Below are 221,673 nucleotides of genomic sequence, written 5' to 3'. Positions count from 1 at the left end.
ATCAGGAAGCTTTCAGCTCGTGCTTCCTCTTCTCGTAGCTCTTCATCCTGTCCTGCACTGTCTCGGTTTCAAGCAGCTTCGTCCTGAGGAACGGCAGCCACAGGGTCTCCGTTATGACGGATGCAAGGACGACTATGACCGTGGTGGCCAGGATAACATCGCCCCAGTACACGCTGAGCTCGCCACCGGGGTACTTCATCGCGAGGGACAGGGGGAGTGCCGCCAGGGCGGAGGGCACTATGCCCCTGGGCCCTTCGAGGGCTATGAAGAGATATTCCCTTGGATCCCACCATTTGAGAAGGGGAAGCGCTGCGAGGGGCCTCGCAACCACCATGATGAAGAAGGCCACAAGGATGCCCTTCAGGATATTTCCGGTCAGGAGGTCGAGATTCAGGCTGGCCCCAAGGAGCACGAAGATAAACACCGTGGCTATAGCTGCGAGGCTCTCGTTGAACTCGACCTCCTTCTCCACCGCCCTGAGCACTCTGTCCATGATGGCGGGGTTCTCCCTTTTTCCTATTATTTTGTAGTTCCCGAGGACTATCCCAGTGACCGTTGCGACGAGGTACCCGGAGGCCTGGAGGGACTCCCCGAGGAAGAAGCCGGTGAAGGCCAGGAGGAGCGAGAATATCTCTATCTCCGGGAACTCAAATATGGAGGTTCTCTTGATGAACCAGTAGCCGAACATTCCAAGAACGAAGCCAACCGCTATGGACACCACGACCTCGTAAAGGAAGTACAGGAAGGCCCCACCGTAGAGGCCGGCCACCGAACTCAGTGAGGCAAAGATACCGCCGCTGGCCTGGGGAACGAACATCGCTATCGCGACGGTTGTCAGGACTATGCCGAGGGGGTCGTTGAATATGGACTCCGTTACTATGGTCGTCTCGATGTCCTGCTTAACCCTGTGCTGGCGGAAGAGGGGTATCAGCGTCGCCGGGTCAGTGGCACTTATTATGGCGCCGAAGAGGAAGCCGACAAGAAACGGGGCATCAAAGACCCATGAAAAGAACCATGCAGAGAGAAGAGCCGTTACCAGAAGTCCGACCGTGTCGAGAGTCACTATCGTGCTCATGTTCCTTTTTAGCATCCTCCAGCTCAGATTGTGCCCCTTGGTAAAGAGTATCATCACCAGCCCAAAGACCCTGACGTAGTCAAAGAGCTCATGCGCAACTTCCCTCGGCACCCACATGGTTATCGGGCCAAGAACCATTCCGAATACTATGAAGAGAGGAACGTAGGATATGTTGAACCGTCTGCTGAGAAGCATTGAGATTATACCCGCACCGAGTACCGCTATGAGCACCCTCGCTATAACATCCGTTGGTACCATTGGAATCTCCCCCGTTCTTTGGCCGGGGTTCTACGGGGAATATTTAAACGTTTGGTCTGTTTGGCACTCTCAGGCGCGGCAGATTGGCTGGTACAATGCTCTAAATGTTACTTTCATGCCCATTGAAGCCAGCAAACCCATGAACGGACATCGATCGAAGGAAACGTGCTCATTTCCGCACACGCCCTGGCTGAGAGAGTATGTTGACGGCCCCACTCTCCGAGCTTACAGGGGCGTTTTCGAGGGGTTTCTTCATCGAATAGGGATACTCCCACTTAGTCACCAGCAGAATTCCTGTAACGAAGCCAAGAACCTCCATAACAACGTCCTGGGTTTTGTTCTGGAGCGTCTCGTAGAGCCAGGGCATACCCGGCTGGAGTAGTACCTCAAAGAACTCCCAGGCCACCCCAACCAGAACCAAGGCAGACAGACTTATTGAGACTATCCTCAATGGACTCCAGTTTAGATTGTATGTCCTCGACGATTCCAGGACAACCTCATTGAATATCGTCCAAGTAACCAGCCCGCCCAGGTAGTGGCTCGGTATGTCGGCGCCCCTCCACACCTGGTTGTAAAGGTCAAGTCGCAGAAAAGGCACGTTCAGAAAAGTTATGTGTGCGGCCATGAAGATCGCAAAGAGCGTGTAGATACCATCGTTGTAGAATGGACTGACCCACGGCCATATTCTCCTGCTTGGATGGGGGTGCACCTTCCGGACAATACCGGGGACGAAGAGGGCAAGAAGTCCTGCGGAGGCACTGACTATCTGGTCAAACTTACCGTACATGAGGGCGCTGATGAGTCCGAAGAAGACGATGGCCCTGGCGACCGTAATGATTCCCCTTTCCCACGTCCACATCGAAAACTCCCCCACCGTACTTCATAATCCGCAAGTCCTTATATACCTTCCTGCAAAGAGAGATTTTCAACTCAAACTTAATAAACCGAAGTACAAACTTACACGGAGGTTGGATGGAACGTATCGGGATAAACGTGATAATTGGTACAATGTTCTAAACGTTGCCTCGATGTCCCGTTAGGCCCACAAAGTCTTAAATAGAACTTTTTTCATCTTTCAGAATTGGTGATCGCCATGGAAGTCGAGTCCGCCCTTGAGAGCTTCCACTCACTCACTCTGACCGATATCATGCCCCGGTTCGAGACGATGCCCATAGTCACCGCGGATGCCGACCTGCTCAGCGTCCTCAAGATACTGAGGAGCAGGCACCATGTCTGGGTCGTTGACAGCAGGGAGAACATGAAGCTCGTGGGCGTCATCAGGTACATCGACGTTATAGACGTCCTTCTTCCCCCTGAGGCCCACAAGTTCAAGCTGGGGATGACCAGCAAGATAATGCGCTCGATGCTCGGCGGCGCCACCAAGGCGGAGGACGTCGCTGAGAGGCACGTGCTCACGATAGACAAAGACGCCACCGTTCTCGACGCCCTGATGAAGATGCGCAAGTACAGAATACAGGTGCTGGCCGTCGTGAAGGACGGAAAGCTGGTCGGCGAGGTGAGCCTGCGCATACTGATAGACGAGCTGCTGAGACTGCTCCGGGTGGGTGGCGCGCAATGGAAACGGTGACCTGGCTCCTGTTCGCCATAGGAATATCCCTGATCCTGGCGAAGATAGGGGACAGCATAATAGAGAGGCTTGAGCTACCGGGCGTTCTTGGAGAGCTCCTTATGGGGATGATCCTCGGAAACCTCGTCTATTTTGGGATGGTCGCTCCCCAGTACCTCCCGATAGTCAGCGGAGAGGGCTTTACCACAGATTTGACCGTCGTTTCCAACTTTCTGGCCAAGCTGGGCATAATATTCCTGCTGTTCCTCGGTGCCCTCGACGCTGACATCGAGCAGCTTAAGAAAACCGGACTCACCGCAACGGTCTCCACCCTCCTGGGAGTCTTTGTGCCGCTCTTCATAGGCTGGTTTGCCCTCATGGAGATGGGATACCCGAGCAGGGAAGCCTTCGCGGGGGGTGTCCTGCTGACGGCCACGAGCATCGGGCTGACGGTCAGGGTAATGATGGACTTGGGCGTGCTCAAGAGTGAGGTCGGAGCCGCTTCGCTCAGCGCGAGTGTTATGGACGACTTTCTCGGCATAGCGCTCGTCATATTCGCCGTTGGAAGCGGGAGCCTTATAGAACTGAGTGAAAAAATAGTGGCCTTCTTCGTGATAACCGGCGTCCTCTGGTGGTTCCTCGTTGAGCACTACATAAAATTCGCCGAGAGGCTGCACGTCGAGAAGGGCATACTGGGAACCGTTCTTGGCATGATGTTTCTCTTCGCGGCCCTCGCCGAGGGCTGGTTTGCGGCCGCCATCGAAGGAGCGTTTATGATGGGCCTCGTGCTCTCAAAGCTCCCCGAAGGAAAGCGCATCATGGAGGACGTAAAGGCCATAGGCTACGGCCTGCTCATACCCTTCTTCTTCGTCCACACTGGAGCGATGTTGAACCTTACGGTATTTGAGAACGCGAAGGCCCTCGTTCTGGCCGCAGTGCTGACCGTCATAGCGGTCTTTGGAAAGGTCGCCGGAAGGGGATTCGGGGCATGGATAACGGCCTGGGGAAGGGGAAGGGCGTTCCTTTTCACCAGGGAGAACTTCTGGATGTCCCTCCAGATGGGTATAGGCTCGGTTCCGAGAACGGAGGTCGCCCTCGTTGACCTCATGGTGGCAATACACGGGGGCGCGATCAGCCCACAGCATGCCCCGGAGTTCATAGCGGCGACGCTGATATTTATAACGGTCTCGGTGCTGATAACGCCGCCCCTGCTCAAATGGGCGTTCAAGAGAGAAATCGAGGAGAGCAGGAGTACAAAAGCGGCCCAGAAGGTCGAGAGGATACAGGCAACCAAAGAAAAGATAAGGGAAATAAAGGGCTCATCCTGAGCCTTTTCCTTTACAATCAGCCGAAGAATGCTCCCATGGCGCTCATTTCCTCTTCGCTCATGGACTTTATCCTGAACTCAGGCATCTTGGGGAGAAGAGCCTCGTACTCCTCTCCTGTTATCTCCTCGACCCGCCCGTTCTTGATGTGGTAGAACATGCCGTAGTCCGGGTCGCGGTACGCAACGAGGAACTCCCCAACCTCAACGTCATCGAAGCTCACGAAGATTACGTTACCCCCGGTGTAGGGCTTCCTGCACTTGAACGGGAAGCTTGAGGAGTTAAGCATCGCGTCTCCAAGGGCCTGGTTGGCCTTTTCCCCGTTTATCTCGGTCCAGAACTTTCTGCCTTCAAAGTCGCCCTCAACGACGATGAGGAACCTCTTCCCATCGAGCTCGACGATGGGGGCACCTTTCTGCGCGAGTATCCTAAAGAGCTCACCTATGGTCTCGGCATTTCTGAGGGAAGCAACAAATCCTTCAACCTTCATAGTCCCACCAGAGACCCTTCCGCGTGAAGGGTATAAAAGCTTAAGCTTTTTATTTGTGATGCCCATACCCCATTGATGACATCGAAACGCGGCTATCTGAAAAAGTGGGGGGTTGTCATCGCTTTTTCCATCCTGGCCGGCCTAGTGGGTGGCCTGGGTGCGATAGTCTTCAGGGTGTTCATAGGCATCGTTCACGGGTTTTTCTTCGGGTGGTTGCTCCCGAACGTCTCTTACAGAGTGGGGGGCTTCAACCTTGGATACATACTCCTCCCAACCCTCGGCGCGTTCATAGTCACGTTCTTCGTGATAAAATGCCCTGAAATCAAGGGGAACGGTATCCCTGAGGTCATAGAGGCGGTCATATTTAAAGGCGGCAACATCCCAGGAAAGTTTGCCGTTCTGAAAACGGTGGCCACGGCCATAACCATAGGCTCCGGGGGAAGCGTCGGGCGCGAAGGGCCAATAGGGTTCATAGGTGCGGCCTTAACGTCAATCCTAGCGCGCTGGTTTGACCTGTCTAAGGAAATGAGGAAGCTCCTCGTGACCTGCGGCCTGGCGGCAGGTATAGCGGGCACCTTCAACACCCCGCTGGCGGGGGCGATGTTCGCCCTTGAGGTCGTCTACATGGGAGCATTTTCGATAAACCTCGTGCCAATATTCATCGCAGCCGTCACCGGCAACGCGATCACCCTGGCCGTTCTCAACAGGGCGGTGGAGATAGATATTCCGGGCGGAATAGGACACACACTCTTCGAACTCCCCCTGTTCTTTCTCCTTGGACTGTTTCTCGGCGTTCTCGCCGCGTTCTATGCCCGGTTCCTTTACGGGATGGTGGATAGGTTCTCGAAGGCCAGAGCGCCCGAGATTATGAAGCCCGCGATAGGCGGCTTCGGTGTCGGTGTTCTCGGGATGCTGTTCCCGGCGTACGGCATATTCGGGATAGGCTACGAAGGCATGAGGATGGCGTTCTACGGGGAGCTGGCGATAGGGCTCCTTATAATTCTCGGGCTGGTTAAGATGCTGGCCACCGCCCTGACCCTCGGCTCCGGACAGAGCGGCGGTGTCTTCGCCCCAAGCCTCTACATAGGGACGATGTTCGGAGCGGCCTTCGGCCAGGTCGTGAGCACCCTCCTGCCGGCCCACGCCTCCAGTCCCTCCGTCTATGCCCTCGCTGGGATGGCAGCCTTTTTCAGCGGCATGACGCAGGCACCCCTTACCCAGATACTCATGGTCACCGAGCTGACGAGGAGCTACACCGTTCTCCCGCCGGTGATGACCTCCGCAACCATAGGCTTCCTCACGGCGAGGTTCTTCCTCAAGGGGGAGTCCATCTACACCCTCAAGCTCACCAGAAAGGGCTACCATGTAACGACGGGAAAACCGGTCATCCTTGAGACGATATCCGTCGGGGAGATAATGACGGTGAACCCCATCTACGTCACCGAGGAGCAGACCCTCTTTGACGTGGAGCACCTGATAGGGGAAACCGGACACGACTGCTTCCCCGTGGTCAATGGGAACATGGAAGTGGTGGGAATAATCGGCATAAAGGACATCCTGAAAAAGCCCCCCAGCGTTAAGAGGATGCCGGTGAAGCGCTTCCTCCGCCGCCCCTACGGAGTAACGTATCCGACGGAAACCGCTGAGGATGCCTTTGAAAAGCTCATGGCCTACGACCAGAACCTCCTGCCCGTGCTGGAAAGTCCCAAGAGCAGGAAGCTCGTCGGGGTCGTGACAAAGAGGGACATATACCGCGCCTACTACCGCGGCTTGGAGGGTATGTACATAGAATGAGGTGATTCCATGCACGTAGATGCAGACCTTCATATACACTCCCGCTACTCGAAGGCCGTCTCAAAATCCATGACCGTTCCAAACCTCGCCGAGAACGCCAGGTTCAAGGGGCTCGGCATAGTTGGGACGGGGGACATACTCAACCCGAAGTGGGAGGAGGAACTGTTGAGGTACGCCGAGAAGGTCAGCGAAGGAACCTACGAAAGAAAAGGAATCCGCTTCCTCCTTACGGCCGAGGTTGAGGACAGCAGAAGGGTGCACCACGTCCTGATCTTTCCGAGCATCTCCACCGTCAGGGAGATGAGGGAGGAGCTGAGAAAGTACTCTGGGGACATAGAGACCGAGGGGAGACCGAGGGTCAGCCTTTCAGCGGCGGAAATAGCGGACATCGCCAATGAACTCGGTGTCCTGATAGGGCCGGCGCACGCCTTTACACCCTGGACAGCCCTCTACAAAGAGTACAACAGCCTCAGGGAGGCATACCAAGGGGCGAAGGTTCATTTTCTTGAGCTAGGTCTCTCGGCGGATTCGGAGATGGCGGACAGGATAAAGGCCCACCACTCCATGACATATCTCAGCAACAGCGACGCCCATTCCCCTATGCCCCACCGCCTCGGGAGGGAGTTCAACCGCTTTGAAGTGAAGGAAGCGACATTCGAGGAGATACGGAAGGCCATTCTAAAGAGGGGAGGCAGAAAGATCGTCCTCAACGCCGGCCTTGACCCGAGGCTGGGCAAGTACCACCTTACGGCATGCTCCCGCTGCTATGCCAAATATTCTCCTGAGGAGGCGAGGGGGTTCAAGTGGAAATGCCCGAAGTGCGGCGGCAGAATAAAGAAGGGTGTTCACGACAGGATCCTTGAGCTGGCCGACACGGAAGAGAGGCCGAGGGACAGGCCGCCCTACCTCCGCCTGGCTCCCCTAGCTGAGATAATCGCCATGGTCATAGGGAAGGGAGTCGAAACGAAGGCCGTGAGGTCTATCTGGGAGCGCTTTTTGAAGGAGTTCGGGAGCGAAATACGGGTTCTCGTCGATGTCCCGCTTGAGGGTCTGGCGGAGGTTCACGAGGAGGTTGCAAAGGCCGTGTGGGCGTACAGAGAAGGCAAACTCATAGTGATCCCCGGCGGTGGAGGAAAATACGGAGAGATACGACTGCCGGAGGAGATAAGAAAAGCCAGAATAGAGGATCTCGAAACCCTTGAGGTCGAAGTCCCAAAGGAGGAATACCGACCGAGGCAGACGAGTCTCATGAAGTTCCTGGGGGGAAGCCGGAGGGCTAAGTGAAGCACCTACCCCTTGCGCCGATTCTTTTTATAGCATCTCTGCAGGCTTCTCTCAGCTTTTCCGCGTTCTCCTCTGGAATTCCATCGTAGGTGAAGTCCCACGTCCCCATCTCCATCCCCGCGGCATATTTGATCCTGCCGTTCTCCCTCAGGATTGGATAGAACTCAACGTGGAGGTGATAGAAATCATAGTTCCCCCTGAACGGGGCCTGATAGACCATCATGGTGTACGGCATGTCCCTTTCCAGGACGGTGTTGAGGGTTGCAGTCGTAGCGCGGAGGGCGTCGGCCAAATCCGTGAGCTCTTCATCGGCCAGCTGGGTGAGCCACTGGACGTGCCTTTTCGGATAGACATGGACTTCAAAGGGCCAGTTTGCAAAGAACGGCAGGAACACGGCGAAGCTTTCGTTCTCGTATACCGCCCTTTCACCTTTCAGCTCCTCGCGCAGGAGCCTGCAGAAGAGGCACTCGCCGGTGCGTTTGGAGTATTCCCTGGAGTTCTGGACTTTGAGGCGAACCTTGAGGGGTACGAAGGGCGTCGCGTAGAGCTGGCCGTGAGGGTGGGTCAGACTAACGCCGATTTCCTCACCCTTGTTTCGAAAGATTGAAACGTAGGCAACGTGGGGGTTTCTCTTCAGTTCTGCGGTTATGTTTTTCCATAATTCAACAACCCTTGTCACGGCATTGAGAGAAAGCTCATCGAGGTCCCTGAGGTCGTGCTCGGGCGTTTCGACTATCACACTGCACTGGCCGAGTGCCCTTGCCTTTTTGTAAAATCTGGCCCTCTCGGGCTTGGGGGCATCGAAGGACAGCATAGGAAACCTGTTCGGAAGCAGAAGAACATCCCAGCCGTAACCGGTCTCTTCGCTCCCGGGGCAGAAGGGGCAGAAGTTCCTCGGCCTCCACGGGCGTCTCTTTCTCACCGCCGAGACCATGACCCACTGACCGGTCAGAGGATTGTACCTCAGCTCCCTCATCTTCACCACGGAGTTATCTTGTGTCAACAGCATAAAAGCTTGGCGAAGGCTTTAAATCACATCACCCAACTGGGAGTGGGGGTAAAGGTGGAGAGGGAGATAATCGAGCTCTTTATGAAACACCTCAGGATCCAGGGTGATCTACCTCTGGGGGACGACGCGGGAGCGATTAAGCTCGGGAACGAGTGGTTCGTAGCGACGAACGACATGCTCGTGAGAAAAACGGACGTCCCGGATATAATGACGCCCGAGCAGGTCGGGTTTAGGGCCGTCACCATGAACGTCAGCGATGTCGCTGCCATGGGGGCAAAGCCCCTGGGATTCCTCTTCTCCCTTGGAGTACCCGAGGACGTTGACATGGACTATCTGGAGGGTGTTGCGAGGGGAATCGGGAGTGCCCTCGAATTCTACAGCCTCCCCGTCCTGAGCGCCGACACCAACGAGGCGGACGATTTGATAATAGACGGGATCGCCCTTGGGAGAACGAGGAGGCTCCTAACAAGGAGCGGGGCAAAGCCGGGGGACCTCGTCTGTGTAACGGGAGACATAGGACGGGCTTTGGCAGGGCTCCTCCTCTGGAAGCACGGGGTTGATGTGTCCGGAAGGGTAAGGAAATCCCTCTATGAGAAGCTTCTCGAACCCAGGGCCCGGGTTACGGAGGGGGTTGAGCTGAGCACCTCAGCGAACGCTGCAATAGACATCAGCGATGGGATCTCCAAAGAACTCCACCTGCTGGCAGGAATGAGCCGGGTGAGGATAGAAGTCGATGCTTGGAGGCTACCGGTGAGGGAAGAAGTAATTGAAGCCGCCCAGGCACTTGGACTGAGCGCCATCGAGATAGCCCTCGCCAGCGGAGAGGAGTTCGAACTCGTCTTCACGATACCCGAGGAAATGGTAGAGAACCTCCGGATGGAGTTCACAGTAATAGGACGCGTCGAGAAAGGGAGCGGCGTATACATTACCATCGATGGAAAAAGACAGGAGATGCCCCTTCTCGGCTGGGAACACCTTAACAGGGGAGTAAAGGGAACGTATAGAGTGTTGTTCCGATAACGTTTTAAAATCCCGGACCGACTTAAGGTAGGTCGTGACTATGCTGGAGAGCCTTATCGCATCAGCGAAGCAGTATTTTTCAGTGGTGGGAACCGCTTCCCTTAAGTACCTGACCCTGGCATTCCTCACGTACTATGTGAGCGTTGTTCTCTACGGCATCCGCTGGAAGCTCGTTCTAAGGGGTGTGGGGAAGGACGCCCCCCTTCACGAGCTCGTCAAGGCCATACTCGCCTCAATCTTCATGAACAACGTTACCCCAATGAGCAGGAGCGGGGGGGAGCTGCTCAGGATGGCGTGGGTGTCCAGAAGGGCCAACATCCCCGCAGGGGTCTCCGCGGTCAGCATAGTCTACGAGCGCATACTCGAGACGATTCCGGTATTTGGCCTGTTTCTCGTCGGGATGATGTACTTCTCATCAGAGGAACCGATCCCCTTCGTGATCCTGGGCATAGCTGGGATATTCCTGATATGGGTTAAATGGGACTCCTTCGTCAAGCTCTCACTCCGCCTGTTCAGAACCCCCGTGACCTCGGAGGAGATGGAGAAAATAACCTCCCTGAGAAACATGCACAGCCTCAACATCATAGCGGTTCTCCTCAGTTCCACAGTCTGGCTCCTCGACGTTGTTCGGCTGAAGCTTATTACACTCGCCTTCGGACTTCACCTTGCCTGGAGCTTTATAGCGGTCATCTCAATAGCCAACCTCCTGTTTGGCATCATCGCCTTCACTCCGGGCGGTGTTGGGATAATTGAAGGAGGTCTGGTGGGGACGCTCACGTACTTCGGAATCCCGATGGCGCTCGCGGTTTCGATAACCCTCCTAGAGCGCTTTGTCTCGTACGTAGTCAGCAGCTTAGTGGGGCTAGCGGTCCTCCTGACGTCCGGAGGGGTCGAAATATGGAGAGCCTTAAGATCGCAATAGCATCCGACTGGTTCTACCCTAAAATCGGAGGGATAGAGTCTCACATTGATGAACTCGCCCGCAACCTCGTTTTCATGGGGCACGAACCCTACGTCCTGACACACGATTACCGCTATATGAAGCCATACATAGACAGCTTTCCCTATCCGGTACTCAGGTTCCCCGGAACCCTGTACTTCCGCAGATACCACTCAAGTGTGGGCCTTACACAGTTCTGGAGGATAAACGAACTCTACAAGGAACTGGACTTCGACATCACGCACGTCCACAGTATATACTCCCCCCTCGCGATCGCGGTGTCCAAGATATCCCGGGGAATACGGAACGTCCCCGTTGTGGCCACAAACCACTCGTTCTATGGAAAGCCTCCCCTCGATTCCCTCCTCGGAGCATTTGTCAGACATCACCTCAAAAGGATAGACACCTTCGTCGCGGTCAGCACTCCCGTGGCTGAGGACACGCGGAACCTGCTCGGGGAGAAGCTCAGGGGGCGTCCAGTCATCGTGGTGCCCAACGGGATAGACGTCAAGAGATGGCGCCCTCCGGAACCAGAAGAGAGGGAAAACGCCAGAAAGAGCCTCGGTGTCAGGGACGAAATCGTCGTCCTGTATCTGGGGAGAATGACCGAGAGAAAGCAGGCGCACAGGATACCGCTCATGATAAAGGGCGCCCTCAAGAAGAGCGGCCTCCCCAAGAGAAAGGTAAGACTCGTCATGATAGGTGACGGCCCCATGCGCCCCCTCCTTGAGAAATACCTGCGCGAGACGGGTATTGGTGAGATAACCGAGCTCTACAACTTTATCGAGAGGGGGCGGCTTCTACCCCTTTACTGGGCGGCAGATATGGTGCTGATGCCCGGAATACTCGAAGCCTTTCCGGTCGTCGGGCTGGAGGCCATGTCAACCGGGAGGCCCGTAATCGGGAGGAACGAGAGCGGCCTATCGGATATGATAGTTCACGGGGTCACCGGCCTTTTAGCGGAGAGCGAGGAGGGCATGATGGAAAACCTCGCCGTCTCGTTCCAAGACAGGGAGAGGCTTATAGCGATGGGCACGGAAGCCCGCAAGCGCGCGGAAAAAGAATTTTCGTGGGACGTTGTTCTGCGTAAGCTGCTGAGGATATACAAACGCACAATCAACATGAGGGACGAGGTCGACAGGAGGTACGTCTTCTACAAGATGGTCAGGGGGATTGGCCCATGATGGTCTCGATAACCTTTGATGTGGAGCACGACTGTCCGCCGTATCTCACGACCACGAGGGGGATGGAAGAGGGACTGCCAAAGCTCCTCGACTTAATGGCGGAAAAAAGGGTGAGGGCCACGTTCTTCTTCACAGCCGAGATGGCGAGGCGCTTTCCGGAACTCGTGAGGCGTGTCATCGACGAGGGACACGAGCTGGGGAGTCACAGCTACAACCACGAGCGGCTGGACAAGCTCACCAGGGAGGAAGGTGAAAAGGCCATCGAAAAGTCGCTTAAGGTACTGCGCAAGTTCGGGGATGTGGTCTCATTCCGCGCCCCCAACCTGCAGTTCCCTAATTACTATTATGATATACTCTCAAAAAACGGCATTCTGGTGGACTCCTCGAAGGCAACGTACAAGGGCTACCGCGGGGGCGTGAGGTTCTTTGGAGACGTCCTGGAGGTCCCCGCTTCCACCACGTCCTCCGCCATACGGCTCCCCTGGAGGATTCAGAGGATTATTCACGGCCGCCTGAGGGAACCCCGAGTTTACTTTGCCCACCCATGGGAGTTTGTCCCCATGCAGAGGGAAAAGATAAGGTGGGACTGCAGGTTCAACACCGGGGATCAGGCCATCTCCCTCCTCGGAAGGCTGATAGACCACTACAAGAGAGAGGGGGCAGAGTTCCTGACGATAAGCGAGTACTACGAAAGGTACCAAAAACTTAAACGGAAGTGAGCCTACTATTCTCCGGTGAGACCTATGCGGGAGGCCATGCACTGGGAGCCGCTTGAGGGCGGAAGGGTGAGGTGTAAACTGTGCCCCCTCAACTGCATAATAGATGAGGGCCAGCGCGGCTCCTGTCGGGTGAGAAAAAACATCAACGGAAAGCTTTACACCCTTAACTATGGAAAAGTATCGTCAGTTGCGGCGGATCCCGTTGAAAAGAAGCCCCTCTTCCACTTCTGGCCGGGCTCGTGTGCCCTTTCAGTAAGCACAGCTGGGTGCAACATGCACTGCAAGCACTGTCAGAACTGGGAGATAAGCCAGACGGACGAGAACTTCCCGTACCTCCAGGATGCCACGCCAGAGGGGATAATCGCCCTGGCCAAAAAATATGAGTGTGAGAGCATAGCCTACACTTACAACGAACCAATCATCTGGTACGAGTTCGTCCTTGACACGGCCAGGCTGGCCAAGAGGGAGGGGATCTACAACCTGCTGATAACAAACGGCTACATAAACGAGGAGCCCTTCAGGGAGCTCGCCCCGTACATAGACGCCATGAACATCGACATCAAAGCCTTCGATGATAAGTTCTACATGAAGATAGCGGGCGTTCCAAGCGGCGAGCCGAGCAGGAGGACCGCGGAGATTGCCAAAAAGGAGTTCGGAATCCACGTTGAACTGACTTACCTGATAATTCCCACGCTGAACGATAGGGAGGAGGAGATCAGGGCGTTCGTCCGCTGGGTGATTGAAAGCCTCGGCGATGACACCCCGGTTCACTTCTCCAGGTTCTTCCCCCATTACAGGCTGGGCCACCTCCCGCCAACCCCAGTCGAGACGGTTGAAAGGGCGTACAGAGTGGCCAGGGAGGAGGGACTCAAGTTCGTCTACATCGGCAACGTGCCAGGTCACGAGGGCGAGAACACCTACTGCCCCGGCTGTGGCAAACCTTTAATAGTCCGCTGGGGATTCAAAATCACCGAGTATCATGTGAAAGACGGAAGGTGTGAATACTGCGGTGAGCCCATCCCCATAGTGGGCACGTATCAAAAGAAGCGATATAGCTGGATGTGGTGGTGAAATTGGCCGAGATTGAGGTTATTTTTTACATTGAGGGCATAGGCAACGACAAGAAAGTTTTAGAAAGGGCTCTGGAGGAGACTGCAAAAAACCTCCAGAATGAAAAGGGTGTCAAAATTAAGTACGTAAATCTGGAAGAGGTCATGGAAACCCCGGAGGAGGAGCTTCTTAAGTACTCTGGAGTCATAGAAGCCCGGTTGGAGGGGGCCCTTGGGGATATAATCCGGCTGACCCTGCGGTACTCTCCGGCCGTTGTGGAGGTCCTGAGACCCGGAAAACTGGAGATTGAGTCAAAGGATCTCATGAAGACCCTCGGAGAAATCTCGCTGTTCATGGGAAAGCTCATGAAACAGTTCGGAGGCCTGGCAGTTTATCCCAAGCTTGACGACCTCCCCGAGCCAAAGATAGGTTATTCAAGGGAGGAGATTGAAGAGCTGATCGTTGAGGACAGGAACATTCTCTACCGCTTCGTCGTTGAGGTCTTCGGCGAGAACGAGGAGGGCATAAAGACCACCATGGGAAAGGCCCTCACCATTGAAGGATGCAAGATAAACAAGCTCATCGTCCAGGGACAGATGGAGGGGGATAAATTCAAAGGCCTCCTCGCGGCGGAGCTTCTGTCACCGTTTGAGACGCTCGTTCAGCTGACTGCAAAGTACGCCCCTGTTGCTATCTCCATAATAGAGCCCGAGATTATAGACATCACGGCCAATGAGCTCCAGAACACGCTGACAGACCTCGGTGGCTTCGTTAATGAACTTGTTACACGGCCTGTGAAGAGGCAGCTCATGGAGAAGAAGAACACGGAGTTCAAATTGAACCCGTGATATTATCGGCAAAAGGCGAAAAGCCTATAGGCATTTAATTAAGCTCCCTTTCATTTTTACGGCAATGAGCGAGCTTTTTTTAAGCAGAGAAAGGGTCTGAAAGCGAAAAGTATATATACCCTAACCGGGTAGAAAGTCATTGACAATGCATATTAGACCATCCTAGGGCGTAAGCCCAAAGTTAAGGAGGTGTTGGGAAAATGAAAGTGAAGAAGATCGCGGCCCTTGCAATTGGTGCCGCAATGGTTGGAGCCACCATGGGCTTTGCCAGCGCTCAGCCGACCGTTCCGAACATACCGAAGGACTTCTTCGTTAACGCCGATGGAACTCCGAACGTTAAAATCGTCGTTGGAAGTACCGCTGCTGCTATGGACGTTGCCAGCGCCGCTGACATTGCCGTTGCCCTCGGCAGCCTGCTCTACACCACCGAGCAGGCCGAGGTCCAGAACGGCTACGTCAAGATCAAGGCCGAGTACCCGCCCGCGACCGTTGCCGAGTGGACCATCTACGCCTACAACTACGACACCATGACCGGTGACCACGGCCTCACCATCAACGGTAGCGAGAACTGGGCCACCAAGTACGAGGAGCTTCCGGGGGACTACTGGTGGAACGGCGCTGCCTACGTTGACACCTACGCCCAGTGGAAGGACTGGTTCACCGTCACCACCACCCTCGCCGACAGGGACAAGATAAACGACGAGCAGCTCATCGACTGGCACATCACCCTCAGCAAGATAGGCCTCAAGTCCAAGGACCCGAGCAGCTGGGACGAAACCAGGCCGCCCAAGGACGCTGACCTCGTTGTCACCCCAGGCAACGTCACCGTCTTCGTTGACTACAAGCTCTACAACTACAGCGTGACCACCACCGAGCAGGTCAGGGACGAATACCCCGAGTGGGGCGTTCCGGCCGACTACCAGAACGTTACCAGCTACTACATCGGCGACGCCGGGAACGTTGCCGCCGACGGTGGAACCATCGTCAGCACCTACAGCGAGGGCGTCGGTGCCGGTGACACCTTCACGGTCTTTGGCGAGACCTACTACGTCCTCAGTGTTGACAACGGCCAGTTCACCGCCGGTCTCGACAAGGGTACCGCCTGGTACCAGGTCGGCCAGCCGCAGGCCATCGAGGGCACCGACTGGATCGTCACCGTCCTCGACATAAGCATCATCGACCAGAGGGCACTCGTCGTCGTCAAGAACGCCGTCACCGGCCAGGAGAGCGACCAGCTCATCCTCACCAAGGACTCGGCCGTTGACGTCTTCGGCGACGGAAGCGTTATCCTCACCCTCAGGGACACCTTCGTCGGTATCGACGGCCACCTCATAGCCAGCATCGAGGCTCAGGTCGACGTCAAGACCTACCAGAGCGCCGACACCATAACCTACGACGGCAAGACCTGGGAGATGACCATCAGCACCGCCAACGTCAGCGGCACCTGGTACATCACCAACATCACCCTCACCAACAAGGACACCCTTGAGGGCAACCCGGTCGACATCTTCGGCACCTACGACCTCTGGTACCACTTCCAGCTCAAGACCCTCAACGAGAAGGATGTCGGCTACGACATCGACGGCAACGGCACCATCGATGACGTTGACCGCGTCGTCGCCTACGCCCACATCTGGCTCAAGGAGAAGGAGGGCACCGTCGTCGAGAAGGAGCTCGCCGCTGGCGACCAGGTCCTCGACACCGACTACTACGTCGAGGGCATCTACGGCGACGTCACCATGCTCAAGCCGGTTACCCAGCCGATAACCATCATGGACTACGAGGTCAACATGGACAACCCGGGAAGCAACCTCATCCTCATCGGCGGTCCGGTTGCCAACAGCATCACCAAGTACCTCGTTGAGCAGAACATCAGCCAGGTCGACTGGTACAACAGCCCAGGCGACATCGAGTACATCCAGAACGCCCTCGGCGGCTACGACGTCGTCATCGTCGCCGGTGCCACCAGGGACGAGACCAAGGCTGCCGCTGAGGCCCTTATGGAGTACATCGCCGGCCTCTGAAGGCCTTCCCTTCTATTTTAATTCCCTTTTCTGGGGGTTTTAGAATTGGATCAACGGAGACTCGTAGCGGTTCTTGTAGTCCTCATAGTCGCTGTGGCTCCAACCAGCTACGTGCTGTACTCGTACCACAGCTTCAGCACCGTCCTTAACCCCGGAGCGCCGAAGGCATCAACTCACTACGTGATGATATACACCCCCTCCGGCCAGTTCTACGCCCTGACCGCAGAGCAGTACCAGAAGCTGATCGAGGAGGGCACTAAACCCCCTGAAGGTTCAAAGCTTTTCAACATCACGGTGGACAGCTACATCACGGGCAGTCCAGAGGTTGACCTCAACCTGACGCTCAGGAGTGTTTATGAGTACTTCACAATCGTGATGGGAGACCCCTCCGTGACCAACTGCAAGGACTCCCCCCAGCTGTACGTGGGTGACTGCAGGTACAGAACCCTCGCCGTTTCGGAGATATCTGGCGTGGTCTCCAACATATTCACGACAAACTACTACCTCAAAGGACTCCAGATGGGATACGACAACGCCACAGCCAAGCAGTATGCATTTAACCAGACGTGGCTCAGATACAGGAAGACCTATCTGAACTTCTGGACCAAGGTAGATATCGGACGCGGTAAAATAGGAAACGAGAACCACCTCGCCGTCATCCTTATCGGCCCCGCGGAAGACGCTAAGGAGAACAGGATATTCGCTCCACGCAAGGGCGTGCTCGTGATAGAGGGAAAGACAGACGAGACCTTGAGGGCAGAGGTCGTTCTCATCGAGAACATCATCAGGTTCTCATGGCCCCAGAACAGCACGGCCACTACAGGCTGATTATCCCCTCCAGCATCTTCCTTTTCTCCTCCCCCACAACCTCAAAGAACTCATCTTTGTCTCTAAACGGCCTCTTGGAGAGTATCCCCACGACGTTTCTCTTTCCGATGCCGGGGAGATACTGGAGAACCTTGGAGGACTCGGTGTTCACGTTCACCGGCACAGGAATTCCGGTTATGCTCCTGAATCCATGGTCGACTATCAGAACGTCGTAAAACCTGTTCAGTTCAACCCTCTTGGGAATACCGACTATTAGGGGGTAGCTCCCTATCTGTCTTCCGTATGTGAGCCCGTTGTCGAACACCTCCGCACGGACGTCTCGAAGCACCGTCCCAACGGGAACAACGCGCTTCAGCATTGGGAGGTCTATCTCGTGCCGTATTTTGTACTTATAGTGCTGGATGAGCTTTTTGTGCTTTTCAGTCTTGAGCTTGCCTTTGAGGTGCCACAGCGGCGTGCCTGGGAACACGACAACCTGCCGGATGTTTATGCGCCTCACCATCAGCCCATCATCCAGGAGGCGCTTCAGGAACTGGAACGTCAACTCGTAGCTCCTCTTGGTCTCCCCCGGGAGTCCAAAGAGGATATTTATCCCCGGAAGAAGCCACGGCATCCCGTTTGGCCCCCTCCTTCCGCCGACCTCGTTGAGAATCTTAACGGCATCATAGGTTTCTTCAGCAGTCGCGTTGAGGTTGTTAAGCTTGGCCACCCTTGGGTCGGCGCTTTCTAGGCCAAAGGCGACCACGTTACCTGGGGTTCCATATTTTATCAACGCCTTCGCTATCCTGACGGCCTCCTCGGGATAGTTGGCTATAACCGCCGGGTTAGCGTTGTCAACATGGAGAGTCTTGACGCCAGGCGCGGCGGAACGGATTCCTCTAAAGAGCCTTTCAATTGCGTCGGGATTGGGAACCGGAACGCGGCCGTTCGGTTCTGCCATGTAAGAGAATATGCAGCTCTGCCGCCCAACACGGAAGTGCCTAACGCCGAGCCTGTAAAGGGTCTTTACCTCGTCCACGATGTCTTCGATGGGCCTATCCTCTATCGAGCTGTACCTCACGGGTTCAGTGCAGAAGGAACACCCACCTATTCCCATTGCCTTTGGGCATCCACGCTGGGTCTCAATCTCAACTATAACGAAATCGGGATAATCCGGAAACTGCCTGACGACTTCGGCACCGAGGAGAGCGTAGTCCCGCAGTTCACCATAAGTTCTGAAACGGAAGGGGTCTGCCTCGCTGGGATTCTTAATGAAGTCGTGGAGAAACGCCTCCAGGTCACCGTAGACGATGTGGTCGAAAACTGCACTGGCCAGCATCAGTTCGCGGGAACTGATCTTCGTACCGCCTCCGTGTGCGGATCCCATGAACGCAGGCCCGCCGAGTACTTTAATTCCCTCAAACGGCCTGAGAAACCTTGCAACTTCCTCAACCTGCGAGGGCACTGCAGACAGGTATTTGCCCGGAGTGTGGAGCCCCCCTATGTATACCAAAACATCGGCCCTTTCGAGTATCCTTCTTGTCTTCGGAAAGTTTGGAGTTTTGTTCTTGGTAGCTATTCCCCTATCCCCCTCGAACGTTGCCCTGAGGTCATCTATGGTGAGGTAAAACACCTGGGCATCATATCTGGCCTTTTTAATGGCACCGTACGCATAGCGGGGGTATATGCCCAGATACGGGGGAACGCCCAGTCCAGCGGGCTCGTCGGTGTAGCCATCGATGATAGCTATTATCATGGTCTGGACTTCTCAAGTTCTCTTAAAAAACAATCGCCGGCGAAAGGTATAAACGCTTCCAAGTCGTAATACCCGCAGGGGATACTGATGAAGAACCCCCATTACAGAACCGAGGAGGAGAAGGCAAAGTTCCGGGAGATACTGGAAGCGATATCCAAACTCAGCCATAAGGAGATGCTCGCATACTGGATGGAGTCAGAGGTGAAGGAAGCCGAGATGTATTACAGGCTCTACCAGCTCAGCAAGGAAGTCAACTGGGATGAGATGGTGTCCAAGCTGTTCTTCCAGCTTTACAAGGAGAGCCTTGGCCACGCAGAGGCACTGCTCAGGATGTTCAGGGAGATATTTCCCAACGAAAAGCCCCCAAGAATCGCCCTTCCGGCACTGGAGGTGCAGATGTCGAAAAAAAGGCTCAGGGACATGGTCTATCATGGGGACGTGAGGGATATCATTGAATATCTCATGGGAACTGAGCGCCTGGCACACGACGTCTACCGCTATTTAGCCGAGAAAACAGAGGACGAGAACACCAAGGCAACACTAATATGGCTCGCCAACATTGAAAACGGCCACTACCAGAAGCTGAAGAACGTGTACACCACCCTGTTTGGCGAGGAACCGTCGGAGTGACTACTCCAGGATTCCCTCTGCCCTTAAGAACTCCTCAATCTCCTCGACATCCTCAGGGGACAGCTGAAAGACTCGCTTCCCTGCGTGGGGTATCCTTGAAAACACGTCCCTGAGCTTCTTGAATTCCCCCCTGCTCAGACCCAGCATGTGATGGGACTTCTTCAGGGCTGCCTGGGCAGTGCTCCGGCGGTGCTGGAAGAGGGCCCTCACTAAATCCTCGCTGAGCTCTATTCTCTCGTCCGCAGGCTTGAGTTCAAGAACCACCACGGCCGAGTCAACCTTCGGCTTGGGCCAGAAGGCCCCTCTGCCTATCTTCTCCACAAGCTCAGCGTGGGCCTTAGCCCGAATCATGAGAGAAAGACGGGAGTAATTTTTGTCCCCGGGCTTTGCCACCATCCTCTGAGCGAACTCCAGCTGGTATATGAGAACCGCCCGCTCAAATTCATGCTTCAAAAAGCGGAATGTGATGGGCGACGAAATCTGGTACGGGAGGTTTGAAACTATCTTGTTGAACTCGGGGAACTCTACCCTCAGTGCATCGCCCTCTATTATCTCAACGTTTGGCCAGTCGTACTCCTTTTTGAGTATCTCCACGAGCCTGTGGTCTTTTTCAATGGCGTAAACTTTTCCGGCACGTTTGCTGAGGGCATCTGTAAGGACTCCAAGGCCGGGTCCAATTTCGAGGACGTGATCTCTTCCGCCCAGCTCCGCCCGCTCAATGTTCCTCTCAATTATATCGGGGACTACCAGAAAGTTCTGACCGAGGTCGGAGTTTGCCTTCAAATTGTATTTGGAAATAAGGAAAAAAAGGCGCTCCCTCATACGCGGAATATCCTCCTTGAACCGACGAAGAGCCTGTACCTGTCCTTGCCTTCAAGTTCATCGACGACTCTCTTGGCTATCATCTTTGCCGGGTCGGGAAGCCCCTTGACGCGGTGACGGAGGTCTTCGAAGCTTTTGAACGGCTCCTTTTTGCGCTCGTCGATTATCTCCCACATGTGCTTCTTTCCTATGCCGGGGAGCAGTTCCAGGCTGTGGAGTCTGTTGGTTATGGGGGGAGCAACGTTGAAGAACTGTACAAAGCGCTCCTCGTTATTCTTGACTATCTCCTCGACAACGTACGGGAGCTCGGCTTTAGCGGTGGCGGTGAGGTCATCGTAGTGAATCTTCTTGTTTATCATGAGAATCTTATCCCTCTGCCCCTTACCGATGAAAACCCTTTCATAGAGCATAAGATCCTCCTTCGGGGCAACCTCAAGGAGTGTGAAGGCCTTTTCACCTATAACCTGCGCCACGGGCTTACCGCTTCTCCTTCCGGTGCTTAAATCGGTGTAGCCCTCCGGCAGATAGTCCAGCACGTAGGCGTACTCCTCATACTCAACATTCCGCCTCTTCTTTTCGAGGCTTTCCCTGTAAGAATGTCTCCGGTACCTATCCATAGTCTCTCCCCCAGAAATTATACCCCCAGGAGTTTTTATACTTTGTCTAGGAAAAGGAAAAGAAGAGGTCACTCCCTGTAGTCGTCGAGGAGCCTTATTATCTCCCCGGCCTCCTCTTTGGTGGGCATGTAGTCCTCCTTGCTGAATATTATGCGTATATCAAAGTAGTCCTCGGGCATCAGATCAACGAGCTTCGCGGCGAGCCTCTCGTCCATCCACTCGAAGAGCTCCATGAGCTTTTCCTTGAGCTCAACCGCCTGCTCTGGTTTAAGCTTGGCAAAGCGCTCGGCATGCTCGAGACTAACCCTGGCCTCGTAGAACATCGGCTCCTCAGGGTTCTCCTCCATACCCTCCGCCTTGCGCCTTTCGAGGAGCTCCTTGGTCTCGGCTACCGTAAGGTACCGCTCCTCCAGCTTTTTTCTCCCAATCATGCTCATCCCTTCTGGGCCCTGAGGTGAACCGGGTGAATGAAGAAGGTCTTAACCTTTCCGCCGTCCTTAATCTGGACGACGTAGGCATCGCCGCGCTTGCCGACGACGGTTCCGGTTCTTCCGTGGAACCTCGGGTCGGGCATTCCCCTGTGGTAGCTCGGCTCGATAACTATGTGGACCTTCTGCCCGGTCTCGAACTCCTGAAGGAACCTGGTGAGAGGCGGAAGCCCCCTTCTCCTGGGGCTCTTGCTGAGCTTACCGCGGGTCTTCCTCCTAAAGCTGTGGGCCTTTTTGACCATTCCTATCACCTCACAGATTTTTTATCCATCGCGCAACGGACGCAGAGGCGTATCCAGCTTTTCAAACCTTTTCGGCATATCAACTAAGCCTGTTATGGCTTCGCTATCCAATCGGCGAGAACCGTTTATAAAGTTTTCAGTCATCGAGAATGTTCAGCACGTCCAGCCTTTCGCACCATGCCGACTTTCCGAGTAGATCGCTCACCGAGGGCTTTGTGCGACCCCTGTCCCCGGATATAAGCTCCTTTATGTAAAGCCCTCCATCGGTGACCAGTCTGAGTTCGAAGTGTCTCTCATCGAGCCACTTGGCCTCAGCCACGTGAACCCTTTTGATCCTCACCCTGTCAGCTCTCGCTTTTCTCACCCTCCACGGCGTTCTCTGGTGGACTTCCAGGCCGGTGAGCTTTTTGGCAGCTTCCCTCACTTCCTCCGGAGTCACGCCATCCTCGACGAGGACGAGGGCTAGGTATTCCTTCCGGTGGTTTCTCGTGAGGACTTCTTCGGCTTCCTTTCCGGTTATGAACCTGAGGTCGAGAACCTCGACCTTACCGCTCCTGTTAATTTCACCGGCGACCTCGCCCAGGTCAATTCTCCTCTTTCGGGGCCGCTTTATCTCGACGACAAACGGCCGTCCGTTGCCGAGCATTCTGACGTCAACGTCCTCCCTTCCGGCGGCTTTGAAGACGCATTTCCCCCCAGTCCTCTTTGAAAAGGCCCTGCAGATTATTGAGGCCACACTGTCCTCGAATTCGGGCAGGGGTGTCTGCGGAATGCCCCGCACCACTTTCCTGTATCTGCCGTAGACGTGGAGTGGGTTTATCTGGAGCTCCACCTCACCAGAATACGGCTCGACTATAAAAACGACGTCCGGGTTCCTCGATGTCTCCTTCCCGGTTGCGAGGCCAAAGGCCTTACCGAGCTCGCGGTTGAACTCACGGTTTATCGGCTCGGCGGTCTCAATTCCAAATTCCCGCCAGATGCCCTCTTCCATCTCACGTACTTCCTCCGGAAAGCGAGAACCGACGAGGAACGTCTCGAACTCAATCCCCTCCGCTGCATCCTTAATTCTCTCAACCAGCTCAGGGATCCTCTCGAAGACGTTCCCACACAGCTCGCAGGACTCGGGCTCGTCAAAGGGCGGCATGCCCCTCAGGGAGCGTTCCATGTTCAGAACGAGCCTTACGGCCCTCCCTCTCTCCTCGTTTGTAGCCCTGCCGAGCTTTGCAAACAGCCTCCCCAGGCAGTGGTTGCAGAGCCTGTGCCCTTCAAGAACCTTCCCGGCCCTTTCGACTATCATGCTCTCACCCTAAGCTTTATATCCCTCCGCCCGAACCATCCCGCGATGATGACTCGTAGGCAGCGTATAATAAAGCTTTTGGAGGAGAGGGACTACTCACCGGGGGAGCTCGCACTGGCCCTGGAACTCAGAGGGAAGGGGGCAAAGAAGGTTATCCTGGAGGATCTGAAGGCTATCCAGAGAACCCTCAAGAGGGAGGGGAAGGTTCTCCTCATAAAGCCCGCCCAGTGCAGGAAGTGTGGCTTTGTTTTCAGGCCTGAAATACACCTTCCCTCCCGCTGTCCAAGGTGCAAGTCGGAGTGGATAGAGGAGCCAAGGTTTAAGATTGAGGCCAAGTAGTTGTCATTTTGACAGGATTTCTGGGGAATCTCGGCCGAATTTTGTCACCTGTCCAGCCCGAAGGTTTATATTGGATTGGAACCAGTATTGGCCGGAGGGAGAGAGTATGCGCAAAGTCGAGAGGTTTATGAAGGATAAGAATCTAGAAGTCGGGGATTACGTCCGGATAATCGAAAAGGAGAACGGAAACACGAGTGTCTATGAGGGTATCGTTATGAACCCCTACGAGCTCTCCAGCGGCGAAACCCTCACGCTGAAGCTCGACAATGGGTACAACATCGGAATACTCGTTGACCAGATAGTGTCGGTTGAAATCATCGAGAAGGCTGCCCCCAAGGAAGAGCTCCAGTTCGAGGAGGTCTTCCCCAAGAGGCCAGGACTCCCCAGCGTTGCAATAATAGGAACGGGTGGAACTATAGCAAGCAGGATTGACTACAAGACCGGCGCCGTCCATGCGGCCTTCACAGCTGAGGAGCTCGCCAAAGCCGTTCCGGAGATATTTGACATAGCAAACATAACGCCAAAGCTGCTCTTCAACATAATGAGCGAGGACATGCGCCCGGAGTACTGGGTCAAGATAGCCCACGAGGTTGCCAGAATGCTGAACAACGGTGAAGACGGCGTAGTCATAGCCCACGGGACTGACACGATGGCCTACACCGCCTCGGCGCTCAGCTTCATGCTCCGCGACCTGGGCAAGCCGGTTATTCTAGTCGGCTCCCAGAGGAGCTCCGACAGACCGAGCAGCGATGCTGCCATGAACCTGATATGCTCGGTGAGGATGGCCACTGCCGACTTCGGAGAGGTCGCTATCGTCATGCACGGCGAGACCGGTGACACCTACTGCCTGGCCCACCGCGGAACCAAGGCCAGAAAGATGCACACGAGCCGGCGTGATGCCTTCCGGAGCATAAACGACATTCCCCTCGCGAAGGTATGGCCGGGAGGTAAAATCGAGTTCCTCAGGAACGACTACAGGAGGAGAACCGAGAGCGAGGTCTGGGTGGACGACGAGATGGAGGAGCGCGTAGCCCTCGTTAAAGCGTTCCCGGGAATCCAGCCGGAGGTCATAGACTTCTTCGTCGACAGGGACTACAAGGGAATCGTCATCGAGGGTACTGGACTGGGTCACGTCCCAACGTACCTCATAGACTCGATAAACCGCGCCACGGAGGAGGGCCTCACCGTCTGCATGACCAGCCAGTGCCTCTACGGCAGGGTGAACCTCAACGTCTACTCCACCGGCAGGAGGCTCCTTAAGGCAGGCGTCATACCGTGCGAGGACATGCTCCCCGAGACAGCGTACGTCAAGCTCATGTGGGTTCTTGGTCACACTGACGACCCGAAGGAAGTCCGCGAAATGATGCTGACCAGCTATGCCGGCGAGATAACGCCCTACACCAGGTTTGACACTTTCCTGAGGTGATGATGATGGCGTACGATTACGAGAAGCTCGGTCTCAAGGTTGGCCTTGAAATCCACAGACAGCTGGATACAAAAAAGCTGTTCTCACCCGCCCCAAGTGAGTTCAGAGACGAGGTTGACTTTACCTTCCAGCGCAGGCTCAGGCCGACCATAAGCGAGCTCGGTGAGGTTGACCCGGCAGCGCTTGAGGAATTCAAGAAGGGGAGGACGTACATCTACGAGGGCAACTACGAGCTTACGGATCTCGTTTATATGGACGAGGAGCCTCCCCACATGCCGGACGAAGAGGCGCTGAAGGTCTCACTCCAGATAAGCTACCTCCTAAACGCCACTCCCGTTGACGAGGTTCACTTCATGCGCAAGATAGTCATCGACGGCTCAAATGTCTCCGGCTTCCAGAGAACGGCGATAATAGCCATGAACGGAAAGGTCGACACCCCCTGGGGAAGTGTCGGCATCCCCACGATCTGTCTGGAGGAGGACGCGTGCCGTATCGTCGAGAGGCTGGGTAAAGAGGTGGTATACCGTCTCGACCGCCTTGGAATCCCGCTCGTTGAGATAGCAACGACGCCGGACATACACCACCCGGAACAGGCGAAGGTCGTCGCCAAGTACATAGGCGATGCGCTGAGGGCAACGAGGAAGGTCAAGCGCGGCCTTGGAACCATCAGGCAAGACCTGAACGTCTCCATTAAGGGCGGTGCAAGGGTTGAAATCAAGGGTGTGCAGGAGCTGGACATGATTCCGGTCATAATCGAGCGCGAGATCGAGAGACAGCTCAACCTGATCGAAATCAGAGACGAGCTCAAAAGGAGGGGGGTCACTCCTGAGGACATAACGGAAGAGTTCCACGACGTCACGGACATCTTCGAAAACACCGGCTCGAGGATAATAGCGAGAGCCATAGAGAGGGGCGGAAAGGTTCTGGCGATAAAGCTCCCCAAGTTCCGCGGCCTGATCGGAAGGGAGATACAGCCCGGAAGGAGACTCGGCACGGAAATGGCCGACAGAGCCAAGAAGTACGTGAAGGGCATATTCCATATCGACGAACTTCCGAACTATGGAATTACCGAAGAGGATGTCAGGGCAATCGTCGAGAGGCTCGGCCTGGGGGAAGACGACGCCTTCGTTCTCGTTGCCGCCGAGGAGGAGACCGCAAAAAACGCCCTCCGCGAGGTCCTCCAGCGGGCGAGGGAAGCCATAGAGGGCGTTCCCGAAGAGACTAGGAGAGCCCTGCCGGACGGAAACACCCAGTACATGCGCCCCTTGCCCGGAAAGGCGAGGATGTACCCCGAGACAGACATACCTCCAATACTGATAACGGATGAGATGAAGGAGGAAATACTGGCGAATCTGCCAGAGCTCCCGCAGGAGCGCGTTGAACGCTACGTGAAGGAGTACAGGATAGACAGGAGCCTTGCGGAAACCCTCGTCAACGACGAGCGCGACGAGCTCTTCGAGGAGCTGGTGGCTAAGGGCATCAAACCGTCCCTAGCGGCTTCGGTACTCGTGGTAGTCCTCAAGGGACTAAAGAAAGAAGTGCCAGTGGAGAACATCACAGACGAGCACATAAGGGAAGCCTTTGACTTGTACCTCAACGGGAAGATAGCCAAGGAGGCATTCGAGGATATATTCAAGGAGCTGGCTAAGAGCCCGGAGAAGACCGCGAAGCAGGTCGCCGAAGAAAAGAACCTAACTCTCCTCAGCGAGGAGGAGGTCGAGAGGATAATAGACCGGGTCATTCAGGAGAACATGGACGTCATAAATGCCAAGGGGATGGGCGCAATGGGAATGATAATGGGAAGGGCTATGGCAAGGCTCCGCGGAAGGGCGGATGGAAAGCTTGTCAGCTCGCTCGTGAGGAAAAAGATTCAGGAGGCCACCTCCTGAGGCCCTTCTTCTTTCCATTAAACCCCCAGGAACTTGCGAACTTTGAATTTCAGATAGCCAAAAAACGCACTGTTGAGGTATGAGTCTGTCGAGTGGGCGAAAAGCGTTCTTGCTATCCTGTGGTCTTTGAAGTGGAGAAACGCAAGCTCCCGGAGATTCTTCTTATCGAACAGCAGAATAGTATTGGCAAGTACTCGGGCGCCAAAAGCGTCCAGGGGGTCATAACGTACCCTGGCAAGCTTTCGGGGAGCCCCCAGTTTAATCCTACGGTAGTTTCTGGCGATTATCTCGTCGATGAGCGTGAAGGTACCCTTTCTGAACCCAGCGGGGTGGTCTTTGATCTCGATCTTCGTGGGCTGCACAACCTTATCGAGCACGTAATATTCCGGGAACAGCTTTTCGCGGATCTTAACCAGTTCAAGAAGGTTGAAGAGCGCCATCAGATACGTCTCGATAACGGTTTCCGGCGTTATGTCCAGATAGTAGAGCTCGTCGAGAAGGACCCTTTTTCCCTCCGGACACTCCATCCGCAGAAGCCTTGTCCCATGGGAATCAACGATGTAGAGGCCGCTATCGATGAGAAAGCTCTTGTACGTGGGGGACTGAATAACCACGTCCTCAAACAGCAGTTCAAACAGCTTCGAAGTCGAGCTTACAACAATCGATTTGCAGGTGTGTCCGTCCATTTCAACCGGGATCATTGGAGACTCCCCAACATGTATTGGAGAATCTCCTAAATTAACTTTTCTTGACCCCATGTCAGAAAATTAGCAAAAATATCAACAAAAATGAGCAATATGGGATTAAAAATCCAGAAGGAGTTACAAAGAAGGCGCATTATAATACAGCTTCCCATCCCACAAAGCGGTTGAACAGGGGTGAGAGTTTTAAACTCTGAAGAGTATTCAGTACGATGGGCATCGCGGGGAGATTCAGGTCGGTGTTCCGTGTATGGAATGCACAGATGAAGTCCGTCAAGTATATGCAGGTTAGATGCGGCGTTCTTTCCGAATGCATAAAGTGGACTGAGAGACGTCTCAACTCCCTGGGACTGCAATACACCCTTCTTATAGATCCAGACCCGTATACTCTGACTGCAGTTGCAGAAGCTTTTTATGAAAGGGGTAAATTTTTGGGAGTACTGGAGCTGAAGGACGAGCTGAGCCGTGCGTTCTATCTGATTGAGTCGAACGTCCCGATAAACCTCAAGGACATTCCCGGGCTGGAGTTCACCCTGACCTTCAGGGTGCGGAAAAAGGAAGGGTTAGCCGCACTTCTGAGGATCCTACATGAGGGAAGGGTCGGCGGGATGAGACACAAACACCGCTCCACGCTGAACTTCCTAACCAGCTTCTTCGGGAGCCTCATCATATCAACAGTGATAGATCTCGAAAGCTACCTGGCTCAGCTCATCGTTATGCTCGTTCTGACGACCCTTCTGTTCCTGATACTTGACTATCCGTTCTCCCTGCTCTACTTTAAGGGCGTAGAAGTTGTTTCCAGCAGGAATCGCGAGGAGAAGATTCTAATAGTCAAAATAAAAGGGCCGAAGGAGAGAAGCGTTTAATGGGAGAGCACACATTATCCAAAAATCCAGACTCAGATAAGGACAGTACCAGAACAATCCCGAACATAGAAAAGTAAAAAAACTAGATTTAGCGTCCCAGCTCGGCGTGGGCCTTTGCCAGGTGCTTCGCCGCTATTGCCGCCAGAAGGGATAGTTCTCCGGCGAGAACCGCACCGGCTATTATCTCAGCGAACTTCCTGGCGTTTGTCCCGGGAGGGTCTCCTCCACCGGCGACACCCATTATGCTCAGCGCCTCCCTCTGGGTCGGAACGCGCGTTCCCCCGCCGACGGTTCCTATCTCAAGACTCGGCATGGTTATGCTTATGTAGAGGTCGCCCTCTGGCGTTACTTCAGCCAGGGTTATTCCGTGGGAGCCCTCGGTGATCTGCGCCTCGTCCTGGCCGGTGGCGAGGAATATCGCCCCGACTATGTTGGCAAAGTGGGCGTTAAAGCCGTAGCTCCCGGCCTGAGCCGAGCCGACGAGGTTCTTCCTGTAGTTGACCTCGGCTATGAGCTCCGGCGTGGTCTTAAGCTTTTTCTCGACTATCCCCCTCGGGATGACAGCCTCGGCTATAACCGTCTTTCCGCGGCCGTTGATGAAGTTCATGGCGTTGGGCTTCTTGTCGACGCAGAGGTTGCCGGAGAGGGCGAGGTACTTCACGTCAGGGAACTCCTCCTCGATGACCTTCATTATCTCTTCGCTCGATATCGTCACCATGTTCATGCCCATTGCATCGCCGGTCTCGAACTCGAAGCGGAGGTAGAGGTTGTTGCCGACGATGTAGGGCTTAACGTCGCGCAGCTTTCCGTGTCTGGTGACTTTGCTGACCGCCTTTTGCTGGAGGTAGTCGATGTTGGCCTTAACCCACTCGGCAACCTCTCTGGCCCTCCTTGCGTCTGGGCACTTGAGGAGAGGCGCACGGGTCATCTTGTCACCTATTATGGTCGTCTTGACACCTCCTGCGGCGGTGAGCGCCGAACAGCCGCGGTTGACGCTTGCAACGAGCGCTCCCTCCGTTGTGGCGAGTGGAATGTAGAATTCGCCCTTCGCGTACTCGCCGTTGATCCTGAGCGGCCCCGCAACGCCCATCGGTATCTGGACGACGCCTATCATGTTCTCGATGTTCTTGCCTATCAACCTGTTTGGGTCAATGGAATAGTGGCCGATGTTCTCAAGGCTGACGCCGAGCTTCTTTTCAAGCGCCTTTCTCCTTATTTCAGTGGCTAGTTTCTTATCGCCGTCTGTGTATTTTTCAACCTGGTGGAGCTTTATCTCTCCACTGGCTACCTTATCCACAAGCTCTTCCACGTTCATAGCGACACCTCCAGAAATCAGCTGAATATCCATTCCTCAAGTATCTCCCCCGTTTCGCGAAGGGCTATCGCCGCATCGCTTTCGGGAAGGTATTTGATTATGGGAACGCCCTCGTTTATGGACTCGGGGACGTTATAATCGAAGGGAACCCATCCAATGACAGGAACGTCAAGGTCGCTTTCCACCGCGTTCACTATTTTCTCAACGACATCACCGGATTCCCTCACCTTGTTCAGTATGACGCCGATGTTGAGGTTGTACCTCTCACCCAGAACCTTCAGCTTTTCAATCTCGTTTTTTACCATGGTCTCGAAGGAATATATCGGCGAGCGCTCAATTTCAACGACAATCAGCTGGTAGTTGGCGACCTCAAATGTTGGAAGGGTGTCAAAGGGTATGCCCGTCGGGGAATCCACAAAAACTACGCCAAACTTGTATTTGACCCTCTCCAGTATGTCAACAAGCCTTTTGGGTGATATCCCAAGGACATCCTGGAGCTGGGTGCTCCCGGGCATGACATGGACTCCTGTCTGGGGATGCTTGTATATTGCCCATTCGGGGTCAATATCGGGGTTTCTCAGGAGGGAGTGGAGGGTGTACTTCACAGTATCGAGGGCAAAGTGAAAGCCCAGATTAGGGAGGTAAAGGTCACCGTCAATCGCCAGAACACGGTATTCTCTCATCGCGAGGTACGTACTGAGATTTGCGGTCATCGTGGTCTTTCCAGCGCCGCCCCTCCCTGTCACCACTATCAGTGCCATCGTTAAACCCCCTTATCAAGTGGAAATACTCAAAAGAGGATATAAGGTTTCCGATGGGCATGGGAAACACCCCCTACCGCACCTACGGCCGCAAAAGGTTTATATCGTCCCCCATTCAGATTTTCATTGTAAGGTTAAGGAGATGATTGCCATGGCCGAGAAGATGCCCGCTATTGTAAAAACCAAGCCCGCTTACGGTGCTGAGCTCGTTGAGGTTGACGTTCCAAAGCCCGGGCCCGGGGAAGTTCTCATCAAGGTTCTTGCAACGAGTATCTGCGGGACTGACCTCCACATCTACGAGTGGAACGAGTGGGCCCAGAGCAGGATCAGGACTCCCCAGATCATGGGGCATGAAGTGGCGGGTGAGGTCATCGAGGTCGGACCCGGCGTTGACACCCTTGAGGTCGGCGATTACATAAGCGCTGAAACCCACATCGTCTGCGGCAAGTGCTACGCCTGCAGGCACAACCGGTACCACGTCTGCCAGAACACCAAGATATTTGGGGTCGATATGGACGGTGTCTTTGCCGAATATGCAATAGTGCCCGCCCAGAACGCCTGGAGGAATCCTAAGGGCATGAAGCCCGAATACGCCACCCTCCAGGAGCCCCTTGGCAATGCGGTTGATACGGTTTTGGCCGGCCCGATAGCCGGGATGAGCACCCTCATAACCGGCGCCGGGCCACTCGGATTGCTTGGAATAGCGGTCGCCAAGGCGGCGGGGGCATACCCCGTTATCGTGAGCGAACCGAGCGAGTTCAGGAGGAAGCTGGCCAAAAAAGTCGGAGCGGACTACGTGGTCAACCCCTTTGAGGAGGACCCGGTCAAGTTCGTGATGGACGTGACCGATGGGGCTGGTGTAGAAGTCTTCCTTGAGTTCAGCGGGGCGCCAAAGGCACTTGAACAGGGCCTCAAGGCCACCACCCCCGGAGGAAGGGTCTCCCTGCTCGGCCTCTTCCCGCGCGATGTCACCTTTGACATGAACAACCTCGTGATATTCAAGGCCCTTGAGGTTCACGGCATAACGGGCAGGCACCTCTGGGAGACCTGGTACACGGTCTCGAGCCTGATCCAGAGCGGCAAGCTCAACCTTGACCCGATAATCACCCACAAGTACAGGGGCTTTGATGAGTTCGAGGAAGCCTTCGAGCTTATGAGGGCAGGCAAGACCGGGAAGGTCGTCTTCTTCCCGCACAAGGGCTGATTGTTTCTCCATTTCTTTCACCGCAATTTTTAAGTAACTCTTCTCAAACTCAACCCAGGGAGGTGGCCCTATGGAGCTAAGCTATCAGGAAAAACTCACTCTCATAAAGCTCAACGAGGTTAAGAAGGTCAAATTCGAAGAGCTCGTCGAGAGAACCGGCCTTGATCAGGTAGCTGTTATGCGCTCTGTCCTTGGACTTCAGAGCAAGGGACTGGCGAGGCTTCAGGAAAAGAGCGAAAGGATAGCGAAGCTGACCGAAACCGGAAAAAAGTATGCCCAGATCGGCCTTCCGGAGTGGCGGGCTCTTGCGGTTCTGAGGGAGAAGGGGAGGGCAACCCTGGACGACCTCAGGAGCGTCCTCAGTGAAGACGAGCTCAAACCGATAGTCGGCCTTCTGAGAAAGGAAAACTGGGCGTCCGTGAGGAAGGAAGACGGAAAGCTCGTTCTTGAGATCACTGAGAAGGGAATGAACGCGGGCGAGAGACCGATTGACATGGCACTCAAGCTCCTTGCCGAGAAGAAGGTCGTCCCCCTGGACAAGATTGAGAAACTGGTTCCTGCCAAGGAACTCAAGAGAAGAAGGATAGCCGAGGAAGACACCGCGACCGAGAGGTTCGTGGAGATCACCGCCGCGGGAGAGGAGCTCGTAAAGAGGGGCATCGAGCTGAAGGAGAAGGTCTCCACCCTCACCCCGGAGCTGATAAAGTCCGGCAGATGGAGGGAAGTTGAGTTCAAGCGCTTCAACATCCATGCCCCTGTCAGGAAACTGTACCCCGGCAAGAAGCAGCCGTACAGGGCATTCCTCGACAAGCTGAGGAGAAGGCTCATCGAGATGGGCTTCATCGAGATGACCGTTGACAGCCTCATAGAGACCCAGTTCTGGAACTTCGACGCGCTCTTCCAGCCCCAGAACCACCCGGCAAGGGACTGGACGGACACGTATCAGCTCAAATACCCGAAGAGCGGCCACCTGCCTGCGGAGGGGCTCGTCGCCAGGGTTAAAGCCGCCCACGAGCACGGCGGGGACACCGGCTCCAGAGGCTGGGGCTACGTCTGGTCGCCGGAGAGGGCAATGCTGCTGATGCCGCGCGCCCACGGAACAGCACTGGATGCGAGGCAGCTCGCAAGGGGCGTCGAGATACCGGGCAAGTACTTCACCATTCAGCGCGTCTTCCGTCCCGACGTTCTGGACAGGACTCACCTCATAGAGTTCAATCAGATCGACGGCTTCGTCGTTGGAGAGGATTTGACCTTCAAGCACCTCCTTGGGATACTCAAGCGCTTCGCCGTTGAGATAGCCGGGGCCAAGAAGGTCAAGTTCCTGCCCGACTACTATCCATTCACAGAGCCGAGCGTCCAGATGAGCGCGTATCATCCGGAACTCGGATGGGTGGAGTTCGGTGGTGCAGGCATATTCAGGGAAGAAATGACGAGGGCTCTTGGCATAGATGTCCCGGTCATAGCGTGGGGAATAGGGATAGACAGGCTTGCCATGTTCAAGCTCGGAATAGACGACATCCGCTACCTTTTCAGCTACGACCTGCGCTGGCTGAGGGAGGCAAGGCTCGTCTGGTGAGGTGATGGAAATGCCAAAGTTCGACGTTTCCAAGGCTGACCTCGAGAGGCTGGTTGGAAAGACCTTCACCGTTGAGGAGTGGGAAGACCTCTTCCTCTACGCTAAATGCGAGCTGGACGACGTCTGGGAGGAGGACGGTGAAATCTACTTCAAGGCCGACTCAAAGGACACCAACAGGCCCGACCTCTGGAGCGCCGAGGGCATAGCGAGGCAGATTAGGTTTGCCCTCGGCCTGGAGAAGGGCCTGCCGAAATATGAAGTTGAAAAGAGCGACGTCACTGTCTATGTTGACGAAAAACTGAAGGAAATCCGCCCCTATGGTGTTTACGCAATAGTCGAGGGACTGAGCCTTGACGAAGAGGCTCTCAAGCAGATGATCAACCTTCAGGAGAAGGTGGCGCTGACCTTTGGGAGGCGAAGAAGGGAGGTAGCGATTGGCATCTTTGACTTTGACAGGGTGAAGCCGCCGATATACTACCGCGCAGCAGAGAAGACCGAAAAGTTCGTCCCGCTGGGCTTCGAGGAGGAGCTGACGCTGGAGGAGATCCTTGAAAAACACGAGAAGGGGAAGGAGTACGGCCACCTCATCAAGGACAGGCCCTACTACCCGCTCCTCGTTGACAGCGAGGGCAAAGTTCTCTCAATGCCCCCGGTTATAAACTCCGAGATAACCGGCAGGGTGACCACCGAGACGAAGAACGTCTTCGTTGACGTTACCGGCTGGGATTTGGAGAAGATAACCCTTGCCCTGAACGTGGTGGTTACTGCCCTGGCGGAGCGCGGGGGGAAGATTAAGAGCGTCAAGGTTGTCTACAAGGACTTTGAGATTGAAACACCCGACCTGACTCCAAAACCCTTCGAGGTCGAGCTGGACTACATCAAAAGGCTCACCGGCCTGGAGCTGGACGACGAGGACATCAAGAACCTCCTGGAGCGCATGATGTATCAGGTCGAACTCACCGACGGAAAGGCGAAGCTCCTCTATCCGGCCTTCCGCAATGACATAATGCACGCAAGGGACGTCCTTGAGGATGTCCTCATAGCCTACGGCTACAACGAGATCGAGCCGGAGGAGCCAGAGCTAGCCGTGCAGGGCAGGGGGGACAAGTTCGTCGAGTTCGAAGACGCCGTCAGGGAGCTGATGGTAGGGTTCGGCCTGCAGGAGGTTATGACCTTCAACCTCACCAACAGGGAGGCGCAGTATTCAAAGATGAACATCCCCTGCGGAGAGCAGGTGGAATGCGGTGACTACTTCACACATCCGCCTGGGGAGCTCGTTGAGATAGAGAACCCTATAAGCCCCAAGTGGTCTGCCCTGAGGGTCTGGCTCATACCGAGCCTGCTTGACTTCCTGAGCCAGAACACCCACGAGGAGTACCCGCAGAGAATTTTTGAGGTCGGAAAGGTCACCCTGATCGACGAGAGCAGGGAAACGAAGACGGTGAGCGAGAGCAAGCTGGTCGTCGCCCTTGCTCACCCGCGTGTGACCTTTACGGAGGCCAAAGAGATACTGGAAAGCGTCATGCGCCACCTCGGCTTTGAGTACGGGCTGGAAGAGACCGAACACCCGAGTTTCATTCCCGGCAGGGCCGGAAAAATAGTCGTCGGGGGCAGGGTTGTCGGAGTCATCGGGGAAATCCACCCGGCAGTCCTGGAAAACTGGGGAATAGAAATGCCTGTGGCGGCCTTTGAACTGTTTTTGGGGCCGCTCTACAGAGAACCCTACCTTTAATCCCTTTTTTCCAGGCTCTTCTTAAGCAGAGTGTACATTATTTCAAAGTTCGTGACGTTTGTGAGCACCTCAAGGTCAACTATCTCTGCCATAATATCACCCCACATATGCCTAGAAAGCGTTGTTTATCAATTTTTCCAGAAGTTCATTGAATCATGTTCAAAACGTTGGTTTGCATTTGTAAAATAACCTGTCGTTCCGTCGGGAAAAGGCATTTATACCCTCCATCGGATTCAACAACCATGCGGGTGGCCCTCAGGATAGCGTACGACGGCACGGCATTTTACGGCTTCCAGAGACAGCCGAACGTGAGAACCGTCGAGGGGGAGCTCCTCAGGGTTCTCTCAAGGCTCGGGATAATAAGGGACGCTGAGAGCTCGAACTTCAGGGGTGCCTCCAGAACGGACAGGGGCGTCTCCGCGTTCTTCAACGTTGTTGCCTTTGACGTCGAGAGCCGGCCCGACCTGGTGAGGGGGGAGGTTCTCAACCACCACCTAAGGGATGTCTGGGTTCTCGGCGTTGCTGAGGTACCCCGGGATTTCCACCCACGCTTCTGGGCAAGGTCAAAGACCTACAGGTACTACCTGGTTGATGAGGGCTTTGAGGAGGGGCCCATGAGGAAATGCGCCTCCCTCTTCGTGGGGAGGCATGACTTTTCGGCATTTTCAAGGCTGGAACCGGGGAAAGACCCAGTGAGGGAGCTGACCCGAGTTGAGGTGAGAAAGAGACACGGCTACTACGTCGTGGAACTTGAGGGGAAAAGCTTCCTCTGGGAAATGGCTAGGAGGATAGTGAGCGCCATCAGATTCTGCGGTCTCGGCCTCATGGAACCGGAAGAGGTTGAAAGGATGCTCGCCGGCGATTACAAGAAAAAAGTACCACCGGCCGCCCCGGAGGGCCTGATACTCTGGCACATAGCATACAGCGGCGTGGAGTTTCAGGGCGATGAGAGGGGTATTGGCAGGGCGAAGAGGGATCTGTTCGAGCGCTACTCACGAGCGCTTACGAGAGCGGCCCTTTTTGGAGACGTTCTCCTCAAGCTTTGAAGCCATTTCCCTGTCGTAGTACCTGCCGTAATACTGCTTGAGGGCCTTCTGTCTCTCGATGAAGTGGGTGAAGAGCAGGGGGTCATCGTCCTGAATATCAACAATGACGGCCTTCATCCCCTTCTTTGGCCTCAGGGCACGGCCTATGGTCTGGATTGTCATTATATCACTCTTTCCTCCCCCAGCCAGGATTATCGCGGATATCTCGGGTATGTCAACGCCCTCCTTGAGGAGCGTGGAGACGAGAACCGGTATGCGCCCTTCCTTAAAGTCCTCCAGGATGCCCCACCTGTCGGGGCTCTGAGAGCTTAGGAACTCGGCTTTTATCCCCTCCTTTTCGAGCATTTCCTTTAGGATTTTGCCATGCTCTATGCGCTTGACGTCTATGAGAACGCGGTGGCCTTTTCTGGCCAGTTCGACGGCTTTTCGCACTATCGCCATGTTCCTTTCGTCGTTGTTCATTATCATGTCCTCGTAAAGCTCCTTGTAGCGCTCGCTGAACGAGGGCATCTTTGACTCGTAGGTTATTATCTCAAAACGGGGCCTCGCAAGGAACTTCTCCTTTATCAGGTCTTCAGCCTTGACCTCGAATATGGTCGGACCGACAACCGCCTCTATCTTTATCTCCTCACCGCGAACGCGCCTCCACGGGGTCGCCGAGAGTCCGAAGCGATAGACCTGGGGAAGGCTGAGACCCAGTCTGTAGAACTTCTCGGCGGCAGAAGTCCTGTGGCACTCATCAAACATCACTATCGCATACTCGTTCTGGAGCTTATCCGCTCCCCTTGAAAGGAGGGTCTGTATCATGGCAACGGTCACTGCCCTCTCATCCCACTTGTTGTCCCCAACTATACCCGGCTCGACACCCAGAACTTCCTCCACCTTCTCCGCCCACTGATAGAGGAGCTCCTTGGTGTGAACCACTATCAGCGCAGAGAGGTCAAGCTCGTGGATGATACGCAGGCCGACAACGGTCTTTCCGCTTCCTACCGGAAGGGAGAGAACCCCCATCTTATCTTTCAGGGCTTTTTTTATCGCCCTCTCCTGATACCTGCGCATAACATAGTCCTCGTTCCATGTGGAGTTGAGCTTTACACCCCTGACCTGCCGTTCGTCCCTGACCCTCACCCGATAGCCCTTAGAATTGAGGAACTTCTTGACCCTTGGAAGAACACCCACGGGAAACGTCCTCTCATAGGGGTCGTAGAGGCTCTCGGGCTTCTCCCACTTCCCAAAGTCCTTCTTGTAGCTCAGCAACTCATATATCCTGAAGTAAACCTGAGGATCAGCTTTCTCGACTTTCACCAGTGCCGAACCATCCGGAATTCGAAGGACTACCATAGGCATGACCAATCACCGGGAGTTTGGAAAAAGGCTTTATAGACCTTTTGGAACACCCCTCTAAGGTGGTGAAATGCTGAGGGAAATCATCGAGCGTTTTGAGGATACCGTAATTGTGGAGGAACCCGTGAGCAAGGAGCTTGAGATAACCCGGTATCTCGTGAAGTACCGCGATAGGCCGGTTCTCTTCAGAAACGTGGACGGCTGGATGGTTGCGGGGAACATCTGGAGCACTAGGGAGAGGATAGCGGGCTACCTTGGGACTGAAAGGGAGAAACTCCTGCACTTTATAGCGGATGCCATGGAAAACCCCGAACCCGTCAGGACGGTCGAGAGTGCACCGTTCACGGCAAACTCAACTGCAGACTTTTCTCTCCGTGAGCTCCCGATTCCAAAATACTATCCCCGCGACGGGGGACAGTACTTTACCTCCGCCATGGTCATAGCCAAGGACGAGGAAGGCTTTGTCAACATGTCCTTCCACAGGATGATGGTCATTGACGATAAAAGAGCCGCCATAAGGCTCGTTCCGAGGCACCTGTACGCCATGTGGAAGGAGAAGGCGGAGAGAGGGGAGGAGCTGGACGTCAGGATAGTCGTCGGGAATCCAATACACCTCCTAATCGCCGGTGCGACGAGCGTTGCCTACGGAACGAGCGAGCTTGAAATAGCGTCCAAAATGAGCAGAATGGCCTTTGGAAAGCCCCTCAATGTTTTCGACCTCGGTGGAATCCCCGTCCCAGTTGAGACGGAGTTCGTCTTCGAGGCCAAGATACTTCCAGAACTCACAGATGAAGGGCCCTTCGTTGACATAACTGGAACCTATGACTACGTGAGAAAACAGCCGGTGGTGGTCTTTGAACGCATGCATCACGTTGACGAACCCGTTTTTCACGCCCTCCTTCCCGGCGGCTACGAGCACTACATGCTGATGGGACTTCCCAAGGAGCCGCAGATTTACGCGAGCGTTAAGAGGGTCGTGCCCAGGGTTCACGGTGTGAGGCTTACCGAAGGCGGTGCGATGTGGCTCCACGCCGTTGTCAGCATAACCAAACAGCACGACGGGGATGGGAAGAACGCCATCCTGGCGGCATTCGCTGGTCATCCCAGTCTAAAGCACGTGATCATCGTTGACGAAGATATCAACATCTACGACGACAGGGACGTTGAATGGGCGATAGCGACGCGCTTCCAGGCGGACAGAGACCTGGTGATCATTCCCAACGCCCGGGGCAGTTCCCTCGACCCCTCGGCGGAGAAGAGCCTAACTGCCAAGTGGGGAATTGACGCGACCAAGCCGCTGGAAAGGAAAGGGGAGTTCGAAAGGGCTGAAGTTTGATTTTTATCTCTTCACCCCACCGCTTCCCCCAGCCTGTAGAGGAGTTCGAGCCTCTCTATCAGATGCCACAGCGTCAGAAAACTGGCCGCCGTGGAGAGGAAGGGGTTCAGGGGATAGAGCGGCGTCATCAGGGCGAAGACGATATAGCCCAGGAAGAACGCGGAGAGTGTGTAAGCAACCTTTCCAGTTCCAAGCCTGTACGCGGCGTAGATGCCCGCAATGGCTATGGGTATTTCCCAAGGGACGAGGATGAACTTCCCCCAGAGGTGCCAGCCGAGCCTTGGGAGACCGTACCAGACGCCGTTTTGAAAGAAGGGGATGCCCCCGGTGAATGTATCGGCCAGCAGATGAAGTCCGTTTCCGATGATCCCCAGGGGGCCAAACGGGAGGACGTAGAGGAACGAAACCCATCCATGGTTGAAGAAGGTCCTTGTGAAGTCCCCCGTGGCGAGCAGCATCTGGATGAAGCTGTAGTCTGGGGCGGAGTTCGCCACAACAAATACCGTCAGGAGCCTTTTGTTCCAGCCTCTCCAAGCGCCTATAATGTAGGCAACGAAAATGTGCATGGGAAGAAGCATCGGACTCACCTTTAGGTAATCCGAAATTTTGTCGAACAACCTAAAAAGATTTTGGTTCGAATTCTGAATAATGTGTGGGGAAAACAGGAAAAGGATTCACTCCACCATCTTGAGGAAGATTTCTTCAAGGCTCGGAGCCTTTATCTGCATTGTGAGCACCTTGGCCCCCTGAGCAGCGACAAAGTCATGGACCTGCTCCCTGATGTCCTCCTGCGCCACTATGCGGTACTTTTTCTCACCGAGCGGTGTGACCTTCCACCCGACTCCGGTGAAGTCAACGGGGACGTTTGTTTCGAGGACTATGGTATATCCGGCCTTCCTGAGGAACTCCCTCTTGATGTTGTCGAGGTTGTCTTCCACGCGGAGCTTGCCCCTGACTATGACACCAACGGTATCGCATATCTCCTCGACGTGGGCCAGTATGTGGCTTGAGAAGAAAACCGTTTTTCCGGCCTTCTTCTGTTCCCTGATGATGTTCTTGAACTCCGCTATTCCCGTCGGATCGAGACCCGTCATCGGCTCGTCCAGGATAAGAAGCTCGGGGTCGTTGATGAGGGCCTGGGCAAGGAGGAGACGCTGCCTCATTCCCTTCGAGAACTTGCCGACCTTCCTGTTCCTGTCCTCCCAGAGGTTAACGAGTTCGAGGAGCTCCCTAACGCGCTTCTCCCGCTCGGCCTTGGGGATCCCGAAGGAGTCGGCGATTATCTCAAGGGTCTGGACGGGTGTAAGGAAATCCCAGAGGGTAGCGTGCTCGGGCATGTAGCCTATGCGTTTTTTGGCCTCGACGAGGTTCCCCTCATTGAACTTGCCGTCGGCAAAGACCTCAAGGTCAAAGAGCTGAATTCTCCCTTCCTGGGGGAATATAAGGCCCAGCGTGCTGAGGATGGTGGTGCTCTTTCCTGCCCCGTTGGGCCCGAGGAAGCCGTACACCTGGCCGGGCTTGACCTCAAGGTTCAGACCGTCGAGGGCGCGCACCTCCCTGTAAACCTTAACGAGATTTTCAATTTTTATCATCGCCATCACCTCAGATCCATGCGGAGGAAGCGATAGAAGCCGATTCCCAGATACACCAGCGTGAGTCCAACGAGTATCCCGAAGTTAGTTAGGTTGTTCCTGATCGCGTACGCCATACCGCGGTACTCTGCAGTGACGTTGGAGAAGCCCCCGGGAGTTCCCGTCAGGGTTCCCACGTCCCTCGTTATGATGCCCACCTGAGACGTTGGAACGTAGAACAGATACTTCGTGGTGTACTCCTTCTGGAGCTGCAGCATATCCTGGTCGGGGTTGTTCACGGTGTCCCTGATAACGAGGTAACTCACGATGTTCGGCATTATGAGGAACATCACGAAGGCTAGCACCAGGGCCGCTCCGAGGGCTGAGCTGGAGGACTTAATGACCGTGGAGATGATGTAGCCCAGAGCAACGAGCTGAATCATCGCCAGAAGGAGCAGCATGTTGAGCAGCAGAACGTCGACAACGAGCTGACCGCTTAGGGGTGCTCCGAGGTACACCACGCCCAGCACGCCGACGAGGGTCGAGATCAGGAGCGCCATGAGCAGAACGGCCGAGTGTGCAAGGAACTTCCCGCCGATGTAGCTGAGGCGCTTTATCGGCTTGCTCATGGCAACGCGCAGCGTTCCCTTCTCTATTTCACTGTTTATCGCCGTGGCGCCCATCAGGAGGGCAAGGATTCCTATGAAGAAGCCGGCCATTCCGGTAACGAACTGTATCAGGAACGTCATTGCACCTTCAACGGTGAAGTCCTCAATCCCCGAGCTCTTCATTATGTAGAAGACCGGGATGTAGAGGAGTATCATGATCCCCAGTATCAGCCAGAGCTTCTTAGTTCGAAGGCTCTGCTTAAACTCAAGCTGAAATCCCCAAAGCATGCACATACCCCCTTATTGAGATGTTGGAGTGAACCCTCTCACTCGAACTACAACTAACATAAGAAGTATAAAAATTTTGTCCATCCAGTTGGAGCCGTGTGGCATCCACGCCGTTGCCAAGCAAAGCCCCATAGGCAGTTATAAGAGTCCCAGACATACCTTTCACCCCGATGCATCGGACTTCGAGGTATTATTGGCGTCAGGATATTTAAGCCTTTTGGGTTGGCGGCCTCAAAGGGAGGCCAGCTTCAAAACGTCCTTCCATACCGGACAGTGCTCCTTTAACCTCCTGAGAACTTCCTCATCCCCCCCCAGAACGGGCCAGAGTATGGAATCTATGTGGAGGGGCGGAATCCCGGTTTCCCCCGCAATTCTGTTCCAGAAGACCACCGGCGGCTCGTTTGTGAACCTCTTGGTGTAGGCGTTTATCCTCACGTCGTCGGGTATCTCGATGGCCATTGGATACGGCACGAACTCCCGGAAGGCTATCCTGCCCGCGTAGCCGAACATCTTGACGGCGAACACTACCGTCTTGGCGCTTCTCTTCGAGCCAAGAGTCTTCGCAAGCTCATCGCGCAGGCGCTCCATGCCGCTGAAGTAGTAGTTCCTCAGACGGTCGAGCGATAGTGAGAGGAGGAAGGGCTCAACCCTTTCCAGTCTCTTAACCTTCCCCACAACAAGCCTCCTGTTGGTTCTGGAGTTCGGCAGAAAGCGGGAGTATGCTTCCGAGATGCTCTCCCCGGGCGGATTTTCCGAAAAGTACCTTGAGAACTCCCACCACCACCGCTCGCCCTTTGCCGTCAGCTGATAGCTCACGAGGGAGTTCGCTATGACCAGCTTGATGAACAGTTCATCGTCTCTCAGACTGCCGTGGAGGTTTTGGAGTGCATCGAACTGGAGGTCAACCCTCTCCTCGATGGTTCTGGCGCAGTCGATGCCAAGTCCGCTTAGAATACCCCTGAGAACCTCGACCTTTTCCTCGCTGACCTTGTATCTTACCCTGATGAACCTGTCCAGAGTCAACCTAACCACCCACGGATTTTATCAGCCTCTCAAGGAAAGCGCTCTCACCTATTACCTCCGCCCCTGTGTTGTTCGGAAGGCCAAGCTCGACCCTCGCCCTTATCCCGTGCTCCCGCAGGTAGTCGTGGGTCTCGCCGCTGAGCCTCTGGAAGTCCCGCCTGAGTATCAGCCCGTAGACGGTTGGCCCCCAGGAGCTCTGGCCGTGGCCGTAGGTCTTCTCTGCCAGAAAGTCGAGTATAAGCCTCACATCCTCCCTGAACTCGCCGCCCTGGTACGGCTCGAAGTGCTTCCCCACGAGCCTCTGTATCGCGGAGAGGTGCTCCCCGAAGGTTCTTATGTCCCTCTCCTTGAGTGCAGGAAGGAGGCCGAGCAGAATTCTGTGGCTTATCTCCATAGCGACGTCCGCCCTTCCAACGACCCCAGCCATCACGGGCTTTTCCTCCTCCTCGTCAAGGCCCGGTTTCAGCTCCGGAATAACCAGGAGAAAAGCCCACTCCTCCGGAAAGTCCGCGCGGAATATCAGGGGAGGGATACCCTCCTTGACGCCGCCGTCTATAACGAAACCGCCGTAGGCGAAGGAGTAGATTCCGGCGCCACCGTTCCTCCCCCTCCCAAGAACCCCCGCCAGCGCCTCAACCGAGGCGTTCAGGTTTTTGAGCCTCGCTATCCCCCTCGCGACCGCCAGACTGAGCTGGGTCGTGGAGCCGAGGCCGACGTGTCGGGGAATGGCCTTCCTAACCTCGACGATGTAGTTGACCCCTGTCTCGTAGGTGGAGTTCATCCTCTTTATGACGAACTCGATGGTTTTTCTGTCCTCACCCTCAGCGATTATCTCCATGGTCTCGCCCTCAACGATTTTGACCTCGTAGCCGCCCTCCAGGGCAACGCCGAGGCTCCCAAAGCGCCTTCCAAAGGTGGCCGAGGGATCGATGAGACCCAGATGAAGCCTCCTCGGAGTGCGGATTATCACGGACACCACCAGAACTGTAGGGGCAAAAGTCCTTTTATACTCAGCGGCTATTTTTAGGCGGTGAAGACCATGAAGTTCGCTGGAGTTGACCTGAGTGAGCCGAGGATAATGGGAGTCATCAACGTTTCGCCGGAGAGCTTCTACAAGGGAAGCGTCAGGAACGACGAGGACAGACTGATTGAGACCGCTGTGAAGATGGTGGAGGAAGGAGCTTCCTTCATCGACATCGGCGCCAAATCGACCGCCCCGTATCTTGAGACCCAGATTCCTGTCGAGGAAGAGATCAGAAGGGCGGTCTGGGCGATTGAGACCATCCGCGATCACGTCGATGTGCCCATAAGCATAGACACCACCAGCGCAAGGGTGGCCGAAGAGGCTCTCAAAGCCGGCGCCGACATTATAAACGACGTTACCGGCCTGAAGGGGGACCCGAGGATGGCAGAGATCGCGGCTGAATACAGCTCTCCGACGGTAGTCTGCGCCCACGGCGAGGTGAGAAACCTCAGCGACCCGGTTCACACGGTCATAGACTTCCTGCAGGAGAGCCTCGTGATAGCCGAAAAGCACGGTGTCGAGGATGTTGCGGTTGACCCTGCCATAGGCTTCCTCCGCCCCGAGTGGCCGCCCTGGTACGAGTGGGACTCAAAGGTCATAGCCAGCCTTGATGTGCTCAAAATCTTCGGAAAGCCCATCCTCGTTGGAATATCGAGGAAATCCTTCATCGGGGCGATAACTGGAAGGAAAGATCCCGCGGAGAGACTGCCCGGGAGCTTATCCGCAACGGCGATAGCCGTCCTAAAGGGGGCGCACATCGTCAGGACGCACGACGTCAGGGAAACCCTCGACGCGGTCAGGGTCGCCGGCTTCATCCGGCGCTTCTCCCCTTGACCTCCTTCCATTCTTCGACGAGCGTGGCCAGCAGAGAAAGCGCCACGGGGCCGATTATGATACCGACGAATCCAAAGGCCAGGTAGCCGCCGAAGATTCCAACGAGCGAAATGAGGGCATTGACGCCCTTCTCCCTCGTCCCCAGCCTGGGCCTCAGGAGCACATCGGGGAGGGGTGAGATAAAGACGATTCCGTAGAGGGCAAAGACGAAAGCCCCAACAACGTTGCCGCTGTTGAGCATGTAAACCGCCCCGGCGAGCCAGACAACCCAGCCCCCGAAAACTGGAAGGAGCTCAAAGATAACGGTGAAAATTCCAGCGGCTATCGCCCCTCCAGGTTTGGCCAGACCGAAGAGAATGAAACCACCGGCGGTGAAGACGCCCTTGAGGATGCTGATGGCCAGCCAGCCGCGGAGAAGGCTGTGAAGCGTCTCGCCAGCCTTCTCAAGGAGTTTTATTGCCAGCTCCCTGTTCTCCGGGGGAAGGAGTGAGTACACCTCCTGTCTTATGGTCCTGGCGTTTATGAGCATGCCGTAGAAGGCAAAGACCATGACTATCGCCTGGAGGGAGAGCTTGGGCAGTGAATAGGTGTAGCCGAGAACGTACTCCTCAAAGCGCTTCGGGATGTCCTCCGCAAGCCTCTGGAGGAGCTCATAGACTGCACTGGGGAGGTTCCAGGTGAGAAGCCACTCGAAGAAGGCGTTGATGTAGTACGCGAGCGAGCTCTTGACGTCATTTATCCAGAGGGCAAAGCCGATTATGAAGAGGAAGGTTACCACGGTGAGGATCGCGGTCATGATGAACGCCGAGGCCCTGTTGCCCGTTTTCTTTGTCAGCCTTTCGTGGAGGGGGTAGAGGATGTAGGCGAGCGTCACCGCGAGGATGATGGGAGAAAGGATGGGACTAACCGTCTCCCATACGAGGTAAAGAACTATGAGCGAAACTGCGATCCAGATTCCCGCCTCAAGCTCCATCCAGCATCCCCAGATACTTGAGTATGAGCTCCCTTGCGGAAGGCTTGTTGAAGACTATAAGGACGTTTCTGCCCTCATCAAGGACGAAGTTCTTCCCAAGGGCTAATAAACCTTTCTTGAGCCTGTGTATCTCCGCCTTCTCGAAGTCTATGCCAGCCCTGACTTCCTCGGGTGCCCCCGTATCCCCCAGGGCTTTCTCCAGCCTGTTGAGGACGCTCTGGTTGAGGAACGTTATTGGGTTGGGCCTGAACTCTTCAGTGACAACTTCGCTTCCATCCATGTAGACTCCCCAAAAATCCTTGGCGCACTCGAAGGGATAAACGTAGTCCTCGCCATAGTCTGGGAGGTAGAGCTCCCTGATCACTGCAAGGAGAAGCCTCCTGGCGTCATTCCCGTAGAACTCAACCCTGAGGTTGAACTTCCCATCCTCAAACCCGTTCTCAAACACCTCAAGCTTCTCCTCGCAGAGCATCACCCTCACCCCGTCCTTACGTACGCGCTAACGTACCTCGGGTCGAGGAGCAGGGCAGTGCTCCCGAATATGCCGAAGTCAGAGGGGGTAGAGCCTTTGTAGATGACTATCCTCGGGTTGGTGACATTAAGGATATTCTCAAGCACGCCAACCGCGTAGTCCAGGTCGCCGGTCTCGTCAACCAGGCTCCCGGTAACGTTCATGGCAAACCACGTTCTCCCCGTGGCGTATTCCTTCGTCTCGTTGATGCTCATGCCCCTGCCGCTGCTCACGGCCTGCAGGAAGCCCTGGAAGTACGTATCGACCATTTCGGTTATCATGGCCTTCTCCTCGTCGGTGAGGCCGCGCCATTCGGAGCCCATATCCTTGTATGGGCCCGTCTTGAAGACCTCGACCTTTATTCCATTCGACTCGTAGTTCTGCTGGAGGTTGTAGTGGACGTAGATGACGCCGATGCTCCCCACCTCGGCGAGTGGGTCCGCTATTATTTTCTCAGCCCCAGCGGCTATATAGTAGCCTCCCGAGGCGGCTATTCCACCCGTGTAGGCAACTACTGGCTTTAACAGGTTGAGCTTCCGGACCGTGGAGTATATCTCCCTCACCGGGCCAACGTAGCCTCCGGGGCTCTCTATCCAGAGGACAACACCTGCTATGGAGTCGTTCTTGGCTATTTCCCTTAGGGTGCGGATCACGCTGAGTGCAGTGTAGTCGTCTATGAGGCCGAAAATGGGGACTATGGCTATAGTGGCGTTGCCCTCGGGCATATTCTGTCCTCTGAGCTGGGCCTTTAGAAAATCAATCTGTTTCTGGAGCTCGTCTATCTGGAGCTGGTAGGCCGCTGAATTGCAGCTCACATTGGAGGGGCCCTGGACTATCACCGTTGTAGTCACGTTTTCAGGCTTATAACCCCTCAGCTCGGAGTTCTGCATGTAGAGCAGGACGACTGCCACGCTCGATGCCGCGAGAAGGAGTATGAGAACCGCAGCGATGTACTTCCAAATGTTCTCTCTCATTCACTCACCCACCTATATCTCCCGCCCAAACTTTTAAACCCTGCCCCTCGGTAAGCTTTTATATCCAGCGCTCAACTCTTGTGTAGGTGGTAGCATGGAGATAGGCGTAACGATTTACCCGCACTTCGTCACCAAGGACAAAACCCTCGCATCCGTTCTGGCCGACGTCAAAATAAAGAACTACGATTTCGTCTCGATATTCCCGCACACCCTCGGGCTCATAATGAACGGGACGGTGATAGAGAAGAAGCTCCGGAACATCGAAACAACGCTCCGCGGCGTCGGCATCGAGTACATAATCAGGATGCCAACATCGGTGAACCTCCGCGACCACATCTACTACACCAGGCACTTCCGCGTTGCAAGGGCGATCGCAGACGTTGCCATAAAGCTCGGCGCAAAGGTCATCGTGATGCAGAGCGGGAGGACCGGAAGGCTCGACCTTGAGATAGAGGCTATCCAGCAGCTCGCCGACATGGTGGCTCCATTTAACATCAAGATAGCCCTCGAAAACACTTTCAGCGTCAAGGACACGCTCTACGTGGTTGACAACGTCGAGAGGGAGAACGTCGGCTTCGCCCTTGACGTGGCTCACGCTTTCCTCAGCGCCCAGGGGGATGCGGACAAACTGCTTGAAGACGTCAAGCTCGGAACAGAGAAGACGGTAATACTCATGATACACGACAACTTCGGAAAGCTCTTCCCACAGGTCGAACCGGAAGATGCCCTTGCCTACGGTGTCGGCGACCTTCACCTCCTGCCTGGAGAGGGAGGAATTCCCTTTGGAAAGGTCCTCAAGCTCTTCGGAGACGTTCCGCTCCTCCTTAAGGTCAAGGACCCAGAAAAGTTCGCAAAGGTCCCGACTAAGCAGGGGCTTATAGAGCTGCTGACGAGCCTGTGATTTTCCGTTTTTTGTGCACTACTTTTAGTAGTGTGCAAAATTTGAATAGAAAAATCTTTTAAGTTCTAACTTTGGTTAGTACCTCGGTGAAATCTGGATGAGGAAGGCAGTAGGAGTGCTGATGATAACCCTCCTGTGGGGCAGTACCCCTCTCAAGTGGGGAACCCGAGACATTGTCGACGTCTCAAAGCTGCGGGCAGAGGACAATAACCAGAGAGTACTCCGCCGTAATAGACCTGACTCCACCCGTGGACTGGAGCAAGGTTCACTTGAGTGTTGAGGCTTCCAGAACCAGCATCACCGAAGGGGAGAGCGTAACTTACAGGGTCGTCGTGAGGAACGAGAATGACGCACCTTTGGACGACCTGGAGTACTCAGTCACAATACCGTACTCTCCAACGAACTCCAGAACGTACTCCGGGGTTGCAAGTGTCAATAAAACTGAACAGGTCATTTTCAGCGAAACTGTAACTTATACAGATGCCAGCACTTACGTCACTCACGCCTCGATCTACTGGAACGGGAAGTCGAAGAGCGCCCAAACAAGCGTTACGGTGACTTCGGGGACTCTGACTATAACCGACGTCACAATCTCACAGGCAAGCCCAACTCATGGGGAGAGCGTGAGCTTTGACGTGAGCTTGAGGAATCCGGTGTCGAGGTCCAGGACTGTGACGGTAAAGCTTTTCATTGATGGTGTGAAAAAATCGAGCAAGACCATCACGATCGGTGGTGGGAGCACGGGGAGCGTTACTTTAACCTGGACTGCTCAGGCTGGGGAGCATGACTGGAGGATAGAAGCCTGGGAGGATGGTAAGCTGGAAGCGTCGAGGAGCGGAGGAATAACGGTTTCAAATCCTCCAACTTCAGCTTGCTTGAGCGGTGTCCCCCTGGAGGGCCACTTGGAGGTTTATCCGGAGTGGATTGAGGTGGGTGATAGCGTGAGTGTCCACATCACCGTCACCAACTTGGATCCGAACTGTGCGCAAGGACCATTCAACATTGAGCTGGTAGATGATTCAGGAGCAAAGTGGTGGCCGAAGAAAGACACTGAGTACGGTTGCAGCGGTTGCGGTTACATAATACAAGACGGAGCACTAAAAATCTACGCCGGAAAAACAATGAGCGAATGGACGGATTTCAACAATGTCGGTCAGACAACTACCCTGTACTTAAAGGTTGGGGGCAAGACGTTAGCGAGTGCAAAAATCAACGTCAAGCAGAACGGGCCAGTTAATGCGAGCATGGAATGCAAGCCTACCGTTGTTCCCTTGGATGGTTCAACCACTTGTACTGTTTATCTTGAGCTAAAGAGTGCTGACACGGTCACGTTGAACCTTGAAGAAGTTGACTTTGGGGGTAAGAAAGTGTGGCCGAATGGGCCAAGTAGCGTTACAGTTAACAAGCAAACTGTGACCCTAACTCTAACCAACATGCAGGAGGACCTGACAATAACCATCAACATAGATGATGAGCTGGCAAACTACTACTTTGGAAAACCCATTTACAGGACATACCTTAATAAGCTTAGCGGTCACTCGTACTTAATTGAAGTGAGGTTCAGTGAACTAAATTATCCAGTTTCAGACGTGATAACAGTAATTTACAAGGACACACGAAGTGGAACAGACAAAGCAATAGACTATGGATCAACCGCAGGGGAGATAATATCCACAGCACAACTTGTTGCTGAGGGCAGTAATCCCGTAGGTTGGACAGTATTTATAATAACAAGCCTTCCCAAACTCGGAAAAGCTGCCTCAGAGATTCAGTGGGCCTTTGAGTGGGGTGTTGAGAGATTCCCTCAGGAAAATGACAACAATTCCATAATCGGGGGGTGATGATAAATGGAAATTTCTCTTGTTATTTCTATCTTTTTGGGGGTTGTCCTAGCATTACTTGCCATTGCATTTTCACGGAGGGCTATTGTTTGTCTCGTTATCTTGTTGGTTGCTGGATACATCGCAATACAATTAAACTCGATAGAAGCCCTTTTGCCACTTATAGCTTCAGCCATGTTATGGCTAGCGACTGCCATAATCATCATCAGGAGAAACATTATTGGCATAACAAAAGGGGACATTGAAAACAATGGTGCTCTGGTTTCTATACCATTACTCGTTTTTTCAGCGACGCTACTCTTTGAACACCCTGAATACGGTGCTTTTGGTATTTTAACCTGGTTCCTCCTCTGGCACTACCTCAAGGATGAATGTAAGAGCTTAAGAATACCTTGTCTGTTATTCCTCTACCTTCCAACGGCCCTGTTGATAGTACTATATAGAACTCCAATTGCTCTAGTGTATGGCGTATGTACGCTATGGTTGCAGAGCGAAATTAAAGCCTTACAGAATACACAACACACACAAAACAGAGGAAATACCTGATATAGAAGAGGAGGATATACTCACGAGTAAAAATCGAAGGGGCCATAAGTGGTATTCTTGGTGGACTTATTTCAGGAGTTCCCACAAAGATGCCAAATCCAGGATAATCGGAATACCTGAGACAGTAACGGTTAAAGGAAGTAAAGAACTGGCATGGGTATTACACTACCACACACTGCTTGAGGATCAAGAAACGCTTAACAATAATACTATTAGGGGGTTGAACGTATTAACAGTGGAGACTGGGTGTACTGATGCTTGAAATCCTTTGGTTTTTAACCCTCTTTCTTGGGGCCATGCTCATGGCTGCCAAGTATCTGACAGGTGATCCTCGGAGGAAGAAAATCCTGCTGGCGACAGCTCCAATCCTAAGCCTGATAATCTCAGGGTTTGCAATGGCTGCATATTACCCGCCGGAGCAACCAGGCATTCTTCTGGTAGGGGTTGGAGTTGCATACGTCACCTACAGGGTTTTCCTCCAATTTGACCAGATTCTAAGATGGAGCGGGATCTTGTACAGGACTTTCGAAATCACAGTGCCTCTGCTGGCGTTAAGCACGTTCAGGACTCTACAACTGTTCGTTGTGAACGCGGCGTTTACAGCGGTTACGTTACTGCTCCTAGAAACCACGAGACGAAAACTAGAAGCCAAATATAGACCAGCGGAAACAATATTGGGGACATGGGGCTTTAAAGAAAAACGTCATTAGTGGAGCAAATTGCCGCTCAGGGGCTCCATCACAGTCCCAGCCTCTCCTTTATTACCCTGAAAACCTCCGCAAAAGCTTTCCCTATCGCCTCCTTCCTCCGTGAGAAGTGCGTGACGTCCTCGGTGAAGTTCTCCCTCAAAATCTCGGCCGCTTCCTCCACCGTTATCTTCCCCTCGAGCCACGCGTAGGCGAAAATAGCTTCAGCTATGTCGCCCTTCCCGTGCTTGTCGGTCCTCGGCGGGACAACGTGCCTCAGTCCGGCCAGCTCAAGTGCTATGCTCAGCGACGCGTTGGGAACCCTCTCGCCCGTGGGCCTGCCCAAATACTCGCTCAGGGCAAGGGAGAAGACGAAGTTTACCAGGGAGTCCCCGAACTTTGCCAGACCCTTGTCGGTGAAGTCCTTCCCGTACCTCAAGCTCTCACCCACCCTCTCTTCGAGAGCCAGGCTTTAAGGTTTTTGAGGCAGGGCAGCGTGGCGGACAGTATCACCGCGTAAAGAAGGAGCGTCAGTCCGATGCTGTAGGCAACGTAAGGCTCATGCGAGAATATCCTGAACGTCACCGAATCAACGAAGTGGACTAGCGTCCAGTTGGGGTTCTCCAGATGAACGTGGAACCAGAATGCCGAGGGCTGCATTATTGGCCAGATTCCGACGTAAACCGCCGTGAACAGCGAGACGATGCCCGCTATGCCCCTATCAAAGGCGGCGAGGAGTATCAGGAACGCCACCAGCGGAGCGAGGTACTGTGGATTGACGCGCCAGTAGGTAGCGGTAAAGACGGAATAGGCAAGGGCCGTGGAAGCAACTAGGTTCCCCTTAAACGCGTGCCTGATAAACACGAGAGAGAGGAGAAGGACCGCCGGAACGTACCAGTGCTGGAGGACGAAAAGCGTATCCCTCCCACCACTCATGTGAAGGTAAGTCGCGAGGCTCGAAACCCCGTTCATGCTGTAGGAAACGGGGAGGGTATATGAAACCCCCATCCCCATGAGCAAATCCGGCAGCGCCTTCAGGCTCGACGGACAGAGGATGAGCAGGGGCATGAAGGAAAGGATGCCTCCGAGGATAAGAAATGCAGTGCGTAGAACCCCCCTCTTTCCCTTCAGGAGGGCATCCCAGAGGGTGAGAATGGCGGGGAATACCAGCGTGTGCTTGACGGCCAGAGAAAACCCGTAGAGAGCATAGGAGAGGCGCTCTCTGCGCGTTAGGTAAAGGCCGAAGAGGAAGAAAGCCAGCGCAAGACCATCGAACATTCCGTAAACTGCCGAGACGTGAATTGTGATTGGATTGAGGTAGTAGAGGGCGGTGCCGAGGAAGGCGAGTTTTTGACTTCTCTCCCGGATTAGAAGATACAGAAGAAGGGCCACGGCCGTATCTGCAAGGATGAAGACCAGTTTGACTGAGAACGCCCATGCAGGGTCGATGTAAACGTAGTAGGTCCCGTCACGCCAGAAGGCGTTAACCGAGCCCCCAACGAGATACCTGACCGCGGCGAGCAGGTATGCCATGACCGGACCGTAGACGTAGGGCCACGGGTAGGGCCAGCCCTTAGCCCAGAAGCCGGCTGCGTCGGCGTAGGCGTAGAAACAGGCCCTCTTTTCCAGCATCGTTCCGGCGAAGCCGTAGAACTGGGCTAGGTCGCTGCCGGCTGAATACGGCGCAAGGGCAAGCCTCAGAGACAGGCCGGAGAGTATGATTAAGAGCAGGAGGTGTCTCGGACGTTCCAAGCGTTCCACCCCGGAGGGGGTCGTTGATTTCAACTTGAAGTTAGAAGAGTTTGGCATTTAAGGGTTTGGGTGGGAACGGAAAAGAAGGGAAGGGGACTCACTCGCTTATAGCGGCCTTCCAAGCATCCAGAACCGCCCTGGCCCTGTCGAATATCTTCTGGGCCGCCTCCTCAAGGGCCTTCTCCGGCGTTACCTTGCCATCGGTGACGATCCTGAACTTCGGCTTCCTGGCCATGAGCACCGGATGCTCGATGGTGTAGCCCGCAAAGGTCACGTGCTTGTTCTCGTGGAGCACCTCGTTGAGCAGGTTGGCGAAGGTGTGATCCTCCCCCTCAAGGTAGAACTCAAGGACGTTTTCCTCACGCTTGATGACCTCAATCTTCATTCTCCTCACCCTCTAAATGCTTGAGCAGTATCTCCAGCGCCTGCTCCTTGTTCTTCACCAGTTCGTATTTAAACTTATCCTCCTTCCACTCGGCAAGGTTGAGCTCAACGAGCAGGTCTATGACCTCCATGGGGTCGAGGTTTTTGAGAACCGCCACGGGTAGGATGACCTCCCTTATCTGCCTGGTGGTCTGGAGGGAGATGTCCGAGAGGTACTCCCCCAGGGTTCCGGTCAGGGAAACCAGCTCCTCCCACGGCATGGACGTTATCAGCACGCCTTCCTTCAGTTCAACTGTTTCGCCGAGAAGCTCCAGGGTCTTTACGAGTATTGGAGTCGAGACGCTCGCCCCGGCCTCCCTCAGGAGGTCGTCTATCGTGTAGCGGTAGAGGCCGCGCCTGTCGGGGTACAGTTTGGCCCTGACGCGGTTGTGTATCTCCCTTATCTTGCGGATCGCCTCCCTGATGTCGTCCTTCGTTCCCTGGACATTTATCTTGAGGTCGTTGAGCTTGGCGTGGACGTAGATGAACGCCGGAAGGCGGAGCCTCTGGAGCTCCCTGAGGAACTCCTGCTTTTCCCTGTCGTCGCGAACGTGGATGGTTATTACCTTCTTCGCCCTCGCCATGCTCACACCTTCAGTTTTCTGTAGAAGGAAGACAGCTTCCTCGTCTCAACGTGACCGCAGCGGGGGCAGATGAGCCTGTCACCGCGCCGGACTAAGGGCGCCCTGCACCGGGAACAGAGGGCGTAGATAACGCCCAGGTCATGGCCCCTGGTGGAGAGCTGTATGGGGCTCTTCTCGTTCGCTATAACCCTGGCCCTTACGATGTCGCCGATCTTGAATTCGTTGGACATCCCCTCCACGTAGCCCTCCCTCACCTGGGAGATGTGGATTCCGGCGAGCTTTGAGGTGGCTATCTCCCTGTCGTTCCTCCCCTCTATTTTAACGAGCTGGACTATTGCCGCCTGGGGCTTGACCTCTATGACCTTGGCTATGACTATGTCTCCAACCTGCGGAAGGGGCGGTGTGTCAGTCACGGGTTCAACGCTGATTTCCATCCTCTCCTGATCTATCTTCACCCTACCGGCCCTGATGGCATAGAGTTCCCCGTTATCCTCCTTAACGCCCTCACCGGGAAAGTACTCCTCGATAACTCCGAGATAGTCCCCCGGAAGAACCAGGTCGCCGTTTTTCACACCCTTCTTTTCATCCATTCTTCCACCTCCATGGAAGTTCCCGCGAGGATTTTTTAAGCCTTTGCCATCTGGGGAGAATTTATAAAGGACGGGGGAAAAGTTTTAGTAATTCCTATTGAGCCTATGGTGGTGGTTAAGGATGAGAATGCTTCTGATACACAGCGACTATTTGGAATACGAGGTAAAAGACAAGGCCCTTAAGAATCCCGAGCCGATAAGCGAGGAGCAGAAGAAGGGAAGGCTCGACGAGGTTCTGGCTGTATTCATAAGCGTTGAGAAGGCCGACGAAACCAACCCGGAAGAGGTCGTTGAGAAGGCTCTCACCGAGATTAAAGACGTCGCCGGCCAGATCAAGGTCAGCAGAGTCTTTGTGTACCCCTTCGCACACCTCAGCAGCGAGCTGGCAAAGCCGGACGTGGCCCTTGAAGTCCTCAGAAAGATCGAGGAGAAGCTTAAGGAAGAAGGCTTCGAGGTCAAGCGCGCCCCCTTCGGCTACTATAAGGCATTCAAGCTGAGCTGCAAGGGACACCCGCTCGCTGAGCTCAGCAGGACGATAGTCCCAACGGGAGAGGTAAAGGCCGAGGAGGTTCCGGAGGCCCTAAAGAGGGAGGAGGAGCTTGTAAGCTACTGGTACATACTCACTCCAGAGGGTGAGCTCATCGAGGTCGACAAGTTCGACTTCACCGGTCATGAGAACCTCAGGAAGTTTGCCAACTACGAGATAAGCAAGAGCAGGATAGCCGACAGGGAGCCGCCTCACGTCAGGATAATGCTCGACCACGAGCTGGTCGACTACGAGCCCGGAAGCGACCCCGGAAACCTCAGGTACTATCCAAAGGGCAGGCTCATCAAGGGACTGCTCGAACAGTACGTCACCGAGAAGGTCGTCGAGTACGGTGCCATGGAGGTCGAGACCCCGATTATGTACGACTTCGAGCACCCGGCACTTGAGAAATACCTCAACCGCTTCCCGGCCAGACAGTACGTCGTCAGGAGCGGGGACAAGAAGTTCTTCCTCCGCTTCGCGGCCTGCTTCGGCCAGTTCCTCATCAAGAAGGACGCCACGATAAGCTACAGGCACTTGCCGCTCAGGATGTACGAGCTTACCCGCTACTCCTTCAGGAGGGAGAAGAGCGGTGAACTTTCAGGCCTCAGGAGGCTCAGGGCCTTCACGATGCCCGATATGCACACGGTAGCTAAAGACCTCAAACAGGCCATGGACGAGTTCAAGAAGCAGTACAAGCTTAGCATGGAGGTTCTCCGCGGCGTTGGCCTTACCCCGGACGACTACGAGGTTGCCATACGCTTTACAGAGGACTTCTGGAACGAGAACAGAGACTTCGTGGTTGAGCTGGCCAGGATTATAGGCAAGCCCGTCCTCATCGAGATGTGGAAGCAGAGGTTCTTCTACTTCATCCTCAAGTTCGAGTTCAACTTCGTGGACAACCTCGACAAGGCGGCAGCGCTCAGCACCGTCCAGATCGACGTCGAGAACGCCGAGCGCTTTGGAATAACCTACTACGACGAGGAGGGCAGGGAGGGGTACCCGCTCATACTCCACTGCTCCCCGAGCGGGGCAATCGAGAGGGTCATGTACGCGGTCCTTGAAAAGCAGGCCAAACTGCAGGCCAAGGGCGTAAAGCCAATGTTCCCGCTCTGGCTCAGCCCGATACAGGTGAGAGTAATCCCCGTCAGCGACGAGGTTCTTGACTATGCACTCTACGTTGCAGGAAAGTTAGAGGGTGCAAAGATTCGTGTCGACGTTGACGATACCGGAGACAGGCTCAACAAGAAGATAAGGAAGGCGGAGAAGGAGTGGATACCGTACGTCATCGTCGTCGGCAGGAACGAGAAGGAGCAGAATACGATAACCGTCAGAAGAAGGAGCGACGGAAAGCAGGTCGAGATGCAGCTCGAAGACCTAATAAGAGAGATAAGGAGCCAGACCGAGGGATTCCCGTACAAGCCGAGGCCCCTGCCCCTTCTCCTGTCAAAGAGGCCCAAGTTCAGGGGCTGATTTTTCTTATCCTCAGCTTTTCCATTCCCCTTCCCTTTGTAACGCGGAATGAGTACATCTCCGGCTCAAAGTCCTCGTAAGGCGCGGATATCAGATACAGTGCCTCCTTGAGCCCCGTTTCTTCCAGCCATGACTTGGCAAGGATTACGTAGTCGCTTATCCCCGAGACCCACGCCACAAATCGGGTCGAGACAACGTCCCTGTTGAGGGCCAGCACCAGTATGGAGTCGGGAAGCTGGTGAGTTCTGGAGGCGAGGGTCTGGTTGAGGAGCTTCAGAGTACTGTCCTCCCCGAGGAGCAATGAAACACCATCCAGAGTGTAAACCAAGCGGAAAACCGGCCTGTCCTGAACGAGTTCCCTCAGGTGGATGTTGTATATGCGGTCTATCTTCGGATTGAGGGTCTCCGGCTCCACTTTGTCCAGGTAGAAAACGTTCGGAATGGACTCCTTTGACCCGTATCTCGTTCCAAACAGGTCTATAACCGCCACATTGCCATTCCTAAGGGCCTTTTCCATGTCAAAGCCAACTGTGCTCACTTTCCTTATGAACGACCTGATGGGACCCACGTAGTTGGAGATTATCCCAACACGACCGTTCTCAACCGCACGCCTGAGAAGAAGGAATGGTATCCTCCACGCGGAAGAATAGGCGTCGTAGATAATGCTGACGGTGGAACCGGGAAGGTATTCCTCCCGAAAGAGGTCAATGACGTTCATCTCCATCCGCCTTCCCCCCATAAAGTTGAGGGGAAGAGCACCGTAAAGCACCTCATGTTCCCTTCATGCCCGCCATTATCTCGTCGAGGAAGTCCTCCGCCTCCTCGCTGAACTCCTTAAGGGGGACCTCCTTACCGTACTTGTCGTAGATTTTACCGTCCCTGAAGTTTATCTCGAAGACCTCGTAGCGCTCTTCACTCTGCTCGTGGTGCTTTATCCCGTGCCCCTTGAGATGCCTCTCAAGGCTCTCGACGTCAACGTACTTTCCGCACTCCCTGCACCGGTAGAACTGCCAGAATACGTAGTCCTGACCAGCGAGCATGTTGTTCTTGATGTGGTTTATGAACGCCCCGCCGAGGTACTCGTAGAAGTCCTCCTGAATCAAGCCGTCCCCGTCCTCGATCACCTTGAACCCGCTCCAGACTATGTGGTCGTTTATGTCCGCGAGCGTTGCCTTGAGATAGCGGTAGGTGAGTATGAAAACCCCGTTGTGGACAAAGAAGACGCTCTTGTCGGGTATGGCGATTATCCTGATCCCCTCGCCACCACCGTTTTCGGCCATCTTCTCAGCGTGCTCTCTGTTGTCGGCCACCTCGATGGTAACCCTGACGTTGCTCTTCTTGTGAACCCCAATGATGCTCCCGCCGGTTATCTCCCAGTGATAATCGTCTAGATATCTCACCTGGGCATAGACCTTTTTGATCCTCGGACTCAGCTCACCGTAGGCCATTAATCACCACCGTGAGGAAATCGTGCCCAATGTTAATAAGCTTTAGCGGAAAATTTTAAAAAGGGTCTTTCTGGATGGGGAGGGCCACAATGGAGAAACGCTACCTTCCGAAGCGTCTCTGCCTCTTCTGATACTCGCGAATGATCCTGAGGAAGTCAATCTTCCTGAACTCAGGGAAATACACGTCAACAAAGAAGAGCTCGCTGTAGGCGATTTGATACAGGAGGAAGTTGCTTATCCTGACTTCGCCCCCCGTCCTTATCACTATGTCCGGGTCGGGCATGTTGGGGTAGTAAAGGTACCTTTTGATGAGCTCCTCATCAACGTCCTCCGGCTTTATCCTTCCGGCCAGGGCGTCCCTCACGATGTCCCGCACGGCATCGGCTATCTCGCTCCTTCCCCCGTAGGCCAGGGCTATGTTGAGGGTGTAGTTGCCGTACTTCCTCGTGATCTTCTCCGCTTCCTCGGCGGCTTTCCTGACGTTTTCAGGAAGGAGTTCCTTTCTCCCGAGGACGTTCACCCGAATTCCGTACCTGTGAACCCTCTCGTCCTCAAGGAGCTCCCTGAACTTCTCCTCAAAGAGGTTCATGAGGGCGTTTACCTCCTCGGGGGTTCTCTTGAAGTTCTCGGTGGAGAAGGCGTAAACGGTGAGCGTTCTTATCCCCAGCTCGCGACACCACTCGAGTATCTCCTCCAGCTTCCGGGAGCCGAAGAGGTGGCCGTACCACGGGGGCTTCTCCAGCTTCCGCGCCCATCTCCGGTTCCCGTCCATTATTATGGCCACGTGCTTTGGAATCCTCCCAGACTTAACCCTGTCCAGAAGGTAGCCCTCGTAGATATCGTAAACGGGCTTGAATAAAATGTGGGGAACGTGGGAAAGGAGACGGGAAATCATGCCAATCACTCAATCTTTTTCCTGCCGGAGAGGTGCATCTCGGCCAGCTCGATGTAAATTTCGGCGTTCTTCTTCGTCCACTCGATCTCTTCCTCACTGAGCTGCCTGACGACCTTGCCAGGAACGCCGACGACCAGGCTGTAGTCCGGTATCTCCTTGCCGGGCGGAACGAGCGCTCCAGCGCCGATGACGACGTGCTTGCCTATCTTCGCGCCATCGAGTATGACGGCCCCCATACCGATGATGGTGTAGTCCCCTATTTTAGCACCGTGAACGACGGCGTTGTGGCCTATGGTGACGTACTTGCCTATTATCGTCGGCTGTCCGTGGGAGGTGTGTACGCTGACGTTATCCTGGATGTTCGAGCCTTCGCCCACGTAGATCTGCTCTATATCTCCCCTCAGGACCGCCGACGGCCAGACGCTCGTCTTCGCCTCAAGAACGACATCGCCTATGACCGAGGCGGTCTCATCGATGAAAGCGGTCTCGTGAATTTTAGGACTCTTTCCGGCCAGCTCGTAAATCGCCATGTCCATCACCGGCCTTAACTCCTCGACATAGCTTATAAACCTAACCGGGCAATATAGGATGAGGGAGTGCAATGAAGTACAGAAGGGGTGCCAGCGCCGAAAGGGAGCTTATAAAGATGCTCGAAAAGGCCGGTTTCGCGGTGGTGCGCTCCGCCGGAAGCAAGAAGGTGGATATCGTGGCCGGCAACGGGAAAGTCCATCTCTGCATAGAGGTGAAAAGTACACGAGAGGAAAAGCTCTACTTCAGCAGCGAGGATTATGAGAAGCTCGTCTCCTTTGCAGGAAAGTTCGGCGCAAAGCCGGTTGTTGCGGTCAAGTTCATAAACAACGGCTGGCGTTTCTTCCTCCCGGAGACCCTTGAAAAAAGCGGCAAAAACTATAAGGTTAGCCTGCAAACAAAGAACTATCTCACCTTCGACGAAGTTATCGGGAGGCAGAGGTCCCTCGAAGGGGTGGTAAAGGGTGAAGTTTAAGGCCACACTGCTGATAATCCTGCTGATTCCGATTTTTCTCCCGGGGGTGAGCGCCCAGTCACCGCTCGTAATCGTCCCTCTCAACGACAGCTTCACCGGAGTTCCGGGCGATACGATAATAATCCCATTCCAGCTCAGAAATCTGGGAAACCAGACCGTATCAAACGTCACCGTGTACGTTACTGGCCCTGCAGAGGGCTTCCTCTACGGCAGCAAGGTGATCAGGGAGCCCATTGAACCGAATGGCACAGTTCAGGATACGATATCGGTCAAGCTGCTCAACCTCGACCCTGGAAGGTACAACCTGACCATCGTGGCCAGGGCGGGCTCAAGCTACTCGGAGGCGCAGGTGACGATCAGCGTGAAGACCCTGGTGGACTACGCCCTGAGGATAGACGTCAACGATGAGTACACCTACGGCAGCAACGTTACAGCACTGCTCAAGATAACATCGCAGGCGAACGGGGTCATCATAGGAAGACTTGGGTACACCCTCTCACGCGATGGAACCGTCCTGGAGACGTTCACCACAACCATATACCTCAGACCCGGGGAGAGCTGGGTCAAGGAGCTAAAGCTAACGACCCCTCGGGTCGGTGACTACTCGGTGTACTTCTGGGCCAACTTCAGCGGAAGGTTCAAGAGCAAGACTGCAACGTTCAGGGTCTACCAGAGAAACCTGAGGTACGATGCGTACTTCAAGGACGGGGCAATATATGTCCACGTTTACGACGAAAACGGCCAGGGAGTGCCTGACATCTCGGTCAAGATAAACGGGATACCATTCAAGACAGACGACGATGGAACGGTCTCGTACCTTGTGGAGAAGCCGGGAACCTACGAGGTCGTTCTGAATCTTGATGGAAGGATAGTGACGACCTTCGTCGAGGTCAGAAAGCTCTTTTTGAGTGCCACCCAGGAAAACGAGACCCTCCTGGTAAAGGTTGTGGACTCAACCGGGAAGCCGGTTCCGAATATAACGGTCACCGCCTCGGGGCCCCTCGGAAAGGACTACTCGGCAACGAACTCATCCGGTATCTCCGAGATAGACCTGGAAAAAACCGGCTACGGAACCATAATGCTCCGCGCGGAGAGCAGCAGATACATGGGGGGAGAAACCAGCGTGAAGGTGACCCCTCCGGCTAAGCCAACGCCCGCCCCAACGACCACCACAACTCCACCAACCACCACAACGACGACCCCGGCTAAGCCCCCAAAGAACTACGGGCCGCTGGCGGCGATACTGCTGATAGCAGGGGTTCTGTTAGCTGGAACCTCGTACGCTGCCTTCTTCAGACCGGTAATCCAGGAGGAGATGCTGGACAGGTACTACTTCGTCAAAGTTAGAGCGCCGAAGCTCAGAGGCATGGACGGATTCAGGTTCGAGAAGGGTGTCAGCGCAATAGAGGTCAAAGCCACCAAGGGAAGGGCAGAGATCAAAGACGGACTCATAGTGTGGGAGATAGAGCACCTTGAGCCCGAGGAGGAGGCCTACCTGCAGGTCATCCTGGGCTGACCTCCCCGGTCTTTTCTTTCGCAAACCTTATTAACACGGGCGAACACATTCAGATGGTAATCTAAAGGAGGCGAAAGCCATGGTGGACATAGAACTGCTTAAGAAGGTCGTCGAAGCTCCCGGAGTTTCTGGGTACGAGTTCCTTGGAATAAGGGACGTCGTTATCGAGGCCCTGAGGGACTACGTCGACGAGATTTACGTTGACAAGCTCGGCAACGTCATCGCCCACAAAAAGGGCACCGGGCCAAGGGTTATGGTGGCGGCACACATGGACAAGATAGGCGTCATGGTGAACCACATCGACAAGGAGGGCTACCTCCACATAGTCCGCGTCGGTGGTGTTGACCCAAGGACTCTTGTGGCGCAGAGGATAAGGTTCTTCACCGAAAAGGGCGAGCGCTTTGGCGTGGTTGGCCACATCCCACCCCACCTCCAGAAGCCGGAGGATAGGAAGAAAGCGGCCGACTGGGACACCATCGTTGTGGACGTCGGTGCGGACAGCAGAGAGGAAGCGGAGGAGATGGGTTTCAGGATTGGAACCGTCGGTGAATTTGCCCCTGCCTTCGTTCAGCTCACCGAGAACAGGATTGCGACGCCCTACCTCGACGACAGGGTCTGTCTATACACCATGATAGAGACCGCAAGGGCGGTTGAGAACCATGAGGCCGACATATACTTCGTCGCCTCCGTCCAGGAGGAGGTGGGCCTCCGCGGTGCCCGCGTGGCCTCCTACGCGATCAACCCGGAAATAGGCATAGCAATGGACGTCACCTTTGCCAAGCAGGTCGGCGACAAGGGCAAGATAGTGCCAAAACTTGGCGGCGGCCCGGTGATGGACGTCGGCCCGAACATAAACCCGAAGCTCCGTGCCTTCGCCGACGAGGTCGCCAGGAAGTACGACATTCCACTCCAGGTCGAGGCCTCCCCAAGGCCAACAGGAACGGACGCAAACATCATGCAGATCAACCGCGAGGGCGTCGCCACCGCAGTTCTCAGCGTGCCCATACGCTACATGCACAGCCAGGTTGAGACGGCAGACCTCAGGGACATTGACGTGACGATTAAACTCGCCAAGCACCTTCTTGAGGATCTCCGCGAGATGGAACTAACCCCGTGACCGGCCTCAGTCCTTGAAATTTTTCCTTCCCTTTCTTTCCGGGAAAGGTTTATTTCTTCTGCCACGAAGTAGATATTGATGTGGGGCGTGAACACCGGACTGGGAGAGGACTTCCCACCGCTCACCCGGACGATACTCCTGGTACCCATCGGGGGCATTGAGAAATATATCATAAGGGCAGTTGCAAGGTTTGTTAATTCATACTACTCTAGGTTCGGTTTTTCCGTCGAGAGGGCAGACGTCCTTCCGGAAGAGGAATTCCTGGGGGCGTATAACCCCCGGAGGCGCCAGTACATTGGGAGAGCCTTCCTTCCGGTGCTCCATGGTATCGGCAGAAAGAGTGGGACACGTGCGGTGCTGGGGATAACCCGGCTCGACCTGTATGAGGAGGGCATGAACTTCATCTTCGGCATCGCTCACCCGGGACTCCAGACGGCCATCGTCTCCACGTTCAGGCTGAGACCTGAGTTCTATGGGGATGCTCCGGACGAGAGGCTCTACACGGAGCGGACTATCAAGGAAGCAATACACGAACTGGGCCACGTCTTTGGCCTCCAGCACTGTCCCAACGAGAGGTGCGTAATGCACTTCTCGAACTCCATCATCGAAACGGATATTAAAGACGCCCTTTACTGCCCCACCTGTCTGAAAAAGCTTAGGAAAAACCTGGAGGCGGAACCATGATAGAGATAGAGGTTAAGGGATACGCAGACGACGGGGTCTTTGAAAGGGTTCGGGAGAAATTTAAGCTGATAAGGACCGAATACCATGAGGACACGTACTTCCGCCACCCCTGCCGGGACTTCGCCGAAACCGACGAGGCGCTGAGGATAAGGATAAAGCGCTTCAACGGACATTTTGAGGCTTTCATAACGTATAAGGGGCCGAAAATAGACGAGAACTCGAAGACCAGGAAGGAAATAGAGGTTCCGATAAGCGACCCGGACAAACACCTTGAGATCCTGGAAAGCCTGGGCTTTGAGGAGGTTCTCACGATAGAGAAGACCCGGGAAAAGTACTACGTTGACAAGGGCATCATAATAGACCTCGACGAAGTTAACGGCCTCGGAAAGTTCATAGAGATTGAGGCGCTGGCCGAGGGGGAGGAGGTGGTGGAGGAGACCGTGAAGATACTCCGGGAAATCCTGGAGTCCCTGGGAGTCAAAAGGTTCGAGAGGCGTTCGTATCTGGAGCTGATGCTCCAAAGGGAGGTGAACCATGGGGAAGCTGGATGAGTTCTTCAGATCCCTGAGCGAAAGGAAGAAGAAATCAGAGCTTGAGGTGCTCGAGGAGATTGAAAATGCTCTCAGGATGGGTGAGGTAGACAACGCCATTGAGCTCACAGGCGAACTTGAGAGCGAGTCCAACTTGTTCCTTGCCCTCAGGATGCTCCTGCGGTCAATACGCGAGAGGCTCCAGGAGGCCAGGGAGAAGGGAGAACTGGACGAGCTGGAGCGGATTAAAGAGAGGGTGAAGGAACTCATACCAACCGTTAACTCCCTTCTCAATCCACGTTACAGGGCGCTACTCCTGGGGGATTTGGCGGTTCTGTTCTATCTTCTCAACGATGAGCTCAACGGGGACATAGCCCTGAGAACCGCAATAAACATCGCCAGAAACAGCGCCGACATAATCAGAGACATCCTGATGGAGCTCATAAACTCCGGCCTCCTCAAAAAAGCCGGCTACGCTATGAAGATGGTTCGCGAACCCGAGAAGCTGGACGTTGTGCTGGTCCACCTTGCTGAAATGTTCTACCGTGCGGGGGACGTTGAAAAGGCCAGGCTCATAATCGAACACATTTCCAGCCCATTCCACAGGGCGATGGCACTCTACTACCTGGCCGAGATCGAGGGTAAGAGGAACAGGGATGAAGCGCTCAAAATACTGGAGGCAGCATTCAGAATCGCGGAAGGCATAGAAGACCCCGAGGCGAGGTTTGAAGTCATGCTTAAGCTCTACGACCTCAAACACTCCCTCCTCGGCCAGTCGCTCAGCCTCAAAGATGTTCTATCCCGGAGAGAAGCTCCTCCTCAGTAAGGGCGGGGGCTTTGACAACTCCCCGCTTCCTAAGCTCGTGGGAGATTTCGAGGCTTGGAGGCAGTTTTATCCCCAGCTTCTTCAACGTTTCGACCTCCTCCGCAAGCTCCCGCGGAGTGCCCTCAAGGACTATCTTCCCCCTGTCCATAACGAGGATCCTGTCGGCAAAGCGGAGTATGTAGTCCGTGTGGTGCTCGACTAGAACCACAGTCATTCCGTGCTCCTTCCGGAGGAGAGATATCAACCCCAGAACCTCCTTCCTCCCAACGGGATCCAGCTGGGACGTCGGCTCATCAAGAACCAGAACCGCAGGCTCCATGGCCAGAACGGCGGCTATGGCAAGCCTCTGCTGCTGACCGCCACTGAGGTTGGGTGGAAATTCCTTCTCAAGGCCCCTCAGCCCGGTTACCTCCAGTGCCCAGCGGAGGCGCCTCAGTATCTCGTTCCTTTCGAATCCGAGGTTTTCGAGGCCAAAGGCTATCTCCTCCTCGACCGTCATGTTGAAGAGCTGGCTCTCAGGATTCTGAAGAACAAGGCCAACAACCGTGGAGAGCTTTGAGACGGGTGTTTCCCTGGTGTTGTGTTCCTCGCCGGTTCTGGGGTCCCTCACCACCACATCGCCCAAGAATTCCCCCTTTATCGAGTGGGGGATTATGCCGTTGAGGGTCAGACAGAGCGTCGATTTTCCGCTTCCGCTCGGTCCGATTATCCCCAGAAGCTCTCCCTCCCTGACATCAAAGCTGACGTCCCTCAGCGAGTATTCACCGGCCCTCCGGTACCTGAAGCTGAGGTTCTCCACACTGATAACCTTCATCTTCTGCTCACCATCCTCGGGGCCAGGAAGAACACGCTTATTATGAAGACGAGGGTCGAGAATATCTCCAGCCTCCCTATCCACATGTGGAGTATTAGCAGTACCTTCACATCGATGGGCAGGGCCGGAGAGGTTATGCCCACGCTGAGCCCGACGTTGCCCTGGGCGGATGCGACCTCAAAGAACGAGTCCGTGAGGCTTGTCCCGAGACGGAGCATCGTGTAGAGGGTGCCTATGAGCAGGAACGCAAAGTACGTCATGGTGAAGCTCATGACCTCCTGGATGTCCTCCTCGCTGAATATGTAATTGCCCACCTTCCTCTTGATAACGGCACCCTTGGGCAGGATGGCACTCTGGAGGGTCCACTTCAGGCTCTCGTACATCAGTATAACACGGATGAGCTTTATACCTCCCGCGGTACTTCCGGCGCCTCCACCTATCACCATGAGAATCCCGAGGATAAACTTGCCCAGCTCGGGATACTTGCTCAGGTCGGCGATTCCAAATCCGGTACAGGTTATGGCCGAAACGGAGTGGAATACCGCTTGCCTCAGGGCATCACCAATGGCGTCCCCCACCTGGGTGAGGCTGAGGGCTATAACCGCTATTGCCGGCAGCAGAAAGATGAACATGTACCTGACCTGGACGTCCTCGAAGAAGGGCTTGAGGTGCCTGTCCTTGAAGAGGCGGTAGTGGACAGTGAAGTTTACGGCACCCATTATCATGAGGAATATCGTGACGGCCTCTATCGAGGTGCTGTTGAAGTATCCAATGCTCAGGTCATGGCTGCTCATACCACCCGTGCCAAGGCCGGTCATGGAGTGTATAACCGCGTCAAATAAAGGCATGCCGTTGATGTAGTAGAGGTACACACCAACAAGGGTCAGAACCAGGTATATCTGGAAGATTACCTTCGATGTGTTGACAAGGTTGGGAAGTATTCTCTCGCTTCGCGCCTCGGCGCGGTAGAGTCTCGCGGCGGCAACCCCGGGACGGATTAAGACCGTTAGCGCGACGAGCACGATGCCTATTCCACCGAGCCACTGCATCCAGGAGCGCCAGAACAGGATTATGTGGGGGTAGCTCTCCAGGTTGCTCATCATGGTAAGGCCCGTTCCGGTCCAAGCGCTCATGCTCTCGAAGTACGAGTCCACGAAGGACATCTTGGCTATGTAAATGAAGGGTATGACGCTGATGAGCGAGGCGAAGAGCCACGTAAAGGCGGCAGAGACCATGGCCTGCCGGAGGTTTACGTCCTCCACCTTCCCCATGTGCCTCGCGAGCCACGCTCCAAGGAGGATCGAGAAGACGCCGGGGAGGGCGAAGTAAACGACGTATTTTATTTCATCGGGGTAGAACCACACAATAAGCACCGGAAAGAGGTACGCCAGCCCTACACCCTGAAGGATAGCCCCGATGAGATTCTTAACCACGAAGATGTCGTCCGAGATGTTAATGTACTTCCTGAGCTCTAGCATGGGCCCACCGTAGAGGTAGGGTCTGCATTAAATAAAAGGTTTTTCCCGGAGTGGAAAGGTTTAAGGGGGAATACTGCCTTTTTATCCCGGTGATAGAAAGTGGAGGGGAGAGACGCCCTCATAAAGGCGGGAGAGATAGCAAGGCAGGTGAAGAAGGAAGTCGCGGACATGATAAAACCGGGGGCAAGGCTCTACGACATCGCGGAGTTCGTGGAAAGGCGCATAGTGGAACTTGGAGGAAAACCTGCCTTTCCCTGTAACCTCTCAATAAACGAAATCGCGGCTCACTATACCCCATACAAAGGTGACGATAGCACCCTGAAGGAGGGGGACTACCTCAAGGTGGACATAGGCGTCCACGTTAACGGCTACATAGCCGACACGGCAGTGACGTTCAGGGTGGGAATGGAAGAGGATGACCTGATGGCGGCATCAAAGGAGGCCCTTGAAAACGCCATCAGCGTGATACGTGCGGGGGTAAAAATCAGCGAGATTGGAAAGGCCATAGAGGAAACAATAAGGGGCTATGGCTTCAACCCGATAGTCAACCTCAGCGGGCACAAGATAGAGCGCTACAAGCTTCACTCGGGCATAAGCATACCGAACATCCATCGCCCCGCGGACAGCTATGTCCTCAAGGAGGGGGACGTCATTGCGATAGAGCCCTTCGCGACCACGGGGGCGGGACAGGTTATAGAGGTTCCCCCCGCGCTTATATTCATGCACGTCCGCGACAGGCCCGTGAGGATGGCCCAGGCAAGGAGACTGCTCATGCACATAAAGAAGGAGTACAACGGCCTTCCCTTCGCCTACCGCTGGCTCCAGGAATTCATGCCGGAGGGTCAGCTGAAACTGGCCCTGGCCCAGCTGGATAGGGTAGGGGCGATATACAGCTACCAGATACTCAGGGAAGTTCGCGGCGGCCTGGTGAGCCAGTTCGAGCACACTGTTATAGTGGAGAAAGATGGTGCGTACATAACCACCTGAAGCTCTTTTCTTTCCCATCCTGCCAGAGGAGGACTCAGAACGCTACCAAGATTCAATAAGAAGGGAATGAGACCCTCTCGGGCTCGGCAGTTTGGCGCCGGGGCAGGGATTTGAACCCTGGTGGGCGGACGCCCACGGGATCTCGAGTCCCGCGCCTTCCCAGGCTAGGCTACCCCGGCGCGATGGAGAGTTCCCCTGGGAATTTTATAAATCTTTCCGCGAAAAATTTATTAACCATAATTAACTAAAAATCTCCCGGTTGCAAAGGTTTAAATTCTCGGCCGCCCTAATAATAAGTGAAAGGAGGTGGCAGAAATGGTCGGTATTCTTGTGCAGGAGGTTATGACCGACAAGTTCCAGAAAATAGACATCGACGCCCCGCTTTCTGAGGCGATCGGAATTTTTGAGAAGGAAGACCCCGACCTTATTCTGGTCTTCGACGGAAATCTGTACAAGGGAGTCCTGACCCAGGATCTGATAGTACGCTCCCACCTCAAGTGGGACCCAACCAAGGCCAAGGTTAAGGATGTCTACAAAACCGCTCCGGTTATCAAGCCGGACGATGACCTTAGCAAGGCCGCCAAGCTCATGATTGAGGTTGACCTGCGCTCCCTTCCCGTTGGGGAGAGCAAGGCTGAAATCATCGGAGTTATAAGCGATATAGAACTGCTCAAGAGGATAACCCAGGAGGAATTCGGAAAGAAAAAGGTCGAGGATTTAATGACCAAGGATGTCATAACCCTCAAGCCCGAAGACACTGTCGCAAAGGCCCTCGCAACGATGCGCGACCACGCGATATCGAGGATACCGATAGTCAACGAGGAGGGCAAACTTGAGGGCCTCGTGACCCTGCACGACCTCATCATAAGGTTCATCAAGCCCCGCTTCAGGGCACAGTACGGTGAGGTGGCGGGTGAGAAGATACCCCCGTTCAGCATGCAGCTTCGCGACGTCATGATAAGGGGGGTCATAACGATATCCCCGAACGCCACGCTCAGGGAAGCCATCGCCACGATGATAGACAACGACATCGACGGCCTGATAGTCGTCGACGAGAACAACAGGGTCAAGGGCGTTCTCACTGTCAAGGACATGCTGCTGCCCATCTCAAGGATGGTCGAGAAGGAGGTCCGCTTCTACCTCCAGCTGGGCGGGGATGCCTCAGTACTCAGCGACTTCACCAGGGAAAGAATAATAGAGGACGTGAGGCGTTTCGTTGACGGATATGAAGACCTCCTCGGGCAGGAAGGGATAATATACCTGTACATCAGGCGCTTCAACGAGCGCTTTAGAGGTGTCCATCTCTACCAGGCCAGAATGCGCGTCGTAACCGACAGGGGAGTGTTCATAGCAACGGGAGAAACCTGGGGAGCAATACAGGCCGTCCATGACGCCCTCAGGGCAATAGAGAGACAGCTCCTCCAGAAGGCAGAGCTTGAGAAGGACACCCACTACTACAAGCGCTTCCTGGAAAAAATGGGACTGGAGTGAGGGGATTACCCCCTCGAAAATTCTCTTTCTAAAATTCTTCTCTGAAGCGGGTCCAGGGCTTCCGGATCCACCACCACTATTATCGTCCCGTTCGCCACCAGCACGTGATCCTTTACGTTCAGGAGGAACTTCAGGGTGTTCTCAAAGCCGTTTTCTATTATCAGATACTCCACGGCGTCTATGTACAGAACGCGGTAGCCGCTCTCCACGGCCTTGGCTATCAGGTCGGTCAGTATATCGATCTTGGTGGGACTTATCGCGTATATCTCCGGGAACTTGTGTATCTCCCCCTCCATTACCCTCGTAACCCAGAACACCAGAGCGCTCGGGTGCAGTTTTTCCCTGATGTTGTCAAGCTCCTCCCTGGTTATCACAACCAGGTTTGAGAGCTCCCCAATACTCCCGAACTTTTCGGAGACCTTCTCCTTGGATGGGCACACAAAAGCCCCGGGAGGAGTCGCCTTGGCAGTGGGGGGCTGGGTTTCCGGCGGGAGAAACGGTATGAAGACGAACTTGAACGCGCCCACCGCTGCGATCAGCCTGAAAACGGCACCGAGGAAAAAGGCACTGGGAGCCAGCCAGTCAACATTCCTGACTACCGGATACGTGAAGTTGAGGAGGGCCAGAAGTATGAGCCCCCACGGGAAGAGGGAGTCTATGCTGCGGGTTGATATCTCCTTCTCCATTAGAACCCTGCTGAAATAGATAAGGGCAAAGCTGTATGCAAAAGCGGGAAATACCGTTTCCACAACAAAGTTGTCATTGAAAACGTTGGCCGCCAGCAGGAACAGCCACATGTACGAGGCGGCCAGAAACACCGAGATGAACACGACATGCTTGAGCTTGCTCGTGCTGTATTTGAGGTGGACGGCACCCCAGAGGAGGAGGGTCGCTATAAAGAAGTTCGGTATCTGAGAGGCGACCCTATACGCCTCGTGGGCCATGTGGATTCCAAGGGGCTTGAATATATAGCTCTCAACGTCCATGGCATTTATGAAGAACGCCGTGCTCAGCAGAACCCAGCCCTTGTCGCGGGTCTGATAGGCCTTGTATGCGACGGCGATGAACAGAACCCACCTGGAGAAGAAATTGACAAAAGGAACTACGGCTTCCGGATTCATCTCTTCATCACCGCCTTCTCCTGTTTCACAACCACAAGACTCCCGCTGGGAACGTTTCTATCGACTATCACCCCCGGCCCGACGAATGAGTTGCTCCCTATTTTCCTCCCCGGGTATATGCTCACGTTTATGCCAACCTTGACGTTGTGGCCGAGTATGGCCCCAAGCTTTTTCCTTCCTGAGTCCTCAAGCTTTCCTTTGACCTCAACCCTTATTGTGCCCTTGTCATGTCTCAAGTTTGCTGTGATGGTACCTGCACCGAGGTTCGTGTTCTCACCGATTATTGAGTCCCCGACGTAGTTAAGGTGGGGGGCGTTGCTGTGATCCATGATTATCGAGTTCTTGACCTCTACGGCGTTGCCTATGTGACAGTTGTCACCGATGCTCGTGTACGGCCGTATGAAGCAGTTAGGGCCGATGCGGGAGTTTTTACCTATCTTTACCGGCCCGATTATGTATGCCCCGCTTCTGACAACCGTTCCCTCCCCTATCTCCACGGGAGGGACTATCGTGGCGCCTTCTTCGACTATGCCCCTGATGCTGTGCTTCAGCTTGTTCTTCAGGAGGTATTCGTTGAGCTCCAGGAGATTCCACGGCCTCCCCACATCGTTCCAGTAACCGGAATAAACCGCGTAGGCAACCCGTTTTCCGTCCTGTATCATGAGGTTGATCGTATCGGTTATCTCGTACTCCCCACGCTTGCTGACGGGAGTCCTTTGGAGGAACTCAAAGACGTCGGGTTTGAAGATGTAGACGCCGAGGTTTGCATAACCTGGGACACTGCCCGGCTTCTCCTTCACCATGGAGACGAGGTTTTCCCTGACCTCAACCTTACCGAAATGGCTCAAATCGTCGAACTCCTTCACCAGAAGTGCGGCGTCCGCCTTCTCCCTTTTGAAGGCTCCCACAAGCTCCTTAACTCCGTCTATCTCGAAGTATATATCACCGTTGGCGACTATAAACTCTTCAGCACCAATCTGCTCCTTGGCAGACTCTATGGCCTTGGCGGTGCCTTCACCGGGAAGCTGGTCAACGTACGTTATAGGCTTGCCGTTAAACTCATCTCCAAGGCTGTCGATCAGCTTTTCCTTTTCATAGCGGACGATTATTATGAATTCATCCACAAAGGGATCCAGATTCTCAAGCACGTACTCAATTATCGGCCTGTTTGCTACTTTGAGCATCACTTTAGGCCTGTCATCCGTCAGAGGGCGAAGCCTTTCACCCTTCCCCGCAGCTAGGATAACTGCCTTCACAGAATCACCCCCACCAGGTAAATGAAGACCGGTATCAGACCAAAGATCGCGATGAATGTCCTTTCCCCCAAAACCTCAACGGCCCTAAGCATGCCCTTCATCGTAACCATACTTGCCACGAATGAGGAGATGAAGGCCGTAAAGAGCAGCGAAACCGGGAGCGCCGGATCCCATCCGGTCACGAAGGCGAGCTTCAGTATGAGATAGACGGGAGCTATAAGAAAGCTCAATTCAAGGGCCTTCTTGGCGGTGACCCCCGTAACGACCAGGCCGAAGAACACGAGCCCGCTCCTTGAAAGGCCACCTATCAGAGCTCCTCCCTGCAGCAGACCGGAGACTATGGAGTCCACGAGAGTTGCCCCACCATTTTCTTCACGGATCCTCTCCTTGGTTCCGCCCAGGAAGGGGCGGAAGCGGCCGAGGAAGAGAGCGAACAAAAAGATCGCAAATCCGAGGAGGGCATTGATGAAGTCGGCAACCTTGGGGCCAATGAAACCCTCGGGACCAACAAGTAAGGGGTAGCCAAGCAGGACGGTGAAGAGGGTAGCATAGAGGAGATACTTCGTGTCCGAGTCAAGGCTCCTGCGCAGGGCCCTCTGTGACCCAAGCGCAATTTTCTCTTTGAAGTAAAAGAGCACGGCAAACGTCACGCCTAGATACGCCGGAACCAGGTAGTCCGCATAGGCGGGCGTTGCACTCTCTAAAAGCCTCATGATTGAATAACCCTCCGGACTGGTGGGAAGCCAAGATGAGAGCGCCACGACAATGCCCGAAAGCAGGGGGGCTATATATTCACCGATGTTAACCATGGCAACCACATCAAGGGTTTTAACTCCCGAGAACATAAACTTTTCGAGGGAGTGTGATGAAACTCACTGTAATCTACGAAAACCACTCGGGGTTCAAAAGGGGTCTCCTTGGCTCCCACGGCTTTTCCGTCCTCGTCGAACATGCGGGGGTCAAAGTTCTCGTCGATACCGGGGCCGATGGAGGAGTCCTGATAAACAACATGATGAAGCTCGGAATCCATCCCAGGGAAATCGACCACATCTTCATAACCCACGGACACTACGACCACACGGGCGGACTGAAGGCATTCCTTGGGGAGAGGGGACGGCCAATACAGGTCACTGCCCATCCCGGGATATTCACAGGAAGGATTGCCATCAAGCCGGAGCGGAGGAAGATTGGAATCCCCTTCAGCAGGGAGGAGCTGGAGAACCTGGGGGCCGAGTTCATCCTGAAAGAGGGGCCCTTCGAGTTCGCACCAGGATTCTGGAGTTCTGGGGAGATACTCAGGCGCACGTGGGACAGGACAGTGGGCTATATTGAAGAAAGCGGGAAGCTGCAGAAGGACCCGATTCCCGACGACATTGTTCTTATAGTGGATCTGGACGAAAGTGTGGCCGTGATAGCAGGCTGCGGTCACTCGGGGGTTCTCAACATAGCATGGCACGCCGAAGACGTCAGCGGAAAACCGGTTAAGGCCCTCATTGGAGGGTTTCATCTTAGGGGAGCCAAAAAGGAAGTCCTCGATGAAGTCGCCGGGAGAATAGATGCCGAAAAGCTCTACGCCGGCCACTGTACGGGCATCGATTCGTACGCACATCTGAAGGGCAGGCTTGGTGATAGGATAGAACCGCTTCACGTTGGAAAAACCATCGAGCTTTAGCGAACCTTTAAATACCCAGTCGAAAAGCCCAACATCGCGAGAGAAAAGGAGAGGTGGGAGAGATGAAGAACCCGTTCGAAAAAATGCCGACCGTGCTTACCGCTGACGAGCTCATCGATAAGGCCTTCAGAAGAGCCGAGAAGGCCGCATCGGCGTTCACACCAAAGGGCGGCCCGAGGGCAAAGGCGAGGCAGAGAGAGGAGCTGAGGGTAAGGACTGTCTCAAACGTGATAAGGGACAACCTCAGAAAGCTCCTGGACAGGACGCCGGGCGTTTCAGAGCTGCCCCCGTTCTACAGGGAGCTGGTTGACACACTCGTCGATAGGGACCAGTTCCACCGTTCGCTGGCTCACGTCAGCTGGGCGATAAAGACGATACGGAATCTGGAGCAGAGGCACGTGGAGAAGATACGCTACTCCAGAGACCCCGACGAGATTGCAAGACTCAGAAGGAGCTTCTACGGCCGCGTTGCGGACGTCCTCAGGGAAATAGCGGACGACCTCGAGTACCTCAACCAGGCGAGGAACGTGCTGAAGGATCTGCCGGTCGTTGACCTTGAGCTCCCAACGGTCGTCATCGCCGGCCACCCCAACGTGGGCAAGAGCACGCTTTTGAGGGCTCTAACCAATGCAAAGCCAGAGGTTGCGAGCTATCCGTTCACAACCAAGGGCATAAACGTCGGCCAGTTCGAGGAGCACTACCTCAAATACCAGGTCATCGATACCCCAGGCCTGCTCGACAGGCCGCTGAGCGAGAGGAACGAGGTCGAGAGGCAGGCTATTTTAGCGCTCAAGCACCTCGGAAAGGTCATCGTCTACATCTTTGACCCGAGCGAGTACTGCGGCTACCCCATAGAAGAGCAGACCCACCTCTTTGAAGAGATTCACCGCGAGTTCGGGGAGTTTCCCTTCATCGTCGTCCTCAACAAGGTGGACATAGCCGACGAGGAGAAGATAAGGGCCGTTGAAGAGTTCGTCCGCTCGAAGGGCATCGAACCGCTCAGGATCTCGGCCCTGAACGGTGAAGGCCTGGATGACCTGAAGAGGCGCGTCATAGAACTCGTCAAACCGATGGTCGAGGAGCAGGCGAAGAGGATAATGGAGAAGGAGCTTAGAAAGTACCGGGAGGAGCTTGAGCTCTGATCTCCCACTATCCCCCACCAATTTTACCGTTAACACCGTAAACCCACGAAACTTTACGGTACCGTTAACTTTTCTTTCTTTACGCTGTTAACGGTGACGAGAGACAGCGCCCAAGAAAGAAACCACTAAAACCCTGAAAGGAATTCCAGAGAATGGGACTTCAAAAGGTGGAGAGAGGTCAGGCACTCTCCTCCTTAATGAGAACGGCGTTGACGACTCCGTCCTGGCCGGGCCTGCTGGTGACTATGGCCCTGCCGGCCTCGGTCTCGATGATAGCCCCCTTAGTGATGATGTTCCTCCTGACGTACTGCCTGTTGGCCGGGTTCTCAACGACACTGAGTATCCTAACCTTCCTGCCCCTGCCGTTCTCGAAGACGTTGGCGTAGAGGGCCTCGATGAGGCGGACCTTCCTGTTTCCACCGTAGGTTCTGATTATCTTCTTCTTTTCCCTGTCCTCGCCGACCCTGGTGAAAGCCGGCTCCCTTCCGAGCTCCCTCTTTCTCTTCTTCCTAGCGAGGATAATCCTTCCGCCTGAAGGCTTCTTGAGTGACCTTCCCTGCCAGATAGCCATTTATCTCACCCCATGAGCTTAATACTCAACCTATCGCCACTTTGGGGGGTTCGTTTATAAGCTTTTCTAGAAGAATTTTTAAATCCTTGCCCCCATTACTCCATCAGGTGGTGGTATGGGAGCGATAGACGCATTCACAAACACATTTTCACTCGTCATCAGGAACAAGAGACTCTACCTCCTTGTGCTTGTCATGAGCCTCATGATGGCCCCGCTCGGAGCGTATCTTATCCCCAGCGAAGTCAACTACGAGTACAATCAGACCGCAATCCAGAAGGGAAACGTCATAATCGAGGAGTATGGGACGCCAATAAGCGGAAACGAGATGGACACGTTGATGGAGCTCCTCAAAGGACTCGCCATCTATTCCCTCATCGCCCTCATCGTCGGAGCGATTTTTGAATACGGAATCACGAAGGGGATCTTCATGCATCTGAAGGATGAAGAGTATTCCCTCGGCGGCCTCCTGGTGGAAGGGCTAAAGCACTTCCCCGGGGTCATCCTGATAAACTTCATCTACGGCATTATAATGGTGGTTTTCATAGGAGTTGCCGTTATTCCAATAGTACTTGGAGCCCTCTTCCTCCCAGCCGGGGCGATCCTGATGTTGCTGGGCGTCATTTTGATGTTTGCGGCCGTGGCTTTTGCCCTTGGCCTCTCATCCCTCGCAATCCCGTTCTACGTTGACAGGGGGAGCATTGGGGCGGCCTTTGAGGCCTTCGGGGCGGCCTTCAGGAACGCCCTCTCAACCGTGGGCTTCGGCGTGCTCCTGGGGATTGGAGTTATCGCCATAATGCTGGTGGCAAGTCCAATAGCCTTCGTAGCGCAGATGGTGCTTCCGGAGAACATGGCCCCCTACGTCTCAGCGTTCCTTCAGGCGCCGTTTGATGCCCTGCTTTACATGTTCATCTGGACTGCGGGGGTGGCGTTTTACAGGGAAATACAGAGAATGGAAGAGCTGAAAAAAGTCGACGAGGAACTGATTGAGCTCGGAATTGAGGTCTAAGTCCCGTATTTCTTTTCTTTTGCCGCCTTCACAAGCCCTCTGAAGACCGGTGCCGGGTTCATGGGGCGGGACTTAAATTCCGGATGGAACTGAGTGGCGATGAAGTACCTCCTGTCCGGAAGTTCGAGTATCTCCATCCTCCTCTCGTCATCTCCGGCTATTCCGCTGAATACCAGGCCGGCCTTCTCGAACTTGTCAATGTACTCAGGGTTTACCTCCCAGCGGTGTCTGTGGCGCTCGTAGATCAGCTCCTTTCCGTAGAGCTCCCTTGCCAGAGTCCCTGACTTTACCTTGACCGGGTAGGCACCGAGGCGCATCGTCCCGCCGAGCCTCTCAAGGCCCCTCTGCTCCGGCATTAGGTCGACGACCGGATGAGGAGTCTGGGGGTCAATTTCGGTGGAGTGCGCGCCCTTCAGCCCCAGAACGTTGCGGGCAAACTCAACAACCGTGAGCTGGAAGCCGAAGCATATCCCAAGGAACGGTACGTCGTTCTCCCTTGCGTAGCGGGCCGCGAGCATCTTGCCCTCCGTTCCGCGCGCTCCGAAGCCACCGGGGACTATTATGCCGTCAACGCCCTCAAGGAGTTTTGTTCCGCCCCTTTCAAGGTCCTCCGCCTCGATCCAGCGTATCTTCACTTTCACGCCGTTGGCAACGCTGGAATGCTTCAGCGCCTCCTTTATGCTGAGGTACGAATCGGCAAGCCTGACGTACTTGCCCACTATGGCGATCTCAACGGTGTCCTCCAGGGACTTGTACCTCTCGACCATCTCACGCCATGCGTCGAGCTCCGGCTCTTTCTCCGGAAGGCCGAGCCTCTTCGTGAGGTATCTGGCGAGGCCTTCCTTCTCAAGCATGAGCGGGACCTCGTAGGTGTCCTCAACGTCGTAGGCGCTTATGACAGCCTCCGGCGGAACATTGGTGAAGAGGCTTATCTTTCTCCTAGCGCCCTCCTCCAGAGGGTCTTCCGAACGGGCCACTATCGCATCGGGCTGGATTCCAAGGCTTCTAAGCTCCTTAACGCTGTGCTGGGTCGGTTTCGTCTTCTGCTCGCCCACGACTTTAAGCTTCGGCACGTAAGTGACGTGAACGAAGGCTACGTTCTCCCTTCCCTCCTCAAGCTGCATCTGACGGGCGGCCTCAAGGAAGGGCATGCTCTCTATGTCGCCGACGGTTCCGCCTATCTCCACCACAACGACGTCGTATTCCCTCGCTATGGCCCTAATGCGCCCCTTTATCTCGTTGGTGATGTGGGGAATAACCTGAACCGTCGCCCCGAGATAGTCTCCCCTGCGCTCCTTTTCTATGACGGCAGAATATACCTTCCCCGTGGTGATGTTGTGGTCAAAGGTGAGGTTTGTATTGAGAAAGCGCTCGTAGTTGCCGAGGTCGAGGTCAACCTCACCCCCGTCGTCGAGGACAAAGACCTCTCCGTGCTGGTAGGGATTCATCGTCCCGGCGTCGTAGTTGAGGTATGGATCTATCTTGATGTTGGTTGTTCTAAAGCCCCTGGCCTTCATGAGCATTCCGAGGGAAGCGCTGGTTATGCCCTTTCCGAGACCGCTGACAACACCACCCGTGACAAATATGAACTTTGTCATGGCAAAACCTCCACCGGTTATGTCGTTGATTGATTGGTGAGTGCTTAAAAGCTTTGTTGGAGGGGAAAAGAAAAACTTAAAAGCCCCCATGTCAATACTATTGGTTGATGTAACTATGAAAACTGCCAATCTAAATGTGTCAGCAACACTCAGGAGCAGAAAGTTCATCTCTCTGCTTTTTGTAGCGCTGCTGATAACCTACGTATTCCCCTTCCCGTTTATCAGCGGTTTCCTCCAGGATTATTCAAGGCTCAAGGAGATCAGAGAAAGGATGGCCCGAGAAAACGACGCCATAGTGTGCCACAGCGTTTTCGACGTCAATCCCGAATTCTTCGGCTCGCATGGCATGAGATGCAACGACGAGTACTACCGGCCCGGTGAGCGGACCGTGACTGTGGACGGGCTGAGTGTCTACAAGGACACCTACCATGAGTACCTGAATGCGAAGAAAAATCTCCGGCGAGAACTTCCCTCATTTGTGGTCTTCGTTGTCTTCGTGTTTTTGGCCCTCCTCTGGTTCAGCTATGCAATGGTGGATTTTGCCGTTGAATCGTCAGAGGGGAACGAAAGGAGGCCCTTTGAATCGATGCTATCTGGACTCCGCTCAATTCCCGCACTCGTGGCTTCGGAGATACTGGTTTTCATTGTAATGATTCTGGTGCTAATACTCCTGGCCATACCGATAGCGCTTTTAGGGCCCTTTGGGGGCTTCATAGCCGGTCTCATTGCATCCCCAGCCTTTGCACTTGTAGTTCCGGCGTATTACTTTACGAAGAAAATAGGGCCTGTTGGGGAGATATGGGGAGTAGCAAAGGGCAACCCCGGAGGATACTTCACACTGGGCCTCGGACTCGCGGTCCTTGAGACCCTCACGGCCCTGGGGTACGAGAACTATCTCGGCATTGGGACTCTGTTCCTGATGCTCATTGTGGGGGGACTGAGATACCTGCTCAGCAGCCTTGGTGCACTCTGGGTCTACCTCGATACGCCGCCGGAGGAAAATCGAGAAGAAATGCAGTCAGTCTAACTCGACCCCGTTTCCTTCTTCCTCCTCGGTAAGCTCCCTTATCTCGTAGACTTTGAGCGGAACCTTCTTCAGGGCCTTCCCGATGACGGCCTTGGCTATTCTTTCGGCGTGTTCGATGGTCTGGGCGTTGTAGACCTTGATCGTGAGATACATTCCGACCAGACCCACGGACCCTATCACGAAGGCGCTCTCGAAGTGGGCACCGCAAACCGGACACTGGGAGTAGCCGATTTCAACACGCACAAAGTCGAGCTTCTCCTTGTTGAGGGCTTTGGCCACCTTGCTCACCGCGACGTTTATCGCGTCCTCGCTCGTCTCGACGTCCCTCACTATAATGGGTGCCTCCAAAACAACCACGTAGTCTCCCATAGCTCCCACCTCAGCCAAAGGCAAACAGTCTGTCATCCTCTCCCTTAAAGACCCCCAGCCTTACACCTGCGTCTATAAAACCGTGGGCGTAGTTGAGCGCGGCAAAGGCAGTCACGTAGTCCCCTTTCTCGTAGTAGTATTTCGCGTCCTCAAAATAGCTCCTTGCCATGGTGAGGAAGTCTTCCGCAACGCTCCTTAAAAGGCTCTTCTCATGAACCGCTATTTCAAGGGTCTTCAGCGCTTCAGCGGTGATTTTAAAGTACTTCTGAAGCTTTTCCTCTGTTATCTCCCGTTCCACCGGTCTCGCCTCACGGTTGGTTGGGGGAGAGTCTTATAAACCTTATCCCATGATTAGATACGGCCCAGTTGACCAAAGTTCGCAAGACCCGCCGTCAGTTGGGCGCCCTTACCTTTAAAACTCTCAGAAGGGGACATAAAGGCAAAGGAGCAAAGCGTAAAGTTTATAAAGCCCACCCGATGATAGGTAAATGCCCGCACGGGTAAGGCCCGGAGAGGGATGAGAGCCGGGTTTTAGAGCCGTGCGGAGCTGTTGGGTGTGGGCCGGTAGCTCAGCCTGGTATGAGCGCCGCCTTGGCAAGGCGGAGGCCCCGGGTTCAAATCCCGGCCGGTCCACCATCCCTGGGTTGGGCCCGTGGTCTAGACTGGTTATGACGCCACCCTGACAAGGTGGAGGTCCGGGGTTCGAATCCCCGCGGGCCCACCAGAGCAACTTCTTCTGGGAAGAGTTTGAGCAAAAGTCCGTAATTCTTATTGGTTGGTCAGATTTCTGGTGGGGTCTGTTTTAGTGTGTTGAATTACACGCTGGAAGCTTTTGATACGGCAAAGTTTGGTCAGAAGTTCTGTTTCATTAAGATATGCATCGAAAAGTTAATATGGGAGTTTTACGATTTTCAGTCCAGGTGAGACCATGAACCCGCTTGAAGAGGCCCTGAAGATTAGGGAGGAGATAGTATCCTGGAGAAGGGACTTCCACATGTATCCCGAGCTTAAGTACGAAGAAGAAAGAACATCGAGAATCGTTGGGGAGCACCTCCGCGAATGGGGGTACAGGATAAAGCGCATTGGAACCGGAATAATAGCGGACATAGGAGAGGGCGGGAAGACGATAGCCCTCCGGGCGGACATGGACGCCCTTCCCGTTCAGGAGGAGAACGAGGTTCCCTACAAGTCCCGCGTTCCTGGAAAGATGCACGCCTGCGGACACGACGCACACACGGCCATGCTCCTCGGGACTGCAAAGATAATCTCGGAGCACGTCCATGAGCTCAACGGCAGGGTGAGGCTCATCTTTCAGCCGGCGGAAGAGGGCGGCAACGGAGCGGTGAAGATGATCGAGGGCGGGGCACTCGAAGGAGTGGACGCGGTGTTCGGCCTCCACGTGTGGATCGACATGCCCAGCGGAGTGATAGGCATAAGAGAAGGCCCGTTCATGGCCGGTGCCGGCATATTCAAGGCGAAGATAATCGGAAAGGGCGGTCACGGGGCATCTCCTCACCAGACCGTCGACCCGATTCCGATAGCGGCGGAAACCATACTCGCACTCCAGACCATAGCGAGCAGAAACGTCCCCCCGATTGAGACCGGGGTGGTCAGCGTCACTGCCTTACACGCTGGGACGGCCTTCAATGTGATCCCTGAGGAGGTCGAGATGAAGGGGACGATACGGTTCTTCAAGCACGAGGTAGGCGGGCTGATCCAGAGGCGCATGGGAGAGATACTCGAAGGCGTCACAAGGGCACACGGGGCCTCCTACGAGCTGTCCATAGAGGAGCTCGTCCCTCCGACCGTCAACAACAGTAGGATGGCGGAATTTGCCAGGGACGTGGCCGAGAAGTACGGGCTGAGACACGGCGACGTCGAGCCAACCATGGGTGCGGAGGACTTTGCATTCTACCTCCAGAAAGTCCCGGGGGCGTTCCTGACGCTCGGGATATACAACGAGGAGAAGGGGATAATCTACCCGCACCACCACCCGAGGTTCGACGTTGACGAGGAGGTTCTCCCTCTCGGAACGGCGATGGAAGTTGCCCTCGCTATGGAGTTCCTCAGGTGAGCTCCTTCGCGAGCATTTTAATCTTTCCCACCTTTTCGGCGCCGAAGCTCTCAACGTCACCCGGCAGGAGCGTCAGAACCCGCTCAAACCCGAGAACCTTTGCCCTGCCGAGGACGGCCTTCAAGTCCTCAGTTCTGCCCCAGAGTACAAGCGCAACACCCTCTCTCCCGGGAAGGTTCTTCAGCACATAGTACGAGCCTCCGCTCTTCCCGGATTCGACGGTGTAGTGAATCCCGGCGATGTTGTCCTTGAATGCCGAGAAGAACATGCTGTAGGAGCTCTGAAACCTGCCGGCAGACAGTTCAAGGTTCCTAACATCCTCCCAGCCGAACGTCAAAGGCTCCACGGTTCCTCTTCCCCTCGCCGGAACCCACACGGTTGTCCCCCTGAAGACCTCAAGATTAAAGCCGAGCCTTCTGTAGAACCCCTCAGCACCTTTATCCGGCTGAACCGTCAGCATCTCGACCTTCCGCTCCTTAGCGATCTCCTCAATGAACTCCATTATAAGTCTCCCTATGCCCCTGCCCCGATAGTCCGGGTGAACCTCTATAACGTCGATATGCCCTATCCGCCTGACCCTTCCACCAACGGGTTCCTCCGAAAAGAGAACCTCGACCTCGCCGACGATTGCACCGTTTAGCTCGGCGACGGCGACGAGCTGGCCATCGAGGAGGAGGTTGTTGAGGTGGATCGCACAGGTCTCAGCGGCCATCCATGGCCCGCCCATGGTGTAGCGTTCGTAGATGTTGCCTTTAAGCCTCTCACCTGCCGTGTGGAGTGCAACTATTCCCCCAACGTCGTTAAGGGTCGCTAAGCGTATCCTCATTGACCTCACCGAGATGACCGAACTTCCTCAGCACGTGGAGGATTCCCTCAGCTCCACCCTCACCGTAGGTCTTTTCCGTCACGTAGTCGGCCTCTCTTTTCAGGCTCTCCGGCGCCTGACCGACGGCGACGCGATAGCCAGCGACACGGAAGGCATCGAGGTCGTTCTCACCGTCCCCGATGTGGGCGACCTCTCCGGGCTCTATCCCAAGCACCTCGCAGGCCTTTTCTATTCCAGTTCCCTTGTTTATCCACGGCTTTTTGACGTGTATCGCGAAGCCGGAATCAACGGCGATGAGGTTAAGCCCGAGCTCGGCTATTATGTCCCTCACGGCTTTGACGGGGATCGTCCTCAGGATTACAAGGCCGGCCTTCCGCTCCGGCATCGAAAAGCTCATGACCGCCCCGGGGTGACGCCTCTTCACCTCGCTCCAGAGGATCCACTCCTCGTCCATCTTTGTCAGGTAAATCCTCTTCCTCAGCCGTCCGTCCCTTATGGACAGCGCCCCACCGTCCTCGGCCACCACAGGCCCGCTGGTGCCTATCATTATGGCCAGGGCCTCGGTGAACGGCACGGAATTCCCAGTGACCAGCATTACCGGAACTCCAAGACTCTCGGCCAGCCGTATGGCCCTGAGGGCTTCCTCGTGTATCCTCCTATCTGGGTATGTTATGGTGCCGTCCACATCAAGCGAAATAGCTCTAATCCTCATCATGTGCCACCTCTGAGACGCAACGAGATGATAGAGGGCACCAGGATAAAAAGTTTTTTTGCCGTTTTGGCGGCAATTCAGTGGTCTTTCATTATCTCCCTGAGGACACTGGTCGCGTAGACCCCCTTCGGCAGGAAGAAGCGGAAACACATGCCCGTTCCCGGGATGTAACCGTAGGCCATCCCGATGGGACGAACCAGGAGCTCCCTCCTGCCGCCCGGCTCGGCCATCGGCTTCGGAAGCTTTCTGAAGGCCTCAACCGTCAGGCCTTCCTCTTCAAGAATCTCCTCCTCAAGCTCCCCCGGAATGCCCCCCGCCCTCCTCACCGCAAAGCCGAAGAGCGGGCCACTGACCGCCGCCTCGCCGCGCCGTATCTTCTCGTTTACAAAGTCGATGTTCGTCTCCGTGACGCGGTATGTTCTATCGCGGTAGGGGATTCCCCCCTTCACCTGAACGACGATGTCCCCAACGAGGGCCTCGTTGAGGGGCAGGCCCTCCTCGATGCGCCTTGAGAGGTAGAGGTTGAAGAGGTAGCTCTGGTACGCGTGGATGAAGATGCGCATTATCGGGAGGGGGAGTGAGAGGAATGCCTTCCTCCAGCTCCCGGTCTCCCTATAGCGGTAGAGGAGGGTTCTCTCATAGCGCAGAAAGTTTGGAAACTCCTCCAATGCTCTTTCAACATCACCCGTCTCCCAGAAGTGCTTCCTGGCCCCGTCGCCTTCCATCCCACCACTGTGAGCGCCGAGGAAGAGCCTCGCTGCGTTCTCAAAGTCTCCCCGGAGGAGGAGCTTTCCGACCAGGTGGTTCGTAACGCGCTTCTCTCCAAAGCGCTGGTAGCCGAAGTAGTTCGGAAAGCCGCCTTTAACGCGCAACTCCCCGATTACATCCCTGCTCCGCTCGAAGGCATTTTCATCGACATCCCTCACGATTATCCTGAAGCGGTTTCCAATGAGGTGGCCGAGTTTTATAAAGCGGCCGTAGGAAACGAAGCGGAGCTCCATGTCCCTTATCCGGAGGTTCTCAACCGCCTCCTTTGCCCCTGCGGGCACGCTTATGTACTGATACGTCACGGCGTGCCTGTCCTTCGTCCCGGCAAAGCCAATGTCCCTGTGGCTAATCCCCGCACGCTTCGCTATCTCCTTCACCGCACTCATCGTGTCCCAGTTTCGCTTTTTGAGCAGGAAGATGGCGTGCTTCCTGCCCTCCAAAATCGAGGGCAGAGGATCCTCAATCACCACAAAATCCTCGGGATGAACCTTTATCCTCCCACCAATACCTGGCCTTTCACTCAGGTACCTGAACTGAGAAAAGAACTCGCGGTAGTCCATGGCTCACACCAGCTTCAGATGGCCGGTAACTTTGTCGACGAGCTCCTCAGGGGCAGGGCCGACCGCCAGAACCGTTACCGTTCCCGGCGGAATCTCGGTTAAGCCAGCGTCCCTGATGAGCGCCGTGGGGATGCCGAGCTTCTCGGCCTGGGCCTTCAGTTCGAAGAGCTCTCTCTCGTTTTCGGCCTTGACGACGACCTTCTTCTGCCCCTCATGGAACCATGCCCTGAACCACTCGGACTTTTCCTTCTGGGCCCTGAGGGCGGCCGTTACTGCCCCGTGTGCCACCTGGACGGCGAACTTGCCCTTGCTGAGCTTCAAATCCTTCCTGGCAATTATGACCTGCTTGTACCTGAACATCGTCCACCCCGAAGGAAGTGAGAAAAGGAACTTATAAATTTAAGGAAAAGAGAGGTCAGAGTTCAACTATTTCGGTGCCCTCCTTTTCCCCTTCCTCGGTCTTCTTGGGCAGCCCTCCTGGACGCCTGCTCTTCTTCCTCTCAAGCTTCTCCCTGAGCTTCTCAGACTCGTCCCAGTACTTGTAGGTGACACCCGCGAGCACAAAGGCCACTATGATGAAGAGTATAGCGAGCGGCTTCCAGGGGTTGCCCGTCGGACTGTACACCTCGGCTATGCCCTTGAGTTCCTCCGCGAGGGGAGTGGGGTCGCTCATCTTGGCTAGGGTCTGGTTGACGTAGCCCGGAAGCTCCTCTGGAGTTGGCCAGACCTTAACCTCCTCAACGACCACCTTGGGTGGGATGCTGTTGATCGTGACGAGGTTGCCGAGTTCAAGCCTATGTTCGTTTCCGAGCGGGTCGAGGTAGACGAGCGTCGCCCTTATATTGGTGAGGCTCTCCTTCAGCACCGTCAGGTCTACCTGAACCGTCTTGGTTTCCCCGGCCTTGATGGTTCCTATCTTGATCGAGGACTGTCCATCGAGACTGGCAGGAAGGTCGAGGAGGAGCGTGGCGTTCGTCACGAACTCGTAGTCGGGGTTGCCCTCGCCGGCGGAGATGGTGAACTTGACCTTGACGGTATCGCCCACCTTTGCCCCCACGTAGTCGGCCCAGGTGCCGTTGTAAGCCTGGGCGGTGACGTCTATGGCGGGTATGCTGTAAACCTTGATGCCGCTGAGAATCGGGGAGTATATAGTCCTCTTCTTTCCGGTCTCAAGGCTCTTGTCGTCGTAGAAGGTAACGATGGCCTTTCCAATCTCGAACTCGCCAACCTTGGTGGGCTTGAGAACGTAGATGAGCGCCGGCATGCTGGTGAAAGCCGGGAACGTCTTGAGGGTCCAGGTCTTGGTCATGCTCACGAGCTCAAAGTCGTTGGGTATCGGCGCGGCAACGCTCACGTCGTAGGCGTCTCCCCTTCCAAGGTTCTGGACGTTTATCGTGACGACGAGGTTGTCATTGAGGAGTACCGCCTTTGGAACGGCGTCGATTTTAGCGATAACGTTGGCCTGCCTCAGTATCGGGGTCACCTGTGCACCGGCCGGACCGTAAACCCTGATGACGGCTCTCTTGTAGTCTGGCTCGACGTTCTGGACTGAGAGCTTGAGGGGTGCATTGGGGACGTTCTTCGGCTCGTCACCCACCTCGAGGAGCATCGTGCCGAGGCTGCTGGTGCCCCTGAGGACCTCGACCTTAACGACGTCGGGGATCGTGGAGACGAGCTTGATGTAGTAGGTGGTGTTGTCAACGGTCAAAGGAAGCTTCTCGTTAACGTAGAGTAGGTCGTTGTAGAGGAGGACGGTCTCAACCTGCTCGGGCGGATTAACCTCGCCGCCCTTCTTGACGATCTGGAAGTTCGTGGACGCGATTTTTGGAACGTAGACGTTTATCGTTGCCCCGTTGTTAACGGTGTTCGTGACCTCTATGGAGAGGTAGTTGGAGTAGGAGTGCGTAGCGTCGAGCTTGTACCTCACGCTTCCTGCCGAGCCCTTGTCTATGGTCAGCGTGTAAACGTCTCCGTAGGGCATGGTAACCTTAAAGGATGCAGTGTCACCGGAAACCGCGGTCAGCTTTATTTTAATCTGGGGAAAGCCCTCGGGAAGGGTTATTTCATCCCCAACGACCAAGTTCTTACCCGAAAGAACCTTCTGGAGGGGGGACTGAAGCTCCAGCAGTATGGACTTGGTATCGTACCTGATCCACACCAAGCTCACGTTGAGGTAAACGTTCGCGCTCGACGGGTAGAGGAGGTATCCGTCCTGACTGACGACGTACCTTAGAGGCCCCTGGGGACCGTCGACCTGGATATAAATCTTGCTCCAGTTGGGGTTAACGTCGACAAACTGAACCTCAAAGGGGCCCAGAACTGCCTTATCGCCAAGACCGAGGGAAACACCTGATATGCTGGCGGATTCTGGCACGCTTGCGGATTTTACTAGGTGCACCATGGGTGTCAGGGAGAAAATCATCAGGCCCAGCAGGATTAAAGCGGCTACCTTTTTCATATCTCCAGCCTCCAAAGAGTAGTTAACTAATCACCAAAAGGAAAAGGTGATATAAAGATGTTACGGTGTTAGTCTTCTCCTGTCCCTTGGGAACAGGATGACTTCCCTGATGTTGTTGAGGTCGAGCATCTGTTTTATCAGCCTCTCCGCACCGAGACCGAAACCGCCGTGCGGGGGCATTCCGTAGCGGAAGGCCTTGAGGTAGAACTCGAAGCTGGCCGGGTTGAGTCCCTTCTCCCTGATCTGCTCGATGAGGACGTCAACCCTGTGCTCCCTCTGGCCGCCCGAGGTTATCTCTATTCCCCTGTACTCAAGGTCAAAGGAGCGGCTGATCTCGGGCCTGTTCTCATATTTCATTATGTAGAACGGCTTTGCCCCGCTGGGGTACTGGTATATGAAGTATAGGGGCGCGTTTTCGTTTTCGAGCATGTACTTTCCGAGGAGCTTCTCCCCCTCGGTGTCTATGTCCTCGCCCCAGGGGATTTCCTTTCCGAGGTCGGCGAGTATCTCAAGGGCCCTGTCGTAGGTGACGCGTGGGAAGGGCAGCTTCGGTTCCTCAAGTTCGAATCCAAGGACATCAAGCTCCCTCCCGTTGTGCTCGCGGACGTATTCGATGGTGTGGGCAACGAGCCTCTCAAGGAGGCTCATGACCTCCTCCTCGTTTTCTATGAACGCCATCTCCGCATCGATGCTCCAGGCCTCGTTGAGGTGCCTGGTGGTGTTGTGCTCCTCGGCGCGGAAGATGGGGGCTATCTCGTAGACCCTGTCAAGGCCGGTGGCCATCATTATCTGCTTGTAGAGCTGAGGGCTCTGGGCGAGGAAGGCGTCCTTCTCGAAGTACTTCATCGGAAAGAGCTCGGTTCCGCCCTCTGTGGCTGTGGCGATTATCTTCGGGGTGTGAACCTCAACGAAACCCTCACCGTGGAAGAAATCCCTGACGGCCTTGAAGACGCTGGAACGTATCTTGAAAATCGCCATTACCTCGGGCCTTCTGACGTCCATGAAGCGGTTGTCGAGCCTCGTGTCGAGCTCTGCCTTCACCTTTCCAGTCGGGTCGAGCGGGAGCGGGCTCTCCGCCCTGCTGAGCACCTCAAGCTTTTCGGGCAGGATTTCAAAGCCCAGTTTTGCCTTCGGGGTAAAGTTCACCACGCCCTCAACTGCTATGACGTCCTCGGCGTTCAGCTTGGGTATGAGCTTGAACAGCTCCGGGTCGACCTTCTTTTTGGGGGCAGTGACCTGGACTATGCCGTCCCTGTCCCTTATCCAGAGGAACTTTATTCCACCGAGATCCTTGATTTCCCAGACCCATCCGGCAACCTTAACCTTCTGACCGTTCAGCTCTTCAGTAATCTGGCTTGAATAGTGCGTCCGGTACATCCCCAAAACCTCCATAAGGAAAAAGAGGTCAGATGAAGTTTATCTTAACATCCTCCCCTGCTATCTGGGAAAGTATGCTCTCAAGCACGTCACCCTTTTCGGGGAGCTTCCTTCTGTCCCTGTTGAGTACAAGAACCTTGTAGTAGGTTCCACCGCCGGGCTTGTAGACTATGTTAACTCCAAAGACCCCGGCGGGGTAGAGCAGGTCGGTGGCGAGCTTCTTAACGTCGTCGGTCCCCTTGACGTCAACGGCCTCAATAACGCGTATCCTCTTTCCAAGCTCCCTCATGAGGGCCTTTATGTTCTTACCGCCCTTCCCGATGGTTATCGGAACGTCGCCTTCCCCGACCATGATGACTATCAGGTCACCTGCCTCGACGGCCCTCTTAAACTCCACATCAGCGTCACCGATAAGCTGGTACAGGAGTCTCGCGACCTTAACATCCAGTTCGGATATAACCCCTTCCTGAAGTTTTTTCTCGTCGGCCGGGCACAGAATGTCGTCGGTCTTCAAACACACCTCACAGATTGGCGCCTTCATCTCCTCACCTCCCTTGCCTGAAGAATGAACTTAAAGGGCTAACCCTTAATTCTGAAAGTCATTTAAAAACCTTATTATGGGGGAAAGGACGGGAGGAAGTTCAGATTTCGCCCTCTATTTCACGCCTTATACGCTCGATGAATTCCTCGGTGAAGCGGTGCCTCTCCTCGGCCATCTTCTTCGCCGTTTCGGTGTACATCAGGTCTTTGAGCTTCAGTATCTTTTCCTCGAAGTGCCTCAGAGAGGCCTCAATGTCCCTGCCGTGCTCGCCCGAGTACATGAAGACTCTCGCAACACCTATCGCGCCGATAGCGTCAAGCTTGTCGGCGTCGCTGAGGATCTTGGCCTCCAAGGTTCTCGGCCCGGGGCCACGGGAAAAGCGATGGGCCTCTATTGCGTGGGCAACTGCCTCGATTTTATCCTCTGCGTAGCCAAGGCTCCGGAGGTACTGCCTCGCTATCCTCGCTCCCTCAAGGGCGTGATCCTTGACTTTTCCGGCGCTTTCCAGCGGCCTGGCAACGTCGTGGAGGAGCGCGGCAAGTGCCAGAACTTCCAGGTCGGCCCCCTCCTCCCGCCCAATGTGCATACAGAGGTTGAAGACCCTCTCGACGTGGCTGAAGCCGTGGGTTCCCTCCCGCTCAAAGAAGTGCCTGGCGTATTCCCTGGTTCTCTCGATTATACGGAGACTTTCCCCGTTGGTTATGAATTCACCGAGCCTCATTCCATCACCTTAGCGCTTCATCAACCAAGGCGTTTAAAAGTTCAACGATTCCCTCATGGACGTCGAGGCCTATTCCATCGACCGTTGGGGTTTGGGCTTTGGAGACCCCGTCTATGAGCCCGAGCTTTGACATTATCCTGACTATCGTCCTTTCGTCCCAGTCAGGGAGCAGTTTCCGGCCGAATTCCAGCGAGGCCTGAGCGACAAGCCCATAGGCTCCCCAGTTGGAAACTGCCGAAAGGATGAGCTCGTCTGTCTCGACGACGCTCGCTATCTTTTTTCCCAGGGGCACGTATTTTTCCACGAGTTCTCTGATTTTCCCCATGCCTGCCTCGTTCCCGCCGTCTCCTATCCCTATCGTGGGCACTCCGAGCCCCCTCGCCTTCAGAACCACCCAGTCAAAGGTCTCCCGGGCTATCTCAAGGCCGCCCATGGAGTAGTACTTCCCGTCCCTTGCCCTTCCGGGAGTCTCCACCGCTATAACGAGGGAATAGTTGTCTATCTCCGGTTCGTCCGTGAAGCTGAGGCGGAACGGCTCCAGGGCCTCCTTCACCTCAGGGTACGTTAGTATCTCCGCCCGCCCCCCCAGGGTCTCCACGGCCTTTGCTACGGCGAGCGCTCCCGGCGGGCCGTCGGTTTCCGCCCGCATCATGGGGGGTATGGGGAAGCCGGTTATGATCAGAACCCTCTCATAATTATCCAGAAACATTCTTGCAGAATTATGTAAAAAATTAAAGTTCTTCCTCCGGTAGTCGAGGTAGACCTCCAGCACTCCCCTGTTCCCGATATCGGTGTTTATTAGATGCGCTATCATATCTCATTCCTCGACCTCATAGACGACGATTTTAACCTTCTTGCCCTTCACAGCTTCCTTTAGCCTCCACCACAGTTCGGTCGGTTCTTCGCTCCTGTGGGTCAGCTCATGGCCGTTTTCAAGCTCAACCTTTTCCTCCCTATACCTGACAAACACGCCCTCCATGTCGAATATTTCCTTCATTCCCATCCCCCCAGTATCTTTCTCAGTTCATGGAGGGTTCTAATCTCGTAATCGGCCATGTTATAGCCCTCCTCCCCCTCCCGGTTTATCCACACGGCGGTCATCCCCACGTTTTTGGCACCGTAAACATCCTGGCCGAGGGAATCCCCCACCATAACCGCCTCTGAAGGCTCAACGCCGAGGCTCTCAACGGCGTAGAGGAATATCCTGGGTTCGGGCTTTATGGCGTTGACGTCGTCCCGGGTAACGACGACATCAAAGTAGTCCAGCAGTCCAGCGAGCCTGAGCTTCAGCCGCTGGTATTCCGGGCCGCTCGTTACAACACCGAGCTTGTATCCGCTCTCCTTGAGCCATTTTAGGGTCGGCAGGGTGTCAGGGTAAACATGAACCTTGTGGGGATATGCCCTCAGCAGCTCCTCATACTTCAGATCCAGGTCGAAGAGCCTGAAGAAGAAGTTCCAGTCGTGCCAGTCGTAAGTGTCCCGCCTTCCAAAGATCTCGTTCAGGAACTGTGCCCTAGCCTCGTCCCTGCTGATTCCAAACTTCCTGGAGAGCTTGTCATAAACCTGAGGAAGGAAGAGCTGAATGAGCGGCATTTCCGTTAGTATCGTCCCGTCTATATCAAAGAGAACCGCCTTCATTTTACCACCTCTTGACTAAGAGCGCCAGTATCTCGACCTCTCTGGTGAGGCTATCGTCCATCACGACGCCCCAGATAACGTCCTTCTCCGCCAGTATCTCCTGGAAGTTCCCGAGTATTCCATGGGCGTCTTTCAAGGGAAACTCCCTACCGACGAGGATTCCCACAAGCCCCCTGTCCCAGATGCCCCAGTGCCATCCAAAGTCAACCTCCCTGAGGAGGCGGAGGATTCCGACGTTGCCGCCGCGGATCATGTTGAACAGGTCGGCGTAGTCTATGTTGACGAGCATCTGAGTCTCAAGATAGTAGTATAGCCTGGAGAACATGGCGGCGATGTTTTTCGATGCCTCCTCAAACGCCGTTGACAGGGAGGCGTTCTCGTCCTCGAAGAAGTCCCATAGAGAATCATAGAACACCGTTTCAAACTCAGAGGCCCACGGGGGCTTTTTCTCAACGACGAGTTCCTTCCTGGGCGTCAGAACGTATGCGAGTTTTATCGTGTCATTGGGGACGCTGTCTATTATTATTTCCCTGAGCTCGTGGTTTATGTCCTTGTCATCGAAGACCAGCCAGAGGAAGGTGTTTTCGGGGAGGCTGGAGAAGAAGTTTCTGAGCCGCTCCTCGTATCTGCCGGAGTGGGGGAGAAGGTAGTACGCGGGATTCACGGTTACTTTGACCACACCGTCGGCAGTTATGCTGTTGACTATCCGCGCCCCCGTGTTCCCGATTCCAACAAAAAGATGGGTAAAAGACTGCATGGCGACCCCTTACTCAAGGGTCGCATGCTTCTTCTTCATATCCTTTTCGGTCTTCTGGAAGGTGGCCATGAGGAGGGCTATGATGCCGTCAAGGAATATCATCGTGGAGTCCTCGAAGAGGGTTCCCATCGGCGCTATCCACTTGTACTTGGTGAGCATCTGGCGTGCTATGTAGTCCGTCGGGATGTCGGTCTTGGCCCTTCCGGGTATCTCGACGACCACGTCGGCGAGCTTTCCTAGGGTCGAGTTGGCATAGGAGGTTATCGCGACCACCTTGCCCCCCTGCTTCCTGGCTATTTCAGCGGCATCGACGATGCTGTTGGTCTCGCCGGAACCGCTGATGGCTATGAGGAGGTCCCCCGGCTCGAAGGCTGGCGTTATGGTCTCGCCGACGACGTAAACGTTGAAGTCAAGGTGCATGAGCCTCATCGCGAAGGCCTTGCCCACGAGGCCGCTCCTTCCAGCGCCGTAGATGAATATCTTGTTCGCCCCAATCATGGCATCGACGAAGCCGCGAACCTGCTCTATCTTGAGCTTCTCCGCGACGTTGCCTATGTGGTCGACTATGTCGGTCATGGCCTTCCTTATCGTCATCATGTACTCTCCCCAGAAGAGGTCGATTATCTTCCTGGTGACTTCCTCGGGGTTTTCGGCCTTGGTTATGGCACCCCCGACTATGATGATGGTGGCGCCCAGCTCAATGACTTTCGGAATCGTCTCAAGGTTCAGTCCGCCCGCGACCGCAACCGGAACGCTGACGGCTTTGACGACCTTTTCGAGGTCTTCCAGCGGGCTTTTGCCCTGAACCTGTTCGTCTATGCCCGTGTGGACGAGGATGTAGTGAACGCCCATCTTTTCGAGTTCCTTGGCCCTTTTGACCTTGTCCTTAACGCCTATTAGATCAACCATGACCCTGATTCCATAGCGTCTTGCAACCTCGACGGCGTCCTTTATCGTCTTGTCATCGGCGACACCGAGAATAGAAACGACATCGGCACCGTGTCTTGCTGCCATCTCAACCTCCAGAGCCCCCGTGTCCATGGTCTTAAGGTCGGCGACGATCTTCCTGTCCGGGAAGCGTCTCTTGAGAAGCTCAACCGCGCGCATGCCCTCCTTCTTGATGAGCGGTGTTCCGACCTCCAGCCAGTGGGCGCCGCCACGGGCAGCCTTCTCCGCGATAGAAATGGCCTGTTCAATGTCAGTCAAGTCAAGAGCGACCTGAAGTATCATCCCCTCGCCTCCAAGGAGTTTTCGTTTTAATCTTATGGGGCTACTTTTTAAACTTTGGCGTCAAAATTTAACAAAATTATGTCAAGCATTTCCACCAAGGTTTAAAAAGTGAAGCGGCAACTCCCGATGGGTGGAATCAATGGTAACCTTCATCCCCTTCGGCGAGAAACCCAACAGGGACGGTGTTCTCTACGTTCTGCAGCTTCTCAGGAGGAACAAGCTTCTTGAAGACTACATGATAGTCGAGTCCAGTAGGGTTGAGCTCCTCTCCGAGCGCATACCCCTGGACAACGCCTACATAGTGGGGGAACATCTAGCAACGTACGGGATAATCGAAAAACTCCAGCCGGCATCCCTGCTGAGCGTCGATGCACACACGGATTTGATGCACGACTACCTCGACCACGGTTCGTGGCTGGCTTACGCCCTGGAGGAGCGCAGGGTAAACCGGGCCGCAGTTCTCGCACCTGTTCTCATGATACCGACCACCGAAAGAACCCAGCTCTGGACCAGAAGGGTCAAAATATTCCCGGCTCTGCTTAGGAGCAGGAAAGTCCGCGGGAAGTGGAGGGCCTACCCCAACCTCCAGACCAACTCCCTCGATGAGGTGATCGCGGAGACGAAGAAGTACCTGGGGGAGGAGATATACCTGACCGTTGACCTTGACGTTCTCCGCCCGGAGTACCGGATAGCCCGCTTCCAGCACGGCGAGCTTACACTCGATGAACTCCTTGAGGTTCTGGAGGGCATAAAAAAGAACTTCAAGATAATAGCCTTCGACATAGCCGAGGTCTCGGATAAAATCCGCCGCTCACGGCTGGGTAAAAAGGCCTTCGTCGAGGTGTTCCAGCTCCTGACGGGGTGATTCGATGGCGCTCAAGGGCCCAACCGAGGAGGAGATGAGAACCGTCCTCATGCCCCTTATGCTGTCGGGGGCGAAGATGCTCGACAGGCACTGCCCCAAGTGCGGCTCACCTCTCTTCGAGAAGGACGGCAGGGTTTTCTGTCCGATATGCGAGCACAGGAAGAGACAGAGAGGGGCCGAGATGAAAGGTGTTGAGGAGCGTCTCCTGGAGAAGCTGAACGAGCTGGCAAACTCCCTCCCGGATGGGATAGACGAGCTTGAGAAACACTTAAGGGCAATGGAGAAGATAATAGAACTGTTGGAAAGATACCGGAAACTGGAGGGAGGAGAATGAAGAACGTTAGGGTTTTTAAGGCTCTGGAGGATGGTCCCAAGACCATCGAGGAGATAGTTGAAATCACTAAGCTTCCCGCGATGGAAGTGCGGCGCTACCTTCTCCGCTTTGTCGAGCAGGGCAAGGTCGAGAGCTACCAGAAGGAAGGGAAGCTCTTCTGGAAGATTAAAGAGACCAGCGAGGCCGAGGAAGAGTTCAAGTACGTCTGAACCCTTTCTTTTCTCCATGTACCGAAGAAACGCGGATGATCAAACGAAAGGAAAGAAAGGGGCATCAGGCCTTCTTGGCCTTCTCCCAGTACTCGTTGAACTTGCCCTCAAAGAGCGCCTTAACGCGGAAGTCCTTGATCCATATCTGGGTCTCGTAGTTGAAGTACCTTGCTGCCATGTCCTCAAGGGCGAAGAAGACCTCGTCGTCGCAGATGAGCATCGGGAGCTCAAGCTTGTCGATGACCTTGAGCTCAAGCTTGCCGGCCTTGTAGTAGTCGAGTATCTTGGAAGCGCTGAGCCTGTGGTAGACGTTCTCGGTGACGATTATCTTGGCCTTGGCGCCGCTGTCGATGGCCTTTATGATGTCGCTCTCAAGGTTGATGGCGATGTAGCCGTCGTCGGCGAGGAGTATCTGCTCCTTGACCTCCTCGAACATCTCCTTGGTCTTGAGGGTGGCGTTCCTGATTCCGCGGACGACCCAGACCTTCTCAACGCCGTACTTGGGAATCTCGGTCTCGATGAGCGGGCTCATGAGCTCAAGGAGCTCTTCCTTCGCCTTCTTCTTGACCTCAAGCTCCTCGGCAACGCGCTCCTGCCACTCCTCAATGAACTTCTCAAGGATGTTCTGCGGGTGAACCGGCCTGTACTTGTTGACCTTGCCCGGCTGGCTGATGGCAAAGCCCTTCTTCTTGACCTTGCCCGGCTGGCTGATGGCAAAGCCCTTCTTCTCAAGGCTCCTGAGGACGTCGTAGGTTCTCGGAGCCGGAACCTCGGAGACGCTGGCCAGCTCCGCCGGAGTGAGGACGCCAAAACCGACTAATGCCACATACGCCCTGGCCTCGTAGAGGTTCAACTCAAAGTGCTCCTGAAGGAGCTCAACCATCCTGTCCTTAACCATTCTTACCACCACCCAATTTTCTATTTTTTGTTTGGATTTCATCCCATATAAATTTTTTCCATAGGTCGTTAGTGTCCCTGGTTATGCTTCGAAGATTATTCAAAGATGACTTCGCTGGATATTATTGCCGTTGCATGGGTATACAAAGGTATTACCACTAGATAAATTTTAAAATTTTTGGTTTTACTGGGAAGCAAAATTTATAGCGGTCACTGGGGCACTAAATGAACGGCGAATAATAAACAAACGGAACCTATCGTGATGCCATTATGGAATTTTCAACAAATCAAGTATTATTCAACCCATTAAATAGACATAATTTAAAGTTAGCACCAAATGATGGGAAACAGTGTGAAAAGTGAACCTCATGCCAGGTACTCCCTTATCTCCTCGTGGAGTTTCCTGAGAACCTCCTGATAGTCAATCTTATTCTCCTCGATCCTGTCCATTAGCTCCTCAAGCTCCCGGGTCTTCTCCTCACTCACCAGTTCTTTATATTTACTTATGAGATAGTGGTAGACCTTGATGCCCTGCTCGGTGGGCACCAGCTTCTTCCTTCCACGGGTCTCGATGACGTAGTAGCGCTGGAGCAGGGTCTGGACGATCTTGGCATAGGTTGAGGGCCTCCCTATCTTGCGCTCCTTCATCAGGGCGATTATGTCTCCCTGAGTGTAGAGGGAAACCTTCGGCGCCTTCCACTTCTTGGACTCCACGACCCTCAGCTTCGCTCCCTTCTCAAGCCGCGGGAGCTGTCTGAAGGGCGGGCTCCTCAGTTTGGTCCACCCGTCCTCAATTACCTCAACGTAGCCCTCTATCTCGGTTTTTCCAACGCCCGCGTTAACAACGGCTTTTTCATGGAGTATCTTCGCCGCCTTCATCTGGCTCGTCATAAAGCGCCTGAATATCATGTCGTAGAGCCGGTAGTGGTTCCGGGTGAGGTTCTTGGGGAGCTGGATAATACCATCGCGGATGAGCTGCATGAGCCTGCCAGTATCTATCGGCCGGGTTGGTCTTATGGCCTCGTGGGTTCCCTCCTCGCCCCAGGGCCTCGGCCTGAAGTACTCCCCGCCGACCTCCTGGGTGATGTACTCCTTTGCTATCTCTATTCCGGTGCTGCTGACATGGGTGCTGTCGGAACGGTGGTAGGTGATCAGTCCGAGCTCGAACAGATCCTGCGCCAGCCTCATGGTCTCGGGTGCTGAGAGCTTGAGGAAGGTCGAGGCGTCCTTCAGCATGGCGTCGGTCGTGTAGGGCGGCATCGGGTTGAGCTCGCGCTCTTCAAGATAAACGTCCTCGACAGTAACATATTCGGGCGGTTCAACGTTTTTACCGTCCTTTCCCAGTTCCACGGTTATCTGGAGGTCGTTCTCCAGCTTCAGGCCCATGAAGTAGGTCTCGCTCTCGGTGAACTCCTTGTACCTCTCAATCACCCATCCCAGAACCGGCGTCTGAACTCTCCCGGCGGATAGGTTGCGGTTCTCAAAGACGCGCTGAAGCTCCTGACTCAGCTCGAAGCCTATCCATCTGTCCTCTATGCGCCTGACGAGCTGGGCGTTAACGCGGCCCTCGCTGACGTCCCTTGCCTCCTGGATGGCGCGCATTATTGCCGGCCTCGTGACCTCGTGGAACTCTATGCGTTTGATGTTCGGCGTGTACGGGCTGAGCACGTTCCTTATATCCCAGGCTATCTTTTCACCCTCCGTATCCGGGTCCGTCGCTATGAGTATCTCGTCGACCTCCTGGGCTATCTCGCGCATCGCCTTAACGTTCTGAAGGGCGTCGCGGACGTTGGTAGAGCCACAGCGCGGACATACGCCCCTCTCCTCCCAGTCAACGAACTGATGACCGCAGTCGCGGCAGCGCTTTATGGTGTCGTAGATGGGGATGAACCTCAGCATGCCGTCTTTCTCGTCAACCAGAACGCCGTGGTAGCCCTCGTTCGTCACGAGGTCGAACATGTGCCCGCCGCTCGCAAGGATGGTCAGCATCATATTTCCTATGCTGACCTCATAGGCAACTAAATCCCCTATCCTCGTCTTGCTGGGCTGGCCGAAGAAGTTGGCTATCGTCCTGGCCTTGTTCGGGCTCTCAACTATCATTAGGGCGGATTTGACCAGGTCTTTGACCTTGGCGCTTATCTTGCCCTCCATAACGAGGCGTACCTTTTCCCTATCCTCATCTATCTGCCTCAGAACCTCGTCGATGTCCAGCTCCTCAAAGGGCACCATCTTGAACTCGGTGAAGCGCCAGCGCATCTGCCTGAGGAGACCGTTGAAGACCTTCTCGTTGTCAACTATTAGCACGCTCAGTCCCTTGGTGATTCCGCCGGCGAAGAGCCTGCTCGTCCTTCCCGTTGCCTGGATGTACGTCCTGACGTCGGGAATCTCGATGTACCACTTACCCTCCTCTTCCTTCAGGCTGATGAACGGATCCTCCGCGAGCCTCCTGAGAACCTCCTCGTCCCTGAGAACCCGCCTAAGGAACTCGACCAGCTCGCGGAAAACGCCGAGGACGTGGTTGTGGAAGCCGTTCTCTATCGGAAGCCCCTCAGCTAAGGCCTCCTCTATCTTGAGGAGCTCGAACTGCGGAATGTTTCTTATGAGCCTCCTCAGCCTCGCGTGCATCTTTTCGGCCTGCTTCCTGTCCTCATCGCTCAGGAACTCCATTACCTCGCTGAGCAGACCGAGGGCACGGTAGATGGTCGGCCTTTCAAGGTCTACCGAAAAGCGGAACTTAGGAACGCCGGTAAAGACCGCGTAGCGGATTAGGTGGGGCATGTCAAGCCCCCTGACCAGGGAACCGTAGTAGGTGGCCGAGCCTATGAGGTAATCGGCCTCGCCGTTTTCGAACTTCTCAATGGACTTCCTGTTTCTTGAGCTCACCATCTCCACGGCAAAGCCCCTCTCGCGGAGATAGCTGGCCAGCTCCTCGGCGTAGGTCAGGCCCTGATCAATCGGCGTGAATATTATGCCGCCCTTTCCGAGCCTCTTAAGGAGTTCCTCAACGTGCTCCTTGATGTCCCTGCTCGGTTTTAGGTAGCTGTCAACGACGTTCCTGAGGGCACTTCTTCCGCTTCCAACCTCGAAGCCGAGCAGCTCACGGTAGAGCTTTATCCTGTCGCCCCTCGCCGAGCCGGTGGCGGAGGCGATTATCATTATCCCGACGCCGTTTTTGGCCTTGAACTCCTCGATTTCGCGCTGGATCTTTCCTATGCTGCCGTTCAGCTCCTTGAGCCTTTCCTCCCTGTCCTGAGCGCGGCCGTTCAGGTACTTTGACATCTGCTTTTTCAGGCGGATTATCTCCCACGCCTTTTCTATTATCTCCTCGGTAAAGCCGAGGAGGAGAAGGGAGCGGTCTATGTTCTTGCTGGCCTTGAGGAACGCATCGACATCGTCAACGAAGATGAAGTCGAAACGCCTTCCCCTGAGGACGTCATCAAACTTCCTGGCGAGCCACTGGGCACTGGTAACGAGAATGTCGTAGTCCCCGCTTTGGATTTTGGCCAGCATCTCCTCCCTTTCCTTCTTCCGGAGGTTGCCGTGGTAGTAGGCAAGGTTTATCTCAACACCAGCTCTCTCGGCTATCGCCTGGAGCTTTTTGACGGTCTGAATCACCAGCGGGGTTGTGGGCACGACTATGTAGCTCTTCCTTCCCCTTGTGGCATGCCATACGGCCATGAACGCCCCGAAGGTGCTCTTGCCCATTCCGGTGGGGGCTATGATCGAGAAGCTCCTGCCCTTTAGGAGTCTCTTGACCCAGGTTCTCTGCGCGCTCCAGAATGTGAAGCCGGTGGCTTTCTCAAAGAAGGCCTCGATTTCTCTAAGGCCCTTCTCAAGGCCGTATATCCTCTCCCACTCCTTGAGGGTACCCCTGAGCTGGAGGGCGTTTCTAACCGCCGTGACGAGGTCAAAATAAGAGTCAGCGTGGACGGTTTCACCAAGGCACTCACTGCACGGATTTTTGATGTACAGCCTTTCATCGGAGATTTTACCGAGGCAGTTCGGGCACATCTCGCGATAGATCGCCTTCATTTTCTCACCCTCTAAGTTCCTATTTGGTGTTAGGGGGATTTATAAGGGTTTTTAGATGGTCGCCTCAAGCTCCCTGAGCTCGTCCTCAAGCCTCGCCGAAAGCTCGTAGTCGCTGAAGACGTGCCTGTATTCCGCAAGGGTTTCCTCAAGGACATGGAGCGCCTCCGTTTTGCCCGTCATCCTGACGAGCTTCAGAGCCCTCCTGAAGAGTCTGGCGACCTCACTGCCACTTTCATCCGTACTGAGGGAGAACCTCAGCTCCTTGAGGGTGACGTCAAGCGCCAGCTCCGGAACCTCTGCCATGAACTCCATAGCCGTCGCCTCTGGAAAGAGCTCCGTGTGCTTATCGAAGCTCTCGAAGTAGAAGCCGCCCTCATGGGCTTTCATGACCGCAGCCACGTGCTTGCAGTCGCCACCGAGGGGGCATGTACAGCGGTTCTCGCCCGTTGAGAGGTCAAGCTCGACGTAGTAGGGGTACGTACCAAGAACCTTGGAGAAGAGCTTGTCTCCATGTTTGACTACCCAGAGAACCTTTCCGGCCCTGTAATAGCGCTCCCCCTTCTTGAGGGTTTTCTCGTCCATGGCACTCACTTTAGGGGCTTTGGTCAGCCCCGCTTTAAGCCTTTCGACCGCAACCGTTTTATTCCCCGGTGAGTACTATATCCGGTGGTGACCATGGATGTTTTTGAGCTCGCGAGGCGCTATCACGATGAGCTCGGCATAAAGGAGCCGAGCATGGCCACTATGGCGGCGGAGTTCTTCGACGACCTCGGCCTCAAAATGGCGGAGTTCCTCCAGGGCGAGGGCTACGCGATACTGAACACAAAGTTCATAGACTACGACAAAAGCCTCGTTCTCGACGTGTCAAAGGGAGAAAAGAGGTTTGAGATAACGCTCCGGAAGAGCTAATAGCGGTTCTCGTAGTCAAAGACTATCTCCTTCTTTTCCCCGGGGTTAACCGTGACCTTGAACTCGACGTAGTTCCGGGTTTCGTCAATGGGCTCGATGCTCGAGCTGAGAATCCTGCCCCACTTGTAGTGCCTGACTATGACGGTCTTGGCGTCCTTTCCGAAGTTCTCAAGGGTGATCCTTACCTTGTAGTATGCATAGCGGTCGTCGTGCCTCTCATCAAGAACCACCGTGCTGCCCTTGAGGTCGTAGTCCCTGCCGATGCCTATTCTGAGAGTATCTCCCTCGGGAGTGTGCTCTATGGCCCTCTCGCCGATGAGGAGCGATCCGTCATCGGTCTCCTTGTATATCTCGACTATCCCCGCCGGAAGAACCTTCTCGGTTTTGAAGGATATTGACTCGTAGACAGCCCCCTCGCCGGAGTACGGCCAGCTCTCGTAGAGGTACTCCCGCTCGAAGGGAACCTCGAAGCTTATGTAGGGGTACATCATCGTGCTGGCCGGGTTGATGTCGGCCACACCGAGCCTGTAGAGGTAGAACGCCTCTATCTTCTCCGGCTGGCCGACGCTGACCTGGTCGGTTCCCTTCTCGGCCATCGCATAGAGAACCCTTGGCTGGGGGACGTTCTGGTAGAGCTGGACGTCACCGGCAACCAGGAGAACCTTCGCGTCCCTGAATCCCAGCGCGGTCGGGTTGTTGAGGACGATGTATCCGTAAAGCTTCGCGTTATCGCCAATGTAGAGCTTGTACCGGCTTTCCCAGCTCATATTGGGGACGCGGTAGATGATGCTCACGTTGTACTTTCCGGCCTTGTCGGCCTGCAGAACCGCGTAGACGCTCGCCCGCCCCTCGAGGTTCTTGGCTTTGAAGTAGGCCACCTCGCTCGGGTTTATGAGGTAGTAGCCATCTCCCTCTATCGCTATCTTCCCGTCCTTGAAGCCGAGGAACTTTCCGGCTATGCTCTCTCCGCTTCTCAGCCTGATCTCGACCTCGCTTCCAACGTTGGCGCTGTAAACGTCTCCGCCCTGGCCCCTGCTGAAGACCCCAAGAACCTGAACGTCCTCGTCGAGCGGCCTTATCGTCACCTCGGCTATGTTAAGGCCGGCCAGCTCCCCAAGGGGAACCTCGTTCATGCCCTCCTTGAGCTCCAGCTCCAGCGTTTTCTCAACCACACCCATCTTGGCGGAGTTATACAGCACGACGGTCGTTTCGGCGGCCGATGCCCTGCCGCCCTGGAAGGAAAAGACCGCCAGGATTATAACCAAAATCCCCCCAATGCCTGCGATAATTTTCCTCTTCATCCCTATCACCACTAATACATTGGACTTCGGAGTATTTATACCCCGGACATCGCTTCAAAGCTGTTAGAAACGAAAGAAACGATAGGTTGACGAATGGAAACCCTTTTAACTGCCCGGTCGGATTGGGAAATGTCAAGCTGATGAGGTGATTGGCATGGACAGGATTGAAAAGGCTAGGGCAATCATCGAGAAGGCCAAGGCCGAAAACAGGCCGCTCGTCGAGCCCGAGGCGAAGGAGATACTCAAGCTCTACGGCGTCCCAACCCCGGACTTCAAGGTCGCCACCAACGAGGAAGAGGCCGTAAAGTTCGCCAGGGAGATCGGCTACCCGGTCGTTATGAAGATCGTTTCTCCGCAGATCATCCACAAGAGCGACGCCGGTGGAGTTAAGGTCAACATCAAGAGCGATGACGAGGCCAGGCAGGCCTTCAGGACCATCATGGAGAACGCCAAGAACTACAAGCCCGACGCCGACCTCTGGGGCGTCATCGTCTACAAGATGCTCCCGCTCGGCAAGGAGGTCATCGTCGGTATGATCCGCGACCCGCAGTTCGGCCCGGCGATAATGTTTGGTCTCGGTGGAATCTTCGTCGAGATACTCAAGGACGTCAGCTTCCGCGTCGCCCCGATAACCAAGGATGAGGCCCTCGACATGATCAAGGAGATCAAGGCCTATCCGATCCTCGCCGGCGCGCGCGGTGAGAAGCCCGTGGACATCGAGGCCCTCGCCGAGATAATCACCAAGGTCGGGGAGCTCGCCCTTGAGCTTCCGGAGATCAAGGAGCTCGACATCAACCCCATCTTCGCCTACGAGGATTCAGCCGTTGCCGTCGACGCGAGGATGCTCCTCTGAGGGATTTTTCCCTTTCTCTCTTCTGCCTTTGTGAGTTTCATGTATAATCGCTTTATTATGCTGGTGGTTATACCTCGTTAATGCACTATATACGCATGGAGCCGGGGTATGTAGTCCTCCGGGGTAATAAGTTACTACTGCATCGTCATTGAAGTAGAACATGATGCTCATTTTGCTTCGTACTCTAGAGGTTAGAAAGCCTTATAAGGTTCAACAACGTACCTTTTTTGCCATACGCTACCGCGTAGTGGGGTGATAGGTTGAGGTTTGCAATAAGACTCCGCCCGGAGAATGAGCCGTTCAAGGTCCCCTTCAACCACCAGCACTACCTCCAGGGGCTGATCTACAGGAGGATTCAGCGCGTTGACCCCGACCTGAGCCTGAATCTCCATTCGCCGAAGGTGCCCAAGCTCTTCACGTTCTCGCTCTTCATGGCGGAAAAGCGGGACTTCGAAAAGGGAGGCCCATATTTTCTGGGATACAGGAGGGGCTTTTTCTACTTCTCAACGGCCGTTCCAGAGATAGCGGAGGCGTTCATCAGCGGCCTGCTCCAGAACCCGGAGGTCGAGCTGTGGGGCGAGAGGTTCGTGGTCGAGGAGGTCATATCCCTGGCCGAGCCGAAAAGGCTGAGCGGGGGGAAGTTCGTGACCCTTTCGCCTATAGCCGTCACCACCAAAAGGCTCCAGTTCGGAAAGCCGAGAACCTACGACCTTTCTCCAACCGAGCCGGAGTTCTACGGGCTGATCAAAGAGAACCTGCGGGAGAAGTTCATGCTCGTCCACGGCTCAAAGCCGCCGGAAGAGTTCGAGATGAAGGTACTCAACGCCAAGCCCAAGCGCTTCGAGGTCAAGCCTGGAATATTCCAGATCGCGTGGCACCTCGTGTTCAGGGTCTATGGAGATGATGAACTGATTAAGATGGGCTATCAAGCCGGCTTCGGGGAGAAGAACTCGATCGGCTTCGGGATGGTGAAGGTTGATGGAAGGAGGGCGAAGGTGAAAAGGCGCTGGAAGGGAGGTGAAAGAGATCGGGAGGGAGAAAAGGCTTGATGAGTTCTTAAGAAACATCCCCAGAAAGAAAGTCAAAACGGAGATTATCCAAGCTCAAAATTCAGGTGCTGAAGAAAAAGAATCCCTTTTCACTTGGACGGGACACCCATTCACTGACGCGGGCCTTGCTGCACTGTTGCTTTTGAGCGGAAAGGAGAAGCCAGAGGAACTAACTGAAGATGACATCCAAAGGGCAGTGGATTTTGCCTCGAAACTGTACGCCAGAAAAGAGTGGAGCTCGAAATACATACATGCAATGATTATGCCAAACAATGGCATAATCCTAGCAAATCCTGGGACAACAGGCCCAATAAGTAATGCCCTAAAAAAAGCGATTAAAGACGACAATGGTATTCCCTACAATACCAAAACGCTCTCAACATTACAAACGAAGATCCGCGAAAAATTTGATGAGAATCTCGCCAAAGACATCGTTTCCTTCCTAAGCTCACTGAATAATATAGAACATTCCGACTTGGAAGAGCTAACAAAGAAAGTAACCTCTTTAATTTTGGCCCAACCATTCGTGACAGAAGCGTTGGAAAGAAGAATAAAACGAAATCTGAATGAGTTAATCCAGGATTTCTTGAAGCCAAAACATGACAAAAAACAGAGCATCTCAGCTCCAGTATGCATAATATGTGGCAAACGCCCTGCATATCTGAAAAAAGAAAGGTACCGTTCAGTGTTTCCATTACTAGGAACTGGGGATGTCCCTAACTATTTTCCCTCGGGAAACAGTACAGGAGAATATATCTGCTCACACTGTCTGTTCCTCGCCCAGATGATGCCTCTGGCGGCATACCGCCTCTCAAGGGCTCTTATAATCCACGCACACCCCTACGAACTGATGCTGGAGTTCCACCGGGAAGCTATTAATGACATTAAGAAGAGTGAGCTTGCATCCACAGCGAGGGACTTCAAGCGGCCGGAAAACTTCCTGTTTGAAAAGCTCGTTGAGATAGGAACGAACCTTGAAATGGGCAAGCTCGAAAATGCCTCAATAACCCTCTACTACTTCGTTAACAACAATCAGGGGCAGGAAATAGAGCTTATATATGTCCCCAACCCAGTTCTTCGCTTCGTCGCCTTCGCGGCCAGAGTGGACAGAATGGGCTGGAAGAACATTGTCTCAATGGGCTGGAGAAGAGGGCCAAGTGAGGAGGAGTTTGAAGATTTCAAGAAACGCTATCCCAACAACGTCTACTCAAAGCTTCTTTCAGGGGAGAGCATACTCCCATACTTTATCGATACTAAAAACCGTCGCGCGAATGCAAGCTGGAAGCTCCTCGCATTTTACTGTTCGGAGGTGTTGGGTTTGGATAAAGAGGCCTTGGAGTTTATTAAAGGAGTTGCCGACAGAATTGTGGAAACTGTCGAGAAGCTACCAGATAATAAACTCTCAAGACGCATCAGGGAGCTGGAGAGGGCGGAGAAGCTCTACGAGTTCGAGGCGTTCTTCGTGAACCTTGAAAAGCTACGCCAAAGGTTGGGAGTTGAAAAACCCCTCTTAACCTTCGACGAGTTTGCAAGAATACTCACCAGCTACGGCGAAGACCTGAACGTCTCCTGGAAGACCGTCAAAAATCTTCTCCTTTTCCGCATCTATGAAAAGCTCCATGACAGGCTCATGAAGGCCTCCGCTGAGGAGGTTGAAGGGGCCGAAGAAGCCGAAGAGGAATTTGAGGAGGGTGGTGAAGAATGAGGTTCGCAACAGGACTGGTTTTGATAGACGCGCCGCACTCGGCGCTGAACATGCTTGGTATAGACGAAAGCCTCGCGGACAGGAACGTTACGAGGGTCAAAACCTTTAAGCGCGGTGGAAAGCGCTATCCCTACGTCTCCCCGCAGGCCTGGCGCTACTGGTGGCGCTCCACGCTGAAGGAGCACTTCAACTGGGAGCTTTCACCTCTCTACAGGGAGCAGAAACAGGTGTTTACGGCAGCAAACCCGCTCAAGTACCCCGACGATGACGTCTTCGGCTACATGAGGGCCTTCAAGAAGGGCGGCGTCAACGTGACGGTTACGAGGGTTTCCCCGCTGAAGAACACTCCACTGATTTCGGTTCTCCCTGACAGGAACTCCCTGACCGTTGATGAGGGCTATGCCTCAAGGCACGAGGGCGATCCAGTCCCGTATAGCCAGGAGTTCTACTCCACCGTCTTCAAGGGTGCGTTCTCCCTCGATCTTGACGCTGTTGGACGCTTCACCATAATAAGCAAGGCTGGCTTCAAGAACCTCCTCACGAGGGACGATCTGCCCAAGAAGAGGAACAAGAACAACGAAGAGATATTTCAAGAAGTCGAGGAAATGGAAAAGTTAGCTCAGGAACTTGGAGTACAAATGAGAGAGAAGGAGTGGATCATGCCGCCCGAGATAAGAAGGAAACGCGCAAGTGAAGTCATAAAAGCCCTCCGCCTCCTCTCGGGCGGGGCCAAGCAAACGCAGTATCATACTGATGTAACACCCAAGTTCGTGCTCCTCCTTAACATCGACGCAGGAATAAACCCCTTCATAAGCGACGTCATCTTCGAGGAGGCGGGAGAGATCAAGTTTGACGCAGAAGCCCTGGCAAAGAGGTTGAGAGACCTTAAGGATGTTATCCCAGAAGGAGCGAGGCTCTACATCGGCTATGATGAGGGCTTCGTTAAGTCCCTTGGCTGGGACATGGGAGATGTTCTCACAAAGCTTGAAGAGAGCGGTATTAAGGTCTTTGCTGGAACCGTGAAGGAAGCGATAGAGGGGTTCGTGAAGGAAATCAAGGCATACTACGGGTGAGCCCATGATACGGGTGAAACTGAGGGCCTGGACGGCATCCTTCCGCTTTCCAACTTTCCAATCAGGATACCAGCCAACCCTTCCAGTGCCGCCACCCTCAACGATCCAGGGAATACTCTCCGCGGTGAAGGGCGAACCCGTTTACCTGACTGAAATGCCCTACGTCGGCTACGTCTTCAAAAGCGGGGGCAAGGGAGTAGACCTTGAAAAAATCTACGCCCTTGGAAAGGTTGAGACGGACATCATGAAGCGCGAGTTCCACTACAACACGGAACTTTACCTCTATCTCCCAGATGAGTGGAAAGAACCCTTCGAAAGGCCCCGCTATCAGCTCCTCCTTGGTAGATCGAGCGACTTGGCCGTCGTGGAAGAGATAAGAAAGGTCGAGCTTGAGGAGAAAGAAGCACCCCTCGGGGGCACAGTGGCTCCCATCGAGCTCGGACTCCCTGGAATGGTTCATGCACTCGTCATTGAATACGACTACTCCACCGTTCCGAGAAGGGCAAAGTTCGTAAGGCCCTTTATCGTACTCCCGTTCCCAAGAACGAGGGCCGAAAGAATGAGGCAGAGAACCAAAGCGCTCTACGACCCAGAGCTCGATATAGGCGTTTGCCTGCATAGGTGGAGCGGATGAAGCTCTGCTATGCCAAATTCAACCCCCACCAGTTCCTAGAGTGCCACACGCTCGATGCAATCAACGTACTGAAGAGCATAAAGAACTCCTTCCCCTGGCTTGAGGAACTCTCGCCTGGCATTTTTGAGCTTTCATTTTATGCCGTCCTCCTCCACGATATTGGAAAGTGTGCCCGCGGCTTTCAAAAAAAGAAGAACAAGTGGGGCTACCGCCACGAGATACTCTCGGTCCCATTCGTACAGTTTCTGGACTTTCCGGAGAGGGAACGCAACCTCATAGCGCTGGCGATACTCACCCATCACAAGACTCTGGATGAGCTCGAAGGGATCCTCCCAGTTCGTATTGCCAACATAGGTCCCCTCGAGTTCGACGAGAAGCTTGAGGAACTCCTTGAGCGGGCCGAGTACATAGAGAGGATGTTTCTGCCGAGGGTCCCCAACATTGAGGCATACTACTTCGGAACAACCAAGCCACCGAAAAGGTTCCACTTACCGGAAGACTGGAAGGAGAGGCTCGGAGAATTCGATTTTCAGAAGTTAAAGGAGTGGTATGATGACCATCTTGAGGAGGAGAAGGAAACACTGACGTTTATGCGGGGTCTGTTAAACGCCTCAGACCACCTCGCCTCCGCGGGTGAAACCGGGATACTCCGCCTACCCGACATTGTGGAAAGGCTTGAGCTGAAAATTCCCCGAAAGAAACTCAGACCTCTCCAAGTCGCGGCTTCCAATTCCGAGGGGAACCTGCTCCTAAGGGCACCTACCGGGTATGGGAAGACCGAAGCGGCACTCCTATGGGCGAACAGAAACGCTTTTCGGAAGAAAGGGGAAATAACAAGCAGGATTTTTTACATCTTGCCATACAAGGCCAGCATAAACGCAATGCACCGGAGAATGATGGGGATATTCTCGGATCCCGCCATCATTGGGGTTCTCCACAGCTCAGCGACCTTTTATCTCTACGCATCTGCCCTCGAATACAAGAGGCTGAGCTCGCTTTACCATAAAATATACACCCCGCTAAAGGTTACCACTCCATTCCAGCTTATGAAGGCCTTCTTTGGGGTCGGCTTCCACGAGATGCTGAAAACGGAGCTCTCAGGATCGCTCCTCATATTCGATGAGATACACGCCTATGAGCCAAACGTCCTCGGAATAATCCTCGCGATGCTTGAAGAGCTTAAATCAATGGGAGCAAAGGCCATGGTGATGACGGCAACCCTACCGGACTTCCTTGAAGAACTTATTAAGAACACAGCCCCCTTTAAGGAACTCAAAGCCACCGCAGAAGAGTTAGATAAGTTCACCCGTCACAGAGTCCACGTTGTTGACGGAGACATGGCTTCCGTGAGGGAGCTAATCAAAGAGCTCAAGATATATGAGAAAGTTAGGGAAACTTCAAGACCTGCTCTGATAGCGTGCAACAGCGTGGACCGGGCGGTGAGCGTTTACAACGAGTTAAGCGAAGACTACAGGGTTCTGCTCCTCCACAGCAGGTTTACCTACGGCGACAGGGAAGCAAAGGAAAAGGCTCTCCTGGAACGGATGTCCGATTATGACTTCGTCGTTGCAACGCAGGTCGTGGAGGTCTCCCTTGACGTCAGCTTCTCGACGATACTGACGGAACCTGCTCCCTTGGACGCACTAATACAGCGCTTCGGGAGAGTGAACAGGCAGGGTTGGAGAGAAGGGAGGATCGAAGATGTCTACGTCCTGACCAAAGGTTCCGAGGCCGATAGGAAAATCTACAAGCCATACGAGATCGTTGAAGAGAGTGTGAAGATACTTCAGGAATCGGATGGGAAAGAACTAAGGGAATCGAAGATTTCAGAGCTTGTAAGTCAGGTTTATCTTCCAGTATCGAGCAAACTTGAGCGGGAAGTCGAAGACTACAGGGAGAGGGCCCTTGAAGTTTTCAGGAGCGTGAAGCCTATGATGAAAGGAGAAGACGAGCAGAGGTTCTACGAGATGTTCAATGGCCTCGAAGCGGTTCCAGGTGTTTACCAGGGAAGGGTAAGCGAACTGCTCGACAGGAAAATGGGTATGGAAGTGCACCGCTATCTCACTCCGATTCCAATGTGGCTCTACTACGCCGAGAGGGAGAACTTCCACAGGCTCTCTGATAAGAGGCCGGGAAGATACATCCTCGTTGCTGAGCTTGAGTACAACCCAGAAACCGGCCTTCTAAGAATTCCCGTAAAGGGAGGAGATATGCTTTGATTGATTACACCAAAAACTATAAAATCTACTACACTAAATACTGTTACAGGTGAAGGTGTAATGAAGCCGCCCTTCGTCTACGGGAGAAAGGTAGGCAGGGAGCACTTTGCGGACAGGGAAGAAGAGCTTGAAAAGCTCAAAATAGCCGTAATGAGCGGTCAGAACGTTATCATCTACTCACCGAGGCGCTATGGGAAGAGCTCCCTCGTGAGCATTGCCCTGGAGGAACTTGAGGAGAAAGTGTATCCGATAGAAGTTGACTGCTCGGGAGTCCTCACCAAGAAAGAGCTCGCCGAGAGAATAAGCTCGGCAGCGATAAGAACGTGGAAAGGCCGAGTGGAGGAGTTCCTGAGGAAGCTGTTTAAAACAACAACGCCCAGAATCACCATCGGGAAAAGACTCGGCGTGGAGTTCATTGTGGGGGAGGAAAACACCGCCTTCGAAGAGGCCCTGAAACTGCCAAAACGCCTCGCCGAGATCACGGGAAAGAGGGTCGTGGTCGTTTTCGATGAGTTCCAAGAGGTAGGCAACCTCGGAAAAGACGTCCTCCCGAAGATGCGCGCCGAGTTCCAGAAACATAAGGAAGTAACCTACGTCTTTGTGGGGAGCAAGCAGGGGATGATGCGCGAGATATTCCAGTCCCCTCGCAGTCCATTCTACAACTTTGGGATGCACATGATCCTCAGGAGAATCCCGGAGGAGAAGTTCAGGCCCTTCATAGAAAACAAATTCAGAGAGAGCGGGCTTGAGATTAACGACGGGCTAATAGAATCTGTGCTGGGGATAACCAAGGGACATCCCCACTACACGCAGATGCTGTGCTACCGGCTGTGGTTGAACGCCATCCTCTCGAAAAGGGGGCATATATCCAGAGAGGATCTGGATGAGGCCATTGAAGAGATACTCAACGAGACAGGGGAGTTTTTTGAGGAAATATGGGACTCCCTGACGATTAACCAGCGGAGGCTCCTCGTCGCGATAGCGCGGAATGAGAGCGACCTCTACTCAAGGGACTTTCTTAATCGGTACGGTTTTGAAAGAACTTCAACGGTTCAGGCGGCGTTGAAGGCCCTTAAAGAAAAGGAGCTGATAGTGCGGGAAAACGGAAGATATTTGATAGAAAATCCCCTCTTTGAGCTCTGGATACTTAGGGTAAGCGGGGGCTAGGGATGGAGGGATACCCCCTCGACCAACTCCTCATCCGCGGCACCGAGATCAACTATCTCCTCATCTGTCCAACTAAGCTCTGGTACTTCTCGAAGGGCATCACCATGGAGCAGGAGAGCGAGTGGGTTGACCTCGGTAAATTTCTCCACGAGAGGCGCTATGCCAGCGAGGAGAAGGAAGTTCAGCTCGGCAGCATAAAGATAGACTTCATCCGGAGAGGGGACACCATAGAAGTCCACGAGGTCAAGCTCGGAAAGGCGATGGAGAAGGCCCACGAGATGCAGGCGCTCTACTACCTCTACTATCTCAAACGACTCGGCGTTAAGGGGAAAGCTGTTCTCCACTACCCTACGCTCAACGAGACGAAGGAGATAACCCTGGACTGCAGGGAGAGGGAAGTAGAGGCGGCAATCCTGGAGGTTCAAAGGATAAAATCACTCCCCGCTCCACCCAATCCCGTGAAATCAAAGAAATGTAAGAAATGCGCCTACTACGAGCTGTGCTGGGTTTGAGGTGGTCGTATGGCCAGAAAGACGCTAAAGCTTGGAAGGAAGCTCACCCCTGAAGAAATTGAAAGGACAATAGAGGAAGCCACAGACGAAAGCATAGAGGACATCCTGACCTCCCCTAGGAATAAGTCAAAAGCCCCAGACAAGAGAGGTGGGCCAGAATGAGAAAGCGCTCCCTCACCCTCTTTTCCGACGGAAACCTCTTCCGGAGGGAGAACACGCTCTACTTTGAGAACGCACAGGGAAGGAAGCCGCTCGCCATTGAGGGTATCTACGACATCTACGTTTACGGCCACGTGAACATAAGCTCCCAGGCCCTCCATTTTCTGGCGCAGAAGGGGATAGCGGTTCACTTCTTCAACCACTACGGCCACTACGATGGCTCATTTTATCCGCGGGAGAAGCTCCACTCCGGAAACCTGGTCGTGGCGCAGGCCGGGCACTATCTCGACCAGGAAAAGCGGCTAAAGCTTGCGAAGCTGTTCGTCAGAGGCTCTGCCCTCAACATGGAGAAGAACCTGAAGCGCTGGAAGGTCGCCGAGGGATTTTCGGAGCTTCTGGACGAGTTCTTTGAAGAACTTGAGAATGCGAAAAAGGTAACCGACGTCATGAACGTTGAGGCGAGGATAAGGGTGGGATACTACTCGCGCTGGGACGATCATCTTCCAGGGGGCTTCAAAATAGTCAAACGCACGCGCAGACCGCCGGGGAACGAGATGAACGCGCTGATAAGCTTCCTCAATTCGAGGCTCTACGCCACCATCGTGAGCGAGCTCTACAACACCCAGCTGGTCCCGACGGTGAGCTACCTCCACGAGCCCGGTGAGAGGCGCTTCTCTTTAGCGCTAGACTTAAGCGAGATATTCAAGCCGATAATAGCCGACAGAATAGCGACGCGCCTCGTGAAGCAGGGGATAATCAAGAGGGAGCACTTCAGGGACGACCTGAACGGCGTCCTGCTGACGAAAGAGGGCATGAAAACCGTTCTTGAACACTACAACAAGGAGCTTGGCAAGAGCGTCAAACATCCTGGCCTTAAAAAGAACGTTACAAAGCAAAGGCTGATAAGGCTTGAGGCGTACAAGCTCATGCGGCACGTCCTTGGGATCAATGAATACGAGCCGCTGGTGGCGTGGTTTTAGCTAAACCAGAGGAATTACAAACTTTCTTTTTCCCTTCGTCTGTTTTCTAACGTAGCCCTTTTTCTCAAGACGTGAGACATACTCGCTCACGAGGGGTAGGGGATATGTGGTGTCGTTTATAAACTCAAGCCTGTTCCTCAGCTCGGTGATGTTGGCGGGTCTCCCTTTTTCTTTCATGTACCACTGTGCCACCTTCAAAATCTGGAGTTCGAGGGGTGTGAGCTGAACCTCGGGGCCTATAACTGGGAACTCTATAACGGCACCCTTCTCAGTCACATAGAACACCGACCTTATTGCCCTGGGGTTCTCGTTCCTGACGAGGACCGCCGCGTACAGAAGCTCGTAGCCCACTATTCTCCTTCCTCCTGTAATGTTTATTGCCGTCCCGGGCACAATAAGCTCCTTGAACTCCTCTATCCTCCCCTGAAACAGGTACGGTTCTTTAACATCCTTCACTGCAACAGGAATGTCGAGGCTTTCGAAGCCCCCCTCGCGGCATTTACGCTAGAGATTATCTTCCTGCGGTAGTCATCATCGGCATCTTCCCTTATGGAGTAAAGGACAACTGCGCTGCTGACCCTAAAGCCTCCCCTTTTGAGCCTCTCAGGCAGAATCAGCTCACCGTTTCGAAAGATGTGGTTTACGTGCTCCCCAACTGTGACAATGTACCTCACTTCATATCCCCTGCTGGGAGTTTTGCAAAGATAGTTAATAAACTTAACTTAATATCCTCCAATAATGCTTAAATATAACTTCTCACAACGTTAGTACGGTGTTCCCTATGGAAGGTTGGGTTAGGAACATCGGTATGTACCTGAGCTACCTGGTCGATGAAAACTTCAGGGAGTATGCCTACGACATCGTCGATGGAATCGCCAAGGCCAGAACCGGGGAGGAACTTCTTGAAAACGTGTACAAGGCTCTCAGACTTGCTCCAAAACTTGAAAAGAAAGCCCAAGAGAAGGGATGCAACTTTTGGAAGCCCTCTCCAGCGGACATTGAGACCCTTGAGAACAAGGTTGAGTCAATTTCTAAGGACCCTAGCGAGCTCCGCAGGCTTGCTCTTAAGCTGGCCCTCTGGGCCTTCGCATACTGGGATCACTGCCCCAAGAAGGGGCGGAACAACTCCAGCGGGGGTGAAAACTGATGTACGTTCGGATAAGCGGTAGGGTTAGGCTGAACGCCCACTCCCTCAATGCCCAGGGCGGTGGGGGAAGCAACTACGTGGAGGTCACCAAGACCAAAGTAACCGTTAAAACCGACAAAGGCTGGGCCGTCGTTGAGGTTCCGGCCATCACCGGCAATATGGTGAAGCACTGGCACTTTGCAGGCTTCGTGGACTACTTCAGGAGGACACCTTTCAAGGACAACCTCACCGAGAGGGCCCTCAGGTACAACGGAACGAGGTTCGGTCAAGGTGAAACAGGGGCAACGAAAGCTGATGGCACGGAAGTTGAGCTGAGGAATGAGGGAGACATCATAGCCAACTTCGCCGACGCTGACGTTCACGGCTTTCTTGCTCCGAACACCGGAGTTAGAAGGGTCTCGCTCGTCAAGACGTCTTTCATAGTTCCCACTGAAGACTTCATTAAGGCCGTCGAGGGCGAGAGGCTCGTAAGCGCCGTAAAGCACAACCGCGTGGACGTGAACGAAAATGGTGCAATTGGGAGCAGAGATGACACCGCTCAGATGATATTCAGCAGGGAGTACGCCACAGGTGTCTACGGCTTCTCGGTCGTTCTCGACCTCGGCCTCGTTGGTGTTCCACAGTCCAATACCGCGGGAGGTAGCGTGATAGGTGACGACGAGCGCAGGGAAAGAATCAGGAGTGCTCTAATGGCCCTTATTCCGATGCTCAGCGGATACATTGGTGCAAACCTCGCGCGCTCATTCCCGCTCATGAAGGTTGAGGAGTTCATCGCGGTGGCGGGTGACAAGCCAATCCCTGCCCTAGTGCATGGATTTTACGAAAGCTACGTCGTGGAGAGCGGGGCGATAGTAGAGAACGCCAGGGAACTCGGATTCAACATCAAGGCCTTTGCTTACAACACCGACTTCGTAGAAGACGCCGAAAAGGTTTCTTCGGTGGAAGAGCTCGTTAATAAGCTCATTGAAATGCTCGACAACGGCTCCAGCGGGGGGAAGGGGTGAATGGACGTCCTCCTCGTGCGCCTCCGCTTCCCTTTTTACTCCGTGGCCAGGCGCTCGTTCCAGGTGAGAACGTCTTTGATACTCCCCTCCCCCTCGGCCCTCAAGGGGGCTCTCGCGAGGGGGCTCGTGCTGCTAAGAGGTGCAGATGGAGAGAATCTGGACGACGTGGCCAGGAAAGCCGTTGAAGAGATTGATAGGAAGCTAATAGACGCGAGGGCTGTTGGGGTCGCGCCATTGACGCCGATGGTTAAGACCGCATTCCTGCTGAAGAGGCTGAGGAACCTTGAGAAGAGCTCAAAGCCCGAGAAGGACGACGCCATGAGGAGGGAGTACGTCTTTACGAAGGAACTGCTCGTGGCATACATCTTCAAGGACCTCAACGAGGAGGAGAAAAACCTCTATCTGAGGGCTGCGATGCTGATTGACACCCTCGGAGACACTGAGAGCCTCTCAACAGCAGTGTGGGCAGGATTTGTTACGCCCGTAAAGAAAAGCACCCCACTGGCATTCTACGCCCCATACGGCGAGATTTCAAAGGTTTTAACTAAGAAAGTGCAGGACGGCGGTGCCGTCAGAATCCACACGGAAACGATGCTTGTGTCTCCGGACTACGGAAGCAGACGGGAGGAGGTCTTCTACCTACCCGTCGAGGAGAAGCGGAGGAAGAGAGTTGTCTACTACGAGAGAACAGCAAAAGTCCCCGACGTTGAGAGAGCTATTAAACTTGACGGGGAGGTGCTTGGGATATGGATTCCGGAAAGCTGAGCACTGTGGAGCTCTTCAGGCTCATAACCAGCTACGAACCCTATGACTACCAGCTCAGGGCGTGGGAGAAGATAGGAAAAGCCATGTCCAATGGGGAAAAAGTCGTGATAGAGGTGCCTACGGCCGGAGGGAAGACAGAGGCTGCTGTGATGCCCTTTCTGGCCGAGGTATACAACAGAACATGGGCGGTTTCGAGGCTAATCTACGTTCTCCCAACGAGATCTCTCGTTGAGAAGCAGGCCGAGAGAATACGCAGACTCCTAACCGAGGTTCTGAAGCTCAAGGGAAAGTCAGAGAAGGAGGCTAAAGAACTCGCCGAAAGCCTCGTAACCGTTGAGTACGGCCTTGAGCCGACCCACGCCTTCCTTGGGTGGGTTGTCGTTACCACCTGGGACGCTTTCCTCTACGGCCTTGCTGCCCACAGAACTGTAGGTACGAGGTTCACATTTCCAGCAGGATCAATAGCCCAGAGCATAGTTGTCTTTGATGAGGTCCAGATGTACCAGGACGAGGGCCTTTACATGCCCAGGCTCCTATCGCTCGTCGTTGAAAAGCTCGAAAAGGCGAACGTCCCAGTGGTCTTTATGAGTGCCACGATTCCAACCGCGCTGAGAGAGATGATTGCCGGGACGTCTGAAATTATAAGTGTTGAAGAATCCGACGTCAGAAAGCCCGAGAGGGGTAAAGTAAACGTCCGCGTCGTGGAGGGAACGCTCGAATGGGTGCTTGACGATATAAAAGAGACCCTCAAACGGGGGGACAGGGTTCTCGTTGTCAGAAACACGGTTAATACGGCCGTCTTGACGTACCTCCAGCTGAAAGCCCTATCAAAAGAGCTTGGAGTGGAACCGCTCCTGATTCACGGCCGGTTCGCGGTTGGAGACAGAAAAGAAAAGGAGAGCGATCTTGATAACGCCAGGCTCATCGTGGCGACCCAGGTCGTTGAGGCCGGCCTCGACCTGCCAAACGTTGGACTCGTAGTTACAGACATCGCACCTCTCGATGCTCTCATCCAGAGGATAGGCAGGTGCGCAAGAAGGCCCAGGGAGAAGGGCGAGGGCATAATCCTCGTACCAATGGAAGATAGCATTAACCCTGAAAAAACCGTGAGGGGATTCAATGAGCTCAAAGAGAAGTTGAAAGGAAAGGGCCTCGTGTTTGCCACCATAAATAATGAGAAAAAAACGAGGGAAAAATACGGGGGCAAAGTCGCAGAGATTATTTACAAGGCCGAAAAAACCAACGACGCCTCAAAAGAAACCGGTAAAAAAGGGAAGGACGAGAAAACTGCTTATGTCGGCGACATAAACAACGCTAAGACTATCCTCGGGATGAAAAAGGGAAATAAGAAACCGCAACTTCCAGGCGACCTCTACGTGCTCCCCTACTCGGCTGTGCCCTACGACCCGCTGGTGCTCCTTCTCAGCCACGACGAGCTGGGGTCTCTGGGACAGTATCTCTATGATGTTGAGAAAGCCCGGGAAGCGCTCGACAGGGTTTACAGGTTCCACTACGCCAACAACCTCGTACCACGGGAATTCCACTCGGCCTACGTCTACTTCAGGGAACTTAAACTCTTCTCGGCGCCACCGGAATACGAGCTACGCTCCCGGCCCGAGCTGTACTCGATGCTCTACGTTCTCGATGAAAACGACAAGGGGGAGCTGGAGTTTGAGGGAAGCAGGATAATCCGCGTCAGCCACTCCACGCTAAAGGCCCAGTGGGAGAATATAAAGGACTGCATCAAAGGAAAGCTCGTTAGGAAGTGGAACGCAAGCGAGGAGCGCTACGACTGGGTTCTTGAGATGGTCCGCGAGAAGAGTCCCATGGCTCTCACCATCTACGCCGTGTCGAGTGAGTGCTACAGCAGAGAACTCGGTTTCTGGCGTGGAACGGGCCATGGACAGAATAAGGGGGTGAAGCAGGCCTCCAAAGAAGACGATGCCAGGGATGTCTCTCTTGGGAGTGGGCGGAGGAACAATTCCGGGAAAACTGCGCAGGCAACGTTGCTCGACTTCATGGGGGTGAGAGAATGAGCCTCCTCGCCTTCCACGGACAGACCCTTGGAAAACACGTGGAGGCCATGCTGAAGGCCTGGGAAAGTGTTAAGGAGAAGTACATACCCTCGATAATAAGGGCAATGAGGGCCTACGGCGTTGAGCTAAGCAGGGAAGATGCGGACAGGCTGATGAAAGCGCTGATAATCCTCCACGACTCAGGAAAGGGAGCGAGACTTTACCAGGACTACCTCGCGGGCAAAGCCAAGCTCTCAGGCTTCAGGCACGAGCTGGTGAGCGCATACTACGCCCTGAAAATACTTCCCCAGCTTTTCGATGAAAAGACGGCATTTATTGGCTCGCTCGTCGTTATGCTCCACCACGAGCCGATACTCATGGGGCAAATTGCGGGGCTTGACAGGGACTCGCTTTCGGCAGAGGTTGCCCTCGACAAGCTGAGGAACTTCGATGGGGTCGTTCCAGAGCTGGAAGAATTCCTGAAGGAAAGCTTCAGGGAGCACCTTGGCGTTGAGATTACCGTTCCCGAGGCGTCCTCGGAGGAGGTTGTCAGGGCTGTAGTGGAGCTGAACGTAAGGGCGCGCCACCTTCCAGATGCTGGAAAGCTCAGGCTGATAGTCGGCGCCCTGCTGATTCCCCTCATCCTGTGCGACTACAAGGGGGCCGAGGAGAGGGAAGGTGAAACCCCGAAGTTCGCGGAAGTTCTCGAAGCCGAGTGGCAGGGGGTGGTCTGAGTGGAGATTTACCAGACCCCGGGCATCGACGAGGTCTTTGACCTTTACGTTGCATACGGCTACGTCGAGGCCCTTGTCCGAGGCAGGGCGGAGGAAGTTGCTCTCATTCCAGAGGGGACCGCTCGGGGAGGCTACTACACCGTCGAGGGCAACGGTGACTTTGAGGAGGGGCTTGCGAGCGCACTGGAGGAGATGCTCTCGTTGCACTATGCGTTGATTGAGAAAACAAAGAAAAAGGAGATAAGGGCAGTTAGTTGGGTTGATTTCAGTAAAGGAGCAGTCGTGGAGCAGGGTTCCCAAAAGAATATTCCCCAAAATCTTTTGGAGATACTAAACTTTTTGGACGAAAAGAAAGATAACCTGCTAAGTAGCAAAGAATACACAGCCCCATTGCCCCTAATGCCTTCCGCCGGTAAATATATCTCCCAGCGTTTCAAAATGCCTGCTAAGCAGCGGAAAATAACTGCCTTAAACTACGCACTCGCCTGGGTCGGGTTCCACTACTACGCGCCCTACGTTAGGTACGGAAAGGGCAACAGGACCTGGGTGCACATCTATCAGATTGCACCTCAAGAGGGCCTGAATCTTGTGGAACTGCTCGCCCTAAAGGACTTGAAGAAGCACTTTCCCCACTACTACGAGGGCAAGATGGACTACCTCTCCAACCGCCGGCTTGCGCTCCTCTATCATCTCCTCCACACCGAAAGTCTGGGCGCCCTTGAGATGGTAACGCGGAAGTCCCTTGTTATGAGGTCGTACACCCTCGAAAGAGACGGCAACAACCAAGCGATACGCTCCTACGGCGAGGAGGACATCGGAAAGCTCATGGACTTCCTCTGGGAGCTAAAGAGGAGGAGCACCTACCACACTGTAAGGTTCTTTGACGCGCTCCTCAGGAAGGAAAGCGAGGCTGTCATAGCCATCATAGACGCGATCCTCAACTGTAGACCCGAGGGGCTTTATTATGGACTCAGGATGGCGAAAAGGGCCGGTATGACCCCTCCCCAGAGCGTTGTTGAGGGAATGGAGGCGTTCATAGATGAGACTTGAGCTTATCCTTCAGTTTGAAGAACCGTTCCTTATTCCCTACAACTACCCCCGCCCGCTCTACTCCTTTCTCATTCGCGCGATAGAGCTGGGAGACCCGATGATAGCGAGGCGCATTCACAACAACAAGAAAGACGTCAAGTTCGTGGCATCACGCATCATTCCCCTCGGGGACACGCGAACCACTGTGGAGGGCCTGGAGGTGGAGTCAGGTGAGGTCAAGCTCTTCGTTGGCTCGCCGGCGTGGCCCGTCCTTGAGGCACTCGTAAACGGGCTTGCCCTCGGCGCAGGGAGGCTCCACCTCAGTGGGAGGCGGCTTATATGGGCCGATTCAAAGCCACGGGAAATACCCACCAGGCTCTCCGGCAGGAAACTCCGGACGCTCTCACCTGTGAATGTCTACCACAACAGCCCGCCGAACGGTTTCAGGAGCTGGGACCTCTCGCCAGTGGGCCAACCGAACAGCCCATTCGACGACGAGCCTACCGTGTGGAAGGAGCTGGTCTTCAGGAACCTCCGCGAGAAGTACCTCATGATCCACGGAGAACCATTCGAGGGGGACTTTGAGATCGAGGTCTTTCCCGAAAGTGCAAGGAGCAAGATGTTTAGAATCAAGCGCGATAATAAAACCGGGGAGTACACAAAGGTCCGCGCGTGGTACTTCGAGTTCAGAATGTGGGGAGATGAGGAGTTCCTTCGCGTTGCCTGGGACATGGGGCTCGGAATGAGGAATCCGCACGGGTTTGGTATGGTGGAGGTGGTCTGAATGGAGCATCCCAAGGAGATTCTAGACTTCAACAGGAGAATTGAGAACGCCATATCTGGAAAAACGCCCGAAAGGAAGATATGGGTGACGTCTCTGAGTTTTTGCCTCAGGAAGGCAGCGCTGTCCATATACCTGGGAACGTTCAAGTACGAGCGAACAGGGGAAATGCTCGTTGGGACGGTGCTCCACAAGTGGCTCGGTGAGGCGCTGGAAGAGGAAGCGGACTTTGAGGTTTCAGTCGAGTATCCACTTGAGGATGGGTGGAAGCTCGTTGGGAAGGTAGACTCCTTAAAGGACGGTTATCCAATCGAGTTCAAGTTCAGGGGTTTTGACTCAGGAGACGAGAACGGTCCAAGGAACCTCGACGAGATGGAAGAGGCTCCGAAGCTTGCAAGGGAACAGCTGAACGCCTACCTCAACATGATGGACAAAGAGATTGGCTACGTTTATGTCTTCGACCGCAACGGACTGCAGTTTAAAGTGTTCCCGGTAGAGAGAGACAGGGATGCGTTCGAGAAGTTCCTTGGAAGGGCAAGGGTAGTCATTAGGGGCGTCAAAGAACTGGAAAATGGGAAGTTTCCGTCGTGGATAACTCCAAGATTTAGCAATGAATGCGAAACCTGCATTTTCAGGCCAATATGTTCGGCTATAAATGGAAGGCCGTCTAAATGATGTCCTCCATCGGGTTCTTCTCCATCCCTACTATCTCCCTCTGCGGCATTGAGCGGAGGCGATAGATGACCACGGAGTCCTCGTCCTCATTGATTATTTCCCGCAGGGTGGCCTTTATGCGCTCGAACTCGGCCCTGGTTACCTCACCCTCGAAGACGCTGTTCTGAACCCAGTGGAGGTGCTGCCTGAGGAACTTCTTGACTTTGTTCACGCGCTCAACGGAGACGTCGTAGACGATGACTACGTACATGCCACCACCGGGAATACTACGGCCCGAGATTTTTAGAGCTTTTGGAACATATCACGCTGGAATCACGTTGACGTTCAATCTGACCCTGGATTGGGGCGCTTTTCAAAAACCCTTCCATCCCAGCACTCTGGAAGTCTTTAGTAACCCCTGGTTAGTATCTAACTCCAGGTCACAAGATTCCCACAAAATATAACGAAATTTTTTCAGGATAATAAAGGGAGTAATCTGAGACCTGTTCCGCGCCTGCCTCCAGTTTAAACACGGCAGTTCCAGGTTTTAGGGCGTTAGACAGCTTTAATCACGATTTAACGTGCCTATGAAGCCCTGGAACTCTCCCGAACGGTTATGTACACCAATCAAAATTCCGGAGATGGCAGGCGCAGGAGGATTTTCATTCCCCCACGAATCCCTAAACAGCGCTCCCAGAGCGCCCTTTAATCGACCCTCCGAAGAAAAACTTATAAGATTCAGGTTCACTTATTCCTCTGTTGGGCAAAAGAAGGGAAAAGTCGCCCTGTTGCAATAAGACTCTAGGAGAATTGAAAGCTTTGATGTTCATAATCCTAAAAACAACCGTCCCCGGGTTGCAATAAGACTCTAGGAGAATTGAAAGATGACACGGAGGGCGTAGCATGGCCTATTACACTCAAGTTGCAATAAGACTCTAGGAGAATTGAAAGTGATTTCCTCGGGTGGTTTCTCCTCAAAATAAACCCAGTTGCAATAAGACTCTAGGAGAATTGAAAGGTCGAGGATTTCGAGGAGTTTAGTTGCCGCTCTCTTGTGTTGCAATAAGACTCTAGGAGAATTGAAAGTAAAGCCCTTTGGACGGAGGTAAAAGCTCTCAAGGGAGTTGCAATAAGACTCTAGGAGAATTGAAAGTTGATTTTTTCACCCTCTTAAATGCCTAACTCCTTGTGTTGCAATAAGACTCTAGGAGAATTGAAAGGGACGTGCACATGTACGTGACCGATGTTGACAGCCTCATGTTGCAATAAGACTCTAGGAGAATTGAAAGACTCATTCACGGACGACGAGCTCAAGGAGTTCGACTTGTTGCAATAAGACTCTAGGAGAATTGAAAGATACTCTTCAGTATGGGTCTGATATTCGCCGGCTGGTTGCAATAAGACTCTAGGAGAATTGAAAGTACTATGAGCCGCCTATCAAGCCGCAGTACCGCATTGGTTGCAATAAGACTCTAGGAGAATTGAAAGTTGGGGTGACGGCAATCCTCGCGACCTTCTTTGGCATGGTTGCAATAAGACTCTAGGAGAATTGAAAGTCGCCCTCGTCCTCGGCTACGGCATGCAGCTCCTCCTCGTTGCAATAAGACTCTAGGAGAATTGAAAGTGTGCTTGGCGTCATTGAAAAGAGAGTTCCACACAGGTTGCAATAAGACTCTAGGAGAATTGAAAGACCCTAAAACGGTGGAGTATGAGCCTTTCAGCTCGGAAAAGGTTGCAATAAGACTCTAGGAGAATTGAAAGAGGCTCGCAGGCTCTACTGGGTGCTCCATCGCCGTGCCGTTGCAATAAGACTCTAGGAGAATTGAAAGAATCGCAAAGACGAACACTGCAAGCGAGAGCACTGCAGTTGCAATAAGACTCTAGGAGAATTGAAAGCCCTTTTGGGCTTCGGGAGGCCGGCGGCATGTTCGGTTGCAATAAGACTCTAGGAGAATTGAAAGCATCAGGGGCTAGTGAAACAGCAGCCCCAGCCTCAGGTTGCAATAAGACTCTAGGAGAATTGAAAGCAGGGCTGTAATCAACATGATAAACTGCAGCCTCCAGGTTGCAATAAGACTCTAGGAGAATTGAAAGAGAACTGGAAGTTTGCGGAGCTTATCGAGGTTCTCAAAGGTTGCAATAAGACTCTAGGAGAATTGAAAGGAACACGATGGAAGAAGGAAGGTGTCGGACGATAGAGGTTGCAATAAGACTCTAGGAGAATTGAAAGTCAGGGTCTATTCTCGGTCTAATACGTATTAGACCGAGTTGCAATAAGACTCTAGGAGAATTGAAAGCGTTTCATCGTAAGCGTCCTCAAAATAGAAGGGGGCAGTTGCAATAAGACTCTAGGAGAATTGAAAGACATTAAACAAGGTAACCGCAAACCCCGACGCTCCGCGTTGCAATAAGACTCTAGGAGAATTGAAAGTTGGAAAGGCCGTTCGGTTTTCTGTGGTCTTCAACGCGTTGCAATAAGACTCTAGGAGAATTGAAAGGCGTGGAAAACAAAGGACGGACGCACGGTTTACAAGGGTTGCAATAAGACTCTAGGAGAATTGAAAGCTCATCAACTGACCCAAGATAATCCAAGATGCTGAGGGTTGCAATAAGACTCTAGGAGAATTGAAAGACCAAAGAGCACTTGTGCCGGGAGCCAGCCGAGGAAGGTCGGTAGGTTGCAATAAGACTCTAGGAGAATTGAAAGATGAGCATAGTCTACAACAACCAGCCGATAGGCGGCATGTTGCAATAAGACTCTAGGAGAATTGAAAGATACTAAAACCATCCCCTGGAGTCCCCGAACCAAGGGGTTGCAATAAGACTCTAGGAGAATTGAAAGTATAATAGTGGTCTAAGTCGTAAATGCTCGGTGGAATGTTGCAATAAGACTCTAGGAGAATTGAAAGTCCACGAGCGTGAGTTTCACCGTAACGCTCACGAGTTGCAATAAGACTCTAGGAGAATTGAAAGACGAGTGGAACAGTTGACTTATCAACGACAATAACGGCGTTGCAATAAGACTCTAGGAGAATTGAAAGGAACCTCGACCTGACGGCTGTCTACCTCATGTCCGGTGTTGCAATAAGACTCTAGGAGAATTGAAAGTGAGGAACTCAATCGCAGCGGCATCAATGTCCTCGTCGAGTTGCAATAAGACTCTAGGAGAATTGAAAGGTAGTAGGCCGTGTAGATGTGCTTGACGCCGAGAGGTTGCAATAAGACTCTAGGAGAATTGAAAGCCTCCTCCTTACAAGTAAAGTGAAGTTCCCCCAACGGTTGCAATAAGACTCTAGGAGAATTGAAAGTTAAGACCTTCTCTCATATCTAGGAAGTCTCTGCTCGGTTGCAATAAGACTCTAGGAGAATTGAAAGTCACGCTCCTCTTTCAGTTTGAGTATCTCGTCGACGAGGTTGCAATAAGACTCTAGGAGAATTGAAAGCGAACTTCTCGAAAAACTGCTTCCAGAACTCTTCCTTAGTTGCAATAAGACTCTAGGAGAATTGAAAGGGTTTTCGACAGTCTCAGGACGGCGGAGGAGCTCGGGGTTGCAATAAGACTCTAGGAGAATTGAAAGCTAACTCTAGTGGGGCGAAAGCGAAAGCGGAAATTTTGTTGCAATAAGACTCTAGGAGAATTGAAAGCGCTCTGGGTTCCATAGCTCTCTATCTCTTGAAGAAGGTTGCAATAAGACTCTAGGAGAATTGAAAGCAGGAGCTCTTCTTCGTGGTATAGCCTCAGCTCTGTCAGTTGCAATAAGACTCTAGGAGAATTGAAAGGTGAAGACAGCAAGGAGCATGGCGAAGAGTATCGGCTGTTGCAATAAGACTCTAGGAGAATTGAAAGTTATCCTAGAACGCCCAGGCGTCACTTCAACTCTGGTGGTTGCAATAAGACTCTAGGAGAATTGAAAGTATAGGACAAAGAATTGAGACTACTCCTTCTGTGCGAGCTCCATCTCAATAACCCTCTCAAAGACCGCCTTATGGTTTCCAAAGGCCTCAAACATCCTGTCGGAGTAGTTGCTCGATGCGGTCTCAAGGAACAGCCGCAGGTTCCGGGCTATCTCATCGCTTACCGGGATGTGCAGGGGTGCCGGTTCGTAGTAATCAAGCCCCTTCATGAGGGCTGTTGAGAAGTACCACAGGGTCTTTCTGACTTTCCTCCCGCGTATCCTGGAAAAACTGGCCTCCATACAGTTGAAGGCCGCGTGAAGGAGCACTATCATGCCTATCTCAACACCGCGCTCAAGAAGCTTTCTCCTCCGGGAATCCCCTCGGAGGTCTTTTATCCGGTATCCGCTTCTCGTCTGTTCATCGTATGGGATCCTGACGTCATAGATGCCCTCCACCCGGGGGTCGTACACGAGAACCTCGGTACCACCAACTATGTAGAGCCCCTCCCCCCTAACCTCAACAACGGTGTTCTCGGTGCTGAGAACGGGAAGACCGCTGGCCATTGCCAGAACCGACATTGTGCTCTTCCCCGTGTGGGGATAACCGACGAAAAGAACTGCCTTACCGTTCGGGGGAACGACAGCAACGGAGTCCGTTATGAACATCCTCCCTGTTTTGGCACCGGCCCTGGCGGCCGCCTGGAGGATAAAGAAAATCGGTGCCTCGTTTCCGTATGCAGAGGGGACGCGGGACTCTATCTTGTACTCGTCGCGTCCCATGTGGTCGTAAGCCGCACTGAAGACCCTGAACTCCTCACCTTTGAAGCGCTCCACGACAACGTGGGCATCCCCACCCGAGTCGGAGACATCGGGGAGGTAGCGTCGCGCAAAAAGTCCCCTGAAACCCTCCTCAAAGCCATCATCAAGCTCCCCGGTGAAAAGAACATCAACTCCGCCTACCCTGAGCGCCATCGCTTCACCCACCATAGGCTGGGCTGGGGGATTTATAACTTTTCCGTAAAACAGTGAACGCGAAGGGGCTGTTTTGACATTTTCATGCCCATCAGTTTTCCGGCTCTCCGTGGGTGAGCCTCAGGTATGCCCACCACGCCAGGATAAATGCACCGAGAAACATTGCGGCATCCGTCACCATATCGCCCCAGAAAGTCCCGGGGTTGTAAAGCCTGACAGCACCGCGCATCACGTAGCCAAGGGCATAGAAACCAAAGGCCGTGAGCAATGCCGCCGAAGACCTCAGGTTCACGGTGACCACCGGAGAAAAGGAATTAAAAGCCCTCAGCTGAGGGCCGCGAGGAGCTTCTCCATGAACATCTTCTCAGGGTAGGCGCCCTCGAACTGCACCCTGGCCTCGCCGTCGACCATGATGACGATCTTGGGCACCGCCATGACGCTGTACTGGTCGGCCCACTCAGGATACTCAATGGCCTCGACCATGTCCCCGAGTATCTTGCCCTTGCCTGCCTTCGCGTTTTCGATGGCGAACTTGTGGGCCATCCTGACGGCGAGCGGGCAGTACGGGCAGGTGGGGGTTACGAAGACGAGTATCCTGACGTCCCTGTCTATGTTCGCAAGCTCCTCCTTGCTGTCGGGCATGAGGTCGGTGGTGGCGTTGCTGACGTCAACTATGTCCTCAAGGAACGCCCCGAACTCGTGGCCGGCGGGAAGGCCGAAGAACCTGACGCCCATGTCCCTGCCGTCCCGTGTTATGGTGACGGCCGGGGCGCGGTCGATCCTGTACTGCTCGGCGAGCTTCCTGCCCTCCTCACTGTCGAAGTCGTGGAACTCGAAGGTGAGCTTGTCGCTGAGTTCACTGAGCTCCTGGACCAGCTGTTTGAGCTGGTCGCAGTACTGGCAGTGCTCTTTTCCTATGAATCCGATGATCTTGACCGGGTTCGTCATCTTGGAGAAGAACTCCTCCCTGATGACCTTCTTGTCAGCGTCGCTAATCAATCCCATTCCAAACACCTCCACATAAGGTTTATAACGATTGGATTACAATCTCTCCGTGGGATTCAATTCCGGTTTGCAACCTAAGGTTGAATGTTCACTATATAAGCTTTGCGTCACAGATTTGGGTGGTGTAGGTCATGAGTGAACCCGACATCTTTTACATACTGGGGAACAAGGTGAGGCGCGATCTGCTCAGCCACCTCACCTGTACGGAGTGCTACTTCAGCTTCCTCAGCAGCAAGGTTAGCGTGTCCTCAACGGCGGTGGCGAAGCACCTTAAAATCATGGAGCGCGAGGGCATACTGAAATCCTACGAGAGGGAAGGACCTTTCATAGGGCCCGCCAGGAAGTACTACAACATAGCCATCTCAAGGACTTACGTCACGACGGTGACGCCGAACCTCTTCTGGTACAGGGGACTCGACCTCGGGGAGTTCTCCTTCGAGAAGACAGAGATTGACCTGACACGCATACCCCTGGAGCACGAGAGCCTTCTCCAGATGGTCAACTCCTTCCTTGAGCTGACATCGGAGCTTGAAAAGATACTCCAGGCGCTTCAGGCGGTGGAAAGCAGGCGCGACAGGCTCATGAAGGAGCTCAAGGAGCGCTACCTCCAGGAGATAGGCGACATGACCCAGCTGGCGATACTGCACTACCTCCTGCTGGCCGGCGAGGCCACCATCGAGGACCTGAGCGACAGGCTTAACCTCAAGGAGAGGGAGGTTCTCGTGAAGGCCCAGGAACTGGACAAATTCATACCGTTAATAATAAAAGACGGAGCCATCAAAATCGACGAGGAAAAGCTGAAACAAAAGCTTGGCGGTGTCGAATATGCCGGAGAAAATAAGGGTCGTGGTTAACGAGGACAAGTGCTATCTCTGCGGCGGCTGTGCTGGAGTCTGCCCAACGCTCGCAATAAACGTAAGCGCCTCAAGGTGGGAGTTCTTCCAGGACAAGTGCATCTCCTGCAGGATATGCATCAGTGCCTGTCCAGTGGGTGCTCTCAGCGGTGAACCCCTGGAGGTGGGAGAGTGAACCAGATGAAATACGACGTTGTGGTAGTTGGAGCCGGGATAGCCGGCCCGATAGTCGCGAGAAACGTTGCCAGAGCCGGGTTCTCTGTTCTGCTCATCGATAAGAAGCCCGCCATCGGCACGCCCAAACAGTGTGCCGAAGGAATAAGCATGACCGTGTTCAAAAAGTACGACATACCCTACGACAGGCGCTACATCAACCGCGAGATCTACGGTGCCAAGCTATACTCCCCCAGCGGGTACGAGCTTGAGCTCCGCTATAAGGAAGCCAGCGGCGTTATTCTCGAAAGGAAAGTCTTCGACAAGATGCTTGCCTACTACGCGGCAAAGGCCGGCGCCGACGTCCTCGCCAGGACAGAGGCGGTTGACGTGATCAAGAAGGACGGCAGGGTCGCCGGAATAAAGGCCAAGCACGAGGACGAGCCGGTGGAGATTTATGCTGACATCATAGTCGCCGCGGACGGTGTTGAGAGCAAGATAGCCAGAAAAGCCGGCATAAACACCTACGCTCCTCCCCATGAGTTTGACTCCTCCTACGAGTACGAGATGCTCATCGAGGGCTACGACCCAGATCTGATTCACCTCTGGTTCGGCAACGAGATAGCGCCGAGGGGCTACGTCTGGGTCTTCCCGAAGGACGAGGACAGGGCAAACGTCGGCATAGGAATAAACTCCGACAACCCGCAGACGGCCAAGTACTACCTGGACAAGTGGTTGAAGGAGAACAATATCCCCGCCAAGAAGCTCCTTGAGATAAACGTCGGCGTCGTTCCTGTTGGGGGCTTCGTTAAGGAGCTGGCCAAGGAGAACGTGGTAGTGGTTGGGGACGCGGCCAGGCAGGTCAACCCGATGCACGGCGGCGGAATGGCCGAGGCCATGGAGGCAGGCACAATAGCGAGCAAGTGGATCGTAAAAGCGTTAGAGGAGGAGAACCTCGCACTGCTCCAGAACTACACGAAGGAGTGGTGGGAGACCGACGGTAAGAGGCTCGAAAAAGTCCTGAAGGTCAGGAAGGTCACGGAGAAGCTCACCGACGAAGACCTCGACCTGTTCATCCAGGTGCTGAACAGTGCCGACGCGGAGAAGATAGCGAGCGGCGACTACGTGGAGGTCATAAAAGCCCTCCTGAAGCATCCAAAGGTCATACTGAGCCCCAGGAGGATAAACCTCCTCAGACAGCTGATTTGATCATTTCTTACCCTTCTTCCACTCCCTGCAGTTCATGTCCAGACAAATTTCGTACTCCCTGCCCTTCTCCCTGATTTTTACGACCGGAGCGCCGCCGCAGCAGGTCTTGTCCGTGGGGATTATTTCTCCCCTCTGGAGGAGCGGGTAGGTGACGTTGCACTTGGGCCAGCTGGAACAGCCGACAAAGCGCTTGCCGGTTCTCCTGTTGTACCTCACCACGAGGTCACCGCCGCACTTGGGGCACTTGCCTACCACGAGGGGCTGCTTCCTCGGCTCTCCCCAACCAACGGCCTTTTTGACGGCCTTCTCCTCTTCCTCACTGAGCTCCTTTACCGCACCGGCTTTTCTGGCGGCGGCTTTTGAGGTAGTTGTGCCTGTTCCGGTCGTCTCCATGAGCATTTTCCCTATGTCGAGTTCCCTCTCCTTGAAGACCTTCAGAATCTTGATGAGCTGGTTCTTGCTCTCCTCGATGACACCCTCCCTGTCGGCCTTTCCGGCCATTATGTCCTCCATCTTCTCCTCGAAAGCCTTCGTCAGCTCGACGCTGACTATGTCGGGCACGTTCTTCTCCAGCGCCTCAACGACGCGCATGCCGAGAGGAGTGACCTTTATTTTCTTTTTACCCTCGATGTAGCCCCTGCTGTAGAGGGTCTCAAGGATCTGGGCGCGGGTCGCTTTGGTTCCTATGCCAAGGTCTTCCATCTTTTTGATGACGGCGGCGGGAGAATACCTCGCAGGAGGCTTCGTCTTCTTCTTTTCGCGCTTTATCTGGATGACTTTTACCGGCTCGCCCTCCCTGAAGGCGGGAAGGATCACCTCGTCGAACTTGACGTACTTACCGTAGACCTTCAGCCAGCCCTCCTTCACGGTCCTGGCACCGCTCAGGATGAAGCGGTGAGAGTTGGAGTTTATGACAACCTTCATTATCTCCCTGACGGCTGGCTCCATAAAGAGGGCCAGGAAGCGCCTGACGATGAGGTCGTAGAGGTTGGCCTCGTCCTTGGTAAGCTCGCCGGGCTTTGGAAGCTCCCCCGTTGGATAGATGGCCGGATGCGCCGGGTCGTCCTTCTTTCCCTCGACGGGCTTGAGCCTCTCCTTACCCAGGAGCTCGTGGGCGAAGGGCTTGTACTCCGGAAGTTTAGCCAGGTTCTGGAGGATGGAGCGGAAGTTGAGGTTCTTGGGGAGCTTCTGCGAGCTTGTCCTGGGATAGCTCGAGAGCCCGCGCTCATACAAGCGCTGTGCGAGCTCTAACGTCTTCTTCGGGGAGTATCCGAAGGCAGAGTATGCCTCCCTCTGGAGGGTTCCGAGGTCGAAGGGCACGGGCGGGTGCCTATTCTGCCGTTTAACCTCAACCCTCTCAACGAAGGCGGGGCCCTTCCTTGCCTCTTCGACGATGCGCTTTGCCTCGTTTTCATCGAGTATGCGCTCCTTTTCATAGACCGCCGTGTACTGCTCCCCGTTTTTCTCAAGGAGCATCTTTATGACCCAGTAGGGTGTCGGCTTAAAGTTCTGAATCTCCTTTTCCCTATCAACGAGGAACTTGAGGGTCGGCCCCTGAACGCGGCCGGTGGAGAGAACCTGCCATTTGCCGCTGGCGCGCTTTATTGCCGATGTCAGGGCACGGGAAAGGTTCACGCCCCAGTACCAGTCGAGGACGTGGCGCGCTATTCCGGCATCGGCCATTCCGAAGTTTATAGTCGGTTCAAGGTTGTACCAGGCCCTGAGGAGGTCTTTTTTGGTGAGTGCAGAGAACTTCATTCTCTTCGCGCGGGACGGGTCAACCCCGCAGGCGTACTTGAGGGCAGTGTAGCCGATGACTTCCCCCTCAGTGTCGTAGTCGCAGGCAACTACGAACTCATCGGCGCGCTTGGCGAGGGTAGCGAGGGCTTTTATGTAATCTTTGGCGTAGCCCTTCCCCTTCTCCGCAACATAAACGGGAACCCATTCGATGTCGAAGACGGGATAACCGTAGGTTTTGGTCTTTGGAGCGAGCGAGAAGAGGTGGCCAACCGCTGGAGCCACTATTATCCTCTTCCCGTCGCGGGTGAATTCGTAATAGGGAACCTTACCGATGGTCTTTCTGACCGGCTTGCCTTCCGCCAGGGCGTAGGCGATTTTTCTCGCAACGTTGGGCTTCTCGGCTATGATGAGCGTGACCATGACGACACCTTGAAGCGATAGGCAGGGGAATTATAAAAAACCTGCGGAACAACCTCCGGAAACCCACGTGAAATGGAACACACTCCCTCGAAGCCCCAGCGAAAAGCTTAATAAGGAACCCCTCAATGCACTACCGCGGGCATGGGGCCGTAGGGTAGCCTGGTCCATCCTGCGGGCTTTGGGAGCCCGTGACCCGGGTTCGAATCCCGGCGGCCCCACCAGAAAACAAACTTTTGCCGAGCAAAAGTTTGATCAAAGTTCGTGATTCTTGTTTAAAACGACAATCTTGGCTGGATTTCTCGCTTGGAGTTTGTTTTCTGAAAGGGGATTCTTTGTATCGGGAGCGTTTTTCAAGTGGGTTCGACTTTTTTAGGCTCCGGAGGAGCGCGGTGAGAGTGAACCCCTTAAAGAGGCAACCCTCCAAAGAACCCACTCATTAATGCTACGAAGTCAGCTTGAAATCCTTGAGAAGGGAAGCATCAATGAAGAATCACAAACTTTGGTGAAACTTTGTGAAGACAAAGTTTCAGCGTTGACGGAAAAATTGCGTGCTTTCTGAAAAACTCAAATTCTCGAGTGGGTTTACTCATTAATTGCTATCTCTCGAGTGTTTGCTCTTCTCAAGGCGTCCTCCGGACGCCAGAATAAAGTGCAAACCTGCTTGAAGGACTTCTTTTGGGAGCAAACCCTTTGCTAGTGGGTCACAAAAAGAGTGCACGCTTGGTGTTCGGCATTCTCATGGGAAAGGGCCTCCTTGACCAAACTTTGCCCTGCAAAGGTTGGCCAAAAGAACCCCCTCCATTGAACGGGAGAAATGGGAGCATGTACCCTTGAACCGCACGTTTAATGTGGTTTATTTCTGGAGTTAAACTCCTTTAAAAGGCTCTAAATAGGTTGCCACCCAAAACAAGTGACCTTTAATCAGGAAACCTCTCAAGAAATTGCACCCAACGAAGGAGCTACAACTTTTGATCAAAATTTCCGCCAGAAAAGCTTGTTGTGGAGCCCCGGGCGGGGTTTGAACCCGCGACCTGCCGCTTACCAAGCGGCCGCTCCACCAGGCTGAGCCACCGGGGCGTCGATGATACCATGCAGACCAGCGTTTATAAATTTTTCCCTCACCCCATTTTCTCGACGAGCCCCTCCAGTACCTCCCTGAAGTTGGCCGCGTCGATCCACTTGATGCCCATCTTCTGCGCCCATGTGAGTATGCCGACGTCGGCTGAGACTATAGTTGCATCGAGCTCCTTCGCGAGAAGGATCAGCTCAAAGTCCTCCTTACTGTCAACGATGCCCTCACGGAGTGCCTTCCGGTAGTTCCTCCTGAGCTTCTGGATTATCCTGTCCACGTTGTCCGTCTCTATGACGCTCTCTCGGACGGCCTTCTCGGCCACGCGAAGGCCTTTGTCGATGCGCCGCCTTATGTCGTCTATCAGCTCGTAGACCACGAAGGCGGGTATCTTGATGTCGTGGACGTTGGGTGGCTTTTTGATTACGTACAGCTCTATTTCGGGAAGGAGCTCCTCCTCATCAACGAAATGCATAACCTCACGGTAGATGCCGGGGGGCATGTAGAACTCGACCTTTCCAAAGAGCCTCTCGGCATAGCCCAGAAAAGCCCTCATGGCCTCGGTCGGAGAGCCACCAAACCTGTCCCGAATCTCCGGGTTTACAAAGATGCTCGTGTCGAGGACGAAGCGCATTGCCACGCTACCACCACAAGCTTATTTAAGCGTGGAAGTTTAAAACGGTTAGGTGGAAGCATGAAGGTTGGAGTCGTTTTTGGAGTCAGCGAGCTGGCAAACCCGAAGGCATTTGAGAAGAAAGCCTCGGAGTTCATAACGGGTCTTGCGAAGGAGTTTGAAGTCGTCGGGGGTTTCTTCATCTCGACACGGAGGGATTTCAGGGAGGCCAAGGAGGAGGTCAACTTCAACGAGGTTGACGCCATAGTGCTCTACCCCCTGACCGGCGGCACAGAGGGCCCTCTCAAGGAGTTTGCGGTTTACAGAAGACCCACTGTGATTTACGGCGACCCCTTCAACAACTCACTCGCAGCCGGAATCGAACTCAGGGAGTACTTCAGAGACAGGCTCGTACCGTCCACCCTGGTAAAGGACTTCAACGAGCTGAAGGCGGCGCTCCTGGGCTACGAGGACATGGGAGACGTTCTGGATAAGTTCCTCCGCATGCGCATCGGGATAATAGGCAGGGTCTCTCCCTGGCTCATCAACGAGAAGTTTGAACTCCCATACACAAAAATAAGCCTCAAGAAGTTCTATGAGTACTACGAGGCCACCACCGAGGCGGAAGGATGGAAGGCCGTAGAGGAAATCGTCGGAAGGGCCATCGAGATAAAAGAGCCCAAGAGGGAAGATCTCGTAAAGGCCGGAAGGATATACGTGGCGATAAAGAGGATTCTAGAGGACTACAGGCTGGACGGTTTCACCATAGGCTGCTTCGACCTGATAGGCAAGCTCAAGGCAACGCCCTGCCTGGCGCTGGCCATGTTCAACGCGGAGGGAATTCCGGCAGCCTGCGAGGGTGAGCTGAACTCCCTCGTTGGAATGATGATAGCGAGGCGCTTCTTCGACAGGCCGGCATTTATGGGCAACGTAGCCGACTACGGGGAAAGCCACATAATCCTCGCCCACTGCACCGCACCGCTCATCGGGAGGTACGTCGTCAGATCGCACTTTGAGAGCGGTATGGGAGTCGGTGTCGACGTCCAGCTGCCCAAAGGAAAAGCCAGCCTCCTGAAGATACGCGGAAGGAAGGCCGTTGTTGCCGGCGTCGAAGTTATTGGCCAGGAACACAGCGATTTCAGATGCAGAACCCAGATGAAGCTCCGCATAGAGGACGCGATGGACTTCATAGACGGAACGCTCGGAAACCATCACCTGCTGGTCTACGTGGACAGCGAGGAGCTGGCCGATCTGCTCAGCGAGCTGGGCTTCGAGGTCATGCTCTACTGACATTTTCAATATTCCACGTTTTCCAGATAGACCCTCAGGAGAAAAGGTGGAAAGGGGCTAAGCGGCGCTCTTCTCGAACCTTGCCCCATAGAACTTCAGGCCGAGCCACGCCACGACTCCTGCCCCTATGACGATGGGGTTCAGGGTCACACCGGCCAGGCCGAGGATGCCGATTATTCCGCGCATCCACGACTTAAGGTGGGTGCTGTAAAAGCCGGTCAGTGCTATCGCCAGCAGGTACATGACGAAGAGCGTTGCCACCAGATAATAGAGCACCCTAAGGGCCACTATGGGTGTCCATTCTGAAACCGTTATGAGGAACATTTCGGGGTGGGTGAAGTATATGTATGGCCCTATGTAGCCCGCCAGCGCGTACTTAACGGCGTTCATTGCAGTCTTCCAGAAGTCTCCACCTGCTATCGCAGAGCCGGCATAGCTGGCCAGTGCCACCGGCGGCGTCACGTCGGCGAGTATTCCGAAGTAGAAAACGAAGAAGTGAGCGGCCAGCAGCGCTATGAGGACTGTGTAGCCGGGAACCGGCTGGTTATATGGCTCGATGTTCCTAACCAGCATGTATATTGCAGGGGCAGCGACGAGCGAAGTGATGATATAGTTGGCCGTCGTGGGAACGCCCATCCCAAGTATGAGGCTGAATATCATCGTCAGTACGAGGAGAAGCCAGAGGTTTCCATGGGTCAGGCTTATGAGGCGGTAGCCGATGTTGGTAAGCTCACCGGTCATCGTGAGAACACCCTGTATGAGGCCCGCACTGGCGGCCGCGAGCATGACACTGACGCTGGTCTTACCCGCGTCTATCATGGCTTCATAGGTCGCATGGTACATCATCTTGCCGCTGTCCAGGGCGGAACGATAGCCCACTATGATTGAGAAGATGATTCCAAAGACGCCTGTCATCAGAACTATCTGCTCCTTAGTCATGAGCAGGTACTTTGTGAGGGCTATGAAGAGCAGGAACATCGCACTGATGTAGAACTTCTCGTTGAAGGCGACGCCCTTCTTCATGACTCCCAACGCCACCAGCAGGAGGAAGAGGGCAAGGAGAACCACGGAAGTCTGCTTTCCGATCTCCCTGCTCAAGAACATCAGCAGCGTTGCCAGCAGTGCAACGGCGACGTAGAGCTTCTCGTTCCCATATATCTCGTCCCTCGATATCCACGCAACCCATATTGCGACTCCGAGCGATGATATAGCGGCTATCTGGGGCGCTATTCCCCACACGAGGGCAACTGTGATAACGACTATTGGCAGGAGAATGTAGAGCTTGCGCAGGAAGTAGGCCATCGTCTTGAACGCCTCAGCGGCCATACCCTTAAGGCCCAGCCTCTTGGTTTCGAGGTCTATGAAGAGATAGACTCCGCCGTAGTATACCAGAGCCGGCAGAACCGCCGCGATGATGATCTTGTTATACGGCAGATTGAGGAACTCGGCCATAATGAATGCGGCGGCACCCATTATCGGCGGCATCAGCTGGCCGCCGGTTGATGCGACGGGCTCGACAGCTCCAGCTATCTCGGGGGGATAGCCGGCCTTTTTCATCAGGGGTATCGTGAAGGTTCCGGTCGTTAGAACGTTGGCAACGCTAGAGCCGCTGACGGTTCCCATGAGGGCGCTCGAGATTACGGCCGACTTCGCCGGGCCGCCAGGCCTCTTACCGAAGAGGCTTATCATGAACTCGGTGATGTAGTCGCTGACACCTATCCTCAGCAGGAATGCCCCAAAGAATATGAAGGCGAAGACATAGATTGTCATAACGAAGAAGGGGATGCCGAAGATTCCCTCGTCAAAGTAGAGCTGCTGGACGAAGCGCACCCAGTCGTAGTTGATGGCGTAGATTCCGTAGAGCAGGAAAAGGACGACTATCATGGGCAGAACCCAACCGAGGACGCGTCTTGTTGCTTCGATTACCATTATTATGGCCAGCAGGCCGAAGATTACGTCGGTCTGGTTGAGCATCGAGATGAGGATGTAGCGCTGGTAAACAGCGAAGAGATAGAACATCGAGACGACCCCAACGGCGCCCATTACGTAGTCGTAGGCAAAGACCTTCCGGAAGTACTTCTCCTTCTTGCGTATCGGGTAGAGGAAGAAGGTTATCACCATGAGCATTGCCATGACGAAGGCCTCTCCCTGCTTGGGCTGGAAGGTTATCCTTAGGAATTCAAGCTCCACGCCGAGGCGCTGGAACAGGTCGTAGAGGGTATAGTTGAAGTTGAATATAAAGAGGATCTCGTAGAGACCTATGAGTACGGCCGCTACCTTCACGACCAGTTCCAGCCTTGGGGGGAGAGTTCGGGTTCGTTCTATTACAACCTCCTCAGCCGCAACAACATCAATGCTGGGTTCCTCTGACACTTTACCACCTCCTTATCAGCTTCACAATGAGTGGAACACGCCTAACACGAAAATCAACTATTGTTTCACACCTTGAGTCCTTCAGAACGGGGCGGCCGTCCACGGTAACGTTGGCATGGTTGATGGGGATGAACCAGTACCTGAAAGTCCTCCCAAGGTAGTCGTTTGTTTTCTTGACGTAAAACCCGTCCGTGAGGTTCTGGATATCTTCCGGGAGGCCGGCACCGAAGTCCTTCCATTTCATCTCAATGGCATAAAATCCGCTATCGTTGGCAACGAGCACCTCGATAACGGTGCTCCGCTCAACGCTGTGAACATAAGATATCTCGATGGTAGAACCGAGGGGATAGATGTGGGACTCACCATCAACGCTTATCTCGACGGCTTTAACGGGAAGGAAGAGCAGGAGAATTGCAGTGAACATGACAAAAAAAGAAAGAGCTTTTCGGCTCAAAGAGACCCTCCTCACGGTTTTAACTCACTGGGGATAGTTTTGCCCTTTTCTTCGTAGTACTTGATGGCTCCCGGATGGAGAGGAATGCTCATACCGTCGAGGGCTGTGTCGAAGCTGATATACTGCGCCTTGGCGTGAACCTGCCTGAGCTCGTCAACGTGGAGGAAAAGAAGCCTGGTCATCGCGTAGACAACGTCATCCGGAACGTCAGCGCTAACGACAAGGATGGCCTTGACGGCGAGGGTTGGGGTGTCTTCGGTCATTCCCTTATACGTGTCCTTCGGAAGGGTCTGGCTGACATAGAATATGTATCCCTTGTCCTTCAGCTTCTGGAGAATGTCCCCTCCTATCGGGAGGACCCTGACCGGGGTCTGAACGGCTATCTGGTCGATGGCGGGGGTTGGGGCACCCGAGACTATAACCGCAGCATCGATCTGGCCGAGCTTGAGCTGCTGAGCCGCCTCGCTGAACTTGAGGTAGACCTTGTCGACGTCGTTCCAGACTCCAGCCGCTTCGAGTATCTGCTGGGCAGCCACCGCGGTACCACTTCCGGCCGCTCCAACCGCAACCTTCTTGCCCTTAAGGTCGGCGAGGCTCTTTATGTCGCTGTCCGCCTTGACGACGAACTGGATGGTCTCGGGATAGAGTGCCGCAACACCGCGAAGCTTGGTGACGGCCTTACCCTGGAACGCCTCAAGAGTCGTGCCGTGGAAGGCGTAATAGGCGACATCGTTCTGCATTATAGCAGCCTGGGCCCTTCCATCACCGATAGCCTGGGCATTGGCAACGCTGGCACCGCTGGTAACGGCCCTAGCTTCAATCTTTATCCCGGTTTCGTCTTTACTGTACTGGTTGAGAATGTTGGCGTAGGCAGAACCCAGCGGATAGTAAACACCGCTGGTTCCTCCGGTGTATATCTCAACCGAATACGTCTCGGTGGCTCCGGTCGTGGTGCTGGTTTCTCCGCCGGGGCTTATACAGCCTGCAATCACCACTGCAAAAAGCAAAAGGGCAACCAACCCTACAGAGACAAATTTCTTCATAGTCTTGCACACCTCCAAACCACAATGTACGATTATGGTCTAACGACCATATTAGGATATTGGAGTACGTTGTGCGTTATATAGTTTGTGTTACTTTTTCGTAAATCTTTCGTGAGATGTCCAAGATGAAACGTAAAACAATCGGTGTGAACTATACAAAGGTAGAATATCGAACCCGGGCAAAGCCTTTTAATCGGAACGGGTACTCCATTGGGGGCTGCAAAATGAAAGTGATAATGACGACCAAGATCGACCTTGCATCGATGAACATTATGAACAAGCTGATCGATAACTTTGGCTTCACCGAGACGGATAAGTCCTTCGATGGGAATCCTGTGTACGCAAAGGGGGACACACTCATACTGACAACCAACGACGAGATGATCTACTACGACGGCCTTGACAGGGCCATTGAGGAACAGCTCGGCTTTGTGCCCGAGATCATAGCCTTCGCCTCCAGGCACTCAAGCAAGCAGAAACTGCCGGCACTCACTGTCCACGTGACCGGGAACTGGGGCAAAGGGGTATACGGTGGAAAGGATGAGAGCCTCGCCATAGCCCAGCCAAGCGCCATGAAGCTTGCCCTCACGAAGATGAACGAGCTCAACGACCTTGGCTGGACCGTCTGTTACGAGGCTACACACCATGGCCCGAGCGAGCTTGACGTTCCCAGCTTCTTCATCGAGATAGGCTCCAGTGAGGATGAGTGGGTCGTTGACAGGGCGGGTGAGATAATAGCCGAGACGATAGTCCACGTGCTTGAGAACTACAAAAAGGCCAAGTTTCCGGTTGCTGTTGGAATAGGCGGCGGACACTACGCACCTAAGCAGACTAAGAGGGCGCTTGAAACAGACATAGCCTTCGGCCATATAGCGGCGAAGTACGCCCACCCGCTAAGGAAGGAACTCGTGCTTAAAGCTATTGAAAGAACTGCAGAAAAAGTGGAGGCAATATACGTTGATTGGAAGGGCAGCAAGGGCGAAACCAGGCAGATGGCTAGGGCTCTCGCCGAAGAACTGGGCTTGGAGTTCATACGTGACTAAATAATCGAAATCTTTAAAGATGTTAAGCGGGATTTTAAAATCAGCACTCGCCCTTAGCTAAATTTATATACTACCTGCCTACAAAGTGAAACAGATGTTAAATTGCCCGGAGGGTGAAAAGATGCTGAAGCTGATTGAAGACGCTATCGAAAGAACCTCTGCCGACCTTAACAAGGCCCCGGAGGCCCAAGTTCCCCAGACCGACATTGATGAAGAGCTTAAGAGGATTCTTGAGCAGATACAGGCCAAGATTTATGTCGTCGGTGTCGGCGGTGCTGGCTGTAACACCATTAACAGGATGATGCAGGTTGGTATACAGGGTGCGAAGGTTATCGCCATCAACACTGATGCCCAGGACCTCCTCAAGGTTCGCGCTCACAAGAAGATACTCATCGGTAAGGAGCTCACCCGCGGTCTTGGAGCCGGAAACAATCCCAAGATGGGCGAGGAAGCCGCCAAGGAAAACGAGAGGGACATACGCGATGCCCTCGAAGGTGCCGACATGGTCTTCATCACCTGCGGTCTCGGTGGAGGTACCGGTACCGGTGCCGCTCCGGTCGTTGCAGAGATAGCCAAAAAGATGGGCGCCCTGACCGTCTCGGTGGTAACCCTCCCCTTCACCGTCGAGGGCATAAGGCGCATAAAGAACGCTGAGTACGGTCTTGAAAAGCTCAGAAAGAACAGCGACACCGTCATAGTTATCCCGAACGACAAGCTTATGGAAGTTGCCCCGAACCTGCCGATCCACATGGCCTTCAAGGTCGCCGACGAGATACTCGTCCAGGCCGTCAAGGGCATCACCGAGCTCATCACCAAGCCCGGTCTCGTCAACCTCGACTTCAACGACGTCCGTGCCGTCATGAAGGATGGCGGCGTTGCCATGATCGGTATCGGTGAGAGCGACAGCGAGAAGCGCGCTCTGGAGGCAGCCCAGCAGGCCCTCAACAGCCCGCTCCTCGACGTCGACATAAGCGGCGCCAAGGGTGCTCTGATAAGCATCAGCGGAAGCGACGTCAAGCTCGAGGAGGCCCAGCAGATAATCGAGCTCGTTACGAGCAAGCTCGACCCTGAGGCACAGGTCATCTGGGGAATCCAGCTCGACGAGGAACTCGGCAAGATGATCAGAATACTCATCGTGGTCACCGGCGTCAGCTCACCCTACGCCGTCGCCGAGGAGGAGACCCTCTACTATCCAGAGGAGTCGGAGAGAAAAGTTATTAAGCTCGACCTTGAGGAGCTTTGACGACCCTTTCGTTTTCAAAATTTAGTGAGGTGACGAGGGTGGCAACAACCACGGAAAAGCTTAAAAGCTTCTTCGCGGAGTCGCGGAGGGTTTTGATGGTTACTAGAAAGCCGGGTATGAAGGAGTTTAAGATGGCAGCAAAGATTACCGGCATCGGAATGATACTAATCGGCCTTATTGGCCTTGTGATTCGCCTGTTCGGCTACCTCATCACTGGCTCTTGAGCCAGCAACGGGTGATAGAGATGAGCGACAGCAGGATATTTACAGTACGTGTCACCGTCGGCCAGGAAGAGACCACGGCCAAACTGATATACAGCAAGATTAAAACTTACAACCTGCCCGTGTATGCGATACTCGCCCCGTCAAAGGTGAAGGGTTACATTTTCGTCGAGGCGCCCAGTAAGAGCGCCGTTGACGAGGCCATTAAGGGCATAAGGCACGCAAAGGGCACCCTTCCGGGCGAGGTTAAGTTCGAGGAGATAGAGCACTTCCTTGAGGAGAAACCGGCCGTCAGCGGCTTCGAACCCGGAGACATAGTCGAGCTCATTGCCGGACCGTTCAAGGGCGAGAAGGCAAAGGTCGTAAGGGTTGACGAAGCCAAGGACGAGATAGTCGTTGAACTCATCGGTTCAATCGTCCCGATTCCGGTCACGGTGAGGGGCGAATACGTTAGACTTATAAGCAAACGCCAGAAGGAGTGAACGGTCAAAGGACAGAGGTGAGAAAGATGCCGCAGATTGTTGAGGTGCTCGTTGAGGGAGGAAAGGCTTCACCTGGGCCCCCACTCGGTCCCGCTATCGGTCCGCTTGGACTCAACGTCAAGCAGGTCGTTGACGAGATAAACAAGGCCACCAAGGACTTCGAGGGGATGCAGGTTCCCGTCAAGATCATCGTCACCGACCCCAAGAAGAAGACCTTTGAAATAGAGGTCGGTGTTCCCCCGGTCAGCCAGCTCATCAAGAAGGAAATAGGCGCCCCCAAGGGCTCCAGCGAGCCTGGCCACAGCCCGGTCGGGAACCTGACCATGGAGCAGGTCATCAGGATAGCTAAGGCCAAGCAGGAGCAGATGCTTGCAGCCGACCTCAAGGCCGCAGCGAAGGAGGTCATCGGTACCGCGCTCAGCATGGGCGTAACCGTTGAGGGCAAGGACCCCAGGGAAGTCCAGAAGGAGATTGACGAAGGCGTTTACGACGAGATTTTCGCCAACGCCGAGGAGTGAGGGAAAAGTTTAAAAATCCCTCTTTTTACGCATTTTTGACTTTTCGTGGCTTAAATCAAAAACGAAAGGAGGGCTGTAAATGGCCTTTGACAGGCAGAAACTCGTGGAAGCGGTGAAGGAGGCGAAGGCCCGGGCTAAGCCGCGCAACTTCACACAGACCGTCGAAATGGCAGTCAACCTCAAGGATATAGACCTCCGCAAGCCGGAGAACAGGTTCAAGCTTGAGGTTGTGCTGCCCCACGGTCGTGGGAAGGAGCCCAAGATCGCGGTCATCGCTGATGGTGCCGTTGCCGAGGCGGCTAAAAAGCTCGGGCTTGATGTGATTAGTGGAGAGCAGCTTGAAGAACTTGCCAAGAGCCCAAGGCAGGCAAGGAAGCTGGCCAAGAACTACGACTTCTTCATAGCGGCCGCACCGCTGATGCCGAAGATCGGTAGGTACCTCGGTAGGTACCTCGGTCCGAGGAACAAGATGCCGCAGGTAGTTCCGCCGACTATGACCAACCTGGAGCCTATCGTCGCCAGGCTCAAGAGAACCGTCAGGATACAGCTTAAGAACAACCCTGTCGTTCACGCCAGGATAGGAACCGAGGACATGGACGACGAGAAGCTGGCTGAAAACGCCGAGGCGGTTCTCAACGCCATCATTAACAAGCTGGAGCGCGGCGAGAACCAAGTGAAGTCAGTGTACGTCAAGACCACCATGGGCCCGGCAGTTAAGGTGGAGAGGTGAGGGAGATGGCCCACGTAGCCGAGTGGAAGAAGAAGGAAGTTGAAGAGCTCGCCAACATCATCAAGAGCTACCCAGTGATAGCACTCGTTGACGTCGCCAACGTCCCGGCCTACCCGCTCAGCAAGATGCGTGAGAAGCTCAGGGGCAAGGCGCTCCTCAGGGTCAGCAGAAACACCCTCATAGAACTGGCCATAAAGAGGGCCGCCCAGGAGCTCAACAACCCGGACCTCGAAAAACTCATCGACTACATCCAGGGTGGAGCAGGAATCCTCGCCACCGAGATGAACCCGTTCAAGCTCTACAAGCTCCTTGAGGAAAGCAAGACTCCAGCTCCGGCAAAGCCAGGCGTTGCAGTTCCCAGGGACGTCGTGATCCCAGCAGGTCCGACTTCAATCTCACCGGGTCCGCTCGTCGGTGAGATGCAGGCTCTTGGCATACCCGCGAGAATCGAGAAGGGTAAGGTCAGCATTCAGAAAGACTACACCGTCCTTAAGGCTGGGGAAGTCATAACCGACCAGCTCGCGAGGATCCTCAACGCCCTTGGAATCGAGCCGCTTGAGGTCGGTCTCAACCTGCTCGCAGCCTATGAGGACGGGATTGTTTACACCCCAGAGGTTCTGGCGATCGACGAGAGCGAGTACATCAACCTGCTCCAGCAGGCCTATATGCACGCGTTCAACCTGTCGGTCAACACCGCCTACCCGACCAGCCAGACTATCGAGGCGATCATCCAGAAAGCCTTCCTCGGTGCGAAGAACGTTGCAGTCGAGGCCGGCTACGTTACCCCAGAGACGGTCGAGGACATCTTTGGCAGGGCCCTGCGTGCAGTCCTGCTCATAGCCCAGGAGCTGCCTGAGGACCTGCTCGACGAGAAGACCAAAGAGCTTTTAAACCAACAGGCACAAATAGCCGTTGCCGCTCAGCCTCAGGAGGAGAAGGGCGAGGAGGCTGAGGAAGAAGAGGAGGAAGAAGAGGAAGCTTCCGAGGAGGACGCGCTCGCTGGACTGGGCGCGCTCTTCGGCTGAACTTTCCATTTCCCTCGTATCCCTGAACGAGTCCGTGTGAAATGAATGAAAAAATGAAGATGATTGGAGGTGCGAAAAATGGAGTACGTGTATGCCGCTCTGCTGCTCCACGCCGCTGGTAAGGAGATAACCGAGGAGAACCTCAAGGCAGTCCTTGAGGCTGCTGGAGTTAGCCCGGACGAGGCTAGGATAAAGGCCCTCGTTGCCGCCCTTGAGGGCGTCAACATCGACGAGGTCATCGAGAAGGCCGCCATGCCGGTTGCCGCTCCGGTGGCAGTTGCCGCTGCCCCTGCTGCCGAGGCCCCGGCCGAGGCGGCTCAGGAGGAAGAGGAGGAAGAGGAAGAGGAGGCCAGCGAAGAGGAGGCCCTCGCCGGTCTCGGCGCCCTCTTCGGCTGAAATCCTTTTTCCTTTTGTCCGCCTTCGGGCGGACACCCAACAACTTTTCTTTGCAGTCATTCGCCACCATTAAATAACATGGGGCCCATAATTCTACGGTGGTCTCCATGCCCATAGTTCTTGAAAAGATCGGGGGTAAACCCCTAGATGAAGCCCTTAAAGAAATGGGAATGGCATCGAAGATCATGGTTTTGGAAGAGCTTATGGCGATTTACACCGAGTGGGTAAGCATGGTGAGCGAGGTTCTCGTGGGACCGTACGGAGTCAGAAAGAACGTCAGTACGTACCGCGTTGATGCCCACTACAGGATCATGAAAACCATGGAAAAGGTATACTCCACCGGCGAAGCCTACAAAGCCCTCGATGAGCTGATGAGGAGCTTGACACAGGAATGAATCCTTTTCTTTTATCCCCTGAATAAGAACCTCAACGAAAGCAACGTGCGAGCTTGGTCAAACTTCACGAGCAGGCTTCTGGAAAAAGCTTCACCGAAAGTTCGTAGCTCTTGAAGTTGGTTCGTCTGGAAAGAATTTGGTTTTCCCTTCTCAAGAACAACACTTTCAACGAGAACAGCTAAATGCCGAGCTTATCATGGGGTTTACCCTCTCCGACGCCCGGAGGGCGTCTTTTTAAAGTTAAACCCCTCACAAGGAACCCCAAAGGAGTTCCCACTCAAAACAATTGATTTCAAGTGAAAACCCTCGAAGAACCTGCACTTCAAGAAAGAGCTACAAACCTTGATCAAACACAACGGGATTATCATCCCGTGCGTTGAAGCGGAGCTTCAACGTCGCGCAGGCGAAGTTACTGGGGGTGTGGGGCGTTAGCCCCCCAGCAACCTTTGCTTGCGCAAAGCTTGACCAAATGGTTCCGACTCCATTTAATCGTCTTGGAGCAGTTCGTACGTGCTTTGTGGTGGGGGAGTTTTAGTGGGCTTTCCTAGGTGAAGTGACCAATATTTGGCCGGGTTTATCTTCCCGCGCCCTCCGGGCGCTGTTAAAAGCAAACCCTTGCATGAAAGCCCTTTTAGAAGTGAAAGCCCCCAGAGTTACAGCACTTGAAAAGCACGTACGAACTTTGATGAAACTTTGCACAGGCAAAGTTTCCTTCCGTGGGGCGAAGCCCCACTACGGGGGTTTGAGAGTACAGAGAGATAAGGGGGCGGAGCCCCCTTGTCTTTCGTTGTGGCGGGCCCGGCGGGATTCGAACCCGCGACTACCGGCTCCGAAGGCCGGCGCCATGTCCCCTAGGCCACGGGCCCTCGGAAGTGTTTTAAGGGGCGGCAAAATAAAGCTTGCGGTGGTTGGTAATGATGCTCCCGGACTGGAAAATCAGAAAGGAAATTCTAATCGAACCCTTCAGTGAGAAGTCCCTCCAGCCGGCAGGCTACGACCTTCGCGTTGGGAGGGAGGCTTACATAAATGGAGAACTGGTAGACGTCGAAGAGGCAGGGAAAGTCCAGATCCCCCCCAAGACGTACGCGCTCATCCTGACCCTTGAGAGGGTCAGGCTTCCCGACGATGTTATGGGCGACATGAAGCTCAGGAGCAGCCTCGCCAGGGAGGGTCTCCTCGGATCGTTCGCGTGGGTTGACCCGGGCTGGGACGGCAACCTGACCCTTGGAATCTACAACGCATCAAACGAACCGGTTGAGCTTGCCTACGGGGAGCGCTTCGTGCAGATAGCCTTCATCAGGCTGGAAGGGCCGGCCAGAAACCCCTACCGCGGGAACTACCAGGGAAGCCAGCACCTGGCACTCTCAAAGAGGAGGAAAAAATAAACCGCTTTCCGCTAACCCATTCTATTTCTTGAGCCTTATCGTGGCAAAGTGCGGTGAACCGGGATTTTTCAAAGATTGTCGGCTACGTTACCCCCGATATCACCGGGTTATAGCCGGCAGGGGGCACCATCTGGGTGTGGCCTTTCCTGGAACTGTGGGCTCTTAATCGGTTGTCTATTTCTCCAAATGTCAATGAAAATATCCCTCTTGACAAGCCGATTGTATTCAACGGCGCACCGGCCGTCTAATCGACGTAGACGGCTCCGTTTACCGAAAGGTTTATATATCTCCAATTCCTTAAAAAATACCGAAAAACCCTTCCTGGAGGTGTTGTGAATGGCTGAGTTGCCGATTGCCCCGATTGACAGGCTTATAAGGAAGGCCGGTGCTGAGAGGGTCAGCGAGGAGGCCGCCAAGGTCCTCGCCGAGTACCTCGAGGAGTACGCCATCGAGCTCGCCAAGAAGTCCGCCGAGTACGCCAGGCACGCTGGCAGAAAGACCGTCAAGGCCGAGGACATCAAGCTCGCCATCAAGGCCTGAAGGCCCTTTCCTTCTTGATTTTTGCACGTCATCAGATTTTTAAGAGGCTCTTCTCAGGGTTTTAACATGCCCGAGATAGCCGTCCGGATGACCAAGCGAAACCACAACGCGTTCGTCCACCTCCTCGGCGCCTTAGAGAGCCAGGGCTTTGACCTGGACGAGCTCCTGATAACCAAGGACCTCACGGAGATACTTCGGACAAAGCCAAAGGTGGTTCTGTACTCCTTCTTCACTGAGGAGATATGGGGCTCCCTGCCCGAGGAAGTTAGCCTCTTGAAAAGAAGCGGAGCACTTCTTGTAGCGGGAGGCTATCACGCCATAGCGATGCCCAAACATACGCTCAATCAGCTCGGCTTTGATATAGCGGCTATCGGGGAGGGGGAGGAGGTTCTCTACCGGCTGCTCACGGTGCTGAAAAGGACGGGGTATAGAATTACAAAGGAGCTCCTTGATATCAGGGGACTGGCCTTCTACCTCAACGGTGAGTTCGTCTTTACGGGCTTTGCCAAGGTTGAGGACTTCTGGCGCTTTCCCCCCTACCCCGAGAGCGTTCGCCTGATCTCCCCCATAGAAATAACCCGCGGCTGTCCCTTCGGCTGCTACTACTGCCAGACGCCCTACATCAAGGGGCTGAGAATGAGGCACAGGCCGATAGACCAGATCGTAAAGTACTCCCGGAGGATGAGGGACATGCGCTACATAACCCCCAACGCCTTTGCCTACGGCTCTCCGGGGGCTATTCTAAAGCTCAACAAGCTCGAAGCCCTTCTCAAGGCGCTTCAGCCGCTGAGGAAAGAGGGCAGGAGGCTGTTCTACGGCACGTTTCCAAGCGAGGTAAGGCCCGAGTTCGTCCTTCCGGAGACGCTTGAGCTCCTCATCGACTACGCGGACAACAGGCGCTTGGCGATAGGGGCGCAGAGCGGGGACGATGCCATGCTGAAGGCCATGCACAGGATTCACCGGGTCGAGCACGTCCAGCGGGCGGTGGAATACATGATTGAGTACGGCTTTGAGCCGGTCGTTGACTTCATCGTCGGTCTTCCGAACGAAAGCGAGGAGAGCCAGCACAAAAGCATCGAGCTGATGAAGTGGATTATGAGGAAGGGCGGAAAGGTGAGGGCTCACTACTTCATGCCGCTCCCCGGGACGCCCTGGGCGCGCTGTAGGCCTTCCCCATTAAGCGAGGAGATGAAGCGCTTTTTGGGGAGGATGGCCGCGAAGGGCAAGATAGAGGGGTCATGGGGCAAGCAGATTGAACTCTCCAGAAAGCTCCAGAAACTTATGGACGAGTTCTACGAGGAGCCCATGAGCCACACGGTGCCCGTACGCAACGTGTGCTGATGTAGACAGGAAGGCGTCAAAAATCATCCAATAAGCTTATAACCCCATTCTTTCGTTACCTAACCGACGGCAATATGTACGCCGAAAACTATAAAAGATTCCTGGAGCTTATAGATAAACTGCGAGAGTTTGAGGGAGCCCTCATCGTGGAGGGCCCGCGAGACGAGGTGGCTCTGAGGAATCTGGGGGTCAGGGCGGAGATAATAAGGCTCTCACGCCTCCCGTTAACGGAAGTTGCGCTCATCGCGTCATCATATAAAGAGGTCATGATACTTACTGACTTCGACAGAAAGGGCGAAGAGCTCGCAAGGAAGCTCCTCCAGTACCTGGAGGGGTATCCCTGCAGGGTCGATTCAGAAACGCGCAGAGAGCTCAGGAGGATAGCAAAGAAGGACATTAAAGGGATTGAGGACCTCTACGGCTTGTACCTTAAGGTTGTCTCCGTTTCTGACCCCCTGACGGAGGGGATTCGATGAAGAGGAAGAAGACAGTGCTTCACCACATTTTGGCTGAAAAGCAGAAGTTTGAAAAACGGAAAGAGGGTGGTGGTATGTCAGCCAAAGACGAATTTGGAACCACGAAGTACGTAATCTATGCCGAGTTCGAAGCGAACGGAATTGTTGAAAGGCCCGACGTCGTTGGTGCTATTTTTGGTCAAACTGAGGGCCTCCTGGGTGACGATCTCGACTTGAGGGAACTCCAGAAAACCGGAAGGATTGGAAGGATAAGGGTTGAAGTTCACACGAAGGCCGGAAAGACCTACGGAACGATAACCGTCCCATCAAGCCTCGACAGGGTTGAAACGGCCATTTTGGCGGCGGCCCTTGAGACCATCGACCGCGTTGGTCCCGCCGAGGCCAAGATAAAGGTTCTCCGCATCGAGGACGTCCGCGCGACCAAGAGGAAGTACATAATAGAGAGGGCCAAGGAGATACTCGAAAGCCTCATGGAGCAGGAGATACCGGAAACCCAGGAGCTGACGGAAGAAGTTAAGAAGGCCGTTCGCGCCAAGGAGCTCATTGAGTACGGTCCGGAGAAGCTCCCGGCAGGCCCGCACGTGCCGTTCTCAGACTCAATCATAGTCGTTGAGGGCAGGGCGGACGTTCTCAACCTGCTCAAGCACGGCATAAAGAACGCCATCGCCGTGGAGGGCACCTCCGTTCCCGAGACCATCATAAAGCTCAGCAAGGAGAGAATAGTTACCGCCTTCACGGACGGCGACCGAGGCGGCGAGCTCATTCTCAAGGAGCTCCTGCAGGTGGCAGATGTTGACTACGTGGCTCGCGCGCCGGAGGGCAAGGAAGTCGAGGAGCTGACCAAGAAGGAGATAGTCAAGTCCCTCAGGAGCAAGGTTCCGGCCGAACAGGTCATAACGGAGATATTCTACAAGGGAAGGAACTTCTACGACGTCATAAAGGAAAAGGAGAAGGCCAAGGCCAGGGAAGAGAAGAGGGAGGCCAAACCCCCAGCCCCCGCCCCAGCCCCACCGGTCGCGAAGGCCGAGGAGAGAAAACCACAACCGGAGCCCAGAAGGGAGGAGCGCATAATAAGGCCCATCCAGCAGCCAAAGCCGAGCGAGCTCGATGAGTTCGGCGAGTTCATAGAGAAGGTCAAGGCGTCCAAGGAGTCCATGGCACTTCTCCTCGACAAAGACAAGAACACCGTGGCGGAGATACCAGTCAGGGAGCTCACCAACCAGCTTAAGGAACGCAAGGACGTCTACGCTGTGGTCTTCAACGGCGTCATAACCCAGCGCCTCATCGACACGGTGAGCGAGAGCGGCGTCAAGTACCTCGTTGGTGCGAGGAAGTACAACGTCGTCAGAAGGCCGATAAACCTCAAGATAGTTACCTTTGCGGAGTGAGCTCCGCCATCTTTTCTCCCTTCCTGAGGACTAACTTTATAACCACTCCCGCCTTTCTCCCCCCGGTGAGGAGAATGAACGTGGAGGAGCTTATACTGAAGTACGCGCTCATAAACGCTTACACCCACAAGGGGAAGGCAAACGCCAAGGCCGTCATCGGAAAGGTTCTGGGTGAGAACCCCGGGTTGAGACCCAAAGCGAGGGAGATAATCCCCCTCGTGAATGAAATCGTTGAGAGAGTCAATGGCATGAGCCCCGAAGAGCAGGAGGCCAAGCTGAGGGAGATCTATCCGGAGTTCTTTGAGGCAAAGAAGGCCAAAAAGGAGGAGGAGAAGAAAGGCCTCCCACCCCTCCCCAGGGCCGAGAGGGGTAAGGTGGTCACCCGCTTTGCCCCCAATCCGGATGGGGCCTTCCACCTGGGCAACGCGAGGGCAGCTATTCTCAGCCACGAGTACGCGAGGCTCTACGGCGGCAAGTTCATCCTCCGCTTCGACGACACCGACCCAAAGGTCAAGAGGCCAGAACCGAAATTCTACGAGTGGATCAAGGAGGATTTGGAGTGGCTCGGATTCAAAATAGACGAGATACACATCGCCAGCGATAGGCTGGAAATCTACTACGACTATGCCGAGAGGCTCATAAAGGGCGGAAAAGCCTACGTCTGCACCTGCCCGCCCGAGAAGTTCCGCGAGCTCAGGGATAAGGGAATCGCCTGTCCCCACAGGGATGAGCCTGTGGAGGTTCAGCTCGAACGCTGGAGGAAGATGCTGGACGGCGAATACAGGGAAGGGGAAGCCGTCGTCAGGATAAAGACTGATCTGAACCATCCGAATCCCGCAGTTAGGGACTGGCCCGCTTTGAGGATAATCGACAACCCCGACCACCCGCGCGTTGGGGACAGGTACCGCGTCTGGCCCCTCTACAACTTCGCCTCGGCCATAGACGACTACGAGCTTGGTGTCACCCACATCTTCCGCGGTCAGGAGCACGCGGAGAACGAGACCAGACAGCGCTACATCTACGACTACTTCGGCTGGGAGTATCCGGTCACCGTCCACCACGGAAGGCTGAGCATCGAAGGGGTGATCCTCAGCAAGTCCAAGACCCGGAAGGGAATCCAGGAGGGCAAGTACCTCGGCTGGGACGACCCGAGGCTCGGAACCATAAGGGCCCTCAAGAGGCGCGGCATAAGGCCGGAAGCAATAAGGCAGCTCATCATCGAGGTCGGCCTGAAGAGGAGCGACACGACCATAAGCTGGGACAATCTGGCGGCGATAAACAGGCACATCATCGAGCCGATAGCCAACAGGTACTTCTTCGTGGCAGACCCGATTCCAATGTACGTGGAGGGGGCCAAAGAGTTCACAGCCGAGATACCGCTCCACCCCGACTACCCAGAGAGGGGAACGAGAAAGCTCAAATTCGAGCCGGGTAAGCCAGTCTACGTCTCAAGGGACGACATGGAGCTCTTCAAGCCGGGCAGTTTTGTCCGCCTGAAGGACCTCTTCAACGTCGAGATAATTGAGGTAAGCGAGGACGGGATTAGGGTGAAGTTCCACAGCGTCGAGTACGAGGTTGCCAGGGAGAACCGCTGGAGGATGGTTCACTGGGTCACTGAAGGAAAGCCCTGCGAGGTTCTCGTTCCCGAGGGAGACGAGCTGATAATCAGAAAGGGCCTCTTGGAAAGTGACGCAGAGCTCAAAGTGGACGACATAGTCCAGTTCGAGCGCTTCGGCTTCGTCAGGATCGACGAAGTTACCCCAGAAAAGACCGTCGCGATATTCGCCCACAAATGATGCCCCTTCTGTTCTCTTTTTGCAATAATAAAAATGGAGGCTCAGATGGCCTCCTCCTGGAGGGGAACTATTCTGTCGCCGAGGACACCAAAGACGACAAGTGCCACCGCCAGCAGTCCCGAAGCGATGTAGAGCCCTCCCGCCCTGAAGTCGGTGACCACGGCATAGACACCGCCGATAAGGAACATCACGATGGCGATTCCTCCCAGTATAGCCCGGAGGGATGGCTTTTCTCTGGATGTCATCACCGGGTACAGCTCATACACTGCGGTGAAGAACGTTGTGGCCGTGACTGTCTTCAGGGCCATGTCCGCAACAGCGGGTACCGAGTCGAGGACACCTATGATGGCGGCGGCACCTATGATGTAGACAGCGGCTCTGTTCCTGCCGATCTTAAGCAGGGATTCCGTGATCTGAAGGCCAACCTCCGCCGTTGGAAGGAGGCTGGTCACGCCGGCGAAGAACAGGGATATCGCTATCAGTCCCAGAAGGACGGGATAGCCCGAGAGGATGTTGGGGAGATCCGCCATGAGTGCTATGGCGCCTTCGTCGCCCCCGTAGACGTAGCTCAGCAGCCTTTCAGGGGTTGTCGGGGCTATGGCATAGACCACTATCACGGTTGACAGGAGGCTGACGAGGAGCTGGATGAGGATGCCCGTCCCTATGATGATCCTGGGGTTGAAGCGCTCGTTGAGGAAGCTGCCGAGCATGAGGTAGAACGCGAACCCCAGCCCCACGCCGTAGATGGCCCTCATTGCGGCGTCCCTGATGAGATCAAGCGTGATGGGGGTCGTGGTTATGAGCATGTGCTTTGCCAGCCCCAGAAACGTTGCGTTCTCGGGTATCTGCGTCTTGAAGGCTATCGCGGTTATGACAACCGACACGACAAAGACCAGCGAACCAACGGCCATTATGGCAAACGTCTTTTCCTTGGCACGGGTGAGTATCAGGAACACTATCGCGAGCATCAGGAGCTTCGCAATGAGCCTGCCCACAGTCCCGGTTCCGACCACCGGTGAGAGGATACTGAGCATGACGTTGGCGGCGTAGTACGATATAAAGAGCACCACCGCTGCGAGGATTGTCACTATCATTGCGGGCCTCTTGGCCACTTTTCTGTAAAGTTCAACGAAGTAGTAGCCCGAGTTCATGACGACCTCTGCCTCGAGTATTGCCACGTACGTGAACAGTGCCAGAAAGGCCACGTGGACTGCCATTCCGGTTATTCCGTACTGGAGCCAGAACTGCGGGAAGAGCCCCAGCGTCCCTATCCCCGTCGCAAAGCCCGCCACCAGGAACATCAGATAGAGGGTCCACTTCTTAACCTCGTCCATGGTTCCACCCCCAATGATTTCATTCGTTTCACTAGAATTGTTTAGGGTTAAAAGAGTAACTTTTCGGAATCTCACGAAAATTTACATCCTCAGCTCCTTTGGGAATGTCATTCTGCCCCAGAGTAACATGAGGTCAAAAATTCGGAAAATTGAAGAAAGTGGGGTCATTCTAAACCATGCCACTTGACAAGACCGAGCAGGAACCTGTGGGGCAACTTCTCGTGGTGGGGATAAACGCGGAGCGCGTAGTGCCAGCAGGGGTTATCGAGGTGTCTCAGTGCCGTCCCCTCGTAAGTGTAGAGCCACCTGTCCCCGCCGAGCTTCTTTGGGTGCCTCAGCTCAATGATGTAGGGCTTCTCCACGTGGTAGCCCTCGGCCTTGACACCGTAGTACAGTTCGACCCTAACGTCTTCCGGTGCCAGCCCGTCCAGGTACACGGTAACCTCAAAGCCGCTCCGATCCTCCCTGACCTTGATGTGCTCAATGACCACCTTGTCCCAGGATGCCATGACGCGCTCCTTCCACGCGGCTATCTCTCTGGTCCCCCTGTAGTTCTCACGGGTCAGCCAGATGTGGTTGCTCATGGCCTTCGCGTAGAACCTTCCGACGTACTCCTTGACCATCCTGTGGGTGCTGAAGCGCGGCGCTATGCTCTTGATGCTCTCCTTCATCATGTATATCCACTTCTCGCGGTTGCCGTAGTATGTGGGAATTATCTCCCTCTCCAGGAGATCGTAGAGGGCCTGCGCATCCTTTACATCGTCGGCCTCGGTTTCAGGCTCCGTTGTCTCCTCCCCAACGACCCAGCCGTTCTTGCCGTTGTATCCCTCGACCCACCAGCCGTCGTAGATGCTCGCGTTGAGGACGCCGTTTAGTCCCGCCTTCATGCCGCTCGTCCCGCTCGCCTCCATCGGCCTGCGCGGCGTGTTGAGCCAGACATCAACGCCCGCCACCATGAGCCTTGCGCTGCCCATGTCGTAGTTCTCCATCACGAATATTTTGCCCCTGAACTCAGGCATCTGGCTGACCTCGTAAACGCGCTTAAGGAACTCCTTCCCTGCCTCATCCATCGGGTGAGCCTTTCCGCCGAAGACAAGGTAAACCGGCCTTTCGGGGTCGTTGAGGATTCTCTTCAGCCTCTCAAGGTCTGTGAACAGAAGGGTGGCGCGCTTGTAGGTTGCGAAGCGCCTGGCAAAGCCGATTATGAGCGCGTTCTCATCCATGTCCGGCAGGGGATCGTCCGTTCCAAGGCGTTCGTTCCGCCTCATGACCTTTCTCCTGAGGAACTCTATGAACTGCCTCTTGGCTTCGAGGTGCGCCTCCCAGAGCTCCTCATCCGGTATCATCTCAACGGCGTACCAGAGGCCTTCGAGGTTTGTGTGCTCACGCCAGATTTTGCCCAGATAGCGGTCAAAGAGCTTCCTCATCTCGTTGTGAACCCACGTCATTGTGTGGATTCCGTTCGTGATGCCCTCGATGGGTATCTCGTCTGTGGGAACGTCAGGCCAGAGGTCTTTCCACATGCGCTTGCTGACCTCTGCGTGGAGCTGGCTTACGCCGTTGACGTAGCTCGACGTCCGGATAGCCAGGAGGGTCATGTTGAGCTGGTCGCCCTCCCTACCGAGCTCCAGCAGTTCCTCCCTGCCCCCAAGGAACTTCGCCAGCCTTTTCCTGACTTCCTCAATGGGGAACCTGTCGTGGCCCGCCGGAACCGGGGTGTGGGTGGTGAAAACTGTCGTGCCCCTCACTATGCTGAGGGCCTCGGTGAAGGTAAGCCCGTCCTCCATGTACCATGCCATCCTCTGGAGATTCGCAAAGGCCGGGTGTCCCTCGTTGAGGTGAACCACACCGGGCTCTATTCCGAGGGCTTTTAGAAGCCTCATGCCGCCGATTCCGAGGAGTATCTCCTGCTTTATCCTCTTGTCTATCTCCGCGTTGTAGAGGTAGTCGCATATCGTCCTGTCGTCGGCACTGTTCTCGGGCACGTCGGTGTCGAGGAGGTATATCTTCACCCTCCCGACCGTGACCTCGAAGGCCCTCGCGTAAATGATCCTGTCCTCTATGGGAACCTCCACCAACAGGGGCTTCCCGTCCTTGCCAAGAACCGGCTTGATGGGCATCTCAGCGGGCTTGTATTCCGGGAAGACCTCCCTCTGCCTCCCGTCCTTTCCTATCTCCTGCCTGAAATAGCCGTGTTTGTACAGAAGCCCTATAGCTATGAAGGGAAGTCCAAGGTCGCTCGCGGTCTTCACGTGGTCGCCGGCGAGAATTCCCAGACCGCCGGAATAGATGGGCAGGCTTCTGCTGATGCCGTACTCCATGCACAGGTACACTATAGGTTTGTCCCACTTGGGATAGTTGGTGGAGAACCAGGTGGACGAGGGGTTCATGTAGTCCTCGAACTGCTCGGTGACGAGGTCGTAGAGGTTCATAAAATCGTCATCCTTGAGAAGCTCGCGGAGACGGCTCTGGGGAACGTCGAGAAGGAGTTTAACCGGGTTCTTATGTTCCTGCCACAGCTCCGGGTCGATATACTCCCAGAGCTTTGTGGCGCGCCTGTTCCAGCTCCACCAGTAGTTGTACGCCAGCTCCGCCAGGTCCTTCAGCGGATGGGGAAGCTTCTCCCTGATTACATCCTGGGTACAGGTGTCAAGTTCTACCATGGCAACCACCCGTGTATCATCATGGGTGATAAATATTTGGGGTCAACCTTAAAAAGTCTTGCCGCTCGGCGTTTGACGAAAAGAGGAAAAGGAAGGTTCATTCCCCATCAAGGACAAAGGGACTGATGTAGTCACCGTACTTCTTTCTGGCCTCAAGGAGGCGCTTCCTCTCTTCCTCCAGAACCTTAAAGAGTTCCTCCGGGACTTCCTTCACCCGCTCGCGGTAGATCTTCTCTATGCGCTCAATCTTCGCGAGCAGTTCGGGTACCCTTATGGTGAACTGCCTCTCGTAGTCTTCCCTGCTGTAGTCCTTGTTGAGAACCTCCTTGAACAGCCTGGCCAGGTCTTCGTACTTCGGAATGTAGCCTATCGGCGTCTTTATGGCATCGACGTCGCCGTGGACGCGGAGTTCCATCCACTTGAGCCAGACCGCCTTGTCAAGCTTGTGGTTGAGCCAGTTGCCCTTCTCGTCGCGGAGGAAGTAGTTCACCGCAAATATCTTCGGGGCCTTCCTCAGTCCTTCCCCGAACTTCAGGTAGTTCTCGATGTACTCTCCGAGGGGAACGCTCATGAAGTCGAGTATGGCCATTGGGTTGAAGGCACGAACGCCCTCCTTTCCGAGGGTTGCGGCCGTCGTCTCGCTCTCCAGTGATGCGCCCATGGTGATGACGCCGTGCTTCCAGTCGAATGCCTCCCTGACAGGGGGCCACGTGTCCTTGTCGCGGCCGCCGAATATCATTCCACCTATTTCGACGCCGCAGGGGGCTTCGAGGGCCTCCACGTCGACGTTCGGGAAGTGCTCAAGGCTGACTGTGAAGCGGGCGTTCTTGTGGCTGGGCGGTATCTCGTTTCCTTCCCTGTCCCTCTTTCCGCGCCACCACTTTCCGCTGTGGTTCTCGCCCTCCTCGGGGATGGGCACCCCCATCTCGTTCCAGTAGGGCTTACCGTCCTTGACGAGGACGTTGGAAAAGATTATCTCGACGGGGGAGTGGAGAACCTGCCAGATAATCGGGTCGTCCTCGGGGTTGACGCCCTGGATGATGCCGAAGACGCCCTTTTCAACGTTGGCTCCCCTTGCGACACCGTTGAAGGGCATTATGAATGCCAGGTCGTCGCCGACTATGTTCTCCCAGCTTATCATGGCGGTGGAGGTCTTTCCGCACATGCTCGGATAGGCGCCGGTGAAGTAGGTCTTCCTCCCGTCGGGGCCGTTGACCCGCATCAGGAACATGTGCTCGCTGAGCCATCCCTCCCGGACGGCGCGCTGGATGGTGAGCCTGAAGGCGAGCTTCTTAAGGCCGATGGTGTTTCCGCCGTACTGCGTGTTGACGGAGTAGACGGTCTCGCCCACGAGGTCGATGTAAATCCTCCTCCTGTCGAGGTTCTTGCTGGTCTTTCTCCCATCGAGTTCACCGGCGGAGTGAACGAAGCGGAAGAACCTGGCCTGCCTGCCAAGGCGTCTGAACTCCTCGTAGCCTTTCCGGTAGAGGATGAACTCGGAGTGAGCCACGTAGGCCGAATCGGTGAGCTGAACGGCCGGAATTGTAAATACCGAGTTCCTGGGTCCGAGGACAAAGAAGCACACGAAGAGCTCCTTACCCTTCATTATGCCCCTCATGAGTTCCCGTATCTCTTTCAGACCCTCGTCCCTGTCCTTCGTGTTCAGGAAGGGAATCTCCTTTCCGCCCGGAACGAGGAGCTTGGTGTTGGCCTTGTCCCTGGCCTGGTCGTAGTAGTTGTCGTAGTGAACGGTGTGGTTCGGTGTTTCGAGGAGCCTTTCCTCCCCGTAATAGAGGGCCTTCCAGCGAACGTAGCTCTCGTCCTCCTCGCTGTCGGTGCATACAAAAACCTTATCCGGCTCGAGCCATTCAATCCAGTCCGCCAGAAACTCGTGGAGTTCGGGATTGTCTATCGCCCTGATTTTTTCAAACTGTTCTTTATCAAGGAGCTTTTCAAGCCTTTCCAAGGCGTTCATAATATCGCCTCCGATGGGAGTTGGATTCATGCTTAAAAATTCTTCGTCGTTGTGACCAGCGTGAAATGGAATCCGGAGCTTCAATTGCCGCGATACCTCGGAAAAAGGCCGCCGGTCGTCACAATGAGGGCATGCGATGCCCAGGTTTAGTGATCGATGTCCATATCCCTACGTCCGGCGCAAAGTATATTAACTAACGGTGATATACCCCAGTGGTGCACGTAATGAAGGCAGTGATTTTGGCCGGAGGCAAGGGCACGAGGCTGCTGCCACTAACCGTCTACAGGCCAAAGCCCATGATACCCTTCTTCAACAGGCCGCTGATGGAATACGCCGTCCAAAGTCTTGTAAAAGCCGGCGTTGACGAGATATACGTCCTCGTCGGATACCTAAAGGAGCGCATAATGGACTACTTCGGAGACGGAAGCCGGTGGGGAGTCCGGATACACTACTCCAACAAGGACAACGTGAAGCTTGGAACCGCCGGCGCCACGAAAAAGGTCGTTAAGGAGTTCGACGAAACATTCTTCGTTGTCTCAAGCGACGTGCTCACCAACCTCGACCTTAGGGCACTGTACGAGTACCACCGCAAAAAGAGGGCCCTCGCTACCATAGCACTCTCCAGGGTTGACGACCCCAGCCAGTACGGCATCGCGGTTATCAACGAAGATGGAAGGATACTACGCTTCAAAGAGAAGCCAAAGCCAGAAGAGGCCTTCAGCAACCTCGTTAACGCGGGAATCTACGTTTTTGAGCCGGAAGCGTTTGACCTGGTTCCCAAGGGAAAGAACTTCGACTTCTCCAAGGATCTCTTTCCAAGGATGCTTGAAAACGACCTGGCACTCTACGGGTTTCCGTTCAGCGAGTACTGGAACGACGTCGGCAGACCGTCGAGCTATCTCCAGGCCACCGAGGACGTCTTTCTGGGCAGACTGCTCCTGCCCGGCCTCAGAACCGAGAGCCTCAAGGGCAATCTTGAGTACGGCGGCGCCCTCATAACCGGCAGGCGCTGCATACTGAGGAGACCAGAGGTGAGAGGATTCGCAGTGCTCGGAGACGACGTTGAAATCGGCAGAAACGTTAAAATAGAGCGTTCGGTGATATTTTCAGGGGCGGTCATAGAGGAGGGTGCCGAGATTAAGGAGGCCATAATAGGAGAGAACGTCCACGTGGGCAAGGGTGTTGTTATACAGCCCGGCAGCGTTATAGGCGACAACACGCTCATCGAGGACTTCAGCAAGATAGGCTCCAACGTCAAGATTTGGGTGGAGTCGAGGATTGGTAAGGAAAGTATAATACTCCCGGACTGAGGTGGTGGAAGTGGAAGTGTACTACTCCCAGAGGTTCAACCCTGAGGAGCTCGCCCTTCTCGGAAGGGCCATAGGAACGATATCCCACGGTACGATAATAGTTGGAAGGGACGGCAGGGCGATATCCAGGTACGGAAAGCGCGCGATGGTGGTTGGAATCGTCAGCACAGGTTCGACCATAATGGACGTCCGCCTTATTCCCCTGATAGCGCTGAAGGACTTTGCCCACAGGAAGGGTCTTCCCCTGGCGTACGTCTACTATTACGGCGGTGTCCGCGTCTATGTCAGCGGTATAGACAGCGACGAGATAGGGGCCATAATGGAAAGCAAGAGCTTCATCGAGGCCCAGCCGAACGACATCGGGGCGACCGTGTACTACCCAAACGCCCTGGACGACTTCCTCCACGAGGTCTTCAAGCACTACAACTTCAGGGTGGAGGGCAAAGCGCTGGTTGACGCCATGAACACTCCCGCCGTGCTGTTCTTCCCGCGCATGAGCGACCACTTCGGCTTTGAGGTCGACCTGATAAACGACATGATGACGAGTTACCTCCCGCCAAAGCCCAAGGAGGTCTTCATGCACAAGCTCCAGAAGGGTGAGTACGACTTCGGACTGCGCTTTAGACCCGAGGGCATCGTGGAGTTCTACAAAGACGGTGAGGAACTCGAATTCGGCAGCATGTGGAGGCTCCTCGACCACATGAAGAAGAACCTTTAAATTTTTGCCCTCCCTTTTAAACCCACTAAAAATCCTTAAGAGAAAAGCGTTAAAAGGGAGGGGTTCATTATAATCTTCGCGTTAATTTTGGGGGTGACATCTGTGGGAGCATTTATAGTCATGGAGGGCATCGATGGCGCAGGTAAATCGACCCAGGCAAAACTTCTGGCAAAGTGGTTTGAGGAAAAAGGCTATGACGTTGTTCTAACAAAGGAACCAACTGATACCGCCTTTGGAAAACTTATAAGAAAGCTGGTTCTCACCGGGGGGAGAGAGGGTATAATCGATGGCGCCAGGATAAGCCACGAGGCTGAGGCGCTTCTCTTCGCCGCCGACAGGGCGGAGCACGTAAGCAAGCTGATAAAACCCGCCGTCGAGGCGGGAAAGGTGGTGATATCAGACCGCTACTTCTACTCGTCTCTCGCCTACCAGTGGGCAAGGGGACTCGACCTTGAGTGGTTAATCGACCTGAACCGCTTCGCGATACGGCCAGACCTTGTGATTCTCCTAGATCTGCCCGTTAAGGAGAGCATGAAGCGCATCAACGGACGGAGCATAAAGACCGAGTTCGACAAGATAGCGGAGCTTCAGAAGAGGGTGCGCGAGAACTACCTCAAGTTGGCCGAGCGCTTCCCTGAGATTAGAATAGTGAACGCCCTGGCCAGTGTGGAGGACATCCACAACGATATAGTAGCGCTGGTCGAGCACGAACTCTTCAAGAAGTGATGGGGTCGGCCAGTGCCAGTCTCTTCATCCGGTAGCGATCCGACCGGTAAACGCTCTTCATCCCCCCTCTCTTCTCGACGGATTCTTTTTAAAACCTTGGCATCAACTCACTCAGGCCGATGACGAGCGTTAGCCACGCTGAGCGGTGAGGAGAAGAGGGTTAGCCGAGGCCGTTCTGAATGTCAGAGTTTCTCTAGGGTTTATATCTAATGATGTTCAAAATGGATAACAGGTGAGCCGATGAAAGCGCTTGTGATTAAGAAACTGAAAAAGAGCTACGGTGACTTTCTGGCACTTAAGGGGATAGACCTTGAGGTTGAAGAGGGCGAGGTCTTCGCGCTCCTTGGACCAAACGGGGCTGGAAAGACGACTCTCATAAGGATTCTAGCCGAGGGGCTGGGCTACGACTCCGGAGAGATACTGGTCTTCGGTGAGCCCCTCACAAAGGGAACCGCGAGACTGATCGGCTACGCGCCCCAGGAGAGCGTGGCCTACGACCTCCTGACCGTTGAGGAGAACCTGCACTTCTACGCCGACCTCTACGACGCACCGAGGAAGAGGGTAAGAAAGCTCATTTCGGAGTTCTCCCTACCCGCGAAGAAGAAAGCCAGGGAGCTGAGCGGCGGCTTTAAGAGGCGCCTCAATCTGGCGATAGCGCTACTCTACGAACCGAGACTCCTCATCCTCGACGAACCCTCCGCCGGCCTGGATGTGCCGTCGAGGAGGGAGCTCTGGAACCTTATAAGAAGACTCCGCGAGGAGGGGCGGACGATACTCCTCGCGACCCACTACATGGAGGAGGCCGAGGCACTGGCTGACAGGGTGGCGATAATAAACGAGGGGAGGATAATAGCGGTCGGAACTCCCGACGAGCTGAAGTCCCTTGCAGGGGAGGAGAGCGTGATACACGTCGAGGGCATCCTGAAGGGCACAGAGCTCGTCAGGGGGGAGTTCCCGAGAACGATAGAGCGCGAGGGGGTTCTCAGGATCGGGGTGGAGGAGGCAAAGACCGCCCTCCCCAGGGTCGTTGAACTGCTCGTTGAAGCGGAGAGCGAGATACGGATGATAAGGGTTGAAGAGCCGACCCTTGAGGACGTTTTCCTAAAGCTCACCGGGAGGGGACTGGAATGAAAGCCAGAGCCATCAAGGCCATAATCGGCAAGGATTTGAGGGAAACCAGAAGGGAGAAGATGGCCCTCTTCTGGATATTCGTATTCCCGCTCATGTGGATCACCCTGCTCGGAGGAATCTGGGGCGGCCACAGCCCGCCTATAACAGTTGACGTTGGCGTCGTATACTTCAACGAGAGCGCCGCTTTTACCGCGCGGGACATCGTTAACGTCATGGAAAACGTGACAATGGAGAACGCCCACGTTTTTAACATCGAGAGATACCCCAACGAGAGCGCGGGTGTGGAGGCCGTTAGAACGGGAAGGATAGATGCCCTTCTTGTGTTCCCGCGGGGCTTCGGGGAGAACGTTTCCAGCGGCCTTCAGGCGAAGGTCTACGTCTACTTTGACAGGAGCGACCCCCAGAACTACCAGATAGTGGGCGGCGTCATCAAGGGCTTCTTCTCAGAGTTCGAGAAGGAAATGAGCGAGAGGAAGCTCAACATCACCCTGAGCTACATGGAAAAGTACATCCCGGCAAACCTCGCCGGAAACCTAACCATCGATGATTTCAGGAGGTACCTCATCGGTCTTGCAAACCCACTTGAGCTTGAAGAGAGGGAAGTGAGGGGGGAAACTCCCTCCGCCATTCAGTTCTACGTCACGAGCTTCATCGGGATTCAGTTCCTATTCGCCACGATGCTCATGATAGGCTCCGGAACGCTTGAAGAGATAGAGCACGGGACTCTGAGGCGCATAGCGGCCTCGCCGGCAACTGCGTGGGACTTCCTGGCCGGAAAGATGCTCTCGACCTTCATCGTCATAACCGTGAGCATACTCATCGGAATAGGTTACGCAAAGCTGGTCTTCGGGGAGACGGTCTTTCCGAGCGCTCTCGGCTGGCTTATAATATTCCTCGCGGCGGCCTTCTCAATGAGCCTCGGGCTGGCGATAGCCATGGGGACGAGGAGCATAAAGGCCACGAACGCGATAGTCAATCTCATATCGATGCCCCTGCTTTTCCTGGCCGGCATCGTCATCCCGGCGAGCATACTGCCAGAGTGGGCGAAGCCCATAGCGAACTACTTCCCGCTTGGAACCGCGCTGAAGAGCCTCCGCCTGCTGGAGCTCTACCACAGGCCGACAAGCGAAATCCTGCCCAGCATTGTGTGGGTGGCTGTGAGCGCCCTTGGGATGCTCCTGATAGCGGTGGTTCTCTACAACTGGGCGATAAAGAGACTGGGATAAAAACAGAGAAAGAGACTACGCCAGAAACTTCCTGAGAAACTCCCCAACTTTCTTTTTCCACTCCTCCGGGTGGAGTTTGAGCGTTCTGACATGGGGGGCATCGGTCACCCACAGCTCAACGTGGGGGTTCAGCCCCCTGTTTTTCTCGTGGAACTCCCTTACCTCCTCGACCTTCACCAGGGGATCGCTTTCACCGGCTATGAGGAGGAGGGGCTTTCTGACCCTGTCAGCGTATTCTATGGGGTGTACCTCCTCGCCACCGCTGAAGAGCTTTGTGAACGGACGGACAAAGATGTGGAGCCATTCGGGAAGCTTTGCAAAGTATTTGAGTCCCCTAGCGCCGGTCCTGTCAAGGTACATGGGCGGACTGTCAGCCACCCCACAGCAGACCTCTTCAATCTCAGAGAGGGCGCGTATCGTAACGATTCCACCCATCGAGAACCCTATCAGTGCAACCCTCTGAGCCCGCCCGGGGTGGTTCTCCTTCAACCACTTAACGGCCGCCTTAACATCGAGCAGTTCCTTGTCTCCCACCGTCGTGTACTTCCCCTCACTCTTCCCGTGGGCCCTGAAGTCAAAGGTTAGAACGTTGTAGCCCTCTCCAAGCAGGAACTCAACGGTATCCCTCATGTAAACCCCGTCCCACCTGCTCCTGGTGTATCCGTGGAGCGGGAGAACGGTCTTGTCGCTCCCGTTGTCCACCCACCAGCCGCTGATCCTCAGGCCATCTTCGGTCGTGAACTCAACGTCCTCGTAGTCAAAGCCAAGGTCTCTGGGCGTCCAGTCCCCCACAAAGCGCGGCGGTTTGGCCATTTTGTATGCAACAAAGGCCGAAAAGGCAAGGAAAGCCAGAAGGATAAAAATTAAAACACCAAGCCAGACCATACTCAACCCTCCTCCGCAACATCGAGGTTTCTCATGTACCATATCATCGGCATCGCCAGGAGGACGAGCAGGGCCCCGATCGGGAAGAGCACCCTGTAGTTCTCACCGGCGAGGTCAACTATTGCACCGCCGATGATTCCCGCGAGCAGAACCGGGAGGGAGCGTGTGGCCTCAAAAAAGCCGTAATACCTCCCCGTAAATGCTTCCCTCTCGAATTTCGTGAGCAGGTCGCCGATTACAGGGTACGAGGCCGCCATGAGCACTCCCCAGCCCAATCCTGCGACTCCAAGGGCAACCACTATCTCCGTCTGGCTCTTTATGAACCATCCCCAGAGCTGGGGGAGGGCGAATATAATTCCCCCGAGGATTATGCTCAGGCGCCTTCCGAGTTTGTCGTAGATTATACCCCCTGGAAGGGCCCCGAGGAGAACCGTTATGTTGAAGAGCGCCATGAGGTAGAGGCCGAGGGAGGTAACGGCTTTGATGTTTTCCTCGGTCGCCGAGCCGTAGAGGATGTAGGCGAGGATTCCGTAGAGGAATATGGCTATGAATTCGAAGCTCATCCACCAGAGCGTCTGTGCCGCGTAGAACTTGAGGAAATCGCGGTTCTCAACGATGCTCTTGAGGTACTCCCAGAGGCTCTCATCCTCCTCGATTCCGGGAGCTTCGGGCTCCCTGACGATAAAGTACACGAAGAGGGCCGCACCTATGAGGAAGGTCGCGGTCACAATGAAGGGGATCTTTAGATATGGTGTCTGGGCCAGTGCCTTTATTCCCTCGTTTTCTCCGGTTTCTGCGACCGCCTTCGCTATCAGGAATCCCGCCAGACCGAACAGGAAGAGATTGCCGGCCCATTCAAGGAGTGTGATAACGCCGCTCGCCTTCCCCCTCTGACCGCTTTCGATTGTATCCGGCATCAGGGCGCGGTACTGGGCGGTGTAGAGGTGCATTGAGAGATAGAAGAAGCCCAACGTCAGGGCAAAGCCCCAGAGGGGAACACCCATCGCGTAGCCGGTGTATATCATCAGCGCCGCGATTCCGGCCAGAAGGCCCCCCGCCATTATAAAGGGTCTCCTCCTGCCGTGCTTTGATTTGAGTGTATCGCTGTAGTAACCGAGGAGAACCGGTATGAAGAGGCCGATAAAGCCCTCAACGGCCAGGATGGTTCCCTTAACAAAGGCCGAACCGGTGTAACTGGAGAGCAACGGGAACGAAAGTCCCTTATTGAGTGCCCATCCCGTGCTCCTGCTGAAGCCCAACAGGGCAAGACCGAGAACAACGCCCCAGCTGAAGCCCTTTCTCTTCACGGTTTCACCCCCTTATTTTGACAGGCTTATGTCAAAAGGAAGTTTTTACTTTTTCGGTTCAACGGGCTAAAAAGGACAAAAAATGAAAGAATTTTAGTCCATATCCGGAACGTAGTCCAGTATGTCACCCTTACGCCGGACGATGTCTCCACGCCTGACGAACTGCATCGCTACTGCCGACAGGACGAAGAAGGCTATCGAGAACGGTATCAGCGTCCTGTATCCGATGAGGTCAAGGAAGGCCCCTGCCAGCGGAGGTGCAACCAAGTTCGCCGCCTGGCTGAAGAAGTAGTAGAGCCCCGTGTAGCCGCCAAGCTTCTCCTCGGTGGTCATGTCGACTACCATCGGCAGGGAGTTCACGTTGACCATGGCCCAGCCCATGCCGCCCACGAAGAACAGCCCCATGAAGGTCATCACGACCGGATCCGTTAAGGCGCTGGATTCAGGCTTCTGACCCTCTCCAACAAGGTAGGCCGCTATGAGTATTGCGACTATCACTATTAGTCCGAGCGTTATCGTCCGCCTCCTGCCCAGTCTGGCGCCGATGAAACCGGCGGGAATTGCAAAGATCATGAAACTGAGGGAAAACAGGCCGAGCATGAACGCGCCGGTGCTCTCCTCGATGCCGAGGTAGTACTTGGCATAGCTTGTGAAGAAGGTTTCCAGGGAGTTGAAGGCTATGAACCAGAGGAATATGGCCAAAAGTATCGCGAGTAGGCTCCTCTCGTGACTGGCGAAGACGTCCTTAAGGTTCTCCTTGAGCTCGCCGAAGCTCTTGTGGGATGTTTCCGCCAAGAGTTTTCGTATATTGAGCTTCTTTCCAGGAACGCGGTACTCTTCCGGCTCGGGGACGAAGAGAACAACGAGGAGGTTGGCGAGGAGCATTATCGCTGCACCGAAGTAGAACGGGTAGGCATAGTTCATGTCGTAGAGGGCCTTGCCGCCGAAGTAGGCGAGCAAAGCTCCGAGGCCACCCATAAAGTTTATTATCCCGTTGGCCTGGCTTCTCTTTTCACTCGGGGTTATGTCGGGCATGAACGCAACAACCGGGGAGCGGAACAGCGCCATGAAGAAGTTCATGAAGATTATCGTTCCCATGAAGAGGGCAAGGCTCTCATACATCCTTGAAACCGGTATGAGCGCAAACATTATCGCGGCGGAGGGCGCCCCAAGGAGTATGTAGGGCTTTCTGCGCCCCAACCTTGTCCGCGTCATGTCGCTCAGCGCGCCCAGGAAGGGGAGCAGCAGAACCGCGAACAGGTTGTCGATGGTCATTATGAAGCCGGTCACTGTTTTGCTGAGGTGGAAAGTGTCCTGCAGGAATATCGGCACGTAGGCGTTGTACAATGCCCATATTATGCTTATCCCAAAGAAGCCGAAACCGAGGAGGAATATCCTGCTGTACTTGAACTCCACCATGTTCATCACCCTACTATTTTAGTCTCCAATGAACTAAACCGCTTAGCTTATAAGGATTTTCGGTCTTCAGGTGATTAGGGACCGGGGATGGGAAGACCAAGCATCTTGGGGCACAGAGGGTGCAGGGGAAGGCTCGAAAACACTCTCCCGGCATTCAGGAGGGCGCTCAGATACGCAGATGGGATAGAATTCGACGTCAGGATGACCGGAGATGGGAAGCCCGTGATCCACCATGGCTGTTCCTTTCATGTAAACGGCTCGCGGTACAGGCTAAGGGCGCTGAGCTTGAGGGAGCTGAGGAGACTGCACCCACTGGGAAACCTGGTCCCAACGGTCAAGGAAGTTCTGCGCTCATTTCCAGGGGCTCTTCTTAACGCTGACATCAAGGAGATCGATGCCGTTGGGAGCACAATCAGACTCGTCGAAAGACATCGGGCCACTGAAAACACCGTGTTCTCTTCGGAGAGCCCGGAGATAGTCAGAGCCATCCTCAGGGAGTGCCCGGGATGCAGGGTGGGGCTCTCAATAGTCGGATATTCCTCGGTTCTATGGATACCGCGCCTCAGGGAAGTAACCTCAGTCCACGTGCCGATAGACGCGGTCTCATACATCGGTTACCGGCCGCTGGTGGTTCTTTTGCGGGCCCTCAGGCGGCACGGGCTGAGGGTTTACATGTGGAACTACCGGATGGACGAAAGGGTCTGGGTTCCGAGACTGCTGCCTCTGGCCGACGCCATTATCTCCGATGATCCCGCAAGGTTGAGGAAAAGTTTTTACGTCGGAGGTCTACCAGAGGGAGGCGATGTACATGTGGGAACGCAGTAGTGTTATCGTCCTCGGACACAGGGGCTATATGAGTGCCTATCCAGAGAACAGCCTCCTGGCCTTCGGGAAGGCCATTGAAGCCGGCGCGGATGGAATCGAACTGGACGTGTGGCTGACTAGGGACGGAAAGGTCATCGTCATGCACGACGAGAGCATCGACAGGACGAGCAACATGAACGGAAGACAGAAGGACATGACGCTGGAAGACCTCAAGAAGGCGGATATTGGAATGGGGGAGAAAATCCCAACGCTTGAGGAAGTCTTTGAAGTCCTCCCCCGGGACGCTCTGGTCAACATCGAGCTCAAAGACCCCGACACGGCTAGGGAAGTTGCCAAAATCGTGGCCGAGAACAACCCGGAGAGGGTCATGGTATCGTCCTTCATCATAGAAGCACTCAGGGAGTACCGGAAGCACGACAGGGACACCGTGATGGGCCTCCTCATAGACCGCGAAGAGGTCGTTCCGCTGATTCCAAAGCTGAAGGCGGAGCTCGACCTCTGGTCGATAAACGTGCCAATGGAGGCGATACCCATAATAGGCTTCGAGAAGACTGTGCAGGCGATTGGATGGGCACGCTCCCTCGGCCTCAGGGTGGTGCTCTGGACCGAAAACGACGTCCTGTTCTACAAAGACGACAACCTGGCCAAGCTCAAAGGGCTGTTCGAAGTCGTGATAGCGAACGATGTGGAAAGAATGCTGGGGTATCTCAAAACCATTGGACTCAGGTAAAGCCTTTTAAGGTTCTCCTCTTTTACTCCATATGGTGGGGCCCGCTCCTCGTTCTCGCGGCCATCGTCCTGATGGTGGCCTCTGCAATGGTATCTCCGGTGAGGTACGTCCCTCCTCCCCGGCTGACCCTGGATTTCAATCTTGGGGACTCCACGGAGGAGCTTGAAGAGCACAACGTAACGGAGCCGTACCTCCGCGAGCCCGCCGGGAGAGTCATCGTCACGTACCACGTCCACTCGGATTGGGAGCTGAATATCATGGCGCAGGCGGGAGCCCTCTTACACACCTGAAGGCTTCATAATCTCTTCGGCTTGCTGGCAACGTGGGGCCTCTTGCTGGGAATCCTGTTCTTTATGGAGCGGGTTTTCAAGGGCAGACAATAAAAAGGGAAGAACTAACAGCGGAGGCCGTCACCAGAAAATCTCATCAAAGTCGCCGGCGTTCTTTATTTCCGAGGGAACCTGTATCAGCACCTGCTTGTTCACGTCCGAGAGCCTGACCTCATTGTGAACGGTCATGCGAGCCTCCACCGGTTTCTCGGAGATCCCCGTTATTCTCATCACGACGTCCATGTACGTCTCTATGAAGACGGGAGTCCCATCGTCCCGGAGGTGAACCTCGATCCACCCGGATTTCGTGTCCGCGGTGACGTCGCCGGGGAGGCTGCCCCAGGCCTCGTTGAGGTAGCCGGTCTGGTTGGTGGCGTTAACGAACTCCCAGAAGGTAACGTTGACGCGGAAGGCGTAGCCATCGGCCAGCTTCTTGATGGTCACGTTCTTCATCTTCAGGAGGCTCTCGATATAGTCGACGTTGAGTGAGCCCCTCGCCTGGGTGTAGAGGTCATTATTATTGGAGACGTTGTACCATTTTCCGTCAACTCTGAAGTACACGAAGGTGCCGTTGACGAAGTACGGCCAGTTGAAGGTGATGTTCATTCCCATCGTGTGCATGTTCATTGTCATGTTTCCCACTTCAAGGCCGCTGGTTCTGTTGAACATTCCAAGAACGCGGCCCGACATCGTCATATTGATTGTCCTGTTGGTTACCGGCTCCTTGAAGTGCATGGCAATCGAAAAGTTCTGGTCGTATCTGGCAGTCTCAATGTCGTTCAGAGCCTTCAGGACCTTATCCCTGGTCAGACCAACGTTCTCCCCAATACATCCGCTTGCCAGTACTATAAGGCCAACCAGCAGAAGTGCAGTGACCCTCTTCATGGTACTACCCCCCGTGGTCTCATCAGAATATCCACGAGTAGGTTTAAATACTTTTCCTATTCAGATTTTGCACACTATTTAGAAAAGTTAGCAAAAAGTGGAAAGTTCAGAGTGCCTCAAACTTCTGGAGGAATATCCTGAGATCTGTCCTAAACGGCTCTTCCGCGCGCTCTATCTCCTCGTTGAGAAGCTGAAGAAAATTCGCTTCATCTGTGGATTCCTCCCAGAGGCGTCTCACGAGATTCTCAAGCTTCTCGTAGTACTCCACGTAGGGCCTCGCCTCGAACAGGGCATCCTCCAGCTTCACATCTCATCCCTCCTTTTGAACCAGTAGTACCACAGCCTGCCAACGTCCTCTGCCTGGCCCATTATCATGAAGTAGCGGAGTATCGCAAGGTTCACGAGTATCAGCAGTATCAGGATTATGTTGTACGCGGGCACCTCGCGGCTCAGAAAGGCGTAGTAGTCCCAGATGAAGTGGAGAAGCATCGCGAGGAGGAAGTATGGCTTGACGGAGGTTATCTTGCCCTCGGCCTTCATACCATAGCCAACACCTATGACCGCACTCCACGCACCGTGCGCGAATGGCGTCAGGAAGGCCCTCACAATGGTCACCGAGACGCCGTATCCCAGGCCGTAGAGAAAGTTCTCTGTGGCGGCAAACCCCAGGCCTGCCGCGACACCGTAAACGAGGCCGTCCATTATGCCGTCCATCTGCCCCGCTTTGAAGGGCCACCTTATTGCCAGCGCCTTGGCAGGCTCCTCAACGATTCCTGCCACGAGGGCAACGTAAAACGCCGTCAGTGGGAGGACTGGCTGCACGATGCCACCGAGGGTAAGGACACTCTCCAGGAAATAGGCGATTCCAACGGAAAGTGTCCCTCCAAGTATGAACGTCCCCACCACGTACTTTCTCGGCTCGGGCTCGTATCTATCGGCGTGGTAGAAGTACCAGAGTATCACCAGAGCGGGAGCATATGCAAAGAACACTATTGCACTCAGGAAGTCCATACGTCACTTCACCAAAAGAAAATTGGGGGCTGAAAATTTAAAGGTTTAGCATCTGCCAAGAAGCTCATCTATGTCGAGTCCCTGGCCTTTCAGATAATCCACGAGGGGCTGGGGAGGTTCCACGGAAGCCGAATTGACGCTGGTTATCTCTATTCTAATCTCATCGACCCAGCGTTCGTCGTCTTTCTTGTAGTATGCCTTCTGGAGCATCTCAACAGGGACGAGATCCTTGGTCAGCTTTACAGTTACCGTGCCGCTGTAGTCCTTTTCATTTCCCGTTTCGCTCCAGATGGTGTGGTTAACGGTGATGATGTAGTAGTCCCCATCGGTTGTAACCGTTGCGTTTTCGAGGGGGAAGTCCTTCCAGAGGTTATCGAGGAGGGTCGAGTTCACCTCGGGCCCATTACCGGTCTCATAGCATGAGAACTGCCAGTTCACAAGTCCGCTCTTGTTGGTCAGCGTGACAAATCCGGCCTTAGTCGTGTAGTAATATACTGCATAGACAAGCTTTCCGGTTCTGTTGGCAACGGTGATTGACGATTTCATCTCGTTTTCCTTGTCTATGGAGACCCTGGAGTAGAGCGTTGCTGTAAGATTGGTTCCGTTGTACGTTTTGACGTCCATAATGTATTCATAGCTTTTTATTCCAGCAACGGCACTCTCAAGCTGCTCCTTTGTAAAAGGCATGTTTTTGGTCGTGGTTGTCGTCGGGTTGCTTCCCCCCGGGGAGATACACCCAGACACAAGAACCGTGAGAACGAGCAGCACACCGATGATTCCCAAGTATTCCTTCCTCATTCCATCACCCGAGAATAGTTCAGCTCCCGGTATTAAAAGGTTGGCATCAAAGTGAACCCAAAATCCTGCTCAAATCACCCAGCCTGCCGAAGTCCAGGAGTTCGTCCTCCAGAGGGACCAATACTCTGGCATCGGACAGGTCATACTCGCGGAGGAACGGTGAGACTATCTCCCTGAGGACGTCGTTTCCGTACGCCCAGGGGCTGAAGGCGGGAAGAACTATCAGCCTCTCGCCCATCAGGAAGGTGGGAACCTTGACCAGCGCCCCCACCTCATCGCGGAGCCGTATTGAGGGGTGTTCATGCCCTATTATAAAGCGCTCTCCATCGACGAGTCTATGACCGTGAACCAGCTTCCACTTCCCCACCTCGAGTTCATCCACGACCTCAACACCCAGCTCCCTGAGCCAGAGCGTCCCAACGTCGTGGTTCCCCCTCACCAGGATGAGTTCATTAACCCGGGGCAGTATCTCCTCAACGAACGCCTTCAGCTCTTCCCTCTCCCTCCATTCGGGCACAAAGGAGTGCTTCAGATCGCCGTCCACGACAAAGACCCTTGGCTTCTCCCGCTCTATGAGAGATTTTAGCTTCCCAACTACCTCATGGAAGACCCTCGGCAGGTAGAAGCCCTCCCTCGCCATGCTGACCTCGTAGCCGAGATGGAGGTCGGCTACGACCAGGGTGTTTCCGAGTTTCAGCACCTTCCCAGGAAGCGGCACGGGTCTCATGTGCTGGAGTTTGAACTCCGGCTTTTAAACTTTGTTAGGGCAACCGAAAAGGTTTTAAATCTGTCCATTAAAGGAACAGTGGTGAGTAGAAATGCCCTACATTGGTTTCGCAAGGAGCCCCCACGGACCCGCTAAGACATACCAGCTCGTGCTCAGCGAGCTTGAAAGAAGGGGTTTTTCCATCGGGTTCTCAAAACATCACTGGGCGGGTGACCTGCCCTTCGGCCTGATAGTGGCTGAAACTGAGAGGGGAGAAGTCGCCATAAGGTGGGCACTGGGCGGAGAGTTCAAGGTAGAGATTGAAGAGGTGGATGGAGAGACATACGACGAGTTCATTGAGGACACACTTGAGTACACCAACGCGGACTCAGGATGAGCGCTCCTGCTTTATCCTCTCTATCACGTCGAATAGGCTCCACAGATCCCGTATCACGTGCAGGTGCGGTATCAGAGCGAGCCTCTCGCGGTTCTTCTCAACGAACTTGGCGCTGAAGGGGAAGTAGTACCACACATACTCCGTGTTTTCGTCCCCGTGACCTATGAAGCGCCAGGGTTTGTCGTCCACCCACACAAATATATCGTCTCCGTACTTTTCCCGGACCTTCCTGAAGGCCTCGTCTATCGTCATCTCACGTCCGAAGACGATAACGTCGTCAAAGAGGTCGTAGATCCCCATCTCCTTGAGCCTGCGAACCTTCATCCCCTCAATGAAGTCCTCGGCCGAGAACGAGATAACCGTGTGGCCTTCCTCCTTGAGCCTTTTGAGCAGCTCGGGGGCGTCATCGAGGGGCTTGGTTAGCTTCGCCCTTTCCTCGAACCAGGTTTCAAAAAACTTTGTCCTCAGGAAGAACGGGGGCTTTGAGGTCTTCCTGTGGCTTCCAAAGGCTGGCCTCTCAAAGTAGTTCTCGATCCTGGTGAGTGCCTTGGCCCAGAGGCCCTTGAAGGGAAGCCAGCGATAGCGTCTCTCCAGGGCCCTTTTGAAGGCTTCCTCTATGCACGAATAGGTGTCGGCCAGTGTCCCATCGAAGTCGAAGGCGATTATCATACGTAACCCCCCCGGTACGTTTTCTCCTCTGTCTTTAAATCTTGCCTTTTTTAGGCTCCAGTTCGCGAGCAGGAAATACCACATTTGGTAAATACTGCCGCTTTGGACGACACTTTCGACTTGGATAGCGGATGATGTTGTAACTTAAGTAATTCAAAAGAGTTTTAAATTCTTCCAACCTCAAAAAAATCTGCAACCTGTTGGAGGGAGGTAAAATGAAGAAGGTTCTGTCCGTGATGATAGTGCTCTTGGCCGTGTCCGGGCTGGTCGCGGCATGGCCCACCAACGGGCCAAACCTTGACGACCCGATGAACGTCCACCAGAGGCTGACCTACAAGGCGATTGAGGCAGTCTACAACGACAACCCCCAGCTCGGTGCGATCCTCATGCAGTACAGGGATCAGCTCCTCTACGGGGCGTACGATGAGGACTGGACTGGCGGGAGCATAGAGGTAGGGGGCAAAACGTACACGATACAGAGCCAGTACCACTTCCTTGACCCCATGGACCATGCCGAGCTGTTCACCGTCGCCCTTCTCGGCGACCCGGACACCTCCGCCGCCGACATGGTCCAGAGGCTCTACGAAAAGGCCGTCCAGCTCTGGAAGCAGGGCGACAGGGCCGGGGCGATGTACTACCTCGGCAGGGCGCTCCACATAATCGAAGACCAGGGCATGCTCATAGGCCACCAGACGCCCCACCTCTTCGAGGATCTTGAGCAGGAGAAGTACGTGGAGAACGCCCACGACTTCGTTGAGAATCAAGTCTCACCAACGGTCGCGGACGATATCCTCAACAACCGTGTCCCGCTCGATCTGACCCCGATAAAGTGGTGGCAGATACCCCAGGAGAAGGCCAGGTTCATACAGGGCTACGACATATACCTTACGGACAACGAGAACGGACACATGAGCCTCTCGAACGGCGTCGCCTGGGCCTACGCCGACCTCGCCGCCCACAACTCGTGGAGGTACATGCTCTATTCCACCGGGAAGGACATAAACCTGTGGAGCGAATGGGGGCACCTTGGAAGCTACTTCTGGACGAGAACCCTCAGAAAGGGGGACTGGAGCGTCCTCAAGCTTGAGTTCAAGGGTGCCAGCTCAATAACCCTGGTCTTCAAGGACATAGATATGCAGAACGCCTACTTCAAGACCCTCGGCTACGTCGAGATCTACGACAAGAACTGGAACCTCATAGCGAGGTACGCCCAGGATCCGAACCCGCTCGTCGACACCAGCGTCACCGTCCCCGGGGACACCGTCTACATCTACACCCACGTTGACGGCACCGCGTGGCTGGACAGCGACGTGGACGGCTGGGCCATCAGAAACATTGAGCTCCACGCGAACTTCGACGTCAACGCGCCGAGCGGCTTCAAGACCCTCGACGGGAGGGAGTACAGCAAGGTCCAGTGGGCCGTCTACGAGACCATGCAGTACGACATCAGACTGCTCGCAGGCCTGATGGAGAAGTTCTTCGAGGACGTCGGCATTACAGGCTGATTCTTTTTTATTCCAACTTTTTCTGAATTTATTCCCCCACCCCCTGCGGCACAAAGCATATAACAATGCCGGCCCTATTTTCCACGACTGTCTTAAAGTTCAGAGGGTGATAAGCATGGGAAGGCACTACCTCCCTAACGCCGCGCATAAGGAGGAGCTCGCCCGGGAGATCGGGTTCACTTCGGTCGAGGAGCTCTTTTCGGACGTCCCCAGGGGAATGGTCAAAGAGTTCAACCTTCCCGAGGGAAAGAGCGAGTATGAGGTATTTCTTGAGCTCAGCGAAATTCTATCCAAAAACAAAACCGTCCTCGAGATGCCCAGCTTCCTCGGTGCGGGTACGTACTTCCACTACGTTCCGGCACACGTCAAGTACATCATAGAGAGGAGTGAATTTCTCACGTCCTACACTCCCTACCAGCCCGAGATAAGCCAGGGCATGCTCCAGGCTCTCTTTGAATACCAGAGCCTCATAGCCGAGCTTGTTGGTCTGCCGATCGTGAACTCCTCCATGTACGACTGGGGGACGGCTATGGCCGAAGCGGCTTTGATGAGTGCCAGGGTGACCCGAAAGAGCAAGTTCGTAGTCCCCAGGGCACTCAGCCCGGAGAAAAAGAGGGTTCTCGAAACCTATACTGCCGGGCCCGGACTCCGGATTGAGTACATCGACTGGAACGAAGGAGGGCAGGTCAGTATCGAAAAGCTCAAGGAAGTCGCTGATGGAGCCGCTGGCGTCTACGTCGAGATCCCCAACTTCTTCGGTCTTCTGGAGGAGAACATCAGGGAGATCGGCGAGATAGCCCATGATGCCGGGGCACTGTTTGTCGTCGGTGTCGACCCAACTATCCTCGGCATAGTTGAAGCACCCGGCGAGCTTGGAGCCGACATTGTCGTCGGAGAGGCCGCATACTTTGGAAGCCCGATGAACTTCGGTGGCCCCAGAGCCGGAATATTCGCCGTCAGAAATGACAGGAAGCTGATAAGGCAGATGCCAGGGAGGATAATCGGAATGACGAAAGACGCCGAGGGGAAGAAGGCCTTCGTCATGACCCTCCAGACCAGGGAGCAGCACATAAGACGCGCCAAGGCGACTTCGAACATCTGTTCAAACGAGGCCCTGGTGGCGGTTGCCGCGGCGATACACCTTGCGACCCTTGGCCCGAAGGGTCTCCGGGAGCTCGGAGAGGTCATCCTCAAGAACACCGCCTACCTCAAGAAGCGCCTGGGAGAGATCGCCGAGATTCCCTTCGAGGGGATTAATTTCAAGGACGTTCTTGTGAGGTTCGAAAAGCCCTACAGGGAGATACATGAGGCCCTTCTTGAGAGGAACATCCACGGCGGCTACTACGTAGGAGAGCACTTCCCGGAGCTGGGAGAGGGTGCTCTCTTTGCAGCCACAGAAACGACGAGAAAAGAGTGGGTCGATGCACTCATAGAGGCCCTAAAGGAGGTGGCCTGAATGTTCCGTCAGGCTAAGTGGAGCGAACCGCTCATCTTCGAGCTTTCCCGCGAGGGAAGGGTTGGCTACACCATGCCACAGCCCATTGAAGACGTCAGCGTCGAGATTCCCGAGAAGCTGAAAAGAAAGAGCTCGCTCAACCTCCCCGAGCTGAGCGAGCCTGAGGTGGTCAAGCACTACACGCGCCTGAGCGAGATGAACTACGGCGTCGATAACGGCATCTATCCCCTCGGCTCGTGCACCATGAAGTACAACCCCAAGATCAACGAGGAGATGGCCGGCCATCCGGGAGTGGCTTACATCCACCCCTACCAGGACGGGAGAACCGTCCAGGGAGCGCTCAAGATAATGTGGGAGCTGGAGGGGTGGCTCAAAGAGATAACCGGCATGGACCGCTTCACCCTCCAGCCAGCGGCCGGAGCTAACGGGGAGTTCACAGGGGTCATGATAATCCGCGCCTACCACCTCGACAGGGGGGACACCCAGAGGACGGAGATGCTCGTGCCGGATTCTGCCCACGGAACGAACCCCGCGAGTGCGGCAATGGCGGGCTTCAAGGTCGTCGAGATACCCTCCAACGAGAACGGAACCGTTGACCTTGAGGCTCTGGAGAACGCCGTGAGCGAGAGGACGGCAGGACTGATGCTGACAAACCCCAACACCCTCGGCATCTTCGAGGACGAGATACTGGAGATAGCGAAGATAGTCCACAAGGCCGGGGGACTTCTCTACTACGACGGGGCAAACCTCAACGCCGTCCTCGGAAAGGTGCGGCCTGGAGATATGGGCTTCGACGTCGTGCACCTCAACCTCCACAAGACATTCTCGACCCCGCACGGCGGAGGTGGTCCGGGAAGCGGGCCTGTTGGTGTTAAGGAATTCCTCAAGGACTACCTTCCTGTCCCTCTCGTCGGTTATGACGAAGAAAACGACCGCTACTACCTCGACTACAACGTGCCGAAGAGCATCGGCAAGGTCAAGGAGCTCTACGGCAACTTCGCCGTGATGGTGAGGGCCTTAACGTACCTCAAGATAATGGGGAGAGAGGGCCTCAGGGAGGTCAGCGAGATAGCGGTGCTCAACGCAAACTACCTCACCCAGAAGCTGAAGGGGACCAGGGGCTACGAGCTGCCCCACAAGGAGCTCAGGAAGCACGAGGTTGTGTTCAGCGCCGAGCCTATGAAGAAGGAGACGGGAGTCAGGGCCCTTGACGTGGCGAAGAGGCTCCTCGACTTCGGCCTCCATGCGCCGACCATCTACTTCCCGCTGATAGTGCACGAGGCGCTCATGATAGAGCCTACCGAAACTGTTAGCAGGGAGGAGCTCGACGCCTACGTCGATGCCCTGAAGAGGATAAGTGAGGAAGCCTACAGCAACCCAGAGGTCGTCAAGAGCGCTCCCCACAACACAGCAGTGAAGAGGGTGGACGATGTCCTGGCCGCCAAAAGACCAATAATAACCTGGCGCATGTACAGGGAGCTGAAAAAGAAGGGAGAGGTTGATATCTGATTTTTACATCTTTTCAAACTTTTACCTCCGGAATTTACTTATTTTTAAGCAGAAATCCTAATAAGTCTTAGGCGCCGAATAATATTTTGGTGCCCGAAAATGAAAGCGATAATGTGGAATGATGCTGGTTTTCTGCCGGAGAACGTCTCGGAGTACGAGGTCCCTATCAGGGGGTTTCTTCTAAAGGCCGGCAGACTCGTTGGCATTTATCTAAATGACGGTTTTCTGCCTGTGAGTGAGGAACTTCCCAGGGATCTAAACGAAGACATCCTTCGCGGCCGCGTTAAAAAACACCTTCTTGTGAGGGAGATAATTGAAAGCGGTCTCCGCTTGATAGAGGCCTACGTTCACGACGGTTATATGGCGTGGCTGGTTCATAGAACAGCCATACCAGAGAATGATTCGGGCTAGGCACATGGAGATGAACGCTGGAGCCCCGGGCGGGATTTGAACCCGCGACCGGCGGATTACAAGTCCGCCGCCCCGCCAGGCTAGGCTACCGGGGCACGGTTTTAAGAGCAACGGGGGCTAATATAAAGTTTTCTCTTGCACCAAGGCATCACCGTAAGTTTTATAAATCCCCCCTGTATTCCCTACATTGGGTCGTGCCGCCGTAGCTTAGTCGGTAGAGCGCCGGACTGTTAATCCGGCGGTCCCCGGTTCGAGTCCGGGCGGCGGCGCCATATCGTGGGCCCGTAGCTCAGCCTGGTCAGAGCGCGCGGCTCATAACCGCGTGGTCGGGGGTTCAAAGCCCCCCGGGCCCACCACAAGAAACTCTTCTAGCGAAAGTTTCGATCAAAAGCTGGCAGTACACCCAATCGGCCAAGCTTGATATCGTTTTTAGTTCTAAGGAGGCAGTGTCGGGCTGCAATGTCTGACGAGTCCCACAGTTTCCAGATCTCCTGCAATCAGGGAATAAAGTCTGGCCGCCAGCCAAAATAAGCCAATACATCCCCATGTTCTGGATTTAGAGCCCAGGTTATCCCCCATTTTTCTCAAAAAACTGACCAGATTTTGCCCATATTTTGAGCGAATATGACAACAAATTTCACCAAATGGGACACAATAACAAGTTATTCCACAGAACAACATCAAAACTCCAACGGATTTCAGGCGTTCGGCCATTTCCCGTTGAGTTCGAACCTCGAACCCGTGCTGACCATTTATAAGGCTTTCCCAGTAAAGGTGAACATAACAGTGCATCAGCGTAGATTTTCGGCATGGAAAACGGTTCTTAAACTTTTCGTAACCGATATAAACCCCTGCGGGCGAGTTATCACTCGAAAAGCTTATATACCGAAACCCGCAGGTGGGAGGTAGTGATAATCGTTCTTAAAAAATGTTAAGGGGGCAATTCTCGGTGGCGGCGAAAAAAGAATTTGATATATTCACTCACGAGCTGGTTCCTGAGCACAGAATACTCAGCGAGGAGGAGAAAGAGGAGCTCCTCAGGAGATACAGAATTAGGATTTCCCAGCTTCCGCAGATCAAGGCTTCAGACCCGGCTGTGGTGGCCCTGGGCGCAAAGCCCGGTGACGTTCTTGAGATTAAGAGAAAGAGCCCGACGGCGGGCTACTATTACTACTACCGCCTGGTGGTTGAGGACTGATTCTGCGAGGTGAGATTATGGCATCGAGAGGACCGACCGTTGTGGATGTTACTCCTGACGACCTCTGGCTCGTTATGGAGGCATACTGGAAGGAAAAGGGACTCGTCAGACAGCACCTTGATTCTTACAACGCCTTCATCGACTACGGGATGCAGAAGGTCATAGACGAGTTCGGCGGCATTAAGCCGGACATCCCCGATTTCGAGGTCAAGTTTGGAAAGGTTCGCCTCGGCGAGCCCGAGTTCCAGGAGGCCCAGGGACAGAGAAAGCCCCTCTACCCGATGGATGCGAGGATCAGAAACCTGACCTATTCTGCTCCACTGTATCTTGAACTCATTCCTGTCGTTAACGGCATCGCCCAGGAAGCTGTCGAGGTACGCATAGGCGAGCTTCCGATAATGCTCAAATCCAAGGCGTGCCGCCTCTACGGCCTCAGCGACGAGGAGCTTATAAAACTCGGCGAGGACCCGAAGGATCCGGGAGGATACTTCATCATCAACGGTTCCGAGAGGGTTATCGTCTCTATCGAAGACCTCGCCCCGAACAAGACCCTGGTTGAAAGGGACCAGAGGCAGAACAGGGTGATAGCCAAGTGCTTCTCCTACAGGCACGGATACAGGGCTTTAATCACTGTCGAAAGGAGAAAGGACGGAATCCTCTACGTCAACATTCCAAACGTTCCCAGGCCGGTTAAGTTCGTCTACGTTATGCGCGCCCTGGGTGTTCTCAGCGATAAGGAGATCGTCGAGGCGGTGAGCGACGACCCGCGCATACAGCAGGTTCTCTTCGACAACCTTGAGGACGCAAGCGACATAACCAGCCAGGAGGAGGCGCTCGACTACATAGGCAAGCTCGCCCTCCCAGGCCAGCCCAAGGAGTACAGACTCAGGAGGGCCCAGCACATCATAGACAACAACCTCCTGCCCCACATGGGCGTTGAGGAGAAGGACAGAAAGGCAAAGGCCTACTATCTCGGCATGATGGCCCTCAAGGTTCTGGAGCTTTCCCTCGGCCTCCGCGGTGAGGACGACAAGGACCACTACGCCAACAAGAGGCTCAAGCTGGCTGGAGACCTCCTCAGAGACCTCTTCCGCGTTGCCTTCGGCCAGCTCGTAAAGGACATGCAGTATCAGATGACAAAGACGTACCAGAGGAAGGGCGAGCGCTACACCTTCGAGAACATCCAGAGGTTCGTGAGAAACTCTATAAGGCCCGACGTGCTGAGCGAGAGGATTGAGCATGCCCTCGCTACCGGTGCCTGGCCAGGTGGTAGAACCGGTGTGAGCCAGCTCCTCGACAGGACCAACTACATGTCAACCCTCTCTCACCTCAGGCGCGTCACTTCTCCTCTGAGCAGGGATCAGCCCCACTTCGAGGCGCGTGATTTGCACGGAACCCACTGGGGCAGGATATGCCCAACGGAAACCCCGGAAGGTCCGAACTGTGGTCTCGTCAAGAACCTCGCTCTGATGGCCCAAATAACCACCGGAATCCCAGAGGAGGAGGCCAGGGAGTACCTCAACAGGCTCGGAGTTGTCCCAATAGAAGAGCAGAGGCCGAATCCAGACCTCTGGCGTGTCTACCTCAACGGTGTCCTCATCGGAACCGTTGAGGACGGAGAAAGCCTCGTGAACAGAATAAGAACCGACAGAAGAAGCGGAAGAATAAGCGACGCAATCAACGTTGCCCTCTACCAGGACGAGGAGGTCAAAGAGATATACATCAACAGTGACGATGGCCGTGTTAGGAGGCCCCTCATCATAGTCGAAAACGGACAGCCAAAGCTCACGAAAGAGCACATCGAGGGAATAAAGAACGGCACCCTCACCTGGAGCGACCTCGTCAAGATGGGGGTCATCGAGTACCTGGACGCTGAGGAAGAGGAGAACGCCTACGTGGCAACGTGGCCCTGGGAGGTCACCGAGGAACACACCCACCTTGAGCTGATGCCCGCGGCGATACTCGGTATTCCGGCCTCACTCGTCCCGTATCCGGAGCACAACGCCGCTCCAAGAAACACCTACGGTGCAGGTATGGCAAAGCAGAGCCTCGGTCTCGGCTGGGCCAACTTCCGTATAAGAGTCGATACGAGAGGTCACCTAATGCACTATCCGCAGGTTCCGCTCGTCAACTCGCGCATAATGAAGGCCGTCGGTTTTGAGGAGAGGCCCGCCGGTCAGAACTTCGTGGTCGCGGTTCTCAGCTACTCGGGATACAACATGGAAGATGCCGTCATCATGAACAAGGCATCGATAGAGCGCGGTCTTGCTCGCTCAACCTTCTTCAGAACATATGAAGCTGAGGAGAAGAGATACCTCGGCGGTCAGACTGACCGCTTTGAGGTCCCCGACCCGACGATACAGGGCTATCTCGGCGAGAAGTACTACAGGCATCTCGATGAGGACGGCATAATCTTCCCGGAGTCAAAGGTGGAAGGAAAGGATGTCCTCGTCGGAAGAACCTCCCCGCCGAGGTTCCTTGAGGAGCAGAGCGGTCTCGGAGGCATAATCCTCCAGGAGAGGCGTGAAACCAGCGTTGCCGTCAGACCGAGCGAGAAGGGCATCGTGGACAAGGTCATCATCACCGAGACCGGCGACGGAACCAAGCTCGTCAAGATAACCGTGAGGGATCTGCGCATCCCAGAGTTCGGAGACAAGTTCGCATCGAGGCACGGTCAGAAGGGTGTTATAGGTCTGATCGTCCCGCAGGAGGACATGCCCTGGACCGAGAGCGGAATCGTTCCCGATCTCATAGTCAACCCGCACGGTATCCCGAGCCGTATGACCGTCGGACAGCTCATCGAGGCAATCGGCGGAAAGGTTGCCTCGCTAAAGGGCAGACGCGTTGACGGCACTGCCTTCATCGGTGAGCCGGAGGAGAGACTCAGGAAGGAGCTTGAGGAGCTAGGGTTCAAGCACAGCGGAAGGGAGGTCATGTACGACGGCATAACAGGAAGGAGGCTTGAGGCCGACATCTTCGTCGGTGTCATCTACTACCAGAGGCTCCACCACATGGTGGCCGACAAAATGCACGCGAGGAGCAGGGGTCCCGTACAGGTTCTCACCAAGCAGCCGACCGAGGGTAGAGCCAGGGAAGGCGGTCTCAGGTTCGGTGAGATGGAGCGTGACGTCCTCATCGGCCACGGCGCCGCGATGCTGCTCATAGAGAGACTGCTGGAGGAAAGCGACAAGACCGAGGTCTGGGTCTGCGAGAGCTGCGGACACCTGGCACTTGAGGACAAGCGCCGCGGTAAAGTCTACTGCCCGGTCTGTGGAGAGGAAGAGAAGATAAGCAAGGTGGAGATGAGCTATGCCTTCAAGCTGCTGCTGGACGAGCTGAAGGCGATGGGAATAAGGCCGTCTCTCAACATAGTTGATAGGGTGTGATCGCCATGCAGTCGATGAAAAAGGTCATCGGAAGTATTGAGTTCGGAATCCTCTCACCTCAGGAAATCAGAAAGATGAGCGCGGCCGAGATAAGCGTCCCCGATACATACGACGATGACGGTTACCCCATCGAGGGCGGCCTCATGGACAAGAGGCTTGGTGTTATCGACCCGGGACTGCGCTGTGAGACCTGTGGTGCCCGCGCCGGAGACTGTCCCGGCCACTTCGGTCACGTTGAACTCGCCAGGCCGATAATCCACGTCGGCTTCGCCAAGACCATCCACAGGGTTCTGGAGAGCACCTGCCGCGAGTGCGGAAGGATAAAGCTCACCGACGAGGAGATAGAGGAGTACACCCACAAGTTCGAGGTCATGGGCGACAGGAAGAAGGCCAAGGACAGGCTCATCAAGGAGATACACAAGAAGGCCAAGGAGAGAATGGTCTGCCCGCACTGCGGCGCCCCGCAGTTCCCGATCAAGTTCGAGAGGCCGACCATCTACTGGGAGCTCAGGAAGGACGAGGAGGGCAACGAGTACAAGCACAGGATGATGCCGAGCGAGGTCAGGGACAGGCTTGAGAAGATACCCGACAAGGACCTCCATCTCCTCGGACTCCATCCCGAAAAGGCCCGCCCGGAGTGGATGGTTCTCACGGTTCTGCCCGTTCCGCCCGTTACCATGAGACCCTCCATCACCCTTGAGAGCGGTATCAGAGCGGAGGACGACCTCACCCACAAGCTCGTCGACATAATCCGTATCAACAACCGCCTCAAGTCCAACATCGAGGCTGGAGCCCCTCAGCTTATCATAGAAGACCTCTGGGACCTCCTCCAGTACCACGTCACCACCTACATCAACAACGAGACCTCCGGAATTCCGCCGGCCAAGCACAAGAGCGGGAGGCCGCTGAAGACCCTGGCGCAGAGGCTCAAGGGTAAGGAAGGACGCTTCCGTGGAAACCTCAGCGGTAAGCGTGTCAACTTCTCCGCCCGTACCGTCATCAGCCCCGACCCGATGATAAGCATCAACGAGGTTGGTGTCCCCATAGCTGTAGCCATGGAGCTCACCGTTCCGGAAAAGGTCACCGAGTTCAACTTCGAGAAGCTCAAGAGGATGGTCCTCAACGGGCCCGAGAAGTACCCGGGAGCCAACTACGTTATCGACCCGGAGGGCAGGAGAATCCGCCTCATGGAGAACAACCTTGAGATCATCGCCGAAAAGCTCGACCTCGGCTGGACCGTCGAGAGACACCTCCTCGATGGCGACATAGTCCTCTTCAACAGACAGCCCTCGCTTCACAGGATGTCCATCATGGCCCACCGCGTCAGGGTAATGCCCTACAAGACCTTCCGCCTCAACCTCGCCGTCTGCCCGCCCTACAACGCGGACTTCGACGGTGACGAGATGAACCTCCACGTCCCGCAGACGGAGGAGGCGCAGGCGGAAGCGAAGATACTCATGGAAGTTCAGAATCACATCATCTCACCGCGCTACGGCGGCCCGCTCATTGCCGGAATACAGGACCACATCTCCGGCGGCTACCTGCTCACACGTGAGGGAGCCTACTTCACCCGCTCAGAGGTCGAGCAGATGCTCATGTTTGCAGGCGTTGACGTGAAGGAGCTCCCCAAGCCGGACAAGATCGAGAACGGCGTTGAACTCTGGAGCGGAAAGACGATATTCTCACTCCTCCTGCCGGACGACCTCACCATCTGGTACCGCAACAAGCTCTGCGATGAGCCCGAGAGATGCGAGGCCATTGAAAAGCTCATCGAGGAGAAGCTCATCCCTGACGAGGAAGAGGTCAGGAAACTCGCCTACGACGGCTTCACCTACATACTCAATGGAAAGCTCCTGAGCGGTGCGATAGACAAGAAGGCCTACGGAAGGGAGGACGGAAAGCTCCTTGACCTCATAGTGAGGGAGTACGGTGTTGAGAGGGCGAGGCAGTTCCTCGACCAGGTCACCAAGCTGGCCATATGGGTCATAACCCACAAGGGCTTTACCACCGCGATAGACGACGAGGACCTTCCAAGCGAGGCTCTCGACAGGATCAAGGAGATAATCCGCGAGGCTGAGGAAAGGGTCAACAGGCTCATTGAGGCGTACAAGAACGGAGAGCTTGAGCCTTTGCCCGGTAAGACCCTCGAAGAGACGCTGGAGAGCAACATCATGGCCGTTCTCGCCGAGGCGCGTGACAACGCCGGTAAGGTCGCCGAGCGCTACCTCGGTATGAACAACCACGCCGTCATAATGGCAAAGACCGGGGCTAGGGGTAAGATGCTCAACATCACCCAGATGGCAGCGATGCTCGGCCAGCAGTCCATCCGTGGTAAAAGGCTCTACCGCGGCTACCGCGGAAGGGTTCTCACTCACTTCAAGCCAGATGACCTCGGGGCCAGGGCGAAGGGCTTCGTCACCAACTCCTACAAGAGCGGTCTCACGCCACAGGAATACTTCTTCCACGCCATGGGCGGACGTGAGGGACTCGTCGACACCGCGGTCAGGACAGCCCAGAGCGGTTACATGCAACGCAGGCTCATCAACGCGCTCCAGGACCTCAAGGTTGACTACGACGGAACGGTCAGGGATCCAACGGGAATCATCGTCCAGTTCAAGTACGGTGAGGACGGAATAGATCCCATGAAGAGCTGGGGAGGCAAGACCGTGGACGTTGATAGGGTCATTGTGAAAACCCTGCTCAAAGTGAGGGGGAGGGGGTGAGGTAAATGGTCGCCGCAAAAACCATCAAGAGCATGGTTGACAAGGCCGAGCTTCCCGACAACATCAAGGAAGAGCTCTACAGCAAGCTCATCGAGTACAACAAGAAGTACAAGCTCAAGAAGGCCGAGGTTCAGGCCATCATAGACGAGGCCGTCAAGGAGTACCAGAGGGCGCTCATAGAGCCGGGCGAGGCCATCGGGACCGTCGCGGCACAGTCCATCGGTGAGCCTTCAACGCAGATGACCCTCAACACCTTCCACTACGCGGGTGTCGCCGAGATTAACGTCACCCTCGGTCTGCCGAGGATCATCGAGATTGTCGACGCGAGAAAGAACCCCTCAACGCCGATCATGACCGTCTACCTCGACGAGAAGCACCGCTATGATAGGGAGAAGGCTCTGGAGGTCGCGAGGCGCATTGAGGGAACCACCCTGGAGAACCTTGCAAGGGAGACCAGCATAGACATCCTCAACTTCGAGTTCATAGTCGACATCGACCCGGAGAGGCTCGAAAAGGCCGGTCTCGACATGGAGAGAATCCAGAGGAAGCTGGAGAGCTCCTTCAAGAGCGCCGAATTTGAGGTTGACGGCTATACGGTCATAATGCGCCCCAAGAAGGTCGGCAAGCTCTCCGACCTGAGGAGACTTGCCGAAAAGGTTAAAAAGCACCGCCTTAAGGGTCTCTCGGGCGTCGGGAAGACCATCATAAGGAAGGAAGGCGACGAGTACGTCATCTACACCGAGGGTTCCAACTTCAAGCAGATCCTCAAGGTTCCGGGCGTTGACCCGACGAGAACCAGGACCAACAACATCCACGAGATCGCCGAGGTGCTCGGCATCGAGGCGGCGAGGAATGCAATCATCGAGGAAATCGTCAACACGATGCGCGAGCAGGGTCTTGAGGTCGACGTCAGGCACATCATGCTCGTCGCCGACATGATGACGCTCGACGGTGTGATACTGCCCATAGGCAGGCACGGTATAGTTGGGGAGAAGGCCAGCGTGCTTGCCAGGGCCGCCTTCGAGATCACCACCCAGCACCTCTTCGAGGCTGCTGAGAGGGGCGAAACCGATCCGCTCAATGGCGTCGTCGAGAACGTCCTTATTGGACAGCCCGTGCCCGTCGGTACGGGGATAGTCAAACTGGCAATGAATCTCCCCCTGAGACCGAAAAGGGAGTAGGGAGGTGTAGTTAATGGTTGACTTTGCATTCGAGCTTAGGAAGGCTGAGGAGACCGGAAAGATAATCATGGGTGCCAAGAAGGCCATACAGTACGCCAAGATGGGTGGAGCGAAGCTGATTATCGTCGCAAAGAACGCCAGGCCGGACATCAAGGAGGACATCGAGTACTACGCCAAGCTCAGCGGCATACCTGTTTACGAGTTTGAGGGTACCAGCGTCGAGCTCGGAACGCTCCTCGGAAGGCCGCACACTGTCTCGGCCCTCGCCGTGATAGACCCCGGTGAGAGCAGAATACTGGCTCTTGGGGGTAAGGAGTAATGCCGCTCAAGCTCAACACCGACCAGATCAAGTTCATAGCGCTCTTCGAGAGCATGACCGGAGCGACAGTGATGGACTGCCTCATAGACAGCAAGAGGAACAGGCTGATCTACGTCATCAAGAAGGGTGAGATGGGGCTGGCACTCGGAAAGAAAGGAGCCAACGTCAAGCGCGTTCAGAACATGCTCGGAAAGGACATAGAGCTTATCGAGCACTCAGACAACCCAGAAGAGTTCCTGAGGAACATTTATAAGAGCCTCGGGGTTAAGGTTAAAAAGGTTCACATCACTGAGAAGCGTGATGGTAAGAAGGTCGCCCTCCTGGACATCGGCCCGCGTGAAAAGCCGCGCGCCATCGGAAGGGGCGGCCAGAACATCAACTTCGTGAAAGAGTTGATGGAGAGACACCACGGCATCCACGATGTGATCATAATTTGAGGTGATGATCATGCCTGGAAAGAAGGCCCCGTATGGAGAGTTTGCCGGTAGAAAGCTCAAGCTCAAGAGGAAGAAGTTCCGCTGGAGCGACATTCGCTATAAGAGAAGAGTCCTCCGCCTTAAGGAGAAGAGCGACCCGCTTGAGGGAGCCCCGCAGGCCAAGGGAATCGTCCTTGAGAAGATAGCCGTCGAGGCAAAGCAGCCGAACTCGGCTATGCGTAAGGCAGTCAGGGTTCAGCTCATCAAGAACGGCAAGGTCGTTACCGCTTTCACGCCGGGTGACGGTGCGATAAACCACATCGACGAGCACGACGAGGTCATCATCGAGGGAATCGGCGGTCCTAAGGGCGGTTCTATGGGTGACATCCCCGGAATCAGGTACAAGGTCGTCAAGGTGAACCGTGTCAGCCTCAAGGAGCTCGTCAAGGGCAGGAAGGAGAAGCCGAGGAGGTGAAGTGAATGGCCAAGCCGCTTACAGAGAGGTTCTATCAGCCAAAGGAGCTCAAGGTCATGGGAAGGTGGAGCGTTGAGGATGTAACCGTCAACGACCCGTCACTCAGGCCCTACATCAACCTCGACGCCAGAATACTTCCGCACAGCCACGGAAGGCACGCCAAGAAGTCCTTCGGAAAGGCTAACGTTCACATCGTCGAGAGACTCATCAACAAGGTCATGCGCAGCGGTGCCAGCGGCCACAAGGTCGGCGGTCACTTCATGAGGCGTGAGCACCGCTCCCTCATGAGCAAGAAGATGAAGGCCTACGAGGTCGTCAAGGAGGCCTTCATGATCATCGAGCGCAGGACGAAGCAGAACCCGATACAGGTTCTTGTCAGGGCCATCGAGAACTCCGCCCCGAGGGAAGACACCACCACCATTGCTTTCGGCGGTATCAGGTACCACATGGCGGTTGACGTTTCCCCGCTCAGGAGGCTTGACATAGCCCTCAAGAACATCGCCCTCGGTGCTTCAGCAAAGTGCTACAGGAACAAGACCAGCTACGCCCAGGCCCTTGCGGAGGAAATAATCGCCGCCGCCAACAGGGACCCGAAGAGCTTCGCCTACAGCAAGAAGGAAGAGATCGAGAGGATCGCCCAGTCCTCGCGCTGAGGGCTGGAGGTTTTTCTCCTTCATTTCCGCTTTTCTCAAAGTTTCTCGAAAATTGAAAGATCAGTGAGAGAGGGCTTTTCCGAGCCACTTGGCGAGCGCCACGATCGTCAGTATCGGGGGCATTCCCGGGGCCTTTGGAAGGGCGCTGGCGTCACAGACGTGGAGGTTCCTGACCTTCGTCTCAAGGTAGCCGTCCACCACCGTCCCTATCGTGGCGGTCCCTCCAACGTGGGCACCCTGTGGTTTTGAGACAAAGATGGAACCCGGCTCCGCACCCATCTCCTCGAGTATCTCCCTGGCTACCGAAGAGCCATCATCGAGCCTTTTCTGGTCGTCATGGGTTATCCTTTTTGAGACGCTACCGTCGGGGTAAACTTCCCCACTGGAGTCGTCTGCGGTCTTGACCATTATGCCGACGAGCTTATCAGTCGGGACCATGAACCCCTTTCTTCCGGCTTCCATGAATCTGACGGTTCTGTTGGTGTTCAGGTAGGGCGAGAGTATAAAACCCCTCTCGTCGTGGAACTCGTGGTTGACGAGCGGCATTGAGGGTTCCCTGGCCTGGTGCATGTCATCTATAAGGCCGTAGACGTTGACGAACACGTCGATAAAGAGGCCCTTTCCCGCGCATTCAATCCCAGAGTTCTGGAGTATTACGGGGGTTGCCAGCGCCCCTGCGGCGAGTATGACCGTGTCAGCGGTTATCTCCACGTACCCGTCTTTACCACGTCCCCGAACTCCCGCGGCTTTCCCGCCCCTCACGATGACCTCCTCCACTGGGGTCTCGTAAAGAACTTCCGCCCCCATCTCAAGTGCATCGTTCAGGTAATCCAGGGCCGTCCATTTTGCACCCTGAAAACAGCCGAAGGTGCACTGGGCACACTGAGTGCATTTCGAGAAGTCGAGGAACTTTGGCATGGGATCCATTCTGTAACCGAGGCTGGAACATGCTTCCCTCATACTACGCGACGCCTCGGACAGGAGACGCTCAGGGGTTGGGGATATCCCCATCTCCCCCTCTGCCTCCCTGAACTCGCCCTCCAGATCAATGCCTAGGTCCTTGAACTCCTCCTGGAGGCACCGCATCCCGTTGGCACACGAAACGACGGTAGAGCCGCCGGCCATTATCGTCCTCCACAGGATAACCCCCTCCCTGGAAGCCCTCGGAGTTTTGTACCCGGTGGTGTCAAAGTACCTGAGGGAGTCCCTGAAAGTCCCCACGTGTTCTTCGTACTTCCCAGCCTCAACGATTAGAACGTCCTTTCCAGCTTTGCTTAACTCTCTCGCAACGGTGGCACCTCCGGCGCCAGAACCGACAACTAGGTACTCAGTACGCTTTTTCATAAAACCATCTCCACGGAGAGATCGATTGAAGAAGGGTTATTCTCGCTTCGTAATAGGAACCCAAAGTATATATGGGTTTGGATTCACATTTAAGCCCTCTGGTTCCAGTTTACAAGTTACGAGATTGGGTTCTCGTATGCGGGGATACGAACGGGGCGCGAGGTTTTTAAGCCCTTATAGGTAAGACAAAATCGGTGAAAGTAAGATGGTTACCGTAAAAGTTTCCTCAAAGGGCCAGATAGTTTTACCAAAGCCCATCCGCGAGAAGTTTGGCATTAAGCCCGGCGACGAGGTTGAGATACTCGACTTTGGGGACGAGATAGTTATAGTCCCCGTGAAAAGGGATGTCGAGCTTATGGGGATTCTGAAATTTGACAAGCCCCTCAAAGAGATCATGAGGGAAGTGAGGGAGGAGGAACGGGAACTGGAGGGCAGGAAATGGAGAGGGTAGTGCTAGACAGCTACGCTATCCTTACCTACCTCCTCCATGGAAGGGGTGCGGAGAGGGTCAGGTCTATGTTCGATGAAGCGGGAAAAGGCAGGCTGGAACTCTACATGAACGTCGTCAATCTCGGCGAGGTCTACTACATAATAGCCCGCAGGAAAGACCTTGATACCGCGGACTTTATAGTGGCAAACCTGAAAAGGAAGCCCATACTCTTCGTCCCCGTTGATGAGAGGCTCTCCCTTATAGCCGGCAGGATAAAGGCCTTTTACAGGCTCAGCTACGCCGATGCCTTTGCCGTTGCCACTGCCATAGACCTCAACGCAACCCTTCTAACCGGAGATGAAGAGTTCAGGAGCGTCGAGGATCGGGTGAAGATCGAGTGGCTTTGAGTTCATCATCGTTTTTCGGGTCTTCTATACAGCCAAAAGGAGAACGCCTAGGCCTATCATATCTTACCGCGCCTGTCATAGGTGTGTGCAGTCCTTTCCATTTTCATCCCCCAATCAGGTGGTTGAGATATATTTGGTGGGCACTTACAGGACTGGTAGTGCTATAGCTTAGACATGGACGAAAACAACTCGATATAAAACTCCAAGAAGCCAGAATGAAAGAAGCAATCGCCAAGGGCGTCGAAATCGGAATGAAGAATGCAAAAGAGGGCTAACCCTTCTCATCAATCCTTTCAAACGGATTGTAAATTCTAAGCCCTTCGATACCCTTGAAGTCTCCAACGTTCCTTGTTACGAGGGTGTAGCCGTATCTCAGGGCAGTGGCCGCTATTACTGCATCCGGGAGCTTTATGCTTTTCCTTCTCCTCAACTCAATCGCAAGCTCAGCGATATCGCCGGTTAGGGGGATTACGTGGGCGAAGCTTATGAACTCCTTTGACTTTTCAAAGCCCTCTGGAGTGTGCCCTTTCCAGCCGAGGAACTCAATCTTCGTGATTATTGAGATGTTGAAGCTCTTCTTCAGGATTTCCTCTATCTTGGGTATCTCCTCTTCCGGAATTGTATCGGCGAGGTAGTATATGAGGATGTTGGTGTCTATCAGAAACCCCTCTCCCATTCCGACCTCAGCTCCTGGAGGCTCTTTTCGAGGTCTTTTCTTCCCTTGTAAATCCCCCTGTACTTTGAAGGCTCGAAGAATTCAGCCTTTATCCTCTCCCAGAGTTCCGGGGGTATGATGACGCCTTTGATCTTCCCGTGTTCGTCGTAGATGTACTCCACATCCTCCATACTCACACCTGAAGTGGTTTTGCCCTTCGCGTATTTAACTCTTCCCCCAGTGTTATACCCTCCGGTAGGAGGGAAATCTATAAATACCCGGAGGGAGGAAGGAAATGGGGCGCAGAGTAGCAGAGCTTCAGAAGGAATTGGAAGGAGGTAAGGATATAAGCTTTATAATATCAACCATAATCGGGGCCGGTATATTGTCATTGCTCCAGTTCTTTGCGTTTGATTTGCGCAACATCTCTCTCGTTGGATGGATCGCAGTTTTCACAGGCGTGATTGTAATTCTTGCCGGAACCATGGCATTGATATCATCTGCGTATAAAGTCCAAGCAGACCCTCAAAAGTTTGTAGATGCCTACAAGTGGGACTATCCCCAGAAGAAGGAACTCGAAATCCTAGAACTAGCATACAAAGAAGCTCATAAATACCAAAATGAAGCGTTCAAAGATGCCCTTTTCACTTGGTTAGGCTTCGGTTTTTATCTCGGACTTCTTGGAATAGGTTTCTCCACTGGTGGTTTGATAATCAAAAATGGATCATATTTTTGGACAATTTTCGGCATAAGCTCAATAGCCTCTTTCGTCGGCTTTGTCCTCACTATCGTCTCATACCTCCGCAAGCGCTCCATCGAGAAGGCCCTCTTCGCAATCCAGCTCAAGAAGAGTGACAAGGCGGAACTTTCAATCAAGCTTTGAGTTTTTGTTTTTATATCAAACTCCTCCCCACCATATTTCCCGGCTTCTCAACCCCGAAGAAGCTCAGAACCGTCGGAGCTATGTCCATCAGGCTCGGCTCTTTAAGTTCAACCTTTTCAAACCCCCACAGTATGAGCGGAACCTTCACAACCGGCTCGTTCATTGAGCCGTGCATTCCCTTAACCCAGTGGCTGACACCTTTAATTCCTTTGCACATCCTGTGGGAGCAGAACCAGTATCCCGGCTTGGCCGAGACTATCAGTTCACCGCTGTTTGGGTTATCGAGGTGAGGAAGTTCATCGCGGAAGAACACTGCCCCAACGCCGGGTGCTTTTCTCAAAACCTCAAAGGCATCCTCCACTTCGTTTGGGTTCTTCAGATAGACGTGGACGCCCCCGCCAGAGGAAACGCGGAGAGTTTCTATTCCGTGCTTCCGCAGATAGGTTCTGAGGTTCACCCAGGTGTGAACAGCTTCCTGCCCGTGGTCGGCAAAGATGATGAATGCGTACTCGCCCTTCAGCCTCTCCCATAGGGTTCTGACGGCAGTATCGACGGTTTCCACCGCTTTTAAGGCTCCCTCGCTTAGCGGCCCGTAATCGTGGCTCATGCCGTCTATGGATGCGAAGTGGACGAGGAGTAAATCGGGCTTGCATTCCTCGTAGAGGTACAGGGCGGAGTTTAGAACCCACAGATCCTTCCGCCAGTCCCTCCCATGCTGCCTGTACATCTTGTCGCCCGCGAAGAAGGGCGGGAAGATTCTAACGTCGGTGCCGCTGAAGGGAGGCATGGTGTAGCCGCTCACTGCGGCAGTTCGGACTCCCCTCTCCCGAAGGATGTCCACTACCGTCGGGGCTTTTATGACCTTGTGGGGGTTGAACGCCACCTCATAGTCGTAGAAGTTCACCTTTCTGTCGGCCAGCCTGTCGTAGTAGCCGTTCTCGACGACGCCGTGGTCTTTCGGCCACACCCCCGTCATCACGGTGGTGTGAACCAGGTCGGTCAGCGTCGGGAAGATTGAATCCACTACCTCAAACTCCCCGTTCTCGGCGAGCTCGCTCAGGAAGGGCATGTGCTTGAGGTTGTAGATTCCATTCCCGTCGAGGCTGATCAGGGCGAGCTTTTTCCTCATAGTTCAAACCCCAAAAGTGAGCATATCCTCTTGCTTATTTCCTTTTTGAGGATTGGACCTATCTCTCCGAGTTCACCAATGAGGACATCCTTTTGGACTGTGGCTATTTTTGTAAGCCTAACGAACGATGAAACTTTGAGGCCAGTCAAGTGGAATTCCGGGTGAGATTTTTCGATGAGGATGTCTGTACTTGGATTGTAATGTTCAATCCGTGAGGAAATGAAGGTAAGGGTAACATCATCCCGGTCTTCAAACAACACAAGGGCGGGGCGAAGTTTAGTTCCCTTTAAGCTCGTAAACGGAAACGGCACGAGAACTATCTTCCCTTTCATCTGTATCTCACCTTAAGGTCATCCTCCGAATATATGTCCGGTTCGTTCTCAAGGAATTCCCTCAGGGATTCCTCCGAAAGCTTCATAATGGCGTAGCTCTCTTCCCGCTCAAGTAGCTCACCCAGGAGCCTTTCTATATTCTCAAGTTTCTTTTCGATCTTCACAAGCTCTCTAACAAGGTCAACCCCCTCCACGCTATCACCTCCAACCGGTGTCGGCCTGACATGCAGTCATCACACCTCAGTGGGATGGAGTGCTCGTCATCCACCTGAATTCTCTCTGCCGAGGCGGTATATATTCCTTCCGAGCCATTCATCCAAAGTTTTCTGCCTCGCGAGGGTTCCCAGGATGTAGCTCCTCGCAAGGTACTTCTCAAACGGATGCTCCAGGCGCCTCTTAATGGCCTCAAGGGCCTCGTTGAGGGTCTCGAAGCGGCCTATGAGGTTGCCCATGGCCTTCTTCACGCCAAGGCGAATCTGCCAGACGCCAACGGGGGCGTAGTACTCCGGTGTAACTTCCCTGAACACGACTGCCCTCGCCTGCCTCCTTCTTCCCCGGAGCGCTTCGAGGACGCTCAGCCTCGCCGCGTGGTATGCCCCGGCGGTTTCTTTAACGTACTCCTTCCTCCCCCGGAAGTCCTCGTAGTCGTGGATCACGCTCGGCTCGCTGGCACCGAAGAGTGATCCTTTAAGCCAGACCTCAAGCAGCTCAAAGGCGTAAGTTTCGGGCATCAGCAGGACTGCATACCTGTTCCCAAGGAAGCGGTAGAAATAAACTTCATAGTCGTTTATCTCGGGGTAGTGGAGGATTTCGCGCCTCAGATTCCTGCCTATCGTGTCTTGGACGGCGGTTATGCTCCAGCGCGTTGGCACTAGCTTTTTATCAACGCCGAGAAGCCCCGCCGAGAGGAGTCGTATGATGTAGTACTCGTCGAAGCCCCAGTTGTAGAGGCGCATTATGGCCGTCTCTGCCTTAAGCTCGTCGCTCACCACGTAGTCAGTCCTGCGGGGGATTTTCGGATTCTCGGTCAGCTCAAAGTCAAGGAGTTCCGCCTTAGGCCCTATTGGTGGGGCGAACTCGCTTGGGAGAACCTTAAGGACGGGCTTCCTCTTGAGTAGTATCTCGCTGTCGACCGGCCTTATTGACATCGCCAGCTCCTGAACCTCACCCAAAATCCGGCCGCTCCTCCTTACGTGGATATCCGCCTTTGTTTCACCCATCACAAGGAGGGAGCGGTAGTAGAGGATGTCCTTTATCGTCTTGTCCTCCCATTTGAGTGGATTGTCGAGGTGACTTGTGTTCCCCTCGATGGGGGGCACGAGAGGCCCTATTCGAACCCTGGGATAGCCGTACTCGCCGACGAAGATGCTGGGGGGAGAAGAGCCGAAGAGGTGGCGCTTGTTCAGTCTCTGCTCAACGGTGCGGGCTACCCTGAACCTCTCGAGAATCGGACAGGTAGGCCTCCCACAGAGGAGCTTTCTGCCCTTGCATACTGCACAGAGTTTCGAGTTAAAGGGTGGGGCACTCATTGGAGATAGGTACGGGGGAGGGTATTTATGGTTTGCCGATGGCGACAAAGTTCCAAAAAACTTAAAAACCCTCCTCGGCTCATATAACCTGGGCACTGGAGTGCCGCGGTAGCCTAGCCTGGTAGGGCGCCGGCCTGCTAAGCCGGTGGGCGTTGCCCACAGGGGTTCAAATCCCCTCCGCGGCGCCAGCATCTTTCTTCGGGTCAAACGCCGGGATAGCCTAGAGGCGAGGCGAGGGACTGCAGATCCCTTCCACCCGGGTTCAAATCCCGGTCCCGGCTCCACAATTCTACAAACTTCGCCTACGCGACGTTGAAGCTCCGCTTCAACGCACGGGACGATAGTCCCGTTGAGTTTGAGCAAGGTTTGCATGTCCCTTTTGAAGATTCTCAGTTATAAAAGGGGTTACTCCCTCATTGGAGAGTTTTGTGGGTTTCACTGCAAGAATAACGCCCGAAGGGCGTTAAAGGGTGCGAAACAGGTTTCAATTCCCTGTGTTTTTGATTTAACCTCGCTTTGGACGTGTAATCTTAGAGGGACATGCGAACACATTCTGACCAGTCCCAGCGGAAGTTTATTTTTGATCAAACTTTGCTCTGCAAAGTTTGCTTGCTTCGCAAAGCGTTGACGGAAAGAGGGCGTGCTCTTCTAAAAATCGGATTTTAAGGGGTTACTCCCTACAACAATAGCTACAAAACTTTGATAGAACTTTGCACTAGCAGAGCTTGCTGGCCTCAGGAGTGGTGGCCCTCCGCACCGCTCGGTGCCGGGCCAACCGCTCAGCCCGAAGGGAGTGCAAGCACATCGGCCAGTGGAATTTATAAAGGCCTCAAAGATATGCCTTTCGGTGGTGGGAGATGATCAGGGTAAAGGTCCTTGGAAGGGGAATAGAAAAGGAGATCGAGTGGCGGAATGGCATGAGGGTCGCCGATGTCCTCCGCGAAGTGGGCTTCAACACCGAGAGCGCCATAGCAAAGCTCAACGGGAGGGTCGCGTTGGAGGACGAGAATGTCAAAGATGAAGACTACGTGGAGGTCATCCCGGTCGTTTCTGGGGGGTAAAAACGGTTTGTTCCTCCAGCTTGTCATCAATTTTGTAAAACTTAGTTATGATCTCGAAAGTGTTATATACTACTTCTGACAATTATATTGTGATAACGTCTTTGGGGGGGGCGAATGCGGAAGTGGGTGGGAATGCTCCTCCTTGGGCTTCTCCTCCTGAGCGGCTTCCAGACAGTCAAAGCGGGAGCAACACAAACCCCCAACCAAACCCGGCCAGCCTGCCAAGACTGCTCGTGCATAGACGTTAACACCCTCCTAAACCAGCTTGAAGAAAACATCACGAACCTGACCCACACCATCGACCAAAGGAAGTCAAAACTCGAAAAGCTTTACGAAAAATGGAACACCACTAAAAACACGAGCATTCTCTTCGAAATTGTGAAGCTAAAAGATGAGATTAGACTCCTCACCAACGAGTTAAAATACCTCGAACGTCAAAAGCTCAGCCTCCAACTCGTTCAGAAATATACTGTAGAAACTCCCTACGGGAGAAAAGTCCTGAACTACAAACTGCCCTCTGAGAGCACAATCGTCCAAGAACACGTTAAAAAAGTCCACCCAGTGAGGACTGATGTTGACCTAGCCTGGTTCATAGCATACTACAGGCAGGCGGCGGAGCTGACGTTCACAGAAGTCGTTCAAACGGACATGCGGATGAGGGAACTGCTCAAGAAAGTTGAAGCCGGGAACTACACCGAAGAAACCATCAACGAGATATTCACCCTGCTGGACAAAAGAGAAAAACTCTGGAGGGAAATCTACAAGTTTGCCGAGAAGAAGGAGAAACTGCAAACCCTGAAAACACTCAAAGAAACCGGACGAAAACAAACGCTAATAGGAGCGGCTACCGGAGTAGAACCGCTGGCAATAACCACTGGAATTGCAGGAGGAGAAAGTTGCTATAGCATATTTTGCAACGTGAATCATGGTTACAAGGATCCATTGCCCGGAGTAGATGACCCCAAATACGCGGATTCAGCCCCATTAGTGCACTACAGTTCATTTTATCCAGCTGTAGTGTGGGTTGGGATTTATCAAAGTAGCGAACCTAACGTGCGTTACTTTTGGGGACAATATTGCACTTACGAGTTCCCACAAACAGGTACAGACTTTAGGAAATATTGGGATAAGGCTGTGGAGATACATCCAGGGAGCCAATTCCAAGACTTTGGCTCAATACAGATAAAGCTCTTTTATAATGGCTGGGCATACAATCCCAATGAAGGCAACGAGCTACAGGAGAGCAACATAATCTGGCAAGTCGAATGCAACAAATACGGATGCTGGGTTGTCACCAACTACCTAAAACCTCTCTCGGATCCAGACGCTCCTTATTATACTGACAAGTATTACAAGCTTTATGTGAATAAATACTGGCTTGGATGCTGTAAGTATGGAGATGTTGGGAGTTCCTGCAAGTGGGCAAACAATCACTGCGGAGGATGCTTTGCACCAGATCAAGCTAGATCCCAAAATTTCGTTATATGTACCAAAGAAGAATACGGAGACCAATGTGGACGAACAACAGTGGTACTGTTTGATAACGGATAGCTTTGGAGGATGATGAGATGAAAGCCAGAAAAGGACTTTTCATTTTGCTGACAGTTGTTATTCTATTTGTCTTCTTTTTACCCAAAGGCTTACTTATCCCAACAAAGGCAGATGGGGCATCTTTTGAGGATAATCGCGTATCAACAAGTTGCCCATTCAGGATTCACGCAACCTATATACCCGCTAATTTCTCATATGTTTTCAAAATTTTTGTAAACAACACGTCCGTCGCCAATTACACGCTACCCGGAATGAACAAAGGTCACATCTGCACCCCGGAGGGAGTTCTATTATATGCGTATTTCCTTGAAGGGGGCAGAGGAAAAACTTCTATGATCTTTCTTGACTACAACCTGAGCATAAAATGGTGGCGGCCCGCCTCGGGATACCCACTCAGATACACCCGGGATGGTCTTATTATCGTTAGCTCTGCCCCGTTTGGCTCCGGAGGAGAGTCCTGCGCATACCTCATGAACGTATCCACGGGAGAAACGACATTTAGATTTTGTCCAGACGTTTTAGGAGCCCATATCTCCGACGTCAGAATTATTGGAGACAAGGCTTACGTGACCGTTGGATGGCCAGATAGGGGGTGGTCTTCCCTCAAGACTAAATTGATCCTCTATGTCGTGGAAGGGAAGAAAGTTAAGAGGAAAACAATTACGGGCATCAACGGTGAGGGCCTTGGAATCAGGGCGCTCGTAGATGCCGACGATGAGCATGTTGCAGTGGCGTATTATCTCAAAAATGAGAAAGGCGATGAAAAGAACGGGGTCTGCGTTTACACGGCAGGCCATTTAATCAAAATTGCCTGCAAGAGCTTCAATGAGCGGCCGTATGACGTTAAACTCGATGGAAACGTAGTTTACATCAAAACGTGGAATGGGGTAAAGGCCTACAGAATAATCGGTCCTTGAAAATCTCAAAGAGGGAGAAAGCGTCAGGAACCCAGCCTCTTCCTCATGAAGGCCTCGAAGTTGTCCATGGCCTCCTCAAGGACATCAACCGGCGGCAGGAAGACCGCCCTGAAGTGCCATTTCCCGGCAATTCCAAAGCCCGAGCCGTGGACGAAGAGGACGTGGGCCTCGTGAAGGGCATCGAGAACGAACTCCTTGTCGTTCTTCCACTTGGAACGCTCCTCTATCTTGGGGAAGATGTAGAACGCTCCCTGGGGCTTCACGGTGCTTATCCCCGGAATCTCGTTGAGGCGTTTGTAGATGTAGTCCCTCCTCTCCCTGAGCTTGGCCATGTACTCCTCGAGGTAGTCCATCGGACCGGTGAGACCGGCTATTGCCGCGAACTGGGCCGGAGTGTTGGGACACAGCCTTATCCTGGCCATTTTGTCTATTGCCTCCCTTATCTCGGCGAGCTTGTTTTCCGGATCGACGTAGTAGAAGTAGCCGAGGCGCCAGCCGGTGGCGAAGTATACCTTTGACATGCCGTTCATAACGATAACAGGAACGTCCTTCGTGAGGGAGCCCGGAGAGACGTGTTTTCCTTCGTAGGTCATGAGGTCGTATATCTCGTCGCTTATGACGGGCAGGTCGTACTCACCGGCAAGGTCGAGTATCTCCTTAATCGTCTTCTTCTCGTAGAGCGCCCCCGTTGGGTTGTTCGGGTTGATGACCGCTATGGCCTTCGTCCTCTCGTCTATTTTCTTCCTCATATCGTCGATGTCGGGCTGCCAGCCGTTCTCCTCTACGGTAAGGTACTCGTTGGCAATGCCGCCGTAGAACTTGACGAGACCAGTGTATGGCGGATAGCTGGGACTCGGGACAAGGATGTTGTCCCCCGGGTTGAGGAGGGCGCCGAATATGAACTGCAGCGCCTCGGTAACGGCCGCGGTAACGCGGACGTCGTCGGGGGTTATATCAACGCCGTTCTTCTTCCTCTCGCGCTCCACTATCGCCTCCCTCAGCTCGGGGATTCCCTCGCTCGGTCCGTAGTAGTTGTGACCATCCTGGATGGCCCTGCAGTACGCGTCCCTCATGTGCTTCGGCGGCTGAAAGTCATATTTGCCCGGATCGCCAATGTTGAGCCTGATGACCTTTATCCCCTTCTTTTCAAGCTCCCTCGCCGGGAGAACAACGTCCCTTATGGCGTATTCGATGCCCATGGCCCTTTCGGATGCGCGAATCATGTGAACCACCATTTGAATGATGAATGGTTGTCGTAAAAAACCTTTGCCCGCATAGGTTTAAAAGGGCGTGAGTGTAACGGGTTACGGGCGATGACGACTAGCAAGCATGCTGAAAGCTCACGAATGATGACGTGAACACCCACCGAGCCCTTCGATACGTTTATTAACCTTCAGAGGGAGGTTTTTACATGAACATCTTTGTCCCACTAATCGCCGGTGTTCTCATCGGCTACGTTCTTCGCCGGAGGGGACGTAAGGTAAACGCCGACCTTCCAATGAGCGCCGCACTTCTGCTCCTGATATTTTTCATGGGTGTGGAAGCGGGGAAGGTCAGAATAGATGCCCTGTGGCTCCTCAGTTCGTCCATAGTATTCGCCGCCCTGACCATAATCGGCAGCCTCGGGATCGCTCTCATCGTGGGGGGTAGGGGATGAGGTTTCTGATTTACGTTCTGCTCGCTCTGACTGCGGGCATACTCACGGGGCACTTCTATGCCCCAGAATTCGGCAACCTCTATGAAATCATGCTCTACCTGCTGATACTTATAATAGGAATTGACCTCGGTCAGAGCTTTCGCCTGGGAGAGATTAAGAAGTTGGGGAGGCTGGCCATAAAACTGCCCCTCGGTACCCTCCTGGGCTCTCTCCTGGGTGGCCTCGTCGCTTCCCTGCTCCTGGGAATAGAGCTCAAGTGGGGGCTCGCGATAGCCGCCGGCTGTGGCTGGTACAGTCTCACCGGGCCGCTGATCGCCCAGTATTCAGCGGTCTACGGCACCCTCGGATTCCTTGCCAACCTGACAAGGGAGATATTCACCGTTCTCCTCTACCCCGTCGCTATTGGAAGAATGCGGAAGGAGCTGGCGGTTTCCATGGGCGGGGCGACAACGATGGATACGACCCTGCCCATAATGACGAAGTTCGGGGGCAGCGAGGTTGCGCTGATAGCCTTCGTTCACGGCTTCGTGCTCACGGCACTTGTACCGTTTGTGGTTCCGTTCATACTACAGTTCTGACCAATAACCTTTTAAGTTCAAACGTTTTAGGTTCTATCGACAAACCTCCGGGGTGATAAAGATGGCTGAGGTCGAACTCGTTTTCAAGGTTCTGAAGGAGGCCGGAAAGCCTCTCAAGAGCAAGGAAATAGCCGAGCTCGCTGGAATCGACAAAAAAGAGGTTGACAAGGCTATCAAGATCCTCAAAAAGGAGGGCAAAATCATCTCGCCGAAACGCTGCTACTATGCCCCGGCAGAGTGAGAGTACTTCTCGCTGAGCTTTTTGAGGACGGCCTCGTGCTGTTCCTCGTTTCTCTTTATCTCCTTGACGAGCTCCCTCACGACCGGGTGGAAGGCCCTCCGGGACAGTCTGTCGTAGAGCTCCAGCATGTCCCTCTCCAGCTCAAGGTATCGTCCAAGAAGCTCCCCCACCTTTCCATCCCCGTTCTCAGGCAGGACAACCTCCGTCGGAAAGTCTTTCAGGTACTCCTCGATTATCTCCTCAGGAGGAACCCTGGCCCCCATTGCGCCGAACCCCAGCGGCATCACGACCGTGGGCAGGCCAGGAATGAGAGCCACTTCACCAGCACTCTCCCCAGTTCCATACTCCTCCACCAGTCTCACGGAATCGTGATATGCCCTTTCAAGTGCCTCCATCAGATGTCTGTGGAAGGCCGCATCTATGGCCATCCTCATTATGAGGGCCCTCAGGTCGGCATACTCTGGATCCCTTAGCTTCTTAAGGAGCTTCCTGTACTCCCTCTCTGCCTTTTCCTCCAGCCTCTTCAGCTCCTCAACCGTGGTTATCATCCTCTCCATGGCCCCCACCCCCGGAGCAGTTTAATAACATTTAGTTATTTAAAAATTTTGGTTCAAAACGCAAAAACTTTTTTAAAGCCTCACCCCTACCGATGCCTGCAGGCACTATCATGCCTCACGGCTCGGGGGTCTCCGAGGCTGGGGCGAGTAGGAACCCACCGGGCCTCTGTGTGGAGGTGAGAGAATGAAGTACCCGAAGCAGATAAGGACTTACTGCCCCTACTGTAAGAAGCACACGATCCACAAGGTCGAGAAGGTCAAGAAGAGGCCGAGGAGCGAGCTCAGCCAGGGCCAGAGGCGCTTCAGGAGGATCATGAAGGGTTACCGCGGTTTCCCGAGGCCGAACCCGGCCGGAAGGGAGAAGCCGGTCAAGAAGCTCGACCTCCGCTTCAGGTGCACCGTCTGCGGCAAGGCCCACACCAGGGGACAGGGCTTCCGCGTGAAGAAGTTCGAGCTGGTGGAGGTGTGAAGCATGGCTCTCCCGAAGAACCTCATCCCGATGCCGAGGAGCAGGTTCCTCCGCGTCAAGTGCATCGACTGCGGCAACGAGCAGATCGTCTTCAGCAACCCGGCAACCACCGTTAGGTGCCTCGTCTGCGGTGCAACGCTCGTCGAGCCGACCGGTGGAAAGGGTGTCATCAAGGCCAAGATACTTGAGGTTCTTGAGTGAACCCTCCCTTTCCCCTAATTTTGCCTTCTGCTAAACTTTAAAAACATCTTTTCGTAAGTTACTCAGGCAGAGAAAATTTTGAGGTGGTTAAAATGCCGAGGAAAGCCAAGGAGTATCCCGAAGAGGGAGAGTTTGTGGTCGCGACTGTCAAGAGCATTCACCCTTACGGTGCGTTCCTCAAGCTCGACGAGTACCCGGGCAAGGAGGGGTTCATGCACATAAGCGAGGTTGCCTCGACGTGGGTCAAGAACATCAGGGACTTCGTCAAGGAGGGACAGAAGATAGTCGCCAAGGTCATACGCGTTGACCCGAGCAAGGGGCACATAGACCTGAGCCTCAAGAGGGTGAACCAGCAGCAGAGGAAGGCCAAGCTCCAGGAGTACAAGCGCGCCCAGAAGGCGGAGAACCTTCTCAAGATAGCGGCCGAGAAGATAGGGAAGGATTTCGAAACGGCATGGAGGGAGGTATGGGTTCCCCTTGAGGAGGAGTACGGAGAGGTGTACGCCGCCTTTGAGGATGCCGCTCAAAACGGGATGGAAGTCCTTGAAGACCTCATAAGCGAGGAGTGGATTGAGGCACTCAGGCCGATCATAGAGGCCTACGTCGAGATACCCACGGTTACCATCGATGCTGAGTTCGAGATAACCGTTCCCAGCCCCAACGGAGTCGAGATCATCAAGGAAGCCCTCATCAGGGCGCGCGACAGGGCCAACGAGGAGAAGGAGATAGAAGTCAAGTTCTCCTACCAGGGAGCGCCGAGGTACAGGATAGACATCACCGCCCCGGACTACTACAAGGCCGAGGAGGTTCTTGAGGACATAGCGGAGGAGATACTGCGCGTTATAAAGGAAGCCGGCGGCGAGGCGACCCTGATCAGGAAGGAGAAGCGCATCAAGAAGATAAAGAGGAGAGGGGCATGAGGTTCCGCATAAAGAAATGCCCCGAGTGCGGGCGCTACACCCTCAAGGAAACCTGTCCTGTCTGTGGAGCTAAAACCAAGGTAGCTCATCCGCCGCGCTTCTCGCCGGAAGACCCGTACGGCGAGTACAGGAGAAGGCTGAAGCGCGAGCAGCTGGGCATAGCAGGGAGGGAGTGATATGAAGGAGTCAGTTATCCACGTCTATGAGAGGCCCGAACTCAGAGACCCTGTCTTCATAGAGGGTCTCCCGGGCATAGGCCTAGTCGGAAAGCTCGCCGCGGAGCACCTCATCCAGGAGCTTCAAGCCGTCAAGTTCGCAGACCTATACTCCCCGCACTTCATGCATCAGGTCCTCATAAAGAGGAACTCCGTCGTTGAGCTCATGAAGAACGAGTTCTACTACTGGAAGAACCCGGACGAGAACGGCAGGGACATCATAATCATCACCGGCGACCAGCAGGTTCCACCAACGGACAGCCCCGGCCACTTTGAAGTCGTCGGAAAGATGCTGGACTTCGTGAGCGAGTTCGGCGTCCGCGAGATAATCACGATGGGCGGCTACCAGGTGCCCGAGCTCCAGGGGGAGCCGAGGGTTTTAGCGGCGGTGAGCCACGAGGAGCTGGTTGAGTACTACCAGAGAAAGCTTGAAGGATGCAGCGTTGAGGTTATCTGGCGCGAGGACGAAGGAGGAGCGATAGTCGGTGCGGCAGGTCTTCTGCTGGGAATGGGCAAGCTCCGTTCGATGTACGGGGTAAGCCTCCTCGGCGAGAGCCTTGGCTACATCGTGGATGCCAAGGCCGCAAAGTCCGTCCTCCTGGCGGTGACCAAAATCCTCGGTCTTGAGCTCGACATGACTGCACTTGAGGAGCGCGCCAGGGAGACGGAGGAAATACTTAGAAAGGTTCAGGAGATGCAGAGGGCCATGCTGGAGCAGCAGATGCCTCCCACCCCGGAGGAAGAGGACAGAGGCTACCTCTGAGTCCTGCCCTTTTCTTTTCTGACTGGATTTACTGGCAATCGCCGTTTCAAACCTTTGGTTGATAATACGCAGTTTGAAAAACACTTTTATTTCGTGCTACTCTTCTTATGACTGATGACACCAAAAGACTCATGGAGGTGTTTGAGTTGCACATACCAGATGGACTGCTGAGCACGCCGGTGATAGTAGTCACCTACGCGATAACGATAGCCGGAATAGCCTACGCAGTCAAAAAGCTCAGAGACTTCCCGGAGGAGAAGATACCGCTCCTCGGACTCTTCGCGGCAGGAATCTTCGCGGCGCAGATGGTCAACTTCCCGATAATAGGGGGCGTCAGTGGACATCTTCTCGGTGCGACTCTGGTTGCCATAATGCTCGGGCCCTACGCGGCAGTGATAGTCATGACCGCGGTTCTGCTGATACAGACGCTCCTCTTCGGTGACGGTGGAATAACCGCAATAGGGGCCAACATCCTTAACATGGGGCTGATCGGGGCCTTCATCGGCTACGGAGTCTACACAAAGCTCAAGGGCCTCAACGAGACCCTCGCAATGGGTTTTGCCGCATGGCTCTCAGTTGTTCTCGGGGCGACCCTAGCGGCGGTTGAGATAGGCCTCAGCCACAGCCTTCCGTTCCTCAAGGTGCTCACCCTGATGGCCGGCTACCACTCGATAATCGGAATCGGTGAGGCGATACTCACCGTCCTGATAGTCTATGCCGTAAGGGCAAAGCTTCCATCGATTGAGGGGGTGCCTGCATGAGGACGGTTTTCAAGGGCTTGATAATTATAGCCGTCGCCCTGGCTATAGTGCTGCCCCTCGCGTCGAGCAACCCCGACGGGCTGGAGGCAACGATGAAAAAGGTCGGCCTTGAGGAGAACCCGGTCTATCATGCTCCCCTCGATTACGGCGAAACCTGGGGCCAGAGCGTGGTCATGGGCCTGCTCGGGATCACCCTGGCCTTCGGGGTCGGCTACGGCCTGGCAAAGCTCGCCAGGGGTGCCTGAGGTGTACCTGCCCTTCATTTTCCTTTATGCAATTGGAGCCGTGACGAGAAGGAGCCTGATGGAGTTGGCCTATTTTGGACTCCTTTTCCTGGCGGTCACCCTCATCATGAGACCAAAGAGGGGCGTTTTCAAAAAGCTCGGCTTTCTCCTCGGCTTCGAGGGCCTCCTGTTCGTCATGGGCCTATTTAACCCGGGGAGGCCGCTCCTGGAGACGCCCCTTGGCCCGATAACCCACGAGGGAGTGTACTCGTTCTTCACCCTGCTCGGCAAGGCTTTCCTCTCCGCCGGAACGGCCGTGGTCGTGACCAGCACGGTGGGGTTCTCAAGGATACTCGCCGAGATGGAAGCGCTGAGGTTTCCCCGGATACTCACCCTTACCCTGGCCTTCACCTACCGCTACCTTGACCTCTTTGCGGACGAGGCTATTAGGATGAAGCGCGCCCTGGACTCAAGGGCCTTTGGCGTGGGGAGGAGGGAGTACTACAGGAAGCTCGGCTCCCTCATAGGCGAGGTTTTCGTCAGGGCATACCTCAGGAACGGGAGGATATACCGGGCCATGCTCGCCAGGGGCTTCGGCGAGTTTCCCAGCCTGGAAGAGCCGAGACCCAACGTCCAGACGGCGATGCTGGCCCTGCTCGCATTGGGGGGTCTGCTGGTATGATAGAGCTGAAAGACGTTTACTTCTCATACTCAGGCAGGGATGTGCTCAGGGGGATAACCCTCACGATTAAGAGGGGAGAGCTGTTCGGGTTCCTCGGGCCTAACGGTGCGGGGAAGAGCACCCTCATGCTCCACCTCAACGGGATACTCAGGCCAAAGAAGGGCAGAGTCATTGTGGACGGCCTTGACCCGGCAAAAAATCCGAGGGAAGTTCGGAGAAAGGTCGGAATAGTCTTTCAGGACCCCAACGACCAGCTCTTTTCACCGACAGTGTTTGAGGATGTGGCCTTCGGCCCCTACAACCTGGGTCTCCGCGGTGAGGAGCTGAGGGAGCACGTTCTGTGGGCGCTTGAAAGGGTGGGGATGCTCGAATACGCAGAGAGGGAAACCAGGGAGCTCAGCTTTGGTGAGAAGAAGAGAATAGCGATAGCCACGGTTCTCGCCATGGAGCCGGAGGTTATAGCCTTCGACGAGCCCTTCGCCAACCTCGACTTCAGGGGCAAGAAGATCATGCGGAACCTGATAACCGAGCTGAGAGCCGAGGGGAAGACGGTGATACTGGCCTCCCACGAGGCGGACTACCTGGCCCTGTGCGACAGGATAGCCTTGATGGACGGGGGAAGAATAGTCACCGTCGGAACCCCCGAGGAGATACTCGGAAACCCCAACCTTCTGAGGGAACACAACCTCGACGTCCCGCCGCTGGCCGAGCTTTTCCTGGGCCTCGGCCTTCCAATTCCGAAAAGCGTGGAGGAGGGAAAGGGACTGCTGGAAGAGTGGAAGGTGAGCGGATTTAACCAGAGTTATTGACTTTTTTATGTTTAAAGTTAAGTCCTTAAAACAGCCAGATTGTCATAAACTTTAAAAATACTACTTGCTTTTGTTATTATGGTGACTGCAATGAGTAGGTTATTAAAGACGCTCTGGATACTAATCTTAACAGCACTTTTAATAGGAACAGCCGTATCTGCGGAATGGATTCCGCCAAAGGACGGGATGAGAGTAGTCCTGACCGATGAGAACGGAAAGATGCTGAGGGGATTCTCGGGAGACTATGAGATTCAGGTTCAGATTGACGTTGCCACACCCTCCGGCATTAAGACCATTGGCCACTACAGAATCAAGCGCTCGGGACTTTGGAAGTTCGACATTACCAGAAGCGTTGTGAAAGTGGAAAATATCAAAAGGTTCTTCCCACAAATAAGCGAGGAAAAGCGCTATGGAGTCAGGGTTTCAGTCTGGGTTGTAGACAGGGAAAACGGCGCTCTCTACCGGGGAATTGGCTCAACCCTTCTCTCGGCTGAAGACTTGGATGGAACCCGCAAGAGGGTCGCGGTTGCGGTTCTCGAAAAAGAACCCCTCCCAAAACCCGCCCGTGAGGGAGGGTACTCCTATGTATGGAAGGTGGCGGATGACTCCTGGGAAGCGAAGGACTACGTCAAGGTCCCCCTGCTCATTATCGACAACAGGAACGGGAAGGGAAGGCTCCAGGGCTCGGTGTCCTTGGAGGCATCGTACAAGACGGAGTTTTCAGCGACCCTTGCCTATGGAACTGACTTAGAGAAGAAGTTCGGAAGTGGTGATCCAGTAAAAGTGCTCTCCTCTTCAGTGGACATATACGGAAAGAAATGGGTTCCAGTTGAGGGCAATTATTACTTTGGGGATATAGTAGATGTCCCCAAAGGGAGGATGGGCTACATCTACATCTGGGCCAAACCCTACTACAGACACGAAAAGGAGTATATCTGTGCTGGCGGCATGGGTGCTTACGGCTGCAGTGAAACGGGCAGAGAGAGAATAGACGTCGGCATCTACGATGTGAAAGCAAGTAAAGGAGTCAACGGATACATAATAGACGGCGGCGCATCCGTTGAGAGTCCCGATTTTGATTGGATCTTCTTTAAATTTACCAAAGAGGCCCTGAGATATCCACTTGGAGAGAACAAAGGAATAACCTTAAAATACCTTCTGAAGGGCACCAGCGGAAGCTGTGGCGTCAAGTTCGGCATAGGGATCCCCGTTGGGGCCATTGCCGTCGCATTTGGAGCGCCAGCTCCCGTAGCTGGACTCACGGCGTCGCTCCAGTACGAGAAAGCGGGCAGTATCTCGATAGATGGGACAGTAAAAGAAAATGGGCCCTCAATCATGCTTAGTGCTTTCAAAAGCTCCCAAAAATACAGGTTCAAAACGGGCTGGTTCAGCTCCTGCTCGGTGGAAATCCCGATAGGCTTTTATATAAAGAGCGGCTGAAATCTTTTCCCCTTTCCTTTTGCAGGCACACAGAAAAATAGGGATAAGGAAACTTCAGCCCTTAAGCACTTCCTCAAGCAATTTCAAACCCAGCTTAAGGTACTCTTCAGCTTTCTCCTCGCTCTTCGCCTCGCTGAAGACCCTGATTATCGGCTCCGTCCCGCTGGCCCTCACGAGAACCCAGCCGTCGTTGAAGAGGATTTTAGTCCCGTCGGTCGTGTCTGTTTTGTAGCCCTTTGATTCCGCCAGCTCAGCGACCTTGGCAACCACCGCCTTCCTGTCGCCATCTACCTTTCTCTTCGTCTTGAACTGGTAGTACTTCGGCAGTTCATCGATCAGCTCGCTGAACTTCTTGCCGGATTTGGCGAAGATCTCGACTATCTTGGCTGTTGTCATCGCCCCATCCCTGCCGAGGACGAAGTCCGGGAAGATAACGCCGCCGTTCTCCTCTCCACCTATCGTCCCGTTGTGCTCGAGAAGAGCACGGGCGACGATGAGATCGCCGACTTTGGTTCTCATTACTTCCGCGTTGTTCCTCTCCGCTATATCGTCGAGAAGGTTGGAGGTGGCTATGGTGGTGACGAGCAGCCCGCCGCCGTTCTCCCTCAGAACGGCATCGGCAACCAGAGCGAAGGTCTTGTCTCCCTGTATGAAGCGCCCGTTCTCGTCTATGAAGACGGCTCTATCTGCATCCCCGTCCTGGGCAACCCCGAAGTCCGCACCAATGGCCTTCACGATCTCCATGAAGCCCTTCAGGTTCTCCTCGTTCGGCTCCGGGTTTCTGGCAGGGAAGTGGCCGTCCGGATGGGCGTTGACGCTGACCACCTTGCAGCCGAGTTCCCGGAGCAGGTATGGCAGGGTGAGCGAGCCGGCGCCGTTGGAGGTGTCGACGACTACGAAGGGCTTCCTCTTCTTTATGGCCTCAACGTCAACCCTGACCTTTATCGCCTCGATGTATGGCCTGATGGTGTCCTCCTTCCTGACATTGCCTATCTCGTCCCACCTAGCCCTGTCGAAGTCTTCTTTAAAGAAAATATCCTCAACTACCGCTTCCCTCTCCTTCTTCAGCCCCATTCCGTTGGGTTCAAGCAGCTTTATGCCGTTGTATTCGGGTGGATTGTGGCTCGCCGTTATCACGGCGCCGCCGTCGGCCTTGAAGTGCGCCGTCGCGAACTGTATCGCTGGAGTCGGGGCGATTCCAACGTCTATGACGTTGCAGCCGACGCTGAGGAGCCCGCTTACCAGTGCATCCTTGAGCATCTTCCCGCTAACCCTCGTGTCCCTGCCGACCACGACGAGCGGTCTTTTTCTGCCTTCCCTCTTGAGCATCGTTCCGAAGGCCATGCCCATCCGGAGTGCAAATTCTGGGGTTATCATCTCGTTCGCTATTCCCCTGACGCCGAAGGTACCGAACAGCCTTCCCATTGCAATCACCTCACATTAGAGCACTGGCAAAGTTGATTATCATCATCACGAAGATGTAGAGCCCGTAGACGAACGCTCCAGCCTGAATCAGCGAGACGAGTATCTTCAGCGGCTTCCACCTGCCCGAGAGCAGGGGCACGGGTATGCCTATCAGTATCGCGGCGAACAGGTAAATCACCGCGTTCTTTATGGCCGAATAGTCCACGGGTATGTTTATCTGGGGGTAGGTTATGGTGACCTCCTGGCCCTGAACGGTGAAGGTTATGTCGGCGTTCTGAAGCCCCACGACGATTATGTAGGACATTATCAGCACAAAGAGCAGCGTGGGCAGGAGGCTGAGCGAAAGGGAAGATATGGAGCTGCTGAACCGCTCCCATTCATCCCCGCAGTTCTTGGCACTCTTCTGCTTCTTCTCATCCTCAGCCATTATCACTCCCTCCCGAAATCGTCCTCAAAACGAACTATATCGTCCTCATCCAGATACTCCCCGATCTGGGTTTCAATGACCTCAAGAACCACCTTACCGGGGTTCTCAAGTCTGTGGACGACACCAGCGGGTATGAAGGTGCTCTCTCCCGGCCGGAGAAGTATCTCCTTCTCCCCGACGCGAACCTTTGCGGTGCCTCTGACGACAACCCAGTGCTCAGAGCGGTGATAGTGCATCTGAAGGGAGAGCTTCTTGCCCGGGAGAACTGTCAGGCGCTTTATCTTGTAGCGGTCTCCCTCCTCCAGAACGGTGTAGCTTCCCCATGGCCTGTAGGCTGTCCTGTGAACCATGACACGCTCGTCGTTCATCTCCTTAAGGCGTTTGTAAACCTCCTTTACCCTCTGCCCCTCCCCGCGGTGGGCGACGAGGAGGGCATCGTCCGTGTCTATGATTATGAGGTCCTCGACCCCGACCGTCGCTGTTAGACGGCTCGTCATGACGAGGTTGTTGCGGGAGTTAACGCCGACGTGATAGCCCTTCCTGCCTCCCACCTTGACGGCGTTCCCGCTCTCGTCCTTCTCCATTACCTCGTAGATGGCGTCAAAGCTGCCCAGGTCGTTCCAGTAGACATTGAGAGGAACCACAGCAGCCCTCTCCGTCTTCTCCATGACCCCGTAGTCAACCGACAGCTCCGGGACAAGCTCGTAGGCTTTCTCGATGCTCTCCGCCTTCTCAAAGGCCTCGTAGACACCAGGGGCGTGCCTCTTCACTTCCTCGGTGAAAACCCCCGTGTCGAACATAAACATACCGCTGTTCCAGTAGTAGCCGTTCTCAACGTAGCGCTTAGCCGTCTCAAGATCCGGCTTCTCCTTGAACTCCGCCACCAGGTAGCCGCCCTCAAGCTTCTCCCCGGGTTTTATGTAGCCGTAGCCGGTGTGGGGCCTGGTCGGCTTTATCCCGAAGGTCACCAGGTAGTCCCTGGCAAGTTTCTCCGCGTTTCTAAATGCCTTTACGTAGTTCTCGTTGGCGTCTATCAGATGATCCGATGGGAGCACAGCTACCACTGAATCTCCAAAGGCTTCCTCGATCCTCTTTATCCCCCAGAATATCGCGGGCAGGGTGTTCTTTCCCCTCGGCTCAAGGAGGATGTTGTTCTCCGGAAGCTCAAGGCCCAGCTCCCTCAGGTCATCGAGAACGCGGAACCGGTATATATCGTTGGTGACCACAAAAATCTCGTCCGGTTTGGAAAACGCAAGGGCCCGCTGGACGGTCTTTTGGAAGAGGGAGTACTCGTCGAACATCCTTATGAACTGCTTGGGCATCAGCTCCCTGCTGAGAGGCCACAGCCTCGTTCCCTTCCCGCCGGCGAGAATCAGAGTCTTCATAACACCACCTCCAGTAGTTCGTCGATCGAGCTTATATTTTTAGCCCTCCGATGCCTGAGGGCCCCCACGAGGAAGGCATGATCGACAACGTCGAGGAGGGGGAAATCGTTTTCCCCATCACCCACAGCGTAGCTTTCCACCCTCCCAAGGCGGGAGTACAGCTTCAGCAGTTCCACGGCGGCACGCCCCTTATCTGTGTTCCCGGTCACGCCGATGAACCTGCTGCCCCGCGATACCCTGAGACCCCTTTCGGAGAGCAGCTCCTCGAAGCCCGGTCTTTCCCATGCAAATATCGTCTCGCTGTAGTCCCGTTTCATTGCAAGCCCCGCCAGATTTTCGGGCAGACCTGTGAAGGCCATGACGTCATCGAGCGTGCAGTTTCCGTAGTACCTGAGGCCGTATTCGGGCGCCAGGGGGTCAAGGATGCGTTTGATACGGTCGTACTTTTCCCCCAGTTCAATGAAAATGTACCTGCCGCGCCTCACCCCTGGAACGTCAAAGGGGAAGTAGCCCTCCGGGATCACGACGGCACTCCCGTTCTCGACTATGAAAGGACCATCAAGCCCCCAGGCCTTTCTGTAGTACTCCTGCTCCGCGAAGGTCTTCGATGAGTTGAGCACGACCTCGAAACCCCCGTTGATAAGGGACTTGAGGACTGGCCTAACCGGCTCGGGGGAGTAGTCGTCACCGAGCAGGGTTCTGTCTATGTCCAGGAAGATAACCTTCATTCTCACACCTCAAAGCGCAGGAGCGTTTCAGCGTTGTCTTCGAGGGTCTTCATCCACTGATTCGCGTTTATGTTCTCGATGGGGGGCATGATTCTTGGCTTCGGCGGCTCCTCATTCTCGCCGATGAGGCCGTGGAGACGCAGTTCCTGGAGGATTCTCCGCTTGAGGCTCTCTGTGGCAAGTTTGGAGTGATAGATTGCCCCAAGGGAGCTTAGGATCATGTTCCTGACGTGCTCCTTCCCCTTGTCTTCATGGAGGTGGGGGTTGAGGGTCTCTATCTGGAAGACCTCAACTCCCTGGTCATAGACGTCCGTGTGGGGGTCGCTGCCCCACCTGCCGAAGGTCTCAAAGAGGTACACCAGTTCGAAGGGCTCTATCGAGTATCCGGTCGAAAACGGCATAATCTCAGCCAGTTTCAGGGTCATCGCATGCTCCCCAGCGTTCCCCGTGACTATGATGTTGGTCTCAAAGTTGGTCGCCACGCCGAAGAGGGCGTTCATATAGCGGTTGGTTATCTCGCTCACACGCCCCCACTTCTTGAAGTAGAGCCCCCTGGTGCTGACCTTTGGCTTATGCCTCCAGCTCAGACGAACCATCGCATACTCAGTCTCGCTCATCAAAAAACCGGCCGCGTAGTCCTTCACATACTCGTTGACCGAACCTGGGATGTAGTTGTCGGCGTCGATAAAGCCCACGTATTTGGCGCCGATTGCCTTAGCGATGAGTATTCCGATGAGCATCCCCTCACCCTTGCCGCTTCTCACGGCACCGTTTTCATTGAGAACGTCGGTGTATCCCGCCTCTCTGAATGCTGCAGCAATGCCGCTGTCCTTCTGATGAACCATTATTATCCGAGACCAGGTCAGGTTGTAGAAGTGCTTGACCAGGTCAACCTCCTGCTTGAAGAGGTTGGGCCCCTCCCTCCTGCTGTTGGAGACTATTATTATCGGGCACTGGTGGGGTATCGCCTTCAGAACCCCGTCGACTAACTGGAGCTTCTCGTTTTTCATCGGAACCACTATGGCCATGTCCTCAAGTATGCCGTAGATGTCCTCCCTGGGCACATTGGTGACGGTAAAGCTCCCCACGTCTCGCGTCTGAGTGTCCAGCTTGATGACCTTCTGAACCTCGTAAATCTCAACTGCCCCAAACAGCTCCTTGTAAACCGGAGCCTCCAAAAGCAAATCGATCACCCCACTATAATTTTCGAAGATGAAAATGAAATACCGTAAAAAATTTTGGGAGCGCAAAATAAAAAGGTTTGTTTTACGGACGCAGTGCAAACTCTCCGACGAAGGCCGAGCTCGATATGGTGTCGCCGATTCCGACGGTTGACTTGGGCTTCGCGACTATCTTGGTAGGCACAAAGGCGAGCTGGTAGCCATTCACGTCAGCGATGCCCTTCTCCATACCGTACTTCTCCTTAAGAACCCCCTCCACGGCTTTTGCCCTCTCGTTCACTGGGACGTCCATGGCCTTGACCACGTCGTCTATGGAACGGACGTCACCGAGCTTTGCCTTGGCTGCCGCAGCCAAAGCCGCAAAGAGCAGCGCGTCTCTGATGAACTCGCCCTTATAAGCCGTGAGAGCCAGGTAGTATCCGTAGGTGTGGAAGTGTATCCTCCTGACGCCGGTTTTTTCGGCAAGTTTGAGCATCGCCTCCGTAACCGCAACTGGATCGACCGGGTCGTGGGCAAGGAGCTTTTCGGCAAGGGCTTTCTCACCGAGGATTTCCATTATCGAGGCCAGCTCGACCTCGTTCAGCCCCACGCTCCAGAACTTTCCGAGGAGATCAACGAGGGCTTTCCTGACGGTTCTGTCTGCGGTGAAGGCGAACTCAAGGTGGACTGGGGTGTTCTTATCGTTGAGGATTTCAAGGTGTCCCCTGAGAGCTTCAACGGGCTCACGATAGTTCTTCCTAGTGAGTGCCTGCAGGCCGCTTATTACGGCCAGCTCGGACTCCGAGGCGATCTCCCCAAAGTGCTCGTGGAACTCCGGCCTTATATAGACGTTCGGGTTGTAGTCGTCGGCAGAGCCTATGAAGCGGTTCTCCCTCGGTGCCTCGAAGTCGAAAACCCTGAACCCGCGCGGAAACTCGTAGATGTAGTGGATGCAGTTCTCCTCGTCCCCGGCGAAGTCCCTCGGATGGACGAGCCTGAGCTTTCCACCCTCAGCTTTGGGGACGTAAATCGGACCGTCCTTGAAGAGCTCCGCCTGGAGCCTTGAAAGCTGGGGGACGTGGGCTATGACCGGAACGTTGTAAACGCCCCCAAGGAGGTTGGCCATTATCCCCACCTGGCCGCCCATCCTCAGCTCCTCCCAGCCCCACTGCTTCATGTAGAACCTGACGTTGCAGCTCTCCACGAAAAGCTCCGCGGCCTTGCCCCGGCGAACGCTCCATAGAATTCCGCCAAAGAGGTGCTCAAGGGAGGTTATCTTCTCCGGGAGTTCGTCCGAGTATCTCAGAACCTCATCTGCCCCAACGTACCGTACCCGCCGTTCCAGATCCTTGGAGTCAAGGTACTTTACCGCGTCGATGTTCGTGTTGTAGGCGAGAAGAACCCCTCCAACCTTCCCGATGTTCCCGCGGACTTTATCAAAGGCCGATGAGTAGAGAGCGTCCCAGGACATTGTATCACCGGGAGTGATGTAACCATAGGAAGTTAATAAGGGTTGCGGTGAGAAAAGGAAAATTAAAGGCTCACTCCTTCCATCTCGGGTTGTCCACAACCTTGACTTCGCCGTTCTCCTCAACGACCAGCTTGGAGAAGCCCTTCTCCGCTATGCTCCCGTAGTCGTGGCCGGCATCGGCGGGATAAATCGCCAGGAAGATGAACGGCTCATCGCCCGTATTGACGGTCCTGTGGGCCCAGTATGGTGGAACGTAGACTACCGTCCCCGGGCCCATCTCTATCCACTCGGCCCTCCCCTTGGGGGTCTGGAGGAGCATCCCGCCCTTTCCCTTGATGCCGTAGTATATCTCCGCCCTGTCCGCCTTGGAGTGGTAGTGTCCCTTGGTGAAGAAGAACTCCTTTCCGACCCTGCCCGGGTGGAGGACGGTGGTTGCGAAGTTGAGGTCTCCGTCCTTCTCTTCCTGCTCGACGGCATAGACCTCATAGACGACCGGGTTTTCCTTGAGGAGCTCGCTGTATGCCTCTTCATCGAGGAAGTAGCCCTTCAAGTCGCTCAGCCTTCTGACGAGCTTTTTGGCGCCGGGAATAACGCCGGTTTCGAGGTCAATATCAACACCAAGCGGGTTCTTGTACTCCATGGGAAACCACCGTGATAGAAGTGAGGGCGGGCCTATTTAACCTTTCCCTTCTATATCACCGGAAGTGTTACACCAGCCTGAAGAGGAGGTAGGCAACACCGATGGACACTGCCCAGGCTCCTGCGTTCCAGCGGACGACCTTCGAGCCATCCAGCGGAGGGAACGGGAGCAGGTTGAAGAACGCCAGCCACAGGTTGACGGTTGCCGTCGTCCTGAAAACCCACCAGAGGGACGTGAACGGAGGGGCAGTTCTCAAAAGGATCAGGGCGACAATGCCAACGGCTATGTTGGTCAGGGGGCCAGCGAGGGCTATCTTCCCGAAGGCTTCCCTGGAGTCGACGGCGTAGGGGGCATAAACCTGAACAGCGCCTAGGGCGGCGAATATCCACGTCGTCCCGGTGAGGAGACGGGTAGTTATGCCAACGAGGAGAGCGAGGAGCGTGCCCGTTTCCCAGCGTTTGTAGTAGGCCCTGTAGCCGTAGTGCCTCGCCACCTGCCTGTGGGCGAGCTCGTGGAAGAGAAAAGCCGTCAGAACCGCCACGGCCGCGTAGGGGAGGGAGCGGGGGTCAAAGTTGGAAAACAGCAGAGTGAGGACTAGAAAAGAAATCAGCAGATCTTCGATCTCCCCCCTTCCTGCACCCCAGGGCCTATTCACAGCGCGCCAGGGTTCGTAGTTCATCAGAACGCCCCGCGGGGAGAATTCACTTGCCCTTCACTTCAATCTTCTTGCCGATTACAAGCTCCGCCGCCTTAACGGCCGCACCGCCGCTCCCGACGGCTATTCTCACCTGATCCTCCGGAACGTAAACGACTATCCTGTCCTCAAGCTCCTCGATTTCAAGAATCTTGACGTTGAGCATTTTTTCGAGCCTGTCCTTCATGGTGGATCCCCAAGAATGCTGTGGCGGTTCCAAATATAAAAGTAACGAATCAATCGAAGTCCCAGATGGTTCTCCCCTTGTAGAACATCATGACGTAGCCGCAGTTCCTGCAGATGACTATCTTCACCTTGTGGGCAGTGAACCCCCATTTGCTGTCTATCTTGCCCTCCTCAACCTTAAAATCCGTCCCGCCACAGAGCGGACATACCAGACGCCTTCTTTCCATCATACCACCCCCGCAGTCGGGTAGGGCGAGAGGAGCTTCCCCTCCCCTGCCCTGTCGAGAAGGTGCTCTATCCCCGGCTTGTGGCCGAGGCCAACGACGGCTATGACCCTCGGCCTCTTAACCCCCCGGAGCTTGAGGTTCTCGACTATTGAGATGAGATTCCTCGCCATGACCTCGTTGCGCTCCTCCACCAGGACGCGGTAGAGGTAGGGGTAGCGCCTCCGGAACTGAACCATCATAACCCTGTACTCGGCCATGGGGTCTGAAGCCTGACCACCCCCAACGGGAAGGAAGAGGCCCAGCGCTTCCAGGGCCATGAGGAGCTTTTCCCTCCCCGGTGCGGCGAGGATTTTTGAGAGTATGAGGCTTATGTTCTCGTCTATGAGGTAGAGGGGGACGCCGAGGGTCTGAGCGGCGTTTATGGCGGCTTTCATTTCCTCCCCCGGCTTCATCCCGAACTCCTCTCCGAGCTTTTCCTCGACCTTGGCCAAAGCGTAGTTTATCAGCCCCTTCCTGCCGAAGCGCAGCGATTCCTCCAGAGTCAGCCGCCGGTTCTCGTTCATGGCCAGAAAGCGCGCCCTGTCAAGTTCTACCGCAACGGCATGGGGCCTTTCAGTGAGTATCGTCCTGATTACCTCTTCCCTGCTCTTTGGCGAAACGTGCATCGTGCCTATGAGCTTGACGTAGCGAAGATAGCTCATCTCCCCTCCTCCAGAAGGTTTCTCACGCTGAATTCACCGGATTTAAACGTTAGAAGGTCGAAGTCCCTCGGAACCATGAAATCCACTCCAAAATCCCGGCATATCCGCGAGGACTCGTCCAGATATTCATCATACGTGTAGCGGAAGGCCCTGTGGAAGAGGGCGAGGAGCTTAACCTTGGCCTTTTTAGCGACCTCACATGCCTCCTCCACCGTCGAGTGATAGCTATCACCCCTGTGGGCGGGGTTCAGGTAGGTCGCCTCGTGGATCAGCAGGTCTGCCCCCTCCGCAAAGAGCCTCACCCTTTCGCAGGGTTCCGTGTCACCGGTGTAGACGACCTTCAGCCCCCTCCTTCTCGGCCCGGTGACGTCTTCAAGGCGGATTATCCTGCCGTTCCACTCGATCCGGCCTTCCCTTTCAAGCTTCCCGAGGATCGGCCCCTCGCTCAGGCCGTACTCCGCCAGCTTCTCGGGCAGGAACTTTCCGCGCCGGTCTTTTTCCTTAAAGACGTAGCCCAGAGCAGGGATCCCGTGCTCGACCTTGAAGCTCCAGATTTCATAGTCCCCGAACTTCAGCCTCGTCTCACCGAGCTCATGGACGTGTATATCGAAGCCCGGCCGGAAGAAGCCGCTGCTGAGGAAGTTCTGAACGAACTCGAAGGTGTACTTTGGCCCGTAGATGTGGAGGGGTTTCTCCCTGTCCCACAGGTTCATGGTCTGGATCAGTGCGGCAAGGCCGAGGTAGTGGTCGCCGTGGAAGTGCGTTATGAATATCTTCTCCACCTTCATCGGGCTCAGTTTTGCCGCGTTCATCTGCCGCATCGTACCCTCTCCGGCGTCGAAGAGGATTATCTCCCCCCTGTATCTGAGCGCTATTGCCGGGACGTTCCTTTCCTTTGTCGGCATTATACCGCCGGTGCCGAGGAAAATCACTTCTAGCATGGTCTATACTTCCCACGACCCCTTAAAACCCCACCGCCGGCTGAACCGTAACAGATTAGTGGACAAACATATCAGTTTCTCCTGGGATAAGTAACATGAATCAATGAAAACTGTTTTATATTTCAAGCTTCAATAGTACTGTGGGTTTACACAGGTTTGCTCTTCTGCAGACCTTTGTAAACTCAGACAAAGGAGGCGAGTTCATGGAGAGAACGCCTATCCTTCTGGTTTTTCTGTTCCTGACCGTTGCAATACTTACCATATGTATTCCAAGGGCGAGTGCCCAGGAGGCCGACCTGATTCATGGCTTAGGTGGCATGGTCATTAAGGATAACGAGATCATCATAGGGGACAGGGGGGACTACATCTGGGGTTTTGAAAACGAGAGCGGTGGCTACGTGGTACAGTTCCAAACGGGCTATGAGAAGTGGGACGAGCTGATAGCGTGCGACATAAACGGGGACGGGAAGGACGAGATAATCCAGGGAGACAGGAGCACGGACAAGATATACATCTACGACATGCACGGGAACGAACTTAAGAAGTGGGACGTCAATTTTGAGAGCGGAGACGACCTGACCTGCGCCTTCTGGGGCTACGTGGACGAAGAGACAGGGAAGGTAAGGGGACACTACCGCCTATACGTAGCGGACAGGAGCAGGGACCGCATCATTATCATAGAATACGGCCTCATGTACACCCCGGGTGAGGACAACGTCGAGTTCGAGTACGGGGACAGCATCACCGGCATGGATGCCAATGGAGACGGAGTCTTCGACGAGATTATACTCGCTGACCACGATGAAAACGAGCTCCGCATCATGGAGGATCACTACATGAAGCCCGGATTTGGCCACGAGGAGATAGTCCTTGTGACCACCCTCGGCCTCGACGACTACTTCGACCTCACAGAGAGGGACGAGGTGAGTGCGGGGGACGTCAACTTTGACGGGAGACCGGAGCTCGTCATAGCGACACAGGACAGTGGCAACAGTGGGGCGAGGAGGGGGATACATGTTTTCAGCATAGAGTACAGGAACAACGTCTACTCACTCAAAGAGCTGAGCTACTTCCCAATTTCATTCAAAAAAGGCGACAGGATGGTGGTTGGGGACGTCAACTCCGACGGCCTTGACGAGATAGTCTGGGCGTCACAGGACGACGGGAGGGTGAGGGTCTACGACATGGAGGGGACTCTCCTAAACGGCCCCAACGGGCTCGAAACCGAGTTCACCTACGGTGCCGGTTTGGCCGTCGGAGACGTGAATGGGGACTCCATAGTTGTGGGCCCACCAAACAAAGCCACCCTCCACGTCGTGAACCAGGTCGTCGCGGTGATAAACTCCCCGCCAGTGGACTACGACGCCATAAACGAGACCGGGAAGTTCTACGCCGAGTACACGAGCAAGCGGACGGAGGAGTCCGTGGCATCAATCAAATCCACCCACGACATGAGGCTCACCGCCGATCTCCGGTACAAGCAGGGGATGGGCGGCCTCGTCACCGTCGAGGTTGGGCTGAAGACATCTATTGGATACAAACTGCAGCACGAGATGGGGAACGCTTACGAAACGGCGATAACCCAGAAGATGCTCGCGGATATGGCGGATGGTGCGATATACGTGAGCACTGACTACGACCTCTACGAGTTCCCCATAATCTCACCACCGGAGCTCGCCGTAATAAACGGCAGACAGCAGTATATTCTTGTGTCGATTCCCAAGGGACCGCCCAACGTCCACTTCGAGAGCTACGACTCGGAGCTCCACGAGATAGGGGACATCAACACCTACCCCACCAGGATAACGGAGCTCAAAAACTACGAGCCCGCTAATGTTCTTGGAATGTTCACGATAGAGGCGAGCGACGTCCAGAGCTCCTATGAGCAGTACACCAAGCAGCTCAATTGGGAAAAGGATACAAACACGTTCTCAGTCGGAGTTTCCCTCCATGTAAAAACCTCCCTCGGGAGCAGGGTTATAGCCGGAGTTGAGGGCTCCCTTCAGGGCGACTACGGCTACGAGAGGGTCAGAACCCATGAGGTAAAGTTCTCGGACGAAACTTCCGTACTGGTGGCGTACGAGGGGAGAATAGAGGACAGGGACAAGTGGTACAACGCCACGGGGGTCATCTACAGGGACAGCGATGACGGACATCTAGTCCTCGACTTCTACGTGCCGAGCAAGGGGAGCTATTACGAGGGGAGGAACCAGAGTCCGATATTCATAAACATCGGCTTCTTCCGGATAAACTTCGACGTGCTGAGGATGATGAACAAGCCGCCGGAGTGCTCAATAGAGGCGACCCCGGGCAGTGGCAAGATGCCCCTTGACGTTGGCTTTAACCTGTCTCTTAGTGATCCTGAAAACGGCTCAATGAGGTGGGAAATGGACTTCGGCGATGGTTACACTCTCGAGGGCAACTACACCGAGCTGAGGCATGTTTATGAAAACAGGGGCAGCTACCATGTAACCCTAACAGCCTACGACCCGTGGAACGCGAACGCGACCTGTAGCGCTACTATAAACGTCCAGCACAACGAAAAACCGAACGCACTCTTCAGCTACTCGCCGTCGGAGATAAAGGCCGGCGACGAGGTGAGCTTCATGGACAGCTCAAGCGACCCCGACGGCAGCGTCACCGGCTGGAGCTGGAACTTCGGCGACGGAACCTTCTCGGACGAGAGGAACCCGGGGCATTCCTACGCCACACCGGGAACCTACACGGTCATGCTCACCGTTGAAGACGAGAGCGGGCTTAAGGGAAGCTACTACAAGGAGATAAAGGTTGAACCGAGGAACTACTTCCCAACGGCCGACTTCACGTTCCTGCCCAAGGAGCCGAAGGCCGGGGAGGAAGTTAGCTTCGCCGACAAATCGTACGACAGGGACGGGAGCATAGTGAGCTGGAGCTGGGACTTCGGCGACGGCTCAACTTCGAACGAGGCGGAGCCCGTTCACGCCTTTGCTAAAGCCGGCAACTACACGGTAACGCTTACCGTGAGGGACGATGGCGGAGCCGAGGACGTGAGGAGAATCACCATAGCCGTGAAAGAGGGCGAGGCAGCGACCTCGCAGACTCCAGCGGAAACTACTTCCACAACCCCCGCTGGGACGAGCACGACATCAACCCCGGAGGAAACGAGCAGCCCCACCACAACCACCGGGCCAGGTGCCCAGGGCACGACCCCATCGAGCACCCGGCCTTCTCCAACGGAATCCGGAGGAACCTGCGGGCCTGGAATCATAGCCCTCGTGGCAGTCCTCGCGGCGCTTCTCAGGAGGCGCTGAGCTTCCCCATTTATTTTCCCCAGAAGTCCGCCCGGGGCACAATGAAACCGGCTTAACCAAAGCATTAAATACTCGGGAAGGCCTAACTATTCTGAGGTGTTTAGCATGGAGGAGATTCTGAAGGCAATCGAGGAGACGGACTGCAAAAAGGTTGCAAGCCTTCTGTACCACAGGGTTGATGAGCTGGGCGACGAGGAGCTTAAAGAAGCCCTCGAAAGGGCCGAAAAGCTCGCCCTGGAGTGTGGTGATTTTGAACTGTACAAGCTCACCGTTTACTACTTCCACGAGCTTCTCGGGATAGACAAGCTGAGCGAGTTTGAAAGGATGGCGGAAGAGAAGGACACCTTCGAGGTAAAGTTCGAGCTGGCAGACCTCTACTACCTGATAGGGGAGCTTGAAAAGAGCCTTGAGCTTTACAGGGCCCTTCTCGAAGAGGAAACCGAGAAGGGGAACAGGGAGAACATAGCGAAGATCTACTACGCCATGGCGCTCATCCATGAGGAGCTCCAGGAGTACGAGAAGGCCATAGGGCTCATGGAAAAGGCGGAGGAGATATACCGCGAACTTGAAGACGAGGACGAGGTTCTGAAGATAGCCATCCACAAGGCGTACGTTCTCTTCGAATCCGGGGAAACCTACGAGGCGAAGGCCATGCTCGCAGGCATCCTGCCGAAGGTTCTGAACAAGAGCGACCTCCTCGTTGAAATCCACCTCAGCTTTGAGGAGATATTCGAGGAGGACGAGAACTACGACGCGGCACTTCAGGAATGCCTTTACGCCCTCATCCATGCAAAGGGGAGCGACTACGAGGATATAGCCTTCGGCTCGCTCATGGACGTCCTCTGGCAGCTGTTCCTTGAGGACGACTTTGAGACGGTTTACCTGCACATGGACATGTTCTCAAATGCCCTCCCCGAGCTGACGGAGTTCTTTGAGGCCGTGAAGGCGATAGCCCTGTACAAGGATGGGAGGATCAAGGCCGAAGAGGCAGGAAAAGCCATAGAAAAGGTCAAAGACCCACGCCTGCTAGACCTTCTTGAGTTCCTCGGAGAGGCTGAGATGTGAGAGGGGAACCACCACCGGGATTCCCCCAATCTCTTCTATCCTTACCCTCACCCCGTAAACCTCCTCAAAGAGGCCCGGTTCCAGTATTTCTCTTCCGCCGTCTGCAACAATGCCTCCATTACTCACGAAGACAAACCTCTCGGCAAATCGAAGGGCAAGGTTAACGTCGTGCATAACCACTATTGACGTCCCTCCCCCCTCGGAGAAGTGTCTCGCTATCTCCATGACCTCCAGCTGGCTCTTAAGGTCGAGGTTGTTGGTTGGTTCATCGAGAAGGAGTATCCCCGGTTCCTGTGCCAGGGCCCTGGCTATGCTGACCTTCTGGAGCTCCCCACCGCTCAGCGCGTTGGTGGTCTTCAGGGCGAGATGCCCGATACCCATAATCCTCATCACTCTCCATACCGTCTCAACGTCGTCCTTCGATGGTCTCAGCCCCATGTAAGGCCTTCTGCCAAGAAGAACGGTGTCAAACACCGTCATAAAACCCGGTTCGTATCTCTGCGGCACGTAGGCGAGAACCTTTGCCAGTTCATTCCGGGAGTATTCACGTACGGGCCGCCCAAGAATCTCCACGGCGTCACATTCCAATATGCCCGCGATACATTTGAGGAGCGTGCTCTTACCTGCACCGTTGGGGCCGAGTATGGCCACAAATTCACCCTCATCAACTTCAAGGTTGATTCCCCTCAGAACCTCCGAACCGTTGTAGGTGAAGTGGAGATCCATGACCTTTACGGCACTCATTTCCTCCCCTCCATCCTTACAAGGAGATATATGAAGGCGGGAGCACCGAGGAATGACGTCACTATGCCAACCGGCAGAATCATAGGGGACAGAACAAGCCGGGCAACCGTATCCGCTGCCACCAAGAGCAAAGCGCCCGCCAGGGCAGATAGAGGAACAAGAAAGCGATAGTCTCCCCCGGTCGCAAGTCTGACGGCGTGGGGCGCTATCAGCCCGATAAAGCCAATGACACCCACAAAAGCGACGCTTACGGAGGTTACTAAAGCTGCCAGAAACGTCGAGATGAGGCGGACCCTCTCAACGTCAACGCCAACGCTCTTGGCTACCTCATCACCCATAACGGATGCATTCAGATCCCAGCGCTTAACGACAAAATACAGAAAAACAGGGACGAAAACCGCGAACAGCATCAAATCCTCCCGCCAAGTGGCCCTCCCGAGGTCGCCGAAGCTCCAGTAGACCATAGCGGCCAGCTGAAGCTCATCCGCAAAGTACTGAACGAGCGTGGTCAGGGCCACAAACAGCGAGCTCATGGCAACACCGGCCAGGATTATCGCCTCCGGGCTAAGTCCCTTAAGCCTTGCAAGTGTTAGAATCACGGCTGTGGCGCTTATAGCACCGATGAAAGCAAAGAGGACAACAGCGTAGGGGTTGTCCAGTGAAATTCTCCCGGAGCTTTCCGCGTACCCTGCCCCAAGGAGTATCGCAAAGGAAGCTCCAAACATCGCCCCGTGGGAGACGCCCATCGTGAACGGCGTGGCCAGTGGATTTCTAAGAAAGCCCTGCATGACCGCGCCCGCTATGGCCAGGGAAGCGCCAACCAAAAGTCCGGCAACTATCCTCGGAAGTCTTATGTTCCAGACTATGAGCCGGGCACTGTCCGTTCCGCCGCCGAAGAGGGCGACCACGACCTCCCTCACGGGGAGCGAATAGGCCCCGTGGGAAAGGGCGTACAGACTAACCACAACGATTGACAGGGAAAGAAAAAGGCCAATGAAGACCCTTTTTGCCACATAGCCTTCGTAGTCCATCTCCATCACGGCGAGACGACCGTCCCGTTGGAGAGGTCTATCTTACTAAAGCCGCCGAACTGTTCTTTCATGACGTCGTAGACGGGCTTCCCTAAAAGGAACGTGTATATATTGTCGGCCTTCTTCGCGGGGTCGACGTCGCTGAACTTCTCAGGATAGAGCACCTTTCCTATGAAGTACGCATCGGCCAGGGCCGTTCCGATGTTTGTTGTGTAGAAGTTGTAGGGCAGTATGCCATAGACGTTGCCCTCCTTCACTGCCCCGAGCGAGGCGTAGAAGTCCGGATTCTTGGAGTAATCATCGAGGAT

228 protein-coding genes, 11 tRNA genes and 1 CRISPR repeat array (1 of these 240 only partly in view) are annotated in these 221,673 nt (G+C 54.5%); of the genes, 130 read left to right on the top strand and 109 right to left on the bottom strand.

The genetic code is table 11. The annotated features are described in order from the left end of the window. Position 1: 1 nt before the first annotated feature. On the bottom strand, positions 2-1,333 hold the full coding sequence (locus ACZ5M3_RS11580; protein WP_464839672.1) for a cation:proton antiporter: 1,332 nt from the start codon (positions 1,331-1,333) through the stop codon (positions 2-4). A gap of 169 nt (positions 1,334-1,502) precedes the next feature. After that, on the bottom strand, positions 1,503-2,207 hold the full coding sequence (locus tag ACZ5M3_RS11575) for a hypothetical protein (protein WP_464839671.1): 705 nt from the start codon (positions 2,205-2,207) through the stop codon (positions 1,503-1,505). A 219-nt stretch (positions 2,208-2,426) separates the two neighbouring features. On the opposite strand from ACZ5M3_RS11575, the gene ACZ5M3_RS11570 reads away from it, so the two are divergent. Together ACZ5M3_RS11570 and ACZ5M3_RS11565 are read left to right on the top strand one after the other, a co-directional pair. Further along, positions 2,427-2,921 carry a CBS domain-containing protein gene (locus ACZ5M3_RS11570; protein WP_464840950.1) on the top strand — a complete coding sequence of 165 codons (495 nt, stop codon included), beginning with the start codon at positions 2,427-2,429 and terminating at the stop codon, positions 2,919-2,921. Next, positions 2,909-4,228 carry a cation:proton antiporter gene (locus ACZ5M3_RS11565; RefSeq protein ID WP_464839670.1) on the top strand — a complete coding sequence of 440 codons (1,320 nt, stop codon included), beginning with the start codon at positions 2,909-2,911 and terminating at the stop codon, positions 4,226-4,228. Before ACZ5M3_RS11570 ends, ACZ5M3_RS11565 begins: the two co-directional genes overlap by 13 nt. A gap of 16 nt (positions 4,229-4,244) precedes the next feature. Here ACZ5M3_RS11565 and ACZ5M3_RS11560 read toward each other — a convergent pair whose 3' ends face one another. After that, complete coding sequence (locus ACZ5M3_RS11560; protein ID WP_464839669.1) at positions 4,245-4,715, bottom strand: hypothetical protein; 471 nt, start codon at positions 4,713-4,715, stop codon at positions 4,245-4,247. A gap of 75 nt (positions 4,716-4,790) precedes the next feature. Between ACZ5M3_RS11560 and ACZ5M3_RS11555 the strand changes: the two genes are divergently transcribed. Both ACZ5M3_RS11555 and ACZ5M3_RS11550 read left to right on the top strand, forming a co-directional pair. Further along, the gene (locus ACZ5M3_RS11555; RefSeq protein WP_464839668.1) at positions 4,791-6,509 is read left to right on the top strand and encodes a chloride channel protein; all 1,719 of its coding nucleotides are present in this window, start codon (positions 4,791-4,793) and stop codon (positions 6,507-6,509) included. Positions 6,510-6,518: 9 nt separating this feature from the next. Beyond that, positions 6,519-7,793 carry a TIGR00375 family protein gene (locus tag ACZ5M3_RS11550; protein ID WP_464839667.1) on the top strand — a complete coding sequence of 425 codons (1,275 nt, stop codon included), beginning with the start codon at positions 6,519-6,521 and terminating at the stop codon, positions 7,791-7,793. Here the strand turns inward: ACZ5M3_RS11550 and galT are convergent. Beyond that, positions 7,786-8,769, bottom strand: a complete 984-nt coding sequence (gene galT / locus ACZ5M3_RS11545; protein ID WP_464840949.1) for a galactose-1-phosphate uridylyltransferase — start codon at positions 8,767-8,769, stop codon at positions 7,786-7,788. The two genes, ACZ5M3_RS11550 and galT, sit on opposite strands and share 8 nt — an antisense overlap. A gap of 87 nt (positions 8,770-8,856) precedes the next feature. Between galT and ACZ5M3_RS11540 the strand changes: the two genes are divergently transcribed. From ACZ5M3_RS11540 to ACZ5M3_RS11505, 8 genes are all read left to right on the top strand, one after another. Then, positions 8,857-9,822, top strand: coding sequence for a thiamine-phosphate kinase (locus ACZ5M3_RS11540; RefSeq protein ID WP_464840947.1), 966 nt, complete (start codon positions 8,857-8,859; stop codon positions 9,820-9,822). Between the two features lie 40 nt (positions 9,823-9,862). Then, positions 9,863-10,744, top strand: coding sequence for a lysylphosphatidylglycerol synthase transmembrane domain-containing protein (locus tag ACZ5M3_RS11535; protein WP_464840945.1), 882 nt, complete (start codon positions 9,863-9,865; stop codon positions 10,742-10,744). Further along, on the top strand, positions 10,720-11,946 hold the full coding sequence (locus ACZ5M3_RS11530; RefSeq protein WP_464839666.1) for a glycosyltransferase family 4 protein: 1,227 nt from the start codon (positions 10,720-10,722) through the stop codon (positions 11,944-11,946). The genes ACZ5M3_RS11535 and ACZ5M3_RS11530 overlap by 25 nt, the downstream gene beginning before the upstream one ends. After that, positions 11,943-12,665: a polysaccharide deacetylase family protein gene (locus ACZ5M3_RS11525; RefSeq protein WP_464839665.1), complete on the top strand. Its 723-nt coding sequence runs from the start codon at positions 11,943-11,945 to the stop codon at positions 12,663-12,665. The genes ACZ5M3_RS11530 and ACZ5M3_RS11525 overlap by 4 nt, the downstream gene beginning before the upstream one ends. Positions 12,666-12,689: 24 nt before the next feature. After that, entirely contained in the window at positions 12,690-13,736 is a 1,047-nt protein-coding gene (amrS, locus tag ACZ5M3_RS11520; protein ID WP_464840944.1) for an AmmeMemoRadiSam system radical SAM enzyme, read from the top strand. A gap of 2 nt (positions 13,737-13,738) precedes the next feature. After that, complete coding sequence (locus ACZ5M3_RS11515) at positions 13,739-14,563, top strand: hypothetical protein (protein ID WP_464839664.1); 825 nt, start codon at positions 13,739-13,741, stop codon at positions 14,561-14,563. Positions 14,564-14,763: 200 nt separating this feature from the next. Next, positions 14,764-16,587, top strand: a complete 1,824-nt coding sequence (locus ACZ5M3_RS11510) for an S-layer protein (protein WP_464839663.1) — start codon at positions 14,764-14,766, stop codon at positions 16,585-16,587. A 45-nt stretch (positions 16,588-16,632) separates the two neighbouring features. Further along, positions 16,633-17,415, top strand: a complete 783-nt coding sequence (locus ACZ5M3_RS11505; RefSeq protein WP_464839662.1) for a hypothetical protein — start codon at positions 16,633-16,635, stop codon at positions 17,413-17,415. Here the strand turns inward: ACZ5M3_RS11505 and ACZ5M3_RS11500 are convergent. Then, positions 17,405-19,150 (bottom strand): radical SAM protein, encoded by a 1,746-nt coding sequence (locus ACZ5M3_RS11500; RefSeq protein ID WP_464839661.1) that lies wholly within the window; start codon positions 19,148-19,150, stop codon positions 17,405-17,407. The genes ACZ5M3_RS11505 and ACZ5M3_RS11500 overlap by 11 nt on opposite strands. An 87-nt stretch (positions 19,151-19,237) precedes the next feature. On the opposite strand from ACZ5M3_RS11500, the gene ACZ5M3_RS11495 reads away from it, so the two are divergent. Then, positions 19,238-19,780 carry a ferritin-like domain-containing protein gene (locus ACZ5M3_RS11495; protein WP_464839660.1) on the top strand — a complete coding sequence of 181 codons (543 nt, stop codon included), beginning with the start codon at positions 19,238-19,240 and terminating at the stop codon, positions 19,778-19,780. Here the strand turns inward: ACZ5M3_RS11495 and rsmA are convergent, their stop codons facing one another. The 5 genes from rsmA to ACZ5M3_RS11470 all read right to left on the bottom strand — a co-directional run bounded on the left by rsmA (position 19,781) and on the right by ACZ5M3_RS11470 (position 23,246). After that, complete coding sequence (rsmA, locus tag ACZ5M3_RS11490; RefSeq protein WP_464839659.1) at positions 19,781-20,602, bottom strand: 16S rRNA (adenine(1518)-N(6)/adenine(1519)-N(6))-dimethyltransferase RsmA; 822 nt, start codon at positions 20,600-20,602, stop codon at positions 19,781-19,783. Next, positions 20,599-21,219 (bottom strand): DUF655 domain-containing protein, encoded by a 621-nt coding sequence (locus ACZ5M3_RS11485; protein ID WP_464839658.1) that lies wholly within the window; start codon positions 21,217-21,219, stop codon positions 20,599-20,601. The genes rsmA and ACZ5M3_RS11485 overlap by 4 nt, the downstream gene beginning before the upstream one ends. A 68-nt stretch (positions 21,220-21,287) precedes the next feature. After that, a complete protein-coding gene (locus tag ACZ5M3_RS11480; RefSeq protein ID WP_464839657.1) occupies positions 21,288-21,650 on the bottom strand; it encodes an RNA polymerase Rpb4 family protein in 363 nt (120 codons plus the stop codon). A gap of 2 nt (positions 21,651-21,652) precedes the next feature. Further along, positions 21,653-21,949, bottom strand: a complete 297-nt coding sequence (locus ACZ5M3_RS11475; protein WP_088180131.1) for a 50S ribosomal protein L21e — start codon at positions 21,947-21,949, stop codon at positions 21,653-21,655. Between the two features lie 136 nt (positions 21,950-22,085). Further along, the gene (locus ACZ5M3_RS11470; RefSeq protein ID WP_464839656.1) at positions 22,086-23,246 is read right to left on the bottom strand and encodes a tRNA pseudouridine(54/55) synthase Pus10; all 1,161 of its coding nucleotides are present in this window, start codon (positions 23,244-23,246) and stop codon (positions 22,086-22,088) included. Positions 23,247-23,291: 45 nt separating this feature from the next. Between ACZ5M3_RS11470 and ACZ5M3_RS11465 the strand changes: the two genes are divergently transcribed. The 3 genes from ACZ5M3_RS11465 to gatE all read left to right on the top strand — a co-directional run bounded on the left by ACZ5M3_RS11465 (position 23,292) and on the right by gatE (position 26,900). Further along, positions 23,292-23,585: a transcriptional regulator gene (locus ACZ5M3_RS11465; RefSeq protein ID WP_464839655.1), complete on the top strand. Its 294-nt coding sequence runs from the start codon at positions 23,292-23,294 to the stop codon at positions 23,583-23,585. Positions 23,586-23,691: 106 nt separating this feature from the next. Continuing rightward, positions 23,692-25,011 carry a Glu-tRNA(Gln) amidotransferase subunit GatD gene (gene gatD / locus ACZ5M3_RS11460; RefSeq protein WP_464839654.1) on the top strand — a complete coding sequence of 440 codons (1,320 nt, stop codon included), beginning with the start codon at positions 23,692-23,694 and terminating at the stop codon, positions 25,009-25,011. Continuing rightward, the gene (gatE, locus tag ACZ5M3_RS11455; RefSeq protein WP_464839653.1) at positions 25,011-26,900 is read left to right on the top strand and encodes a Glu-tRNA(Gln) amidotransferase subunit GatE; all 1,890 of its coding nucleotides are present in this window, start codon (positions 25,011-25,013) and stop codon (positions 26,898-26,900) included. The genes gatD and gatE overlap by 1 nt, the downstream gene beginning before the upstream one ends. A gap of 17 nt (positions 26,901-26,917) precedes the next feature. On the opposite strand, the gene ACZ5M3_RS11450 is transcribed toward gatE, so the two are convergent. Then, on the bottom strand, positions 26,918-27,601 hold the full coding sequence (locus tag ACZ5M3_RS11450; protein WP_464839652.1) for a hypothetical protein: 684 nt from the start codon (positions 27,599-27,601) through the stop codon (positions 26,918-26,920). A gap of 431 nt (positions 27,602-28,032) precedes the next feature. Here ACZ5M3_RS11450 and ACZ5M3_RS11445 point away from each other — a divergent pair, with 431 nt between their 5' ends. Continuing rightward, positions 28,033-28,467 (top strand): hypothetical protein, encoded by a 435-nt coding sequence (locus tag ACZ5M3_RS11445; RefSeq protein ID WP_464839651.1) that lies wholly within the window; start codon positions 28,033-28,035, stop codon positions 28,465-28,467. 88 nt (positions 28,468-28,555) lie between these two features. On the opposite strand, the gene hmgA is transcribed toward ACZ5M3_RS11445, so the two are convergent. Continuing rightward, positions 28,556-29,782, bottom strand: coding sequence for a hydroxymethylglutaryl-CoA reductase (NADPH) (hmgA, locus tag ACZ5M3_RS11440; RefSeq protein WP_464839650.1), 1,227 nt, complete (start codon positions 29,780-29,782; stop codon positions 28,556-28,558). A 17-nt stretch (positions 29,783-29,799) separates the two neighbouring features. Continuing rightward, the gene (locus tag ACZ5M3_RS11435; RefSeq protein WP_464839649.1) at positions 29,800-30,543 is read right to left on the bottom strand and encodes a MinD/ParA family ATP-binding protein; all 744 of its coding nucleotides are present in this window, start codon (positions 30,541-30,543) and stop codon (positions 29,800-29,802) included. 151 nt (positions 30,544-30,694) lie between these two features. Here ACZ5M3_RS11435 and tdh point away from each other — a divergent pair, with 151 nt between their 5' ends. From tdh to truA, 4 genes are all read left to right on the top strand, one after another. Next, a complete protein-coding gene (gene tdh / locus ACZ5M3_RS11430; RefSeq protein ID WP_464840942.1) occupies positions 30,695-31,747 on the top strand; it encodes an L-threonine 3-dehydrogenase in 1,053 nt (350 codons plus the stop codon). A 70-nt stretch (positions 31,748-31,817) separates the two neighbouring features. Further along, positions 31,818-33,323, top strand: a complete 1,506-nt coding sequence (gene pheS / locus ACZ5M3_RS11425) for a phenylalanine--tRNA ligase subunit alpha (protein ID WP_464839648.1) — start codon at positions 31,818-31,820, stop codon at positions 33,321-33,323. Between the two features lie 10 nt (positions 33,324-33,333). Next, a complete protein-coding gene (gene pheT, locus ACZ5M3_RS11420) occupies positions 33,334-35,055 on the top strand; it encodes a phenylalanine--tRNA ligase subunit beta (protein ID WP_464840941.1) in 1,722 nt (573 codons plus the stop codon). A 242-nt stretch (positions 35,056-35,297) separates the two neighbouring features. Next, a complete protein-coding gene (gene truA / locus ACZ5M3_RS11415) occupies positions 35,298-36,101 on the top strand; it encodes a tRNA pseudouridine(38-40) synthase TruA (protein WP_464839647.1) in 804 nt (267 codons plus the stop codon). Here the strand turns inward: truA and ACZ5M3_RS11410 are convergent. Further along, positions 36,048-37,442: a DEAD/DEAH box helicase gene (locus ACZ5M3_RS11410; protein ID WP_464840940.1), complete on the bottom strand. Its 1,395-nt coding sequence runs from the start codon at positions 37,440-37,442 to the stop codon at positions 36,048-36,050. The genes truA and ACZ5M3_RS11410 overlap by 54 nt on opposite strands. Positions 37,443-37,515: 73 nt before the next feature. Between ACZ5M3_RS11410 and ACZ5M3_RS11405 the strand changes: the two genes are divergently transcribed. Next, a complete protein-coding gene (locus ACZ5M3_RS11405; RefSeq protein ID WP_464839646.1) occupies positions 37,516-38,781 on the top strand; it encodes a UbiD family decarboxylase in 1,266 nt (421 codons plus the stop codon). An 11-nt stretch (positions 38,782-38,792) separates the two neighbouring features. Here ACZ5M3_RS11405 and ACZ5M3_RS11400 read toward each other — a convergent pair whose 3' ends face one another. From ACZ5M3_RS11400 to ACZ5M3_RS11380, 5 genes are all read right to left on the bottom strand, one after another. After that, positions 38,793-39,359, bottom strand: coding sequence for a hypothetical protein (locus ACZ5M3_RS11400; protein ID WP_464839645.1), 567 nt, complete (start codon positions 39,357-39,359; stop codon positions 38,793-38,795). A 96-nt stretch (positions 39,360-39,455) separates the two neighbouring features. Then, positions 39,456-40,373: an ABC transporter ATP-binding protein gene (locus tag ACZ5M3_RS11395; RefSeq protein WP_464840939.1), complete on the bottom strand. Its 918-nt coding sequence runs from the start codon at positions 40,371-40,373 to the stop codon at positions 39,456-39,458. A 5-nt stretch (positions 40,374-40,378) separates the two neighbouring features. Further along, positions 40,379-41,248 carry an ABC transporter permease subunit gene (locus ACZ5M3_RS11390; protein WP_464839644.1) on the bottom strand — a complete coding sequence of 290 codons (870 nt, stop codon included), beginning with the start codon at positions 41,246-41,248 and terminating at the stop codon, positions 40,379-40,381. Positions 41,249-41,479: 231 nt separating this feature from the next. Further along, the gene (locus ACZ5M3_RS11385; RefSeq protein WP_464840938.1) at positions 41,480-42,271 is read right to left on the bottom strand and encodes an N-glycosylase/DNA lyase; all 792 of its coding nucleotides are present in this window, start codon (positions 42,269-42,271) and stop codon (positions 41,480-41,482) included. A 1-nt stretch (position 42,272) separates the two neighbouring features. Further along, positions 42,273-43,241, bottom strand: coding sequence for a beta-ribofuranosylaminobenzene 5'-phosphate synthase family protein (locus tag ACZ5M3_RS11380; RefSeq protein WP_464840937.1), 969 nt, complete (start codon positions 43,239-43,241; stop codon positions 42,273-42,275). 69 nt (positions 43,242-43,310) lie between these two features. Here ACZ5M3_RS11380 and folP point away from each other — a divergent pair, with 69 nt between their 5' ends. Further along, positions 43,311-44,129, top strand: coding sequence for a dihydropteroate synthase (folP, locus tag ACZ5M3_RS11375; RefSeq protein WP_464840936.1), 819 nt, complete (start codon positions 43,311-43,313; stop codon positions 44,127-44,129). Here folP and ACZ5M3_RS11370 read toward each other — a convergent pair. Genes ACZ5M3_RS11370 through sppA form a run of 3 tightly spaced genes read right to left on the bottom strand, consistent with a single transcriptional unit; the run spans position 44,107 to position 46,587 of the window. Next, complete coding sequence (locus ACZ5M3_RS11370) at positions 44,107-45,102, bottom strand: AI-2E family transporter (protein ID WP_464839643.1); 996 nt, start codon at positions 45,100-45,102, stop codon at positions 44,107-44,109. The genes folP and ACZ5M3_RS11370 overlap by 23 nt on opposite strands. Then, positions 45,092-45,574, bottom strand: coding sequence for a PH1570 family protein (locus ACZ5M3_RS11365; RefSeq protein WP_464839642.1), 483 nt, complete (start codon positions 45,572-45,574; stop codon positions 45,092-45,094). The genes ACZ5M3_RS11370 and ACZ5M3_RS11365 overlap by 11 nt, the downstream gene beginning before the upstream one ends. 5 nt (positions 45,575-45,579) lie before the next feature. Next, positions 45,580-46,587 carry a signal peptide peptidase SppA gene (sppA, locus tag ACZ5M3_RS11360; protein WP_464839641.1) on the bottom strand — a complete coding sequence of 336 codons (1,008 nt, stop codon included), beginning with the start codon at positions 46,585-46,587 and terminating at the stop codon, positions 45,580-45,582. Positions 46,588-46,681: 94 nt separating this feature from the next. On the opposite strand from sppA, the gene ACZ5M3_RS11355 reads away from it, so the two are divergent. The 4 genes from ACZ5M3_RS11355 to ACZ5M3_RS11340 all read left to right on the top strand — a co-directional run bounded on the left by ACZ5M3_RS11355 (position 46,682) and on the right by ACZ5M3_RS11340 (position 50,585). Further along, entirely contained in the window at positions 46,682-47,488 is an 807-nt protein-coding gene (locus tag ACZ5M3_RS11355; protein ID WP_297092067.1) for a sugar phosphate isomerase/epimerase family protein, read from the top strand. Positions 47,489-47,736: 248 nt separating this feature from the next. Beyond that, positions 47,737-49,329, top strand: a complete 1,593-nt coding sequence (locus tag ACZ5M3_RS11350; RefSeq protein WP_464839640.1) for a hypothetical protein — start codon at positions 47,737-47,739, stop codon at positions 49,327-49,329. 6 nt (positions 49,330-49,335) lie between these two features. Then, the gene (locus ACZ5M3_RS11345) at positions 49,336-49,875 is read left to right on the top strand and encodes a hypothetical protein (RefSeq protein ID WP_464839639.1); all 540 of its coding nucleotides are present in this window, start codon (positions 49,336-49,338) and stop codon (positions 49,873-49,875) included. A 254-nt stretch (positions 49,876-50,129) separates the two neighbouring features. Beyond that, entirely contained in the window at positions 50,130-50,585 is a 456-nt protein-coding gene (locus tag ACZ5M3_RS11340) for a hypothetical protein (RefSeq protein WP_464839638.1), read from the top strand. Positions 50,586-50,613: 28 nt separating this feature from the next. On the opposite strand, the gene ACZ5M3_RS11335 is transcribed toward ACZ5M3_RS11340, so the two are convergent. The 5 genes from ACZ5M3_RS11335 to ACZ5M3_RS11315 all read right to left on the bottom strand — a co-directional run bounded on the left by ACZ5M3_RS11335 (position 50,614) and on the right by ACZ5M3_RS11315 (position 53,910). Beyond that, entirely contained in the window at positions 50,614-51,000 is a 387-nt protein-coding gene (locus ACZ5M3_RS11335; RefSeq protein ID WP_464839637.1) for a ribonuclease III family protein, read from the bottom strand. Next, positions 50,997-52,322 carry a hypothetical protein gene (locus ACZ5M3_RS11330; RefSeq protein WP_464840935.1) on the bottom strand — a complete coding sequence of 442 codons (1,326 nt, stop codon included), beginning with the start codon at positions 52,320-52,322 and terminating at the stop codon, positions 50,997-50,999. Before ACZ5M3_RS11330 ends, ACZ5M3_RS11335 begins: the two co-directional genes overlap by 4 nt. 88 nt (positions 52,323-52,410) lie before the next feature. After that, entirely contained in the window at positions 52,411-52,698 is a 288-nt protein-coding gene (locus tag ACZ5M3_RS11325; protein ID WP_088180109.1) for a DNA-directed RNA polymerase subunit L, read from the bottom strand. Continuing rightward, positions 52,688-53,320 (bottom strand): DUF2067 family protein, encoded by a 633-nt coding sequence (locus ACZ5M3_RS11320; RefSeq protein WP_464839636.1) that lies wholly within the window; start codon positions 53,318-53,320, stop codon positions 52,688-52,690. Before ACZ5M3_RS11320 ends, ACZ5M3_RS11325 begins: the two co-directional genes overlap by 11 nt. Positions 53,321-53,322: 2 nt before the next feature. Next, the gene (locus ACZ5M3_RS11315; protein ID WP_464839635.1) at positions 53,323-53,910 is read right to left on the bottom strand and encodes an exosome complex RNA-binding protein Csl4; all 588 of its coding nucleotides are present in this window, start codon (positions 53,908-53,910) and stop codon (positions 53,323-53,325) included. A gap of 121 nt (positions 53,911-54,031) precedes the next feature. On the opposite strand from ACZ5M3_RS11315, the gene ACZ5M3_RS11310 reads away from it, so the two are divergent. Beyond that, positions 54,032-55,909: a threonine--tRNA ligase gene (locus tag ACZ5M3_RS11310; protein WP_464839634.1), complete on the top strand. Its 1,878-nt coding sequence runs from the start codon at positions 54,032-54,034 to the stop codon at positions 55,907-55,909. Here the strand turns inward: ACZ5M3_RS11310 and ACZ5M3_RS11305 are convergent. The 4 genes from ACZ5M3_RS11305 to ACZ5M3_RS11290 form a co-directional block, all read right to left on the bottom strand. Next, complete coding sequence (locus tag ACZ5M3_RS11305) at positions 55,899-56,633, bottom strand: hypothetical protein (protein WP_464839633.1); 735 nt, start codon at positions 56,631-56,633, stop codon at positions 55,899-55,901. The two genes, ACZ5M3_RS11310 and ACZ5M3_RS11305, sit on opposite strands and share 11 nt — an antisense overlap. 46 nt (positions 56,634-56,679) lie before the next feature. Continuing rightward, positions 56,680-57,357, bottom strand: a complete 678-nt coding sequence (locus ACZ5M3_RS11300; RefSeq protein ID WP_464839632.1) for a TBP-interacting protein — start codon at positions 57,355-57,357, stop codon at positions 56,680-56,682. Positions 57,358-57,457: 100 nt separating this feature from the next. Then, positions 57,458-58,252 carry a polyprenyl diphosphate synthase gene (uppS, locus tag ACZ5M3_RS11295; RefSeq protein WP_464839631.1) on the bottom strand — a complete coding sequence of 265 codons (795 nt, stop codon included), beginning with the start codon at positions 58,250-58,252 and terminating at the stop codon, positions 57,458-57,460. A 5-nt stretch (positions 58,253-58,257) separates the two neighbouring features. Beyond that, on the bottom strand, positions 58,258-58,782 hold the full coding sequence (locus tag ACZ5M3_RS11290; RefSeq protein WP_464840934.1) for a gamma carbonic anhydrase family protein: 525 nt from the start codon (positions 58,780-58,782) through the stop codon (positions 58,258-58,260). 71 nt (positions 58,783-58,853) lie between these two features. Here ACZ5M3_RS11290 and hjc point away from each other — a divergent pair, with 71 nt between their 5' ends. From hjc to ACZ5M3_RS11260, 6 genes are all read left to right on the top strand, one after another. Continuing rightward, positions 58,854-59,255 (top strand): Holliday junction resolvase Hjc, encoded by a 402-nt coding sequence (gene hjc / locus ACZ5M3_RS11285; protein ID WP_297092025.1) that lies wholly within the window; start codon positions 58,854-58,856, stop codon positions 59,253-59,255. Further along, positions 59,245-60,771: a hypothetical protein gene (locus tag ACZ5M3_RS11280; protein WP_464839630.1), complete on the top strand. Its 1,527-nt coding sequence runs from the start codon at positions 59,245-59,247 to the stop codon at positions 60,769-60,771. The genes hjc and ACZ5M3_RS11280 overlap by 11 nt, the downstream gene beginning before the upstream one ends. 79 nt (positions 60,772-60,850) lie before the next feature. Continuing rightward, complete coding sequence (locus ACZ5M3_RS11275) at positions 60,851-61,888, top strand: lysyl aminopeptidase (RefSeq protein ID WP_464839629.1); 1,038 nt, start codon at positions 60,851-60,853, stop codon at positions 61,886-61,888. Between the two features lie 78 nt (positions 61,889-61,966). Then, positions 61,967-62,572, top strand: coding sequence for an archaemetzincin family Zn-dependent metalloprotease (locus ACZ5M3_RS11270; protein WP_464839628.1), 606 nt, complete (start codon positions 61,967-61,969; stop codon positions 62,570-62,572). Beyond that, positions 62,569-63,123, top strand: coding sequence for a class IV adenylate cyclase (gene cyaB / locus ACZ5M3_RS11265; protein WP_297092015.1), 555 nt, complete (start codon positions 62,569-62,571; stop codon positions 63,121-63,123). Before ACZ5M3_RS11270 ends, cyaB begins: the two co-directional genes overlap by 4 nt. Then, positions 63,107-63,928, top strand: a complete 822-nt coding sequence (locus ACZ5M3_RS11260; protein WP_464839627.1) for a hypothetical protein — start codon at positions 63,107-63,109, stop codon at positions 63,926-63,928. The genes cyaB and ACZ5M3_RS11260 overlap by 17 nt, the downstream gene beginning before the upstream one ends. Here the strand turns inward: ACZ5M3_RS11260 and ACZ5M3_RS11255 are convergent. Further along, a complete protein-coding gene (locus ACZ5M3_RS11255; RefSeq protein ID WP_464839626.1) occupies positions 63,888-64,742 on the bottom strand; it encodes an ATP-binding cassette domain-containing protein in 855 nt (284 codons plus the stop codon). The genes ACZ5M3_RS11260 and ACZ5M3_RS11255 overlap by 41 nt on opposite strands. Then, positions 64,739-66,220 carry a TrkH family potassium uptake protein gene (locus ACZ5M3_RS11250; protein ID WP_464839625.1) on the bottom strand — a complete coding sequence of 494 codons (1,482 nt, stop codon included), beginning with the start codon at positions 66,218-66,220 and terminating at the stop codon, positions 64,739-64,741. Before ACZ5M3_RS11250 ends, ACZ5M3_RS11255 begins: the two co-directional genes overlap by 4 nt. 99 nt (positions 66,221-66,319) lie before the next feature. On the opposite strand from ACZ5M3_RS11250, the gene map reads away from it, so the two are divergent. Next, complete coding sequence (map, locus tag ACZ5M3_RS11245) at positions 66,320-67,207, top strand: type II methionyl aminopeptidase (RefSeq protein WP_464839624.1); 888 nt, start codon at positions 66,320-66,322, stop codon at positions 67,205-67,207. A gap of 92 nt (positions 67,208-67,299) precedes the next feature. Here map and ACZ5M3_RS11240 read toward each other — a convergent pair. Continuing rightward, positions 67,300-67,386, bottom strand: a tRNA-Ser gene (locus ACZ5M3_RS11240). A gap of 136 nt (positions 67,387-67,522) precedes the next feature. On the opposite strand from ACZ5M3_RS11240, the gene ACZ5M3_RS11235 reads away from it, so the two are divergent. After that, the gene (locus ACZ5M3_RS11235) at positions 67,523-68,698 is read left to right on the top strand and encodes a CBS domain-containing protein (RefSeq protein WP_464839623.1); all 1,176 of its coding nucleotides are present in this window, start codon (positions 67,523-67,525) and stop codon (positions 68,696-68,698) included. Positions 68,699-68,703: 5 nt separating this feature from the next. Here the strand turns inward: ACZ5M3_RS11235 and ACZ5M3_RS11230 are convergent, their stop codons facing one another. From ACZ5M3_RS11230 to ACZ5M3_RS11220, 3 genes are read right to left on the bottom strand one after another with little or no spacing between them, the layout of a single operon-like run. After that, positions 68,704-69,819 (bottom strand): DUF835 domain-containing protein, encoded by a 1,116-nt coding sequence (locus ACZ5M3_RS11230; protein ID WP_464839622.1) that lies wholly within the window; start codon positions 69,817-69,819, stop codon positions 68,704-68,706. After that, positions 69,816-71,075, bottom strand: coding sequence for a bifunctional sugar-1-phosphate nucleotidylyltransferase/acetyltransferase (gene glmU / locus ACZ5M3_RS11225; RefSeq protein ID WP_464839621.1), 1,260 nt, complete (start codon positions 71,073-71,075; stop codon positions 69,816-69,818). Before glmU ends, ACZ5M3_RS11230 begins: the two co-directional genes overlap by 4 nt. Further along, a complete protein-coding gene (locus ACZ5M3_RS11220; RefSeq protein WP_464840933.1) occupies positions 71,072-71,884 on the bottom strand; it encodes an undecaprenyl-diphosphate phosphatase in 813 nt (270 codons plus the stop codon). Before ACZ5M3_RS11220 ends, glmU begins: the two co-directional genes overlap by 4 nt. A gap of 56 nt (positions 71,885-71,940) precedes the next feature. On the opposite strand from ACZ5M3_RS11220, the gene ACZ5M3_RS11215 reads away from it, so the two are divergent. Both ACZ5M3_RS11215 and ACZ5M3_RS11210 read left to right on the top strand, forming a co-directional pair. Continuing rightward, positions 71,941-72,747: an MBL fold metallo-hydrolase gene (locus ACZ5M3_RS11215; protein ID WP_464839620.1), complete on the top strand. Its 807-nt coding sequence runs from the start codon at positions 71,941-71,943 to the stop codon at positions 72,745-72,747. A 62-nt stretch (positions 72,748-72,809) separates the two neighbouring features. Continuing rightward, a complete protein-coding gene (locus ACZ5M3_RS11210; protein WP_464839619.1) occupies positions 72,810-73,889 on the top strand; it encodes an NOG1 family protein in 1,080 nt (359 codons plus the stop codon). Positions 73,890-74,067: 178 nt separating this feature from the next. Here the strand turns inward: ACZ5M3_RS11210 and ACZ5M3_RS11205 are convergent, their stop codons facing one another. Continuing rightward, the gene (locus ACZ5M3_RS11205; protein ID WP_464839618.1) at positions 74,068-74,460 is read right to left on the bottom strand and encodes a 30S ribosomal protein S8e; all 393 of its coding nucleotides are present in this window, start codon (positions 74,458-74,460) and stop codon (positions 74,068-74,070) included. Positions 74,461-74,575: 115 nt separating this feature from the next. Between ACZ5M3_RS11205 and ACZ5M3_RS11200 the strand changes: the two genes are divergently transcribed. Then, positions 74,576-75,466: a hypothetical protein gene (locus ACZ5M3_RS11200; protein ID WP_464839617.1), complete on the top strand. Its 891-nt coding sequence runs from the start codon at positions 74,576-74,578 to the stop codon at positions 75,464-75,466. Here the strand turns inward: ACZ5M3_RS11200 and pyrG are convergent. Then, positions 75,463-77,064: a glutamine hydrolyzing CTP synthase gene (pyrG, locus tag ACZ5M3_RS11195; protein WP_464839616.1), complete on the bottom strand. Its 1,602-nt coding sequence runs from the start codon at positions 77,062-77,064 to the stop codon at positions 75,463-75,465. The genes ACZ5M3_RS11200 and pyrG overlap by 4 nt on opposite strands. 100 nt (positions 77,065-77,164) lie before the next feature. On the opposite strand from pyrG, the gene ACZ5M3_RS11190 reads away from it, so the two are divergent. Further along, positions 77,165-78,091, top strand: coding sequence for a hypothetical protein (locus ACZ5M3_RS11190; protein ID WP_464839615.1), 927 nt, complete (start codon positions 77,165-77,167; stop codon positions 78,089-78,091). On the opposite strand, the gene ACZ5M3_RS11185 is transcribed toward ACZ5M3_RS11190, so the two are convergent. Both ACZ5M3_RS11185 and ACZ5M3_RS11180 read right to left on the bottom strand, forming a co-directional pair. Further along, positions 78,083-78,460 carry a DUF555 domain-containing protein gene (locus ACZ5M3_RS11185; RefSeq protein WP_088864306.1) on the bottom strand — a complete coding sequence of 126 codons (378 nt, stop codon included), beginning with the start codon at positions 78,458-78,460 and terminating at the stop codon, positions 78,083-78,085. The two genes, ACZ5M3_RS11190 and ACZ5M3_RS11185, sit on opposite strands and share 9 nt — an antisense overlap. A 10-nt stretch (positions 78,461-78,470) precedes the next feature. Further along, positions 78,471-78,758 carry a DUF357 domain-containing protein gene (locus ACZ5M3_RS11180; RefSeq protein WP_464839613.1) on the bottom strand — a complete coding sequence of 96 codons (288 nt, stop codon included), beginning with the start codon at positions 78,756-78,758 and terminating at the stop codon, positions 78,471-78,473. A gap of 260 nt (positions 78,759-79,018) precedes the next feature. On the opposite strand from ACZ5M3_RS11180, the gene ACZ5M3_RS11175 reads away from it, so the two are divergent. From ACZ5M3_RS11175 to ACZ5M3_RS11165, 3 genes are all read left to right on the top strand, one after another. Further along, positions 79,019-79,096: transfer RNA gene (locus ACZ5M3_RS11175), tRNA-Ala, on the top strand. Between the two features lie 10 nt (positions 79,097-79,106). Beyond that, positions 79,107-79,184 (top strand) — tRNA-Val (locus tag ACZ5M3_RS11170). A gap of 204 nt (positions 79,185-79,388) precedes the next feature. After that, the gene (locus ACZ5M3_RS11165; protein WP_464839612.1) at positions 79,389-80,534 is read left to right on the top strand and encodes a M20 metallopeptidase family protein; all 1,146 of its coding nucleotides are present in this window, start codon (positions 79,389-79,391) and stop codon (positions 80,532-80,534) included. Here the strand turns inward: ACZ5M3_RS11165 and ACZ5M3_RS11160 are convergent. From ACZ5M3_RS11160 to hxlAB, 13 genes are all read right to left on the bottom strand, one after another. After that, positions 80,527-81,360 carry a GNAT family N-acetyltransferase gene (locus ACZ5M3_RS11160; protein WP_464839611.1) on the bottom strand — a complete coding sequence of 278 codons (834 nt, stop codon included), beginning with the start codon at positions 81,358-81,360 and terminating at the stop codon, positions 80,527-80,529. The two genes, ACZ5M3_RS11165 and ACZ5M3_RS11160, sit on opposite strands and share 8 nt — an antisense overlap. Then, positions 81,335-82,072, bottom strand: coding sequence for a phosphoglycolate phosphatase (locus tag ACZ5M3_RS11155; protein WP_464839610.1), 738 nt, complete (start codon positions 82,070-82,072; stop codon positions 81,335-81,337). The genes ACZ5M3_RS11160 and ACZ5M3_RS11155 overlap by 26 nt, the downstream gene beginning before the upstream one ends. Positions 82,073-82,149: 77 nt before the next feature. Further along, positions 82,150-83,400 carry a tRNA pseudouridine(13) synthase TruD gene (truD, locus tag ACZ5M3_RS11150; protein ID WP_464839609.1) on the bottom strand — a complete coding sequence of 417 codons (1,251 nt, stop codon included), beginning with the start codon at positions 83,398-83,400 and terminating at the stop codon, positions 82,150-82,152. 3 nt (positions 83,401-83,403) lie between these two features. Continuing rightward, positions 83,404-83,760, bottom strand: a complete 357-nt coding sequence (gene pth2, locus ACZ5M3_RS11145; protein WP_464839608.1) for a peptidyl-tRNA hydrolase Pth2 — start codon at positions 83,758-83,760, stop codon at positions 83,404-83,406. A 55-nt stretch (positions 83,761-83,815) separates the two neighbouring features. After that, a complete protein-coding gene (locus ACZ5M3_RS11140) occupies positions 83,816-85,858 on the bottom strand; it encodes a COG1361 family protein (RefSeq protein WP_464839607.1) in 2,043 nt (680 codons plus the stop codon). 60 nt (positions 85,859-85,918) lie between these two features. Next, entirely contained in the window at positions 85,919-87,235 is a 1,317-nt protein-coding gene (gene aspS, locus ACZ5M3_RS11135; RefSeq protein ID WP_464839606.1) for an aspartate--tRNA(Asn) ligase, read from the bottom strand. 28 nt (positions 87,236-87,263) lie between these two features. Further along, on the bottom strand, positions 87,264-87,776 hold the full coding sequence (locus ACZ5M3_RS11130; protein ID WP_464839605.1) for a KH domain-containing protein: 513 nt from the start codon (positions 87,774-87,776) through the stop codon (positions 87,264-87,266). A gap of 100 nt (positions 87,777-87,876) precedes the next feature. Next, positions 87,877-88,497, bottom strand: a complete 621-nt coding sequence (locus ACZ5M3_RS11125; protein WP_464839604.1) for an HD domain-containing protein — start codon at positions 88,495-88,497, stop codon at positions 87,877-87,879. Between the two features lie 4 nt (positions 88,498-88,501). After that, positions 88,502-89,311, bottom strand: coding sequence for a DUF4392 domain-containing protein (locus ACZ5M3_RS11120; protein ID WP_464839603.1), 810 nt, complete (start codon positions 89,309-89,311; stop codon positions 88,502-88,504). Positions 89,312-89,314: 3 nt separating this feature from the next. Beyond that, complete coding sequence (locus tag ACZ5M3_RS11115) at positions 89,315-89,494, bottom strand: hypothetical protein (protein ID WP_464840932.1); 180 nt, start codon at positions 89,492-89,494, stop codon at positions 89,315-89,317. Then, complete coding sequence (locus ACZ5M3_RS11110; RefSeq protein WP_464839602.1) at positions 89,491-90,135, bottom strand: HAD family hydrolase; 645 nt, start codon at positions 90,133-90,135, stop codon at positions 89,491-89,493. Before ACZ5M3_RS11110 ends, ACZ5M3_RS11115 begins: the two co-directional genes overlap by 4 nt. A 1-nt stretch (position 90,136) precedes the next feature. Next, positions 90,137-90,892 (bottom strand): hypothetical protein, encoded by a 756-nt coding sequence (locus ACZ5M3_RS11105; protein WP_464839601.1) that lies wholly within the window; start codon positions 90,890-90,892, stop codon positions 90,137-90,139. A gap of 9 nt (positions 90,893-90,901) precedes the next feature. Continuing rightward, complete coding sequence (gene hxlAB, locus ACZ5M3_RS11100; RefSeq protein ID WP_297091885.1) at positions 90,902-92,122, bottom strand: bifunctional 3-hexulose-6-phosphate synthase/6-phospho-3-hexuloisomerase; 1,221 nt, start codon at positions 92,120-92,122, stop codon at positions 90,902-90,904. Between the two features lie 139 nt (positions 92,123-92,261). On the opposite strand from hxlAB, the gene ACZ5M3_RS11095 reads away from it, so the two are divergent. The 3 genes from ACZ5M3_RS11095 to ACZ5M3_RS11085 are packed head-to-tail and all read left to right on the top strand — an operon-like array spanning position 92,262 to position 93,530. Next, the gene (locus ACZ5M3_RS11095; RefSeq protein ID WP_464840931.1) at positions 92,262-92,987 is read left to right on the top strand and encodes an arginase family protein; all 726 of its coding nucleotides are present in this window, start codon (positions 92,262-92,264) and stop codon (positions 92,985-92,987) included. Positions 92,988-92,991: 4 nt separating this feature from the next. After that, entirely contained in the window at positions 92,992-93,321 is a 330-nt protein-coding gene (locus ACZ5M3_RS11090) for an Sjogren's syndrome/scleroderma autoantigen 1 family protein (RefSeq protein WP_464839600.1), read from the top strand. Then, positions 93,318-93,530 carry an ArsR family transcriptional regulator gene (locus ACZ5M3_RS11085; protein ID WP_297091882.1) on the top strand — a complete coding sequence of 71 codons (213 nt, stop codon included), beginning with the start codon at positions 93,318-93,320 and terminating at the stop codon, positions 93,528-93,530. The genes ACZ5M3_RS11090 and ACZ5M3_RS11085 overlap by 4 nt, the downstream gene beginning before the upstream one ends. Before the next feature lie 64 nt (positions 93,531-93,594). Here the strand turns inward: ACZ5M3_RS11085 and ACZ5M3_RS11080 are convergent, their stop codons facing one another. From ACZ5M3_RS11080 to ACZ5M3_RS11070, 3 genes are all read right to left on the bottom strand, one after another. Then, complete coding sequence (locus ACZ5M3_RS11080; RefSeq protein ID WP_464840930.1) at positions 93,595-94,428, bottom strand: helix-turn-helix domain-containing protein; 834 nt, start codon at positions 94,426-94,428, stop codon at positions 93,595-93,597. A gap of 365 nt (positions 94,429-94,793) precedes the next feature. Beyond that, complete coding sequence (gene rgy, locus ACZ5M3_RS11075) at positions 94,794-98,459, bottom strand: reverse gyrase (RefSeq protein WP_464839599.1); 3,666 nt, start codon at positions 98,457-98,459, stop codon at positions 94,794-94,796. 51 nt (positions 98,460-98,510) lie between these two features. Beyond that, positions 98,511-99,041 (bottom strand): SWIM zinc finger family protein, encoded by a 531-nt coding sequence (locus tag ACZ5M3_RS11070; RefSeq protein WP_464840929.1) that lies wholly within the window; start codon positions 99,039-99,041, stop codon positions 98,511-98,513. A gap of 93 nt (positions 99,042-99,134) precedes the next feature. On the opposite strand from ACZ5M3_RS11070, the gene ACZ5M3_RS11065 reads away from it, so the two are divergent. Further along, the gene (locus ACZ5M3_RS11065; protein WP_297092275.1) at positions 99,135-99,368 is read left to right on the top strand and encodes a hypothetical protein; all 234 of its coding nucleotides are present in this window, start codon (positions 99,135-99,137) and stop codon (positions 99,366-99,368) included. Here the strand turns inward: ACZ5M3_RS11065 and ACZ5M3_RS11060 are convergent. Next, the gene (locus tag ACZ5M3_RS11060) at positions 99,365-100,669 is read right to left on the bottom strand and encodes a DUF4139 domain-containing protein (RefSeq protein ID WP_464839598.1); all 1,305 of its coding nucleotides are present in this window, start codon (positions 100,667-100,669) and stop codon (positions 99,365-99,367) included. The genes ACZ5M3_RS11065 and ACZ5M3_RS11060 overlap by 4 nt on opposite strands. Before the next feature lie 154 nt (positions 100,670-100,823). Between ACZ5M3_RS11060 and ACZ5M3_RS11055 the strand changes: the two genes are divergently transcribed. The 10 genes from ACZ5M3_RS11055 to cas1b all read left to right on the top strand — a co-directional run bounded on the left by ACZ5M3_RS11055 (position 100,824) and on the right by cas1b (position 111,020). Further along, positions 100,824-101,522: an acetate--CoA ligase family protein gene (locus ACZ5M3_RS11055; protein ID WP_464839597.1), complete on the top strand. Its 699-nt coding sequence runs from the start codon at positions 100,824-100,826 to the stop codon at positions 101,520-101,522. A gap of 260 nt (positions 101,523-101,782) precedes the next feature. Then, entirely contained in the window at positions 101,783-102,571 is a 789-nt protein-coding gene (cas6, locus tag ACZ5M3_RS11050) for a CRISPR-associated endoribonuclease Cas6 (protein WP_464839596.1), read from the top strand. Beyond that, positions 102,540-104,276, top strand: coding sequence for a type I-B CRISPR-associated protein Cas8b1/Cst1 (gene cas8a1 / locus ACZ5M3_RS11045; RefSeq protein ID WP_464839595.1), 1,737 nt, complete (start codon positions 102,540-102,542; stop codon positions 104,274-104,276). The genes cas6 (ACZ5M3_RS11050) and cas8a1 overlap by 32 nt, the downstream gene beginning before the upstream one ends. Next, complete coding sequence (gene cas7i / locus ACZ5M3_RS11040) at positions 104,273-105,349, top strand: type I-B CRISPR-associated protein Cas7/Cst2/DevR (protein WP_464839594.1); 1,077 nt, start codon at positions 104,273-104,275, stop codon at positions 105,347-105,349. Before cas8a1 ends, cas7i begins: the two co-directional genes overlap by 4 nt. 4 nt (positions 105,350-105,353) lie before the next feature. Then, the gene (gene cas5b / locus ACZ5M3_RS11035) at positions 105,354-105,983 is read left to right on the top strand and encodes a type I-B CRISPR-associated protein Cas5b (RefSeq protein WP_464839593.1); all 630 of its coding nucleotides are present in this window, start codon (positions 105,354-105,356) and stop codon (positions 105,981-105,983) included. After that, positions 105,980-108,202 (top strand): CRISPR-associated helicase Cas3', encoded by a 2,223-nt coding sequence (gene cas3, locus ACZ5M3_RS11030; RefSeq protein ID WP_464839592.1) that lies wholly within the window; start codon positions 105,980-105,982, stop codon positions 108,200-108,202. Before cas5b ends, cas3 (ACZ5M3_RS11030) begins: the two co-directional genes overlap by 4 nt. A 60-nt stretch (positions 108,203-108,262) precedes the next feature. Then, on the top strand, positions 108,263-109,369 hold the full coding sequence (locus ACZ5M3_RS11025) for an AAA family ATPase (protein ID WP_464839591.1): 1,107 nt from the start codon (positions 108,263-108,265) through the stop codon (positions 109,367-109,369). Between the two features lie 2 nt (positions 109,370-109,371). After that, positions 109,372-109,881 carry a CRISPR-associated protein Cas4 gene (gene cas4 / locus ACZ5M3_RS11020; protein WP_464839590.1) on the top strand — a complete coding sequence of 170 codons (510 nt, stop codon included), beginning with the start codon at positions 109,372-109,374 and terminating at the stop codon, positions 109,879-109,881. Between the two features lie 9 nt (positions 109,882-109,890). Then, positions 109,891-110,043 carry a hypothetical protein gene (locus tag ACZ5M3_RS11015; protein ID WP_464839589.1) on the top strand — a complete coding sequence of 51 codons (153 nt, stop codon included), beginning with the start codon at positions 109,891-109,893 and terminating at the stop codon, positions 110,041-110,043. Beyond that, positions 110,040-111,020, top strand: a complete 981-nt coding sequence (gene cas1b, locus ACZ5M3_RS11010; protein ID WP_464839588.1) for a type I-B CRISPR-associated endonuclease Cas1b — start codon at positions 110,040-110,042, stop codon at positions 111,018-111,020. Before ACZ5M3_RS11015 ends, cas1b begins: the two co-directional genes overlap by 4 nt. Here the strand turns inward: cas1b and ACZ5M3_RS11005 are convergent, their stop codons facing one another. Further along, the gene (locus tag ACZ5M3_RS11005; RefSeq protein ID WP_464839587.1) at positions 111,021-111,476 is read right to left on the bottom strand and encodes a hypothetical protein; all 456 of its coding nucleotides are present in this window, start codon (positions 111,474-111,476) and stop codon (positions 111,021-111,023) included. Next, on the bottom strand, positions 111,473-111,694 hold the full coding sequence (locus ACZ5M3_RS11000; RefSeq protein WP_464839586.1) for a hypothetical protein: 222 nt from the start codon (positions 111,692-111,694) through the stop codon (positions 111,473-111,475). Before ACZ5M3_RS11000 ends, ACZ5M3_RS11005 begins: the two co-directional genes overlap by 4 nt. 107 nt (positions 111,695-111,801) lie before the next feature. On the opposite strand from ACZ5M3_RS11000, the gene ACZ5M3_RS10995 reads away from it, so the two are divergent. From ACZ5M3_RS10995 to ACZ5M3_RS10960, 8 genes are read left to right on the top strand one after another with little or no spacing between them, the layout of a single operon-like run. Next, positions 111,802-112,167 carry a hypothetical protein gene (locus ACZ5M3_RS10995; RefSeq protein WP_464840928.1) on the top strand — a complete coding sequence of 122 codons (366 nt, stop codon included), beginning with the start codon at positions 111,802-111,804 and terminating at the stop codon, positions 112,165-112,167. Continuing rightward, positions 112,167-113,171, top strand: a complete 1,005-nt coding sequence (gene cas7a / locus ACZ5M3_RS10990; protein WP_464839585.1) for a type I-A CRISPR-associated protein Cas7/Csa2 — start codon at positions 112,167-112,169, stop codon at positions 113,169-113,171. Before ACZ5M3_RS10995 ends, cas7a begins: the two co-directional genes overlap by 1 nt. Then, positions 113,172-113,936: a type I-A CRISPR-associated protein Cas5a gene (gene cas5a, locus ACZ5M3_RS10985; protein WP_464839584.1), complete on the top strand. Its 765-nt coding sequence runs from the start codon at positions 113,172-113,174 to the stop codon at positions 113,934-113,936. It abuts the gene before it with no gap. Next, entirely contained in the window at positions 113,918-115,972 is a 2,055-nt protein-coding gene (cas3, locus tag ACZ5M3_RS10980; RefSeq protein WP_464839583.1) for a CRISPR-associated helicase Cas3', read from the top strand. Before cas5a ends, cas3 (ACZ5M3_RS10980) begins: the two co-directional genes overlap by 19 nt. Beyond that, positions 115,969-116,685 (top strand): CRISPR-associated endonuclease Cas3'', encoded by a 717-nt coding sequence (locus ACZ5M3_RS10975; protein WP_464839582.1) that lies wholly within the window; start codon positions 115,969-115,971, stop codon positions 116,683-116,685. Before cas3 (ACZ5M3_RS10980) ends, ACZ5M3_RS10975 begins: the two co-directional genes overlap by 4 nt. Continuing rightward, complete coding sequence (gene cas8a2 / locus ACZ5M3_RS10970; protein WP_464839581.1) at positions 116,686-117,735, top strand: type I-A CRISPR-associated protein Cas8a2/Csa4; 1,050 nt, start codon at positions 116,686-116,688, stop codon at positions 117,733-117,735. It abuts the gene before it with no gap. Continuing rightward, entirely contained in the window at positions 117,725-118,498 is a 774-nt protein-coding gene (gene cas6 / locus ACZ5M3_RS10965) for a CRISPR-associated endoribonuclease Cas6 (RefSeq protein ID WP_464839580.1), read from the top strand. Before cas8a2 ends, cas6 (ACZ5M3_RS10965) begins: the two co-directional genes overlap by 11 nt. Continuing rightward, the gene (locus tag ACZ5M3_RS10960; protein WP_464839579.1) at positions 118,499-119,170 is read left to right on the top strand and encodes a PD-(D/E)XK nuclease family protein; all 672 of its coding nucleotides are present in this window, start codon (positions 118,499-118,501) and stop codon (positions 119,168-119,170) included. Here ACZ5M3_RS10960 and cas2 read toward each other — a convergent pair. The 4 genes from cas2 to pdo form a co-directional block, all read right to left on the bottom strand. Then, positions 119,163-119,420 carry a CRISPR-associated endonuclease Cas2 gene (gene cas2 / locus ACZ5M3_RS10955; RefSeq protein ID WP_464839578.1) on the bottom strand — a complete coding sequence of 86 codons (258 nt, stop codon included), beginning with the start codon at positions 119,418-119,420 and terminating at the stop codon, positions 119,163-119,165. The genes ACZ5M3_RS10960 and cas2 overlap by 8 nt on opposite strands. A 516-nt stretch (positions 119,421-119,936) precedes the next feature. Next, positions 119,937-123,064: a CRISPR direct-repeat array (repeat unit 30 nt; unit sequence GTTGCAATAAGACTCTAGGAGAATTGAAAG). 20 nt (positions 123,065-123,084) lie between these two features. Further along, complete coding sequence (locus tag ACZ5M3_RS10950; protein WP_464839577.1) at positions 123,085-124,017, bottom strand: hypothetical protein; 933 nt, start codon at positions 124,015-124,017, stop codon at positions 123,085-123,087. A gap of 91 nt (positions 124,018-124,108) precedes the next feature. Beyond that, positions 124,109-124,309, bottom strand: coding sequence for a hypothetical protein (locus tag ACZ5M3_RS10945; protein ID WP_464839576.1), 201 nt, complete (start codon positions 124,307-124,309; stop codon positions 124,109-124,111). A gap of 32 nt (positions 124,310-124,341) precedes the next feature. After that, positions 124,342-125,022, bottom strand: a complete 681-nt coding sequence (pdo, locus tag ACZ5M3_RS10940) for a protein disulfide oxidoreductase (RefSeq protein WP_464839575.1) — start codon at positions 125,020-125,022, stop codon at positions 124,342-124,344. A 131-nt stretch (positions 125,023-125,153) separates the two neighbouring features. Here pdo and surR point away from each other — a divergent pair, with 131 nt between their 5' ends. From surR to ACZ5M3_RS10925, 3 genes are read left to right on the top strand one after another with little or no spacing between them, the layout of a single operon-like run. Then, the gene (gene surR / locus ACZ5M3_RS10935; RefSeq protein ID WP_464839574.1) at positions 125,154-125,876 is read left to right on the top strand and encodes a sulfur metabolism transcriptional regulator SurR; all 723 of its coding nucleotides are present in this window, start codon (positions 125,154-125,156) and stop codon (positions 125,874-125,876) included. Continuing rightward, a complete protein-coding gene (locus ACZ5M3_RS10930) occupies positions 125,848-126,051 on the top strand; it encodes a DUF362 domain-containing protein (protein ID WP_297089910.1) in 204 nt (67 codons plus the stop codon). Before surR ends, ACZ5M3_RS10930 begins: the two co-directional genes overlap by 29 nt. A gap of 5 nt (positions 126,052-126,056) precedes the next feature. Then, positions 126,057-127,238, top strand: a complete 1,182-nt coding sequence (locus tag ACZ5M3_RS10925; protein WP_297089933.1) for a geranylgeranyl reductase family protein — start codon at positions 126,057-126,059, stop codon at positions 127,236-127,238. Here the strand turns inward: ACZ5M3_RS10925 and topA are convergent, their stop codons facing one another. Further along, on the bottom strand, positions 127,239-129,398 hold the full coding sequence (gene topA, locus ACZ5M3_RS10920) for a DNA topoisomerase I (protein WP_464839573.1): 2,160 nt from the start codon (positions 129,396-129,398) through the stop codon (positions 127,239-127,241). Between the two features lie 143 nt (positions 129,399-129,541). Here topA and ACZ5M3_RS10915 point away from each other — a divergent pair. Further along, positions 129,542-129,619 (top strand) — tRNA-Pro (locus tag ACZ5M3_RS10915). 779 nt (positions 129,620-130,398) lie between these two features. On the opposite strand, the gene ACZ5M3_RS10910 is transcribed toward ACZ5M3_RS10915, so the two are convergent. Next, positions 130,399-130,475 (bottom strand) — tRNA-Thr (locus ACZ5M3_RS10910). Positions 130,476-130,516: 41 nt separating this feature from the next. Then, positions 130,517-131,101 (bottom strand): RNA ligase partner protein, encoded by a 585-nt coding sequence (locus ACZ5M3_RS10905; protein ID WP_464840927.1) that lies wholly within the window; start codon positions 131,099-131,101, stop codon positions 130,517-130,519. 60 nt (positions 131,102-131,161) lie between these two features. Here ACZ5M3_RS10905 and ACZ5M3_RS10900 point away from each other — a divergent pair, with 60 nt between their 5' ends. Next, on the top strand, positions 131,162-132,370 hold the full coding sequence (locus ACZ5M3_RS10900; protein WP_464839572.1) for a hypothetical protein: 1,209 nt from the start codon (positions 131,162-131,164) through the stop codon (positions 132,368-132,370). A 57-nt stretch (positions 132,371-132,427) separates the two neighbouring features. Here the strand turns inward: ACZ5M3_RS10900 and ACZ5M3_RS10895 are convergent, their stop codons facing one another. The 3 genes from ACZ5M3_RS10895 to ACZ5M3_RS10885 are packed head-to-tail and all read right to left on the bottom strand — an operon-like array spanning position 132,428 to position 136,240. Next, positions 132,428-134,743 carry a TRAP transporter permease gene (locus tag ACZ5M3_RS10895; RefSeq protein ID WP_464839571.1) on the bottom strand — a complete coding sequence of 772 codons (2,316 nt, stop codon included), beginning with the start codon at positions 134,741-134,743 and terminating at the stop codon, positions 132,428-132,430. A gap of 1 nt (position 134,744) precedes the next feature. Continuing rightward, complete coding sequence (locus ACZ5M3_RS10890; protein ID WP_464839570.1) at positions 134,745-135,167, bottom strand: DUF1850 domain-containing protein; 423 nt, start codon at positions 135,165-135,167, stop codon at positions 134,745-134,747. 41 nt (positions 135,168-135,208) lie between these two features. Then, positions 135,209-136,240: a TAXI family TRAP transporter solute-binding subunit gene (locus ACZ5M3_RS10885; RefSeq protein WP_464839569.1), complete on the bottom strand. Its 1,032-nt coding sequence runs from the start codon at positions 136,238-136,240 to the stop codon at positions 135,209-135,211. Between the two features lie 224 nt (positions 136,241-136,464). Between ACZ5M3_RS10885 and ACZ5M3_RS10880 the strand changes: the two genes are divergently transcribed. From ACZ5M3_RS10880 to ACZ5M3_RS10840, 9 genes are all read left to right on the top strand, one after another. Then, complete coding sequence (locus ACZ5M3_RS10880; RefSeq protein ID WP_464839568.1) at positions 136,465-137,283, top strand: D-aminoacyl-tRNA deacylase; 819 nt, start codon at positions 136,465-136,467, stop codon at positions 137,281-137,283. Positions 137,284-137,404: 121 nt separating this feature from the next. Further along, complete coding sequence (gene ftsZ, locus ACZ5M3_RS10875; RefSeq protein ID WP_055429021.1) at positions 137,405-138,526, top strand: cell division protein FtsZ; 1,122 nt, start codon at positions 137,405-137,407, stop codon at positions 138,524-138,526. 38 nt (positions 138,527-138,564) lie between these two features. Then, on the top strand, positions 138,565-138,750 hold the full coding sequence (locus ACZ5M3_RS10870; RefSeq protein ID WP_088180035.1) for a protein translocase SEC61 complex subunit gamma: 186 nt from the start codon (positions 138,565-138,567) through the stop codon (positions 138,748-138,750). A gap of 20 nt (positions 138,751-138,770) precedes the next feature. Next, the gene (locus tag ACZ5M3_RS10865; RefSeq protein WP_088180034.1) at positions 138,771-139,229 is read left to right on the top strand and encodes a transcription elongation factor Spt5; all 459 of its coding nucleotides are present in this window, start codon (positions 138,771-138,773) and stop codon (positions 139,227-139,229) included. 26 nt (positions 139,230-139,255) lie between these two features. Beyond that, positions 139,256-139,747 (top strand): 50S ribosomal protein L11, encoded by a 492-nt coding sequence (locus ACZ5M3_RS10860; RefSeq protein ID WP_014788252.1) that lies wholly within the window; start codon positions 139,256-139,258, stop codon positions 139,745-139,747. Between the two features lie 79 nt (positions 139,748-139,826). Continuing rightward, a complete protein-coding gene (locus ACZ5M3_RS10855) occupies positions 139,827-140,477 on the top strand; it encodes a 50S ribosomal protein L1 (protein WP_464839567.1) in 651 nt (216 codons plus the stop codon). Positions 140,478-140,482: 5 nt separating this feature from the next. Beyond that, positions 140,483-141,502 (top strand): 50S ribosomal protein L10, encoded by a 1,020-nt coding sequence (locus tag ACZ5M3_RS10850; protein WP_464839566.1) that lies wholly within the window; start codon positions 140,483-140,485, stop codon positions 141,500-141,502. Between the two features lie 78 nt (positions 141,503-141,580). Next, complete coding sequence (rpl12p, locus tag ACZ5M3_RS10845; protein WP_297089884.1) at positions 141,581-141,898, top strand: 50S ribosomal protein P1; 318 nt, start codon at positions 141,581-141,583, stop codon at positions 141,896-141,898. A 107-nt stretch (positions 141,899-142,005) separates the two neighbouring features. Continuing rightward, complete coding sequence (locus ACZ5M3_RS10840; protein ID WP_464839565.1) at positions 142,006-142,293, top strand: hypothetical protein; 288 nt, start codon at positions 142,006-142,008, stop codon at positions 142,291-142,293. A 790-nt stretch (positions 142,294-143,083) separates the two neighbouring features. On the opposite strand, the gene ACZ5M3_RS10835 is transcribed toward ACZ5M3_RS10840, so the two are convergent. Next, positions 143,084-143,159: transfer RNA gene (locus ACZ5M3_RS10835), tRNA-Arg, on the bottom strand. 48 nt (positions 143,160-143,207) lie between these two features. Here ACZ5M3_RS10835 and dcd point away from each other — a divergent pair. The 6 genes from dcd to ACZ5M3_RS10805 all read left to right on the top strand — a co-directional run bounded on the left by dcd (position 143,208) and on the right by ACZ5M3_RS10805 (position 149,219). Further along, positions 143,208-143,678, top strand: a complete 471-nt coding sequence (dcd, locus tag ACZ5M3_RS10830) for a dCTP deaminase (RefSeq protein WP_464840926.1) — start codon at positions 143,208-143,210, stop codon at positions 143,676-143,678. Positions 143,679-144,014: 336 nt separating this feature from the next. Further along, positions 144,015-144,218: an archaeal histone HpkA gene (hpkA, locus tag ACZ5M3_RS10825; protein WP_297089880.1), complete on the top strand. Its 204-nt coding sequence runs from the start codon at positions 144,015-144,017 to the stop codon at positions 144,216-144,218. A 66-nt stretch (positions 144,219-144,284) separates the two neighbouring features. Further along, entirely contained in the window at positions 144,285-145,559 is a 1,275-nt protein-coding gene (locus ACZ5M3_RS10820) for a TIGR04013 family B12-binding domain/radical SAM domain-containing protein (protein ID WP_464839564.1), read from the top strand. Positions 145,560-145,633: 74 nt separating this feature from the next. Beyond that, on the top strand, positions 145,634-146,035 hold the full coding sequence (locus ACZ5M3_RS10815) for a toprim domain-containing protein (RefSeq protein WP_464839563.1): 402 nt from the start codon (positions 145,634-145,636) through the stop codon (positions 146,033-146,035). Beyond that, on the top strand, positions 146,032-147,423 hold the full coding sequence (dnaG, locus tag ACZ5M3_RS10810) for a DNA primase DnaG (RefSeq protein WP_464839562.1): 1,392 nt from the start codon (positions 146,032-146,034) through the stop codon (positions 147,421-147,423). Before ACZ5M3_RS10815 ends, dnaG begins: the two co-directional genes overlap by 4 nt. A 74-nt stretch (positions 147,424-147,497) precedes the next feature. Beyond that, positions 147,498-149,219 carry a glutamate--tRNA ligase gene (locus ACZ5M3_RS10805; protein ID WP_464840925.1) on the top strand — a complete coding sequence of 574 codons (1,722 nt, stop codon included), beginning with the start codon at positions 147,498-147,500 and terminating at the stop codon, positions 149,217-149,219. A 41-nt stretch (positions 149,220-149,260) separates the two neighbouring features. Here the strand turns inward: ACZ5M3_RS10805 and ACZ5M3_RS10800 are convergent, their stop codons facing one another. The 3 genes from ACZ5M3_RS10800 to ACZ5M3_RS10790 all read right to left on the bottom strand — a co-directional run bounded on the left by ACZ5M3_RS10800 (position 149,261) and on the right by ACZ5M3_RS10790 (position 155,191). Then, complete coding sequence (locus ACZ5M3_RS10800) at positions 149,261-150,553, bottom strand: sodium-dependent transporter (protein ID WP_464839561.1); 1,293 nt, start codon at positions 150,551-150,553, stop codon at positions 149,261-149,263. A gap of 164 nt (positions 150,554-150,717) precedes the next feature. Beyond that, positions 150,718-153,216 (bottom strand): maltodextrin phosphorylase, encoded by a 2,499-nt coding sequence (gene malP / locus ACZ5M3_RS10795; protein WP_464839560.1) that lies wholly within the window; start codon positions 153,214-153,216, stop codon positions 150,718-150,720. A gap of 97 nt (positions 153,217-153,313) precedes the next feature. Continuing rightward, a complete protein-coding gene (locus tag ACZ5M3_RS10790) occupies positions 153,314-155,191 on the bottom strand; it encodes a phosphoenolpyruvate carboxykinase (GTP) (protein ID WP_464839559.1) in 1,878 nt (625 codons plus the stop codon). Between the two features lie 224 nt (positions 155,192-155,415). Between ACZ5M3_RS10790 and ACZ5M3_RS10785 the strand changes: the two genes are divergently transcribed. The 5 genes from ACZ5M3_RS10785 to ACZ5M3_RS10765 all read left to right on the top strand — a co-directional run bounded on the left by ACZ5M3_RS10785 (position 155,416) and on the right by ACZ5M3_RS10765 (position 160,302). Then, positions 155,416-156,501 (top strand): sugar phosphate nucleotidyltransferase, encoded by a 1,086-nt coding sequence (locus ACZ5M3_RS10785; protein WP_464840924.1) that lies wholly within the window; start codon positions 155,416-155,418, stop codon positions 156,499-156,501. Between the two features lie 10 nt (positions 156,502-156,511). Then, positions 156,512-157,219, top strand: a complete 708-nt coding sequence (locus tag ACZ5M3_RS10780) for a phospho-sugar mutase (protein WP_464840923.1) — start codon at positions 156,512-156,514, stop codon at positions 157,217-157,219. A gap of 102 nt (positions 157,220-157,321) precedes the next feature. Then, the gene (gene tmk / locus ACZ5M3_RS10775; protein ID WP_297089866.1) at positions 157,322-157,945 is read left to right on the top strand and encodes a dTMP kinase; all 624 of its coding nucleotides are present in this window, start codon (positions 157,322-157,324) and stop codon (positions 157,943-157,945) included. Between the two features lie 240 nt (positions 157,946-158,185). Continuing rightward, positions 158,186-159,076, top strand: coding sequence for an ABC transporter ATP-binding protein (locus ACZ5M3_RS10770; RefSeq protein WP_464839558.1), 891 nt, complete (start codon positions 158,186-158,188; stop codon positions 159,074-159,076). Beyond that, the gene (locus ACZ5M3_RS10765; protein WP_464839557.1) at positions 159,073-160,302 is read left to right on the top strand and encodes an ABC transporter permease; all 1,230 of its coding nucleotides are present in this window, start codon (positions 159,073-159,075) and stop codon (positions 160,300-160,302) included. The genes ACZ5M3_RS10770 and ACZ5M3_RS10765 overlap by 4 nt, the downstream gene beginning before the upstream one ends. A 15-nt stretch (positions 160,303-160,317) precedes the next feature. Here the strand turns inward: ACZ5M3_RS10765 and ACZ5M3_RS10760 are convergent, their stop codons facing one another. From ACZ5M3_RS10760 to ACZ5M3_RS10750, 3 genes are all read right to left on the bottom strand, one after another. Then, positions 160,318-161,187: an alpha/beta hydrolase gene (locus ACZ5M3_RS10760; protein ID WP_464839556.1), complete on the bottom strand. Its 870-nt coding sequence runs from the start codon at positions 161,185-161,187 to the stop codon at positions 160,318-160,320. A gap of 2 nt (positions 161,188-161,189) precedes the next feature. Beyond that, a complete protein-coding gene (locus ACZ5M3_RS10755) occupies positions 161,190-162,494 on the bottom strand; it encodes an MFS transporter (protein ID WP_464839555.1) in 1,305 nt (434 codons plus the stop codon). A gap of 93 nt (positions 162,495-162,587) precedes the next feature. Continuing rightward, complete coding sequence (locus ACZ5M3_RS10750; RefSeq protein ID WP_464840922.1) at positions 162,588-163,913, bottom strand: SLC45 family MFS transporter; 1,326 nt, start codon at positions 163,911-163,913, stop codon at positions 162,588-162,590. Positions 163,914-164,000: 87 nt separating this feature from the next. On the opposite strand from ACZ5M3_RS10750, the gene ACZ5M3_RS10745 reads away from it, so the two are divergent. Continuing rightward, on the top strand, positions 164,001-164,738 hold the full coding sequence (locus tag ACZ5M3_RS10745) for a glycerophosphodiester phosphodiesterase family protein (RefSeq protein WP_464839554.1): 738 nt from the start codon (positions 164,001-164,003) through the stop codon (positions 164,736-164,738). Beyond that, positions 164,722-165,468 (top strand): glycerophosphodiester phosphodiesterase family protein, encoded by a 747-nt coding sequence (locus tag ACZ5M3_RS10740; RefSeq protein WP_464840921.1) that lies wholly within the window; start codon positions 164,722-164,724, stop codon positions 165,466-165,468. Before ACZ5M3_RS10745 ends, ACZ5M3_RS10740 begins: the two co-directional genes overlap by 17 nt. 22 nt (positions 165,469-165,490) lie before the next feature. Here ACZ5M3_RS10740 and ACZ5M3_RS10735 read toward each other — a convergent pair whose 3' ends face one another. The 6 genes from ACZ5M3_RS10735 to ACZ5M3_RS10710 all read right to left on the bottom strand — a co-directional run bounded on the left by ACZ5M3_RS10735 (position 165,491) and on the right by ACZ5M3_RS10710 (position 169,218). Beyond that, positions 165,491-165,727 carry a hypothetical protein gene (locus ACZ5M3_RS10735; RefSeq protein ID WP_464839553.1) on the bottom strand — a complete coding sequence of 79 codons (237 nt, stop codon included), beginning with the start codon at positions 165,725-165,727 and terminating at the stop codon, positions 165,491-165,493. Positions 165,728-165,878: 151 nt separating this feature from the next. Next, positions 165,879-166,682 (bottom strand): hypothetical protein, encoded by an 804-nt coding sequence (locus ACZ5M3_RS10730; protein WP_464839552.1) that lies wholly within the window; start codon positions 166,680-166,682, stop codon positions 165,879-165,881. Between the two features lie 106 nt (positions 166,683-166,788). Continuing rightward, positions 166,789-166,989, bottom strand: coding sequence for a hypothetical protein (locus tag ACZ5M3_RS10725; RefSeq protein ID WP_464839551.1), 201 nt, complete (start codon positions 166,987-166,989; stop codon positions 166,789-166,791). Next, positions 166,986-167,693, bottom strand: coding sequence for a PrsW family intramembrane metalloprotease (locus ACZ5M3_RS10720; RefSeq protein WP_464839550.1), 708 nt, complete (start codon positions 167,691-167,693; stop codon positions 166,986-166,988). The genes ACZ5M3_RS10725 and ACZ5M3_RS10720 overlap by 4 nt, the downstream gene beginning before the upstream one ends. Positions 167,694-167,738: 45 nt before the next feature. Then, entirely contained in the window at positions 167,739-168,491 is a 753-nt protein-coding gene (locus ACZ5M3_RS10715) for a hypothetical protein (RefSeq protein WP_464839549.1), read from the bottom strand. 46 nt (positions 168,492-168,537) lie between these two features. Beyond that, complete coding sequence (locus ACZ5M3_RS10710) at positions 168,538-169,218, bottom strand: metallophosphoesterase (protein WP_464839548.1); 681 nt, start codon at positions 169,216-169,218, stop codon at positions 168,538-168,540. 91 nt (positions 169,219-169,309) lie between these two features. On the opposite strand from ACZ5M3_RS10710, the gene ACZ5M3_RS10705 reads away from it, so the two are divergent. Beyond that, positions 169,310-169,594, top strand: coding sequence for a thioredoxin domain-containing protein (locus tag ACZ5M3_RS10705; protein WP_464839547.1), 285 nt, complete (start codon positions 169,310-169,312; stop codon positions 169,592-169,594). Here the strand turns inward: ACZ5M3_RS10705 and ACZ5M3_RS10700 are convergent. Beyond that, positions 169,586-170,263 carry an HAD family hydrolase gene (locus ACZ5M3_RS10700; protein WP_464839546.1) on the bottom strand — a complete coding sequence of 226 codons (678 nt, stop codon included), beginning with the start codon at positions 170,261-170,263 and terminating at the stop codon, positions 169,586-169,588. The genes ACZ5M3_RS10705 and ACZ5M3_RS10700 overlap by 9 nt on opposite strands. A gap of 215 nt (positions 170,264-170,478) precedes the next feature. Here ACZ5M3_RS10700 and ACZ5M3_RS10695 point away from each other — a divergent pair, with 215 nt between their 5' ends. From ACZ5M3_RS10695 to ACZ5M3_RS10680, 4 genes are all read left to right on the top strand, one after another. Further along, entirely contained in the window at positions 170,479-171,768 is a 1,290-nt protein-coding gene (locus ACZ5M3_RS10695; RefSeq protein ID WP_464839545.1) for a phospholipase C/P1 nuclease family protein, read from the top strand. 115 nt (positions 171,769-171,883) lie between these two features. After that, on the top strand, positions 171,884-173,224 hold the full coding sequence (gene gcvPA, locus ACZ5M3_RS10690) for an aminomethyl-transferring glycine dehydrogenase subunit GcvPA (RefSeq protein ID WP_464839544.1): 1,341 nt from the start codon (positions 171,884-171,886) through the stop codon (positions 173,222-173,224). After that, on the top strand, positions 173,225-174,733 hold the full coding sequence (gcvPB, locus tag ACZ5M3_RS10685) for an aminomethyl-transferring glycine dehydrogenase subunit GcvPB (protein WP_464839543.1): 1,509 nt from the start codon (positions 173,225-173,227) through the stop codon (positions 174,731-174,733). Positions 174,734-174,832: 99 nt separating this feature from the next. Continuing rightward, a complete protein-coding gene (locus tag ACZ5M3_RS10680; protein WP_464839542.1) occupies positions 174,833-175,144 on the top strand; it encodes a hypothetical protein in 312 nt (103 codons plus the stop codon). A gap of 18 nt (positions 175,145-175,162) precedes the next feature. Here the strand turns inward: ACZ5M3_RS10680 and ACZ5M3_RS10675 are convergent. Continuing rightward, positions 175,163-175,239, bottom strand: a tRNA-Thr gene (locus ACZ5M3_RS10675). Positions 175,240-175,340: 101 nt separating this feature from the next. Between ACZ5M3_RS10675 and ACZ5M3_RS10670 the strand changes: the two genes are divergently transcribed. The 10 genes from ACZ5M3_RS10670 (at position 175,341) to ACZ5M3_RS10625 (ending at position 185,495) form a co-directional block, all read left to right on the top strand. Next, positions 175,341-175,416: transfer RNA gene (locus ACZ5M3_RS10670), tRNA-Asn, on the top strand. 6 nt (positions 175,417-175,422) lie between these two features. Next, positions 175,423-175,500: transfer RNA gene (locus ACZ5M3_RS10665), tRNA-Ile, on the top strand. Between the two features lie 593 nt (positions 175,501-176,093). Then, entirely contained in the window at positions 176,094-176,342 is a 249-nt protein-coding gene (locus tag ACZ5M3_RS10660) for a DNA-directed RNA polymerase subunit H (RefSeq protein WP_167911740.1), read from the top strand. A gap of 17 nt (positions 176,343-176,359) precedes the next feature. Beyond that, complete coding sequence (locus tag ACZ5M3_RS10655) at positions 176,360-179,728, top strand: DNA-directed RNA polymerase subunit B (RefSeq protein WP_464839541.1); 3,369 nt, start codon at positions 176,360-176,362, stop codon at positions 179,726-179,728. A 5-nt stretch (positions 179,729-179,733) separates the two neighbouring features. Next, positions 179,734-182,451 (top strand): DNA-directed RNA polymerase subunit A', encoded by a 2,718-nt coding sequence (locus ACZ5M3_RS10650; protein ID WP_464839540.1) that lies wholly within the window; start codon positions 179,734-179,736, stop codon positions 182,449-182,451. Positions 182,452-182,456: 5 nt separating this feature from the next. Further along, a complete protein-coding gene (gene rpoA2, locus ACZ5M3_RS10645; protein WP_464839539.1) occupies positions 182,457-183,632 on the top strand; it encodes a DNA-directed RNA polymerase subunit A'' in 1,176 nt (391 codons plus the stop codon). A 13-nt stretch (positions 183,633-183,645) separates the two neighbouring features. Next, complete coding sequence (locus tag ACZ5M3_RS10640) at positions 183,646-183,951, top strand: 50S ribosomal protein L30e (RefSeq protein ID WP_297091764.1); 306 nt, start codon at positions 183,646-183,648, stop codon at positions 183,949-183,951. Beyond that, on the top strand, positions 183,951-184,388 hold the full coding sequence (locus ACZ5M3_RS10635; RefSeq protein ID WP_464839538.1) for a NusA-like transcription termination signal-binding factor: 438 nt from the start codon (positions 183,951-183,953) through the stop codon (positions 184,386-184,388). Before ACZ5M3_RS10640 ends, ACZ5M3_RS10635 begins: the two co-directional genes overlap by 1 nt. Positions 184,389-184,398: 10 nt before the next feature. After that, positions 184,399-184,842 carry a 30S ribosomal protein S12 gene (locus ACZ5M3_RS10630; protein ID WP_014788295.1) on the top strand — a complete coding sequence of 148 codons (444 nt, stop codon included), beginning with the start codon at positions 184,399-184,401 and terminating at the stop codon, positions 184,840-184,842. 5 nt (positions 184,843-184,847) lie between these two features. Continuing rightward, the gene (locus tag ACZ5M3_RS10625) at positions 184,848-185,495 is read left to right on the top strand and encodes a 30S ribosomal protein S7 (RefSeq protein WP_464839537.1); all 648 of its coding nucleotides are present in this window, start codon (positions 184,848-184,850) and stop codon (positions 185,493-185,495) included. 60 nt (positions 185,496-185,555) lie between these two features. Here the strand turns inward: ACZ5M3_RS10625 and ACZ5M3_RS10620 are convergent, their stop codons facing one another. Next, positions 185,556-186,839 (bottom strand): FAD-dependent oxidoreductase, encoded by a 1,284-nt coding sequence (locus ACZ5M3_RS10620; protein ID WP_464839536.1) that lies wholly within the window; start codon positions 186,837-186,839, stop codon positions 185,556-185,558. A gap of 205 nt (positions 186,840-187,044) precedes the next feature. On the opposite strand from ACZ5M3_RS10620, the gene ACZ5M3_RS10615 reads away from it, so the two are divergent. After that, a complete protein-coding gene (locus tag ACZ5M3_RS10615) occupies positions 187,045-187,290 on the top strand; it encodes an AbrB/MazE/SpoVT family DNA-binding domain-containing protein (protein WP_464839535.1) in 246 nt (81 codons plus the stop codon). Continuing rightward, positions 187,278-187,676, top strand: coding sequence for a PIN domain-containing protein (locus tag ACZ5M3_RS10610; protein WP_464839534.1), 399 nt, complete (start codon positions 187,278-187,280; stop codon positions 187,674-187,676). Before ACZ5M3_RS10615 ends, ACZ5M3_RS10610 begins: the two co-directional genes overlap by 13 nt. A 271-nt stretch (positions 187,677-187,947) precedes the next feature. Here the strand turns inward: ACZ5M3_RS10610 and ACZ5M3_RS10605 are convergent, their stop codons facing one another. Both ACZ5M3_RS10605 and ACZ5M3_RS10600 read right to left on the bottom strand, forming a co-directional pair. Next, positions 187,948-188,352, bottom strand: a complete 405-nt coding sequence (locus tag ACZ5M3_RS10605; RefSeq protein ID WP_464839533.1) for a type II toxin-antitoxin system VapC family toxin — start codon at positions 188,350-188,352, stop codon at positions 187,948-187,950. Continuing rightward, a complete protein-coding gene (locus ACZ5M3_RS10600; protein WP_464839532.1) occupies positions 188,334-188,522 on the bottom strand; it encodes a hypothetical protein in 189 nt (62 codons plus the stop codon). The genes ACZ5M3_RS10605 and ACZ5M3_RS10600 overlap by 19 nt, the downstream gene beginning before the upstream one ends. 104 nt (positions 188,523-188,626) lie before the next feature. Here ACZ5M3_RS10600 and ACZ5M3_RS10595 point away from each other — a divergent pair, with 104 nt between their 5' ends. After that, entirely contained in the window at positions 188,627-189,214 is a 588-nt protein-coding gene (locus tag ACZ5M3_RS10595) for a hypothetical protein (RefSeq protein WP_464839531.1), read from the top strand. A gap of 10 nt (positions 189,215-189,224) precedes the next feature. Here ACZ5M3_RS10595 and ACZ5M3_RS10590 read toward each other — a convergent pair whose 3' ends face one another. From ACZ5M3_RS10590 to ACZ5M3_RS10575, 4 genes are all read right to left on the bottom strand, one after another. Continuing rightward, a complete protein-coding gene (locus ACZ5M3_RS10590; RefSeq protein ID WP_464839530.1) occupies positions 189,225-190,343 on the bottom strand; it encodes an alkaline phosphatase family protein in 1,119 nt (372 codons plus the stop codon). Then, positions 190,340-190,675, bottom strand: a complete 336-nt coding sequence (locus tag ACZ5M3_RS10585) for a type II toxin-antitoxin system PemK/MazF family toxin (protein ID WP_464839529.1) — start codon at positions 190,673-190,675, stop codon at positions 190,340-190,342. The genes ACZ5M3_RS10590 and ACZ5M3_RS10585 overlap by 4 nt, the downstream gene beginning before the upstream one ends. Continuing rightward, positions 190,672-190,869, bottom strand: coding sequence for a hypothetical protein (locus ACZ5M3_RS10580; protein ID WP_464839528.1), 198 nt, complete (start codon positions 190,867-190,869; stop codon positions 190,672-190,674). The genes ACZ5M3_RS10585 and ACZ5M3_RS10580 overlap by 4 nt, the downstream gene beginning before the upstream one ends. 66 nt (positions 190,870-190,935) lie before the next feature. Continuing rightward, positions 190,936-192,204 (bottom strand): Nre family DNA repair protein, encoded by a 1,269-nt coding sequence (locus ACZ5M3_RS10575; RefSeq protein ID WP_464839527.1) that lies wholly within the window; start codon positions 192,202-192,204, stop codon positions 190,936-190,938. Between the two features lie 102 nt (positions 192,205-192,306). Between ACZ5M3_RS10575 and ACZ5M3_RS10570 the strand changes: the two genes are divergently transcribed. From ACZ5M3_RS10570 to ACZ5M3_RS10550, 5 genes are all read left to right on the top strand, one after another. Continuing rightward, a tRNA-Ser gene (locus tag ACZ5M3_RS10570) sits at positions 192,307-192,392 on the top strand. A gap of 21 nt (positions 192,393-192,413) precedes the next feature. Further along, positions 192,414-192,488: transfer RNA gene (locus ACZ5M3_RS10565), tRNA-Cys, on the top strand. Between the two features lie 573 nt (positions 192,489-193,061). Continuing rightward, positions 193,062-193,265, top strand: a complete 204-nt coding sequence (locus tag ACZ5M3_RS10560) for a MoaD/ThiS family protein (protein ID WP_464839526.1) — start codon at positions 193,062-193,064, stop codon at positions 193,263-193,265. A gap of 114 nt (positions 193,266-193,379) precedes the next feature. Continuing rightward, positions 193,380-194,816, top strand: coding sequence for a beclin/Apg6 coiled-coil domain-containing protein (locus tag ACZ5M3_RS10555; protein ID WP_464839525.1), 1,437 nt, complete (start codon positions 193,380-193,382; stop codon positions 194,814-194,816). A gap of 17 nt (positions 194,817-194,833) precedes the next feature. Next, positions 194,834-195,733 (top strand): hypothetical protein, encoded by a 900-nt coding sequence (locus tag ACZ5M3_RS10550; RefSeq protein ID WP_464839524.1) that lies wholly within the window; start codon positions 194,834-194,836, stop codon positions 195,731-195,733. A gap of 23 nt (positions 195,734-195,756) precedes the next feature. Here ACZ5M3_RS10550 and ACZ5M3_RS10545 read toward each other — a convergent pair whose 3' ends face one another. After that, entirely contained in the window at positions 195,757-196,956 is a 1,200-nt protein-coding gene (locus tag ACZ5M3_RS10545; protein ID WP_464840920.1) for an aminotransferase class I/II-fold pyridoxal phosphate-dependent enzyme, read from the bottom strand. A 188-nt stretch (positions 196,957-197,144) separates the two neighbouring features. Here ACZ5M3_RS10545 and ACZ5M3_RS10540 point away from each other — a divergent pair, with 188 nt between their 5' ends. The 3 genes from ACZ5M3_RS10540 (at position 197,145) to ACZ5M3_RS10530 (ending at position 198,209) form a co-directional block, all read left to right on the top strand. Continuing rightward, positions 197,145-197,390, top strand: coding sequence for a hypothetical protein (locus ACZ5M3_RS10540; RefSeq protein WP_464839523.1), 246 nt, complete (start codon positions 197,145-197,147; stop codon positions 197,388-197,390). Beyond that, positions 197,387-197,968, top strand: a complete 582-nt coding sequence (locus tag ACZ5M3_RS10535) for a LysO family transporter (protein WP_464839522.1) — start codon at positions 197,387-197,389, stop codon at positions 197,966-197,968. Before ACZ5M3_RS10540 ends, ACZ5M3_RS10535 begins: the two co-directional genes overlap by 4 nt. A gap of 61 nt (positions 197,969-198,029) precedes the next feature. Continuing rightward, on the top strand, positions 198,030-198,209 hold the full coding sequence (locus ACZ5M3_RS10530; RefSeq protein ID WP_167891690.1) for an HTH domain-containing protein: 180 nt from the start codon (positions 198,030-198,032) through the stop codon (positions 198,207-198,209). Here ACZ5M3_RS10530 and ACZ5M3_RS10525 read toward each other — a convergent pair. Then, positions 198,191-198,766, bottom strand: a complete 576-nt coding sequence (locus ACZ5M3_RS10525) for a hypothetical protein (RefSeq protein WP_464839521.1) — start codon at positions 198,764-198,766, stop codon at positions 198,191-198,193. The two genes, ACZ5M3_RS10530 and ACZ5M3_RS10525, sit on opposite strands and share 19 nt — an antisense overlap. A gap of 184 nt (positions 198,767-198,950) precedes the next feature. Between ACZ5M3_RS10525 and ACZ5M3_RS10520 the strand changes: the two genes are divergently transcribed. From ACZ5M3_RS10520 to ACZ5M3_RS10475, 10 genes are all read left to right on the top strand, one after another. Beyond that, positions 198,951-199,235, top strand: a complete 285-nt coding sequence (locus ACZ5M3_RS10520; RefSeq protein ID WP_014012391.1) for a 50S ribosomal protein L44e — start codon at positions 198,951-198,953, stop codon at positions 199,233-199,235. A 3-nt stretch (positions 199,236-199,238) separates the two neighbouring features. Continuing rightward, positions 199,239-199,436: a 30S ribosomal protein S27e gene (locus tag ACZ5M3_RS10515; RefSeq protein ID WP_012571194.1), complete on the top strand. Its 198-nt coding sequence runs from the start codon at positions 199,239-199,241 to the stop codon at positions 199,434-199,436. Positions 199,437-199,528: 92 nt separating this feature from the next. Beyond that, entirely contained in the window at positions 199,529-200,356 is an 828-nt protein-coding gene (locus ACZ5M3_RS10510; protein ID WP_464839520.1) for a translation initiation factor IF-2 subunit alpha, read from the top strand. Beyond that, the gene (locus ACZ5M3_RS10505) at positions 200,353-200,532 is read left to right on the top strand and encodes an RNA-protein complex protein Nop10 (protein ID WP_297091789.1); all 180 of its coding nucleotides are present in this window, start codon (positions 200,353-200,355) and stop codon (positions 200,530-200,532) included. The genes ACZ5M3_RS10510 and ACZ5M3_RS10505 overlap by 4 nt, the downstream gene beginning before the upstream one ends. A 1-nt stretch (position 200,533) precedes the next feature. Further along, positions 200,534-201,334, top strand: a complete 801-nt coding sequence (locus ACZ5M3_RS10500; RefSeq protein ID WP_464839519.1) for a proteasome assembly chaperone family protein — start codon at positions 200,534-200,536, stop codon at positions 201,332-201,334. Positions 201,335-201,480: 146 nt separating this feature from the next. Then, positions 201,481-202,095 (top strand): energy-coupling factor ABC transporter permease, encoded by a 615-nt coding sequence (locus ACZ5M3_RS10495; protein WP_464840919.1) that lies wholly within the window; start codon positions 201,481-201,483, stop codon positions 202,093-202,095. After that, positions 202,092-202,340, top strand: coding sequence for a PDGLE domain-containing protein (locus ACZ5M3_RS10490; RefSeq protein WP_464839518.1), 249 nt, complete (start codon positions 202,092-202,094; stop codon positions 202,338-202,340). Before ACZ5M3_RS10495 ends, ACZ5M3_RS10490 begins: the two co-directional genes overlap by 4 nt. 1 nt (position 202,341) lies before the next feature. Then, positions 202,342-203,001, top strand: a complete 660-nt coding sequence (locus tag ACZ5M3_RS10485) for an energy-coupling factor transporter transmembrane component T family protein (RefSeq protein ID WP_464839517.1) — start codon at positions 202,342-202,344, stop codon at positions 202,999-203,001. Beyond that, positions 202,998-203,810, top strand: coding sequence for an energy-coupling factor ABC transporter ATP-binding protein (locus ACZ5M3_RS10480; RefSeq protein ID WP_464839516.1), 813 nt, complete (start codon positions 202,998-203,000; stop codon positions 203,808-203,810). The genes ACZ5M3_RS10485 and ACZ5M3_RS10480 overlap by 4 nt, the downstream gene beginning before the upstream one ends. 78 nt (positions 203,811-203,888) lie before the next feature. Beyond that, the gene (locus tag ACZ5M3_RS10475) at positions 203,889-205,250 is read left to right on the top strand and encodes a hypothetical protein (RefSeq protein ID WP_464839515.1); all 1,362 of its coding nucleotides are present in this window, start codon (positions 203,889-203,891) and stop codon (positions 205,248-205,250) included. Between the two features lie 54 nt (positions 205,251-205,304). Here ACZ5M3_RS10475 and glmM read toward each other — a convergent pair whose 3' ends face one another. The 12 genes from glmM to ACZ5M3_RS10415 form a co-directional block, all read right to left on the bottom strand. Then, a complete protein-coding gene (gene glmM, locus ACZ5M3_RS10470; RefSeq protein ID WP_464839514.1) occupies positions 205,305-206,675 on the bottom strand; it encodes a phosphoglucosamine mutase in 1,371 nt (456 codons plus the stop codon). Positions 206,676-206,685: 10 nt separating this feature from the next. Next, positions 206,686-207,102 carry a hypothetical protein gene (locus ACZ5M3_RS10465; RefSeq protein WP_464840918.1) on the bottom strand — a complete coding sequence of 139 codons (417 nt, stop codon included), beginning with the start codon at positions 207,100-207,102 and terminating at the stop codon, positions 206,686-206,688. 2 nt (positions 207,103-207,104) lie between these two features. After that, entirely contained in the window at positions 207,105-208,487 is a 1,383-nt protein-coding gene (locus tag ACZ5M3_RS10460) for a mannose-1-phosphate guanylyltransferase/mannose-6-phosphate isomerase (protein WP_464839513.1), read from the bottom strand. Further along, on the bottom strand, positions 208,484-209,215 hold the full coding sequence (gene mpgP / locus ACZ5M3_RS10455) for a mannosyl-3-phosphoglycerate phosphatase (protein WP_464839512.1): 732 nt from the start codon (positions 209,213-209,215) through the stop codon (positions 208,484-208,486). Before mpgP ends, ACZ5M3_RS10460 begins: the two co-directional genes overlap by 4 nt. Positions 209,216-209,217: 2 nt before the next feature. Further along, positions 209,218-210,399 carry a mannosyl-3-phosphoglycerate synthase gene (gene mpgS / locus ACZ5M3_RS10450; RefSeq protein WP_464839511.1) on the bottom strand — a complete coding sequence of 394 codons (1,182 nt, stop codon included), beginning with the start codon at positions 210,397-210,399 and terminating at the stop codon, positions 209,218-209,220. Between the two features lie 82 nt (positions 210,400-210,481). Then, positions 210,482-211,846, bottom strand: a complete 1,365-nt coding sequence (locus tag ACZ5M3_RS10445; protein WP_464839510.1) for an ADP-specific glucokinase — start codon at positions 211,844-211,846, stop codon at positions 210,482-210,484. A 70-nt stretch (positions 211,847-211,916) separates the two neighbouring features. Continuing rightward, the gene (gene pgiA / locus ACZ5M3_RS10440; RefSeq protein WP_464839509.1) at positions 211,917-212,486 is read right to left on the bottom strand and encodes a glucose-6-phosphate isomerase; all 570 of its coding nucleotides are present in this window, start codon (positions 212,484-212,486) and stop codon (positions 211,917-211,919) included. A gap of 67 nt (positions 212,487-212,553) precedes the next feature. Beyond that, positions 212,554-213,165, bottom strand: coding sequence for a site-2 protease family protein (locus tag ACZ5M3_RS10435; protein ID WP_464839508.1), 612 nt, complete (start codon positions 213,163-213,165; stop codon positions 212,554-212,556). A gap of 22 nt (positions 213,166-213,187) precedes the next feature. Then, positions 213,188-213,367, bottom strand: coding sequence for a KH domain-containing protein (locus ACZ5M3_RS10430; RefSeq protein ID WP_167903715.1), 180 nt, complete (start codon positions 213,365-213,367; stop codon positions 213,188-213,190). A gap of 49 nt (positions 213,368-213,416) precedes the next feature. Beyond that, the gene (locus ACZ5M3_RS10425; RefSeq protein WP_464839507.1) at positions 213,417-213,593 is read right to left on the bottom strand and encodes a zinc ribbon domain-containing protein; all 177 of its coding nucleotides are present in this window, start codon (positions 213,591-213,593) and stop codon (positions 213,417-213,419) included. Beyond that, the gene (locus ACZ5M3_RS10420; RefSeq protein WP_464839506.1) at positions 213,593-214,294 is read right to left on the bottom strand and encodes a TraB domain-containing protein; all 702 of its coding nucleotides are present in this window, start codon (positions 214,292-214,294) and stop codon (positions 213,593-213,595) included. The genes ACZ5M3_RS10425 and ACZ5M3_RS10420 overlap by 1 nt, the downstream gene beginning before the upstream one ends. Beyond that, positions 214,291-215,235, bottom strand: a complete 945-nt coding sequence (locus tag ACZ5M3_RS10415) for a ribonuclease Z (RefSeq protein ID WP_464839505.1) — start codon at positions 215,233-215,235, stop codon at positions 214,291-214,293. Before ACZ5M3_RS10415 ends, ACZ5M3_RS10420 begins: the two co-directional genes overlap by 4 nt. 203 nt (positions 215,236-215,438) lie before the next feature. Between ACZ5M3_RS10415 and ACZ5M3_RS10410 the strand changes: the two genes are divergently transcribed. Continuing rightward, a complete protein-coding gene (locus ACZ5M3_RS10410) occupies positions 215,439-218,525 on the top strand; it encodes a PKD domain-containing protein (RefSeq protein WP_464839504.1) in 3,087 nt (1,028 codons plus the stop codon). Between the two features lie 105 nt (positions 218,526-218,630). Continuing rightward, entirely contained in the window at positions 218,631-219,590 is a 960-nt protein-coding gene (locus tag ACZ5M3_RS10405; RefSeq protein ID WP_464839503.1) for a tetratricopeptide repeat protein, read from the top strand. Here ACZ5M3_RS10405 and ACZ5M3_RS10400 read toward each other — a convergent pair. The 3 genes in view from ACZ5M3_RS10400 to ACZ5M3_RS10390 are tightly spaced (at most 5 nt apart) and all read right to left on the bottom strand, a layout consistent with a single transcriptional unit that may run on beyond the window. After that, positions 219,552-220,334 (bottom strand): ABC transporter ATP-binding protein, encoded by a 783-nt coding sequence (locus ACZ5M3_RS10400; RefSeq protein ID WP_464839502.1) that lies wholly within the window; start codon positions 220,332-220,334, stop codon positions 219,552-219,554. The genes ACZ5M3_RS10405 and ACZ5M3_RS10400 overlap by 39 nt on opposite strands. Beyond that, positions 220,331-221,365, bottom strand: a complete 1,035-nt coding sequence (locus ACZ5M3_RS10395; protein ID WP_464840917.1) for a FecCD family ABC transporter permease — start codon at positions 221,363-221,365, stop codon at positions 220,331-220,333. The genes ACZ5M3_RS10400 and ACZ5M3_RS10395 overlap by 4 nt, the downstream gene beginning before the upstream one ends. A 5-nt stretch (positions 221,366-221,370) precedes the next feature. Next, positions 221,371-221,673: the final stretch of an iron ABC transporter substrate-binding protein gene (locus ACZ5M3_RS10390; protein ID WP_464839501.1), read on the bottom strand. It continues 801 nt past the right edge of the window; only the last 303 of its 1,104 coding nucleotides appear in the window; its start codon lies beyond the right edge, outside the window — the gene reads right to left on this strand; the stop codon is at positions 221,371-221,373.

Source organism: Thermococcus coalescens, assembly GCF_055392585.1.
Note: the sequence above shows the minus strand (reverse complement) of the source record. Positions and strands in the feature narration are given on the sequence as shown.

Bases quoted from the DNA above. Each gene is read 5' to 3' on its own strand.
- ACZ5M3_RS10765 (WP_464839557.1), top strand. From the start codon at position 159,073: ATGAAAGCCAGAGCCATCAAGGCCATAATCGGCAAGGATTTGAGGGAA.
- ACZ5M3_RS11140 (WP_464839607.1), bottom strand. From the start codon at position 85,858: ATGAAAAAGGTAGCCGCTTTAATCCTGCTGGGCCTGATGATTTTCTCC.
- ACZ5M3_RS10805 (WP_464840925.1), top strand. From the start codon at position 147,498: ATGAACGTGGAGGAGCTTATACTGAAGTACGCGCTCATAAACGCTTAC.
- ACZ5M3_RS10930 (WP_297089910.1), top strand. From the start codon at position 125,848: ATGCCGGAGAAAATAAGGGTCGTGGTTAACGAGGACAAGTGCTATCTC.
- ACZ5M3_RS11055 (WP_464839597.1), top strand. From the start codon at position 100,824: ATGGACAGGATTGAAAAGGCTAGGGCAATCATCGAGAAGGCCAAGGCC.
- ACZ5M3_RS10510 (WP_464839520.1), top strand. From the start codon at position 199,529: ATGCCGAGGAAAGCCAAGGAGTATCCCGAAGAGGGAGAGTTTGTGGTC.
- ACZ5M3_RS10430 (WP_167903715.1), bottom strand. From the start codon at position 213,367: ATGAAGGACAGGCTCGAAAAAATGCTCAACGTCAAGATTCTTGAAATC.
- cas1b (WP_464839588.1), top strand. From the start codon at position 110,040: ATGAGAAAGCGCTCCCTCACCCTCTTTTCCGACGGAAACCTCTTCCGG.
- amrS (WP_464840944.1), top strand. From the start codon at position 12,690: ATGCGGGAGGCCATGCACTGGGAGCCGCTTGAGGGCGGAAGGGTGAGG.
- ACZ5M3_RS10730 (WP_464839552.1), bottom strand. From the start codon at position 166,682: ATGAAGAGGGTCACTGCACTTCTGCTGGTTGGCCTTATAGTACTGGCA.
- ACZ5M3_RS10525 (WP_464839521.1), bottom strand. From the start codon at position 198,766: ATGGAGAGGATGATAACCACGGTTGAGGAGCTGAAGAGGCTGGAGGAA.
- mpgP (WP_464839512.1), bottom strand. From the start codon at position 209,215: ATGAAGGTTATCTTCCTGGACATAGACAGAACCCTGCTCGGTGACGAC.
- ACZ5M3_RS11235 (WP_464839623.1), top strand. From the start codon at position 67,523: ATGGTCGGTATTCTTGTGCAGGAGGTTATGACCGACAAGTTCCAGAAA.
- ACZ5M3_RS10535 (WP_464839522.1), top strand. From the start codon at position 197,387: ATGAGGTTTCTGATTTACGTTCTGCTCGCTCTGACTGCGGGCATACTC.
- ACZ5M3_RS10695 (WP_464839545.1), top strand. From the start codon at position 170,479: ATGAAGAAGGTTCTGTCCGTGATGATAGTGCTCTTGGCCGTGTCCGGG.
- ACZ5M3_RS10710 (WP_464839548.1), bottom strand. From the start codon at position 169,218: ATGAGACCCGTGCCGCTTCCTGGGAAGGTGCTGAAACTCGGAAACACC.
- ACZ5M3_RS10745 (WP_464839554.1), top strand. From the start codon at position 164,001: ATGGGAAGACCAAGCATCTTGGGGCACAGAGGGTGCAGGGGAAGGCTC.
- ACZ5M3_RS10790 (WP_464839559.1), bottom strand. From the start codon at position 155,191: ATGAACGCCTTGGAAAGGCTTGAAAAGCTCCTTGATAAAGAACAGTTT.
- ACZ5M3_RS11275 (WP_464839629.1), top strand. From the start codon at position 60,851: ATGGTGGACATAGAACTGCTTAAGAAGGTCGTCGAAGCTCCCGGAGTT.
- ACZ5M3_RS10820 (WP_464839564.1), top strand. From the start codon at position 144,285: ATGCCCGAGATAGCCGTCCGGATGACCAAGCGAAACCACAACGCGTTC.
- gatE (WP_464839653.1), top strand. From the start codon at position 25,011: ATGATGATGGCGTACGATTACGAGAAGCTCGGTCTCAAGGTTGGCCTT.
- ACZ5M3_RS11390 (WP_464839644.1), bottom strand. From the start codon at position 41,248: ATGCTTTGGGGATTTCAGCTTGAGTTTAAGCAGAGCCTTCGAACTAAG.
- ACZ5M3_RS11110 (WP_464839602.1), bottom strand. From the start codon at position 90,135: ATGAAGGCGGTTCTCTTTGATATAGACGGGACGATACTAACGGAAATG.
- ACZ5M3_RS11185 (WP_088864306.1), bottom strand. From the start codon at position 78,460: ATGGGAGACTACGTGGTTGTTTTGGAGGCACCCATTATAGTGAGGGAC.
- ACZ5M3_RS11395 (WP_464840939.1), bottom strand. From the start codon at position 40,373: ATGATAAAAATTGAAAATCTCGTTAAGGTTTACAGGGAGGTGCGCGCC.
- ACZ5M3_RS11555 (WP_464839668.1), top strand. From the start codon at position 4,791: ATGACATCGAAACGCGGCTATCTGAAAAAGTGGGGGGTTGTCATCGCT.
- ACZ5M3_RS11570 (WP_464840950.1), top strand. From the start codon at position 2,427: ATGGAAGTCGAGTCCGCCCTTGAGAGCTTCCACTCACTCACTCTGACC.
- cas6 (WP_464839580.1), top strand. From the start codon at position 117,725: ATGAGACTTGAGCTTATCCTTCAGTTTGAAGAACCGTTCCTTATTCCC.
- hpkA (WP_297089880.1), top strand. From the start codon at position 144,015: ATGGCTGAGTTGCCGATTGCCCCGATTGACAGGCTTATAAGGAAGGCC.
- ACZ5M3_RS10885 (WP_464839569.1), bottom strand. From the start codon at position 136,240: ATGAAGAAATTTGTCTCTGTAGGGTTGGTTGCCCTTTTGCTTTTTGCA.
- galT (WP_464840949.1), bottom strand. From the start codon at position 8,769: ATGAGGGAGCTGAGGTACAATCCTCTGACCGGTCAGTGGGTCATGGTC.
- pheT (WP_464840941.1), top strand. From the start codon at position 33,334: ATGCCAAAGTTCGACGTTTCCAAGGCTGACCTCGAGAGGCTGGTTGGA.
- ACZ5M3_RS10555 (WP_464839525.1), top strand. From the start codon at position 193,380: ATGCGGAAGTGGGTGGGAATGCTCCTCCTTGGGCTTCTCCTCCTGAGC.
- cas3 (WP_464839583.1), top strand. From the start codon at position 113,918: ATGGATTCCGGAAAGCTGAGCACTGTGGAGCTCTTCAGGCTCATAACC.
- ACZ5M3_RS11365 (WP_464839642.1), bottom strand. From the start codon at position 45,574: ATGCTCTGCGAGGAGAAGCTTGAGGTGTTTGAGAACGGGTTTGAGGAT.
- pgiA (WP_464839509.1), bottom strand. From the start codon at position 212,486: ATGGAGTACAAGAACCCGCTTGGTGTTGATATTGACCTCGAAACCGGC.
- ACZ5M3_RS10850 (WP_464839566.1), top strand. From the start codon at position 140,483: ATGGCCCACGTAGCCGAGTGGAAGAAGAAGGAAGTTGAAGAGCTCGCC.
- ACZ5M3_RS11315 (WP_464839635.1), bottom strand. From the start codon at position 53,910: ATGGATGAAAAGAAGGGTGTGAAAAACGGCGACCTGGTTCTTCCGGGG.
- malP (WP_464839560.1), bottom strand. From the start codon at position 153,216: ATGGTAGAACTTGACACCTGTACCCAGGATGTAATCAGGGAGAAGCTT.
- ACZ5M3_RS11230 (WP_464839622.1), bottom strand. From the start codon at position 69,819: ATGAATCCGGAAGCCGTAGTTCCTTTTGTCAATTTCTTCTCCAGGTGG.
- ACZ5M3_RS10460 (WP_464839513.1), bottom strand. From the start codon at position 208,487: ATGAAGACTCTGATTCTCGCCGGCGGGAAGGGAACGAGGCTGTGGCCT.
- ACZ5M3_RS11410 (WP_464840940.1), bottom strand. From the start codon at position 37,442: ATGGTAGTCCTTCGAATTCCGGATGGTTCGGCACTGGTGAAAGTCGAG.
- ACZ5M3_RS11475 (WP_088180131.1), bottom strand. From the start codon at position 21,949: ATGGTCAAAAAGGCCCACAGCTTTAGGAGGAAGACCCGCGGTAAGCTC.
- ACZ5M3_RS10860 (WP_014788252.1), top strand. From the start codon at position 139,256: ATGCCGCAGATTGTTGAGGTGCTCGTTGAGGGAGGAAAGGCTTCACCT.
- rgy (WP_464839599.1), bottom strand. From the start codon at position 98,459: ATGAAGGCGATCTATCGCGAGATGTGCCCGAACTGCCTCGGTAAAATC.
- pth2 (WP_464839608.1), bottom strand. From the start codon at position 83,760: ATGTTCAGGTACAAGCAGGTCATAATTGCCAGGAAGGATTTGAAGCTC.
- ACZ5M3_RS10995 (WP_464840928.1), top strand. From the start codon at position 111,802: ATGGAAGGTTGGGTTAGGAACATCGGTATGTACCTGAGCTACCTGGTC.
- pheS (WP_464839648.1), top strand. From the start codon at position 31,818: ATGGAGCTAAGCTATCAGGAAAAACTCACTCTCATAAAGCTCAACGAG.
- cas2 (WP_464839578.1), bottom strand. From the start codon at position 119,420: ATGTACGTAGTCATCGTCTACGACGTCTCCGTTGAGCGCGTGAACAAA.
- ACZ5M3_RS11070 (WP_464840929.1), bottom strand. From the start codon at position 99,041: ATGGACGAGAAAACCCTCAAGAAGGGGGAGCGCTATTACAGGGCCGGA.
- ACZ5M3_RS11450 (WP_464839652.1), bottom strand. From the start codon at position 27,601: ATGATCCCGGTTGAAATGGACGGACACACCTGCAAATCGATTGTTGTA.
- ACZ5M3_RS11125 (WP_464839604.1), bottom strand. From the start codon at position 88,497: ATGAGGCTCGGTGAATTCATAACCAACGGGGAAAGTCTCCGTATAATC.
- ACZ5M3_RS11550 (WP_464839667.1), top strand. From the start codon at position 6,519: ATGCACGTAGATGCAGACCTTCATATACACTCCCGCTACTCGAAGGCC.
- ACZ5M3_RS11325 (WP_088180109.1), bottom strand. From the start codon at position 52,698: ATGAAGATTGAGGTCATCAAGCGTGAGGAAAACGTCCTTGAGTTCTAC.
- ACZ5M3_RS10760 (WP_464839556.1), bottom strand. From the start codon at position 161,187: ATGGTCTGGCTTGGTGTTTTAATTTTTATCCTTCTGGCTTTCCTTGCC.
- tdh (WP_464840942.1), top strand. From the start codon at position 30,695: ATGGCCGAGAAGATGCCCGCTATTGTAAAAACCAAGCCCGCTTACGGT.
- ACZ5M3_RS11500 (WP_464839661.1), bottom strand. From the start codon at position 19,150: ATGATAATAGCTATCATCGATGGCTACACCGACGAGCCCGCTGGACTG.
- ACZ5M3_RS11260 (WP_464839627.1), top strand. From the start codon at position 63,107: ATGGGGAAGCTGGATGAGTTCTTCAGATCCCTGAGCGAAAGGAAGAAG.
- ACZ5M3_RS10905 (WP_464840927.1), bottom strand. From the start codon at position 131,101: ATGCGCTTCGTCCTCGACACGAGCATCTTTGTAAACCCGGAGATTCGG.
- ACZ5M3_RS11160 (WP_464839611.1), bottom strand. From the start codon at position 81,360: ATGAGGATACGCTTAGCGACCCTTAACGACGTTGGGGGAATAGTTGCA.
- ACZ5M3_RS11435 (WP_464839649.1), bottom strand. From the start codon at position 30,543: ATGGCACTGATAGTGGTGACAGGGAGGGGCGGCGCTGGAAAGACCACG.
- hxlAB (WP_297091885.1), bottom strand. From the start codon at position 92,122: ATGATACTTCAGGTCGCTCTTGACTTGACTGACATTGAACAGGCCATT.
- ACZ5M3_RS10655 (WP_464839541.1), top strand. From the start codon at position 176,360: ATGGCATCGAGAGGACCGACCGTTGTGGATGTTACTCCTGACGACCTC.
- rpl12p (WP_297089884.1), top strand. From the start codon at position 141,581: ATGGAGTACGTGTATGCCGCTCTGCTGCTCCACGCCGCTGGTAAGGAG.
- sppA (WP_464839641.1), bottom strand. From the start codon at position 46,587: ATGAGAGAGAACATTTGGAAGTACATCGCTGCGGTTCTCATACTCCTT.
- ACZ5M3_RS11105 (WP_464839601.1), bottom strand. From the start codon at position 90,892: ATGCAGTCTTTTACCCATCTTTTTGTTGGAATCGGGAACACGGGGGCG.
- ACZ5M3_RS10425 (WP_464839507.1), bottom strand. From the start codon at position 213,593: ATGGAAAGAAGGCGTCTGGTATGTCCGCTCTGTGGCGGGACGGATTTT.
- pdo (WP_464839575.1), bottom strand. From the start codon at position 125,022: ATGGGATTGATTAGCGACGCTGACAAGAAGGTCATCAGGGAGGAGTTC.
- ACZ5M3_RS10680 (WP_464839542.1), top strand. From the start codon at position 174,833: ATGAAAGCGATAATGTGGAATGATGCTGGTTTTCTGCCGGAGAACGTC.
- ACZ5M3_RS10585 (WP_464839529.1), bottom strand. From the start codon at position 190,675: ATGAAAGGGAAGATAGTTCTCGTGCCGTTTCCGTTTACGAGCTTAAAG.
- ACZ5M3_RS11155 (WP_464839610.1), bottom strand. From the start codon at position 82,072: ATGAGGATTAGAGCTATTTCGCTTGATGTGGACGGCACCATAACATAC.
- ACZ5M3_RS11065 (WP_297092275.1), top strand. From the start codon at position 99,135: ATGGATGTTTTTGAGCTCGCGAGGCGCTATCACGATGAGCTCGGCATA.
- truD (WP_464839609.1), bottom strand. From the start codon at position 83,400: ATGGACTACCGCGAGTTCTTTTCTCAGTTCAGGTACCTGAGTGAAAGG.
- ACZ5M3_RS10480 (WP_464839516.1), top strand. From the start codon at position 202,998: ATGATAGAGCTGAAAGACGTTTACTTCTCATACTCAGGCAGGGATGTG.
- ACZ5M3_RS10800 (WP_464839561.1), bottom strand. From the start codon at position 150,553: ATGGACGAGGTTAAGAAGTGGACCCTCTATCTGATGTTCCTGGTGGCG.
- cas5a (WP_464839584.1), top strand. From the start codon at position 113,172: ATGGACGTCCTCCTCGTGCGCCTCCGCTTCCCTTTTTACTCCGTGGCC.
- ACZ5M3_RS11165 (WP_464839612.1), top strand. From the start codon at position 79,389: ATGAACCCGCTTGAAGAGGCCCTGAAGATTAGGGAGGAGATAGTATCC.
- ACZ5M3_RS10815 (WP_464839563.1), top strand. From the start codon at position 145,634: ATGTACGCCGAAAACTATAAAAGATTCCTGGAGCTTATAGATAAACTG.
- ACZ5M3_RS10545 (WP_464840920.1), bottom strand. From the start codon at position 196,956: ATGATTCGCGCATCCGAAAGGGCCATGGGCATCGAATACGCCATAAGG.
- ACZ5M3_RS11495 (WP_464839660.1), top strand. From the start codon at position 19,238: ATGAAGAACCCCCATTACAGAACCGAGGAGGAGAAGGCAAAGTTCCGG.
- cas4 (WP_464839590.1), top strand. From the start codon at position 109,372: ATGGAGGGATACCCCCTCGACCAACTCCTCATCCGCGGCACCGAGATC.
- gcvPA (WP_464839544.1), top strand. From the start codon at position 171,884: ATGGGAAGGCACTACCTCCCTAACGCCGCGCATAAGGAGGAGCTCGCC.
- ACZ5M3_RS11340 (WP_464839638.1), top strand. From the start codon at position 50,130: ATGCTTGAAATCCTTTGGTTTTTAACCCTCTTTCTTGGGGCCATGCTC.
- ACZ5M3_RS11215 (WP_464839620.1), top strand. From the start codon at position 71,941: ATGAAACTCACTGTAATCTACGAAAACCACTCGGGGTTCAAAAGGGGT.
- ACZ5M3_RS10630 (WP_014788295.1), top strand. From the start codon at position 184,399: ATGCCTGGAAAGAAGGCCCCGTATGGAGAGTTTGCCGGTAGAAAGCTC.
- ACZ5M3_RS10445 (WP_464839510.1), bottom strand. From the start codon at position 211,846: ATGTCCTGGGACGCTCTCTACTCATCGGCCTTTGATAAAGTCCGCGGG.
- ACZ5M3_RS11565 (WP_464839670.1), top strand. From the start codon at position 2,909: ATGGAAACGGTGACCTGGCTCCTGTTCGCCATAGGAATATCCCTGATC.
- ACZ5M3_RS11025 (WP_464839591.1), top strand. From the start codon at position 108,263: ATGAAGCCGCCCTTCGTCTACGGGAGAAAGGTAGGCAGGGAGCACTTT.
- ACZ5M3_RS10490 (WP_464839518.1), top strand. From the start codon at position 202,092: ATGAGGACGGTTTTCAAGGGCTTGATAATTATAGCCGTCGCCCTGGCT.
- ACZ5M3_RS10865 (WP_088180034.1), top strand. From the start codon at position 138,771: ATGAGCGACAGCAGGATATTTACAGTACGTGTCACCGTCGGCCAGGAA.
- ACZ5M3_RS11320 (WP_464839636.1), bottom strand. From the start codon at position 53,320: ATGGCGAGGGCGAAGAAGGTAATAACCATCCACGTTCGCGACGACAGG.
- rpoA2 (WP_464839539.1), top strand. From the start codon at position 182,457: ATGGTCGCCGCAAAAACCATCAAGAGCATGGTTGACAAGGCCGAGCTT.
- ACZ5M3_RS11480 (WP_464839657.1), bottom strand. From the start codon at position 21,650: ATGATTGGGAGAAAAAAGCTGGAGGAGCGGTACCTTACGGTAGCCGAG.
- ACZ5M3_RS10600 (WP_464839532.1), bottom strand. From the start codon at position 188,522: ATGGAGGATGTGGAGTACATCTACGACGAACACGGGAAGATCAAAGGC.
- ACZ5M3_RS10530 (WP_167891690.1), top strand. From the start codon at position 198,030: ATGGCTGAGGTCGAACTCGTTTTCAAGGTTCTGAAGGAGGCCGGAAAG.
- ACZ5M3_RS10890 (WP_464839570.1), bottom strand. From the start codon at position 135,167: ATGTTCACTGCAATTCTCCTGCTCTTCCTTCCCGTTAAAGCCGTCGAG.
- ACZ5M3_RS10770 (WP_464839558.1), top strand. From the start codon at position 158,186: ATGAAAGCGCTTGTGATTAAGAAACTGAAAAAGAGCTACGGTGACTTT.
- cas7a (WP_464839585.1), top strand. From the start codon at position 112,167: ATGTACGTTCGGATAAGCGGTAGGGTTAGGCTGAACGCCCACTCCCTC.
- glmM (WP_464839514.1), bottom strand. From the start codon at position 206,675: ATGGGAAGGCTGTTCGGTACCTTCGGCGTCAGGGGAATAGCGAACGAG.
- ACZ5M3_RS11465 (WP_464839655.1), top strand. From the start codon at position 23,292: ATGATGACTCGTAGGCAGCGTATAATAAAGCTTTTGGAGGAGAGGGAC.
- ACZ5M3_RS11015 (WP_464839589.1), top strand. From the start codon at position 109,891: ATGGCCAGAAAGACGCTAAAGCTTGGAAGGAAGCTCACCCCTGAAGAA.
- ACZ5M3_RS10975 (WP_464839582.1), top strand. From the start codon at position 115,969: ATGAGCCTCCTCGCCTTCCACGGACAGACCCTTGGAAAACACGTGGAG.
- ACZ5M3_RS11345 (WP_464839639.1), top strand. From the start codon at position 49,336: ATGGAAATTTCTCTTGTTATTTCTATCTTTTTGGGGGTTGTCCTAGCA.
- hmgA (WP_464839650.1), bottom strand. From the start codon at position 29,782: ATGAACGTGGAAGAGCTTGTGGATAAGGTAGCCAGTGGAGAGATAAAG.
- ACZ5M3_RS11205 (WP_464839618.1), bottom strand. From the start codon at position 74,460: ATGGCTATCTGGCAGGGAAGGTCACTCAAGAAGCCTTCAGGCGGAAGG.
- ACZ5M3_RS10720 (WP_464839550.1), bottom strand. From the start codon at position 167,693: ATGGACTTCCTGAGTGCAATAGTGTTCTTTGCATATGCTCCCGCTCTG.
- ACZ5M3_RS10900 (WP_464839572.1), top strand. From the start codon at position 131,162: ATGAAGGTTGGAGTCGTTTTTGGAGTCAGCGAGCTGGCAAACCCGAAG.
- ACZ5M3_RS10625 (WP_464839537.1), top strand. From the start codon at position 184,848: ATGGCCAAGCCGCTTACAGAGAGGTTCTATCAGCCAAAGGAGCTCAAG.
- ACZ5M3_RS11115 (WP_464840932.1), bottom strand. From the start codon at position 89,494: ATGAAGGAAATATTCGACATGGAGGGCGTGTTTGTCAGGTATAGGGAG.
- ACZ5M3_RS10840 (WP_464839565.1), top strand. From the start codon at position 142,006: ATGCCCATAGTTCTTGAAAAGATCGGGGGTAAACCCCTAGATGAAGCC.
- dcd (WP_464840926.1), top strand. From the start codon at position 143,208: ATGATGCTCCCGGACTGGAAAATCAGAAAGGAAATTCTAATCGAACCC.
- ACZ5M3_RS11580 (WP_464839672.1), bottom strand. From the start codon at position 1,333: ATGGTACCAACGGATGTTATAGCGAGGGTGCTCATAGCGGTACTCGGT.
- ACZ5M3_RS10855 (WP_464839567.1), top strand. From the start codon at position 139,827: ATGGCCTTTGACAGGCAGAAACTCGTGGAAGCGGTGAAGGAGGCGAAG.
- ACZ5M3_RS10595 (WP_464839531.1), top strand. From the start codon at position 188,627: ATGGGGCGCAGAGTAGCAGAGCTTCAGAAGGAATTGGAAGGAGGTAAG.
- topA (WP_464839573.1), bottom strand. From the start codon at position 129,398: ATGGTCACGCTCATCATAGCCGAGAAGCCCAACGTTGCGAGAAAAATC.
- ACZ5M3_RS11305 (WP_464839633.1), bottom strand. From the start codon at position 56,633: ATGGAGATGAACGTCATTGACCTCTTTCGGGAGGAATACCTTCCCGGT.
- ACZ5M3_RS11525 (WP_464839665.1), top strand. From the start codon at position 11,943: ATGATGGTCTCGATAACCTTTGATGTGGAGCACGACTGTCCGCCGTAT.
- ACZ5M3_RS10650 (WP_464839540.1), top strand. From the start codon at position 179,734: ATGCAGTCGATGAAAAAGGTCATCGGAAGTATTGAGTTCGGAATCCTC.
- ACZ5M3_RS10610 (WP_464839534.1), top strand. From the start codon at position 187,278: ATGGAGAGGGTAGTGCTAGACAGCTACGCTATCCTTACCTACCTCCTC.
- ACZ5M3_RS10405 (WP_464839503.1), top strand. From the start codon at position 218,631: ATGGAGGAGATTCTGAAGGCAATCGAGGAGACGGACTGCAAAAAGGTT.
- ACZ5M3_RS10960 (WP_464839579.1), top strand. From the start codon at position 118,499: ATGGAGCATCCCAAGGAGATTCTAGACTTCAACAGGAGAATTGAGAAC.
- cyaB (WP_297092015.1), top strand. From the start codon at position 62,569: ATGATAGAGATAGAGGTTAAGGGATACGCAGACGACGGGGTCTTTGAA.
- ACZ5M3_RS10785 (WP_464840924.1), top strand. From the start codon at position 155,416: ATGAAGGCAGTGATTTTGGCCGGAGGCAAGGGCACGAGGCTGCTGCCA.
- truA (WP_464839647.1), top strand. From the start codon at position 35,298: ATGCGGGTGGCCCTCAGGATAGCGTACGACGGCACGGCATTTTACGGC.
- ACZ5M3_RS11510 (WP_464839663.1), top strand. From the start codon at position 14,764: ATGAAAGTGAAGAAGATCGCGGCCCTTGCAATTGGTGCCGCAATGGTT.
- folP (WP_464840936.1), top strand. From the start codon at position 43,311: ATGAAGTTCGCTGGAGTTGACCTGAGTGAGCCGAGGATAATGGGAGTC.
- ACZ5M3_RS10590 (WP_464839530.1), bottom strand. From the start codon at position 190,343: ATGAGGAAAAAGCTCGCCCTGATCAGCCTCGACGGGAATGGAATCTAC.
- ACZ5M3_RS11300 (WP_464839632.1), bottom strand. From the start codon at position 57,357: ATGGCCTACGGTGAGCTGAGTCCGAGGATCAAAAAGGTCTATGCCCAG.
- ACZ5M3_RS10540 (WP_464839523.1), top strand. From the start codon at position 197,145: ATGAACATCTTTGTCCCACTAATCGCCGGTGTTCTCATCGGCTACGTT.
- cas7i (WP_464839594.1), top strand. From the start codon at position 104,273: ATGAGGTTCGCAACAGGACTGGTTTTGATAGACGCGCCGCACTCGGCG.
- ACZ5M3_RS11535 (WP_464840945.1), top strand. From the start codon at position 9,863: ATGCTGGAGAGCCTTATCGCATCAGCGAAGCAGTATTTTTCAGTGGTG.
- ACZ5M3_RS11290 (WP_464840934.1), bottom strand. From the start codon at position 58,782: ATGGCGATTTACGAGCTGGCCGGAAAGAGTCCTAAAATTCACGAGACC.
- ACZ5M3_RS10415 (WP_464839505.1), bottom strand. From the start codon at position 215,235: ATGCTAGAAGTGATTTTCCTCGGCACCGGCGGTATAATGCCGACAAAG.
- ACZ5M3_RS10605 (WP_464839533.1), bottom strand. From the start codon at position 188,352: ATGGGAGAGGGGTTTCTGATAGACACCAACATCCTCATATACTACCTC.
- ACZ5M3_RS10925 (WP_297089933.1), top strand. From the start codon at position 126,057: ATGAAATACGACGTTGTGGTAGTTGGAGCCGGGATAGCCGGCCCGATA.
- pyrG (WP_464839616.1), bottom strand. From the start codon at position 77,064: ATGACAAAGTTCATATTTGTCACGGGTGGTGTTGTCAGCGGTCTCGGA.
- ACZ5M3_RS11090 (WP_464839600.1), top strand. From the start codon at position 92,992: ATGGCGCTCAAGGGCCCAACCGAGGAGGAGATGAGAACCGTCCTCATG.
- ACZ5M3_RS10705 (WP_464839547.1), top strand. From the start codon at position 169,310: ATGCCCTACATTGGTTTCGCAAGGAGCCCCCACGGACCCGCTAAGACA.
- ACZ5M3_RS10435 (WP_464839508.1), bottom strand. From the start codon at position 213,165: ATGAACTACGAACCCTGGCGCGCTGTGAATAGGCCCTGGGGTGCAGGA.
- ACZ5M3_RS11370 (WP_464839643.1), bottom strand. From the start codon at position 45,102: ATGGAGCTTGAGGCGGGAATCTGGATCGCAGTTTCGCTCATAGTTCTT.
- ACZ5M3_RS11220 (WP_464840933.1), bottom strand. From the start codon at position 71,884: ATGGTTAACATCGGTGAATATATAGCCCCCCTGCTTTCGGGCATTGTC.
- ACZ5M3_RS11255 (WP_464839626.1), bottom strand. From the start codon at position 64,742: ATGAAGGTTATCAGTGTGGAGAACCTCAGCTTCAGGTACCGGAGGGCC.
- ACZ5M3_RS11060 (WP_464839598.1), bottom strand. From the start codon at position 100,669: ATGAAGAGGAAAATTATCGCAGGCATTGGGGGGATTTTGGTTATAATC.
- ACZ5M3_RS11530 (WP_464839666.1), top strand. From the start codon at position 10,720: ATGGAGAGCCTTAAGATCGCAATAGCATCCGACTGGTTCTACCCTAAA.
- ACZ5M3_RS10620 (WP_464839536.1), bottom strand. From the start codon at position 186,839: ATGAAAAAGCGTACTGAGTACCTAGTTGTCGGTTCTGGCGCCGGAGGT.
- ACZ5M3_RS10750 (WP_464840922.1), bottom strand. From the start codon at position 163,913: ATGGTGGAGTTCAAGTACAGCAGGATATTCCTCCTCGGTTTCGGCTTC.
- dnaG (WP_464839562.1), top strand. From the start codon at position 146,032: ATGAAGAGGAAGAAGACAGTGCTTCACCACATTTTGGCTGAAAAGCAG.
- uppS (WP_464839631.1), bottom strand. From the start codon at position 58,252: ATGATTTCCCGTCTCCTTTCCCACGTTCCCCACATTTTATTCAAGCCC.
- ACZ5M3_RS10420 (WP_464839506.1), bottom strand. From the start codon at position 214,294: ATGAGCTATCTTCGCTACGTCAAGCTCATAGGCACGATGCACGTTTCG.
- ACZ5M3_RS10410 (WP_464839504.1), top strand. From the start codon at position 215,439: ATGGAGAGAACGCCTATCCTTCTGGTTTTTCTGTTCCTGACCGTTGCA.
- ACZ5M3_RS11120 (WP_464839603.1), bottom strand. From the start codon at position 89,311: ATGATAGCGCATCTAATAAACACCGATATCGGGAACAGGGGAGTGCTG.
- ACZ5M3_RS10520 (WP_014012391.1), top strand. From the start codon at position 198,951: ATGAAGTACCCGAAGCAGATAAGGACTTACTGCCCCTACTGTAAGAAG.
- cas3 (WP_464839592.1), top strand. From the start codon at position 105,980: ATGAAGCTCTGCTATGCCAAATTCAACCCCCACCAGTTCCTAGAGTGC.
- ACZ5M3_RS10715 (WP_464839549.1), bottom strand. From the start codon at position 168,491: ATGAGGAAGGAATACTTGGGAATCATCGGTGTGCTGCTCGTTCTCACG.
- ACZ5M3_RS11560 (WP_464839669.1), bottom strand. From the start codon at position 4,715: ATGAAGGTTGAAGGATTTGTTGCTTCCCTCAGAAATGCCGAGACCATA.
- ACZ5M3_RS10950 (WP_464839577.1), bottom strand. From the start codon at position 124,017: ATGGCGCTCAGGGTAGGCGGAGTTGATGTTCTTTTCACCGGGGAGCTT.
- ACZ5M3_RS11250 (WP_464839625.1), bottom strand. From the start codon at position 66,220: ATGCTAGAGCTCAGGAAGTACATTAACATCTCGGACGACATCTTCGTG.
- surR (WP_464839574.1), top strand. From the start codon at position 125,154: ATGAGTGAACCCGACATCTTTTACATACTGGGGAACAAGGTGAGGCGC.
- ACZ5M3_RS11400 (WP_464839645.1), bottom strand. From the start codon at position 39,359: ATGCTTCTTCCCATGCACATTTTCGTTGCCTACATTATAGGCGCTTGG.
- ACZ5M3_RS10400 (WP_464839502.1), bottom strand. From the start codon at position 220,334: ATGAGTGCCGTAAAGGTCATGGATCTCCACTTCACCTACAACGGTTCG.
- ACZ5M3_RS10700 (WP_464839546.1), bottom strand. From the start codon at position 170,263: ATGATAATCGCCTTCGACTTCGATGGGACACTGGCCGACACCTATTCG.
- ACZ5M3_RS10515 (WP_012571194.1), top strand. From the start codon at position 199,239: ATGGCTCTCCCGAAGAACCTCATCCCGATGCCGAGGAGCAGGTTCCTC.
- ACZ5M3_RS11130 (WP_464839605.1), bottom strand. From the start codon at position 87,776: ATGAAGGCGCCAATCTGTGAGGTGTGTTTGAAGACCGACGACATTCTG.
- ACZ5M3_RS11310 (WP_464839634.1), top strand. From the start codon at position 54,032: ATGAGAATGCTTCTGATACACAGCGACTATTTGGAATACGAGGTAAAA.
- gcvPB (WP_464839543.1), top strand. From the start codon at position 173,225: ATGTTCCGTCAGGCTAAGTGGAGCGAACCGCTCATCTTCGAGCTTTCC.
- ACZ5M3_RS11485 (WP_464839658.1), bottom strand. From the start codon at position 21,219: ATGGATAGGTACCGGAGACATTCTTACAGGGAAAGCCTCGAAAAGAAG.
- ACZ5M3_RS11085 (WP_297091882.1), top strand. From the start codon at position 93,318: ATGAAGAACGTTAGGGTTTTTAAGGCTCTGGAGGATGGTCCCAAGACC.
- ACZ5M3_RS10395 (WP_464840917.1), bottom strand. From the start codon at position 221,365: ATGGACTACGAAGGCTATGTGGCAAAAAGGGTCTTCATTGGCCTTTTT.
- ACZ5M3_RS11405 (WP_464839646.1), top strand. From the start codon at position 37,516: ATGCTGAGGGAAATCATCGAGCGTTTTGAGGATACCGTAATTGTGGAG.
- ACZ5M3_RS11095 (WP_464840931.1), top strand. From the start codon at position 92,262: ATGGTAACCTTCATCCCCTTCGGCGAGAAACCCAACAGGGACGGTGTT.
- ACZ5M3_RS10505 (WP_297091789.1), top strand. From the start codon at position 200,353: ATGAGGTTCCGCATAAAGAAATGCCCCGAGTGCGGGCGCTACACCCTC.
- ACZ5M3_RS11080 (WP_464840930.1), bottom strand. From the start codon at position 94,428: ATGGTTAAGGACAGGATGGTTGAGCTCCTTCAGGAGCACTTTGAGTTG.
- ACZ5M3_RS10615 (WP_464839535.1), top strand. From the start codon at position 187,045: ATGGTTACCGTAAAAGTTTCCTCAAAGGGCCAGATAGTTTTACCAAAG.
- cas5b (WP_464839593.1), top strand. From the start codon at position 105,354: ATGATACGGGTGAAACTGAGGGCCTGGACGGCATCCTTCCGCTTTCCA.
- ACZ5M3_RS10575 (WP_464839527.1), bottom strand. From the start codon at position 192,204: ATGAGTGCCCCACCCTTTAACTCGAAACTCTGTGCAGTATGCAAGGGC.
- ACZ5M3_RS11200 (WP_464839617.1), top strand. From the start codon at position 74,576: ATGGGAGCGATAGACGCATTCACAAACACATTTTCACTCGTCATCAGG.
- ACZ5M3_RS11210 (WP_464839619.1), top strand. From the start codon at position 72,810: ATGAAGAACCCGTTCGAAAAAATGCCGACCGTGCTTACCGCTGACGAG.
- hjc (WP_297092025.1), top strand. From the start codon at position 58,854: ATGAAGTACAGAAGGGGTGCCAGCGCCGAAAGGGAGCTTATAAAGATG.
- ACZ5M3_RS11355 (WP_297092067.1), top strand. From the start codon at position 46,682: ATGGAGATAGGCGTAACGATTTACCCGCACTTCGTCACCAAGGACAAA.
- ACZ5M3_RS10560 (WP_464839526.1), top strand. From the start codon at position 193,062: ATGATCAGGGTAAAGGTCCTTGGAAGGGGAATAGAAAAGGAGATCGAG.
- ACZ5M3_RS10500 (WP_464839519.1), top strand. From the start codon at position 200,534: ATGAAGGAGTCAGTTATCCACGTCTATGAGAGGCCCGAACTCAGAGAC.
- rsmA (WP_464839659.1), bottom strand. From the start codon at position 20,602: ATGAGGGAGCGCCTTTTTTTCCTTATTTCCAAATACAATTTGAAGGCA.
- ACZ5M3_RS10740 (WP_464840921.1), top strand. From the start codon at position 164,722: ATGTGGGAACGCAGTAGTGTTATCGTCCTCGGACACAGGGGCTATATG.
- ACZ5M3_RS11270 (WP_464839628.1), top strand. From the start codon at position 61,967: ATGTGGGGCGTGAACACCGGACTGGGAGAGGACTTCCCACCGCTCACC.
- aspS (WP_464839606.1), bottom strand. From the start codon at position 87,235: ATGTACCGGACGCACTATTCAAGCCAGATTACTGAAGAGCTGAACGGT.
- ACZ5M3_RS10880 (WP_464839568.1), top strand. From the start codon at position 136,465: ATGAAAGTGATAATGACGACCAAGATCGACCTTGCATCGATGAACATT.
- ACZ5M3_RS11470 (WP_464839656.1), bottom strand. From the start codon at position 23,246: ATGATAGTCGAAAGGGCCGGGAAGGTTCTTGAAGGGCACAGGCTCTGC.
- gatD (WP_464839654.1), top strand. From the start codon at position 23,692: ATGCGCAAAGTCGAGAGGTTTATGAAGGATAAGAATCTAGAAGTCGGG.
- ACZ5M3_RS10640 (WP_297091764.1), top strand. From the start codon at position 183,646: ATGGTTGACTTTGCATTCGAGCTTAGGAAGGCTGAGGAGACCGGAAAG.
- ACZ5M3_RS10465 (WP_464840918.1), bottom strand. From the start codon at position 207,102: ATGGCTGAGGATGAGAAGAAGCAGAAGAGTGCCAAGAACTGCGGGGAT.
- ACZ5M3_RS10475 (WP_464839515.1), top strand. From the start codon at position 203,889: ATGGTGACTGCAATGAGTAGGTTATTAAAGACGCTCTGGATACTAATC.
- ftsZ (WP_055429021.1), top strand. From the start codon at position 137,405: ATGCTGAAGCTGATTGAAGACGCTATCGAAAGAACCTCTGCCGACCTT.
- ACZ5M3_RS10735 (WP_464839553.1), bottom strand. From the start codon at position 165,727: ATGATATTCAGCTCCCAATCCGAGTGGACGTGGTACGTGACGATGACT.
- ACZ5M3_RS10635 (WP_464839538.1), top strand. From the start codon at position 183,951: ATGCCGCTCAAGCTCAACACCGACCAGATCAAGTTCATAGCGCTCTTC.
- ACZ5M3_RS10550 (WP_464839524.1), top strand. From the start codon at position 194,834: ATGAAAGCCAGAAAAGGACTTTTCATTTTGCTGACAGTTGTTATTCTA.